This is a genomic window from Cellulomonas composti (genome assembly GCF_007990245.1).
Lineage (GTDB): Bacteria > Actinomycetota > Actinomycetes > Actinomycetales > Cellulomonadaceae > Cellulomonas > Cellulomonas composti.
Genome location: NZ_BJWG01000003.1, coordinates 1 through 230,686, shown reverse-complemented (window position 1 = coordinate 230,686; position 230,686 = coordinate 1). Strand labels below are relative to the sequence as shown.

Annotated in this window: 199 protein-coding genes (1 of these 199 cut by a window edge); 154 read left to right on the top strand and 45 right to left on the bottom strand. The window is 73.3% G+C overall.

Translation table 11 applies throughout. The features are described 5' to 3' along the window. Together CCO02nite_RS05235 and ileS are read left to right on the top strand one after the other, a co-directional pair. A protein-coding gene (locus CCO02nite_RS05235; protein ID WP_186812580.1) for a glycoside hydrolase family 9 protein crosses the window boundary here: on the top strand, window positions 1-1,726 show its 3' portion. Its footprint begins 29 nt before the window's first position; 1,726 of the gene's 1,755 nt are visible here — the last part of the coding sequence; the start codon falls outside the window, past its left edge; it ends in the stop codon at window positions 1,724-1,726. Between the two features lie 258 nt (window positions 1,727-1,984). Next, complete coding sequence (gene ileS / locus CCO02nite_RS05225; RefSeq protein ID WP_146841993.1) at window positions 1,985-5,284, top strand: isoleucine--tRNA ligase; 3,300 nt, start codon at window positions 1,985-1,987, stop codon at window positions 5,282-5,284. An 18-nt stretch (window positions 5,285-5,302) separates the two neighbouring features. Here ileS and CCO02nite_RS05220 read toward each other — a convergent pair whose 3' ends face one another. Continuing rightward, window positions 5,303-6,358: a hypothetical protein gene (locus tag CCO02nite_RS05220; RefSeq protein WP_146841992.1), complete on the bottom strand. Its 1,056-nt coding sequence runs from the start codon at window positions 6,356-6,358 to the stop codon at window positions 5,303-5,305. A 75-nt stretch (window positions 6,359-6,433) separates the two neighbouring features. Between CCO02nite_RS05220 and CCO02nite_RS05215 the strand changes: the two genes are divergently transcribed. Next, the gene (locus tag CCO02nite_RS05215; RefSeq protein WP_146841990.1) at window positions 6,434-7,801 is read left to right on the top strand and encodes a bifunctional folylpolyglutamate synthase/dihydrofolate synthase; all 1,368 of its coding nucleotides are present in this window, start codon (window positions 6,434-6,436) and stop codon (window positions 7,799-7,801) included. Window positions 7,802-7,966: 165 nt separating this feature from the next. On the opposite strand, the gene CCO02nite_RS05210 is transcribed toward CCO02nite_RS05215, so the two are convergent. Then, window positions 7,967-10,225, bottom strand: coding sequence for an HNH endonuclease signature motif containing protein (locus tag CCO02nite_RS05210; protein WP_146841988.1), 2,259 nt, complete (start codon window positions 10,223-10,225; stop codon window positions 7,967-7,969). A 197-nt stretch (window positions 10,226-10,422) separates the two neighbouring features. Here CCO02nite_RS05210 and dhaK point away from each other — a divergent pair, with 197 nt between their 5' ends. The 28 genes from dhaK (at window position 10,423) to whiG (ending at window position 38,565) form a co-directional block, all read left to right on the top strand. Further along, complete coding sequence (gene dhaK, locus CCO02nite_RS05205; RefSeq protein ID WP_146842131.1) at window positions 10,423-11,418, top strand: dihydroxyacetone kinase subunit DhaK; 996 nt, start codon at window positions 10,423-10,425, stop codon at window positions 11,416-11,418. Between the two features lie 56 nt (window positions 11,419-11,474). Continuing rightward, on the top strand, window positions 11,475-12,185 hold the full coding sequence (gene dhaL / locus CCO02nite_RS05200; protein ID WP_146841986.1) for a dihydroxyacetone kinase subunit DhaL: 711 nt from the start codon (window positions 11,475-11,477) through the stop codon (window positions 12,183-12,185). Next, complete coding sequence (gene dhaM / locus CCO02nite_RS05195; protein WP_246117355.1) at window positions 12,182-12,922, top strand: dihydroxyacetone kinase phosphoryl donor subunit DhaM; 741 nt, start codon at window positions 12,182-12,184, stop codon at window positions 12,920-12,922. The genes dhaL and dhaM overlap by 4 nt, the downstream gene beginning before the upstream one ends. 177 nt (window positions 12,923-13,099) lie before the next feature. Beyond that, window positions 13,100-13,732, top strand: coding sequence for a TetR/AcrR family transcriptional regulator (locus CCO02nite_RS05190; protein WP_146841985.1), 633 nt, complete (start codon window positions 13,100-13,102; stop codon window positions 13,730-13,732). A gap of 76 nt (window positions 13,733-13,808) precedes the next feature. Further along, window positions 13,809-15,521: an MDR family MFS transporter gene (locus tag CCO02nite_RS05185; RefSeq protein ID WP_146841983.1), complete on the top strand. Its 1,713-nt coding sequence runs from the start codon at window positions 13,809-13,811 to the stop codon at window positions 15,519-15,521. Continuing rightward, the gene (locus tag CCO02nite_RS05180) at window positions 15,518-15,925 is read left to right on the top strand and encodes a DUF4233 domain-containing protein (protein ID WP_146841982.1); all 408 of its coding nucleotides are present in this window, start codon (window positions 15,518-15,520) and stop codon (window positions 15,923-15,925) included. Before CCO02nite_RS05185 ends, CCO02nite_RS05180 begins: the two co-directional genes overlap by 4 nt. Before the next feature lie 42 nt (window positions 15,926-15,967). Beyond that, window positions 15,968-16,402, top strand: coding sequence for a nucleoside-diphosphate kinase (ndk, locus tag CCO02nite_RS05175; protein ID WP_146841980.1), 435 nt, complete (start codon window positions 15,968-15,970; stop codon window positions 16,400-16,402). A 40-nt stretch (window positions 16,403-16,442) separates the two neighbouring features. Further along, window positions 16,443-20,012, top strand: coding sequence for a chromosome segregation protein SMC (smc, locus tag CCO02nite_RS05170; RefSeq protein WP_146841979.1), 3,570 nt, complete (start codon window positions 16,443-16,445; stop codon window positions 20,010-20,012). Window positions 20,013-20,131: 119 nt separating this feature from the next. Then, window positions 20,132-20,485, top strand: a complete 354-nt coding sequence (locus CCO02nite_RS05165; RefSeq protein WP_146841978.1) for a hypothetical protein — start codon at window positions 20,132-20,134, stop codon at window positions 20,483-20,485. A 21-nt stretch (window positions 20,486-20,506) separates the two neighbouring features. Beyond that, window positions 20,507-21,784: a signal recognition particle-docking protein FtsY gene (gene ftsY / locus CCO02nite_RS05160; protein WP_146841977.1), complete on the top strand. Its 1,278-nt coding sequence runs from the start codon at window positions 20,507-20,509 to the stop codon at window positions 21,782-21,784. A 198-nt stretch (window positions 21,785-21,982) separates the two neighbouring features. Beyond that, entirely contained in the window at window positions 21,983-23,290 is a 1,308-nt protein-coding gene (locus tag CCO02nite_RS05155; protein ID WP_146841976.1) for an ammonium transporter, read from the top strand. Beyond that, a complete protein-coding gene (locus CCO02nite_RS05150) occupies window positions 23,290-23,631 on the top strand; it encodes a P-II family nitrogen regulator (protein ID WP_146841975.1) in 342 nt (113 codons plus the stop codon). The genes CCO02nite_RS05155 and CCO02nite_RS05150 overlap by 1 nt, the downstream gene beginning before the upstream one ends. A 25-nt stretch (window positions 23,632-23,656) precedes the next feature. Continuing rightward, window positions 23,657-25,456, top strand: a complete 1,800-nt coding sequence (locus CCO02nite_RS05145) for a [protein-PII] uridylyltransferase (RefSeq protein ID WP_246117354.1) — start codon at window positions 23,657-23,659, stop codon at window positions 25,454-25,456. A gap of 25 nt (window positions 25,457-25,481) precedes the next feature. Further along, window positions 25,482-27,080, top strand: a complete 1,599-nt coding sequence (gene ffh, locus CCO02nite_RS05140) for a signal recognition particle protein (protein WP_146841973.1) — start codon at window positions 25,482-25,484, stop codon at window positions 27,078-27,080. Window positions 27,081-27,109: 29 nt separating this feature from the next. Then, window positions 27,110-28,204, top strand: a complete 1,095-nt coding sequence (locus CCO02nite_RS05135; RefSeq protein WP_146841972.1) for an amidohydrolase family protein — start codon at window positions 27,110-27,112, stop codon at window positions 28,202-28,204. Between the two features lie 193 nt (window positions 28,205-28,397). Then, window positions 28,398-28,844, top strand: a complete 447-nt coding sequence (rpsP, locus tag CCO02nite_RS05130) for a 30S ribosomal protein S16 (RefSeq protein WP_146841971.1) — start codon at window positions 28,398-28,400, stop codon at window positions 28,842-28,844. Next, complete coding sequence (locus CCO02nite_RS05125; RefSeq protein ID WP_146841970.1) at window positions 28,844-29,083, top strand: RNA-binding protein; 240 nt, start codon at window positions 28,844-28,846, stop codon at window positions 29,081-29,083. Before rpsP ends, CCO02nite_RS05125 begins: the two co-directional genes overlap by 1 nt. 111 nt (window positions 29,084-29,194) lie before the next feature. Continuing rightward, on the top strand, window positions 29,195-29,734 hold the full coding sequence (gene rimM / locus CCO02nite_RS05120) for a ribosome maturation factor RimM (protein ID WP_146841969.1): 540 nt from the start codon (window positions 29,195-29,197) through the stop codon (window positions 29,732-29,734). A gap of 2 nt (window positions 29,735-29,736) precedes the next feature. Next, window positions 29,737-30,489 (top strand): tRNA (guanosine(37)-N1)-methyltransferase TrmD, encoded by a 753-nt coding sequence (gene trmD, locus CCO02nite_RS05115; protein ID WP_146841968.1) that lies wholly within the window; start codon window positions 29,737-29,739, stop codon window positions 30,487-30,489. Between the two features lie 243 nt (window positions 30,490-30,732). Further along, window positions 30,733-31,074, top strand: a complete 342-nt coding sequence (gene rplS, locus CCO02nite_RS05110) for a 50S ribosomal protein L19 (protein WP_146841967.1) — start codon at window positions 30,733-30,735, stop codon at window positions 31,072-31,074. Between the two features lie 266 nt (window positions 31,075-31,340). Then, the gene (gene lepB, locus CCO02nite_RS05105; protein WP_146841966.1) at window positions 31,341-32,153 is read left to right on the top strand and encodes a signal peptidase I; all 813 of its coding nucleotides are present in this window, start codon (window positions 31,341-31,343) and stop codon (window positions 32,151-32,153) included. Beyond that, window positions 32,150-32,875 carry a ribonuclease HII gene (rnhB, locus tag CCO02nite_RS05100; RefSeq protein ID WP_146841965.1) on the top strand — a complete coding sequence of 242 codons (726 nt, stop codon included), beginning with the start codon at window positions 32,150-32,152 and terminating at the stop codon, window positions 32,873-32,875. Before lepB ends, rnhB begins: the two co-directional genes overlap by 4 nt. Window positions 32,876-32,882: 7 nt before the next feature. Next, window positions 32,883-33,206, top strand: coding sequence for a DUF2469 domain-containing protein (locus CCO02nite_RS05095; protein WP_146841964.1), 324 nt, complete (start codon window positions 32,883-32,885; stop codon window positions 33,204-33,206). A gap of 125 nt (window positions 33,207-33,331) precedes the next feature. Next, a complete protein-coding gene (locus CCO02nite_RS05090; protein ID WP_146841963.1) occupies window positions 33,332-33,685 on the top strand; it encodes a YraN family protein in 354 nt (117 codons plus the stop codon). Then, entirely contained in the window at window positions 33,685-35,211 is a 1,527-nt protein-coding gene (locus tag CCO02nite_RS05085; protein WP_146841962.1) for a YifB family Mg chelatase-like AAA ATPase, read from the top strand. Before CCO02nite_RS05090 ends, CCO02nite_RS05085 begins: the two co-directional genes overlap by 1 nt. 109 nt (window positions 35,212-35,320) lie before the next feature. Then, window positions 35,321-36,490, top strand: a complete 1,170-nt coding sequence (dprA, locus tag CCO02nite_RS05080) for a DNA-processing protein DprA (RefSeq protein WP_246117353.1) — start codon at window positions 35,321-35,323, stop codon at window positions 36,488-36,490. Window positions 36,491-36,634: 144 nt separating this feature from the next. Beyond that, window positions 36,635-37,570 carry a tyrosine recombinase XerC gene (locus CCO02nite_RS05075; protein ID WP_146841960.1) on the top strand — a complete coding sequence of 312 codons (936 nt, stop codon included), beginning with the start codon at window positions 36,635-36,637 and terminating at the stop codon, window positions 37,568-37,570. 17 nt (window positions 37,571-37,587) lie between these two features. Further along, entirely contained in the window at window positions 37,588-38,565 is a 978-nt protein-coding gene (whiG, locus tag CCO02nite_RS05070; RefSeq protein WP_246117352.1) for an RNA polymerase sigma factor WhiG, read from the top strand. Window positions 38,566-38,660: 95 nt separating this feature from the next. Here the strand turns inward: whiG and CCO02nite_RS05065 are convergent, their stop codons facing one another. Beyond that, window positions 38,661-39,182, bottom strand: a complete 522-nt coding sequence (locus tag CCO02nite_RS05065; RefSeq protein WP_146841959.1) for a murein hydrolase activator EnvC family protein — start codon at window positions 39,180-39,182, stop codon at window positions 38,661-38,663. Between the two features lie 482 nt (window positions 39,183-39,664). On the opposite strand from CCO02nite_RS05065, the gene rpsB reads away from it, so the two are divergent. From rpsB to dxr, 8 genes are all read left to right on the top strand, one after another. Further along, the gene (rpsB, locus tag CCO02nite_RS05060; protein WP_146841958.1) at window positions 39,665-40,678 is read left to right on the top strand and encodes a 30S ribosomal protein S2; all 1,014 of its coding nucleotides are present in this window, start codon (window positions 39,665-39,667) and stop codon (window positions 40,676-40,678) included. A gap of 62 nt (window positions 40,679-40,740) precedes the next feature. Further along, window positions 40,741-41,586 (top strand): translation elongation factor Ts, encoded by an 846-nt coding sequence (tsf, locus tag CCO02nite_RS05055; protein ID WP_146841957.1) that lies wholly within the window; start codon window positions 40,741-40,743, stop codon window positions 41,584-41,586. A 112-nt stretch (window positions 41,587-41,698) separates the two neighbouring features. Beyond that, window positions 41,699-42,445, top strand: coding sequence for a UMP kinase (gene pyrH, locus CCO02nite_RS05050; RefSeq protein WP_222593138.1), 747 nt, complete (start codon window positions 41,699-41,701; stop codon window positions 42,443-42,445). 88 nt (window positions 42,446-42,533) lie between these two features. Beyond that, entirely contained in the window at window positions 42,534-43,091 is a 558-nt protein-coding gene (gene frr / locus CCO02nite_RS05045) for a ribosome recycling factor (protein ID WP_146841956.1), read from the top strand. Beyond that, window positions 43,091-43,927, top strand: coding sequence for a phosphatidate cytidylyltransferase (locus CCO02nite_RS05040; RefSeq protein WP_146841955.1), 837 nt, complete (start codon window positions 43,091-43,093; stop codon window positions 43,925-43,927). Before frr ends, CCO02nite_RS05040 begins: the two co-directional genes overlap by 1 nt. Before the next feature lie 31 nt (window positions 43,928-43,958). After that, entirely contained in the window at window positions 43,959-45,086 is a 1,128-nt protein-coding gene (rlmN, locus tag CCO02nite_RS05035; protein ID WP_146841954.1) for a dual-specificity RNA methyltransferase RlmN, read from the top strand. Further along, window positions 45,083-45,637: a DivIVA domain-containing protein gene (locus tag CCO02nite_RS05030; protein WP_146841953.1), complete on the top strand. Its 555-nt coding sequence runs from the start codon at window positions 45,083-45,085 to the stop codon at window positions 45,635-45,637. The genes rlmN and CCO02nite_RS05030 overlap by 4 nt, the downstream gene beginning before the upstream one ends. Further along, window positions 45,634-46,812, top strand: coding sequence for a 1-deoxy-D-xylulose-5-phosphate reductoisomerase (gene dxr / locus CCO02nite_RS05025; RefSeq protein ID WP_146841952.1), 1,179 nt, complete (start codon window positions 45,634-45,636; stop codon window positions 46,810-46,812). Before CCO02nite_RS05030 ends, dxr begins: the two co-directional genes overlap by 4 nt. 6 nt (window positions 46,813-46,818) lie before the next feature. Here dxr and CCO02nite_RS05020 read toward each other — a convergent pair whose 3' ends face one another. Then, window positions 46,819-48,027: an NAD(P)/FAD-dependent oxidoreductase gene (locus CCO02nite_RS05020; protein WP_186812579.1), complete on the bottom strand. Its 1,209-nt coding sequence runs from the start codon at window positions 48,025-48,027 to the stop codon at window positions 46,819-46,821. Window positions 48,028-48,187: 160 nt separating this feature from the next. On the opposite strand from CCO02nite_RS05020, the gene CCO02nite_RS05015 reads away from it, so the two are divergent. After that, window positions 48,188-49,504: a M50 family metallopeptidase gene (locus tag CCO02nite_RS05015; RefSeq protein WP_146841950.1), complete on the top strand. Its 1,317-nt coding sequence runs from the start codon at window positions 48,188-48,190 to the stop codon at window positions 49,502-49,504. Between the two features lie 12 nt (window positions 49,505-49,516). Here CCO02nite_RS05015 and CCO02nite_RS05010 read toward each other — a convergent pair whose 3' ends face one another. Together CCO02nite_RS05010 and CCO02nite_RS05005 are read right to left on the bottom strand one after the other, a co-directional pair. Continuing rightward, complete coding sequence (locus CCO02nite_RS05010; RefSeq protein ID WP_146841949.1) at window positions 49,517-50,905, bottom strand: aspartate aminotransferase family protein; 1,389 nt, start codon at window positions 50,903-50,905, stop codon at window positions 49,517-49,519. Beyond that, window positions 50,902-51,378 carry an Lrp/AsnC family transcriptional regulator gene (locus tag CCO02nite_RS05005; RefSeq protein ID WP_222593137.1) on the bottom strand — a complete coding sequence of 159 codons (477 nt, stop codon included), beginning with the start codon at window positions 51,376-51,378 and terminating at the stop codon, window positions 50,902-50,904. Before CCO02nite_RS05005 ends, CCO02nite_RS05010 begins: the two co-directional genes overlap by 4 nt. Window positions 51,379-51,553: 175 nt before the next feature. Here CCO02nite_RS05005 and CCO02nite_RS05000 point away from each other — a divergent pair, with 175 nt between their 5' ends. From CCO02nite_RS05000 to CCO02nite_RS04975, 6 genes are all read left to right on the top strand, one after another. Then, window positions 51,554-53,002 carry a gamma-aminobutyraldehyde dehydrogenase gene (locus CCO02nite_RS05000; RefSeq protein WP_146841948.1) on the top strand — a complete coding sequence of 483 codons (1,449 nt, stop codon included), beginning with the start codon at window positions 51,554-51,556 and terminating at the stop codon, window positions 53,000-53,002. A 154-nt stretch (window positions 53,003-53,156) separates the two neighbouring features. Next, window positions 53,157-54,380: an ABC transporter substrate-binding protein gene (locus tag CCO02nite_RS04995; protein ID WP_146841947.1), complete on the top strand. Its 1,224-nt coding sequence runs from the start codon at window positions 53,157-53,159 to the stop codon at window positions 54,378-54,380. Beyond that, window positions 54,377-55,552 carry an ABC transporter ATP-binding protein gene (locus CCO02nite_RS04990; protein WP_146841946.1) on the top strand — a complete coding sequence of 392 codons (1,176 nt, stop codon included), beginning with the start codon at window positions 54,377-54,379 and terminating at the stop codon, window positions 55,550-55,552. The genes CCO02nite_RS04995 and CCO02nite_RS04990 overlap by 4 nt, the downstream gene beginning before the upstream one ends. Beyond that, window positions 55,549-56,475, top strand: coding sequence for an ABC transporter permease (locus CCO02nite_RS04985; protein ID WP_371862480.1), 927 nt, complete (start codon window positions 55,549-55,551; stop codon window positions 56,473-56,475). Before CCO02nite_RS04990 ends, CCO02nite_RS04985 begins: the two co-directional genes overlap by 4 nt. Window positions 56,476-56,555: 80 nt before the next feature. Beyond that, window positions 56,556-57,332 carry an ABC transporter permease gene (locus CCO02nite_RS04980; RefSeq protein WP_146842124.1) on the top strand — a complete coding sequence of 259 codons (777 nt, stop codon included), beginning with the start codon at window positions 56,556-56,558 and terminating at the stop codon, window positions 57,330-57,332. A 17-nt stretch (window positions 57,333-57,349) separates the two neighbouring features. After that, complete coding sequence (locus CCO02nite_RS04975) at window positions 57,350-58,633, top strand: saccharopine dehydrogenase family protein (protein ID WP_146841945.1); 1,284 nt, start codon at window positions 57,350-57,352, stop codon at window positions 58,631-58,633. Here CCO02nite_RS04975 and gabT read toward each other — a convergent pair. Beyond that, a complete protein-coding gene (gene gabT, locus CCO02nite_RS04970) occupies window positions 58,630-59,976 on the bottom strand; it encodes a 4-aminobutyrate--2-oxoglutarate transaminase (protein ID WP_146841944.1) in 1,347 nt (448 codons plus the stop codon). The genes CCO02nite_RS04975 and gabT overlap by 4 nt on opposite strands. Before the next feature lie 124 nt (window positions 59,977-60,100). Here gabT and CCO02nite_RS04965 point away from each other — a divergent pair, with 124 nt between their 5' ends. From CCO02nite_RS04965 to CCO02nite_RS04955, 3 genes are all read left to right on the top strand, one after another. After that, entirely contained in the window at window positions 60,101-60,445 is a 345-nt protein-coding gene (locus CCO02nite_RS04965; RefSeq protein ID WP_146841943.1) for an iron chaperone, read from the top strand. Window positions 60,446-60,522: 77 nt separating this feature from the next. Continuing rightward, the gene (gene ispG, locus CCO02nite_RS04960) at window positions 60,523-61,683 is read left to right on the top strand and encodes a flavodoxin-dependent (E)-4-hydroxy-3-methylbut-2-enyl-diphosphate synthase (RefSeq protein ID WP_146841942.1); all 1,161 of its coding nucleotides are present in this window, start codon (window positions 60,523-60,525) and stop codon (window positions 61,681-61,683) included. Between the two features lie 63 nt (window positions 61,684-61,746). After that, window positions 61,747-62,646 (top strand): GNAT family N-acetyltransferase, encoded by a 900-nt coding sequence (locus CCO02nite_RS04955; protein ID WP_146841941.1) that lies wholly within the window; start codon window positions 61,747-61,749, stop codon window positions 62,644-62,646. Between the two features lie 100 nt (window positions 62,647-62,746). Here CCO02nite_RS04955 and CCO02nite_RS04950 read toward each other — a convergent pair whose 3' ends face one another. Continuing rightward, complete coding sequence (locus tag CCO02nite_RS04950) at window positions 62,747-63,637, bottom strand: Fpg/Nei family DNA glycosylase (RefSeq protein WP_146841940.1); 891 nt, start codon at window positions 63,635-63,637, stop codon at window positions 62,747-62,749. A 76-nt stretch (window positions 63,638-63,713) separates the two neighbouring features. Between CCO02nite_RS04950 and CCO02nite_RS04945 the strand changes: the two genes are divergently transcribed. After that, on the top strand, window positions 63,714-65,507 hold the full coding sequence (locus CCO02nite_RS04945; RefSeq protein WP_146841939.1) for a proline--tRNA ligase: 1,794 nt from the start codon (window positions 63,714-63,716) through the stop codon (window positions 65,505-65,507). Between the two features lie 76 nt (window positions 65,508-65,583). Here the strand turns inward: CCO02nite_RS04945 and CCO02nite_RS04940 are convergent, their stop codons facing one another. Beyond that, the gene (locus CCO02nite_RS04940; RefSeq protein ID WP_146841938.1) at window positions 65,584-66,780 is read right to left on the bottom strand and encodes a DUF4439 domain-containing protein; all 1,197 of its coding nucleotides are present in this window, start codon (window positions 66,778-66,780) and stop codon (window positions 65,584-65,586) included. Window positions 66,781-66,935: 155 nt separating this feature from the next. On the opposite strand from CCO02nite_RS04940, the gene rimP reads away from it, so the two are divergent. The 5 genes from rimP to rbfA all read left to right on the top strand — a co-directional run bounded on the left by rimP (window position 66,936) and on the right by rbfA (window position 72,581). Then, window positions 66,936-67,523 (top strand): ribosome maturation factor RimP, encoded by a 588-nt coding sequence (gene rimP / locus CCO02nite_RS04935; protein WP_146841937.1) that lies wholly within the window; start codon window positions 66,936-66,938, stop codon window positions 67,521-67,523. After that, a complete protein-coding gene (nusA, locus tag CCO02nite_RS04930; protein ID WP_146841936.1) occupies window positions 67,523-68,596 on the top strand; it encodes a transcription termination factor NusA in 1,074 nt (357 codons plus the stop codon). The genes rimP and nusA overlap by 1 nt, the downstream gene beginning before the upstream one ends. Further along, entirely contained in the window at window positions 68,593-69,039 is a 447-nt protein-coding gene (locus CCO02nite_RS04925; RefSeq protein ID WP_146841935.1) for a YlxR family protein, read from the top strand. The genes nusA and CCO02nite_RS04925 overlap by 4 nt, the downstream gene beginning before the upstream one ends. A gap of 71 nt (window positions 69,040-69,110) precedes the next feature. Beyond that, the gene (infB, locus tag CCO02nite_RS04920; protein WP_146841934.1) at window positions 69,111-71,942 is read left to right on the top strand and encodes a translation initiation factor IF-2; all 2,832 of its coding nucleotides are present in this window, start codon (window positions 69,111-69,113) and stop codon (window positions 71,940-71,942) included. 171 nt (window positions 71,943-72,113) lie between these two features. Continuing rightward, window positions 72,114-72,581, top strand: a complete 468-nt coding sequence (gene rbfA / locus CCO02nite_RS04915) for a 30S ribosome-binding factor RbfA (RefSeq protein ID WP_146841933.1) — start codon at window positions 72,114-72,116, stop codon at window positions 72,579-72,581. A 101-nt stretch (window positions 72,582-72,682) separates the two neighbouring features. Here rbfA and CCO02nite_RS04910 read toward each other — a convergent pair whose 3' ends face one another. Continuing rightward, window positions 72,683-74,134: a DHA2 family efflux MFS transporter permease subunit gene (locus CCO02nite_RS04910; RefSeq protein ID WP_146841932.1), complete on the bottom strand. Its 1,452-nt coding sequence runs from the start codon at window positions 74,132-74,134 to the stop codon at window positions 72,683-72,685. Between the two features lie 80 nt (window positions 74,135-74,214). On the opposite strand from CCO02nite_RS04910, the gene CCO02nite_RS04905 reads away from it, so the two are divergent. The 7 genes from CCO02nite_RS04905 to CCO02nite_RS04875 all read left to right on the top strand — a co-directional run bounded on the left by CCO02nite_RS04905 (window position 74,215) and on the right by CCO02nite_RS04875 (window position 82,309). Continuing rightward, window positions 74,215-74,835, top strand: a complete 621-nt coding sequence (locus CCO02nite_RS04905; RefSeq protein WP_246117351.1) for a TetR/AcrR family transcriptional regulator — start codon at window positions 74,215-74,217, stop codon at window positions 74,833-74,835. Continuing rightward, window positions 74,832-75,866, top strand: a complete 1,035-nt coding sequence (truB, locus tag CCO02nite_RS04900; protein ID WP_146841931.1) for a tRNA pseudouridine(55) synthase TruB — start codon at window positions 74,832-74,834, stop codon at window positions 75,864-75,866. Before CCO02nite_RS04905 ends, truB begins: the two co-directional genes overlap by 4 nt. Window positions 75,867-75,937: 71 nt before the next feature. Continuing rightward, complete coding sequence (locus tag CCO02nite_RS04895; protein WP_146842121.1) at window positions 75,938-76,987, top strand: bifunctional riboflavin kinase/FAD synthetase; 1,050 nt, start codon at window positions 75,938-75,940, stop codon at window positions 76,985-76,987. A 39-nt stretch (window positions 76,988-77,026) separates the two neighbouring features. Beyond that, window positions 77,027-78,028: a CAP domain-containing protein gene (locus CCO02nite_RS04890; protein WP_146841930.1), complete on the top strand. Its 1,002-nt coding sequence runs from the start codon at window positions 77,027-77,029 to the stop codon at window positions 78,026-78,028. 193 nt (window positions 78,029-78,221) lie between these two features. Beyond that, window positions 78,222-78,491 (top strand): 30S ribosomal protein S15, encoded by a 270-nt coding sequence (gene rpsO, locus CCO02nite_RS04885; protein WP_146841929.1) that lies wholly within the window; start codon window positions 78,222-78,224, stop codon window positions 78,489-78,491. Between the two features lie 234 nt (window positions 78,492-78,725). Next, window positions 78,726-80,960: a polyribonucleotide nucleotidyltransferase gene (locus CCO02nite_RS04880; protein ID WP_146841928.1), complete on the top strand. Its 2,235-nt coding sequence runs from the start codon at window positions 78,726-78,728 to the stop codon at window positions 80,958-80,960. Then, the gene (locus CCO02nite_RS04875; RefSeq protein WP_146841927.1) at window positions 80,960-82,309 is read left to right on the top strand and encodes a M16 family metallopeptidase; all 1,350 of its coding nucleotides are present in this window, start codon (window positions 80,960-80,962) and stop codon (window positions 82,307-82,309) included. The genes CCO02nite_RS04880 and CCO02nite_RS04875 overlap by 1 nt, the downstream gene beginning before the upstream one ends. Before the next feature lie 55 nt (window positions 82,310-82,364). Here the strand turns inward: CCO02nite_RS04875 and CCO02nite_RS04870 are convergent, their stop codons facing one another. Beyond that, a complete protein-coding gene (locus tag CCO02nite_RS04870) occupies window positions 82,365-85,241 on the bottom strand; it encodes a S8 family serine peptidase (RefSeq protein ID WP_146841926.1) in 2,877 nt (958 codons plus the stop codon). 157 nt (window positions 85,242-85,398) lie between these two features. Between CCO02nite_RS04870 and CCO02nite_RS04865 the strand changes: the two genes are divergently transcribed. From CCO02nite_RS04865 to CCO02nite_RS04855, 3 genes are read left to right on the top strand one after another with little or no spacing between them, the layout of a single operon-like run. Next, window positions 85,399-86,235, top strand: a complete 837-nt coding sequence (locus tag CCO02nite_RS04865; RefSeq protein ID WP_146841925.1) for a helix-turn-helix domain-containing protein — start codon at window positions 85,399-85,401, stop codon at window positions 86,233-86,235. A 34-nt stretch (window positions 86,236-86,269) separates the two neighbouring features. After that, window positions 86,270-87,022: a 4-hydroxy-tetrahydrodipicolinate reductase gene (dapB, locus tag CCO02nite_RS04860; protein WP_146841924.1), complete on the top strand. Its 753-nt coding sequence runs from the start codon at window positions 86,270-86,272 to the stop codon at window positions 87,020-87,022. 2 nt (window positions 87,023-87,024) lie between these two features. Next, window positions 87,025-87,501 carry a hypothetical protein gene (locus CCO02nite_RS04855; protein ID WP_146841923.1) on the top strand — a complete coding sequence of 159 codons (477 nt, stop codon included), beginning with the start codon at window positions 87,025-87,027 and terminating at the stop codon, window positions 87,499-87,501. A 10-nt stretch (window positions 87,502-87,511) separates the two neighbouring features. Here CCO02nite_RS04855 and CCO02nite_RS04850 read toward each other — a convergent pair whose 3' ends face one another. The 4 genes from CCO02nite_RS04850 to CCO02nite_RS04835 form a co-directional block, all read right to left on the bottom strand. Continuing rightward, window positions 87,512-88,066 (bottom strand): GNAT family N-acetyltransferase, encoded by a 555-nt coding sequence (locus CCO02nite_RS04850; protein WP_146841922.1) that lies wholly within the window; start codon window positions 88,064-88,066, stop codon window positions 87,512-87,514. Continuing rightward, window positions 88,063-88,695, bottom strand: coding sequence for a TIGR00645 family protein (locus CCO02nite_RS04845; RefSeq protein ID WP_146841921.1), 633 nt, complete (start codon window positions 88,693-88,695; stop codon window positions 88,063-88,065). The genes CCO02nite_RS04850 and CCO02nite_RS04845 overlap by 4 nt, the downstream gene beginning before the upstream one ends. Before the next feature lie 99 nt (window positions 88,696-88,794). Then, window positions 88,795-89,115, bottom strand: a complete 321-nt coding sequence (locus CCO02nite_RS04840; RefSeq protein WP_146841920.1) for an AzlD domain-containing protein — start codon at window positions 89,113-89,115, stop codon at window positions 88,795-88,797. Beyond that, the gene (locus CCO02nite_RS04835; protein WP_246117350.1) at window positions 89,112-89,882 is read right to left on the bottom strand and encodes an AzlC family ABC transporter permease; all 771 of its coding nucleotides are present in this window, start codon (window positions 89,880-89,882) and stop codon (window positions 89,112-89,114) included. The genes CCO02nite_RS04840 and CCO02nite_RS04835 overlap by 4 nt, the downstream gene beginning before the upstream one ends. A 70-nt stretch (window positions 89,883-89,952) precedes the next feature. Here CCO02nite_RS04835 and CCO02nite_RS04830 point away from each other — a divergent pair, with 70 nt between their 5' ends. From CCO02nite_RS04830 to CCO02nite_RS04815, 4 genes are read left to right on the top strand one after another with little or no spacing between them, the layout of a single operon-like run. Beyond that, the gene (locus tag CCO02nite_RS04830) at window positions 89,953-90,795 is read left to right on the top strand and encodes a thymidylate synthase (protein ID WP_186812578.1); all 843 of its coding nucleotides are present in this window, start codon (window positions 89,953-89,955) and stop codon (window positions 90,793-90,795) included. Window positions 90,796-90,818: 23 nt separating this feature from the next. Beyond that, a complete protein-coding gene (locus CCO02nite_RS04825; protein WP_146841918.1) occupies window positions 90,819-91,334 on the top strand; it encodes a dihydrofolate reductase in 516 nt (171 codons plus the stop codon). Between the two features lie 56 nt (window positions 91,335-91,390). Next, window positions 91,391-92,359: a 4-hydroxy-tetrahydrodipicolinate synthase gene (dapA, locus tag CCO02nite_RS04820; RefSeq protein ID WP_146841917.1), complete on the top strand. Its 969-nt coding sequence runs from the start codon at window positions 91,391-91,393 to the stop codon at window positions 92,357-92,359. 45 nt (window positions 92,360-92,404) lie between these two features. Continuing rightward, window positions 92,405-94,090, top strand: a complete 1,686-nt coding sequence (locus CCO02nite_RS04815; protein WP_146841916.1) for a ribonuclease J — start codon at window positions 92,405-92,407, stop codon at window positions 94,088-94,090. Here CCO02nite_RS04815 and CCO02nite_RS04810 read toward each other — a convergent pair. The 4 genes from CCO02nite_RS04810 to CCO02nite_RS04795 form a co-directional block, all read right to left on the bottom strand. Continuing rightward, window positions 94,065-95,096: a DMT family transporter gene (locus tag CCO02nite_RS04810; RefSeq protein WP_222593136.1), complete on the bottom strand. Its 1,032-nt coding sequence runs from the start codon at window positions 95,094-95,096 to the stop codon at window positions 94,065-94,067. The genes CCO02nite_RS04815 and CCO02nite_RS04810 overlap by 26 nt on opposite strands. 69 nt (window positions 95,097-95,165) lie before the next feature. Next, window positions 95,166-95,876 carry a 4'-phosphopantetheinyl transferase family protein gene (locus CCO02nite_RS04805; RefSeq protein WP_146841915.1) on the bottom strand — a complete coding sequence of 237 codons (711 nt, stop codon included), beginning with the start codon at window positions 95,874-95,876 and terminating at the stop codon, window positions 95,166-95,168. Further along, window positions 95,851-96,276: a hypothetical protein gene (locus tag CCO02nite_RS04800; RefSeq protein WP_146841914.1), complete on the bottom strand. Its 426-nt coding sequence runs from the start codon at window positions 96,274-96,276 to the stop codon at window positions 95,851-95,853. Before CCO02nite_RS04800 ends, CCO02nite_RS04805 begins: the two co-directional genes overlap by 26 nt. Next, on the bottom strand, window positions 96,218-96,988 hold the full coding sequence (locus CCO02nite_RS04795; RefSeq protein ID WP_146841913.1) for an SDR family NAD(P)-dependent oxidoreductase: 771 nt from the start codon (window positions 96,986-96,988) through the stop codon (window positions 96,218-96,220). The genes CCO02nite_RS04800 and CCO02nite_RS04795 overlap by 59 nt, the downstream gene beginning before the upstream one ends. A 155-nt stretch (window positions 96,989-97,143) precedes the next feature. On the opposite strand from CCO02nite_RS04795, the gene CCO02nite_RS04790 reads away from it, so the two are divergent. Then, window positions 97,144-99,822, top strand: coding sequence for an FtsK/SpoIIIE family DNA translocase (locus tag CCO02nite_RS04790; protein ID WP_146841912.1), 2,679 nt, complete (start codon window positions 97,144-97,146; stop codon window positions 99,820-99,822). Beyond that, a complete protein-coding gene (locus tag CCO02nite_RS04785; protein ID WP_146841911.1) occupies window positions 99,819-102,068 on the top strand; it encodes an EAL domain-containing protein in 2,250 nt (749 codons plus the stop codon). Before CCO02nite_RS04790 ends, CCO02nite_RS04785 begins: the two co-directional genes overlap by 4 nt. Window positions 102,069-102,110: 42 nt before the next feature. On the opposite strand, the gene CCO02nite_RS04780 is transcribed toward CCO02nite_RS04785, so the two are convergent. Beyond that, window positions 102,111-103,427 carry a CapA family protein gene (locus tag CCO02nite_RS04780; RefSeq protein WP_146841910.1) on the bottom strand — a complete coding sequence of 439 codons (1,317 nt, stop codon included), beginning with the start codon at window positions 103,425-103,427 and terminating at the stop codon, window positions 102,111-102,113. 56 nt (window positions 103,428-103,483) lie between these two features. Here CCO02nite_RS04780 and pgsA point away from each other — a divergent pair, with 56 nt between their 5' ends. From pgsA to CCO02nite_RS04765, 3 genes are all read left to right on the top strand, one after another. Beyond that, complete coding sequence (pgsA, locus tag CCO02nite_RS04775; protein ID WP_146841909.1) at window positions 103,484-104,071, top strand: CDP-diacylglycerol--glycerol-3-phosphate 3-phosphatidyltransferase; 588 nt, start codon at window positions 103,484-103,486, stop codon at window positions 104,069-104,071. Between the two features lie 3 nt (window positions 104,072-104,074). Further along, window positions 104,075-104,554: a CinA family protein gene (locus CCO02nite_RS04770; protein WP_146841908.1), complete on the top strand. Its 480-nt coding sequence runs from the start codon at window positions 104,075-104,077 to the stop codon at window positions 104,552-104,554. Window positions 104,555-104,769: 215 nt separating this feature from the next. Further along, window positions 104,770-105,108, top strand: coding sequence for a helix-turn-helix domain-containing protein (locus tag CCO02nite_RS04765; protein WP_186812577.1), 339 nt, complete (start codon window positions 104,770-104,772; stop codon window positions 105,106-105,108). A gap of 85 nt (window positions 105,109-105,193) precedes the next feature. Here CCO02nite_RS04765 and CCO02nite_RS04760 read toward each other — a convergent pair whose 3' ends face one another. Beyond that, complete coding sequence (locus CCO02nite_RS04760) at window positions 105,194-105,952, bottom strand: Fpg/Nei family DNA glycosylase (protein WP_146841906.1); 759 nt, start codon at window positions 105,950-105,952, stop codon at window positions 105,194-105,196. Between the two features lie 123 nt (window positions 105,953-106,075). After that, a complete protein-coding gene (locus tag CCO02nite_RS04755; RefSeq protein WP_146841905.1) occupies window positions 106,076-111,124 on the bottom strand; it encodes an Lhr family ATP-dependent helicase in 5,049 nt (1,682 codons plus the stop codon). 57 nt (window positions 111,125-111,181) lie between these two features. Between CCO02nite_RS04755 and CCO02nite_RS04750 the strand changes: the two genes are divergently transcribed. The 6 genes from CCO02nite_RS04750 to rny all read left to right on the top strand — a co-directional run bounded on the left by CCO02nite_RS04750 (window position 111,182) and on the right by rny (window position 117,962). Next, a complete protein-coding gene (locus tag CCO02nite_RS04750; protein ID WP_146841904.1) occupies window positions 111,182-111,424 on the top strand; it encodes a DUF3046 domain-containing protein in 243 nt (80 codons plus the stop codon). After that, window positions 111,421-113,532: an alkaline phosphatase family protein gene (locus CCO02nite_RS04745; RefSeq protein WP_146841903.1), complete on the top strand. Its 2,112-nt coding sequence runs from the start codon at window positions 111,421-111,423 to the stop codon at window positions 113,530-113,532. The genes CCO02nite_RS04750 and CCO02nite_RS04745 overlap by 4 nt, the downstream gene beginning before the upstream one ends. Beyond that, window positions 113,529-114,332, top strand: a complete 804-nt coding sequence (locus CCO02nite_RS04740; RefSeq protein ID WP_146841902.1) for an MBL fold metallo-hydrolase — start codon at window positions 113,529-113,531, stop codon at window positions 114,330-114,332. The genes CCO02nite_RS04745 and CCO02nite_RS04740 overlap by 4 nt, the downstream gene beginning before the upstream one ends. 248 nt (window positions 114,333-114,580) lie before the next feature. Beyond that, a complete protein-coding gene (recA, locus tag CCO02nite_RS04735) occupies window positions 114,581-115,621 on the top strand; it encodes a recombinase RecA (protein ID WP_146841901.1) in 1,041 nt (346 codons plus the stop codon). 3 nt (window positions 115,622-115,624) lie between these two features. After that, the gene (locus CCO02nite_RS04730) at window positions 115,625-116,191 is read left to right on the top strand and encodes a regulatory protein RecX (protein WP_146841900.1); all 567 of its coding nucleotides are present in this window, start codon (window positions 115,625-115,627) and stop codon (window positions 116,189-116,191) included. 205 nt (window positions 116,192-116,396) lie between these two features. Then, entirely contained in the window at window positions 116,397-117,962 is a 1,566-nt protein-coding gene (gene rny / locus CCO02nite_RS04725; RefSeq protein WP_146841899.1) for a ribonuclease Y, read from the top strand. Between the two features lie 55 nt (window positions 117,963-118,017). Here rny and CCO02nite_RS04720 read toward each other — a convergent pair whose 3' ends face one another. The 4 genes from CCO02nite_RS04720 to CCO02nite_RS04705 all read right to left on the bottom strand — a co-directional run bounded on the left by CCO02nite_RS04720 (window position 118,018) and on the right by CCO02nite_RS04705 (window position 121,395). Next, window positions 118,018-118,899 carry an amino acid ABC transporter permease gene (locus CCO02nite_RS04720; protein WP_146841898.1) on the bottom strand — a complete coding sequence of 294 codons (882 nt, stop codon included), beginning with the start codon at window positions 118,897-118,899 and terminating at the stop codon, window positions 118,018-118,020. Beyond that, window positions 118,896-119,585, bottom strand: a complete 690-nt coding sequence (locus tag CCO02nite_RS04715; RefSeq protein ID WP_146841897.1) for an amino acid ABC transporter permease — start codon at window positions 119,583-119,585, stop codon at window positions 118,896-118,898. Before CCO02nite_RS04715 ends, CCO02nite_RS04720 begins: the two co-directional genes overlap by 4 nt. Before the next feature lie 99 nt (window positions 119,586-119,684). Beyond that, window positions 119,685-120,530, bottom strand: coding sequence for a glutamate ABC transporter substrate-binding protein (locus CCO02nite_RS04710; protein WP_146841896.1), 846 nt, complete (start codon window positions 120,528-120,530; stop codon window positions 119,685-119,687). 82 nt (window positions 120,531-120,612) lie between these two features. Further along, window positions 120,613-121,395, bottom strand: a complete 783-nt coding sequence (locus CCO02nite_RS04705) for an amino acid ABC transporter ATP-binding protein (protein WP_146841895.1) — start codon at window positions 121,393-121,395, stop codon at window positions 120,613-120,615. Between the two features lie 163 nt (window positions 121,396-121,558). Between CCO02nite_RS04705 and miaB the strand changes: the two genes are divergently transcribed. Next, window positions 121,559-123,133: a tRNA (N6-isopentenyl adenosine(37)-C2)-methylthiotransferase MiaB gene (miaB, locus tag CCO02nite_RS04700; RefSeq protein WP_146841894.1), complete on the top strand. Its 1,575-nt coding sequence runs from the start codon at window positions 121,559-121,561 to the stop codon at window positions 123,131-123,133. 123 nt (window positions 123,134-123,256) lie between these two features. Beyond that, window positions 123,257-125,959 (top strand): alpha/beta hydrolase, encoded by a 2,703-nt coding sequence (locus CCO02nite_RS04695; protein WP_146841893.1) that lies wholly within the window; start codon window positions 123,257-123,259, stop codon window positions 125,957-125,959. A gap of 37 nt (window positions 125,960-125,996) precedes the next feature. Here CCO02nite_RS04695 and CCO02nite_RS04690 read toward each other — a convergent pair whose 3' ends face one another. Both CCO02nite_RS04690 and CCO02nite_RS04685 read right to left on the bottom strand, forming a co-directional pair. Next, window positions 125,997-126,515: a type III secretion system chaperone family protein gene (locus CCO02nite_RS04690; protein WP_146841892.1), complete on the bottom strand. Its 519-nt coding sequence runs from the start codon at window positions 126,513-126,515 to the stop codon at window positions 125,997-125,999. Next, entirely contained in the window at window positions 126,512-127,102 is a 591-nt protein-coding gene (locus tag CCO02nite_RS04685; RefSeq protein WP_146841891.1) for a type III secretion system chaperone family protein, read from the bottom strand. Before CCO02nite_RS04685 ends, CCO02nite_RS04690 begins: the two co-directional genes overlap by 4 nt. 54 nt (window positions 127,103-127,156) lie before the next feature. Here CCO02nite_RS04685 and CCO02nite_RS04680 point away from each other — a divergent pair, with 54 nt between their 5' ends. Genes CCO02nite_RS04680 through CCO02nite_RS04660 form a run of 5 tightly spaced genes read left to right on the top strand, consistent with a single transcriptional unit; the run spans window position 127,157 to window position 130,829 of the window. Further along, window positions 127,157-127,669: a type III secretion system chaperone family protein gene (locus CCO02nite_RS04680; protein ID WP_146841890.1), complete on the top strand. Its 513-nt coding sequence runs from the start codon at window positions 127,157-127,159 to the stop codon at window positions 127,667-127,669. A 1-nt stretch (window position 127,670) separates the two neighbouring features. Next, complete coding sequence (locus CCO02nite_RS04675) at window positions 127,671-128,576, top strand: class III extradiol ring-cleavage dioxygenase family protein (protein WP_146841889.1); 906 nt, start codon at window positions 127,671-127,673, stop codon at window positions 128,574-128,576. Then, window positions 128,573-129,532 carry a tRNA (adenosine(37)-N6)-dimethylallyltransferase MiaA gene (gene miaA / locus CCO02nite_RS04670; protein ID WP_146841888.1) on the top strand — a complete coding sequence of 320 codons (960 nt, stop codon included), beginning with the start codon at window positions 128,573-128,575 and terminating at the stop codon, window positions 129,530-129,532. Before CCO02nite_RS04675 ends, miaA begins: the two co-directional genes overlap by 4 nt. Beyond that, window positions 129,529-130,488, top strand: a complete 960-nt coding sequence (gene dapF / locus CCO02nite_RS04665) for a diaminopimelate epimerase (protein WP_146841887.1) — start codon at window positions 129,529-129,531, stop codon at window positions 130,486-130,488. The genes miaA and dapF overlap by 4 nt, the downstream gene beginning before the upstream one ends. Further along, window positions 130,485-130,829, top strand: a complete 345-nt coding sequence (locus CCO02nite_RS04660; RefSeq protein WP_146841886.1) for a TlpA family protein disulfide reductase — start codon at window positions 130,485-130,487, stop codon at window positions 130,827-130,829. The genes dapF and CCO02nite_RS04660 overlap by 4 nt, the downstream gene beginning before the upstream one ends. A 30-nt stretch (window positions 130,830-130,859) precedes the next feature. Here CCO02nite_RS04660 and CCO02nite_RS04655 read toward each other — a convergent pair whose 3' ends face one another. Together CCO02nite_RS04655 and CCO02nite_RS04650 are read right to left on the bottom strand one after the other, a co-directional pair. Next, a complete protein-coding gene (locus CCO02nite_RS04655; protein ID WP_146841885.1) occupies window positions 130,860-132,296 on the bottom strand; it encodes an MFS transporter in 1,437 nt (478 codons plus the stop codon). Beyond that, window positions 132,293-132,931 (bottom strand): class I SAM-dependent methyltransferase, encoded by a 639-nt coding sequence (locus CCO02nite_RS04650; RefSeq protein ID WP_146841884.1) that lies wholly within the window; start codon window positions 132,929-132,931, stop codon window positions 132,293-132,295. Before CCO02nite_RS04650 ends, CCO02nite_RS04655 begins: the two co-directional genes overlap by 4 nt. 191 nt (window positions 132,932-133,122) lie before the next feature. Between CCO02nite_RS04650 and hflX the strand changes: the two genes are divergently transcribed. The 3 genes from hflX (at window position 133,123) to CCO02nite_RS04635 (ending at window position 137,905) form a co-directional block, all read left to right on the top strand. Beyond that, window positions 133,123-134,619 (top strand): GTPase HflX, encoded by a 1,497-nt coding sequence (gene hflX, locus CCO02nite_RS04645; RefSeq protein ID WP_246117371.1) that lies wholly within the window; start codon window positions 133,123-133,125, stop codon window positions 134,617-134,619. A gap of 5 nt (window positions 134,620-134,624) precedes the next feature. Next, window positions 134,625-136,796 carry an ATP-dependent DNA helicase gene (locus CCO02nite_RS04640; RefSeq protein WP_371862477.1) on the top strand — a complete coding sequence of 724 codons (2,172 nt, stop codon included), beginning with the start codon at window positions 134,625-134,627 and terminating at the stop codon, window positions 136,794-136,796. A 95-nt stretch (window positions 136,797-136,891) separates the two neighbouring features. Continuing rightward, window positions 136,892-137,905, top strand: coding sequence for an L-lactate dehydrogenase (locus tag CCO02nite_RS04635; protein WP_146841881.1), 1,014 nt, complete (start codon window positions 136,892-136,894; stop codon window positions 137,903-137,905). A gap of 144 nt (window positions 137,906-138,049) precedes the next feature. Here CCO02nite_RS04635 and lexA read toward each other — a convergent pair whose 3' ends face one another. After that, window positions 138,050-138,787: a transcriptional repressor LexA gene (lexA, locus tag CCO02nite_RS04630; protein ID WP_146841880.1), complete on the bottom strand. Its 738-nt coding sequence runs from the start codon at window positions 138,785-138,787 to the stop codon at window positions 138,050-138,052. 356 nt (window positions 138,788-139,143) lie between these two features. Between lexA and CCO02nite_RS04625 the strand changes: the two genes are divergently transcribed. The 4 genes from CCO02nite_RS04625 to CCO02nite_RS04610 all read left to right on the top strand — a co-directional run bounded on the left by CCO02nite_RS04625 (window position 139,144) and on the right by CCO02nite_RS04610 (window position 142,864). Beyond that, window positions 139,144-139,554: a LysM peptidoglycan-binding domain-containing protein gene (locus CCO02nite_RS04625; RefSeq protein ID WP_146841879.1), complete on the top strand. Its 411-nt coding sequence runs from the start codon at window positions 139,144-139,146 to the stop codon at window positions 139,552-139,554. Between the two features lie 385 nt (window positions 139,555-139,939). After that, window positions 139,940-140,476 (top strand): transcriptional regulator NrdR, encoded by a 537-nt coding sequence (nrdR, locus tag CCO02nite_RS04620; RefSeq protein ID WP_246117349.1) that lies wholly within the window; start codon window positions 139,940-139,942, stop codon window positions 140,474-140,476. 27 nt (window positions 140,477-140,503) lie between these two features. Next, entirely contained in the window at window positions 140,504-142,603 is a 2,100-nt protein-coding gene (locus CCO02nite_RS04615; protein WP_146841878.1) for a S9 family peptidase, read from the top strand. 72 nt (window positions 142,604-142,675) lie between these two features. Then, window positions 142,676-142,864 carry a DUF5302 domain-containing protein gene (locus CCO02nite_RS04610; RefSeq protein ID WP_146841877.1) on the top strand — a complete coding sequence of 63 codons (189 nt, stop codon included), beginning with the start codon at window positions 142,676-142,678 and terminating at the stop codon, window positions 142,862-142,864. A 189-nt stretch (window positions 142,865-143,053) separates the two neighbouring features. On the opposite strand, the gene serA is transcribed toward CCO02nite_RS04610, so the two are convergent. Together serA and CCO02nite_RS04600 are read right to left on the bottom strand one after the other, a co-directional pair. After that, the gene (gene serA / locus CCO02nite_RS04605) at window positions 143,054-144,253 is read right to left on the bottom strand and encodes a phosphoglycerate dehydrogenase (RefSeq protein WP_146841876.1); all 1,200 of its coding nucleotides are present in this window, start codon (window positions 144,251-144,253) and stop codon (window positions 143,054-143,056) included. An 84-nt stretch (window positions 144,254-144,337) separates the two neighbouring features. Further along, the gene (locus CCO02nite_RS04600; protein ID WP_146841875.1) at window positions 144,338-146,560 is read right to left on the bottom strand and encodes a HelD family protein; all 2,223 of its coding nucleotides are present in this window, start codon (window positions 146,558-146,560) and stop codon (window positions 144,338-144,340) included. Between the two features lie 168 nt (window positions 146,561-146,728). On the opposite strand from CCO02nite_RS04600, the gene CCO02nite_RS04595 reads away from it, so the two are divergent. The 5 genes from CCO02nite_RS04595 to CCO02nite_RS04575 all read left to right on the top strand — a co-directional run bounded on the left by CCO02nite_RS04595 (window position 146,729) and on the right by CCO02nite_RS04575 (window position 151,458). Beyond that, complete coding sequence (locus CCO02nite_RS04595; protein WP_146841874.1) at window positions 146,729-147,937, top strand: PP2C family protein-serine/threonine phosphatase; 1,209 nt, start codon at window positions 146,729-146,731, stop codon at window positions 147,935-147,937. 7 nt (window positions 147,938-147,944) lie between these two features. Continuing rightward, window positions 147,945-149,513, top strand: a complete 1,569-nt coding sequence (locus CCO02nite_RS04590; protein ID WP_146841873.1) for a sensor histidine kinase — start codon at window positions 147,945-147,947, stop codon at window positions 149,511-149,513. 37 nt (window positions 149,514-149,550) lie between these two features. Then, window positions 149,551-149,991 carry a response regulator gene (locus CCO02nite_RS04585; RefSeq protein ID WP_146841872.1) on the top strand — a complete coding sequence of 147 codons (441 nt, stop codon included), beginning with the start codon at window positions 149,551-149,553 and terminating at the stop codon, window positions 149,989-149,991. Between the two features lie 152 nt (window positions 149,992-150,143). Further along, window positions 150,144-151,076 (top strand): proteasome assembly chaperone family protein, encoded by a 933-nt coding sequence (locus tag CCO02nite_RS04580; protein ID WP_146841871.1) that lies wholly within the window; start codon window positions 150,144-150,146, stop codon window positions 151,074-151,076. Window positions 151,077-151,254: 178 nt separating this feature from the next. Further along, window positions 151,255-151,458 carry a cold-shock protein gene (locus CCO02nite_RS04575; protein WP_146841870.1) on the top strand — a complete coding sequence of 68 codons (204 nt, stop codon included), beginning with the start codon at window positions 151,255-151,257 and terminating at the stop codon, window positions 151,456-151,458. Between the two features lie 58 nt (window positions 151,459-151,516). Here the strand turns inward: CCO02nite_RS04575 and CCO02nite_RS04570 are convergent, their stop codons facing one another. Continuing rightward, window positions 151,517-152,332 carry a spermidine synthase gene (locus CCO02nite_RS04570; protein WP_146841869.1) on the bottom strand — a complete coding sequence of 272 codons (816 nt, stop codon included), beginning with the start codon at window positions 152,330-152,332 and terminating at the stop codon, window positions 151,517-151,519. A gap of 211 nt (window positions 152,333-152,543) precedes the next feature. On the opposite strand from CCO02nite_RS04570, the gene CCO02nite_RS04565 reads away from it, so the two are divergent. The 3 genes from CCO02nite_RS04565 (at window position 152,544) to CCO02nite_RS04555 (ending at window position 154,796) form a co-directional block, all read left to right on the top strand. Continuing rightward, on the top strand, window positions 152,544-153,005 hold the full coding sequence (locus tag CCO02nite_RS04565; protein WP_246117348.1) for an SAV_6107 family HEPN domain-containing protein: 462 nt from the start codon (window positions 152,544-152,546) through the stop codon (window positions 153,003-153,005). Further along, a complete protein-coding gene (gene dinB, locus CCO02nite_RS04560; protein ID WP_281284565.1) occupies window positions 153,002-154,255 on the top strand; it encodes a DNA polymerase IV in 1,254 nt (417 codons plus the stop codon). Before CCO02nite_RS04565 ends, dinB begins: the two co-directional genes overlap by 4 nt. A 106-nt stretch (window positions 154,256-154,361) precedes the next feature. Next, entirely contained in the window at window positions 154,362-154,796 is a 435-nt protein-coding gene (locus CCO02nite_RS04555; protein ID WP_146841868.1) for an SCO2097 family morphological protein, read from the top strand. Window positions 154,797-154,951: 155 nt separating this feature from the next. Here the strand turns inward: CCO02nite_RS04555 and CCO02nite_RS04550 are convergent, their stop codons facing one another. The 3 genes from CCO02nite_RS04550 to CCO02nite_RS04540 are packed head-to-tail and all read right to left on the bottom strand — an operon-like array spanning window position 154,952 to window position 159,533. Further along, a complete protein-coding gene (locus tag CCO02nite_RS04550; RefSeq protein WP_146841867.1) occupies window positions 154,952-157,288 on the bottom strand; it encodes a transglutaminase TgpA family protein in 2,337 nt (778 codons plus the stop codon). Beyond that, window positions 157,285-158,535 (bottom strand): DUF58 domain-containing protein, encoded by a 1,251-nt coding sequence (locus tag CCO02nite_RS04545; RefSeq protein WP_146841866.1) that lies wholly within the window; start codon window positions 158,533-158,535, stop codon window positions 157,285-157,287. The genes CCO02nite_RS04550 and CCO02nite_RS04545 overlap by 4 nt, the downstream gene beginning before the upstream one ends. Next, a complete protein-coding gene (locus CCO02nite_RS04540) occupies window positions 158,535-159,533 on the bottom strand; it encodes an AAA family ATPase (RefSeq protein ID WP_146841865.1) in 999 nt (332 codons plus the stop codon). Before CCO02nite_RS04540 ends, CCO02nite_RS04545 begins: the two co-directional genes overlap by 1 nt. Window positions 159,534-159,931: 398 nt before the next feature. Here CCO02nite_RS04540 and mraZ point away from each other — a divergent pair, with 398 nt between their 5' ends. The 21 genes from mraZ (at window position 159,932) to dnaE (ending at window position 185,320) form a co-directional block, all read left to right on the top strand. Beyond that, complete coding sequence (gene mraZ / locus CCO02nite_RS04535; RefSeq protein WP_246117368.1) at window positions 159,932-160,363, top strand: division/cell wall cluster transcriptional repressor MraZ; 432 nt, start codon at window positions 159,932-159,934, stop codon at window positions 160,361-160,363. Between the two features lie 194 nt (window positions 160,364-160,557). After that, window positions 160,558-161,574, top strand: coding sequence for a 16S rRNA (cytosine(1402)-N(4))-methyltransferase RsmH (gene rsmH, locus CCO02nite_RS04530; protein WP_146841863.1), 1,017 nt, complete (start codon window positions 160,558-160,560; stop codon window positions 161,572-161,574). Continuing rightward, window positions 161,571-161,996, top strand: a complete 426-nt coding sequence (gene ftsL / locus CCO02nite_RS04525) for a cell division protein FtsL (RefSeq protein ID WP_146841862.1) — start codon at window positions 161,571-161,573, stop codon at window positions 161,994-161,996. Before rsmH ends, ftsL begins: the two co-directional genes overlap by 4 nt. 218 nt (window positions 161,997-162,214) lie before the next feature. Continuing rightward, window positions 162,215-163,945, top strand: a complete 1,731-nt coding sequence (locus tag CCO02nite_RS04520) for a peptidoglycan D,D-transpeptidase FtsI family protein (RefSeq protein WP_246117347.1) — start codon at window positions 162,215-162,217, stop codon at window positions 163,943-163,945. Between the two features lie 62 nt (window positions 163,946-164,007). Further along, entirely contained in the window at window positions 164,008-165,603 is a 1,596-nt protein-coding gene (locus CCO02nite_RS04515) for a UDP-N-acetylmuramoyl-L-alanyl-D-glutamate--2,6-diaminopimelate ligase (protein WP_146841861.1), read from the top strand. Beyond that, entirely contained in the window at window positions 165,600-167,066 is a 1,467-nt protein-coding gene (locus CCO02nite_RS04510; protein WP_146841860.1) for a UDP-N-acetylmuramoyl-tripeptide--D-alanyl-D-alanine ligase, read from the top strand. The genes CCO02nite_RS04515 and CCO02nite_RS04510 overlap by 4 nt, the downstream gene beginning before the upstream one ends. Beyond that, window positions 167,063-168,145, top strand: coding sequence for a phospho-N-acetylmuramoyl-pentapeptide-transferase (gene mraY, locus CCO02nite_RS04505; protein WP_146841859.1), 1,083 nt, complete (start codon window positions 167,063-167,065; stop codon window positions 168,143-168,145). The genes CCO02nite_RS04510 and mraY overlap by 4 nt, the downstream gene beginning before the upstream one ends. Next, complete coding sequence (gene murD, locus CCO02nite_RS04500; RefSeq protein ID WP_146841858.1) at window positions 168,146-169,657, top strand: UDP-N-acetylmuramoyl-L-alanine--D-glutamate ligase; 1,512 nt, start codon at window positions 168,146-168,148, stop codon at window positions 169,655-169,657. Next, the gene (locus CCO02nite_RS04495) at window positions 169,654-170,892 is read left to right on the top strand and encodes a peptidoglycan glycosyltransferase FtsW (RefSeq protein WP_146841857.1); all 1,239 of its coding nucleotides are present in this window, start codon (window positions 169,654-169,656) and stop codon (window positions 170,890-170,892) included. The genes murD and CCO02nite_RS04495 overlap by 4 nt, the downstream gene beginning before the upstream one ends. Before the next feature lie 4 nt (window positions 170,893-170,896). Next, window positions 170,897-173,575: a UDP-N-acetylmuramate--L-alanine ligase gene (gene murC, locus CCO02nite_RS16285; protein WP_307724033.1), complete on the top strand. Its 2,679-nt coding sequence runs from the start codon at window positions 170,897-170,899 to the stop codon at window positions 173,573-173,575. Then, complete coding sequence (locus tag CCO02nite_RS16025) at window positions 173,572-174,663, top strand: cell division protein FtsQ/DivIB (RefSeq protein WP_246117346.1); 1,092 nt, start codon at window positions 173,572-173,574, stop codon at window positions 174,661-174,663. Before murC ends, CCO02nite_RS16025 begins: the two co-directional genes overlap by 4 nt. A 232-nt stretch (window positions 174,664-174,895) precedes the next feature. Beyond that, a complete protein-coding gene (gene ftsZ, locus CCO02nite_RS04480) occupies window positions 174,896-176,125 on the top strand; it encodes a cell division protein FtsZ (RefSeq protein ID WP_146841856.1) in 1,230 nt (409 codons plus the stop codon). A gap of 33 nt (window positions 176,126-176,158) precedes the next feature. Further along, window positions 176,159-176,938, top strand: a complete 780-nt coding sequence (gene pgeF / locus CCO02nite_RS04475; protein ID WP_146841855.1) for a peptidoglycan editing factor PgeF — start codon at window positions 176,159-176,161, stop codon at window positions 176,936-176,938. A 95-nt stretch (window positions 176,939-177,033) separates the two neighbouring features. After that, a complete protein-coding gene (locus CCO02nite_RS04470) occupies window positions 177,034-177,504 on the top strand; it encodes a cell division protein SepF (protein WP_146841854.1) in 471 nt (156 codons plus the stop codon). Between the two features lie 3 nt (window positions 177,505-177,507). Beyond that, window positions 177,508-177,804 (top strand): YggT family protein, encoded by a 297-nt coding sequence (locus tag CCO02nite_RS04465; RefSeq protein ID WP_146841853.1) that lies wholly within the window; start codon window positions 177,508-177,510, stop codon window positions 177,802-177,804. Window positions 177,805-177,987: 183 nt separating this feature from the next. Then, window positions 177,988-178,674 carry a DivIVA domain-containing protein gene (locus tag CCO02nite_RS04460; RefSeq protein ID WP_146841852.1) on the top strand — a complete coding sequence of 229 codons (687 nt, stop codon included), beginning with the start codon at window positions 177,988-177,990 and terminating at the stop codon, window positions 178,672-178,674. Window positions 178,675-178,816: 142 nt separating this feature from the next. Then, the gene (locus CCO02nite_RS04455; protein ID WP_146841851.1) at window positions 178,817-179,275 is read left to right on the top strand and encodes a TraR/DksA family transcriptional regulator; all 459 of its coding nucleotides are present in this window, start codon (window positions 178,817-178,819) and stop codon (window positions 179,273-179,275) included. Between the two features lie 21 nt (window positions 179,276-179,296). Next, complete coding sequence (gene lspA / locus CCO02nite_RS04450) at window positions 179,297-179,959, top strand: signal peptidase II (protein ID WP_146841850.1); 663 nt, start codon at window positions 179,297-179,299, stop codon at window positions 179,957-179,959. Continuing rightward, entirely contained in the window at window positions 179,952-180,887 is a 936-nt protein-coding gene (locus CCO02nite_RS04445; protein ID WP_146841849.1) for an RluA family pseudouridine synthase, read from the top strand. Before lspA ends, CCO02nite_RS04445 begins: the two co-directional genes overlap by 8 nt. A gap of 459 nt (window positions 180,888-181,346) precedes the next feature. After that, complete coding sequence (locus tag CCO02nite_RS04440; RefSeq protein ID WP_186812576.1) at window positions 181,347-181,718, top strand: hypothetical protein; 372 nt, start codon at window positions 181,347-181,349, stop codon at window positions 181,716-181,718. Between the two features lie 53 nt (window positions 181,719-181,771). Continuing rightward, entirely contained in the window at window positions 181,772-185,320 is a 3,549-nt protein-coding gene (dnaE, locus tag CCO02nite_RS04435; RefSeq protein WP_146841847.1) for a DNA polymerase III subunit alpha, read from the top strand. 78 nt (window positions 185,321-185,398) lie between these two features. Here the strand turns inward: dnaE and CCO02nite_RS04430 are convergent, their stop codons facing one another. Further along, window positions 185,399-185,632, bottom strand: a complete 234-nt coding sequence (locus CCO02nite_RS04430) for an RNA-binding S4 domain-containing protein (protein ID WP_146841846.1) — start codon at window positions 185,630-185,632, stop codon at window positions 185,399-185,401. A gap of 57 nt (window positions 185,633-185,689) precedes the next feature. On the opposite strand from CCO02nite_RS04430, the gene CCO02nite_RS04425 reads away from it, so the two are divergent. Next, entirely contained in the window at window positions 185,690-186,352 is a 663-nt protein-coding gene (locus tag CCO02nite_RS04425) for a pyridoxine/pyridoxamine 5'-phosphate oxidase (protein WP_146841845.1), read from the top strand. A 6-nt stretch (window positions 186,353-186,358) separates the two neighbouring features. Here CCO02nite_RS04425 and CCO02nite_RS04420 read toward each other — a convergent pair whose 3' ends face one another. Beyond that, window positions 186,359-187,024, bottom strand: coding sequence for a maleylpyruvate isomerase N-terminal domain-containing protein (locus CCO02nite_RS04420; RefSeq protein WP_146841844.1), 666 nt, complete (start codon window positions 187,022-187,024; stop codon window positions 186,359-186,361). 90 nt (window positions 187,025-187,114) lie between these two features. Here CCO02nite_RS04420 and hisD point away from each other — a divergent pair, with 90 nt between their 5' ends. Then, a complete protein-coding gene (hisD, locus tag CCO02nite_RS04415; protein WP_146841843.1) occupies window positions 187,115-188,437 on the top strand; it encodes a histidinol dehydrogenase in 1,323 nt (440 codons plus the stop codon). Between the two features lie 44 nt (window positions 188,438-188,481). On the opposite strand, the gene adhP is transcribed toward hisD, so the two are convergent. Continuing rightward, window positions 188,482-189,501 (bottom strand): alcohol dehydrogenase AdhP, encoded by a 1,020-nt coding sequence (gene adhP, locus CCO02nite_RS04410; protein ID WP_222593142.1) that lies wholly within the window; start codon window positions 189,499-189,501, stop codon window positions 188,482-188,484. 147 nt (window positions 189,502-189,648) lie between these two features. Between adhP and CCO02nite_RS04405 the strand changes: the two genes are divergently transcribed. The 8 genes from CCO02nite_RS04405 to CCO02nite_RS04365 all read left to right on the top strand — a co-directional run bounded on the left by CCO02nite_RS04405 (window position 189,649) and on the right by CCO02nite_RS04365 (window position 195,702). Then, complete coding sequence (locus CCO02nite_RS04405) at window positions 189,649-190,779, top strand: histidinol-phosphate transaminase (RefSeq protein WP_246117345.1); 1,131 nt, start codon at window positions 189,649-189,651, stop codon at window positions 190,777-190,779. Window positions 190,780-190,811: 32 nt separating this feature from the next. After that, complete coding sequence (gene hisB, locus CCO02nite_RS04400; RefSeq protein WP_371862483.1) at window positions 190,812-191,393, top strand: imidazoleglycerol-phosphate dehydratase HisB; 582 nt, start codon at window positions 190,812-190,814, stop codon at window positions 191,391-191,393. Next, window positions 191,390-191,971, top strand: coding sequence for a hypothetical protein (locus CCO02nite_RS04390; RefSeq protein WP_246117344.1), 582 nt, complete (start codon window positions 191,390-191,392; stop codon window positions 191,969-191,971). The genes hisB and CCO02nite_RS04390 overlap by 4 nt, the downstream gene beginning before the upstream one ends. A 75-nt stretch (window positions 191,972-192,046) precedes the next feature. Beyond that, entirely contained in the window at window positions 192,047-192,883 is an 837-nt protein-coding gene (locus CCO02nite_RS04385) for a hypothetical protein (protein WP_146841839.1), read from the top strand. After that, window positions 192,880-193,398, top strand: coding sequence for an RNA polymerase sigma factor (locus CCO02nite_RS04380; protein WP_222593135.1), 519 nt, complete (start codon window positions 192,880-192,882; stop codon window positions 193,396-193,398). The genes CCO02nite_RS04385 and CCO02nite_RS04380 overlap by 4 nt, the downstream gene beginning before the upstream one ends. A 97-nt stretch (window positions 193,399-193,495) precedes the next feature. Next, complete coding sequence (gene hisH / locus CCO02nite_RS04375) at window positions 193,496-194,146, top strand: imidazole glycerol phosphate synthase subunit HisH (RefSeq protein WP_146841838.1); 651 nt, start codon at window positions 193,496-193,498, stop codon at window positions 194,144-194,146. A gap of 55 nt (window positions 194,147-194,201) precedes the next feature. Further along, window positions 194,202-194,939 (top strand): bifunctional 1-(5-phosphoribosyl)-5-((5-phosphoribosylamino)methylideneamino)imidazole-4-carboxamide isomerase/phosphoribosylanthranilate isomerase PriA, encoded by a 738-nt coding sequence (gene priA, locus CCO02nite_RS04370; protein WP_146841837.1) that lies wholly within the window; start codon window positions 194,202-194,204, stop codon window positions 194,937-194,939. Window positions 194,940-194,970: 31 nt separating this feature from the next. Then, a complete protein-coding gene (locus tag CCO02nite_RS04365; protein ID WP_146841836.1) occupies window positions 194,971-195,702 on the top strand; it encodes an SseB family protein in 732 nt (243 codons plus the stop codon). A 15-nt stretch (window positions 195,703-195,717) separates the two neighbouring features. Here the strand turns inward: CCO02nite_RS04365 and CCO02nite_RS04360 are convergent, their stop codons facing one another. Further along, entirely contained in the window at window positions 195,718-196,284 is a 567-nt protein-coding gene (locus CCO02nite_RS04360) for a hypothetical protein (protein WP_146841835.1), read from the bottom strand. 193 nt (window positions 196,285-196,477) lie between these two features. Between CCO02nite_RS04360 and CCO02nite_RS04355 the strand changes: the two genes are divergently transcribed. After that, a complete protein-coding gene (locus CCO02nite_RS04355; protein WP_246117343.1) occupies window positions 196,478-197,698 on the top strand; it encodes an MFS transporter in 1,221 nt (406 codons plus the stop codon). A gap of 28 nt (window positions 197,699-197,726) precedes the next feature. Here the strand turns inward: CCO02nite_RS04355 and CCO02nite_RS04350 are convergent, their stop codons facing one another. Continuing rightward, the gene (locus CCO02nite_RS04350; RefSeq protein WP_146841834.1) at window positions 197,727-198,122 is read right to left on the bottom strand and encodes a DUF1844 domain-containing protein; all 396 of its coding nucleotides are present in this window, start codon (window positions 198,120-198,122) and stop codon (window positions 197,727-197,729) included. Between the two features lie 274 nt (window positions 198,123-198,396). Between CCO02nite_RS04350 and infC the strand changes: the two genes are divergently transcribed. From infC to CCO02nite_RS04310, 8 genes are all read left to right on the top strand, one after another. Further along, window positions 198,397-199,545 (top strand): translation initiation factor IF-3, encoded by a 1,149-nt coding sequence (gene infC, locus CCO02nite_RS16325; protein ID WP_146841833.1) that lies wholly within the window; start codon window positions 198,397-198,399, stop codon window positions 199,543-199,545. 87 nt (window positions 199,546-199,632) lie between these two features. Beyond that, on the top strand, window positions 199,633-199,827 hold the full coding sequence (gene rpmI, locus CCO02nite_RS04340) for a 50S ribosomal protein L35 (protein ID WP_013883985.1): 195 nt from the start codon (window positions 199,633-199,635) through the stop codon (window positions 199,825-199,827). A 60-nt stretch (window positions 199,828-199,887) separates the two neighbouring features. Next, window positions 199,888-200,271, top strand: a complete 384-nt coding sequence (gene rplT, locus CCO02nite_RS04335) for a 50S ribosomal protein L20 (RefSeq protein WP_146841832.1) — start codon at window positions 199,888-199,890, stop codon at window positions 200,269-200,271. A 107-nt stretch (window positions 200,272-200,378) separates the two neighbouring features. Continuing rightward, window positions 200,379-201,212 carry a TrmH family RNA methyltransferase gene (locus tag CCO02nite_RS04330; RefSeq protein WP_371862475.1) on the top strand — a complete coding sequence of 278 codons (834 nt, stop codon included), beginning with the start codon at window positions 200,379-200,381 and terminating at the stop codon, window positions 201,210-201,212. Window positions 201,213-201,306: 94 nt separating this feature from the next. After that, window positions 201,307-201,915 (top strand): RNA 2',3'-cyclic phosphodiesterase, encoded by a 609-nt coding sequence (thpR, locus tag CCO02nite_RS04325; protein WP_146841831.1) that lies wholly within the window; start codon window positions 201,307-201,309, stop codon window positions 201,913-201,915. 310 nt (window positions 201,916-202,225) lie between these two features. Then, a complete protein-coding gene (gene pheS, locus CCO02nite_RS04320) occupies window positions 202,226-203,314 on the top strand; it encodes a phenylalanine--tRNA ligase subunit alpha (protein ID WP_146841830.1) in 1,089 nt (362 codons plus the stop codon). After that, the gene (gene pheT, locus CCO02nite_RS04315) at window positions 203,314-205,881 is read left to right on the top strand and encodes a phenylalanine--tRNA ligase subunit beta (RefSeq protein WP_146841829.1); all 2,568 of its coding nucleotides are present in this window, start codon (window positions 203,314-203,316) and stop codon (window positions 205,879-205,881) included. Before pheS ends, pheT begins: the two co-directional genes overlap by 1 nt. A gap of 339 nt (window positions 205,882-206,220) precedes the next feature. Continuing rightward, window positions 206,221-213,300 carry an ExeM/NucH family extracellular endonuclease gene (locus tag CCO02nite_RS04310; protein ID WP_246117342.1) on the top strand — a complete coding sequence of 2,360 codons (7,080 nt, stop codon included), beginning with the start codon at window positions 206,221-206,223 and terminating at the stop codon, window positions 213,298-213,300. A gap of 176 nt (window positions 213,301-213,476) precedes the next feature. On the opposite strand, the gene CCO02nite_RS04305 is transcribed toward CCO02nite_RS04310, so the two are convergent. Beyond that, window positions 213,477-214,781, bottom strand: a complete 1,305-nt coding sequence (locus CCO02nite_RS04305; protein ID WP_146841827.1) for a TrpB-like pyridoxal phosphate-dependent enzyme — start codon at window positions 214,779-214,781, stop codon at window positions 213,477-213,479. A gap of 212 nt (window positions 214,782-214,993) precedes the next feature. Between CCO02nite_RS04305 and CCO02nite_RS04300 the strand changes: the two genes are divergently transcribed. Next, window positions 214,994-216,820 carry a lipase family protein gene (locus CCO02nite_RS04300; RefSeq protein ID WP_246117341.1) on the top strand — a complete coding sequence of 609 codons (1,827 nt, stop codon included), beginning with the start codon at window positions 214,994-214,996 and terminating at the stop codon, window positions 216,818-216,820. 44 nt (window positions 216,821-216,864) lie between these two features. Here the strand turns inward: CCO02nite_RS04300 and CCO02nite_RS04295 are convergent, their stop codons facing one another. Then, window positions 216,865-217,638: a DsbA family oxidoreductase gene (locus CCO02nite_RS04295; protein WP_246117340.1), complete on the bottom strand. Its 774-nt coding sequence runs from the start codon at window positions 217,636-217,638 to the stop codon at window positions 216,865-216,867. Beyond that, entirely contained in the window at window positions 217,635-218,618 is a 984-nt protein-coding gene (locus CCO02nite_RS04290) for a quinone oxidoreductase family protein (RefSeq protein ID WP_146841826.1), read from the bottom strand. The genes CCO02nite_RS04295 and CCO02nite_RS04290 overlap by 4 nt, the downstream gene beginning before the upstream one ends. 92 nt (window positions 218,619-218,710) lie before the next feature. Between CCO02nite_RS04290 and argC the strand changes: the two genes are divergently transcribed. The 11 genes from argC (at window position 218,711) to tyrS (ending at window position 230,287) form a co-directional block, all read left to right on the top strand. Then, the gene (gene argC, locus CCO02nite_RS04285) at window positions 218,711-219,775 is read left to right on the top strand and encodes an N-acetyl-gamma-glutamyl-phosphate reductase (RefSeq protein WP_222593134.1); all 1,065 of its coding nucleotides are present in this window, start codon (window positions 218,711-218,713) and stop codon (window positions 219,773-219,775) included. Then, window positions 219,772-220,983, top strand: coding sequence for a bifunctional glutamate N-acetyltransferase/amino-acid acetyltransferase ArgJ (argJ, locus tag CCO02nite_RS04280; RefSeq protein WP_146841824.1), 1,212 nt, complete (start codon window positions 219,772-219,774; stop codon window positions 220,981-220,983). Before argC ends, argJ begins: the two co-directional genes overlap by 4 nt. Then, entirely contained in the window at window positions 220,980-221,957 is a 978-nt protein-coding gene (gene argB, locus CCO02nite_RS04275) for an acetylglutamate kinase (RefSeq protein ID WP_146841823.1), read from the top strand. The genes argJ and argB overlap by 4 nt, the downstream gene beginning before the upstream one ends. Before the next feature lie 62 nt (window positions 221,958-222,019). After that, a complete protein-coding gene (locus tag CCO02nite_RS04270; protein WP_146842101.1) occupies window positions 222,020-223,282 on the top strand; it encodes an acetylornithine transaminase in 1,263 nt (420 codons plus the stop codon). Beyond that, window positions 223,279-224,214: an ornithine carbamoyltransferase gene (gene argF / locus CCO02nite_RS04265; protein ID WP_146841822.1), complete on the top strand. Its 936-nt coding sequence runs from the start codon at window positions 223,279-223,281 to the stop codon at window positions 224,212-224,214. Before CCO02nite_RS04270 ends, argF begins: the two co-directional genes overlap by 4 nt. Further along, complete coding sequence (locus tag CCO02nite_RS04260; protein WP_146841821.1) at window positions 224,211-224,765, top strand: arginine repressor; 555 nt, start codon at window positions 224,211-224,213, stop codon at window positions 224,763-224,765. The genes argF and CCO02nite_RS04260 overlap by 4 nt, the downstream gene beginning before the upstream one ends. 52 nt (window positions 224,766-224,817) lie before the next feature. Then, complete coding sequence (locus CCO02nite_RS04255; RefSeq protein WP_146841820.1) at window positions 224,818-226,056, top strand: argininosuccinate synthase; 1,239 nt, start codon at window positions 224,818-224,820, stop codon at window positions 226,054-226,056. Next, window positions 226,049-227,479 carry an argininosuccinate lyase gene (argH, locus tag CCO02nite_RS04250; protein WP_146841819.1) on the top strand — a complete coding sequence of 477 codons (1,431 nt, stop codon included), beginning with the start codon at window positions 226,049-226,051 and terminating at the stop codon, window positions 227,477-227,479. The genes CCO02nite_RS04255 and argH overlap by 8 nt, the downstream gene beginning before the upstream one ends. Further along, window positions 227,464-228,153 (top strand): nucleoside/nucleotide kinase family protein, encoded by a 690-nt coding sequence (locus tag CCO02nite_RS04245; protein WP_246117339.1) that lies wholly within the window; start codon window positions 227,464-227,466, stop codon window positions 228,151-228,153. Before argH ends, CCO02nite_RS04245 begins: the two co-directional genes overlap by 16 nt. A gap of 119 nt (window positions 228,154-228,272) precedes the next feature. Continuing rightward, the gene (locus CCO02nite_RS04240; RefSeq protein WP_246117364.1) at window positions 228,273-228,929 is read left to right on the top strand and encodes a DNA-3-methyladenine glycosylase; all 657 of its coding nucleotides are present in this window, start codon (window positions 228,273-228,275) and stop codon (window positions 228,927-228,929) included. A 95-nt stretch (window positions 228,930-229,024) separates the two neighbouring features. Further along, window positions 229,025-230,287: a tyrosine--tRNA ligase gene (gene tyrS, locus CCO02nite_RS04235; RefSeq protein WP_146841818.1), complete on the top strand. Its 1,263-nt coding sequence runs from the start codon at window positions 229,025-229,027 to the stop codon at window positions 230,285-230,287. The last annotated feature ends 399 nt before the right edge of the window (window positions 230,288-230,686 follow it).

The following is a 230,686-nucleotide window of genomic DNA, read 5'->3' as shown; positions in this document are numbered from 1 at the left end:
CAACCAGCACGGTTACCGGCTCGGCGGGCCTGTGCGTGCGACGCTCGTCAGCGAGCAGACCGCGCCCGTGCCGTGGTGGCTTCGTCGCGACGGTGCCACGCTCGCGGCGGGTCTGTCCCGCCCGCACGGGTTCGACGCGTCCAGCGGCCTGCACGTCCACGTCGTCGACGTCGCCCTCGACAGCACCGAGCGCCCCGTGGGCGGCCCGGCACAGGACGTCCGCCTCGAGACGGCCGACGGCGCTCGCAGCGACCCCGTGCGGATCGCCGCGGGGCTCTACGACGAGTTGGCCGCCGACTCGCTCGCGGTGTTCTACGGACAGCGCAGCGGCATCGAGATCGACGCCGCCCGGCTCGGGCCGGGGTACGGCCGCGCGGCCGGCCACGTCGCGGGCAGCGCGCACGGCGGCGACACGCGCGTGCCGTGCCTGCCCGCGGGCCATGCGGTGACCGCCGAGGGCGTCGACCTGTACGACGGCTGGACCGACACGCACGTGCTCGACGTGACCGGAGGTTGGTACGACGCGGGCGATCACGGCAAGTACGTGGTCAACGGCGCCGTCGCGGTCGCCCAGCTCCTCTCGTCGTACGAGCGTGCCCACCTGCGCGGCGTCGACGACCCGGACGAGGTCCCCGCCGTGCTCGACGAGGCGCGCTGGGAGCTGGAGTGGCTGCTGCGGATGCAGGTGCCCGCAGGGCGGCGTCACTCGGGCATGGCGCACCACAAGGTCGCCGACGAACGTTGGACCGGCATCCCCACGCTCCCCGCGGACGACCCGCAGCGGCGTTTCCTGCACCGGCCCTCGACGGCCGCGACACTCGACCTCGCGGCCGCCGCCGCGCAGGGCGCCCGCGTCTGGCGCGCGTTCGACCCGGCGTTCGCGGACCGGCTCCTGGCCGCCGCGCTCGTCGCCTACGAGGCGGCGGAGCGCACGCCTGACCTTTTCGCGCCCGACACGAACGTGCTCGCGAACCCGGGCAGCGGCCCGTACGACGACACCGACCTCGACGACGAGCGCGCGTGGGCCGCCGCCGAGCTCGCGTGCACCACGGGCGACGAACGGTTCGTCGCCGACCTGGCGGCGAACCCGTTCCTGACGGGTGCCCGCGAACCGTTCGTGCCGGGTGAGCTGGACTGGCGACGCACCGCGGGCTTCGCGCTGCTCACGCTCGCCGCGTCCCCGGGTGGCCGGCACCTGCCGACCCGGCACGCGGCCCGCGCACGTGTCGTCGCCGCCGCCGATGCTCTCGTCGCGCGCCAGGCGGCGAACCCGTTCGGGCACCCGTACGTGCCCGACGACGGCCGCTACGACTGGGGCTCCAACGGCCTGCTGCTCAACGACCTGGTCGTCGTCGCGACCGCGCACGACGTGACGGGTGAGCGCCGCTACCTCGACGCGGTGGCCGAGGGCATGGACTACCTGCTCGGCCGCAACGCGCTCGGTCTGAGCTACGTGACCGGCTACGGCGCCCGGTCGGTACAGAACCAGCACAGCCGCTGGTACGCGCACCAGGTGGACCCGACGACGCCCCACCCGCCGCGTGGCACGGTCTCGGGCGGGCCCAACAGCGGCACCCCGGACCCCGTCTCCGCGCACCTGGCGGGCAGCCCTGCGCAGCTCTGCTTCGTCGACGACATCGCGGCGTGGGGCGTCAACGAGATGGCGGTCAACTGGAGCTCGGCGCTGGCGTGGGTCGCCGCGTTCCTGGCGGACCTCGAAGGCTGACGTCGGCTACCCTGGGCGCACAGGCACCGATCCGGCCATCACCGGGGAGCCTCCGGAAGAACAGGGCGGAACCTCGTCCCCAGTAGAACCGGACGGGTAGGCCCGTCACAGCCGTTCGAGTGGTCGACGTGCCCGCACCCGTGGGTCGCCGGCAAGCGAGGTGGTACCGCGGTGGCCCGGTCCGGTCCGGGTGATCGTCCTCGTAGCCCGCGACGCCCGCGCTCACCCGCGTCGGGCCGACCACAGGAGACGCCGCCGGTGACCGACCGTCGCTACCCGCTGCACCGTCCCGGCACGCCCGTGCCCGCCTCACCCGACCTGCCGAACCTCGAGCACGAGGTGCTCGCGCACTGGGCCGCCGACGGCACGTTCCAGGCGTCGATCGACCAGCGGCCGGCCGGCGAGAACGGCTCGAACGAGTTCGTCTTCTACGACGGCCCGCCGTTCGCCAACGGCCTGCCGCACTACGGCCACCTGCTGACGGGGTACGTCAAGGACGTCGTGCCGCGCTACCAGACGATGAAGGGCCGCCGCGTCGAGCGCCGGTTCGGCTGGGACACCCACGGGCTGCCGGCCGAGCTCGAGGCGCAGCGTCTGCTGGGCATCACCGAGAAGTCGCAGATCGACGAGCTGGGGATCGACAAGTTCAACGAGGCGTGCCGCGAGTCGGTGCTGAAGTACACCGAGGAGTGGCGCGACTACGTCACGCGGCAGGCGCGCTGGGTGGACTTCGACCACGACTACAAGACGCTCGACGTCACGTTCATGGAGTCCGTGATCTGGGGCTTCAAGCAGCTCTACGACAAGGGCCTCGCGTACGAGGGCTACCGCGTCCTGCCGTACTGCTGGGTCGACGAGACCCCGTTGTCCAACCACGAGCTGCGGATGGACGACGACGTGTACGCGTCGCGGCAGGACCCCGCGCTCACGGTCGGCCTGCGCCTGGAGACAGGTGAGCTCGCGCTGATCTGGACGACGACGCCGTGGACGCTGCCCTCCAACCTGGCGATCGCGGTGGGACCGCAGATCGAGTACGTCGTCGTCGAGCCCGCACCGGACTCGCCGTTCGCCCAGGCGCACCCCGACGAGCGTGTGGTGCTGGCCGCCGCACGCGTCGGCGCCTACCAGCGAGAGCTGGGGGAGGCCGCCGTCGTCGAGGAGCTGCTCGGCGCGGACCTCGTCGGGCGCGGCTACACGCCGCCGTTCGACTACTTCCTCGGTCAGGAGAACGCGCACCAGGTGCTCGCGGCCGACTTCGTCACGACGACCGACGGTTCGGGCATCGTGCACCTCGCGCCCGCGTTCGGCGAGGACGACATGGCGGCCTGCGACGCGGCGGGGATCGCGCCGGTCGTGCCGGTCGACGAGCGGGGGCGGTTCACCGCGCTCGTGAGCGACTACGCGGACGTGCAGGTGTTCGACGCGAACAAGCAGGTGATCGCCGACCTCAAGGCGGGCACCGGTCCGCTCGCGCGGACGCCCGAGCCGCTGCGCTCGCTCGTCGTGCGGCACGAGACCTACGAGCACTCCTACCCGCACTGCTGGCGGTGCCGGAACCCGCTGATCTACAAGGCGGTCTCGTCGTGGTTCGTGCGGGTCACCGAGTTCCGGGACCGCATGGTCGAGCACAACCAGGAGATCACCTGGGTGCCCGAGCACATCAAGGACGGTCAGTTCGGCAAGTGGCTCGCGGGTGCGCGCGACTGGTCGATCAGCCGCAACCGGTACTGGGGCACGCCGATCCCGGTGTGGGTGTCCGACGACCCGACCTACCCGCGCGTCGACGCGTACGGCTCGCTCGCCGAGCTCGAGCGCGACTTCGGGCGTGTCCCGACGAACGACGCGGGCGAGCCGGACCTGCACCGGCCCTTCATCGACGAGCTGACCCGGCCGAACCCCGACGACCCGACGGGCCGCTCGACGATGCGCCGGATCTCCGACGTGCTCGACGTGTGGTTCGACTCCGGGTCGATGCCGTTCGCGCAGGTGCACTACCCGTTCGAGAACGCGGACTGGTTCGAGCACCACTACCCGGGCGACTTCATCGTCGAGTACATCGGCCAGACCCGCGGCTGGTTCTACACGCTGCACGTGCTGGCCACCGCGATCTTCGACCGGCCGGCGTTCCGCAACGTCATGTGCCACGGCATCGTGCTGGGCGACGACGGCCGCAAGGCGTCCAAGTCGCTGCGCAACTTCCCCGACCCCGTCGAGATGTGGGACGTGTACGGCTCGGACGCCGTGCGCTGGTCGCTCATGTCGAGCTCGATCCTGCGCGGCGGCAACCTCGTCGTGACCGAGGAGGGCATCCGCGACGGCGTGCGCCAGGTGCTGCTGCCGCTGTGGAGCACCTACTACTTCTTCACGCTGTACGCCGGCGCGGCCAACGGCGGGGCAGGTCTCGTCGCGCGTGCGGTAGACGCCGCCGGGGCTGCGGCCGTCAGCACCGCCGACCGTGACCTGCTGGCGCGCACGCGTGAGCTCGTCGCGCGCGTGACCGGGCTCATGGACGACTTCGACGTCGCCGGCGCGTGCGAGGCGGTCCGGCAGCACCTCGACGTGCTGACCAACTGGTACGTGCGCACGCAGCGGCAGCGGTTCTGGGACGAGGACCAGGCCGCGTTCGACACCCTGTTCACCGCGCTCGAGACGCTGACCCGCGTGATGGCGCCGCTCGCCCCCCTCGTGACCGAGGAGATCTGGCGGGGCCTGACCGGGGGCCGGTCCGTGCACCTCGTCGACTGGCCGACCGTCGAGGAGGTCGTGACCGCGCCCGGTTCGGGAGCGGCCGGCGTCGACGAGTCGGTCGAGCTCACCGGGGTCGAGTTCACCGACGCCGAGCTCGTCGTCGCGATGGACCGCGTGCGCGAGATCGTGTCCGCGACGCACGCGCTGCGCAAGGCCAACGGCCTGCGGGTTCGGCAGCCGCTGCGCGAGCTGCGGGTGGCGATCCCGTTCCCGCGGCTCGCGGCGCCGTTCGTCGGCCTCGTCGCGAGCGAGGTCAACGTGCGCAGCGTGGTGCTGCACTCGATCGACGACGCGGCGGCGACCGAGTTCGGCGTGTGGACGCGGCTCGACGTGAACGCGCGTGCGGCCGGTCCGCGCCTTGGTCGCGCGGTGCAGTCCGTCATCCGCGCCGCCAAGGCCGGGGAGTGGGACGAGACCGACGAGGGTGTCGTGGTGCACGTCGCGGACGGCGACGTGCTGCTGCTCGAGCACGAGTACGCGTTGGTCGCGGCCGTGCGCGACGAGGAGGGCGACGAGGTCGCTGCCGCCGTGCTGCCGAACCGCGGTTTCGTCGTGCTCGACATCGGGCTCGACGACGAGCTGCGGGCGGAGGGCTACGCGCGTGACGTCGTGCGGGCCGTGCAGGACGCGCGCAAGGCCGCGGGTCTCGACGTCACCGACCGGATCGCGCTCGCGCTGACCGTGCCGGCCGACGAGCTCGACGCCGTCGAGACGCACCGCGCGTTCGTCGCGACCGAGACGCTCGCGCTGGAGGTGGAGGTCACCGTCGGTGCGGCGCTCGCGGTCGAGGTGCGTCGCATCGAGGGGTGACGTGCCGCCCGGTGGGCGTCACTCGATCGTCGAGCCGGTCCTGACGAACGAGCGGGCGATCCAGAAGAGGTTCGTGGTGCTGCCGGTCCAGAACGCGGCGCCTGTGTTGTGCACCACCGTGGAGTTGGTGATGCGCAGGTCGCCCGAGCGGTCGTTGCTCACGTAGAACACGCCCGGGCCACCCTCGTGCGCGCTGTTGTCCTTGATCCGCGTCCGTTCGACGTACACGTCCTGGTCGCTGCCGTCGAAGTACACCGCCCCGCCGTTGCCGCCCGCACCCGACGACGCCCCGTGACCCGTGGCCCGGTTCTTCTCGAGCACCGAGTCGCGGATCTGCAGCGGCGCCCCCAGCGAGGAGACCGCGCCGCCGTTCGCGCACCGGTTGTTGATCAGCGTCGAGTCGAAGATGCGTGTGGTCTCGACCTGGCCGACGACGCGGATCGCGCCGCCGCCCGCGTCGGAGTGCTCCCACATGCACCGGTTGTTGATCAGCTTCGAGTCGCGGACCGTCAGGCGGCCCCCGCGCATCGCGATCGCGCCGCCCCCGCCGCCTCCGCCGACCTCGTCGAAGCCGGGCGGGGTCTTCGTGGCGTTGCCGTTGGCCAACGTGATGTTCTTGAACGTGATGTGCGGGGTGCGCTGGGTGTCGCAGTGCGCGTCGATCCAGCCGAACGACTCCTCGCACGTGTTCGCGTAGAAGATCCCGCGCGCGTCGCCGCCCGAGATCGTCACCTTGCCCCCGCCGTCGAGCGTCATCGCCGTGACCGGGGTGCCGCCCTGCCAGACGTGCTTGCAGTTCGACGTGTTGCACGTGTAGAGCGTCGTCCGGAGCGTGATGACGATCGGCTTCGAGCCGCACCGGAACGTGATGTTCCCGCCGGTGCGCACGGCGCGCGCCAGTGCCGCCGGCGTGCACGAGGCCGGCGTGCCGTTGCCCACGACCTTCGTGGCCACCGCGGCCGGGGTCGTTCCTCCCGACGAGGCCGCGGTGTCGTCCGCCACCGAGGGGATCGCGACGAGGGCGAGCATCGCGGCGAGCGCGACGACGAGGAGCGGTGAGGTGCGACGGTGCATCCCGGGACGGTACCCGCAACCATGCGGTTCCGGACAGCGGCCGATGGGGCGACCCCCGCCCGGCACAATGGCTCCATGACATCTCGCAGCGACCACGAGCGTGCCGCGCAGGCCGCGGCCGAGGCCGACCACGTCTACCGCGAGATCCTGCGCCGCAACCCTGAGCACGAGCCGAATCCGTCGGTCGACCGGGTGCGGGACGTGTGCGAGCTGCTGGGCGACCCGCAGCGGGCGTACCGGGTCGTGCACGTGACCGGCACCAACGGCAAGACGTCGACGAGCCGGATGATCGAGCGGCTCGTGCGCGAGCACGGGCTGCGCACGGGGCGGTTCACGAGCCCGCACCTGACGCGGGTCAACGAACGCATTGCGATCGACGGCGAACCGATCTCCGACGAGCGCTTCGTCGAGGTCTGGCGCGACGTCGAGCCGTACGTCCGGATGGTGGACGAGGCGCACGCCGCGCAGGGTCGCCCGGGCCTGTCGTTCTTCGAGGTGTTCGTCGTGATGGCGTTCGCGGCGTTCGCCGACGCCCCGGTCGACGTCGCGATCGTCGAGGTCGGCATGGGCGGTGCGTGGGATGCGACCAACGTCGCCGACGGCGAGGTCGCGGTGATCACTCCTGTCGGGATGGACCACCAGATGTGGCTCGGCGAGACCCTGCTCGAGATCGCCGAGGTGAAGGCCGGCATCGTCAAGGAGGGCGCGACTCTCGTGCTCGCGCACCAGGACGAGGATGTCGAGGGCGTCGTGCTCGCCATCTCCGCCGAGCGCGGCGCGCGCGTGGTGCGTGAGTACGTCGAGATCGCCGTCGTGGAGCGGCAGGTCGCCGTGGGTGGGCAGATGCTCACGCTGCGGGGGATCGGCGGCGTGTATGCCGACATCTTCCTGCCCCTGCACGGTGAGTTCCAGGCGCACAACGCGCTGCTCGCGCTGGCGGCGACCGAGGCGCTCATGACCGGCGGCGGCGCGCTCGAGGGTGACATCGTCGGCGCCGCGTTCGCCGACGTCGACTCGCCCGGCCGGCTCGAGGTCGTGCGCTCCAGCCCGACAGTCATCGTCGACGGCGCCCACAACACCGCCGGCGCCGAGGCGCTGGTCGCGTCGCTCGACGAGACCTTCGGGTTCGCCCGGCTCGTCGGCGTCGTCGGCGTGATGGCCGACAAGGACACCGAGGGCATCCTGTCCGTGCTCGAGCCGCACCTCGACGAGATCGTCGTGACCCAGTGCGGCAACGCCCGCGCCCTGCCCGCCGACGAGCTCGCCGAGGTCGCGATCGACGTCTTCGGCGAGGACCGCGTCCACATCGCCGAGCGACTCGACGACGCCCTCGCCCTCGCCGTGGAGCGCGGCGAGTCCGAGGTCGAACGCGGCGCCGGCGTCCTGGTCACCGGCTCGATCCTCCTGGTCGCCGAGGCCCGCACGCTCCTCGGCAGACCCTGACCGAACGCCTGCGGATCGAACACCGCGGCCCGAACACCGCGGCCCGAACACCGCGGGCCGAACGCCGCGGGCCGAACGCCGCGGACCGAACGCCTGCGGAACACACCCGCAGTTCCAGCCATCGCTTGCCGAGGGGCTGGAACGGTGGGTCAGAACGGGCGGGGATCAGAACGGCGGGGGACCGTCGTCGGGTGGCGCGTAGGCCGCGTACTCGACATCCCGGCGCGCGTACGCGCGGTCGATGCGTTCGACCCGGCCGCCGAGTCCCGGCTGCGTCCGAAGGATCTGCCCGGTCGGCGTGCGCAGCTCGAACACTCCCGGCGACGGCTGGCTCAGCACGTAGCGACCACTCGACTTCAGTCGATGGTGGTGACGGCACAGCGGTCCTAGGTTCGAGGCCGACGTCCGACCGCCGTGCTGTGCCTCGACCGTGTGGTCCAGGTCCGCCCGCTCGGCAGGCGTGACGCACCCCGGCCACACGCAGACCCGGTCACGCACGCGCACGTGCTCGCCGATGTGGGCCGGGGGTCGGTAGCGCGTGGTGCCGACGTCGAGCACCGTGTCGGTCAGCGGATCCGTCACGATCCGCCGCCAAGGTCCCTCGAGTGCGAGTGCCCGGACCTGAGCGGCGCTCATGGGCTGGCCGTCGACGTCACCGCACCGCTCGTCCAGACCGAGCAGCGTCGTCAGCGACACGGTCACGTTCACCTGGATGCGAGGACGCCTCACGCGCACCCTCCCGCGAGCGTCGGCGACGCGGTGGTCGTCGGTGCGGGGCTCGTCGGTGCGGGGCTCGGCGGGGTGAGCGTCGGCAGCGCGGTGGTCGTCGGTGTGGGGCTCGTCGGGGCGGGGGTCGGTGGCGCGGTGGTCGTCGGTGCGGTGAGCGGCCGGGCGGGGCTCGGCGGCGTGGTGGCTCGCGGTGCGGTCGGTGTCCGGCTCGACTGCGTGCGCGCCGGGCCAGCCGCCGTGCGGCGCGGCGGGCGCACCGTCGGGTCCGTGCTCGAGCGACGCCGCGATGTCGGTGGGGGCGAGGTCGCTCGTGCCGGCGATGATGCCCACGAGCACGTCGGCGCGGAGCTGGGCGAGCGTGCGCGGGTCACCGTCGGCGCGGGCCGCGCGGGCGGTGGCGTCGAGGGTGCCGTCGACCAGGCGCGCCGCGTGTGCGGGCAGCACGGCCCACATGCCCGACATCCCGTTCTGAAGTCGACGGGGCGCATCCACGCGCCGTCGCGTCACGGCTCGGTCGTGCCGGGCGGCGGCGGACTCGGGGTCGACCTCGAGGATTGCGCGTTCGAGGTCACGCCCGAGCTCGGTCGGCGTCCGCGTCGCGGCGCCGGGGAGCACGCGGTCGAGGACTGCGTCGACAAGGTCCTCGGGCTGGTCGTCGAGATGCTCGACGAACACGCGCACCTTGCTCCGATCGAGGTCACCGGCGCGCACGGCATCTGCGACCGGGCTGAGCGCACGGTCCAGCGCGCGACCCTCGCGCACGAGGTTCGCACCCGCGCGGCGCGACCAGCCGAGCCGGAGGGCCACCTCGTCACCGGCGGTGCTGCTGAAGCGCGCGTTGCGTGGGCGCTCGTCGGGCGGGTTCATCGACGAGCGCGACGCGAGGTGCGCCGCCGCTGCGGCCGAACCCAGGTACGCCCAGGCGGCCAGCCGCTCCCAGGCGGCGGTCACCTCGAGCACGCCACGATCGGTCATCGACGCCAGGTCCACGCACTCGAGCAGGCCCGCGAGCACCGATCCGGACGGTGTGGAACCCACCAGGTCGGCGCCAGGCCAGAGCTCGGCGCCTTCGGCGAGGAGCCCCGGCGGCAGCAGGTCGGGCCCATGGTGCCGGATCTCGGCGGACCCGAACGGCGACAGCCGCGGCCCCCGCCGCGCGCCGACCGCGTCCGAGCCGACCGCGTCCGAGCCGGTCGCCTCTGGTCCGGTCGCCTCTGGTCCGGTCGCCGCTGGTCCGGTTGCCGCTGGTCCGGTTGCCGCTGGTCCGGTCGCCTCCGGCCCGGTCGCCTCCGGCCCGGTCGCCTCCGGCCGGGTCACCTCTGTCCCGGCCGCGGTGTCGTTGGTCGCACCCGTGCCGGTCGTGCCGGCCCCGCCCGCACGACCGTTGTTCGTAGCGTCGATGCCGGCTGCCGCTCGTGTGCTCCCGATGCCGGTGACGGTTGCACCGATGCTCGTCGCGTCTGCCGCCGAGAGCTCGGCATCGTCGTACGCCCAGAGCGCGACGCGCGCGTCCCACTCGTCGTCGTCGCACGTGAAGGGGAGGACCGCGCGCCCGACGGAACCGATGACAGGGTCGAGCACGTCCGACTCGTCGACCCAGATGTCGCTGCCCGACGACGGCCGCCCGTAGGCGGCATCGAGCGCGCGGACCGGCCGGTCCGCTGCCGCGGCTCTGGAAACGCTAGTATCGAACACGTGTTCGAATCTACGCCTTTCCGACCAATCGGTCAACTCACCAGACGCCCGGCACCCCCGTCGTGTGCACAAACGTGCAGCACTGGTGCACGTCCTCCACTTGCCCGCTGCTGGTGCCCGACGCGAGGGTGAGGAGGTCGGTCGTGAAGCAGACGTACACCGGGCCCCACGCGGCGCCCGGGGATGGGACGGCGAGAGTGAAGAAGCTCATCAACGACCCGAGCACCGTGACGACGGAGTCCCTCGAGGGCTTCGCCGCGGCGCACGCGGACCTGGTCGAAGTGCATTTCGACCCGACGTACGTGAACCGCGCGGGAGGCGCGGTGAGCGGCAAGGTCGGCATCGTCAGCGGTGGCGGCAGCGGTCACGAGCCGCTGCACGGCGGGTTCGTCGGAGTCGGCATGCTCGACGGCGCGGTGCCGGGCGCGATGTTCACGAGCCCGACCCCGGACCAGATCGCACCCGCCCTTCAGGCCGCCGACGGCGGCGCGGGCGTCCTCGCGATCGTCAAGAACTACACGGGCGACGTCCTCAACTTCGAGACCGCGGCCGAGCTCGCCGACGCCGAGGGCGTCACGGTCCGCACCGTGATCGTCAACGACGACGTGGCCGTCCAGGACTCGCTGTACACGGCCGGCAGGCGCGGCGTCGCGGGAACGGTCGCGGTCGAGAAGATCGCGGGCGCGGCGGCCGAACGCGGCGACGACCTGGACGCCGTCACGGCACTCGCCGAGAAGGTCATCGCGAACGTGCGCTCGATGGGCGTCGCGCTCACCGCGTGCACGGTTCCGCACGCGGGCAAGCCGAGCTTCGACCTGCCCGACGACGAGATCGAGATCGGCATCGGCATCCACGGCGAACCCGGCCGCCGTCGCATCCCGCTCGCGTCCGCCGACGAGATCACCGAGATGCTGCTCACGCCGGTCGCGGACGACCTCGGTCTCGCGGGCGGTGAGCGGGTGCTCCTGTTCGTCAACGGCATGGGCGGCACGCCCGCCTCCGAGCTGTACGTCGTCTATCGTCAGGCCCGCGCGCTGCTGGAGGCGCGGGGTGTGCAGGTCACGCGCTCGCTCGTCGGGAACTACGTCACGTCGCTGGAGATGCAGGGTGCCTCCGTGACCGTGCTCCGGCTCGACGACGAACTGACCGCGCTCTGGGACGCCCCGGTGCACACCACGGCGCTGCGGTGGTGACACCGCAGCGGTGCCCGGCGACGGACTGACGACGTACGACGAGAGCGAGGGGTCGCATGACGCTGGACGTGACATGGGCGGTCGACTGGGTCCGACGATGTGCGGCGGTGGTCGCGGCGCACCGGGAGGAGCTGATCGAGCTCGACCGGCAGATCGGCGACGGTGACCACGGCGAGAACATGAACCGCGGCTTCACGGCCGTGATCGCCAAGCTCGACGCGCTCGTGACGCCGCCGGGAACCGTCGGTGACGTGCTCAAGCTCGTCGCGACGACGCTCATGTCCACGGTCGGCGGCGCGGCCGGACCTCTGTACGGCACGGCGTTCCTGCGGGCCGCGAAGGTGACCGACGCGCCGGCGATCGACAGCGCCGGCGTCGTCGCGCTCATCGAGGCCGCTCTCGAGGGCATCGTCGCGCGCGGCAAGGCGACGACGGGGGAGAAGACGATGGTCGACGCGTGGACCCCGGCGGCCGAGGCCGCTGCCCATGCGGCGGCACAAGGGGTCGATCCGGTAGGTGTGCTCGAGGTGGCCGCGCAGGCGGCTGCCGAGGGCGCCGAGTCGACGATCCCGCTCGTCGCGACGAAGGGCCGCGCGAGCTACCTCGGCGAGCGGTCGGCGGGGCACCTCGACCCGGGCTCGCGGTCGACCGCGCTGCTCCTGGCCGCCGCGAGTGAGGCCGCGCGCGACACGGCGCGCGACACGAAGCATGAGACGGTGGACGAGACGGTGGACGGTTCGGGGGCGGTTCGCGGGGCTGCGGGGTGACGCCCGACGAGGCCGACGGGGCCGGCGAGGCCGGCGGGGCCAGCCGACCCGACGATCCGGCCGGCGTCGCCCTCGTGCTCGTCTCGCACTCGAGCGACCTGGCGCGCGGCACGGCCGAGCTCGCGGGACAGATGGCGCCCGGTGTGCTCATCGTCGCCGCCGGCGGGACCGACCACGGTCTCGGCACGGACTTCGAGCGTGTGCAGGCGGCGCTGGAGTCGGCCGTGGCCGACGACCGGCAGGCGGTGGTCCTCACGGACCTCGGCTCGGCGGTGCTCACGACCGAGGCCGTGCTCGAGCTGGTCGACCCGGAGGTCGCCGAGCGTGTCCGGCTGGCCGACGCGCCGTTCGTGGAGGGAGCGGTCGCGGCCGCGGTGACGGCGCACGGCGGCGCCGACGCGGCGGCCGTGGCGGCGGCCGCGGTGCACGCCGGTGCGCTGTTCGCGTCCGACGCGGCGTCGTCGCAGGAGGCCGACGACGGAGCGCTGCGCGTGACCAGGACGCTGCTCAACCCGATGGGGCTGCACGCGCGGCCCGCGGCGGTCGTCGCACGCATGCTCGCGGACTACGACGCGAAGGTCACGGTGAACGGCGTGAACGCGGCGAGCGTGCTCGAGCTGATGAAGCTGGGTGCGACCCAAGGTGCGACGTTGACGATCGCCGCCGACGGGCCACAGGCGCAGGCCGCGCTCGACGCGCTCACCGAGGCGATCGACGCGGGGTTCGGCGAGATCTGACCGGCCGCTGTGCATGACCCGCGCTGTCGCAGACCGCGCTGTCGCGGTCCGCACCGGGGCGGTTCGCACCGGAGCAGTCCGGAATCTCACGGTTCGCGTGGTCACGATCCGTGCGGTGTGACGGATGTCGCACTCCTTGCGTCCGATGCAATATTGCAGTGGGTGTAACTTTGCTCGGTGCCCACCGCCCCGACCCTCACCGTCGCGACCGACGACGGCCTGCGCGAGCGCAAGAAGCGTGCGCGTCGCGCCGCGCTGATCGACGCGACGCACACGCTCGTCGCTCGAGACGGACTCGACGCAGTGACGGTCGAGGCGATCTGCGAGGCGGCCGGGGTCTCGACGCGCACGTTCTTCAACTACTTCGAGTCGAAGGACGACGCGGTGCTCGGCCACGGCCCGTGGCCGCTGTCGCCTCAGGTCGTGGGCACGTTCGTCGCCGGCGGTCCCACGGGTGACCTCGTCGACGACCTCGAGACGGTGCTGGGCGAGGTGGTCGCGCACCCGCCGATGGGCCACGACCGCTTCCGCGCCGCACTCGAGCTCGCCGCGCGCGAGCCGAGGCTGCTCGCCAAGCAGATCGCGTGGGTCGAGGCGCACCGCGGCGCGGTCGTCCGACTCGTCGCCGACCGGCTCGAGAGCACCCCGCAGCCCGACGGTGGCCCGGTGGTCGAACCGGACGCGGTCGCCGCGCTCGCGCTCGTGCTCGTCCACACGGCCGCGATGCGGTGGGAGGCGGCGGGCGACGACACCGACCCGCGCGACCACCTGCACGCGGTCGTCACCCAGCTCCGGGCGATCTTCGTCTGACCCCGCACACCCCCGCACGCTCCCGAACCACCCGGCGCGCCAACGCGCGTCGGGCCGCACGCAGAACGAGGTTCCGATGGCCACGGCCACCACCACGACCGACACGACGACCGCGACGACCGACAAGCCGCTCGTCGTCCTGACCCCCCGCACCGTCTGGCTGATCTTCGCGGCCCTGATGGCGAGCATGTTCCTGTCCTCGCTCGACCAGTCGATCGTCGGTACCGCGATGCCGACGATCGTCGGCGAGCTCGACGGCGTGGCCCACCAGGGCTGGGTCGTCACCGCGTACATCCTCGCGATCGCGATCGTGATGCCGCTGTACGGCAAGTTCGGCGACCTGTGGGGGCGGCGCTGGCCGTTCCTCGTCGCGATCGGGCTGTTCACGCTCGCCTCGGCGGGCGCCGGCTTCGCGTCGAGCTTCGGCTGGCTCGTGGCGTGGCGCTTCGTCCAGGGCCTCGGCGGCGGCGGTCTGATGATCCTGTCGCAGGCGATCATCGCGGACATCGTCCCGGCGAAGGACCGCGGGAAGTACATGGGTCCGATGGGTGCGCTGTTCGGTATCGCTGCCGTGATCGGCCCGCTGCTCGGCGGTCTGTTCACGGACCACGCGAGCTGGCGGTGGTGCTTCTGGATCAACATCCCGGTCGGCATCGCCGCGTTCACCGCCGCCTGGTTCACGCTCAAGCTGCCGTCGCACCGCTCGGACCGCCCGCTCGACATCGCGGGCATCGTCCTCATGGTGCTCGGCACGTCGGGCCTCGTGCTCGCGGCGAGCTGGACGTCCTGGTCGGGCAACAGCGGCTACGACTGGTCGGACCCCGCCCTGCTCGCGCTGGTCCTCGCCACCCTGGGGGCGATCGGGGCCTTCGTCCTCGTGGAGCTGCGCGCGAACGACCCGCTCCTGCCCCTGCGGCTGTTCCGCAACCCGACCTTCACGATCGCCACCGCGATCGGCTTCATCCTCGGTGCCGGCATGTTCGCGGCGCTCGCGTTCCTGCCCACCTTCCTGCAGATGTCCACCGGTGTGGGCGTGACCGAGTCCGGCTTCCTCATGCTGCCGATGATGCTCGGCGTCATGATCACCGCGATCGGGTCCGGTATCGCGATCACGAAGACCGGCCGCTACAAGATCTACCCGGTCGTCGGCCTCGCGATCACCGCGGCGGGCCTCGCGTGGCTCACGCGCATCACCGGCGACATGTCGATGTGGGTGTTCGGCGCCATGATCTTCGTGCTCGGCGCGGGCATGGGCCTCGTCATGCAGACGATCGTGCTCGCCGTGCAGAACTCGGTGGACCCGCACGAGCTCGGCACCGCGACGAGCTCCAACAACTTCTTCCGTGAGATCGGTGCCGCGGTGGGCACGGCGGTGTTCTCGACGATCTTCACGGCGAACCTGTTCGCGAAGCTGACCGAGGTGTTCGCGGACGCTCCGGGCGGCGGTGGCGATGCGGCGGGCATCACGCCGGAGGCCGTGCAGCAGCTCCCCGAGCCCTACCGGTCGGGCGTGATCGACGCGTTCGCCAGCACGCTCGCACCGTCGTTCTGGTACTTCGTGCCGCTCGTGCTCGTCGGGCTGGTGCTCGCGCTGTTCCTCAAGGAGGTCAAGCTCTCCGACGTGGCCGGCATGGTCGCGCGCGGCGAGGCCGTGGCGGCCGACGGCTCGGGCTCGCACGAGGCGAGTGACGACGCGGTCGTCGTCGTGGACGCGCTCACGGACCACGTCGAACCCGACGAGGTGGCCGTGACGGGTGGCCGAAGCCACGCCGGTAGCCTGGAGCCGTGACGTCCGACGCGCCGGCCGTGCGCCGCAAGCGCCCCGCGAAGCCCCAGTTCGCCCAGACGATCCTCGTGCTCGAGGCGCTGTGCGTGCTGTTCGCGACGCTCGTGGCGTACGGCCTGCGCGCCGCAGCCCCCGGGCTGGTGTGGGCGGTCGGTGGCGGCCTGGCGCTGCTGCTCGTGGTCGTCGCGGGCATGGTCGGGCGTCCCGGCGGGTACGCGCTCGGCTGGGTCGCGCAGGTGTGGCTGGTGATAGCGGCGCTGCTGCTGCCCGCGGTCGCGCGGGACATCGCGGTGCTCGTCGCCCTCGTGTTCGTCGCACTGTGGGTCATGGCGATCCGCATCGGCGGGCGCATCGACCGCGAGCGCGCCGAGTACGACGCGGCGCACCCGGGTGCCGTCGGGCCCTGACCGCGTGCCGCACGCGGTCGGCGCGCCGCTAGGGTTTCGACCATGACCGACGCACCCGCGCGCCAGCGCACCCTCGTCCTCGTCAAGCCCGACGGCGTCGCCCGCGGACTCGTCGGCGAGGTGCTCCGTCGCATCGAGGCCAAGGGCTACACGCTCGTCGCGCTCGAGCTGCGCACGGCGGATGCGGACCTGCTCGCGGAGCACTACGCCGAGCACGCGGGCAAGCCGTTCCTCGGGCCCCTGATCGAGTTCATGAGCTCCGGTCCCGTCGCGGCGGTCGTCGTCGAGGGCCACCGTGCGATCGAGGGCTTCCGCTCTCTCGCGGGGGCCACGGACCCGACGACGGCGGCGCCCGGAACGATCCGCGGCGACCTCGCACGTGACTGGGGTCGCAAGGTGATCGAGAACATCGTGCACGGCTCGGACTCGCCCGAGTCGGCCGCGCGCGAGATCGCGCTCTGGTTCCCGTCGCTCTGAACGACGTCGCCGGGCACACCGTCGCCCTAGACTCACCGCCGTGCACCTCAAGACGCTGACCCTGCGCGGGTTCAAGTCGTTCGCCTCGGCGACGACGCTGAGCTTCGAGCCGGGGATCACGTGCGTCGTCGGCCCCAACGGCTCGGGCAAGTCGAACGTCGTCGACGCGCTCGCGTGGGTCATGGGGGAGCAGGGCGCCAAGTCGCTGCGCGGCGGCAAGATGGAGGACGTCATCTTCGCCGGCACGTCCGGCCGCCCGCCGCTGGGCCGCGCCGAGGTCGCGCTGACGATCGACAACACGGACGGCGCGCTGCCGATCGAGTACACCGAGGTGACGATCAGCCGCACGCTGTTCCGCAACGGCGGTTCGGAGTACGCGATCAACGGGCAGTCGTGCCGGCTGCTCGACATCCAGGACCTGCTCTCGGACTCGGGTCTGGGCCGCGAGATGCACGTGATCGTCGGGCAGGGGCAGCTCGACGCGGTGCTGCGCGCGACGCCCGAGGAGCGCCGCGGGTTCATCGAGGAGGCCGCAGGCGTCCTCAAGCACCGCAAGCGCAAGGAGAAGGCGCTCCGCAAGCTCGAGGCGATGCAGGCGAACCTCACGCGCCTGGGCGACCTGACCGCAGAGATCCGCCGCCAGCTCGGCCCGCTCGGCCGTCAGGCCGAGGTCGCGCGCAAGGCCGCGGTCGTGCAGGCGGACCTGCGCGACGCGCGTGCGCGCCTCCTGGCCGACGACCTCGCGCAGCTCTCGTCCACGCTCGAGCAGGAGATCGCCGACGAGACCGCGTTGCTGGCCGAGCGCGCCCGCGTCGAGGACGGGCTCGCGCAGACGCGGGGCCGGCTCGTCGCGCTCGAGCGTGAGGCGGCTCAGGCCGCACCCGCGCTGTCCGAGGTCAGCGAGGTCTGGTACCGGCTCTCCTCGCTGCGCGAACGCCTGCGGGGCACGGCGTCGCTCGCGGCCGACCGCGTGCGCCTGCTGGGTTCCGCGGCGCCCGAGCGCGGTGACGGACGCGACCCCGACGACCTGGCGGCGCAGGCCGAACGCGTGCGCCAGGCCGAGACGGAGCTCGCCGCGGAGGTCGACGTCGCGCGGGCCGCACTCGAGGGTGCCGTGACGGCGCGACAGGCCGCCGAGCAGGAGGCGGGCGACGCCGAGAAGGAGCTCGCGACCGCGCTGCGCGGTGCCGCCGACCGGCGCGAGGGCGTCGCGCGGCTCGCGGGCCAGGTCGCGGCCCGGCGCAGCCGTGTCGAGGCGACGCAGGCCGAGCTCGGGCGGCTGAGTGAGGCGCTCGCCGCCGCCGAGCGGCGCGGGCTGGCCGCCAACGCGCAGTTCGCGGCGCTCGAGTCGCAGGTCGCCGGCGCCGAGGAGGGCGAGGAGGGCCTGGACGCCGAGCACGAGGCCGCGGTCGAGGCGCTCGAGTCCGCCACGGCCCGCGTCGCGGAGCTCAGCGAAGGCCTCGCCGCCGCCGAGCACGAACGTGCCGCGCAGACCTCGCGTGCCGAGACGCTCGAGCTGAGCCTGACCCGCAAGGACGGCGCCGGTGCCCTGCTCGCGGCCGACGGGCTGACCGGCACGATCGGCTCGGTCGCCGCGCTGCTGTCGGTCGACCCGCGCGACGAGGACGCGATCGTCGCGGCCCTCGGCGCGCTCGCCGACGCGGTGGCCGTCGAGTCCGTGGACGCCGCCGTCGACGCGATCCGGTACCTGCGCCTGCAGGACGCGGGCCGCACGACGCTGCTCGTCGGCGGTCCGGACGGTCCCGGCCGTGCGACGGCCCCGGACCTGCCGCCGGGCGTCGACCGGGCGGTCGACCTGGTGCGGGCGCCCGAGCACGTGCGGCCCGCGGTGCTGGCACTGCTCGGCGACGTCGTCGTCGTCGACGACCTGGCGATCGCGCGCGCGACGCTCGCGGCGCACCCCGACGTCGTCGTCGCGACCCGCACGGGCGACGTGCTGTCCCGGCACCGCGCGTCGGGCGGGTCCGCGACCGCGCCCAGCGCGCTGCACCTGCAGGCCGCGCTCGACCAGGCGCGCCAGCGCGCGGCCGAGGCGACCGCGGACGGCGAGCGGCTGCGCTTCGAGCTCGCGACCGCGACGCAGGCCCGTGCCGACGCCCGGTCCGCGCACGACGCGACGCTCGAACGCCTCAACGAGTCCGACGCCGCGATGGCCGCCGTCGCCGAACAGCTCGGTCACCTCGGATCGACCGCGCGCGCCGCGCGCGCCGAGGCGGAGCGGCTGCAGGCCTCGCTCGACGCCGCGTCGCGCACGCTCGAGGACGACTCCGTGCAGCTCGCCGAGCTCACCGAACGGCTCGCGGCCGCGGAGGTCGAACCCGCGCAGAGCGAGGCGACGATCGCCGACGGCGCACGACGACGCGACCGGCTCGCCGAGGGCGCCACGGCCGCGCGCACGCGCGAGACCGAGGCCCGCCTGACGCTGCGCACGCTCGAGGAGCGGGCCCGCGCGCTGTCCGGCCGTGCCGAGTCGCTCGAACGCGCCGCACAGTCCGAGCGGGCGGCCCGTGAGCGGGCTGCGGCGCGCGAGCGCGAACGGGTGCGTCAGTGCGCGGTCGCCGCCGCGGTGCGCGAGGGTGCGACGCGCGCGCTCGTCGTGCTCGAGGCCTCGTTGCTGCAGGCGGCCGACGAGCGTGCGGCGGCCGAGGCCGCCCGGACCGAGCGCGAGCAGCAGCTCGTCACGGCTCGGGCGCAGGCCGAGACGGCGGCGGCCGAGCTCGCGCGGCTCACCGATGCCGCGCACCGTGACGAGGTGGCCCGTACGCAGCAGAAGCTGCGCATCGAGCAGCTCGAGTCGCGCGCGATCGAGGAGCTCGGCCTGGACCCCGCGGTCCTGCTCGACGAGTTCGGACCCGACCGGGACGTGCCCGTCGTCGTGCCACCGGGCACCGAGCCGGACCCGGAGGCGCCGACGCACGTGCCCTACGTGCGCGAGCAGCAGGAGAAGCGGCTGCGCGCGGCCGAGCGGGCGCTGTCCCTGCTGGGCCGGGTCAACCCGCTCGCGCTCGAGGAGTTCGCGGCGCTCGAGGAGCGGCACAAGTTCCTCGTCGACCAGCTCGCCGACCTCAAGAAGTCGCGCGCCGACCTCCTCGAGATCGTCAAGGAGATCGACGAGCGCGTCGAGCAGGTGTTCGCGGAGGCGTACCGCGACACGGCCGCGGCGTTCGACGTCGTCTTCCCGCGACTGTTCCCCGGCGGCGAGGGCCGGCTGGTGCTCACCGACCCCGACAACATGCTCACGACCGGCATCGAGGTCGAGGCGCGCCCGGCCGGCAAGAAGGTCAAGCGGCTCTCGCTGCTCTCGGGCGGCGAGCGCTCGCTGACGGCGGTCGCGCTGCTCGTCGCGATCTTCAAGGCGCGCCCGTCGCCGTTCTACGTGATGGACGAGGTCGAGGCCGCGCTCGACGACGCCAACCTCGGCCGCCTCCTGGAGATCTTCCGCGAGCTGCAGGACGATTCGCAGCTCATCGTCGTGACGCACCAGAAGCGCACGATGGAGATCGCCGACGCGCTGTACGGCGTGACGATGCGCGGCGACGGGGTCACGACGGTCGTCAGCCAGCGGATGCGCGAGGACGCGACGGCCTGACCGCACCCGGCCCGCCGTCGTGCCCGGCTCGAGCGCCGGTGCGTGAAGATTGTGTGGCGAAAGCCGCCCGAGTCTGCACGCCACGCGACATCGGGCGGACCGGAGGCGAGGATGAAGGCGTGCCAGTCGTCATCGGGATCTTCGTCGCCCTGCTCGTCGCAGCCGCAGTGCTGGTGCTCGCGAGCGTGTTCTCGGCGCGGTCCGGGGGCACCACGGCGGGAGACGTCGCGGGCGAGGACTCGCTGTGGACCACGTTCCGACGTGGCCTGACCGGACGTCGGAACCCCGCTCCCGACCAGGTGGCCGCCGCCGCAGCCGCCGAGGCGGAGCCGGTCGACCTCTCGCTCGCCGACTTCCTGCGCGCGACCGCCGACGACGGCGAGCCGTACCTGCAGGCCGACGACCTCTCGGAGGGGCTGCGCAGCGCGGGTCGCAAGGCGGCGCGGGCGCTGCCCGGCCACAAGTCCGCCTGAGTCGACTGACAGACTGGTCCCGTGAACCCGGACCTTCTTCCCGTCCTGCTCGCTGCGGGGATCCCGATCGCGGTCGCGGTCGCCCTCGTCTCGCTCGTCGTCCGTCGCCGTCGTGACGACGAGAGCGCACCCCCGACGAGCCCGCCGACGAGCACCGTCGACGAGGTGCCGCAGCAGGCCGGACCCGCCGCCGACGAGGGTGACGGGACCGCCGCGCCGGGCGTCGCGCCGGGCGCCGGACTGCCCACTCAGCCGGGCGCCCCGCCCGACGCCGCGGCGCCCGAGGCGGTCGCGGTGCCCGAGCAGGCCGGCGCGCCCGAGGTCGAGACCGCGCCCGAGGCGGCGGAGCTCGAGGTCCCCGCCCCCGCGACGGGCCGGCTCGCGCGTCTGCGCGACAGGCTGGCCCGGTCGGGTTCGCCGCTCGGCGCCCGGCTGCTCGCGGTGCTCTCGCGCGACCACCTGTCCGAGGACGACTGGGACGAGCTCGAGGAGACGCTCCTGCTGGCCGACGTCGGCCCCGGACCGACCGGTGAGCTCATCGACGCCCTGCGCGTACGCGTTCGTGTCGAGGGTCTCCAGGACCCTGCTCAGGTGCGCACGCTCCTGCGTGAGCAGCTCCTCGCGCTCGTCGACCCGGCGCTCGACCGCGAGCTCGCGACCGCGCCGACCACGGGGGAGGACGGCACCGTCACGCCCGCGGTCCTTCTGGTCGTGGGTGTCAACGGCACCGGAAAGACGACGACGATCGGCAAGCTCGCACGCCTGCTCGTCGCCGAGGGCCGTTCGGTCGTCCTGGGCGCCGCGGACACGTTCCGTGCCGCCGCGGCCGACCAGCTCGAGACCTGGGGCTCACGCGTCGGCGTGCCCACCGTGCGCGCCGACCGCGACGGCGCCGACCCGGCGTCGGTCGCGTTCGACGCGGTGCGCACCGGCAAGGCGGCCGGCGTCGACGTCGTCGTCGTGGACACCGCCGGACGGCTGCAGAACAAGGCCGGCCTGATGGACGAGCTGGGCAAGATCACGCGCGTGATCGGCAAGGAGGCCCCGCTGACCGAGGTGCTCCTCGTGCTGGATGCGACCACGGGCCAGAACGGACTGAACCAGGCACGGGTGTTCGGTGAGGTCGCCGGCGTCACCGGCATCGTCCTGACCAAGCTCGACGGCACGGCCAAGGGCGGCATCGTCGTGGCCGTGCAGCGCGAGCTGGGCGTGCCCGTCAAGCTCGTCGGGCTCGGCGAGGGGCCCGACGACCTGGCGCCGTTCGACCCCGAGGCGTTCGTCGACGGCCTGCTCCATTAGCCCGGCCGGCACCGCGTCGCGGTGCTGCGGTGGCGCGCCGTCCCACGAGTCGGACGAATGCCCACCTGGAAACCGAACGTTTACACGCGCGGGCACCTTGTCACACGGCAGAAACCCACGCTGCGACCCGGCGAAATGCCCTTCCCCGAACGTTGTCCGCGACCGGCCGCCCGGCTGGCGAGGGGAGAGGCGATCTCTATGGACTTCACGCTGGACAGCGGAAACACAGCGTGGCTGCTCGCGTCCGCATCCTTGGTGCTGCTGATGACGCCGGGTCTGGCGTTCTTCTACGGCGGCATGGTGCGCGGCAAGAGCGTGCTCAACATGATGATGATGAGCTTCGGCGCGATCGGCGTCGTCGGCATCGTGTACGTCCTCTGGGGCTACTCGATGTCGTTCGGCACCGACGTCGGCGGGATCATCGGCAAGCCGTTCGAGTTCTTCGGCCTCGATGGCCTCACGGACGAGGCGAGCATCCTCGGCTGGGCGGGTGTTCCGGCGCTCGTCGGTGTGGCGTTCCAGGCGACCTTCGCGATCATCACGGTCGCGCTGATCTCGGGCGCGATCGCCGACCGCACCAAGTTCTCGACCTGGATGGTCTTCGCGGGGATCTGGGTGACGCTCTCGTACTTCCCGCTCGCGCACATGGTCTGGGGCGGTGGCTTCCTGTCGGCGTCGCCCGACGGCCTGTCCGCCAAGATCTTCGGCACGACGGACGGCGTGGCCACGGTCGCACCGATCGACTTCGCGGGCGGCACGGTCGTCCACATCAACGCCGGTATCGCGGCGCTGGTGCTCGCGATCCTCATCGGCAAGCGCAAGGGCTTCGCCAAGGAGCCGATGCGTCCGCACAACCTGCCGTTCGTCATGCTCGGTGCCGCCCTGCTCTGGTTCGGCTGGTTCGGCTTCAACGCCGGCTCCGCCGGTGCGGCCGACGGCGTCGCGGGCCTCGCGTGGGTGAACACGACGGTTGCCACCTGTGCCGCGATGCTCGGCTGGCTCGTCGCTGAGAAGTTCCGCGACGGTCACGCCACGTCGCTCGGTGCCGCCTCGGGTGTCGTCGCGGGTCTCGTCGCGATCACCCCGGCGGCCGGTGCGCTGAACCCGGTCGGCTCGATCATCCTCGGCGTCATCGCCGGTGTGCTCTGCGCCCTCGCGGTGGGTCTGAAGTACAAGTTCGGCTACGACGACTCGCTCGACGTCGTCGGCGTCCACCTCGTGGGTGGCGTGGTCGGCACGGTGCTGATCGGCTTCCTCGCGACCGACGACCGTGGCCTGTTCTACGGCGGCGACGCCAAGCAGCTGGTGATCCAGGTCCTCATCGCGCTCTCCGCGATCGTGTTCTCGGGAGTCATCACGCTCGTCCTCGGCCTGGTGCTGAAGGCGACCATGGGCTGGCGGGTCTCGGAAGAGGCCGAGGTCGGCGGCATCGACCTCGCGGTGCACGGTGAGACCGCGTACGAGACGCTGGGTATCGGTTCCCGTGTCGTGACGGAGGTGAAGTGATGACGAAGCTTGTGACGGCGGTCATCCAGCCGCACCGGTTGGACGATGTGAAGTCGGCCCTCGAGGCCGCGGGAGTCCGCGGGCTCACGGTGAGCGAGGCGAGCGGCTACGGCCGGCAGCGCGGGCACACCGAGGTCTACCGGGGGGCCGAGTACACGGTCGACCTGGTGCCGAAGGTCAAGATCGACGTCCTGGTCGCCGACGAGGACGTGGCCGGCGTGGTGGAGGTCGTGATCCGCGCCGCGCAGACCGGCAAGATCGGCGACGGCAAGGTCTGGGTGGTCCCGGTCGAGGACGTGGCTCGCGTCCGCACCGGCGAGCACGGCGACGACGCGCTGTAGCACCGTGTCCGACCATCGGCCGCCCATGGGGGACGCGGCCGGGGACGAGCACTCGACGCAGGTCCCGCGCCCCCTCGGGGTGCGGGACCTGCGTGTCGAGAGGCTCAGCCTCGCGACCGCGATGACGGGCCCCGGCACCGACGGCGTCGCCCGCCGTGTCGCCGTGGTCGAGCTCGTGCTGCGCCGGCTCGGCGAGCTGTGGGAGCAGGCGACCGACGGCGCCGACATGACGGGCGTCGCGCTCGGAGCCGTGGGGTCCGTGGGTCGCGGCGACGCGAGCCCGGTCTCCGACCTCGACCTGCTGCTCGTGCACGAGGGCCGCAGTCGCTCCGCCGAGGAGCTGCAGGCGCTCGCGCAGAAGCTCTGGTACCCGATCTGGGACGCCGGGGTCGACCTGGACCACTCGGTGCGTTCGCTCGCGCAGTGCCGCCAGGTCGCGTCCAAGGACCTGCCCGCCGCCGTGGGGCTGCTCGAGCTGCAGCACGTCGCGGGCGACCCGGTGGTGGTCGCGCGCGCCACGTCCGCCCTGCTGGAGGACTGGCGTGCGGCTGCCCGGCGCCGCCTGCCCGAGCTGCTCGCCTCGACCCGGCAGCGCGCCGAGCGGCACGGTGAGCTCGCCTACCTCATCGAGCCCGAGCTCAAGGAGGCGCGCGGCGGCATCCGTGACGCCGTGGTGCTCTCGGCGCTCGCGGCCACGTGGCTCACCGACCGCCCGCACGGCGCGGTCGACTCCGCCTACACGCACCTGCTCGACGTGCGCGACGCCGTCCAGGTGGCGACGCGTCGGCACACCAACCGCCTGCTCCTCGCCGACCAGGACGAGGTCGCCGAGCTCGTCGGGTTCGACGACCGCGACGACCTGCTCGCGAGCATCGCGGAGTCGGCGCGCGTCATCTCGTACGCGCTCGACACCACCGCGCGCAACGCCCGCCAGGCGCTCGAGCGGCCCGCGCGCAGCCCGCGCATCGTGCGCGGACGTCGCCAGCCGCCGCGCCTGCGGCCCATCGCCGAGGGTCTCGTGCAGCACGACGACGAGATCGTGCTCGCCGCGGACGCCCAGCCCGAGCACGACCCGTTGCTCTCGCTGCGCGCGGCCGCGACCGCGGCCCGCACGGGTCTGCAGCTCTCGCCGATCTCCGTCGCGCACCTCACGGCGACGCCGCCGCTGCCCGTGCCGTGGCCGAAGGCGGCCCGCACGCACCTGCTCCAGCTGCTCGCCTCCGGCCACGCGCAGACGCCGATCTGGGAGGCGCTCGACCTCGCGGGCGTCGTCACGACGTGGATCCCCGAGTGGGCCGCGGTCCGCAACAGGCCGCAGCGCTCGCCCGTGCACCGGCACACCGTGGACCGCCACCTCGTCGAGACCGTCGCGAACGTGGCCGCCGACCGGCGTGCGGCGGCGCTCGGGGAGACGGTCCTGCTCGCGGCGATCCTGCACGACATCGGCAAGCGCGCCGGTGCGGGCGACCACTCGGTCGAGGGCGCGCGGCTCGTCGGGCCGATCGTCACGCGGATGGGGTTCGACGAGAACGTCGCGGCCGACGTCACGCGCCTGGTCCGCGAGCACCTCACGCTCGTCGAGCTCGTCACGAGCGCCGATCCCGACGACCCCGCGACCGTCGACCGGGTGCTGGACGCGGTGGACCACCGGGTCGACCTGCTCGACGCGCTGCGCGTGCTGAGCGAGGCGGACGCGGTCGCGGCCGGACCGGCCGCCTGGAGCCGGTGGCGCGCGACGATCGTCGACTCGCTCGTCGAACGGGCGCGTGAGCGGCTCGCCGGGGGCGTACCCGACGAGCGCCCGGGTACCCTGGGACGTCCCTGACCCCGAGCAGAGCAGGACCTGCCACGTGTTCGCCACCCTGTCCGACCGGCTGACGTCGACCTTCAAGAACCTGCGCACCAAGGGTCGGCTCTCCGAGGCGGACATCGACGCCACGGTGCGCGAGATCCGCCGGGCGCTGCTCGACGCCGACGTCGCCGTCCCGGTGGTGCGCGAGTTCACCGGCAAGGTCCGCGAGCGGGCGCTGTCCGCCGAGGTCTCGGGCGCGCTGAACCCGGCGCAGCAGGTCGTCAAGATCGTCAACGAGGAGCTCGTCGGGATCCTCGGCGGCGAGACGCGCACGCTGCGCCTCGCGAAGAACCCGCCGACCGTCGTGCTGCTCGCGGGTCTGCAGGGTGCGGGCAAGACGACGCTCGCGGGCAAGCTCGCGCTGCACCTCAAGAGCCAGGGCCACACGCCGCTGCTCGTCGCCGCGGACCTGCAGCGCCCGAACGCCGTGACGCAGCTGCAGGTCGTCGGCGAGCGTGCCGGCGTGCCGGTGTTCGCGCCGCACCCGGGCAACCAGGGTTCCGACGACGTCATGCCGGCCGGGGCCGATCCCGTCGCGGTCGCCCGCGCCGGCCTCGAGACCGCCCGTGCGCGCCAGCACGACGTCCTGATCGTCGACACCGCGGGCCGCCTCGGCGTGGACTCGGAGCTCATGGCGCAGGCCGCGGACATCCGCGACGCCGTCGAACCGGACGAGATCCTGTTCGTGATCGACGCGATGATCGGCCAGGACGCGGTCACCACCGCGCAGGCCTTCGCGGACGGCGTCGGGTTCACCGGCGTCGTGCTGTCCAAGCTCGACGGCGACGCGCGCGGCGGTGCGGCCCTGTCGGTCGCGTCGGTCACCGGGCGGCCGATCCTGTACGCGAGCACCGGTGAGAAGCTCACCGACTTCGAGGTGTTCCACCCGGACCGCATGGCCTCGCGCATCCTCGACATGGGCGACGTGCTCTCGCTCATCGAGCAGGCGGAGAAGGCGTTCGACGCCGAGCAGGCCGAGCAGATGGCCGGCAAGCTCGCGAGCGGCGAGGGCTTCACGCTCGCGGACTTCCTCTCGCAGATGCAGCAGCTGCGCAAGATGGGCTCGATCAAGAAGATGTTCGGGATGCTCCCGGGCATGGCGCAGATGCGTGAGGCGCTCGACAACTTCGACGAGCGCGAGGTCGACCGCATCGAGGCGATCATCCACTCGATGACTCCCGCCGAGCGCGACGACCCCAAGATGATCAACGGCTCCCGGCGCTCGCGCATCGCGAAGGGCTCGGGCACGACGACGACCGACGTCAACCAGCTGCTGGAGCGGTTCGACGCCGCGCAGAAGATGATGAAGCAGATGGCGAAGTCGGGCGGCATGCCCGGCGCCATGCCCGGCATGGGCAACATGCCCGGGATGGGTCGCAAGTCGCGTGGCCGCACGGCGGCACCCGCGCGCAAGGTCCGCGGCAAGTCCGGCAACCCGGCCAAGCGCGCCGAGCAGGAGCGCGCGGTCGTCGAGGGCCGGCCGGCCCCCAAGGCGCCGACGGGATCAGCATTCGGTCTCGGTCAGCAGCCGCCGGCCGAGATCGACCCGGCCGCGCTCGAGCTGCCCGCGGGCTTCGACAAGTTCCTGGGTCGCTGAGCTCCCGGATCGCTGAGCGGGAGCCCCGCATGACCGACGTGCTGCACCTGCGCGGGACGATCGTCGTCGACGACGATCGCGAGGCGGGCGAGGCGTGGGTGCTGGGCGGGCGCCTCACGTTCGAGCGTCCGGCGCGCGCGACGACGACGACGATCGAGGGCTGGGTGCTGCCCGGTCTGGTGGACGTGCACTGCCACGTCGGGCTCGCTGCCGACGGCCCGGTCGATCGCGCGACCGCGGAGCGGCAGGCGGTCGCGGACCGGGACGCCGGCGTGCTGCTGATCCGCGACGCGGGTTCGCCGGCGGACACGTCATGGGTGCACGCCCGCGACGACCTGCCTCGCCTGATCCGCGCCGGCCACCACCTCGCGCGCCCGAAGCGCTACCTGCGCCACTACGGACTCGAGCTGCCCGACGTGCGCGACCTGCCCGGCGCGGTGCACGCCGAGGCGGTGCGCGGCGACGGCTGGGTCAAGCTCGTCGCGGACTGGATCGACCGCGACCTCGGCCCCGCCGGCGACCTGACGCCGCTGTGGCCCGACGACGTGCTGACGCGGGCCGTGGCGGCCGCGCACGACGCCGGTGCGCGGGTCACGGCGCACACGTTCGCGACCGAGTCGCTCGACCCGCTGCTGGATGCCGGGATCGACTGCCTCGAGCACGCCACGGGCGCCACACCCGCCCAGATCGAGCGCATCGCCGACCTGGGCGTACCCGTCACCGCGACGCTGCTGCAGATCGCGCAGTTCGAGGCGATCGCGGCGCAGGGCCAGGCCCGCTACCCGCGGTTCGCCGCGCGGATGAGCGCGATGGGCGCCCGCCGGTACGGGCACGTGCGCGACCTGCACGACGCGGGCGTGCCGATCCTCGTCGGGACGGACGCCGGCGGGACGATCGGCCACGGCCGCATCGCCGACGAGGCGCTCGAGCTGGCCGCTGCCGGCATCCCGGCGCGTGAGGTCGTCGCGGCCGCGTCCTGGCGGACGCGCGAGTGGCTCGGGGTCGACGGTCTGACGGAGGGCGCGAGCGCGGACCTCGTCGTGTACGACAGCGACCCGCGGCTGGACGTCGGGGCGCTGCAGCACCCCCGAGCGGTCGTGCTGCGCGGCGTGCGGCACGCCTGAGCGCACGCGCGCCGGTCGCGACGAACCCGAGGCGGGTTGGGCGGGGCGCCGGCGTCTGGCATGATGGTCGGCTGTACTCGGCGTCGTCGGCCCCTCTACCCGACGTCGTCGCGTCCTTCGTCGGACCGGCGCGCCCTAACCCCACGGGATGCGCGGGACGACTCCCCAGCTGAATCCAGGAGAAGACCACCACGTGGCCACCAAGATCCGTCTGAAGCGTCTCGGCAAGATCCGCGCTCCGTACTACCGCATCGTCGTCGCCGACTCGCGCACCAAGCGCGACGGCCGCGTGATCGAGGAGATCGGCAAGTACCACCCGACCGAGGAGCCGTCGCTCATCGAGGTCAAGTCCGAGCGTGCGCAGTACTGGCTCGGCGTCGGCGCGCAGCCGACCGAGCAGGTCCTCGCGCTCCTCAAGGTCACCGGCGACTGGCAGAAGTTCAAGGGCCTGCCGGGCGCCGAGGGCACCCTGCGCGTCAAGGCCGGCAAGGCCGACGCGACCGCGGCCGTCGAGGCCGTCGCCGCCGACGCCGAGAAGGTCAAGGCGAAGGCGTCCGAGAAGAAGGCCGCCGCCGAGGCGCCGGTCGAGCCCGAGGTCGTCGCCGACGAGGCTGCGGCCGTCGAGGACGAGCAGGCCTGATGCTCGCCGACGCTCTCGAGCACCTGGTGCGCGGCATCGTCGACCACCCGGACGACGTGCACGTGAGCTCCTCCTCGCTGCGACGCGGCGAGCTGCTCGAGGTCCGGGTTCACCCCGAGGACCTCGGACGGGTCATCGGCCGCGGCGGGCGCACCGCCAAGGCGCTGCGCACGGTTGTCGGAGCCCTCTCGGCCGACGGCTCGGTCCGTGTCGACGTCGTCGACGTCGACCGTCGCTGAGCAGTCGCAGGACGCTTCCCGGAGGCCCGACCCCCTAACCTGGGGGTCGGGCCTCCGCCGTCTGTGCGGCAGTGCCACCCACCACTCCGGTCCCTCCCGCAAGGAGCGAGCATGCAGCTGACCGTCGCCCGCATCGGGCGTGCCCACGGCCTGCGCGGCGAGGTCGCGCTCGACCTGCGCACCGACGCGCCCGACGAACGGCTCGCCGACGGTGCCGTGCTGCGCACGGACTCGGCGCAGCTCCCGGTGCTCACCGTGCGCTCCACGCGCATCCAGCAGGGCCGGTGGTACGTCTCGTTCGTCGAGCTCACGGACCGCACGTCCGCCGAGCAGGCCGCCGGGACCACGCTCCTGGTCGAGGAGGACGCGTCCGACGAGGACGACGCCTGGTACCCGCACGAGCTCGCCGGCCTGCGCGCCGAGCTCGCGGACGGCACGGTCGTCGGCGAGCTCGTCGGGCTCGAGCACCTGCCCGCGCACGACGTCCTGGTACTCCGCGAGCCCGACGGGGCGCGCACGCTCGTCCCGTTCGTGAGCGCGATCGTGCCGGTCGTCGACGTGCCGGGCGGGCGGGTCGTGCTCGACCCGCCGGGCGGGCTGCTCGCGTCCGACGTCGCGCGCCTGGTCGTGTCCGACGAGACGAGGGGCTGACCGTGCGCATCGACGTCCTGACGATCTTCCCCGACTACCTCGCGCCGCTCGAGCTGTCGCTGGTCGGCAAGGCCCGCGAGTCGGGCCTGCTCGACCTGCGCGTGCACGACCTGCGCGACTGGACCACCGACCGCCACCGCACGGTCGACGACACGCCCTTCGGCGGCGGCGCGGGCATGGTCATGCGACCCGACGTGTGGGGCACGGCGCTCGACGAGGTGCTGACGCCCGACGCGCACCTCGTCCTCCCGACGCCCTCCGGCGCGTTGTTCACGCAGCGCACGGCCGAGCGGCTGGCCCCCGAGGAGCACCTCGTGCTCGCGTGCGGCCGCTACGAGGGGATCGACGCGCGCGTCGCCGAGCACTACCGGGCGCGCGGCGTGCGGGTCAGCGAGCTGTCGCTCGGGGACTACGTCCTCAACGGCGGCGAGGTCGCCGCGCTCGTGGTCGTCGAGGCGGTCGCGCGGCTGCTGCCGGGCGTCATCGGGAACCCCGAGTCGCTCGTCGAGGAGTCCCACGGTGCGGCCGGGCTGCTCGAGTACCCCGTCTACACCAAGCCCGCGAGCTGGGCCGGGCTCGACGTGCCGCCGGTGCTGCTGTCGGGTCACCACGGCCAGATCGCACGGTGGCGGCGCGACGAGGCGCTGCGGCGGACCGCGACGCAGCGCCCGGACATGGTGGAGGCGCTCGATCCGGCGTCGCTCGACTCGCGGGACCGCGCCGTGCTCGCCGAGGTGGCGCTCCCGCCGCTGTGAGCGGGTCGTCCAGGTCCTCAGCCGGACCCAGGACGACCGATTACCTGCGGGCGCGCCCGTTGTGGCAGACTTGCCCGTTGGTGCGCGCGCGGTCGCGTCTCTGCCACGGGGGAGACGAACCACGACCCACCCGGTCGACCAGTCGGTCGCGCCGGACGCACCGGACCAGACCATCGGGACGTCGGCCGCTCACGGCGGCGTCCCCGGACGCGTCCCTGACCTGTGGCAGGGCCGGGAGACAACATGCACACGCTGGACCAGGTCGACGCCGCCTCGCTGCGGTCCGACATCCCCGAGTTCCGGGCGGGCGACACCGTCAAGGTCAACGTCAAGGTCGTCGAGGGCAACCGCTCGCGCGTCCAGGCGTTCCAGGGCGTCGTGATCGCGCGTCAGGGCGACGGCGTCCGCGAGACGTTCACCGTCCGCAAGATCAGCTTCCAGGTCGGCGTCGAGCGGACGTTCCCGCTGCACGCCCCGTCGCTGGAGTCCATCGAGGTCATCACGCGCGGTGACGTGCGTCGCGCGAAGCTGTACTACCTGCGTGGCCTGCGCGGCAAGAAGGCCAAGATCAAGGAGAAGCGGTGAGCACAGGCCCACGGGCCTGAGCTCCTGCGCTCCGTCCGAAGGGCGGTCACCTGCGAGGGTGGCCGCCCTTCGGCGTGCCGGGGGCTGGATCGGCGTGCCGGGATCGGCGCGCCGCAGCCTGGACCGGTGCGGCGACGGCAAGGTCGGCGTGCGAGAGTGTGCGGGTGGGTCGCAGCGTCGAGGACGGGCCGGAGCACCGGCACGCACAAGGCTGGTCGGCTCGCGCTGCGGGCAGCGGCGCAGAAGAGACCAGCGAGGACGGAACGATGACGCACGATTCGACCGGCGAGCAGCCGGCGGGCACCGCCGCGACGGCAGGGCCCGAGCCCTCGCCCCCGGACTCACCTCCGGCCGACGAGATCTTCCCCGCCGGCTCGTCGTCGCACCGCTCGCGCGGCACGAAGGAACCCGCCCGCGGCTCGCTGCTGCGCGAGGTCGCGATCATCCTCGTCTCGGCACTGGTGCTGTCCTGGCTCGTCAAGACGTTCCTGGTGCAGGCGTTCTTCATCCCCAGCTCGTCGATGCACGACACCCTGATCGAGGACGACCGGATCATGGTCAGCAAGCTGACCCCGGGTCCGTTCGACCTCGAGCGTGGCGACATCGTCGTGTTCAAGGACCCGGGCGACTGGCTCGAGGGCCAGGTCGCCGAGGAGCCCTCCGCGGTGCGGCGGACGCTCAACGACGTGCTGACCTTCATCGGGCTCTATCCGCAGGACGCGGGTGAGCACCTCGTCAAGCGCGTGATCGGGCTGCCGGGGGACCACGTCTCGTGCGACGGGCCGGGCACCCAGCTCACCGTCAACGGCGTCGCGCTCGACGAGCCGTACCTCGCCGAGGGCGTCGAGCCGTGCGAGAGCCCGTTCGAGACCACCGTCCCGGCGGACAGCCTGTGGGTGATGGGGGACAACCGCCCGCACTCGGCGGACTCGCGTCGGCACATGGGCGAGCCCGGCGGCGGCTCGATCCCCGAGGACAACGTCGTCGGCAAGGCGTTCGTCGTGGTGTGGCCGCTCGACCGAGCGAAGATCCTGCACAACCCCGGCGAGACGTTCGAGGACGTTCCCGACCCGTCATGAGCGTGCACCTGCGTCACGAGCGAGCGCTGCTGCGCGACGGCGCGCGTCTCCTCGCGGGTATGGACGAGGTGGGCCGCGGGTCGCTCGCGGGGCCGGTGTCCGTCGGCGTGGTCGTCGTCGGGGTCTCGACGAGGTCGGCGCCGCGTGGCGTCGCGGACTCCAAGCTCCTGACCCCCGGTGCGCGCGAGGCGCTGCTGCCCGCGCTGCAGCGCTGGGGCCTGGCGCGAGCGGTGGGGCACGCGAGCGCCGCGGAGATCGACGAGGTCGGCATCATCGCTGCGCTGCGGCTCGCCGGGACGCGCGCGCTCGCGCGGGTGGCCGACGAGGTGGGGCCCGTCGACGCCGTGCTGCTCGACGGCTCGCACGACTGGCTCACGCCCCCGGCCCAGGGCGGACTGTTCGACGACGACGAGGTCGCGACGGTCCCGCCGCGGGTGCACCTGCGGGTCAAGGCGGACCGGACGTGCGCGAGCGTGGCGGCCGCGAGCGTGCTGGCCAAGTGCGAGCGTGACGCGCTGATGGTGGCCCTCGCCGACGCGCACCCGGCCTACCGCTGGGACGAGAACAAGGGCTACGCGGCACCTGTGCACCTCGAGGCGCTGCGTGAGCTCGGGCCGAGCGTGCTGCACCGGCGCTCGTGGCGGCTCCCGGGCGTGCTCGCCGAGTCGTCGTCGGCGCCGATGCCTGTCGCGGACGTCGTCGTGCCCGGCGGTGGGGGATGATGGGCGCGTGAGCGCGGAGGACCTGGAGAACTACGAGACCGACATGGAGCTCGCGCTGTACCGCGAGTACCGCGACGTGGTCGGCCTCTTCTCGTACGTCGTCGAGACCGAACGACGGTTCTACCTGGCGAACCAGGTGGACCTGCAGGTGAGGTCGGCGGCGGGTGAGGTGTACTTCGAGCTGACGCTCGCCGACGCCTGGGTGTGGGACGTGTACCGCTCGGCCCGGTTCGTGAAGTCCGTGCGCGTCGTGACGTTCAAGGACGTCAACGTCGAGGAGCTCGCCAAGGCCGAGCTCGACCTCGGCGGCGGTCCCGGCTTCCCCCGCTAGCAGCACGGCCGGCTCGCGCCACCCGCCCCCAGCCCCGGATCGTCGGCGGCACCCCTCCGATCGGGTCGTGCGCGCGCACCGACCCGGTCCCGGACTGCCAGCGTGCTGCCCGGAGGTGGTGGCAGATGCGCGCGAAGGATGCTGTCGGGCGGTACGGGGAGGACGTCGCAGCCGCGCACGTGGTGCGGCTCGGGTGGCGGGTGATCGAGCGCAACTGGCGCTGTTCGGAGGGTGAGCTCGACCTCGTCGCACTCGAAGGCCGCGAGGTCGTCGTGATCGAGGTCAAGACACGCCGTTCGCTGCGCTTCGGTCACCCCGCCGAGGCCGTGACCCACGCCAAGCTGGCCCGCGTGCGCGGGCTCGCCGGGCGCTGGATGCGCGAGCACCCGCATCCCGGGTGCACGCTGCGTGTGGACGTGATCGCGGTGGTGCTGCCCGCGGCCGGCGCGCCCCAGGTCGAGCACCTGATGGGGCTCTGATGGCGCTCGGGCGCACGCTGGCGGTCGGGCTCGTCGGGCTGTCCGGGCACGTCGTCGAGGTCGAGGCGCACCTCGCGGCTTCGCTGCCGGCGTTCACGCTCGTCGGTCTGCCCGATGCTGCGCTCGCCGAGTCGCGTGACCGGGTCCGGGCTGCGGTGAGCTCGTCGGGACTCGCCTGGCCGAACCGGCGCGTGACCGTCAACCTGTCGCCCGCGTCGTTGCCGAAGTCAGGCACCGGCTTCGACCTGGGTGTCGCCGTCGCGATCCTCGCCGGCGCGGAGATCATCGACCCCGTCCGGACGGCGGGCGTCGTCCACCTGGGGGAGCTGGGTCTGGACGGTCGACTGCGCCCGGTGCGCGGGATCCTGCCGGCGGTGGCCGCTGCCGTCGCGGCGGGTCTGCCGCGCGTCGTCGTGCCCGCGGGGAACGCGGAGGAGGCCGCGCTCGTCCCGGGCGCCGAGGTGCGGGGTGCGGCCTGCCTCGCCGAGGTGGCGGGCTGGTACGGCGCGGACGTGGCGATCCCGGACGAGGTGCCCGTGGTGCTCGTCGAACCGGTCGCGGAACGACCGCAGGAGCAGTCGCTCGACCTGGCCGACGTGGTCGGTCAGGTCGAGGCGCGCGGCTGCCTCGAGGTGGCCGCGGCAGGTGGGCACCACCTGCTCATGGTCGGCCCGCCCGGGACCGGCAAGACGATGCTCGCGGCGCGTCTGCCCGGCCTGCTTCCCGACCTCTCGGAGCAGGAGGCCGTCGAGGTGACGGCCGTGCACTCGGTCGCGGGCGCGTTCGACCCGGGCGGCGGGCTGCTGCGGCGGCCGCCGTTCGAGGATCCGCACCACACCGCGACGCCCGCGAGCGTCGTCGGTGGGGGATCGGGGATGCCGCGCCCCGGTTCGGCCTCCCGTGCGCACCGCGGGGTGCTCTTCCTCGACGAGGCTCCCGAGTTCAGCACCGCGGTCCTGCAGACGTTGCGCCAGCCGCTCGAGCACGGCGAGCTCGTCCTGCACCGCGCCAACGGCACCGCGCGCTACCCGGCGCGGTTCCAGCTCGTGCTCGCCGCCAACCCGTGCCCGTGCGGCCGGGCCGTGGGCAAGGGGCTGGACTGCTCGTGCCGGGTCGAGCAGCGGCGCCGGTACTTCGGGAAGCTCTCCGGCCCGCTGCTCGACCGCGTCGACCTGCAGGTCGAGCTCGGTCCGGCCCGCGCGGACGCCGTCGCGGGGGAGTCGAGCGCGACCGTCGCTGCGCGCGTGCGGGCCGCCCGCGATGCGCAGGCGGCCCGGCTCGCCGGAACGCCGTGGCGCACCAACGCCGAGGTGCCGGGCGGCTGGCTGCGCGAGCGACTCGGGGCGGACCGCTCGCTGATGTCGGGTCTCGACCGTGCCGTCGATCGCGGGACGTTGAGCCTGCGCGGTGTCGACCGCGTGCTCCGGGTCGCCTGGACCCTGGCGGACCTTGCCGGGCGGGACGCGCCGAACCCGTCGGACGTCGGGCATGCGCTCGCGCTCCGGACGCGGGGGCAGGGCGCGTGAACGCGCGGACGCCGGCCGGTGCAGTGGACGAGGACGTGCAGGGGGAATCGAGAACCGAGGCAGTGGGAAACGGGTGGGACGAGAACGTGACGAACGGGGTGGGGGCGACGTGGAGCAGGTGGTAGCCGACGAGCGGACGGCGCGTGCGGCGTGGAGCGGGCTGGTCGAACCGGGTGACGACGTGGCCGGGACGCTGATCGCGACGCTCGGCGCGTCCGACGCGTGGAACCGGCTCACCGCGGCCGTGCGCGGGGGTCTCGACGACGACGGCGTGGTCGCGGGGGTCCGCGCGTTGCTGCCCGACGCGTCGGCGGGGGCGGCCGCCAGGCTCGAGCGGGCGGTGCGGCGCTGGGCGCCCCGGCTGGGGCGGCCGGCACCGACGGGAGCCACGGGCGTGCGCGTGGTCGTCCCGGGCGACGACGACTGGCCGGCGGGTCTCGACGACCTCGGTCCGTGCGCTCCGCCCTGTCTGTGGGTGCGCGGTGAGGTTCGGGCCGTGCGGGGGACGGTCGCGATCGTCGGCTCCCGGGCCGCCACGACCTACGGCGAGCGGGTCGCGTACGACCTCGCCGCGGGTGCGGCCGACGCGGGACTGCTCGTCGTGTCCGGCGGTGCGTACGGGATCGACGCCGCGGTGCACCGGGGTGCGCACGCACGGCCCGGCGGCACGCTCGTGGTGCTTGCCGGCGGTGTCGACCGGTCGTACCCGTCCGGCAACGCGTCGCTGTTCGAGGCGGTGCTGTCCGCGGGCGGCGCCCTGGTCAGCGAGGTGCCGCCGGGCGCGTTGCCGACGCGCAGCAGGTTCCTGCAGCGCAACAGGCTGATCGCCGCGATCGGCGCGGCGTGCGTGGTCGTGGAGGCGGCGTGGCGGTCGGGCGCCCTGAGCACGGCGCACCATGCCGAGCGCCTGCTGCGACCCGTCGGGGCGGTGCCGGGGCCCGTGACCTCGATGGCCTCGGCAGGCTGCCACCGGCTCCTGCGCGAAGGGGTCGCCGTGTGCGTCACCGACGGAGCCGAGGTGGTCGAGCTCGCGGGAGCGATCGGGCCGGACGCCGTGCCGGCCGTCGAGGACGTCCGGCGCCCCACCGACGGTCTCGACGAGGTCGGCCGCCGGGTGCTCGACGCGCTTGGGACGCGCGTCGCGCGCAGCTCGCAGGACGTCGCGCAGGCGGCCGGTCTGGGGGTCGCCGAGACGCTCGGAGCGTTCGGTTTGCTCGAGCTCGAGGGCCTCGCGGAAAGGGAGGGCAAAGGATGGCGAAGGTCCTCGAAAATGACTTGATCGGCCGACCGGGTGAAGTTCGTGAGCGATCTGTCCGATTTCCGTCCGGCAAATCGGACAAGGCTCCGTCAATCGCCCACCGGTTGCTCCAACTAGGTGAATCTCAGGCTTGTCTCGGCGCGTCGGACCCGCCACCTTTGGAGCATGGACGTGGCCGAGATCACCCAGGGAGCGCAACCCCGTGCGCGCCTGCTGGCTGACTTCTCGGCTCATCTGACGGCCCAGCGCGGACTGTCGGCGCACACCGTGCGCGCCTACCTCGGCGACGTCGACGGTTTGCTCGGGCACGCGTCGCGGCACGGCGCACGCACCCTGGCCGACGTGGACCTGCCGGCGCTGCGGGCGTGGCTCGGGTCCATGGCCGGTGCGCACGCGAGCCGGGCGACTCTCGCGCGTCGCTCCGCGAGCTGCCGGACCTTCTTCGCGTGGGCCGCGCACACCGGTCGTATCGGTACCGACCCGGCCCTTCGGCTTGCCGCTCCCCGCGTCCCGGCAACCCTTCCCGTCGTCCTCGACCAGGACGACGCGCGCGAGGTGCTGGAGGCGGCCCGCGAGCTCGCCGAGTCGGTGGCGACGCCGGATCCGATGGCCGTGCGGGACTGGTGCATCCTCGAGCTGCTCTACGCCACGGGCGTGCGCGTGGGCGAGCTGTGCGCGGCCGACGTGGCCGACGTCGACCTCGTCGAGCGCACGCTCCGGGTGGTCGGCAAGGGCACCAAGGATCGGGTGGTACCTTTCGGCGGCCCTGCGGCCCGGGCGCTCGGCGCCTGGCTCGCGGTGCGGTCCGTGGTCGTGGCGGACGGCGCGACGCGAGCGCTGTTCGTCGGCGTCCGCGGTGGCCGCGCGGGGCAGCGGCAGGTGCGCGACGTCGTGCACCGGGCGACCGCGGCCACGGGCAAGGAGATCGCCCCGCACGGGCTGCGGCACACCGCGGCCACACATCTTGTGGAGGGCGGTTCCGACCTCCGCACGGTCCAGGAGCTGCTCGGTCACGCGAGCCTCACGACCACGCAGCGTTACACGCACGTCTCTGCCGAGCGACTTCGCTCGGCGTATGCACTGGCCCACCCCCGAGCCTGACCGGACGGAGTTCGACGATGAGCATGGACCTGGACGCCCCCGTGGCGCTGCGTGCTGCGCGTGACAGCGCCGCGCGCGCGCTGACGGCCCCGGTCGGTGTGGTGCCGCAGCCGCGCGACATCGTTGCGCACGACCAGGAGGTCGAGCTCGCAGCCGATGTCGACGAGGTGCTCGGTGCCCCCGCGGCGACAGCCGTCGAGCTCCCGACCCAGCGCTCCGGCCTGGCCGACGTCGACGTCGCGATCATCGCGATGTGGGACCGGTTCAAGACGACGGCGTGCCCGCAGGCCCGCGAGGCGCTGATCCTGCACTACGCGCCGCTGGTCTCGGCGGTCGCCGGCCGCGTCGGGATGCGCCTGCCGTCCACCGTCGAGCAGGCCGACCTGGTCTCGTACGGCATGTTCGGGCTCATCGATGCGGTCGAGAAGTACCAGACGGACCGTGCCGTGAAGTTCGAGTCCTACGCGTCCTCGCGCATCCGCGGCGCGATCATCGACGAGCTCCGCGCGATGGACTGGGTCCCGCGCTCGGTGCGCACCAAGGCCCGCGCCGTGGACCGCGCGCACGCCGAGCTCGAGGCGTCGCTGCACCGCACGCCGAGCGAGGAGGAGATCGCGCGCCACCTGCACATGCCGCTCTCCGAGCTCCGGGCGATCTACACGCAGCTCTCGTCCGTGAACGTCGCCGCGCTCGACGAGCTGCTCGGCGGCGCGGAGCGCACCGGCAACGTCTCGCTGGGTGACACCCTCGGCGACGACGGCTCGGACGACCCGGCCAGCAGCATCGAGGCCGACGAGACCACCTACCTCCTGGCCCGTGCGATCGAGCAGCTCGGTGAGCGCGAGCGCATCGTCGTCGTCCTGTACTACTACGAGGGCATGACGCTCGCGGAGATCGGGCGGGTGCTCGGGGTGACCGAGTCGCGCATCTCGCAGATGCACACCGCCGCGATGACCCGGCTGCGCACGCGACTCGTCGACGCCGAGCGGTTCTGAACCCGACCGGACCGTCTGTCGACCTGACGGTCTGCCGACCTGACGGTCTGTCGACCGGGCCGATCGTCGTCCGCGCGTCTCGTCGGCAGCGTGTTTCAGCCCAGCAGCACGATCGGGCCGAGGCCCAGCAGGGTGAGCGGGTCGATGTAGGTCTGCGGTGACGTGCGCACGCCCCAGTGCAGGCATGTCGCGGGCGCGCAGTGGCCTGACGTCGCGCCGACGACGCCGACGGACTGCCCCGCCACGACCCTCTCGCCCGCCGCGACGCCCGCCACCACCGGCTCGAGCGACGTGATGACACCGTCGCCCAGCGCGATCGAGAGCACCCCTCGCCCCGCCACCGTGCCCGCGAACGTGACCGTGCCCGTGCCGGGTGCTCGCACCGCCTGGCCGACGTCCGCCCGCAGGTCCACGCCCCGGTGCCCGGGAGCCCACGGTCGAGGTGGCGGCACGAACGGATGCACGAGCTCCCACGGGTCGACCGGGGCGATGTAGCCGGACGAGCTTGCTGGCGCCGTCGTCACGGGCGCGGGCTTGCTCGGCGAGGCGAGCACCGTTGCCGGAGCAGCGAGCGCGAGCGTGGCGGCCAGCAGCACCACGACCGCGCTCGCGCGCATGCGAGAGCGGGTGCACGTCCCGGTCCGTGGCGGTGCGCAGCTCCTCATCCGGTCAGCGTGCCGTGGCAGCGTGCGGTGCCGGCGGGGCGACGGGCACGGCGGGGGATCGCAGCGGCGTGGCGCGGGGCTGGGGTCGGGTCAGGCATGATCCGGCGGGCATGGTCCGGCGGGCGTGGTCCGGCGGGCGCTGTCCGGCGGGCGTGGTCGAGGTGGATGTCGTCGTCGGGTAGACTCGCCCCGGCGACCGGTTCGTGCCGGTCGACTTCGCGCGCCACCACTCGGCTCGCCCGCCTCGGCGGACGGCAACCGGGGGCGCTCCTCGCAACGGTCCGGACCTCGGTTCTCCCAGGTCCGGCGCGGGGAGGCTGTGGCGCCAGGGGCACCGGCACCAGCCGGGGCCACAACCGCATCGCGGGCCTGCGTGTGAGCGCGAGGGCCCGCCTGACGCGTGCGCCGCACGGCGCGCGCCGGAAGGACGTGCCATGGCCGTCGTGACCATGCGCCAGCTGCTCGAGAGCGGTGTCCACTTCGGGCACCAGACCCGCCGCTGGAACCCCAAGATGAAGCGCTTCATCTTCACCGAGCGCAACGGCATCTACATCGTCGACCTGCAGCAGTCGCTGTCGTACATCGACCGCGCCTACGACTTCGTCTCCCAGACGGTCGCGCACGGCGGGTCGATCCTGTTCGTCGGGACCAAGAAGCAGGCGCAGGAGCCGGTCGCCGAGCAGGCCGCCCGCGTCGGCATGCCCTACGTCAACCAGCGCTGGCTGGGTGGCATGCTCACCAACTTCACCACGGTCCACAAGCGCCTGCAGCGCCTCAAGGAGCTCGAGCAGATCGACTACGAGGACGTCGCCGCCTCCGGTCTGACCAAGAAGGAGCTGCTCGTCCTGCGCCGCGAGAAGGACAAGCTCACCAAGACGCTCGGTGGCATCCGGGACATGGCGAAGGTGCCGTCGGCGGTCTGGATCGTCGACACCAACAAGGAGCACCTGGCCGTCGACGAGGCGCGCAAGCTGGGCATCCCGGTCGTCGCGATCCTCGACACCAACTGCGACCCCGACGTCGTCGACTACCCGATCCCGGGCAACGACGACGCGATCCGCGCCGTCCAGCTGCTCACCCGCGTGATCGCGGACGCCGTCGCCGACGGTCTGCTCAAGCGTCACTCGGGCCGCACCGCGGCCGCCGAGGGCGCCGAGGTCGACGCCGAGCCGCTCGCCGAGTGGGAGCGTGAGCTCCTCGCCGGCGCCGAGGCCGAGGTCGTCGTCGAGGCTGTCGCCGAGGAGATCGTCGCCGAGGCCGTCGTCGAGGAGATCGCCGCCGAGGCTGTCGCCGAGGAGATCGTCGTGGAGGCCGCCGTCGAGGCTGTCGCCGAGGAGCTCGTCGCGGAGGGTGTGGAGCCCGAGGTCGCCGTCGAGGTGGCAGAGGAGGCCGTCGCCGAGGCGATCGCCGAGGACACCGCCGCCGAGGGCGACACCGAGTCCAAGTGACGACCGCCGGCGCAGCCGGCGGCATCACGCACACACGTCACCAAGCAGAACGGACACCACAGATGGCGAACTACTCGCTCCAGGACATCAAGGACCTGCGCGAGAAGACCGGCGCCGGCATGCTCGACGTCAAGAAGGCTCTCGAGGAGGCGGAGGGCGACGCCGACAAGGCGCTCGAGATCATCCGCGTCAAGGGCCTCAAGGGCGTCGGCAAGCGTGAGGGTCGTGCGGCCTCGGACGGTCTCGTCGCGGCGCACGTGAGCCCGACGGCCGACGGCGAGGGCCAGAGCGGCGTGCTCGTCGAGGTCAACTCGGAGACGGACTTCGTCGCCAAGTCGCAGACGTTCATCTCGCTCGCGGAGCGCGTGCTCGCGGCCGCGGTCGAGACGGGTGCCCGCGACGCGGACGCGCTCGTCTCCGCCGAGTACGAGGGCGTGACCGTGCAGACGATCGTCGACGAGACGGCCGCCACGCTCGGCGAGCGCGTCGTCGTGCGCCGCCTGGCCCGCGTGGCCGGCGAGCACGTCGAGGTCTACCTGCACAAGGTCAGCAAGGACCTGCCCCCGCAGGTCGGCGTCCTCGTGGCGACCGACGTGGCCGGTGCGGCCGTGGCGCGCGACATCGCGACCCACATCGCCGCGTACTCGCCGCTGTACGTCAGCCGCGACGAGGTCCCCGCGGAGACGGTCGAGAACGAGCGCAAGATCGCCGAGGAGACCGCCCGTAACGAGGGCAAGCCCGAGGCCGCGCTCGCGAAGATCGTCGAGGGCCGCCTGACCGGTTTCTTCAAGGAGAACGTCCTGCTCGACCAGGCGTTCGCCAAGGACGCGAAGAAGACGGTGAGCCAGGTGCTCGCCGAGGTCGGCGGCACGTTGACCGGCTTCGTGCGCTTCCGCGTGGGAGCCTGATCCCACCACCTCGGTGGCCCCGGTCCGACGAGGGCCGGGGCCACCGGCGTAGCACGACGGCGTCGGTCCCGACCGGCGGCGGACCCCGCAAGCAGACCCCGCTGGAGGCGACGTGAGCCCGGACCCGACCACCGACCCGGTTCACGTGGTCCCCGCCCGTCGGGTGCTGCTCAAGCTCTCGGGCGAGTCGTTCGGGGGTGGCGCCGTCGGTGTGGCGGTCGACGTCGTGCGTCGCGTGGCCGAGGAGATCGCGGTCGCGGTGCGCTCCGGCGTCCAGGTCGCCATCGTCGTCGGAGGCGGGAACTTCTTCCGCGGCGCCGAACTGTCGGCGGGCGGCATGGACCGGTCGCGGGCCGACTACATGGGCATGCTCGGGACGGTGATGAACTGCCTCGCGCTGCAGGACTTCCTCGAGCAGGCGGGCGTGAGCACGCGCGTGCAGACGGCGATCACGATGGGTCAGGTCGCCGAGCCGTACATCCCGCTGCGGGCGATCCGCCACCTCGAGAAGGGCCGCGTCGTCATCTTCGGCGCGGGTGCGGGCCTGCCCTACTTCTCGACGGACACCGTGAGCGTGCAGCGTGCCCTCGAGACGCACTGCCAGGAGGTCCTCATGGGCAAGAACGGCGTGGACGGCGTCTACAGCGCCGACCCTCGTCTGGACCCCTCCGCGGTGAAGCTGGACCACCTGACGTACACCGAGGCGCTCGTCGAGGACCTCGGCGTGATGGACGCGACGGCCCTGTCGCTGTGCCGCGACAACGACGTCGTGATGCGCGTGTTCGGGCTCGAGGAGCTCGGCAACGTCACGCGCGCGCTGCAGGGTGAGAAGATCGGCACGTTGGTCACGGCGGCGTGAGGCGGGCGACCCGCCGCACGCGCCCCCGACGACGCAGCCACGAACCAGCCACGACGAGCCAGCCCGACGAAACTGCAAGGAGCCAGCGGTGATCGACGACACCCTCCTCGAGGCCGAGGAGAAGATGGACAAGGCGGTCGAGGTCGCCAAGGACGACTTCGCGACGATCCGGACGGGTCGGGCCAACGCGGCGATGTTCTCGAAGGTCTTCGTCGACTACTACGGCAGCCCGACGCCGCTGCAGCAGCTCGCGTCGTTCAACGTCGCCGAGGCGCGCACGATCCTCGTGAGCCCGTTCGACAAGTCGTCGACCACGGCCATCGAGAAGGCGCTGCGCGACTCCGACCTGGGCGTGAACCCGACGAACGACGGCAACGTGATCCGCGTGGTCCTGCCCGCCCTCACCGAGGAGCGACGGCGCGACTTCGTCAAGCTTGCCAAGCACAAGGCCGAGGAGGCCCGCGTGTCGGTGCGCAACGTGCGCCGGCGCGCCAAGGAGGAGCTCGACCGGATCGCGAAGGACGGCGAGGCGGGCGAGGACGAGGTCGCGCGAGCGGAGAAGGAGCTCGAGGTGCTCACCAGGAAGCACGTCGACCTCATCGACCACCTGCTCGCCGGCAAGGAGAGCGAGCTGCTCGAGGTCTGATGACGCAGCTCGCCGCCCCCCGTACCGCGCGACCCGGCCGCGACCTGCCGGTCGCGACCGCGGTCGGCGTCGGCCTGCTCGTCGTCGTCGTCGCGTCGCTGTTCATCCGCAAGGAAGCCTTCGTCGTCCTGGCGTGCCTGGCGGTCTGCGTGGGTCTGTGGGAGCTCGCGCAGGCCTTCACCCGCCGTGGGATCCACATCCCTCTGCTGCCGCTCCTGGTCGGTGCCGTCGGCACGGTCGTCTCGGCCTACACGGCCGGTCCCGAGGCGTTGTTCGTCGCGTTCATGCTGACCGTGGGCGGCGTCGTCGTCTGGCGCGTGCTGGACGGCGGCAGCGAGCACGCGCTGCGTGACGCGACCGGCGGAGCGTTCGCCGCGGCGTACCTGCCGTTCATGGCGGGCTTCGTGATGCTCATGCTCGCGGAGCCCGACGGCCCCTCGCGCGTCCTGCTGTTCATCCTGCTGTGCGTCGCGAGCGACACGGGCGGCTACGCCGTCGGCGTGCTGCTCGGCCGGCACCCGCTCGCGCCGTCGGTGAGCCCCAAGAAGTCGTGGGAGGGTCTGGCCGGCTCGGTCGTGCTCGCCTGCGTCGTCGGTGTCGTCGGGATGCAGGTCGCGTTCGACGGGGAGCCGCTCACGGGCGTGTTCCTCGGTCTGGCGACGGTCACGACCGCGACGCTCGGCGACCTGTCGGAGTCGATGATCAAGCGTGACCTCGAGCTCAAGGACATGGGCCGCATCATCCCGGGTCACGGTGGTCTGCTCGACCGGCTCGACTCCATGGTCCTGACGGCACCTGCCGTCTACATCGTCCTCACGGTGCTGCAGCCGTCCTGAGGCCCCCACCTCGCACCGGAAGGCCCCCCGCATGACCGGAACCCCCGTCCGTCTGGACCTGTCGTCGCCCTCGCGCGGCCCGCGTGGCAAGCCGCCGCGTCACTTCGTCGACCTCACGCCCGACGAGCGGGTCGCGGCCGTCACGGCGCTCGGCGAGAAGCCGTTCCGGGCCAAGCAGCTCGCGACGCACTACTTCACGCACCTGACGGCCGACGCCGCAGCGATGACCGACCTGCCGGCGGCGAGCCGGGACCGGCTCGTCGAGGACCTGTTCCCGCAGCTGCTGACCAACGTGCGTACACAGACCGCCGACGGCGGGACGACCGTCAAGACGCTGTGGCACCTGTTCGACCACGCCAAGGTCGAGTCGGTGCTCATGCGGTACGCCAACCGCACGACGCTGTGCATCTCGAGCCAGGCCGGCTGCGGGCTCGCGTGCGCGTTCTGTGCGACCGGGCAGATGGGCCTGACCCGCAACCTGTCGACGGCGGAGATCGTCGAGCAGGTGCGCGAGGCGGCGCGCGCGCTGCAGGCGGGCGAGGTCCCGGGCGGCCCGACGCGACTGTCGAACGTCGTCTTCATGGGGATGGGCGAGCCGCTCGCGAACTACAAGGCGATCATGGCCACGGTCCGCACGCTCGTCGCGCCCGCGCCGGACGGCCTGGGGATGTCGGCGCGCAACGTCACGGTCTCGACGGTCGGCATGGTGCCCGCGATGCGCAAGCTCGCGGACGAGGGCATCCCGGTCACCCTGGCACTGTCGCTGCACGCACCCGACGACGAGCTGCGCTCGGAGCTGGTGCCCGTCAACACCCGCTGGAACGTGGACGAGGCGATCGACGCCGCCCACCACTACTTCGAGGTCACGGGCCGACGCGTGTCGATCGAGTACGCGCTGATCCGCGACGTGAACGACCACGCGTGGCGCGCGGACCTGCTGGGCGAGAAGCTCAACGCGCGGGGCAAGGGCTGGGTGCACTGCAACCCCATCCCGCTCAATCCGGTGCCGAACTCGCGCTGGACGGCGAGCGATCCGCGGGTCGAGGCCGAGTTCGTGGCACGCTTGCGGGCGCACGGGATCCCGACGACCGTTCGGGACACCCGCGGCAGTGACATCGACGGTGCGTGCGGCCAGCTCGCCGCGGAGGAGGACGAGTGAGCGACGGGATGTTCCGGACGGTGTCCGGGTTCCGCTCGGGCTACGACCCCGACGAGGTGGACGAGTTCTTCGAGCACGCCCGCACGATGTACGAGCAGGGGCCGGCCGGTGCGCTGTCCGCCAAGGACGTGCGGGGCGCCGGGTTCGAGATGGTGCGGGGCGGGTACGTGACCAGCGCGGTCGACGCGGCGCTGGACCGGCTCGAGGGCGCGTTCGTGGCACGTGCGCGGGCCGACCACGTCGCGCAGCACGGCCAGCAGTCGTGGATGGCCCAGCTCGGTGAGCAGGCGCGCACGCTGTACGGCCGGCTCGGGCGCCCCGACGGCGACCGGTTCGCCCCGCCGCAGGGCCGCCACGCGGGCTACGAGCCCGCCGACGTGGATGCGCTGTGCCACCGTCTGATCGCGTACTTCGACCGCGGTGAGCCACTGACGTCGGGCGAGGTTCGAGCCGTGACGTTCCGGCGTCGCAAGGGTCACGACGCCTACGCGGAGGGGCCGGTCGACGCGTTCCTCGCGCGTGCGGTCGAGGTGCTGCTGGGCGTCGAGTGAGCGCGCGCAGCGTCGTCCTGCTGGGCTCGACGGGCTCGATCGGCACGCAGGCGATCGACGTCGTCGAACGCCATGCCGACCGGCTCGACGTCGTCGGGATCGCGGCGGGCGGCGGTGACCCGGGGCTGCTGGCCGCGCAGGCCGTCCGGCTGGGTGTCGCGACGGTCGCGGTGCACGACGAGGCCGCTGCGCAACCGGTGCGCGACGCGCTGGCCGTGGCCGGTGCGCGCGGGGTCGACGTGCTCGCGGGGCCCGACGCCGCGACGCGGCTCGCGGGCTGCGGCGCCGACGTCGTGCTCAACGGCATCACGGGATCGGTGGGTCTGCGCCCGACGCTCGCGGCGCTGCGCGCCGGCAGCACGCTCGCGCTGGCCAACAAGGAGTCGCTCGTCGTCGGCGGCGCGCTCGTGCAGGACGCACGCGTGCGACCGGACCAGATCGTGCCGGTCGACTCGGAGCACTCGGCGATCGCGCAGGCGCTGCGTTCGGGCACGCCGCGCGAGGTCCGTCGGCTGGTGCTGACCGCGTCCGGCGGCCCGTTCCGCGGCTGGACGTCCGACGAGGTCAAGGGCGTGACCCCGCAGCAGGCGCTCGCGCACCCGACGTGGGCGATGGGCCCGGTCGTGACGGTGAACTCGGCGACGCTGATGAACAAGGGGCTCGAGCTCATCGAGGCGCACCTGCTGTTCGACGTGCCCGTCGAGCGGATCGCGGTCGTCGTGCACCCGCAGTCCGTGGTGCACTCGATGGTCGAGTTCGTCGACGGCTCGACGATCGCGCAGGCCTCGCCCCCGGACATGCGGCTGCCGATCGCGCTGGGCCTGTCCTGGCCGGACCGGCTCGCCGACGTCGCATCGGCGTGCGACTGGACGGCCGCCACGGCGTGGACGTTCGAACCGCTCGACGAGCAGGTGTTCGGGGCGGTGCGGCTCGCGCGCGCGGCGGTCGCCGCCTCGCCGACGCACCCCGCCGTCTACAACGCGGCGAACGAGGAGTGCGTCGCGGCGTTCCTGGCCGGGACGATCGGCTTCTCGGACATCGTCGCCACGGTCGAGCGCGTGCTCGACGAGCACGACGACCGACCGGGCGCACGCGGTGAGCTCACGCTCGAGGCGGTGCTCGCCGCCGAGGCGTGGGCCCGCACGCGCGCCCACGAGGTGCTCGCACAGCGCTAGGTGGCGCTAGGTGCGGGTCACCCAGGGTAGGCGCGTGAGTGCGCTGCTCGCCCCGGTGACGAGCTCGGCGACGGTCCGACCCGCCACGTTCGCGGCGGCCGGCCCGTTGCCGCCCGGACGTGCCCACGCCCGGCCTCGGTCGACCCCGACGCGGGGGAGCGAGCCCGGTTCCGCGAGCGGCCGCCACCAGCGATGCGTGACGGGTGCGCCGGCCAGCGCGGGCAGCGCACCCACGCGTGCGACGTCCAGCACGGCGTCCTGCGCGGGGCCCGGTCCGCGCAGCAGCGCCCCGCGCGAGGCCCGGGACCGTAGGCCGCCCGGTGGTCCGGCCCACGCCGCGACGAGCCGGTCGTCCGGCGTGCGCACCAGGTGCAGGTCGTCGACGAGCACGGCCTGCCCGCGGGCCATCCCGGCGCGCTCCCACACCGCGGGTCCGGCCGGCGCGGTGGCCAGCGCGCGCACCCTCGTCGGGCTCGGGTCGTCGCGTGCGTCCACGACCGTCGGCGCGCGCACGGTGCCACGTTCGGTGACGACGGCACCGGCGGAGACGCGCAGCGCACGGGTGTGGCCGTGCACGCGGCCGCCCCGCGAGACGACGACGTCGACGAGCCCGGCCGCGAGCCGTCCGGGGTCGAGCCGCGCGCAGTCGGGCCACCACGCGCCCCCGATCGCACCGGGGACGCGTACGTGCTCGGCGAGACCGTCGGCGTCGAGGACGTGCGCCTCCTCGCCCCACTGCTCACCGGCCGCCGCACGGTCGACGATCGTCGCGAGCACCGCCGGGACGCGCGCGACCGCGACGCGGCCGCCGAACGCGAAGCCGCACGCGATCTGCTCGACCGCGACGACCCCGCCGACCTCGACGACGGCGTCGCGCATCGCCGCGCGGACGTCCCAGGCGGCGGTCTCGCCGAACCGCGTGGCGAGCGTCTCGGGCGCCACCGCGAGCGCGGCGGAGCAGGCGCCGACGCCTCGACCCCCGGTGGGCAGCGCGGCGGCGTCGACCACGACGACGTCGAGCGCGGGATCGGCGTCGAGGAGGTAGTACGCGGTCCACAGGCCGGTCGGTCCCGCGCCGACGACGACGACGTCCGCCGACGTGTCGCCGTCGAGCGGGGCGTGCGCGTCACCGCTCGCCCAGACCGGGTCGTCGGTGCTCGTCGCGGCCGCCCAGCGCTGCCAGACGCCCGGCCCGCCCCACGGTGGAGGTGTCACGTGCCGATGGTCGCTTCCCGAGCGGGCACCGGCAAGGCGCCACGCGCGCGGGTCGGTCCGGTCGGGGAGAACCTGCACAGGTTCGTCACGCGTCGCGGCGCGAGCACACAGTGCCGTCGGTCATGATGGGAGCCGGTTTCGGGACCTTGCGGAGGAGTTCGTGGCGTATCTGGTGGGCGTGCTCATCGCCCTGGTCGTGCTGCTCGCGTCGATCGCGTTGCACGAGGTCGGGCACATGGTGCCCGCGAAGCGGTTCGGCGTCCGCGTCAGCCACTACTTCGTCGGGTTCGGCCCCACGTTGTGGTCGCGCACCACGGGCGAGACCGAGTACGGCGCCAAGGCGATCCCGCTCGGCGGCTACGTCCGGCTCGTCGGCATGTACCCGCCTGCGGAGGCCGTCGGGAACCCGCCCGCGCGCACGTGGCTGGGCCGGCTCGCGCAGGACGCGCGGGAGGCGAGCGGTGCCGAGATCCACGAGGGTGAGGACGGCCGCGCGTTCTACCGCCTGTCCACGCCGAAGAAGCTCGTCGTGATGTTCGGCGGACCGGTGATGAACCTCGTCATCGCGCTCGTGCTGACCGCGATCGTGCTGCTCGGCTTCGGCATCCCGACCACCACCACCACGCTCGACTCGGTCTCGCAGTGCGTGCTGCCGGTCGACGCCGACCCCGACGCGACGTGCGGGGCCGACGACCCGGCGGCGCCGGGTGCGGCCGCGGGTCTGCTGCCGGGCGACACGATCGTCAGCTACGGCGGCACGCAGGTGGAGACCTGGGACGAGCTGACCGACCTGATCCGTGCGTCGGGCGGTGAGGCCACGCCGGTCGTCGTCGAGCGCGACGGGGTCCAGGTCGAGGCGACGGTCACCCCGGTGGTCGCGCAGCGACCGGTCTACGACGACGACGGCCTGCCTGTGACCGACGAGAACGGCGACATCGTCACCGAGCCCGTCGGGTTCCTCGGCGTGACCTCGCAGACGCAACGCGAGCACGCGTCGCTCGTCGAGGTTCCCGAGCAGGTCGCCGACCGGACGTGGCAGACGATGACGGTCGTCGCGACCCTGCCCGCCAGGGTCGTCGACCTCGCGCAGACGACGTTCGGCGACGGGGAGCGCGGGCAGGACAGCATCGTCGGCGTCGTCGGGATCGGGCGGTTCGCGGGCGAGATCGCCTCGATGGACGGCGAGGGCGTCGACTGGGGCCTCAAGCTCGCCGGCCTGCTCGACATGCTCGCGACGCTGAACATCGCGCTCTTCGTGTTCAACCTCATCCCGTTGCCGCCTCTGGACGGCGGGCACATCGCGGCGGCGCTGTGGGAGGGCGGACGGCGGCAGGTCGCACGCCTGCGCGGACGGCCGCGGCCGGGCCCGTTCGACACCGCGAAGCTCGTGCCGCTCGCCTACGGCGTGTTCGTGCTGCTCGGCGCGGTCGGCCTGCTGCTCATCTACGCCGACATCGTCAACCCGGTGACCATCTGAGCGACGTGATCGTCACAGGTGCGACCAGGCCTCGGCCAGGACGCCGCGCAGGATCCCCGTGATCTCGTCGAACTCGGCCTGCCCGCAGGTCAGCGGCGGGGCGAGCTGGATCACCGGGTCGCCGCGGTCGTCCGCCCGGCAGTACAGGCCGGCGTCGAACAGCGCACCCGACAGGAACCCGCGCAGCAGGCGCTCGCTCTCGTCGTGGTCGAACGTCTCACGCGTGACCTTGTCCTTGACGAGCTCGATCCCGTAGAAGAACCCCTCGCCGCGGACGTCGCCGACGATCGGTAGGTCGAGCAGGCCCTCGAGGGTGCGGCGGAACGCCGGTGCGCTCTCGAGCACGTGCTGGTTGAGGCCCTCGCGCTCGAACAGGTCGAGGTTCGCGTTGGCGACGGCGGCCGACACGGGGTGGCCACCGAACGTGTAGCCGTGCGCGAAGGACGCGTTGCCCTGGGAGAAGGGCTCGTAGAGCCTGTCGGAGGCGATGAGCGCGCCGATGGGGGAGTACCCCGAGGTCAGGCCCTTGGCGCAGGTGATCATGTCCGGCACGTAGCCGAAGTCGTCGCACGCGAACATCGACCCGATCCGGCCGAACGCGCAGATGACCTCGTCGGAGACCAGCAGCACGTCGTACTGGTCGCAGATCTCCCGGACCCGCTCGAAGTACCCCGGAGGCGGGGGGAAGCAGCCGCCGGCGTTCTGCACCGGCTCGAGGAACACGGCCGCGACCGAGTCCGGACCCTCCATCTCGATCGCCTCGCCGATCCGGTCGGCGGCCCACCGGCCGAAGGCCTTGGGGTCGTCGCGCAGGTGCTCGGGCGCGCGGTACTGGTTGGTGTTCGGCACCTTGTGCGTACCGGGGACGAGCGGCTCGAACTGCTCCTTCAACGCCGGCAGGCCCGTGATCGAGAGTGCTCCGTGCGGGGTGCCGTGGTAGGCGATCGACCGGGAGATCACCTTGTACTTGTTCGGCCGGCCCGTGAGCTTGAAGTAGTTCTTGGCCAGCTTCCAGGCGGTCTCGACGGCCTCGCCGCCGCCGGTCGTGAAGAACACGTGGTTGAGGTCGCCGGGCGCGTAGGCCGCGAGGCGCTCGGCGAGGTCGATGGCCTGCGGGTGCGCGTACGACCACAGCGGGAAGAACGCGAGCTGCTCGGCCTGCACCCGCGCGGCCTCGGCAAGCTCCGCGCGGCCGTGGCCCGCCTGCACGACGAACAGGCCCGAGAGCCCGTCGATGTACTTGCGGCCCTTGTCGTCCCAGATGTGGTGGCCCTCGCCGCGCACGATCGTCGGGACGCCGCGGTCCCACGCGCTCTGCCGCGTGAAGTGGCCCCAGAGGTGGGCCTTGGCCGCCTCGGCGCGGTCGGTGCCCCTCGGGGTCAGGGAAGTGGTGGCGCTCATCTGGTCCCCCAGTTGTAGAGCTGCTTGCGCAGCCGTAGGTAGACGAAGGTCTCGGTTGTCCGGACCCCTGGCAGTGCGCGGATCTTCTGGTCGAGGACCTCGAGCAGGTGCTCGTCGTCCTCGCAGACGACTTCGCAGAGCAGGTCGAAGCCGCCGGCGGTGATGACGACGTAGTCGACCTCGGGCAGCGCGGCGAGCGCGTCGGCGACGACCGACAGGTCACCCTCGCACTTCAGGCCGATCATCGCCTGGCGGGTGAAGCCGACCTGCAACGGGTCCGTCACCGCGACGATCTGCATGACCCCGGAGTCGATGAGCCGCTGGACCCGCTGCCGCACGGCGGCCTCGGACAGGCCGATCGCCTTGCCGATCGCGGCGTACGGGCGCCGACCGTCCTCCTGGAGCTGCTCGACGATGGCCTTGGAGATGTCGTCGAGCACGGGCTGCCCCGGTGCTGGTCTGCGTGTGCTCACCCGCCCGATGGTGGTCGGCAACGGGCCGCAATGCAAGGAATCCGTTGCGACAGGCCGTGTGGACTTCTGATTTCGGCGTTGGGAACCCTCCGATCGGCCGATTGCCGCCTCTGGGCACTCCCGGAACCGGCGCGACCGGCGTAGCGTGCGGCCCACCGAACGTGAGGAGATCGCCGTGAGCCAGGCCCCCGACCAGACCCTCGAGCTGCTGAACGTGATCGGGGGCGCGCAGCGCGCCGCCGCGGACGGTCGTACGACGGCGGTGATCGACCCGTCGACCGGGGTGGAGTACGCCCGTGCGCCGCTGAGCGGGGCGCAGGACGTCGACGCCGCCTACGGCGCCGCCTCGGAGGCGTTCACGACCTGGGGCCGTACGACGCCCGCGGAGCGCCAGCTCGCGCTGCTCCGGCTGGCCGATGCGGTCGAGGCGCGGGCCGACGAGTTCGTCGCGGTCGAGTCGCGGAACACCGGCAAGCCCCTGCACCTGACCGCCTCGGACGAGGTGCCGCCCTGCGTCGACCAGCTGAGGTTCTTCGCCGGGGCCGCGCGCGTGCTCGAGGGACTGTCCGCGGGGGAGTACCTGGCCGGCCACACCTCGTGGCTGCGCCGCGAGCCGGTAGGCGTCGTCGGGCAGGTCACGCCGTGGAACTACCCGCTGATGATGGCCGTCTGGAAGATCGCCCCCGCGCTCGCGGCCGGGAACACGATCGTGCTCAAGCCGTCGGACACGACGCCCGCCTCGACCCTGCTGCTCGGTCGGGTGGCGGCCGAGGTGCTGCCTCCCGGGGTGCTCAACGTCATCTGCGGCGACCGGGACACGGGGCGTGCGCTCGTCTCGCACCAGCGTCCGGACATGGTCGCCATCACCGGGTCGGTCCGGGCGGGTTCGCAGGTCGCCGAGGCCGCCGCCGCGAACGTGAAGCGCGTCCACCTCGAGCTGGGCGGCAAGGCCCCGGTCGTCGTGTTCGCCGACGCGGACCTCGCCGCGGCGGCCGAGGGTATCGCCGGCGCGGGCTACTACAACGCCGGCCAGGACTGCACCGCCGCCACCCGCGTGCTGGTGCACGCGTCGGTCCGCGACGACTTCGTCGCCGCGCTGGCCGAGGCGGCGAGGGGTCAGCGCACCGGCCTGCCGGACGACCCGGACGTGGCGTTCGGCCCGGTCAACAACGCGCTCCAGCTCGAACGCGTGACCGGGTTCCTCGACCGGCTGCCCGACCATGCGTCGATCGTGACGGGCGGCCACCGGGTCGGGGACACGGGCTACTTCGTCGAGGCCACGATCGTCGACGGCCTGCGGCAGGACGACGAGGCGGTGCAGGACGAGATCTTCGGACCGGTCATCACGGTGCAGACGTTCACCGACGAGGACGAGGCGATCGCGCTGGCCAACGGCGTGCGGTACGGCCTGTCCAGCTCGGTGTGGACCCAGAACCACGGCCGGGCGCTGCGGATGTCGCGCGCGCTCGACTTCGGGGTCGTGTGGATCAACACCCACATCCCGTTCGTCGCCGAGATGCCGCACGGGGGGTTCAAGCACTCCGGGTACGGCAAGGACCTCTCGATGTACGGGTTCGAGGACTACACCCGGATCAAGCACGTGATGTCCGCGTTCGACGCTTGAGTCGACGGATCCATACGTCCCATGTTCCGTCCATGCAACGTTTCCGTTGCGAGCACAGTCTTCCGCGACGAAATCCTTGCTGGACGGCCGTCTGTTTGCGAAGATCCAGCGACACGCCGTGCCCGGCTGGACCCTCCGGAGCCCTAGGAGCCTCATGAGCCCTCATCGCCGCCCCGCCCCCGAGGACCCGCTCGTGCGAGCGCTCGTCGCCCAGGCGCAGCGGGCCAACCTGTCGCGGCGCACGTTCCTGCTCGGTGCGGTCGGCACGGTGGGAACCGCCGCCGTGCTGGCTGCGTGCGGCACGGGCTCGCCGTCGTCGACCGCGCAGACCGCCAAGGACGTGTCCGCGACCGACAAGATCGTGCGCTGGGCCAACTGGACGCAGTACCTCGACCAGGACGACGACGGGACCAGCTACCCCACGCTCGTGGAGTTCGAGAAGCAGTCCGGCCTCAAGGTCACCTACGCCGAGGACATCGACGACAACGACGCGTTCTACGGCAAGGTCTCGGGCCAGCTGGCGAACGGCCAGGACATCGGGTACGACATCGTCACGCTCACCGACTGGATGACGGCGCGGATGATCCGCCTGGGCTACACCCAGGAGCTGGACAGATCCCGGATCCCGAATGCCGACAACATCCTGACCAGCCTTGCCGACGTGGACTTCGACCCGGGTCGCAAGCACTCACTGACGTGGCAGTCGGGCTTCGCGGGCTTCGCGTGGGACAAGTCGAAGGTGCCCGGCGGGGTGCACACGCTGAGCGACCTGTGGGCGCCCGAGCTGGCAGGCCGGGTCGAGGTCCTCTCGGAGATGCGCGACACCGTGGGCATCATCATGCTCGACCAGGGCGTCGACCCGTCGAGCGACTGGACCGACGACGACTTCGAGGCGGCGCTCGAGGTCCTCAAGCAGAAGATCGACTCGGGGCACATCCGGCAGGTCCGCGGCAACGCCTACACGCAGGACCTGGCCTCGGGCGACGCGATCGCGGTCATCGGCTGGTCGGGCGACGTCACCTCGCTCAACTACGAGGCCGACGGCAGGTTCGAGTTCGCCATCCCGGAGTCCGGCGGCACGCTCTGGAGCGACAACCTGATGGTGCCGGTCGGCTCGGGCCACCTGAGCAACGCCGAGGACCTCATGAACTACTACTACGACCCGGTGGTCGCGGCTCAGGTCGCGGCGTGGGTCAACTACATCACCCCGGTCCAGGGCGCCCGCGAGGAGATGGAGAAGGTCGACCCGGAGCTCGCGGAGAACCCGTACATCTTCCCGACCGAGGAGGTCCTCTCCAAGGTCAGCGTGTTCCGCACGCTCACCCCCGACGAGGAGGAGCGCTACAACAACGAGTTCCTCACCGTGATCGGCGCATGACGAGCACGGGCGCCGCCCCCGAGGCGCAGGCCACGGGTGCGGGTGGGGCGGCGCTCGTGATCGAGCGGGTCACCAAGGCGTTCGGCTCGTTCGTCGCGGTGGACGACCTCACGCTCACCATCCAGCCGGGCTCGTTCTTCGCCCTGCTCGGCCCGTCGGGCTGCGGCAAGACGACGACGCTGCGGATGATCGCCGGGCTCGAGCAGCCGACGTCGGGCACCTTGTCGATCGGCGGCAAGGACGTCACCGGCACGCGTGCCCACCAGCGGCCGGTCAACACCGTGTTCCAGAGCTATGCGCTGTTCCCGCACCTGACGGTCGGCGAGAACGTGGCCTTCGGCCTCAGGCGAACGCGCGCCAACGACATCGCCAAGCGGGTCGCCGACGGCCTCGACCTGGTCGAGCTGCGTCACCTGGCGGACCGCAGGCCCGGCCAGCTCTCCGGTGGCCAGCAGCAGCGGGTCGCCCTCGCTCGAGCGCTCGTGAACCGACCGGCCCTCCTGCTCCTCGACGAGCCGCTGGGCGCGCTCGACCTCAAGCTCCGGCGCCAGATGCAGCTGGAGCTCAAGCGCATCCAGACCGAGGTCGGGCTCACCTTCGTGCACGTCACGCACGACCAGGAGGAGGCCATGACCATGGCCGACACGGTCGCCGTGATGAACCGTGGGCGGATCGAGCAGATGGGTTCGCCGGCACAGCTCTACGAGCTGCCGCGCACCACGTTCGTCGCCAACTTCCTCGGTCAGTCCAACCTGGTCGCGGGGACCGTCGTCGAGCGCGACGAGAAGCCGGGCCTGCTGGGCGTCGACGTGGGCGGCACGCGGATCCTCGTCCCGCAGCAGCGGGCGGTCCGGACCGACGGCGCCGTGCTGGTGGGCGCCCGACCGGAGAAGATGCGTCTCCTGGTCGGTGACCAGGCTCCCGGCGAGGCGGAGAACGTCCTGGGCCCGGGTGTGGTCACCGACGTCTCGTTCATGGGTGTGAGCACGCAGTACCAGGTCGAGATCGCCGGCCTCGGCACGTTCGGCGTCTTCGCGCAGAACCTGCTGGGCGGGGCGACCGTGACGGTCGGCTCGCCGGTCCGGCTCGCCTGGGCCGTGGACTTCACGTTCGGTCTCGACGGGGCCGAGGCCGCGGACGAGGGCACGTTCGACCTGGACGACGAGCTGTGAGCATCACCGCCGCGCTGGGCGACACCGTCGCCGGCGACCCGAGCGCAGCACCGCCGCCGCGACGCACCGCTCAGCGCGCGCACCTGGTGCTGCTCGGCCCGGGGATCATCTACCTGCTCCTGTTCTTCGTCGTGCCCGTCGGTGCCCTGCTGGCGACGTCGCTGTACGTGCCGGTGCCGGGCGGCGACGTGGGTCAGTACCAGCCCGCGTTCCACTGGCAGAACTACGTCGACGCGATCTCGCAGTTCTGGCCGACGATCGTGCGCTCCTTCTGGTTCGCGCTGCTCGCGACCGGGGCGGCGCTGGTGATCGGGTACCCGATGGCGTACGTGATCGCGGTGCGGGCGCGCGGGCACAAGCTGTTGCAGGGTCTGCTGCTCGTGCTCGTCGTGGCGCCGTTCTTCACCAGCTTCATCCTGCGGACCATCGCGTGGAAGCAGATCCTCGCCGACGACTCCTTCACCGTCTCGGCCCTGCACTGGCTGCACCTGCTGCCGGCCGACGCGCGTCTGACCGCGACGCCGTTCGCGGTGGTCTGCGGCCTGACCTACAACTTCCTGCCGTTCATGGTGCTGCCCATCTTCGCGGCGCTCGGGCGTCTGGACTCCCGCCTCCTCGAGGCGGGCTCGGACCTGTACGCGTCGCCCACGACGACGTTCCGCACGGTCACGTGGCCGCTGTCGATGCCGGGAGTCGTCGCGGGCACGCTGCTCGTGTTCATCCCGGCCGCCGGCGACTACGTCAACGCGTCGCTGCTGGGCAACAACACCAACACGACGATGGTCGGTCAGGTCATCGACTCCCGGTTCTTCAAGGTCCTGGACTACCCGACCGCGGCATGCCTGTCCGTCGTGCTCATGGCGGCGATCATGCTGCTGGTCGGCGCGTACATCCGCAGGGCCGGGACGGAGGAGCTGGTATGACGGCCGTCCTCGACCGGGTCGCGTCACCGACGCCCCAGGGCACGGCTGCCCCCCGCAGGCCTCGTCGGCGGATCGGCGACATGCTCGTCCCGACCTTCGCCGCGCTGGCGTTCGCCTACCTGCTCGTGCCGGTGGCGTACACCGTCGCGTTCTCGTTCAACGACGCCGGCAAGACCAACCTCGTGTGGCGTGGCTTCACGCTCGACAACTGGCGCAACCCGTGCGCCGCTCCGCAGGTGTGCGAGGCCTTCGCCAACTCGCTGCAGGTCGGGTTCGTGTCGACGATCGTCGCGACCGTCCTCGGCACGCTCATCGCCATCGCGCTGGTCCGGTTCCGGTTCCGCGGACGGTCGGCGACCAACCTGCTGATCTTCCTGCCGATGTCGACACCCGAGGTCGTGCTCGGCGCCGCGCTGCTCGCGCAGTTCCTGGCGTTGCGCGTCCCGCTGGGCTTCGGCACGGTCGTCGCCGCGCACGTGATGTTCTGTATCAGCTTCGTCGTCGTGACGGTCAAGGCTCGGGTCTCGAGCCTCGACCCGGCGCTCGAGGAGGCGGCAGCCGACCTGTACGCGTCGCCGTTGCAGGCGTTCTGGCGGGTGACCTTCCCGCTGCTGCTCCCCGGCATCGCCGCCGCCGCGCTGCTCGCGTTCAGCCTGAGCTTCGACGACTTCATCGTCACGAACTTCACCTCGGGCGCCTACACGACGTTCCCGAAGTTCGTCTACGTCAGCGCGACCCGCGGCATCCCGCCGCAGGCCAACGTCATCAGCTCTTTCATGTTCGTCCTGGCCCTCGCGATCGTCGTGCTGGTCCAGGTGCTCGGCTACGCCCGGAGCAAGCGGCTGCGGGCTCGGTGAACGCGGAGGCGGGTCTCGTGCGGGTCCTGGTGGTCGGTTCTGGTGGCGTGGGCGACGCGGTCGCCCGGATCGCGGCGCGGCGGCGGTTCTTCGAGCGGCTCGTGGTGGCCGACGTCGACCTCGGGCGCGCGCAGCGCACGGTCGAGGCGGCGAGCGCGCACGACGTCGTCGGCGGCAGGTTCCTGGCGGCGGTGGTCGACGCCTCGAGCGCCGAGGCGGTCGAGGCCCTGGTGCGCGAGCACGGCGCCACCCACGTGCTCAACGCGGTCGACCCGCGGTTCGTGCTGCCGATCTTCGAGGGTGTCCGGGCGGCGGGCGCGCACTACCTCGACATGGCGATGTCCCTGTCGCACGCGCACCCGGAGCGTCCGTACGAGCTGCCCGGCGTCAAGCTGGGCGACGAGCAGTTCGCGCAGGCCGCGCAGTGGGAGGCCGACGGCCGGCTCGCGCTGGTCGGCATCGGTGTCGAGCCGGGCCTGTCCGACGTCTTCGCCCGGTATGCCGCGGACCACCTGTTCGGAGCGATCGACGAGCTCGGCGTGCGCGACGGCGCCAACCTCGAGGTGCTCGGGGAGGCCGGTGAGCCCATCTTCGCGCCGTCGTTCTCCATCTGGACCACGATCGAGGAGTGCCTGAACCCGCCGGTCATCTGGTCGGCGGACCGGGCCGAGGCCGGCGCCGGGCTCCAGGACGGCTGGTTCACCGTGGCGCCGTTCCACGAGCCCGAGGTGTTCCGGTTCCCGGATCCGATCGGCGACGTCGAGTGCGTGCACGTCGAGCACGAGGAGGTGCTCCTCATGCCGCGCTGGGTGGACGCCCGCAAGGTGACGTTCAAGTACGGGCTCGGCGAGGAGTTCATCGGCGTGCTGCAGACCCTGCACCGACTCGGCCTCGACAGGACCGAGCCGGTGACCGTCCGCGGCGTGCCGGTGAGCCCCCGCGACGTCGTCGCCGCGGCGCTGCCCGACCCCGCCACGATCGGCCCTCGGATGACGGGCTCGACCTGTGCCGGCCTGCTGGTCACCGGCACCGGCAAGGACGGTGCGCCGCGAGAGGTCTACCTGTACCACCTCGTCGACAACGCGTGGTCGATGGCCGAGTACGGCGCGCAGTGCGTCGTGTGGCAGACCGCGGTCAACCCCGTCGTCGCGCTCGAGCTCCTCGCGGCCGGTACCTGGTCGGGCACCGGGGTGCTCGGCCCGGAGGCGTTCGACGCGGTCCCGTTCCTCGAGCTGCTCGCGGCGCCGACGCCCCAGGGCTACGGCTCGCCGTGGGGCCTCGAGGAACGCGATCCGTCCTAGAGGGCCAGCAGGGCTTCCTCCAGCACGGTGAGCGCCTCGTCGAGCAGGTCGAGCCCGATGACCAGCGGGGGCAGGAGACGCAGGACGTTGCCCCACGTGCCGCACGTGAGCACGAGCACGCCCTGCGCGGCGCACGCCGCCGCGACCTTCTGCGCCGCGGCCTTGTCGGGTTCGAGCGAGCCCGGCACGACGAGCTCGACGGCGAGCATCGCGCCGCGGCCGCGGACGTCGGCCACCGCCGGCACGCGGGCCTGCAGAGCCCGAAGTCGCGGGACGACCGCCGCCTCGATCGCCCGGGCGGCGCCGGCCAGGTCGTCGCGCTCGTAGATCTGCAGCGAGGCCAGCGCGGCCGCGCACGCGATCGGGTTGCCGCCGAACGTTCCGCCCAGGCCGCCGGGGTGGACCGCGTCGAGCAGGTCGGCGCGCCCGGTGACGGCACCGAGCGGCAGGCCGCCGGCGATGCCCTTGGCCAGCGCGATCAGGTCGGGGACGACGCCCTCGTGGTCGCTGGCGAACATCGAGCCCGTACGCGCGAAGCCGGTCTGCACCTCGTCGGCGACGAACACGATGCCCTTGTCGGCCGCCCATGCCGCGAGCGTCCGCAGGAAGCCGGGTGCCGGCACGACGAAGCCACCCTCGCCCAGGATCGGCTCGACGACGAGCGCGGCCACCTGGTCGGCGCCGACCTGCCGCTCGGCGACGTCGATCGCGCGTCGGGCCGCCTGCTCGCCGGTCATCCCCGACGGGTCGCGCAGCGGGTAGGACGCCGGCACGCGGTAGACCTCGCCAACGAACGGACCGAAGCCGGTCTTGTACGGCATCGCCCGCGCGGTCATCGCCATCGTGAGGTTGGTGCGCCCGTGGTACGCGTGGTCGAGCACGAGCACGGCGGACCGGCCGGTCGCGCGCCGGGCGATCTTCACGGCGTTCTCGACGGCCTCGGCGCCCGAGTTCACCAGCAGCGAGCGCTTCTCGTGCGTGCCGGGCGTGAGGCGTGCGAGGCCCTCGCACACGGCGACGTACTCCTCGTAGGGGCTGATCATGAAGCAGGTGTGCGTGAAGTCCGCCGCCTGCGCCGCGACGGCGGCGGCCACCTCGGGGGAGCTCGCGCCGACGGACGTCACCGCGATGCCGGAACCCAGGTCCACCAGCACGTTGCCGTCGACGTCCTCGATGACCGCACCGGCCGCCCGCGACACGTAGACGGGCAGCGTCGAGGACACGCCCGCCGCGACGGCCGCGCGACGGCGCTCACCGAGCGCGACCGAGCGCGGACCCGGGATCGCCGTGCGCAGGACTCGACGCTGCTCGAGGGGGGTGGCGGGGACGGAAACAGTGGTCATGGAGGGACGGTAGTGCGGATCTCATCGCTCCGGAAGCGTCCGGGCGACGGAATCCGCCGAGACGGACGTCATCCCGGCGACGGGCTGAGCGGCGCGACGGGGGGAGCGGGTCTAGCCTGCCCGGGTGAGCGAGCTTTCCGACTACCTCGAGGGACTGCCGGACGGGACCCGCGAGGTCGTCGGGCACGTCTACGCGCGGGCGCGCTCGCTGGTGCCCGAGGCCGAGGACGGCGTGGGCTACGGCATGCCCGCGCTGCGCTATCGCGGCAAGCCGCTGCTGTCGGTCATGGTGGCCAAGGGGCACATCGGGCTCTACCCGTTCAGCCCGCCGGCGCTGGACACCGTCCGCGACGAGCTGGGCGACTTCTCGACCGCGAAGGGCACGGTCCGGTTCACGCCCGAGCACCCGCTGCCCGACGACGTGCTCGACCGGCTCGTGCTCGCCCGTCGCGCCGAGATCGACGGCTGACGCGCCTGCACGAGACCCTCACGGCGCGTGCGCAGGGCTCGGCAGGTCCGCCCGCGGCGCGGTGCGATGATGGGGCGGTGAGCGTTCCGATCTCCCTGGGCATGCCCGAGGCGCCCGCGCCCGTGCTGGCGCCGCGCCGTCCGACCCGCAAGATCCGCGTGGGCAAGGTCGAGGTCGGCGGTGACGCGCCGGTCTCGGTGCAGTCCATGGCGACCACGCCGACCACCGACATCAACCGCACGCTGCAGCAGATCGCCGAGCTCACGGCCGCCGGCTGCGACATCGTGCGCGTCGCGGTGCCCAGCCAGGACGACGCGGACGCGCTGCCCGCGATCGCGCGCAAGTCGCAGATCCCGGTGATCGCCGACATCCACTTCCAGCCCAAGTACGTGTTCGCCGCGATCGACGCAGGCTGCGCCGCGGTGCGGGTGAACCCGGGCAACATCCGCAAGTTCGACGACCAGGTCGGCGAGATCGCGAAGGCGGCGGCCGCCGCCGGTGTCAGCCTGCGGATCGGCGTCAACGCCGGCTCGCTCGACCCCCGCCTGCTCGCCAAGTACGGCAAGGCGACCCCCGAGGCGCTCGTCGAGTCCGCCGTCTGGGAGGCGTCGCTGTTCGAGGAGCACGACTTCCACGACTTCAAGATCTCGGTCAAGCACAACGACCCGGTCGTCATGGTCCGCGCCTACGAGCTGCTCTCCGAGCGGGGCGACTGGCCGCTGCACCTCGGCGTGACCGAGGCCGGCCCGGCGTTCCAGGGCACGATCAAGTCCGCGACCGCGTTCGGCGCGCTGCTGAGCAAGGGCATCGGGGACACGATCCGGGTCTCGCTGTCCGCGCCGCCCGTCGAAGAGGTCAAGGTCGGCATCCAGATCCTGCAGTCGCTCAACCTGCGGCCGCGCAAGCTCGAGATCGTCTCGTGCCCGTCGTGCGGACGCGCCCAGGTGGACGTCTACACGCTCGCGGAGCGCGTCACGGCCGGGCTCGAGGGCCTCGAGGTGCCGTTGCGCGTGGCCGTGATGGGTTGCGTCGTCAACGGCCCCGGGGAGGCGCGTGAGGCGGACCTCGGCGTCGCGTCCGGCAACGGCAAGGGCCAGATCTTCGTCAAGGGTGTGGTCGTCAAGACCGTCCCCGAGTCGCAGATCGTCGAGACCCTGATCGAGGAGGCCATGCGGATCGCCGAGTCGATGGACCCGGTCGAGTCGGGCTCGGGCGTGCCGGTGGTCAGCGTCCGCTGATCGTCGCGGACCCGTACGGGTTTCCGACCCGCGGCGCACAGGCGGGTGAGGCACAATCCCCTCATGGGGCCACGGCGCGCGACGACGCTCGACCGTCGTTCCGGTGGTCGGGTCCTGACGGACGTCGACCTCGGTGCGGCGCTGCGGGTGTGCGCGCTCGACCCGGTCGGCTCCGTGCTCGCCACCGCTCGGCTCGAGCACGCACGGCTCGTCGGGCTGGCGGCCGCCGGCGGGGTGCTGTGGGGCTACGTCCACGAGGGCGTGCTCGTCGCGATCTGCTGGGCCGGGCCGAACATGGTGCCCGTGGTACCCGTCGCCGACGAGCGGGTCGCGCAGGCCGCGATCGAGTCGTTCGCGGGCCTGGCCGCCCAGGGCGGCCGCCGCTGCTCCTCGATCGTCGGACCTGCGCCGGCCGTGCTCGCCGTCTGGCGGCTGCTGCGCCCCGCGTGGCCCGGCGTGCGCGAGGTGCGCGACGACCAGCCGTCGATGGTGATCGACCACTCGCCGACCGTCGCCCCGGACCGGTGGGTGCGCTGCTCCCGGTCCGACGAGCTCGGCGCCGTCCTGCCCGCATGCGTGCGGATGTTCACCGAGGAGGTCGGCTACTCACCCGCGTCCGGCCCCCACGGCCCGTACGAGACGCGGGTGCGCCACCTCGTCGAGCAGGGCCGCTCGCTGGTGCGCATGGAACCCGGGCTCGACGGCACCCCCCGCGTCGTCTTCAAGGGCGAGCTCGGCGCGGTCGCCGGCGGCGTCGCCCAGGTCCAGGGCGTGTGGGTCGCCCCCGACCGCCGTGGCGAGCGCCTGTCCGAGGGCGGCATGGCCGCGATCGTCGAGCACACCCGCAGGCACGTCGCCCCCGTCGTCTCGCTGTACGTCAACGCGTACAACGCACGCGCCATCGCCGCCTACCGCGCCGTCGGCTTCCGCCAGGTCGGCTCCTACGCCACGGTCCTGTTCTAGGCCGAGCACCCGCGCTGCGGGTGGTCCTCCCGCCGGCACGCGACGGGACGTCCACCCACCGCACGCCCGCGCGGCCCGAACGGCCGGGGCGCCGGGCGGGTCAGCGCAGGAGGCGGGAGAGGCGGCGGTCGGCCAGGGGTTTGCCGCCGGTCTGGCAGGTGGGGCAGTACTGGAGCGACGAGTCGGCGAAGGACACCTCGTGGACGGTGTCGCCGCACGGCGTGCCGTCCCAGCCGGGGCAGGGCTCGCCGGTGCGGGCGTGCACGCGCATGCCGCGGCGCTTGGCGTCCTTGAGCTCGGCGGCGGGCTTGCCGGAGGCGGCGTCCACCGCCGCGGTGAGCACGTCGCGGATCGCGGCGTAGATGGTGTCCGCCTGCTCGTCGGACAGCTTGCCGGTGAGCGCGAACGGCGAGGTGCGGGCGGCGTGCAGGATCTCGTCGGAGTACGCGTTGCCGATGCCCGCGATGGTGCCCTGGTCCCGCAGGAGGCCCTTGACCTGCTGGTTCCGGGAGGCGAGCAGCTCCCCGAAGCGCTCGCGCGTGAAGTCCGACGAGAGAGGCTCGACGCCGAGCGACGCGACCTGCGGGACGTCGAACGGGTCCTCGACCACGTAGACCGCGAGGCGCTTGCGTGTGCCCTGCTCGGTGAGGTCGAAGCCGGAGCCGTCGTCGAGCCCCACGCGCAGCGCGAGCGGTGACTTCCCGGGCCGGACCGGCGTCGCGGGCAGTGCGTCCGACCAGCGCACCCAGCCCGCACGGGACAGGTGCCAGACGAGGTGCAACGGCTCTCCGGTGCCCGTCGCGACCATGAGGTCGAGCCACTTGCCGTGCCGCGAGACGTCGACCACCTCGCACCCGACGAGCGCGCCCGGCGGCGGCCGGAACGTCTTGAGAGCGCTGATCTGGCCGATCGACACCGCGGCGACGGACCGGCCGGTGGCGCGCCCGCCCAGGAACTGCGCGAGCGCCTCGACCTCGGGGAGCTCGGGCACCCGCCCATCGTGGCGCATGACGCCCACGCCGTCAGCCCGTCCGGCACGGGCGCCGGGGACAACTAGGCTTCCGACCATGCTCCTGCGTATGTCCACGTTGTTCGTCCGCACGCTGCGCGAGGACCCCGCCGACGCCGAGGTGGCGAGCCACCGCCTGCTCGTGCGCGCGGGCTACATCCGCCGCGCCGCCCCCGGGATCTACACCTGGCTGCCGCTCGGCCTGCGCGTGCTCGCCAAGGTCGAGGCCGTCGTCCGCGAGGAGATGACCGCCGCGGGCGCGCAGGAGGTGCACTTCCCGGCGCTGCTGCCCAAGGAGCCGTACGAGGCGACGGGCCGCTGGACCGAGTACGGGCCCAACATCTTCCGGCTCAAGGACCGCAAGGGCGGCGACTACCTGCTCGCGCCGACGCACGAGGAGATGTTCACGCTGCTGGTCAAGGACCTGTACTCCTCGTACAAGGACCTGCCGCTGACGCTGTTCCAGATCCAGACGAAGTACCGCGACGAGGCCCGCCCGCGCGCAGGCCTGATCCGCGGGCGCGAGTTCGTCATGAAGGACGCGTACTCCTTCGACGTCGACGACGCCGGCCTGGACGCCTCGTACCAGGCGCAGCGCGACGCCTACGAGCGCATCTTCGACCGGCTCGGGCTCGAGTACGTCATCGTCGCCGCGACGTCCGGCGCGATGGGCGGGTCGCGCTCCGAGGAGTTCCTCACGCCGACGCCGATCGGAGAGGACACGTTCGTCCGCAGCGCCGGTGGGTACGCGGCGAACGTCGAGGCCGTCACGACGGTCGTGCCGGACGCGCTGCCGTACGACGACGCGCCCGCGGCGCACGTCGAGGACACCCCGGACACCCCGACGATCGAGTCGCTCGTGGCGGTCGCCAACGAACGGTTCGCGCGGCCGGACCGCGCCTGGACCGCCGCGGACACGCTGAAGAACGTCGTCCTCGTGCTCGTGCAGCCGACCGGCAGTCGTGAGCTGCTCGTGGTCGGCCTGCCGGGCGACCGTGAGGTCGACCTCAAGCGGCTCGAGGCCGCCGTGGCACCCGCCGAGGTCGAGGCCGCGGGCGAGGCCGACTTCGCCGCGCACCCCGAGCTCGTGAAGGGGTACATCGGCCCCGGGGCGCTCGGTCCGAACGTCGACGGGCTCGCCCTCGACGACGAGGGACGCACCGCGATCCGTTTCCTGCTCGACCCGCGTGTCGTGCCCGGCACGCGGTGGATCACCGGCGCGAACCTGCCCGGCAAGCACGTGTTCGACCTCGTCGCGGGCCGGGACTTCACCGCCGACGGCACGGTCGAGGCCGCCGAGGTGCGCGCGGGCGACCCCGCCCCCGACGGCTCGGGTCCGCTCGAGCTCGCGCGGGGCATCGAGATCGGCCACATCTTCGCGCTCGGCCGCAAGTACGCCCAGGCGCTCGGGTTGACGGTGCTCGACCAGAACGGCAAGGCACAGGTCGTGACGATGGGCTCGTACGGCGTGGGCGTGACCCGGGTCCTCGCGGCGCTCGCCGAGGCCAACCACGACGACAAGGGCCTCGCCTGGCCCGCGCACGTCGCACCCGCGCACGTGCACGTCGTGGCCACCGGCAGGGACGAGGCGGTGTTCCAGGCCGCCGACGAGCTCGCGCGGGGCCTGTCCGCGCGCGGCGTCGAGGTGCTCTACGACGATCGCCCGAAGGTCTCGCCCGGCGTCAAGTTCGCCGATGCCGAGCTGCTGGGCGTGCCGCTCGTCGTGGTCGTGGGCCGGGGTCTGGCGGACGGCGTGGTCGAGGTCCGTCCGCGTGCGGGCGGCGACGCCCAGCAGGTCCCGGTCGTGGACGCGGCCGAGGTCGTCGCCGCGAGGGTCGCCGCACTGCTGTAGAGCTGCTGCCGGTCGGTCAGTTCCAGGTCGGTCAGTTCCAGGTCGGTCAGATCCAGGTCGGTCAGATGCCGGTCGGTCAGCCGTCCGTGGCGGCGCTCGCCTGCTCCGGGAGCCCGGGGAACGCGACGGGTGCCGCGCCCCACGCGCCCGCCGCCGCGATCGCGTCCCGCAGTCCGTCGAGGTACGGCGTGCGCGTCCCCGCCGGGGCCGCGCCGACGGCGTTCGCGTACGCCGCGGCGATCGCCTGCTCCGACGAGCGTGCCAACGCCTGGCCGACGTCGGGGTCGTCGATCCCCGCCGGCAGCGCGTACGCCGCGAGCCGCGGGTCCTGCTCGGTGCCGTCGATCCCCGCGGCGACCGCCCACGACTGCGCCGCGGCCCGGTGTCGCTGCGCCTGCGCGAACGCGAGATCCTGTGCGGCGTCGGCGCGGTGCGCCGCGATGACCTCGAACGCGTAGCCCGCCTGGTCGTGCGTGAGCACGAGGTCGCCGATCGCGTCGACGGGCAGCTCGCTGTCGGAGGTCGGCTCCGCACCCGGGTCGGCTCCCGGGTCCGTCGCCGGGTCCGTCGTCGGGTCGGTCGTCGGGTCCGACGAGACCCCGGTCGGGGTCGCCGTGGGCGTCGCCGAGGGTGCGGCCGGATCGGCGGGCTGCTCGGGGACCGGGAGGTCCGCCGCGGCGGCGAGCCGCGTCATGAGCTGGGCACGCGCGGTGGCGACCGAGCCGAGCAGCCGCGCGAGCGGACCGTCGGTGACGGCGTCCGTGTCGGTCCGAGCCGTGGCCGAGGTGTCGGCCAGCAGGTCGAGCACGTCCTGCGCCGTCGCTGGCGCGGGTGTGGCGGGCTCGCCGGGGGAGGCCGCCGGCGTCGCGAGCCCCGACACGTACTCGCCGCCGAGCTGGTCGGCGTGCGCGGTCGAGAACGTCACGACGTCGGTCAGCACCGCGCTGACCGGGTCGACGGCGTCGGGCGTTGCCTCGCTCGTCGTCGGGCTCGTCGTCGGGCTCGGCGCGTCGGAGCCCATCGCGGACGTGCCGAGCGCGCGGTTCGCGACGTCGACGAGCGTGAGCGCGTCGTCGACACCGCGGGCCCTGACCTGCTCGAGCGCGTCGGGCGACGGCTCGGGCGGTGGCGGCGTCTCGAGGCGCAGCCCGCACCCCGTCAAGGTCGCGACGAGCGCGGCGAGCACGACGACGAGGACGCCGCGGGCCGGCGCGCGGTGCGCGCGCGTGCTCGTCGGACCGTTCGTCGTGCGTCCTGCCGTGCTCGTTGCCACGCGCTCACCTCCTGGTCGTCGCGGTGATCCTGCCACGACAGCCTCGGTGCGCCGGGCAGCGCCGGGCGGGCGGCGCGGGACTCGTTAGGCTGGGGGACCACAACATCACAGGGTCGAGCCGTGCGCGCGGACCCAGGAGCGGGAAGGAGGCGGTCATGGCCGACGCGCCCCCGCAGCGACTGCGCTCCGTGCTCGCACCGGTCGTCGAGTCCGTCGGTCTCGTGCTCGACGACGTCGTCGTGCGGCGCACCGGCGGGACCACGCTCGTCGAGATCGCGCTCGACGTGCCGCAGGACGAGGACCTGGACCTGGACCTCGACCGGATCGCGGACGCGACGCGCGCGATCTCCGCGGCGCTCGACGAGCACGACGACCTGGTGCCGGGCCACTACACGCTCGAGGTGGGCAGTCGGGGCGCGGAGAGTCCGCTCACGCAGCGCCGGCACTTCCTGCGCGCCGTCGGTCGCACGGTCCGCGTGCGCACGACGAGCGGCGACAACATCTCCGGGCGGCTGGTGGCCGTCGAGCAGACGGACGACGACGGCGCGGCACGCGACATCGTCGTCGTCGTGCCGGTGACGCCCGGCGTGAAGGGCAGACGTCCGCGCGAGGGCGCGCCGGTGAGCCTCGAGCTCACGGCGATCGCCGATGCGCGTGTGCAGGTGGACCTGTCGGGGCTCGGCTCCGACGACGAGAACGGCGGGGAGCGCTCCGGTGCGCCCGCCGCGGGACAGGAGATCTGATGGACATCGACATGCAGGCGCTGCGGAGCCTCGAGCACGAGCGCGAGATCGGGCTCGACGTGCTCGTCGAGGCGATCGAGCAGGCGCTGCTGTCCGCGTACCACCGCACGCCGGGCGCACAGCCGCGCGCGCGGGTCGAGGTCGATCGCAAGACCGGTCACGTGACCGTCTGGGCGCGTGAGCCCGTCGTGCTCGACGACGAGGGGGAGCCGCTGCCGGAGGCCCCCGAGTTCGACGACACGCCCGACGGGTTCGGGCGCATCGCGACCTCCACCGCGCGGCAGGTCATCGTGCAGCGCCTGCGCGACGCCGAGGACGACCAGGTGCTCGGCGCGTTCCGGGGCAAGGAGGGCGAGGTCATCGGCGGCGTCATCCAGCAGGGCTCCGACCCGCGCACGGTGCACGTGGAGGTCGGTGGCATCGAGGCGGTGCTGCCCGCGCACGAGCAGGTGCCCGGCGAGCAGTACGTCCACGGTGAGCGCATCCGTGGCTACGTGCTGGAGGTCGCGCGCGGTCCCCGCGGCCCGCAGGTCACGCTCTCGCGCACGCATCCCGGGCTGGTGCGCAAGCTGTTCGCGCTCGAGGTGCCGGAGGTCGCCGACGGGACCGTCGAGATCACGGCGCTGGCCCGCGAGGCCGGTCATCGCACCAAGATGGCGGTCTACGCGACCGTCCCCGGCGTGAACGCCAAGGGTGCGTGCATCGGCCCGATGGGCGGCCGGGTGCGGGCCGTCATGGCCGAGCTGCACGGGGAGAAGATCGACATCGTCGACCACTCCGACGACCCGGCCGAGATGATCGCGCACGCGCTGTCGCCCTCGCGCGTCGTCTCGGTCACGATCGTGGACCCGGTCGCGCGTGCGGCGCGGGTCGTCGTGCCGGACTACCAGCTCTCGCTGGCCATCGGCAAGGAGGGCCAGAACGCGCGCCTCGCGGCCAAGCTGACCGGCTGGCGGATCGACATCCGGTCCGACGCGGAGGTCCTGTCCGACGCGGCGCCCGGCAACCCGTCCGGCACCCCGTCCAGCACCGTGACGCCCCCGGCGACGGGCGGCGACGGTCACGAACGGTGAGCCGCGGGGGTAGACTCGACGACGCTGGGCTGGAAGCCCGGCGCCCCCTGCATGCACAGGTGCCCCCCGACCAGGTTGTGGTGGGCCCCGTTCGCACGTGCGTCGGGTGCCGAGCCACTGGTCCGAGGTCGACCCTGCTGAGGGTGGTCGCCGCTGCGACGGAGACGGGAGCTCCCGTGCTTGTCGTGGACGTGCGGCGCCGGATGCCGGGTCGGGGTGCGTGGCTGCACCCAGATCCTGGCTGCCTCGAGCTCGCGACCCGCCGTCGCGCGTTCGGACGGGCCCTGCGGTTGCAGGGCGCGCCCGACGTCACGGCGGTGGCCGAGCACCTCGAGCACCAGCACACGACGTCGGCCCGTCTCCGGACGGGCTCCCCGACGCCGACCGTCGAAGAGGGAAGCGGGTTGGAAGCCGATGGCTACCCGATGAGTACGCACCGATGAGTGCCCAGCGATGAGTACCTCGCACTAACGACGGTCCGACCCTGTCTCGGGCGGACCGAGACAGGAGAGAAGTGGCGAAGCTTCGCGTCTACGAGCTCGCGAAAGAGCTCGGCGTCGACAGCAAGAAGATCATGACGACGCTCACCGAGATGGGTGAGTTCGTCCGTTCGGCGTCCTCGACGATCGAGCCCCCCGTCGTGCGCAAGCTGCGCGACACGTTCCCGGCGTCCGGCGGCGGTGCTCCCGAGCCCGCGGCCAAGCCCGCGTCGGCTCGACCGGCAACCCCGGCTCCGGCGGCCCCGGCCCCCGCGCCCGCCGCGGCACCAGTCGCAGCGGCTCCGGCCGCAGCGGTGCCTGCACCGGCCGCACCCGCGCCGGCCGCACCCGCACCCGCCGCACCCGCGCCGAGCCGTCCCGCGGCTCCGGCTGCTCCCGCGCCCGTAGCGCCGGCCGCACGTGCGGCCGGGTCGAGCACGGGTGGCGGTGCCCCGCGTCCGGGTGCCCCGCGTCCGGCGGCGGCCCGTCCCGGCAACAACCCGTTCGCGCCGTCGCAGGGCATGCCCCGCCAGGGCGAGCGTTCCGGCGGTCCGCGCCCCGGTGGTCCGCGTCCGGGCAACAACCCGTTCGCGCCGTCGCAGGGCATGCCCCGTCCGGGCGAGCGTCGTACCGAGAGCGCCCCGGGCGCCCCGGCCGGCGAGCGTCCCGGCGGTCCGCGTCCCGGCGGCCCCCGCCCCGGCGGCCCGCGTCCCAACCCGGGCATGATGCCCGGCCGCACCCAGAGCGGCGTCGGCCGCCCCGGTGAGCGTCCGGCGCCCGGTGGTGCGCGTGGCGGTGCCGGTGGCGGCGCCCGTGGCGGTGCCGGCGGTCGTCCGGGTCCCGGCGGCGGCGGTGCACCTGCCGGTGGCGGCGGCTTCGCCGGTCGTCCTGGCGGCGGTGGCGGTCGTCCCGGCGGCGCCGGTCGTGGCTCCACGCAGGGCGCCTTCGGGCGTGCCGGCGGGCGTCCCGTCCGTGGCCGCAAGTCCAAGCGGGCGAAGCGCCAGGAGTTCGAGCAGATGCAGGCGCCGTCGCTGGGCGGCGTGTCCGTCCCGCGCGGCAACGGCTCGACGGTCGTCCGCCTGCGGCACGGCTCGTCGCTCAACGACTTCGCCGACAAGATCGACGCCAACCCGGCCTCGCTCGTCACGGTGCTGTTCCACCTCGGTGAGATGGCCACGGCGACGCAGTCGCTCGACGAGGACACGTTCGGCACGCTCGCGGCCGAGCTCGGCTACGTCATCGAGATGGTCTCGGCCGAGGAGGAGGACCGCGAGCTGCTCGGGGCCTTCGACATCGACCTGGACGCCGAGCTCGAGGCCGAGGGCGACGACGACCTGCAGGCGCGCCCGCCGGTCGTCACCGTCATGGGTCACGTCGACCACGGCAAGACCAAGCTCCTCGACGCCATCCGGTCCACGGACGTCGTCGCGGGCGAGGCCGGCGGCATCACGCAGCACATCGGTGCCTACCAGGTCACCAAGGAGCACGAGGGCATCGAGCGGCCCATCACGTTCATCGACACCCCGGGTCACGAGGCGTTCACCGCCATGCGTGCGCGTGGTGCGCAGGTGACGGACATCGCGATCCTCGTGGTCGCGGCGGACGACGGCGTGATGCCCCAGACGATCGAGGCGCTCAACCACGCCCAGGCGGCCGGCGTCCCGATCGTGGTCGCGGTCAACAAGGTGGACAAGGAGGGGGCCAACCCCGCCAAGATCCGCCAGCAGCTCACCGAGTACAACCTGGTGGCCGAGGAGTACGGCGGCGACACGATGTTCGTCGACGTCTCCGCGAAGCAGAACCAGGGCATCGACCAGCTGCTCGAGGCCGTGCTGCTCACGGCGGACGCCGCGCTCGACCTGCGGGCGAACCCCGACAAGGACGCACGCGGTGTCGCGATCGAGGCGAACCTCGACAAGGGCCGCGGCGCGGTGGCGACCGTGCTGGTGCAGTCCGGCACGCTGCGCGTCGGCGACGCGATCGTCGCGGGAACGGCCTACGGCCGCGTCCGGGCGATGTTCGACGAGCACGGCGAGACCGTCGCGGTCGCGGGTCCGTCCCGCCCCGTCCAGGTGCTCGGTCTGGCGTCGGTCCCGTCCGCGGGCGACACGCTGATCGTGGCTCCCGAGGAGCGCACGGCCCGTCAGATCGCCGAGAAGCGGGAGGCCGCCGAGCGCGCCGCCCTCCTGGCCAAGCGCCGCAAGCGCATCAGCCTCGAGGACTTCACGCAGGCGCTCGCGCAGGGCAAGGTCGAGACCCTCAACCTCGTCATCAAGGGTGACGTGTCCGGTGCCGTCGAGGCACTCGAGGACGCGCTGCTCAAGATCGACGTGGGCGAGGAGGTCGAGCTGCGTGTCATCCACCGCGGTGTCGGTGCGATCACGCAGAACGACGTCAACCTCGCGACCGTCGACTCGGCGATCATCATCGGCTTCAACGTGAAGTTCGCCGAGCGTGTCGAGGACCTGGCCGACCGTGAGGGCGTCGACGTGCGCTTCTACTCGGTCATCTACCAGGCGATCGACGACGTCGAGGCCGCGCTCAAGGGCATGCTCAAGCCGGAGTACGAGGAGGCCCAGCTCGGCAGCGCCGAGATCCGGGAGATCTTCCGCTCCTCGAAGTTCGGCAACATCGCCGGCGCCATCGTGCGTTCCGGCGAGATCCGCCGGAACACGAAGGCTCGCGTGCTGCGCGGCGGCAAGGTCATCGCCGAGAACCTCACGATCGAGTCGCTCAAGCGGTTCAAGGACGACGCGACCGAGGTCCGCGAGGGCTACGAGTGCGGTATCGGGCTCGGGTCCTACAACGACCTGCAGGTCGAGGACGTCATCGAGACGTTCGAGATGCGGGAGAAGCCGCGGGCCTGATCCGCCAGCTCTGGGCCGGGTGTGGTGTGCACGCACGGCCTACCAGGCGGCCGCCCCTGACGGGGCGGCCGCCCGCCAGGCCCACCACGGCCGTGCGTGCACACCACACCCGTCCTGGCCCCCTCCAGTCCCACTGCGAGGGTCGGGACGACGAGCGGAGGAGAGGGACTGATGGGTGATACGGGACGGGCTCGGAAGCTGGCCGAGCGGGTGCAGCAGGTGGTTGCGCAGATGCTCGACACGCGGGTCAAGGATCCGCGGCTCGGGTTCGTGACGGTGACCGATGTGCGGGTCACCGGCGACCTGCAGCACGCCGACATCTTCTACACCGTGCTCGGGGACGACGAGGAGCGCACGGCGAGTGCCGCGGCGCTCGAGTCGGCCAAGGGCATCATCCGCTCCGAGGTCGGAAAGCAGACCGGGATCCGGCTCACGCCGACCCTCGCCTTCCATCTCGACGCGGTGCCGGAGACGGCGGCGCACCTCGAGGCTGCGCTCGCCGACGCCGCTCGTCGGGACGCCGAGGTCGCCGCGCTGGCGGCCCGCGCGTCCTACGCGGGGGAGTCGGACCCCTACCGCCACCCGGACGAGTCGGACCCCGCCGAGGGCGAGACGGACGTGGTGGCCGGTCCGGCCTGAGCGCCGTACGGACGTGCCGCGACCCCGCGGCCGGATGCGTCTGACGACGCCGTCCGGCCGCGGGGTCGCGTGCTGTCCGGGCCCGGGGAGCCCGCCCGCGGTCAGTCGATCAGGCCGGTGCGGCGCGGCATGAGCAGCGCGAGCACGGCGCCCGCCCCGACGACGGCGGCGCCGACGAACGCGGCCGGCCGCAGCCCGGTGGCGAAGGCCTCCGGCGTGAGCGCGCCACCCGCGGCGGTGAAGACGGCCACGACGACCGCGACGCCGACCGCACCGCCGATCTCGCGGATCGTGGCGTTCACCGAGCTCGCGGTGCCGTGGTCGTCGGACCCCATGTCGGCCAGCACGGCCGTGGCCGAGGGGGCGAACGTCAGGCCCATGCCGACCCCCGCGAGGACCAGGCCGGGGACGAGGTCCGCGTAGACGGTCGCGTCGCCCACGACGAACGCCTGCCAGGCGAGGCCGACGGACTGCAGCGCGAGCCCGGTCGCCAGGAGCGGCCGCACGCCGACGCGCGGAGCGAGCATGCCCGCGATCGGCGCGACGAGCATGGGCGCCGCGGTCCACGGCAGCGTACGGATGCCCGCCTGCAGCGGCGAGTACCCCATCGCGACCTGGAAGTACTGCGAGAGCACGAAGACGGTGCCGAAGACGCCGACCGAGAACAGGAACGCAGTGGTGTTCGCGACCGAGAACGAGCGCACGCGGAACAGCGGCAGCGGCACGAGCGGGTACGCGGTGCGGGACTCGCGCAGCAGGAAGGCGCCGAGCAGCGCGATGCCCACGACGAACGAGCCGACGACGCGAGCCGACGTCCAGCCGTCGTCGTTGCCGTGGATGACGCCCCAGACCACCGCGAGGACGCCGAGGCCGGCGAGCAGGACGCCCGCGACGTCGATGCGCTGGAGGCGCCCGAACGACTCGGGCAGGACGCGCAGCACGAGCGGGACGGCGACGAGCGCGACGGGCACGTTGACCCAGAAGATCGCCTGCCACGAGATGCCCTCGACGACGGCGCCGCCGATCAGCGGGCCCAGGGCCACGCCGAGGCCGGACACCGCACCCCAGACGCCGATCGCCATGGCCCGACGGTTGGCGGGCACCGCCGCGGCGAGCAGGGTCAGCGACAGGGGCATGATCGCCGCGGCGCCGGCGCCCTGGACCGCCCGGGCGGCGATGAGGGCTCCGGCGGACGTCGCCAGGGCGGATGCGATCGAGGCGGCAGCGAACAGCGCGATACCCGCGACGAACACGCGCCGACGACCGAGGCGGTCGCCGAGGGTCGCGGCGGCGATCATGAGCGAGGCGAACGAGAGCGTGTAGGCGTTCACCATCCACTGCAGCTGTTCGAGCGAGGCGGACAGCTCGGTGCGCAGGACCGGCAGTGCGGTCGTCATGACGAGGTTGTCGAGCGTCGCCATGAACATCGGGAGCGACGCCGCGATCAGCGCGATCGCCGTGCCACCGCGACGCAGCGCGGGACCCGCGCCGCTCGTCGGCAGGGGAGAGGTGCGCTGTGGTTCGACGAGTCCCGGCGGGGTGGTGGTGGTCATGAGGGTTCCCCTGAGGCTTGTTGGCATTGAGTGATTACTAACAAGCGCCACGGTAGGCATCGGCTGATAACATGTCAACCATGCCCGGGACCTTGCCCTCTCCGCCGCCCACCGTCGGCGCCCGCATCGCCGCGGTCGCCGACCAGCCGTCCGCGCGGATGACCGGCGCCGAGCGCCGCGAGCAGATCCTCGCCGCGGCCCGCCGCGTGTTCGCCGAGAGCGGCTACGCCGCGAGCACCGACGAGGTCGCCCGCGCGGCCGGTGTCTCGCAGCCGTACGTCGTGCGCCTGTTCGGCTCCAAGCGTGAGCTGTTCCTCGCCGCGTACCAGCAGGCCGTCGACGAGGTGCTTGCCGCGCTCTCGTCGGCGCCGGCGGGGCCGGGCGCGCGCGAGGCGATGAGTGATGCGTACGTGCGGCTCCTGGCGGACCGCGACCTGTTGCGCCTGATCATGCACGGGTTCATCGCGGGCACCGACGAGGCCGTCGGGCGTGCGGCGCGGCACTGTCTCGGCGAGTCCTACCGGCTCTTCATCGAGCGCACGGGGGAGTCGTCGGACGAGGCCCGACAGTTCGTCGCGTTCGGCATGCTCATCAACGTGCTGATGGCGGTGGATGCGACCGCGCACGCGGGGGAGGACGCCGGTCTGGACGCGCTGGTGACGTGCGTCGGCGAAGCGGTGCAGGGTCGGGCGAGCGCGTGACCGACGCGCCGCGCCGGCCGACCGCACCCGACGGCGTCGTCGTCGTCGACAAGCCCGCGGGACTCACGAGCCACGACGTCGTGGCGCGGATGCGCCGGCTCGCGGGCACGCGCAAGGTGGGCCACGCCGGCACGCTGGACCCGATGGCCACGGGCGTGCTCGTCGTCGGCATCGGCCGCGCGACCCGACTGCTCACGTACGTCGTCGGTGCGGACAAGGACTACGACGCGACGATCCGCCTCGGGGTCGCGACGAGCACCGAGGATGCCGAGGGTGACGTCGTCGCCACGCACGACGCCGGGCATGTCGGGCGTGGCGAGGTCGAGCGGGCCGTCGCGGCGCTGACCGGCGACATCCTGCAGGTTCCGAGCGCGGTCTCGGCGATCAAGGTCGACGGTCGCCGCGCGTACGAGCGGGTGCGTGCGGGCGAGGACGTCGAGCTCGCGGCGCGACCCGCCAGGGTCAGCCGGTTCGACGTCGTCGCGCTGCGCGCGGAACGGATCGAGGTCGACGGCACGCCGCTCGCGGTGCTCGACGTGGACGTGCAGGTCACGGTCTCGTCGGGCACCTACGTGCGTGCGCTCGCACGCGACGTCGGCGTGGCCCTGGGCGTCGGCGCGCACCTGACGTCGCTGCGGCGCACGCGCGTGGGCGGGTACGGCCTCGACGTGGCGCGCACGCTCGACGAGCTCGGCGCCGTGCCGCCGGACCGCACGATCGACGTGCTCGCGCTCGCCGAGGCGGCCCGCAGCATCTTCCGGGTCCGCGCGCTGACGTGGGACGAGGCGCGTGCGCTGTCGTACGGGCAGCGGCTCGCCGCCGTTCGTGACGGCGCTGCCCTTGACGGTGCTGTCCCCGACGGTGCTGTCCCCGACGGTGCTGTCCCCGACGGCGCTGTCCCCGACGGCGTGGCCGATGACGACGAGGAGCGGCGGCCCGTCGCGGCGATCGCGCCCGACGGCACGCTCGTCGCGCTGCTCGAGCGGCGGGGGGCGCAGGACGTGCCGCTGCTGGTGTTCGCGCCGGCGTGAGCGCGCCCGACGCCGCCGCACCCGGCGGACCCATCTCGCAGGTGCGCGGCGAGCGGTGGCATGATCGGCGCGTGCTGCGCTGGTCGGACCTTGCCGAGATCCCTGCCGACTTCGGGCCCACCGTCGTCACGCTCGGCAACTTCGACGGCGTGCACCGTGGGCACGCGAGCGTGCTCCGGCGGATGTGCGCCGACGCGCGCGCGGCGGGCTGCGCGGCGGTCGCCGTGACGTTCACGCCGCACCCGTTGCAGGTGCACCGGCCGCAGGACGCGCCGCCGCTGCTGACGGGCGACGAGGACCGCCTCGAGCTGCTCGCGGCGACGGGTCTGGACGCCGTGCTGCTCGTGCCGTACACGCTCGAGTTCGCCCGACAGTCGCCGCGCGAGTTCGTCGAGCGCTACCTGGTCGACGGCCTGCGCGCCCGCACGGTCGTCGTCGGGCGCGACGTGCGGTTCGGGTGGCAGAACGCGGGCGACCTGTCGACGATGGTCGCGCTCGGTCGCGACCACGGGTTCGACGTCGAGGTGATCGACGACCTCCGGCCGTCGGTGACCGCCGACGAGGGTTCGGCGGAGGACCGTGCGGCCGACGAGCTGCGTCGGCGTTGGTCGTCGACCTGGGTGCGTGAGCTGCTCGAGGAGGGCGACGTCGTACGCGCCGCGCGGGTGCTCGGACGCCCGCACCGGCTGCGCGGCGTCGTCGTGCACGGGGACGCGCGCGGTCGCGAGCTCGGCTTCCCGACCGCCAACCTCGCGCCGGTCTCGAGCGGCCGGACGGCCGGCATGGTGCCCGCGGACGGTGTCTACGCGGGGTGGCTGCGGCGGACGCGGCGCCCGGACGGCTCGCCGGTTCCCCAGGAGGACGCCGAAGCGCTTCCCGCTGCGGTCTCGATCGGCACCAACCCGACGTTCGACGGTGTGGAACGGCGCGTGGAGGCGTACGTCCTCGACCGTACGGACCTCGACCTGTACGACGAGGAGGTCGTCCTCGAGCTCGTCGAGCGGCTCCGCCCGACGCTGCGCTTCGACTCGATCGACGCCCTCACGGAGCAGATGCACCGCGACGTGCAGGACGTCCGCGTGGTCCTCGATCGCGAGGCGTCCTCGCCGGATTGGCGGTGAGTGCTCATGCGGCGCACGTCGTCGTCCGATGAAGGGGGTGTGAAGCAGCGGGTGACCGGTTCCCGACGCGCTCTTGTGCGCGCCACGAGCGTCGTGTCGTCGGTCGTGCTCCTGTGCGTCGCGGGCGTGCTCGACCCCGCGGTGGCATCGGACGTGGGTGCGCAGTCCACCGCGCGCACGCGCGCCGACGTCGAGATGCGGTACCAGCGCTTCGCCAAGACGCTGACCGTGCCCGTCGGCTGGACCGGATCGGTGTCGGACTGCCGGACCGGTGCCGAGTCGCGCGAGTCGCGGACGGCGACCGTGCGCGCGATCAACATCGCGCGCTACCTCGTCGGCGTCGAGCCCGTCACGCTGCAGACGAGCACCGCTGCCAGCAAGGCGACGTCCGCTGCGCTGCTCATGCAGGCCAACGGGGCACTCGACCACTCGCCCACGCAGTCCGAGTTCCCCAAGTGCTGGTCGGCGGCCGGGGCGAGCGCAGCATCCCGGTCCAACCTCGCGCTGGGCGCGAGCGGGGCGCGCGCGATCGCCGCCTACCTCGCCGAGCCGGGCTCGGGCAACTCGGCCGCCGGGCACCGGCGCTGGATCCTCAACCCCGCCGCGACGCAGCTCGCCACGGGTTCGACGAGCGAGGCGAACGCGCTGACCGTCTTCGGGCTCGACGCGCCGGCCGCGACCGGGAGCAAGCCCGCCTGGATCCCGTGGCCCGCCGCGGGGTGGTTCCCGCAGCAGCTCGAGCCGAAGGGCCGCTGGTCGCTGTCCGCGACGGACTCCCGTATGCACTTCTGGTCGGCGGCCGTGCGGGTCGAGCGGCTGAATGCGGCCGGCGCCGTCGTCCAGGTCATGTCGGTGAAGACGCAGGAGGTGCGGGAGGGGTACGGGCCGAACACCGTCGTGTTCGACGTCGCCGGCGTCGCTCACCCGACGGGGAGCCACGTGGTGCGCTACCGCGTGAGCGTCTCCGGCATCACGAACGACGCCACCCCCGGGACGCGGCTGACCAAGACGTACGTCGTCTCGATGTTCGACGCCGACTGAATGGTGACGGTGCGCTGACTGAGCGCTGGTCGAGCGCTGATCGAGCGCCGACGGCGTGCGCGGGGCCGGCTGCGCGATTCGGGTCGACGGCGTCGGGCTGGTAGTCTGTGGGCGCCGTGTGATCGGCCGCGGAACCAGAGAGCCCGGGTGGACAAGCCCCGGAGCACCGCGCAACGAGTCAACCAGGAGAGCCGTGTCCCTCGACAACGCCACCAAGCAGGCCATCATGACCGAGTACGCCACGCACGAGGGCGACACCGGTTCCCCCGAGGTCCAGATCGCGGTCCTGACGCAGCGCATCAAGGACCTGACGGAGCACCTCAAGGAGCACAAGCACGACCACCACAGCCGCCGTGGCCTGCTGCTGCTCGTCGGTCGTCGTCGCCGTCTGCTCGGCTACCTGCAGAAGGTCGACATCAACCGCTACCGCTCGATCATCGAGCGCCTCGGCCTGCGCCGCTGAACCACCGGACCAGCCCGGACCCTCGTCGGGTCCGGGCTGGCCTGCTATGGCGCAGCCCGGCTGCGCCGCGAGCACGTCCAGCACCACCAGCACCACCAGCATCACCCACCCGCGTCGGCCCGCTCGTCCGGTCCTCGGTAGTGGCCCCCGGAGCTCGCCCTCGTGGCGGCTCCGAGGACCACGGTCGAAGACCGTCGCGGCCGGCCGGCGCCTTCGAGAACAAGGAGGGCACCCGTGGAGGGTCCCGAGATCCAGTTCGCCGAGGCCGTCATCGACAACGGCCGCTTCGGCACCCGCACCGTCCGCTTCGAGACGGGCCGCCTGGCCAAGCAGGCCGCCGGTGCCGCCGCCGCCTACCTGGACGGCGACACCATGCTGCTGTCGGCCACGACGGCCGGCAAGCACCCCAAGGACCAGTTCGACTTCTTCCCGCTGACGATCGACGTCGAGGAGCGGCAGTACGCCGCCGGCAAGATCCCCGGCTCGTTCTTCCGCCGCGAGGGCCGTCCCTCGACCGAGGCGATCCTGGCGTGCCGTCTGGTCGACCGCCCGCTGCGCCCGCTGTTCGTCAAGGGACTGCGCAACGAGGTCCAGGTCGTCATCACGGTCCTGGCGATCCACCCCGACGACGCGTACGACGTGCTCGCGATCAACGCGGCGTCGATCTCCACCCAGCTGTCCGGCCTGCCCTTCTCGGGTCCGGTCGGCGGCGTGCGCATCGCGCTCGTCGAGGGCCAGTGGGTCGCGTTCCCGCGCTACTCCGAGCGTGCGCGTGCGACGTTCGACATGGTCGTCGCCGGCCGCGTCGTCACGAACGCCGCGGGCGAGGCCGACGTCGCGATCGCGATGATCGAGGCCGAGGCGCCTGAGAAGTCGTGGAACCTCATCAAGGACGAGGGCCACCAGGCCCCGACCGAGGAGATCGTCGCGCAGGGCCTCGAGGCCGCCAAGCCGTTCATCAAGGCGCTGTGCGAGGCGCAGGCCGACCTCGCGTCGAAGGCCGCCAAGGAGACCCAGGTCTTCCCGACGTTCCCGGACTACCAGGACGACGCCTTCGCCGCGGTCGAGGCCGCCGCGTCGGCCCGTCTGGGCGAGGCGCTGAGCATCGCCGACAAGCAGACCCGCGAGAACCGCCTCGACGAGATCAAGGCGGAGATCCAGGGCGAGCTGGCCGAGGCGTTCGCGGGCCGCGAGAAGGAGATCTCGGCCGCGTACCGCTCGGTGCAGAAGAAGCTCATCCGCCAGCGCATCCTCACGGACGGCTTCCGGATCGACGGCCGCGGCCTGCGGGACATCCGCACGCTCGGCGCCGAGGTCGAGGTGCTGCCCCGCGTGCACGGCTCGGCGCTGTTCGAGCGCGGCGAGACCCAGATCCTGGGTGTCACCACGCTGAACATGCTCCGCATGGAGCAGCAGCTCGACACGCTGTCCCCTGAGACGCGCAAGCGCTACATGCACAACTACAACTTCCCGCCGTACTCGACCGGTGAGACGGGGCGCGTCGGCTCCCCGAAGCGCCGCGAGATCGGCCACGGCGCGCTCGCCGAGCGGGCGCTCATGCCCGTGCTGCCGACGCGCGAGGAGTTCCCCTACGCGATCCGTCAGGTCTCCGAGGCGCTGGGCTCGAACGGCTCGACGTCGATGGGTTCGGTCTGCGCGTCCACGCTCTCGCTGCTCAACGCCGGTGTGCCGCTGCGCGCGCCGGTCGCGGGCATCGCGATGGGCCTGGTCTCGGACACGGTGAACGGTGAGACCCGGTACGCCGCGCTCACGGACATCCTGGGCGCCGAGGACGCGTTCGGCGACATGGACTTCAAGGTCGCCGGCACGCGCGAGTTCGTCACCGCGATCCAGCTCGACACCAAGCTCGACGGCATCCCCGCCTCGGTCCTGGCCGGCGCGCTGACGCAGGCGAAGGAGGCTCGCCTCGCGATCCTCGACGTCATCGCCGAGGCGATCGACGTGCCCGACGAGATGAGCCCGTTCGCACCGCGCGTCATCACGGTGAAGGTCCCGGTCGACAAGATCGGCGAGGTCATCGGCCCGAAGGGCAAGATGATCAACCAGATCCAGGAGGAGACCGGCGCCGACATCTCGATCGAGGACGACGGCACGGTCTACATCGGCGCCACCGACGGTCCGTCGGCGGAGGCCGCGCGGGCGGCGGTCAACGCGATCGCGAACCCGCACATGCCGGAGATCGGCGAGCGCTTCGTCGGCACGGTCGTCAAGACCACGACGTTCGGTGCCTTCGTCTCGCTCTCGCCGGGCAAGGACGGTCTGCTGCACATCAGCCAGATCCGTCGGCTCGTCGGCGGCAAGCGCGTCGAGAACGTCGAGGACGTCCTGGCGATCGGCCAGAAGGTCCAGGTCGAGATCGGCGAGATCGACCCGCGCGGCAAGCTCTCGCTGCACGCGGTCGTCGAGGAGTCCGACGCGGCGGAGCAGCCCGCGCCTGCCGACGCCTGATGCCGCTGGACCTCCCGCTCGTGCGCTCGGGTCGACCGGGCGCCGAGCAGTCCGTCGGGCAGGACGGTGAGACGCACGTGCGTCGATCCGTCCTGCCTGGCGGGGTCCGGGTGCTGACCGAGCACATGCCCGGCCTTCGCTCGGCCACCATCGGCGCGTGGGTCGGCGTCGGGTCGCGCGACGAGGAGTCGGGGCACCACGGCTCGACGCACTTCCTCGAGCACCTGCTGTTCAAGGGCACCGCGCGCCGGACCGCGATGGACATCGCCGAGGCGTTCGACGCCGTCGGAGGAGAGGCCAACGCGGCCACCGGCAAGGAGCACACGTGCTACTACGCACGCGTGCTCGACACCGACGTCCCGATGGCGGTCGACGTCATCGCGGACATGGTGACCTCGGCCCGCCTCGACGCGGACGAGCTCGAGACCGAGCGTGGGGTCATCCTCGAAGAGCTCGCGATGAACGACGACGACCCGAGCGACGTCGTGCACGAGCAGTTCGCGGCCGCGGTGCTGGGCGCACACGCGCTCGGCCGGCCCATCGGCGGAACGCCGGAGACCATCCGGTCGGTCCCGCGTGAGGCCGTCTGGGAGCACTACCGCTGGCACTACCGGCCCGAGACGCTCGTCGTGTCCGCGGCCGGCGGCATCGACCACGACGCGGTGTGCGCGATGGTCGCCGACGCGCTCGAGCGTGGCGGCTGGGACCTCACGACGGACGCCGTGCCGGCGGGTCGTCGCGTGGCGACCGCGGGCGTGCGCCCGGGTGAGCAGGGCATCCCGGGCGAGGGTGTCACCACGTTCGTGCGGCGGCCCACCGAGCAGGCGAACGTCCTGGTCGGCGGCACGTCGCTGACGGCCACCGACGAGCGCCGCTTCGCGCTGTCCGTGCTCAACGCCGTGCTGGGTGGCGGCATGTCGTCGCGGCTGTTCCAGGAGATCCGCGAGAAGCGGGGGCTTGCGTACTCGACGTACTCCTTCGCGTCCTCGCACACCGACAGCGGGCTGTTCGGCCTGTACGCCGGGTGCGCCCCGGGCAAGGTCGACGAGGTCGTCGCGCTGATGGTCGCCGAGTGGGAGCGGATGGCGAGCGAGCCGATCACGCAGGCCGAGCTCGATCGCTCGATCGGTCAGATCTGCGGCGGCCTCGTGCTCGGTATGGAGGACAGCGGCTCGCGCATGACGCGCCTCGGCAAGGCCGAGCTGGTGCACGGCGAGCTGCTGAGCCTCGACGAGTCGCTCGACCGTGTGCGGGCCGTCACCGCCGAGCAGGTGCAGGCGCTCGCCGCCGACCTGGCCTCGCGTCCGCGGTCCGTGGTGCGCGTCGGGCCCGGCCCGCGCACGACCTAGCAACGCCCGACGGGGGGACGGGCGGCAGGCCCGTCCCCCCGTCAGGAGCGGTCCGTCAGGGGATGCCCAGGATCGTCTCGCACTGGAACCCGGTGTCGATGCCGGTCCCGCCCGCGCACCGGTCGACCGCGTCGCCGCCGTCGAGTCGGTCGTTGCCGGCATCGCCGAACAGCCGGTCCGGGCCCCCGTTGCCGTCGAGCCGGTCGTTGCCGTCGCCGCCGAACACGTCGTCGGCACCGGTGCCGCCCCGGACGGTGTCGTTCCCGACCCCGCCCTCGAGCCGGTCGTTGCCGCCGAGCCCGAACACGTTGTCGGCGCCGGCGCCCGCGACGATCCGGTTGATCCCGTCGTTGCCGCGCAGCACGTCGGCCAGCGGTGAACCGACGAGGTTCTCGACCTGGATGAAGGTGTCCGAACCCTGTCCGGTGGCCACACCGGTCACCAGGTTGACGTTGACCGCGGTCGCCGAGACGGCGTAGGTGACCGTGTCGATGCCGTCGGCACCCTGCAGGGTGTCGTCACCGGGTCCGCCGGAGAGCAGGTCGTCACCGGTCCAGCCGTCCAGGAAGTCGTTGCCCGGACCGCCCTCGATGGTGTCCCCGACGTCGTCGGTCGAGCCGCCGCCCGGGTTGCCGACCAGGGTGTCGTTGCCCCCCTCGCCGCGGATCTTGTCCGCACCAGAACCGCCCAGCACGGAGTCGTTGCCGAGACCCGCGAGCACGGTGTCGTCGCCGGCGTCACCGCAGATCCGGTCGTTGCCGGACAGACCGCGGATCAAGTCGTTGCCCGCGCCCGCGACGATCACGTCGACACCCGAGGTGCCGGTGATGACGTCATTACCCGAGGTGCCGACACGCGTGGCCGCCGCGCCGAAGCACATCGGTGCGGGTCCGTTCTCGATGTGCAGGTTGAGCAGGCCGTTCTGGCCCCCGAACCCCTCCACCTTGATGCGGTACGGCGTGCCGGCGTTGACCGGGAACTGCACGAGGCTGCGCAGGCCCGTCCCGGCGTCGTCGTCGAACGCGATGAGCGTGAGCCCGCTGATCGAGGAGCCGGTGAAGACGCTCAGCTGCGTGTCGAAGGTGGTGACGAAGCCGCCGCCGTCCTCGGTCGAGATCGTCGCGGTGCCGGTCGTCGCGGGCGTCCACTGCCACCAGACGCCGTTGTCGATGCCGAACGGCCCCGGTTCGCCGGTCTCCGAGTCCGAGCAGACCGTGAAGTCGAAGTCGTTGATCGGCCCGTTGCCGCTGAAGACCTCGGGGCTCGCGAAGTCGTTGTTGTTCACGGTGCGGGTCGCCGCGTCGAGCACGTTGATCCGCTTGCGTGTGACACCGGATCGTGTCACGTCCACACCCGTGGCGTCGAGGTTCGCGGCCGCGGCGTCCTTGGTGATGGGGTTGCCGTTGCCGTCGACGCACTCGCGCAGGAGCGCGAACGCGCCGGTCACGTGCGGGGCCGCCATCGAGGTGCCCTGCTTCGAGGCGTGGTTGTCACCGGTGGGCACGGGTGCGTCGATGTCGACGCCGGGAGCCCACCAGCGCATCCCTGAGCTCGAGTTGGTGAACGAGGCGGGGACGTCGGAGTCGCTGGTGGCGCCGATCGCGAAGGCGTTCGTCGCGCAGCCGGGGAAGCTCATGGCTCCCGCGACCCCGTTGTTGCCGGCCGCGACCACGACGGCCACGCCGGCGTTCTGGAGCGTCGCGAACAGCGCGTTCGTCGTCGGGTTGACCGCGTTGCACGCGGCGTCGCCGGGCGCGAACGTCGCGTTCGTCCCGATGCTGAGGTTCACCGACACGATCCGTGGCAACGACGAGCCGCGCAGCGCGATCACGCGCGACAGGGCCAGGTCGATCGCCGAGAACTGCGCGGTCCAGCGCGTGCTCGTCGGGTTGTCCTGCGCGACCTTGATCGCGACGATCCCCGCGCCGCGTGCGACGCCCTCGTGACCGCCCGTGAAGAAGCTGCCCGCCGCGATGCCGGCGACGTGCGTGCCGTGGTCGCAGTCGGTGGAGTGCGTGCACTCGTCCGCGCTGCCCACGGCGGTCGACGAGTTGGTGCCGCCGAGGCACGAGCTGTCGGTGACGTAGCACGCCTGCGACACGATGCGGCCGGTGAACGCGTTGTGCTGGTTGTCCACGCCCGAGTCGATGACCGCGACCTGGTACTGGCCGGCACCGCCCTCGAAGTTGTTGCCGAGCACGCCGGCCGCGTTGAGCAGGTCGGAGTCGATGACGCCCGTGCTGGACGCGAGCTCGGCCGACGCCGTGCCGTCGAGCACGACCGAGCCCGTACGGGAGTCGGCCAGGAGCGCGTCGAGACCGGCGGACGTCAGGGTCCACACGGCCGAGGGGAGCAGTGCGTTCTGCTGGACGAGTCGCGAGCCGGTTCCGGCGAGCGTGCTGGTCAGGTGCGTCTGCGCGTCCCGCGTCAGCTTCGCCTGCGCCGCGGTCGCGGCCGGCGAGGTCCCGAGGTCGGAGCGCAGCGCGCCGTCGAGCGTCACGATCACCCGGGCGCTCCCCGTGGCCGCGAGCTGCGCGGCCACGGCGTCGACGGACGCCGTGTCGGGTTCGCTCGGTAGCGTCACGGGGACGGTCCGGTCCGGAGCCGGGGCGGCCTGGCCGGCGACGTCCTGCTGCGTGCGGGTCGCCGTGCCGATCGGCCCGAGCGGTTCCGTCTTGTGGAGCTTGTCGCCCCCGAGGACACCTGGGGGTGCGAGCTCGTCGTCGCCCACGTACCCGGTGTAGCCGTCGAACTCCGGCTCCGCGGAGCCCTGCGCGTTCGGCTCGCCGGTCGTGGTCGCGGCCTGCGCCCCGACCACCCCTGTGAGCGCGAGCGCAAGTGCGGCCAGGGCGCCGAACGCGGTACGTGTCAGGCGGTGCCGCGTCCGATGGACGTGCGGCCCGCGCGGTGTGGTCGTTCCTGCAGCGTGCATGGTCGTCCCCCTCGAGTGTGATGTACGTCACGACGTTAGCCACGTCCGGGTGTCGATTCATCACCCATTGCCGGGTGATTTGTCCGAATATGCGAGTGCCGCAGGCATCTGTATTCCGCTGAGCCCGATGTCCCGCCGGGGGAGCGATGATGGGTCCATGACGGCGACGGCATCATCGACGAGCTCAGCGGCACCCGCGTACCGGCGGTTCGACACGGTCGAGCCGTTGCTCGTCGAGCACGCATGGGTGGCGCGGACCACGGCTCCCGCGCTCGAGGTGCTGCTGCCGGACGGGCGCGGGCTCCTGCAGCTCGAGGTCGCGACGCCGGCGATGCTCGTCGACATCGCGCCGGACGGCGTGCACCGACCCGACGAGGACGGGATCCGCGGCCCCGCGGCCCGCACGAACGTCCGAGAGGAGCGCGGCCCCAGCGTCCGGGCCGGCGTGCAGCTGCACCCGCTCGCGCTGGCCCGTCTTCAGGTGGGTGGCGTGGTCGACTCGACCCTGCCGCTGTCCAGCGTCGTCGGGCCCGAGGACGCGGCCCGCGCCCGTGCAGCGCTGCTCGCGGGCGACGACGAGAGCGCGGTCCACCTGCTCGTCGCGGCCCTCGTGGCGCGAGCGCACCCGATCGACGAGGACCTCGAGGCCTTCGGCGAGGTGATCGCGACGCTCGACGCCCAGCGCGGGCTGCTGCCGCCGCCGGAGATCGCGCGGGCCGCCGAGGTGACCGTCAGCACGCTGCACCGTTGGTCGGTGCGCCACCTGGGTGTGGATCTCGCGCAGTACCTGGCCGCCGTGAGGTTCTCGGCGTTCGTCCGCGAGGCCGTCGGACCCGGTCCGGTGCGCCCGTCGGATGTCGTCGCCGCCCTGCGCTGGTACGCCCAGGCCGGCTACCCGCCGCGCGAGGTCGAGCGGTTCACCGGCTGCACGCCGGTCGAGCTGCGCCGCCTCGAGGAGCGGCTCGCCGCCTTCGTCGGAGCCCCGCCCGCCTGACGGACGGCGCCGGAAGCGCGACTAGGCTGGCCGCGTGGACGAACGCATCAGGGTGGCCGTGCTGGGTGCGGGCGGACGCATGGGGGCGACCGTGGCCGCCGCGGTCGAGGCCGCACCGGATCTCGAGCTGGTCGCCCGGCTCGACGCGGGCGACGACCTGGCCCGCGTGGCGCAGGCCGGCGTGCAGGTCGCCGTGGACTTCACGGTGCCGGCCGTCACCGAGGTGAACGTGCACGCGATGGTCGACGCCGGCGTGCACGTGGTCGTCGGGACGACCGGCTGGGACGACGCCGCGCTCGCACGCGTGCGCGACCACCTGGCCGACCGGCCCGGCGTCGGCGTGCTCGTCGCCCCCAACTTCGCGATCGGCGCCGTGCTGACCATGGCGTTCGCGGCCCGGGCCGCGCGCTGGTTCGAGTCGGTCGAGATCGTCGAGCTGCACCACCCGGACAAGGTCGATGCACCCTCGGGGACGGCCGCCCACACCGCGCACGGCATCGCGCAGGCCCGGGCCGCCGCCGGGCTCGGTCCGAGCCCCGATGCGACGACCCAGTCGCTCGAGGGTGCGCGCGGCGCGCTCGTCGACGGCGTGCGCGTGCACGCGGTACGGCTGCGCGGCCTGACCGCGCACGAGGAGGTCCTGCTCGGCAACCCCGGCGAGCAGCTCACACTGCGGCACGACTCGTTCGACCGGACCAGCTTCATGCCCGGTGTGCTGCTCGCGGTCCGGCGCGTGGGCGCTCTGCCCGGCCTGACCGTCGGGCTCGAGCACCTGCTCGACCTGTGACCGTGGCCACCCGGACCCGTTCGCGCACCGTCGCGATCGCCGCGGCGGTCGCCCTGACCGGCCTGCTCGGGCTCTACCTGTGGCTCGCGGCGAGCCGCGCGCTCGCGATGATCGGCACGGGGGAGCCCGTCGGCATCGCGTTCGGGCTCGCTTTCCTCGTGCTGCCCCTGCTCGTGGTCTGGCTCGTCTGGCGCGAGTGGGCGCTCGCGATCACCGTCCAGCGCATGGCTGACGAGCTCGCGGAAGCGGGTGAACTGCCGGTCGACGACCTGCCTCGATCACCGGGCGGACGCATCGACCGCGTCGCCGCCCGCGCGGCGTTCGACCCGGCGCGCGAGGACGCACAGGCCGCACCCGACGACTGGCGCTCCTGGTACCACCTGGCGTTCGCCTACGACGCCGCGGGGGACCGCCGCCGTGCCCGCGAGTCCCTGCGCCACGCCAAGCGCCTCTACGACGAGCCCGCCAGGACCTCCTGAGCGCAGGGCCTCAGATCGACGCCCACCAGCGGTGCTCGCGGACCGTGCGGGTGGAGCCGTCGGGCAGCGTGCCCGTGGCGAGCTCGCGCACGGTGTCGTCCGGGCCCAGCCCCGCCCCGGCGAGGAACTGCGCGCGGGCGGCGTCGCCGTCGAGCACCCAGGTCAGCACCTGGTCCGCGCCGTCCTCGCGCAGCAGGTCCACCGCGGCGGCGAGCAGGCGTGAGCCGTGACCGCCACGCTGGTGGCCCGGATCGACCTCGAGCGCGAGGATCACGCCGCCCGGGGCGGCCGCGGGACCCGGCGCGGCCACGGGCGCGGTGGACGCGAAGCCGACGACGGTCGCCCCGGCGCACGCGACGAGCACGCGGTGACCGGCCGGCGGCGCCGTGATCGCGGTCGCCCACTGCGTGACGATCGCCTCCGCGTCGAGCAGGTCGAGCGAGTCACCGAGGACCTGCGCGTGCGCGATCCGCCACGCGGCGAGCTGGATCGCGCCGATCGTGCGCTCGTCGCCCGGCACGGCCGGGCGGACCGAGACGTCGGAGGTCTCGGTGAACAGCGTCACCGGGTCACCGTGACTTCGTCGTCGCTCGCCGGGTGGGCGGGTGCGTGGCTCGGCAGCGCGCGGGCCGGGTGCTTCACCGACATCCGGTCGATCCAGGCCAGCGCGACCGCGGAGACGATGAACGCGAGGTGGATGAGCGTCTGCCACAGCAGCGGCTCGGAGCCGTGCTCCTGGATGGTCGACTCCGCCTCGATGAAGCTCGCGAGCAGGTGGATCGACGAGATGCCGATGATCGACATCGCGAGCTTGGTCTTGAGCACGTTCGCGTTGACGTGCGAGAGCCACTCCGGCTGGTCGGGGTGGTCGTCGAGCCGGATCCGCGACACGAACGTCTCGTAACCGCCGATGATGACCATGATCAGCAGGTTCGCGATCATGACGACGTCGACGAGGCCCAGCACGGCGATGATCATCGTGCCCTCGTCGAACGTGACCTGCTCGCCGTGGCTCGTCGTGTGCCCCGTGAACAGACCGACGCCCAGGTGCCACAGGGACGTCATGAACTGCCACACGTAGAACGACTGCGCGACGATCAGCCCGAGGTACAGCGGCAGCTGCAACCATCGGGACGCGAAGATGAGCGTGCCGACCGGGGATCGGCGCAGGGTGGTCGGGGTGGCCTCGGCCATCGGTCCTCCGGGTGGCGGGGGCCGCTCGTCGCGGCCTCGTCGTCGGGCGAGGGTACAACGCGCGACCGTCGTGCGACGTGCCCGCCGTTCGGACGGGGCTCAGGGCATGCCGAGCGCGCGCAGCAGGGCCGCGGTCAGCGCGGCGAGCACGACCACGACGATGAACGGCGCGCGCAGCACGAGCGCGACGGCGGCGACCGCGAGCGCGGGCAGCCGGGCGTCGGCGACCAGCTCGCTGCCGCTCGTCGCGGCCTGCACCGCGACGAGCGCGGACAGCAGCGCCACCGTCACGAGCGCGGCCGTGCGGGCGACGCGCGGTTGCGCGAGCCAGTGCTCCGGCACGAGGTGCCCGACGAGCTTGAGCACGAACACCACCGCCGAGCCGGCGAGCACCGCGACCCACAGCGTCGTGTCGCTCATGCGTCCTCGCGTTCGTCGGACGTCGGAGCCGGCCGGGCGTTGGTCGGGGACGTGGTCGGGGCCGTGGTCGGTGCGACGGCCGGCGGGGCGAGCGCGCCCGCGACGATCGCGACGACCGCCGCGAGCAGGACGGGGACGCCCGCCGGCAGCAGCGGCGTGGTCGCGAGCGCGACGACGACGGCGGCGGCCGCGACCGTGCGCGCGAGCGAGTCGCCGAGGCGCGGCCAGACGAGCGCGAGGAACGCGGCGGCCGCGGCGGCGTCGAGCCCGTACCGGCGCGGGTCGCCGAGCGTGTTGCCGAGCAGTGCGCCGAGCAGCGTGAACGAGTTCCAGAGCACGAAGACGCCGACGCCGGTCCACCAGAAGCCCGCCCGGGCGGCGGGGCCGGGTGGGTGCACGGTGGCGACCGCGGTGGACTCGTCGATCGTGAGCTGGGCCGCCAGCAGGCGACGCACGCCGTGGACGCCGAGCAGCGGCGAGACCTGCGGCCCGTACAGCCCGTTGCGCGCGCCGAGCAGGCCCGCGGTCGCGATCGCGGCGCCTGCCGCGCCACCCGCGCCCAGCACGCCGATCGCCGCGAACTGCGAGCCGCCGGAGAACATCAGGAGCGAGAGCGCCATCGTCTGGGCGGTGTCGAGACCGGCGGCGACGCTCAGCGCGCCGAACGAGACGCCGTACAGCCCGGTCGCGAACGCGACCGAGACGGCCTGGCGGCGGGCGGCGCGCACGTCGGCGACGACGGCGTCGTCGAGCGGCTCCGGACCCACGCGGGCCACTGTCGCACACGGCGCGCGTCGGGTGCCCTGCGGTGTGGTCGTGCTACGTACGATGTCCGGCATGACCGTGCCCGCCGCCGTGCCAGTCGCCGCGCCCGCCGCCGTGCCCGTCGCCACGCCCTACGAGGACCTGCTGCGCCTCGTGCTGGAGACCGGCACGCGCAAGTCCGACCGCACGGGCACGGGCACACGGTCGCTGTTCGGCCACCAGCTCCGGTTCGACCTGTCGGCGGGGTTCCCGCTCGTCACGACGAAGCGCGTGCACCTGCGTTCGGTCGTCTACGAGCTGCTGTGGTTCCTGCGCGGCGACTCGAACGTGCGCTGGCTGCAGGAGCACGGCGTGCGGATCTGGAACGACTGGGCCGACGAGGACGGCGAGCTCGGCCCCGTCTACGGCGTGCAGTGGCGCTCGTGGCCCACGCCCGACGGCGGTCACGTCGACCAGATCGCGCAGCTCGTCGAGAACCTCCGGGCGAACCCCGACTCGCGGCGGCACATCGTCTCGGCGTGGAACGTCGCCGACCTGCCGGACATGGCGCTCATGCCGTGTCACGCGCTGTTCCAGTTCTACGTCGCCGACGGCCGCCTGTCGTGCCAGCTCTACCAGCGCTCGGCGGACCTGTTCCTCGGCGTGCCGTTCAACATCGCGTCGTACGCGCTGCTCACGCACATGGTCGCGCAGCAGGTGGGGCTCGAGGTCGGCGACTTCGTCTGGACCGGCGGCGACTGCCACGTCTACGACAACCACGTCGACCAGGTCCGTGAGCAGCTCTCGCGGGAGCCGTATCCCGCGCCGACGCTCCGGCTGCGCCGGGCGCCCTCGATCTTCGAGTACACGTTCGAGGACGTCGAGGTCGAGGGGTACCGCCACCATCCTGCGATCGCCGCGCCGATCGCGGTCTGAACACCGATGACGAGGGGGTGCGCGTGCACGTCGGACTGATCTGGGCGCAGTCGCCCACCGGGGTGATCGGGGTCGACGGCGCACTGCCGTGGCACGTGCCCGAGGACCTCGCGCACTTCCGTGCCGTGACGACGGGCCGGCCGGTCGTGATGGGGCGCGCGACGTGGGAGTCCCTGCCGGAGGCGTACCGCCCGCTGCCGGGGCGCCGCAACGTCGTGCTGTCCCGTTCGGGCTTCGAGGCACCGGGGGCGCTCGTCGTCGACGAGCTGCCGGCCGCGCTCGCGGCGGCCCGCGCGTCGGGGACGTCCCAGGGCTCCGACGAGGTCTGGGTGGTCGGCGGCGGCGCCGTGTACGCCGCGGCGCTGCCGCTCGCGGACCGCGTCGAGGTGACGGTGGTCGACGTCGGGACCGCCGGGGACACGCACGCGCCGCACCTGCGGCCCGACGAGTGGCGGCTCGTGGGCGCCGACCCGGCGGGCGGATGGCACACCTCCCGCACCGGGCTGCGCTACCGGTTCCAGTCCTACCGCCGCGCATGAGCGATCGGTGTGAGACCGCGGGCGGGCCGATCGGCCGGGGGCGGTAGCGTGTGCCCATGCCGCAGGTGACGTCGTCCGTCCGCCCGTTCGGGGCGGTGCTGTCCGCGATGGTGACGCCGTTCGACGAGGCCGGTGAGCTCGATGTCGCCGCGGCGGTCGCGCTGGCCCGCCACCTCGTCGACACCGGCCACGACGGTCTGGTGCTCAACGGCACGACCGGTGAGGCACCCACGACGCACGCCCCCGAGAAGGCCGAGCTCATCGCTGCGGTCGTCGAGGCGGTCGGGGACCGCGCGTACGTCGTCGCGGGCGCCGGTTCGAACGACACCCTGCACGCGGTGCGGATGGCCGAGCAGGCCGCCGAGGCCGGCGCGCACGGCCTGCTCGTCGTGAGCCCGTACTACTCGCGGCCCTCGCAGGCCGGGATCGTCGCGCACGTGCGCGCCGTGGCGGACTCGACCGACCTGCCGGTCATGCTCTACGACATCCCCGGCCGTGCCGGGGTGCGCCTGTCCGCGGCGACGGTCGACGAGCTCGGTGAGCACGAGCGCGTCGTCGCCATGAAGGACGCCACGGGCGACGTGGCGGCCGCCGCCCGCGGGATCGCGCGCACCGGTCTCGCCTGGTACTGCGGCGACGACGGCCTGCTGCTGCCGTTCCTGTCGGTCGGCGCCGTGGGCGTCGTCGGAGTCGCGACGCACGTCGTCGGCGCCGCGTTCGCACGGGCCGTGGCGGCGTGGGACGCGGGAGACACCGCGGGGGCTCTGCGCGCGACCACGTCGGTCCAGCCCGCGGTCGACGCCATCAACGGCGCGGGGTTCCAGGCGGTCTACGCCAAGGCCGCGCTGGAGGTCGTCGGGGTGCTGCCGCGACGCACCGTGCGCCTGCCGTACCTCCCGGCGACTGACGACGAGGTGCGCGACGTCGCCGCCGGTCTGAGCGCCGCCGGCCTGCTCGACGGACGTCCCGACGGGCGTCACGACGAACTTCTCGCAGGCGGGTCGCGGCACGACGCGCCCGCCTGACCACCAGGCGCCGTCGCGGCGCCGCACGATCGACCTGGAGAGCATGTGAGCCACCCCCACCCGGAGCTCGCCTCACCGCCCCCGCTGGCCGACGGCGCGCTGCGCATCGTCGCGCTCGGGGGGCTCGGTGAAGTGGGCCGCAACATGGCCGTCCTCGAGTACGCCGGCCGACTGCTCGTCGTCGACTGCGGCGTCCTGTTCCCCGAGGACCACCAGCCCGGCGTCGACCTGATCCTCCCGGACTTCGACTACATCCGGGACCGGCTCGGCGACATCGAGGCGATCGTCCTCACGCACGGGCACGAGGACCACATCGGCGCCGTGCCCTACCTGCTGCGGCTGCGCTCGGACATCCCGCTCGTCGGTTCCCGGCTGACGCTCGCGTTCGTCGAGGCCAAGCTCAAGGAGCACCGCATCCAGCCTGTCACGCGCGTCGTGCGCGAGGGGCAGGTCGAGCGGTTCGGCGCGTTCGAGTGCGAGTTCGTCGCGGTGAACCACTCGATCCCGGACGCGCTCGCGGTCGCGGTGACCACGCCGGCCGGCACGGTGCTGCACACGGGCGACTTCAAGATGGACCAGCTGCCGCTCGACGGTCGCATCACGGACCTGCGCGCGTTCGCGCGACTCGGTGAGCGCGGCGTCGACCTGTTCATGGTCGACTCGACCAACGCCGAGGTCCCCGGTTTCGTGCCGCACGAGCGCGACATCGGCCCGGTGCTCGACACCGTGTTCGCCGCGTCGCACCGGCGGATCGTCGTCGCGTCGTTCGCATCCCACGTGCACCGCGTGCAGCAGGTGCTCGACGCGGCCGCGTCGCACGAGCGGCACGTCGCGCTCGTCGGACGCTCGATGGTGCGCAACATGGCGATCGCGTCCGAGCTCGGCTACCTCAAGGTGCCTGACGGCGTGCTCGTCGACCTCAAGGCGGTCGACGACCTGCCCGACGACCGCGTCGTGCTGATGTGCACGGGCTCGCAGGGCGAGCCGATGGCGGCGTTGTCGCGGATCGCGAACAACGACCACAAGATCAGCGTCGGTCCCGGGGACACCGTGATCCTGGCGTCCTCGCTCATCCCCGGCAACGAGAACGCGGTGTTCCGGGTGATCAACGGGCTGACCCGGCTCGGTGCGCGCGTCGTCCACTCCGGCAACGCGAAGGTGCACGTCTCGGGGCACGCGTCGGCGGCCGAGCTCCTCTACTGCTACAACATCCTGCGGCCGCGCAACGTCATGCCCGTGCACGGCGAGGTTCGTCACCTCGTCGCGAACGGCGCGCTCGCGGTCTCGAGCGGTGTCCCCGCCGAGCGCGTGCTGCTCGCCGAGGACGGGGTCGTGGTCGACCTCGCGGACGGTGTCGCGCGGATCGTCGGGTCCGTGCCCTGCGGCTACGTGTACGTCGACGGCTCGTCGGTGGGGGAGATCACCGAGGCCGAGCTCAAGGATCGCCGCATCCTGGGCGACGAGGGCTTCATCTCGATCTTCGCGGTGATCTCGTCGGCTGACGGCAAGGTGCTCGCCGGACCGCAGATCCACGCGCGGGGGTTCGCGGAGCAGGACGGCGTGTTCGAGGGCATCCTGCCCGAGCTCACGCGCGCGTTGGAGGAGGCCGCCGCCCAGGGCGCGACCGACGTGCACCAACTCCAGCAGATCATGCGGCGCGTCGTCGGGCGCTGGGTCAGCAACCGCCTGCGCCGCCGTCCGATGATCATCCCGGTGGTCGTCGAGGCGTGACGTCGCTCCCCGCCGGACCGCTGTGCGGGAAGGCAGGGAGCTGGTCGGCCTCGACGGGCCCCGGCGGGCGAACGCCGTCCGGTGCCTCCGGGGGCTGGTGCGCAGGTGCTCCGCGAAGTGCGCGCGGGAGCAGCTCGGCCTCCGGCTCGTCGGCCGGCCGCGACCGGCGCGAGGCGGCGGCCGAGCCCAGCAGGATGAGCGCCATCCCCGCCAGGACGCCCCACGTGATCGGCTCGTCGAGCACGACGGCTCCCAGGCTCACCGCGACGACCGGGTTGAGGTAGGCGACGAGCGTCGCGCGGGCGCCGCCGACCTCGCCGATGAGACCGAAGAACAGGACGAACGCGAGCGCGGTGCACACCACGCCGAGGGTGACGAGCGAGAGCACCGCGGGCGTCCCAGGCACCGGGTGCGGGCCCGTGACCAGCACGATCGGAAGGTAGACGAGCGCGCTCATCGCGAGGCAGGCGGTGGTCAGCGGGATGGCAGGCACGGTGCCGAGCCGCCGCTCGGCGATGATCGGGGCGACCGCGTAGCCGACCGCCGCGAGGATCACCTGCACCACGGCCCATGCGTCGTCAGCCGCGGCGCCAGGCCCGAGCAGCACCGCGACGCCGCCGAGCCCGACGGTCAGACCGACCCAGCGCACGGCCGCGACGTGCTGCCGGTCGACCAGGCGCCCGACGACCACCGCGATGATCGGCACGGTGGCCACGAGCAGGCCCGTCGTCGAGCTCGACAGCGTGCGCTCGGCGTTGGACAGCAGGAACCACGGGCCCACGATCTCGAGCAGCGCGAACGCCACGGCCGCGGGCCAGTGCCCGCGCAGCGCGCGCAGGCCGCCCTGCCGCCACGCGAACGGCACCAGGAGGAGCGCACCGATCGCGGTGCGCGCCAGCACGACGCCTGCCGGCGTCACGTCCTCGACGGCCACCTTGATGAGCAGGTACGGGACGCCCCAGATGACGCCCATCGCACCGAGCAGGATCCAGCCACGTCTGGTCACGCCGAGAACCTACGCTCCACCACTGACACGGCGTCCCGCCGGTCCGTCGACGGGACGAGCCCCGGTGGCTCAGCAGATGGCGACGGAGTCGTCCGCTGTCCCGGTCATCGCCCATGCGCCGAGCACGTCACCGGCGCACCAGCCGTGCACCGCGCGGCCGGCCACCGCACGCGCCGGTCCGGCGCCGTCGCCGAGCACGCACAGGTCCGCGGCCGCGCCGAGGTCGCCGACCCCGGCCTTGATCAGCGCCTCCTTGCGGACCCAGAGGTCGGTCGCGGCGTGCTCGGGTGACGCCGACGCCTCGACCCAGTGGCGCTCGGCGGACGAGAACGCCGACGCGGGAACGGCCTGGGCACGCTCGACGTCCACACCGACCCGCGGCGTGCCGGCGTCCGGCCCGGGACCGACCACGACCGCGAGCGCTGCCACGTAGCCGCGGGTGTGCGACAGGCTCACCGCGAGACCGTCGTGCCCGGCGATCGTCGGGACGCCGTGGTCGTCGCCGCCGCAACCGGGGCAACGCTGCCGCAGCACGAGCCCGCGAGCGGTGACGCCGAGCGCGTCCGCCGCGCACCGGCGCACCAGCAGGTGCGCCGCGGTGTACGCCGCCCGGTCCGCGACGTCCGTGAGCCGGTCGCGGCGCGCACGCTCGGCCGGGGTCAGCGCCGCGTCGTCGAGCGCCCCTGTGGTGACGGGGCGAAAGCGCACGACGACGCGTGGCCGGTCCGTCACCGCGGTCCTGCTGCGCTGCCGGTCATCCGCCGTCACCTCGCTCGTCACGTCGGTCCTCTCGTGGCAGCCCGGCCCGCGCGACCTCGGCGGCGATCACCGCGCCCACCTCGTCGGCCACGGGGCGCCGGACGAGCGCGCCGTGCGTGGCCTCGACGTGGACCACTCGCAGGTCGCCACGGACCCACGGCGTCCAGCCCGCGGCGTCCACCCACGTCTCGGGCCGCGGTGCGGCCGCCACGACGAGTGTCGCATCGCCCGGCAGCGGGGTCTGGCGGGACGTCCGCACGAGCCGGGCGGCCTCGACGACCGACGCGACGCACCCGCGCAGAACGGTCTCCGGCAAGGAGCCCACCGCGCTGCCGGAGCGCCGCAGCAGCCCGAGCACCTCGTCACGCTCGAGCCGCCCGGCCGGCGCGTCGAGCCCGCCGAGGCGCAGGACGCCGACCATCACCTCCTGGTCGTCGGGCTCTGCGAGGTGTGCCCACTGCTCGGCGGGGTACCCGGCCCAGCGGGATCCCGACCCGGAAGGTGGCCGGATCGCCCTCGACGGCCCGCCGGGCGCCCTCGGCCGCGTCGGGCCACAGGTCGCGCTGCATCGGGGTGTCGGTGCTCCCGGGCTCGACGACGTTGCACCGGATCCCGCGCGCGGCGAGCTCGAGGCCCGCGCATCGGGTGAGTGCCGAGACGGCCGCCTTGGACGCGGCGTAGGCGAGCATGCCCGTGCGGGGCACGCGGGCGGCGTTCGAGCTCACGACGACGACCGCGCCACCGTCGCGCAGCCGCGGCGACGCCGCTTGCAGGCAGTGCAGGACGCCCGTGGCGTTCACCGCGAGGTGCCGGTCCCAGCTCGCGCGGGTGACGTCGAGACCCGCGGGCTCGAGCACCCCGGCGGCGCAGACCAGCCCCGTGAGCGGACCGAGGGTCTCGTGCGCCGTGGCGATCGCGTCGTGCACCGCGCTCTCGTCGGCCACGTCGACCGGGACGGCGAGCGCGCGCACGCCGTGCCGCTCGCCCGCACGGGCGGCGACGGTGGCGAGAGGGTCGGCGTCGCGGTCCAGCAGCGCGAGCGCGACACCCGCGTCGGCGAGGCGGTGCGCGACCGCCCGCCCGATGCCGGAGGCGGCACCGGTGACGACGACGACCGAGTCGGAGGGGAACATACGATGATGGTAAGGACAGGCTTACCTGACATGTCGAGACTTGTCCGCGTATCGGACGGTGTGACGTGCGCGACACCCACCCCGTCCGGGGTCACCGCCGCGACACGGCCCACGAGCGCCCGGGATCGGACCGACCCCCCGCTACCGTGAGGACCATGGCGACCCGTACCTCGACGTCCGCGCGATCCGGCGCGCCGTCGGGCGGCGCAGGCGCCCCCGGTCGTGCACCGCGGGGTGGCACGACGCGCACGCCCGCGGCCCGCGGCAGCGGTTCGAGCCGCCCGCCTGCGGCTCCGAAGCAGTCCGCTCTCCCGGTCCGCATCGTGCGCGGCACGTGGATGGGCGCCGCGCACCTGGTCGGCGGCGCCGCGCGCCGCGTCGGTCACGGCGCACGGGACCTCGACCCGGCGCACCGCCGCGACGGTCTCGCCTTCCTGCTGCTCGGACTCGCGGTCGTCGTCGCCGCGCGCGAGTGGTGGTCGCTGTCGGGCACTGCCGGGTCCGTCGTCCACAACATCGTGGCGGGCACGTTCGGCGTCGTCGGCGTCGCCGTCCCGTTCCTGCTGGTGGCGACCGCCGTGCGGCTCATGCGTCATCCCGAACGTACGCAGGCCAACGGCCGGATCGCGATCGGGCTGGGCGCGATCGCCGTGGCCGTGTGCGGGATCCTGGAGATCGCCGCGGGCAGCCCTGGCACCGGTGACATGGAGGCGCTGCGGGGGGCCGGCGGGATCGTCGGCTTCATCGTCGGTGCGCCGCTCGCGGCTCTGGTGACGGCGCCGGTCGCGATCATCCTGCTGGTGCTGCTCGGGTTCTTCGGCATCCTCGTCGTGACCGCGACCCCCGTGCACCAGGTGGTGCCGCGGCTGCGTGGTCTCTACCACCGGCTCACGCGCCAGGCGCCGACCGACGAGGATGCGCCGGACGACGACGCGCCGCTGGTCATCAACGCCGGGCACACCGCGGTCGAGGAGGAGCCGGCACGCCCGCGCCGCCGCTCGCTGCTGCGCCGCCGCCGCGCCGACGGCCCCGACACCCCCGACGACGAGCGGCTCGACCAGTACGAGGCCGACGAGGCGTTCGAGCGCGCCGCGATCGTCGTGCCCGGGCACGACGAGGACGAGACGCGCGTCCACGACCGGCACGCGGAGCCCGAACCCGTCACGGAGGCCATCGCGACCGAGGGAGCGGGCCGGTCCGCGACCGACGCGACCGCCGTCGTCGCGCCCCCGCTCGCGGTGCCCACGCCGCGCGGTGTGCCCAAGGGCGAGCAGCCGACGCTCGAGGGCGACGTGCTCTACACGCTGCCCGCCGAGGACGTGCTCGCCAAGGGCGCGCCGCACAAGGTGCGGTCCGCGGCGAACGACCGCGTCGTCGAGTCGCTGACCAGCGTGCTCGAGCAGTTCGAGATCGACGCCAAGGTCACGGGCTTCACGCGCGGCCCGACGGTCACGCGCTACGAGGTCGAGCTGGGCCAGGCGGTCAAGGTCGAGCGCGTCACGGCGCTGTCCAAGAACATCGCGTACGCGGTCGCGTCCGCGGACGTGCGCATCCTGTCGCCCATCCCCGGCAAGTCGGCGATCGGCATCGAGATCCCCAACACCGACCGCGAGACGGTCTCGCTGGGTGACGTGCTGCGCTCGTCGGCCGCGCGACGCTCCGAGCACCCGATGGTGATCGGCGTCGGCAAGGACGTCGAGGGCGGCTACGTCGTCGCCAACCTCGCGAAGATGCCCCACCTGCTCGTCGCGGGGGCTACCGGCGCGGGCAAGTCGAGCTTCGTGAACTCGATGATCGTCTCGATCCTCATGCGCTCCACGCCCGACGAGGTGCGCATGGTGCTCGTCGACCCCAAGCGCGTCGAGCTGACGATCTACGAGGGCATCCCGCACCTGATCACGCCGATCATCACCAACCCCAAGAAGGCCGCCGAGGCGCTCGACTGGGTCGTGCGGGAGATGGAGGCGCGCTACGACGACCTCGCGATGTTCGGGTTCAAGCACGTCGACGACTTCAACGCCGCGGTGCGGGCCGGCAAGGTCAAGCCGCTGCCGGGGTCCGAGCGCAAGATCGCGACGTACCCGTACCTGCTGGTCATCGTCGACGAGCTCGCCGACCTCATGATGGTCGCGCCGCGCGACGTCGAGGCCTCGATCCAGCGGATCACGCAGCTCGCGCGCGCGGCCGGGATCCACCTCGTGCTCGCGACGCAGCGCCCCTCGGTCGACGTGGTCACGGGCCTCATCAAGGCCAACGTGCCCTCGCGCCTCGCGTTCGCGACGTCGTCGCTGACCGACTCGCGCGTGGTTCTCGACCAGCCGGGCGCCGAGAAGCTGATCGGCCAGGGCGACGCCCTGTTCCTGCCGATGGGCGCGGCCAAGCCGATGCGCACGCAGGGGGCGTGGGTCGCCGAGTCGGAGATCCACGCGGTCGTCGAGCACGTCAAGAAGCAGCTCAAGCCCGTCTACCGCCAGGACGTCGCGGCGCCGACGACCAAGAAGCAGGTGGACGAGGACATCGGCGACGACCTCGACCTGCTGCTGCAGGCCGCCGAGCTCGTCGTGACCTCGCAGTTCGGCTCGACGTCGATGCTGCAGCGCAAGCTGCGGGTCGGTTTCGCCAAGGCCGGCCGGCTCATGGACCTGCTCGAGTCGCGCGAGATCGTCGGCCCGTCCGAGGGTTCCAAGGCGCGCGAGGTGCTCGTGACACCCGACGACCTGCCCGCGACGCTCGCGCTCCTGCGCGGTGTCCCGCACGACGACGGTGACGGCCCGCCCGAGGCGACCGACTACTTCGACGACGACCCCGAGGACTGGTCCGGCGGGGCGAGGTGAGCTCGGCCGCGACGAGCGCGTTCGGCTACCTCGGCGTCGACGAGCGGCTCGGGGCAGTCTCCGTCGTCATCTCGTTCATCGCGATCTCGTCGCTCGTCTGGGTGCTCGTGCTGATGGGCCGGCAGCGCCGCGAGGTGGACCGGGCCAACGAGCTGCTCGCGCTCTCGCGCGAGCTGCGGCACCGGTACGACGCGCTGCAGTCGGTGACCAAGGAGGGCGTGCTCGTCGTCTCGCTCGACGGCACGCTGCTCGACATCTCGGAGCGTGCGGCGACGATCCTCGGCGTCGACGGCGATGCGAGCATCGGCCGCCGACTCACCGACCTGCCCGTGGTGCTCGTCAACGAGCAGGGCCTGGCGATGAACCCCTCCGCGGTGCTCGGTTACCGCACGGGTGCGGGCCGCGCGGGGTACACGGTCGACTCCGAGCTGGTCGGCGTCGCGCTGCCGGGTGGCACGTCGCCGCAGGCGCGGATGGTGCAGGTCGCGAGCCAGCTCGTCCCGGCGGGTGACGGCGAAGCGCCCGCGGTGCTCACGACGCTCGTCGACGTGACCGGCAGCCGTCAGGTCGAGGCGGCGCTGTCGCGATCCGAGACCCAGTTCCGCGTCGCGATGGAGAACGCGCCGATCGGCATGGCACTCGTCGACCTCGACTGGAACATCGTCGAGGCGAACACGGCGCTCGCGGAGCTGCTCGGGACCTCGGCGGAAGCGTTGCGCGGCTACCCGATGGAGGCGCTCGGCCCCCCTGAGTCGCGCGCGGGCGAACGACTCGAGGTCGACCGACTGCTCGGCGGCGGGCAGCACCGGTTCTCGCTCGAGAAGCGCTACCAACGGGCCGACGACCACCTCGTGTGGGTCGTGCTCGATGCGGCGCTCGTGCGCACGCCGTCGGGTGAGCCGGACCACTTCGTCGTGCAGGTGCGCGACTCGACCGAGTCCCGCCTGCAGGCCGAGATGCTCACGCACCGCGCGATGCACGACCCGCTGACCGGCCTCGCGAACCGGACGCTGCTGCAGGAGGTGCTGCAGTCCGTGCTCGAGCAGCCGGGCGTCGTCGACCGGGTCGCGGTGCTCGCGTGCGACCTCGACGGGTTCAAGGAGATCAACGACCGCTACGGACACCCGGCAGGTGACGAGGTGCTGGTGCACGTCGCGGGCGTGCTGCGCGCCGCGACCGCCCGGCGGGGCACGGTCGCGCGGCTCGGTGGCGACGAGTTCGTCGTCGTGGTGCAGGACGTCGACGGGCCCAAGGCGGTGTTCGAGGTGGCGGCCGCGATCCACGCGGGGCTGGCCGAACCGGTGCGCGTCGCGCGTCGTCGGCTCCCCGTGGCCGCGAGCATCGGTATCGCGCTCGCCGACCCGGACACCGTGGCGGGTGGTGCGCCGGTGCTGCTCGCGGCGGCCGACGCCGCCCTGTACAAGGCCAAGGGAGCCGGCCGCGGGCGGACCGAGGTCTACGACCAGACGATGAGCCGCTCGTCGGGTCACGACCTGCTGCGCGAGCTCTCGGCCGCGCTCGAGGCGGGCGAGCTCGTCGTGCACTACCAGCCGATCGTCGACCTCGCCGACGGCCGAGTCGTCGGCTACGAGGCGCTCGTGCGCTGGCAGCACCCGTACCGTGGGCTGCTGCTGCCTGCGGCGTTCCTGCCGCTCGCGCAGGAGGCGGGTATGGCCGTGCCGCTGGGTCAGTACGTCGCGTCGCGCGTCGCGGAGTTCGTCGCGACCTCGCCCGACCGCTCGACCTGGGTCTCGGTGAACGTGTCGGCCGACCAGCTCGGGGACGGCGAGTTCGCGACGACGCTGCTCGCGGAGATCTCCCGGCACCGGCTGATGGCCGGCCGGATCGTCGTGGAGCTCACCGAGTCCTCGCTCGTCGCATCGGGCACCCGCATCCGGCACGAGCTCACGCAGCTGTCCGCCGCGGGCGTGCCGATCCTGCTCGACGACTTCGGCACCGGCGTCTCGCCGTTGTCCTACCTGCGCGAGCTGCCCGTCGCGGGCGTCAAGCTCGACATGTCGTTCACGTCCGGTATCCCCGACGACCCCACCGCGGGGAAGGTGGTGCGCGCACTCGGAGCGCTGGCGCGCGAGCTCGCGATGGTGACGATCGCCGAAGGCATCGAGCACAGCGAACAGGCCGACTACCTGTACCGCAACGGCTGGCGGTACGGGCAGGGCTGGCTGTACGGCGGCGCGCAGCCGGCGGAGTCGATCGTGCCCACCGAGACCGGCGCGGCTCAGTAGCCGGCCCGAGGCGGTCGCGCGGACCGCGCCGGGCGTTCGAGGTCAGTCCGTGCGGCGGACCACCGTCGGCGGCGGACCCGTCGAGACGACCGGTTCGGTGCGCTCGGGGGCCGCGGTGCCTGCCGCCTCGGCGACGCGAGCGGTACGGGCCGCGACCTCCTGCGCCGAGAGCGTGGCGGTGCCGCCCGGGATGTCCGGCAGCGCATGCACCTGGTGACCGCTGAGCCGGTCCACCGTGATCGGGGTCCACTCGACGCCGACGACGGCCGCCGGCCCGGCGGCTCTGCCCTCGGCGTCGAAGCCGCCCGGACTTCGTACGTGCGCGGTGAGCAGGATCCCGGAGTCGGTCTTGTTCGTGCAGCAGTTGCCGTCCTGGTTGGACAGGAAGTTGCCGAGCCCGTAGGCGACCCACATGCCGTTGCCGCCGGGTCCGCCCGACAGCTGGACGACCGGCTGCGGTACGTGCGCGTGGTGACCGATGTAGAGGTCGAACTGACCCGAGTCGGCGATCTCCTGGGCGATCTGCTCCTGCTCGGCGGTCGGCGCGGTCTGGTACTCGACGCAGCAGTGCACGCTCGCGATGACGAGGTTCGCCCCCGCGGCCCGCGCAGCGCGGGCCTCCTCGACCATCGCGGGTACGTCGATGCGCGTCACCGACCACGGCTTGTCGGAGTCGACCGGCATGCCGTTGGTGCCGTACGTCGCGGCGATGTGGGCGACCGTGAGCGTCTGACCCGCCCGTTCGAGCGTGTAGAGCTGCGGTTGGGCGGCCTCCTGCGCGGTCCGCGCCGTCCCCACGTGCCCGAGGCCCACGGCGTCCAGCGCGTCGAGCGTCGCCGTGACGCCCGCGAAGCCTCGGTCGACGGAGTGGTTCGACGCGGTCGAGCAGCCGTCCCAGCCCTGGTCCTTGAGCCCCTGCGCGATCTGAGCCGGAGCGCCGAACACGGGGTAGCCCGAGGGCTTGGTCCCGGGTGGGGCGACCGGCACCTCGAGGTGGCAGATCGCGAGGTCCGCGGTCGAGACCCACGGGTCGAGCGGCGCCAGGAGCGGTCCGAAGTCATACGAGCCGTCGTCCGTGCGCGCCGACTCGAGCACGGGCAGGTGAGGGAGGACGTCACCCGCCGCGGTGATCGTGAACTCGGCGTCCGGGTCGGGGGTCGGCGAGGGCGTCGGTGACGGCGTGGGGGAGGCGGTCGGCTCCTGCGACGCCGCCGGTGGGGCGCTGCCCTGCTCGACGGACGAGTCGGCCCACGGGCGCAGCGCGAGCACCACGGCTCCGACGCTCAGCACGGTCACCAGGACCGTCGCGAGGGTGACCAGCAGCGGCGAACGGCGATGGGCGCGAGCGTGCTGGGTCACAGGCGTGACCCTAACTGCTGGCCGGAGCCACCTGCACCGCCGTCTAGGCTGAGCGGGTGAGCACCGCGCCGGCCCCCGTCTGGAACCTGGCCAACGCCCTCACCTTCGCGCGGATCGCGCTCGTCCCGTTCTTCGCCTGGGCCCTGCTCGCCGAGGGCGGCCACGACCCGCAGTGGCGTCTCGTGGCGACGGCGCTGTTCGTCGTCGCGGCTGTCACCGACCGGCTCGACGGCTGGTACGCCCGGACCAGGGGTCAGGTCACCGACCTGGGCAAGCTGCTCGACCCGATCGCGGACAAGCTCCTGATCGGCACGGCGCTCGTCCTGCTGTCCGCGCTCGGCGACCTGCCCTGGTGGGTGACGGTGGTCATCCTCGTGCGCGAGCTCGGCATCACGGTGATGCGGTTCTTCCTGCTGCGGTACGTCGTGCTGCCCGCCTCGCGCGGTGGCAAGCTCAAGACCGTCCTGCAGTCGGTCGCGATCGGGCTCTACCTGCTGCCGCTGGACTCGCTTCCCGGCCTCGTCGAGGTCGCCGCGGCAGTGGTCATGGGTGCGGCGGTCGTCGTGACCGTGGTGACGGGCGTCGACTACGTGCGCGTCGCCGCGCGCATCCGTCGGACCGCGGTCGTCCCGCCCGGGGTCTGACCGGTGCCCGACGACGAGCCTGCGGCCCGCCGCGTGCTCGGCGCGCTCGCCGAGCGGCGCTGGACGGCGGCGACCGCGGAGTCGCTGACCGGCGGTCTGCTGTGTGCGCGGCTCGTCGACGTCCCCGGGGCTTCCGCCGTGGTGCTCGGCGGGATCGTCGCGTACGCGACGCCCCTCAAGCACGTGCTGCTGGACGTGCCCGAGTCGCTGCTCGCGGAGCGCGGTCCGGTCGACCCGGACGTCGCGCTCGCGATGGCGCACGGCGCCCGCGGCCGGCTCGGCGCCGACGTCGGGATCGCGACGACCGGCGTCGCCGGACCCGACCCGCAGGACGGGCACCCGCCCGGCACGGTGCACGTCGCCGTCGTCACGCCGATGGGCGGGCGCGTGCTCTCGGTGCACCTCGCAGGCGACCGTGTGCGCGTCCGCGCCGGCGCGGTCGACGCCGCGCTCGCGCTCGTGCTCGCTGCGCTGCGCGGGTGACCCGCGGCTGCGGCGGGAACACCGCGGGGGGTGTCGTCGTTGCACCGGGCGTGATGACCAGTCCCACCACCGGAGCAGCCAGGACACGTCCGCCCGTGCGCCGGACTCCGTCGCGTGTCGGCGGCGCAAGGTACGGTGAACGTGTGCGGACCAACGACGCACTCCGCCCGGGTGAGCACCCCGGTCGGAACGACGAGGCGAGAGGGGGAGCCCGGATGATCGTCCTGCGACGTGAGATCGGCGACGTGCTGCGTGACGCGCGTCAGCGCCAGGGCCGCACCCTGCGTGAGGTCTCGTCGGCTGCACGGGTCTCGCTGGGGTACCTCAGCGAGGTCGAGCGCGGCCAGAAGGAGGCGTCCTCGGAGCTGCTGAGCAGCATCTGCGACGCCCTGGACGTACCCATGTCCGTCGTCCTGCGTGAGGTGAGCGACCGCGTCGCCGTCGCCGAGGGCCTGCTGGTCCCCGACACGGTGCCCGCCGAGCTCGCCGCCTCCGTCAGCTACCCGCCCAGCGGGTGGTCGCGCACGCAGGCCGACCTCGCGCCGGTGGGCTGAGGCCAGCCCCGCAGCCGTCGGCGACGACCAAGGTCGCGTGAACGCCCGATACGTCGGGGCGTCACGCGGCCTTTCTCGTGCGCGCTCAGGCAGGGCGCTGGCAGGTCGGGCAGTAGAACACCGGTCGCTCCATCGGCGGCCGACGAGCCGGAGCGACGGCCACCGGCGTCCCGCAGCGCGGGCAGGGCCGGCGCAGCCGGCCGTGCACCCGACCCGGCGGCAGCCCGGACTCGACCGCCCGCTGCATGAGCGCCCGCGCGGCGCGGTACAGCCCCGCCGGGTCGCTCACCTCGTCCGCCGGCGTCCACGGCCACAGGCGTAGCGCGAAGCACGACTCGGCCGTGTAGATGGTCCCGATGCCGGCGGCGACCCGCTGGTCGAGCAGGACCTCTGCCGCGGGTGTCGACCCGGCGGCCTCCCACCGGCGCCCGATCTCCGTCAGGTCGAGCTCGTCGGCCAGGACGTCCGGGCCCAGGTGGGCGATGAGCCCGTGCTCCTCACGCGTCGCCACCACGTCGAGCATCCCGAGCAGGTCGCCCACGGCGGTCCAGCGCTCGTCCGCGAGCACGGCGCGCACCTGCGGCGACCGGGCCGCCGCGGCGGGCGACCCGGTCCGCGCGAGCCGCCACTGTCCGTCCATCCGCAGGTGCGTGTGCAGCGTGCGACCGTCGTCGAACCGGGTCAGCAGGTGCTTGCCGTACGCGCGCGTGCCGAGCACCGTGCGACCCACGAGCGCGACGCCGCCGGCCGAGGGCCAGCGCAGCTCGGCGCGCACCAGCCGCCGACCCGCGAGCGCCTGGTCGAGACGGCTCGCCGTCCGCCGCAGGACGTCGCCCTCAGGCACCGTGACCCACTCTCGGATCGACCGTCGACTCCACCGTCGACTCCACCGGGGGGTGCGCCGTCGACTCCACCGTGGGACCCGCCGTGCGACGTGCCGTGCGACGTTCGGTGGGACGTGCCGTGGTCATGAGCCGGGCAACCGCAGGCCGCGCGGCGTGGTCGCGAAGCCCGCCTCGACCAGCGCGCGCCCGGCCGGGCCGTGCGCGGCGCCGTCGGCCAGCACGTGCGCGCCGTCGATGCGGGTGATCGTGAGTCGTCCGCCGCCGCGGGTGCGGCTGGCCTGGGCGAGCCCGCCCGCGGCCGCGGCGAGCGCATCGGGTGCGGCGACGAACGTGAGGACCGTCCGGCCGCCGCGTTCGAGGTAGAGCGCGAGCGCCCCGTCGACGAGCACGACGAGTGCGCCGGCCTTGCGCCCGGGGCGGTGCCCGGTCGGGTCGCCGGCGCCGGCCCCTGCGCCGGCCCCTGCGCCGGTCCCCGTGCCGGGCCACGGCACCGCCGCGCCGTACGGCTGGGCGGGGTCGGTGGCGGCGAGCACCGTCACGATCGGCTCGGCCGGTGCAGCTCGGCGAGCGCCCCCGCCGAGAAGGTCACGGTCGGCGTCACGGGTCGAGGCGGCCTGCACGATCTGGGCGTCCGCGCGCAGTCGGTCGACGGCTCCCGGCAGCGCGAACTGCGACCCGCCGAGGCCCTCCACGAAGTAGCCGCGCCGGACCTGACCGCCGTGCTCGAGCGCCGACAGGACGCGGTACACGTCGGCGAACCGTGCGCCGACGCCCTCCGCGGGGGCGACGGCGCGGGTGAGCACGCCGTGCCGGTCGAGGAGTTGCGCGGCGAGTGCATGGGCACGCAGTGTCGGATCGGGCTCGCGTGTCGGCAGCAGCGACCATCGGCCGGAGGTCGCGCCTCGGGACGTCGGCTGCTGCGCATCGGGCCGCATGGGCACGCCCACCCGCAGCCCGAGCCGCGGCCGGATCGGGCGTCCGCGCGGTGCCGGGGTGCGTGTGCGGTGCGCCGTCGTGCCGGTGCCCAACCAGGCACGCAGCGGGGCCAGCCCGTCGTTGGTGACCTGCCCCGCCCAGACGAGGTCCCACACCGCCTCGGCGACCGCCGCGGCCGAGACGGGCTCGGAATGCTCGTCGGCACACAGCTCACGTACGCGGTCCGTGAGCGGACCGACGAACCAGGCTCCGCCCTCGAGCGCGGCCAGGACGGCCAGGTGCACCGGGGTGCCCGCGGGATCGCCGGGGGCGGGTGGGGGCAGCAGCGGCAGCGTGAGGTCTGCGACGGTCGCCGGGTGCAGCGACACCATGCCGTCGTGGCCCGCGAGCGCGGCGTGCCCGGCCCAGACCACCTCACCGGCCGCCGTGAGCTCGTCGAGCATCGACGGGTGGTAGTCGACGACGCGGGCCGGGAGGACGTGCGTCTCGATCGCCGAGGCGGGCAGCGCCACGCCGGCAAGCTGCTCGACGACCCGGGCGACGCCGTCGACCCCGCGCAGCCCGCCGGCGCCGCGGACGGCGCCCCGCGTCGGGACGACCGACTGCCACGCCGGCAGGAACACCCCGAGCGCGGCCGGCTCGACGGGTTCGACCTGCGCCGCGAGGACCGCGAGCGACCGACGACGCAGCAGGCGCAGCACGTCGGCGTCGCACAGCTCGTCGCCCGTCCCGCCCAGCTCGGCGGGCCGCAACCGGCCGCTGACCAGCGTGCCCGCCGCCTGCAGACGAGCGAGCGCATGCGTCGCGACGGCGACCCCCCAGCCGTAACGCGCGGCCAGGGCCGCCGCCGTGAACGGCCCGTGCGTGCGGGCGTACCGCCGCACGAGGTCGCCCACCGGATCGGGCAGCACCTCGGTGAACACCTCGGGTACGCCGACGGGCAGCGCCACGCCGAGCGCGTCGCGCAGGCGGCCGGCATCCTCGATCGCGGCCCACTGCCACGCCTCGTCGGCCGGGACCCCGGCGACGCGGATGCGGATCGCGCGCCGCGAGCGCTCGAGCTCGTCGAGCCAGGCGGGCACGTCGTCGCGCACCTCGAGCCGCGTGCGCGCCGTCAGCTCGGGTGCGGGCAGCGGCCCGTGCCGGCGCAGCACGTCGGCGAGCTGTTCGAGGGTCGCCGCCTGACGCTCGGGCGCGAGGCCGGCAAGCTCCGCCTCGGTCGTCAGGACGGACTGCGGGTCGAGCAAGTCGGCGAGCTGGGACTCGCCGCCCGAGCCGAGCAGCTCGGCCAGCAGCGTCGGGTCGAGCGTGAGGGCAGCGGCACGCCGCTCGGCGAGCGGGGCGTCCCCTTCGTACAGGAACTGCGCGGTGTAGCCGAGCAGCAGCGACTGCGCGAACGGCGACGGCTGCGGTGTGGTCACCTCGACGATGCGCACGCGGCCCGACGCGATGTCGCGCATGAGAGTCTCGAGCGCGGCGGTGTCGAAGTCGTCCTGCAGGCACTCGCGGACCGCCTCGAGCAGGATCGGGAACTCCGGGAAGCCCGCGGCCACCTCGAGCAGCTGTGCCGCGCGCTGGCGCTGCTGCCACAGGGGCTGGCGGCGGTCGGGTCGGCGCCGCGGGAGCAGCAGCGCGCGGCTGGCGGCCTCGCGGAACCGCGCGGCGAACAGAGCCGACGAGCCGAGCTCGTCGCGCACGTGCGCGAGCACGGACTCGGGTTCGACGACGAGGTCGGCCAGGTCGAGGCGCGCGGCGTCGCCCGACCACCCGTCCGACGAGTCCGCCCACGGGTCCACGCTGCGGTCCGTCCCGGCGTCGGCCCACCCGACGGGTTCGCCGCTCGCGCCGTCGGGCAGCCGGAGCACGATCCCGTCGTCCGAGTGCATCGCGTGCGCGTCGACGCCGTACCGCTCGCGCAGCCGGGCCGACAGGATCACGGCCCACGGCGCGTGCACCCGCGCGCCGTACGGCGAGTGCACGACGACGCGCCAGTCGCCGAGCTCGTCGCGGAACCGCTCGACGAGGATCGTCGTGTCGGTCGCGAGCTCGCCCGTCGCGGCACGCTGATCGGCCAGGTACGCCAACAGGTTGTCCGTCGCGAACTCGTCGAGCCCCTCCGCGCGGACGCGGGCGCGCGCCTCGTCGTCGGGCAGCTCACCGAGCTCGCGCACCCACGCACCCATCGCGCGGCCCAGCTCGGCGGGCCGGCCCGGTGCGTCGCCCTTCCAGAACGGCAGGCGACCGGGGACCCCGGGTGCGGGCGAGACGAGCACGCGGTCCGGCGTGATCTCCTCGATCCGCCACGTGCTCGAGCCCAGCGTGAACGTGTCACCCGCACGCGACTCGTAGACCATCTCCTCGTCGAGCTCGCCGACGCGCTTGCCGCCGCGCACCCGGCCGCCTGAGACCTCCGGGTCGACGGGGACGCCGCCGGTGCCCGCGCCCGACGCGAGGAACACGCCGTACAGCCCGCGATCGGGGATCGTGCCGCCGCTGGTGACCGCGAGCCGCAGCGCGCCCGGGCGGGCGTGCAGCACGTCGGTGAGCCGGTCCCACACGAGCCGCGGGCGCAGCTCGGCGAAGTCCTCGCTCGGGTAGCGGCCCGCGAGCATGTCGAGCACCGCGCGCAGCGTTCCGTCGCCGAGACGCATGAACGGCGCCGCACGACGCACGACGACCGCGAGGTCCTCGAGCGCCCAGTCCTCGACCGCGACCATCGCGACGATCTGCTGGGCCAGCACGTCGAGCGGGTTCGCCGGGACGGCGAGCGACTCGAGCTCGCCCTCGCGCATCCGCCGAGCGGTGACCGCCGCGGGCACGAGCTGCCCGCGGAACGTCGGGAACACCACGCCGCGCGAGACCGCGCCGACCTGGTGGCCGGCCCGGCCGATCCGCTGCAGACCGCTCGCGACCGACGGCGGCGCGCCGACCTGCACGACGAGGTCGACCGCGCCCATGTCGATGCCGAGCTCGAGCGAGCTCGTCGCGACGACTGCCGGCAGCCGGCCGGCCTTGAGCTCCGACTCGGTGCGGGTGCGCTCGGCGCGGCTCATCGAGCCGTGGTGCGCGCGCGCCAGGACGGTCGCGGCGTCCCGGGTGTCGATCCCGGCGCCGGTGCCGGACTGCCCGGGCACGGCCGCGGGCTGCAGCGCGCCGACGTCGGGCACCGCGAGGCCCTGGCGGCCCGCCCAGACCTCGTTGATGCGCGACGTGAGGCGTTCGGCACCGCGCCGCGAGTTGGTGAACACCAGCGTCGAGCGGTGGGCGGCGACGAGGTCGACGACGCGCTCCTCGACGTGGGGCCACACCGACGCGCGCTCGAGCGGTGCGCTCGCCGGCCCGCTCAGGTCGACGTCGTCCGCGACCTCGTCGCGCGCGTGCTCGTGCGGTGCCCGCTCGTGCGGTGCCCGCTCGTCGGACGCAGGTACGTCGGGGCCGGAGACAGCAGGCGGAGGCGCGCTGCGCAGGTCGCTCAGGTCGGGCACCGGGACGACGACCTCGATCTCGATGCGCTTGTCCGCGGGCGGCTGCACGACGACGACCTCGCGGCCGCCGTCGGCGGGCGTGCGGGCGCCGCCGAGGTACGACGCGACGACGTCGACGGGTCGCACCGTCGCGGACAGGCCGACCCGCTGCGCGGGACCCGGGCCACCCGGGACGTCCAGCAGCGCGTCGAGCCGCTCCAGCGAGAGGGCCAGGTGCGCGCCGCGCTTGCTGCCGGCCACCGCGTGGATCTCGTCGAGGATCACGGTGTGCACACCCGCCAGGCCCGCCCGCGCGCCCGAGGTCAGGACGAGGTACAGCGACTCGGGCGTCGTGACGAGGATGTCGGGCGGCCGCGTCGCGAACGAGCGGCGCTCCGAGGGCGGTGTGTCCCCGGTGCGCAGCCCGACCGTCACGTCGTGCACCGGCTGCCCGAGCCGCGTGGCCGCCTGCCGGATCCCGACCAGCGGTGAGCGCAGGTTGCGCTCGACGTCGGTCGCGAGCGCCTTGAGCGGCGAGACGTACACGACTCGGCAGCGGCGGGCCGGTTCGTCGGGCGCAGGCTGCGTCAGGAGGCCGTCGAGCGCCCACAGGAACGCCGCGAGCGTCTTGCCCGAGCCGGTCGGCGCGACGACGAGCGCGTGCCGGCCGTCCGCGACCGCCTCCCATGCGCCCGACTGCGCCGCGGTGGGCCCGACGAACGCGCCCGCGAACCACGACTGCGTGGGGGCGGAGAAACGGGACAGGGGCACCCGCCCATTGTGGCGGTCGGCACCGACACGCCCGCGCGTCGTGTCAGGCTGTGCCCCGTGAGGTACAGCGAGCTCTGGGAGCTGGTCGACGAGGTGCTGGGTAGCGCCGCGGGACGCGAGATCGTCGCGACGCTCGTCGTGGGCGGGCTCGACAACCGGACCGCGCAGGCCGCGCTGGACGACGGTGTGGAGCCGCGTGCGGTCTGGCACGCGCTGTGCGACGAGCTCGAGGTGCCCGCCGAGCGGCGCTGGGGAGCCGACGAACGTCGGCCCGCCGAGCCGCGGGCGGCCCGCCGATGAGCGACCGGCTCACCTGGCTACCGGCCGGGGGAGACGTCGCGGACGCCGCGATCAGCCTGGTCACCACCGCGGTCGGCGTCGGCGTCGCGATCGCGATCCTGCCCGGCGTCAGCACCACGGACGTCGGCGGCGTGCTCGTCGTCGCGCTGCTCGTGTTCGTCGGCGACCTGCTGCTGCGTGCGCCGATGCGCGCGCTCGCACGCGTCGCGGGCGCGGTCGGGGCGCTCACCTTCGGCCTCGCCGTGCAGGTCGCGATCACGTGGGTCGCGCTCGAGGTGGTCCCGGGGATCACGGTCGCCTCGGGCTGGGCCGCGTTCGGGGTGCTCGTCATCGCGGGGATCGTGATGGCGGCCGGGCGCTGGGTGTGGGGCGCCAACGACTCCGACTACGTCGTCGCGGACCTGCTGCGCCGGGCCCGTCGCAAGGCCCGACGCCGGGCGCGTGCCGGTGGCGAGGCGGCGGGCGGCGCGGGCGACGGGTCGCCGGGCATGCTCGTCGTGCAGCTCGACGGGGTCGCCGAACCCGTCCTGCGCGAGGCGATCGAGGCGGGGCTCGCCCCGACCATGCAGCGCTGGCTCGAGGACGGCTCGCACCGCCTGGAGACGTGGTGGGCGCGCGTGCCGTCGACCACACCGGCGAGCCAGGCCGGCCTGCTGCACGGCGACTCCGGCCAGATCCCCGCGTTCCGCTGGTGGGACCGCGACCTGCGCCGGCTCGTCGTGACGAACCATCCCGCGGACGCGGCGCTGGTCGAGGACCGGCTCAGCAACGGCAAGGGCCTGCTCGCCGGCGGCGGCACCGCCGTCTCGACGATGTTCACGGGTGACGCGGCCGGCGCATTCCTGGTGATGAGCCGCACGCGCACGCGCGGCCCGGACGGGCAGGGCGGTGGGCTCGGCCCCGGGCCCGCGTTCGTCCGGTTCTTCGCGAGCCCGTTCGTGCTGACGCGCGCGGTGGCGCTCACGTTCGGCGAGATGCTCAAGGAGCTGTACCAGGCCCGGCGCCAGCGCGTGCGCAACGTGCTGCCGCGGGTCTCGCGCGGCGGCTGGTACGTCGTGCTGCGCGGCGTGACGAACGTGCTGCAGCGTGACCTGGCGACCTCGCTCGTCGCCGAGGCGCTGCTGCGCGGAGACCCGACGATCTACGTCGACCTCGTCGACTACGACGAGATCGCGCACCACGCCGGACCCACGCGGCCCGAGTCGCTGCGGGCGCTCGAGGGTCTCGACCGGGTGCTGCGCACGCTCACGGAGGTGGTCGCGGCGGCCCCGCGCGAGTACCGGATCGTCGTGCTGTCGGACCACGGGCAGGCGCTCGGGTCCACGTACGAGCAGCTCACGGGCGTCAGCCTGCTCGACACGGTCCGCGCGCTGATCGCGGACCAGGAGCCGCAGGCCAGTGGTGTCTCGAGCAGCGACGGTGAGGACTGGGGGCCGCTCAACACGCTCCTGACCAGCGTCGTCGGCTCTCAGCGCGGACCCGTGCTCGGTCCTGACGGGAACCGCGGGGGACGGCAGGGATCCGACGAGAGCGCGGCGGGCGAGCTGCCCGACGTCGTGACCGTGGGCTCGGGCAACCTCGGGCTGGTCTGGTTCCCGCGCTCGCCGCAGCGCCTCGTGCTCGAGGACCTGCAGGAGCGCTGGCCGCGCCTCGTGACCGGTCTGCTCGCGCAGCCGGGTGTCGGCGTGCTCGTCGTCGACACGCGCGAGCGAGGTCTGGTCGCCGTCGGGCGTTCGGGTGTCGTGCTGCTCGAGCCGCCGGAGGGTGTCTCGCCCGAGGACACGGTCGACGGCGAGGACCCGCTCGTGCCGTACGGCCCGCGCGGGCGCATGGACCTCGCACGCGCCGGCCGGCTGCCGCACACGGGTGACCTGCTGCTGATCTCGACGGTTTCCGAGCTCGGCCGTATCCACGCGTTCGAGGGCCAGGTCGGGTCGCACGGTGGCATCGGTGGCGCGCAGAACCTCGCGCTGCTGCTGCATCCGCAGGAGTGGGCGGTCGACGAGGACCTGCGCACGCCCGTCGGGGATCGTGACCTGCTCGTCGGCGCCGAGGCCGTGCACCACCAGCTCGTCAGGTGGGCGGCCGCGGCCGGGCTGCGGCCGTGACCGGGGTCACGCTCACGGTCCGTTGGCTCGGGCACGCGAGCGTGGTGCTCGACCTGCAGGAGGCCGGCGGTCGCCGGGTCCGGATCCTCACGGACCCGCTGCTGCGCCGTCATGCCGGCCTGCTGCGCAGGCGCGGCGGAGCGCCGGCCGGCACCGCGTGGGACGCCGCCGACGCCGTGCTGGTCTCGCACCTGCACCACGACCACGCCGAGGTGGGCTCGCTGGACCTCCTGCCGGGCGTGCCCATCCTCACGGCCCCGGCCAACGCGACCTGGTTGCGTCGCCACGACCTGCTGGGCATCGGGCTTGCCGCCGAGCACTGGTGGACCGTGCCGGGCACGCAGGTGCGGGTGCGCACGGTGGCGGCCGTGCACGGCGACCGGCCGATGCCGCACCGGCCGAACGCGGCCGTCGGGTTCCTCGTCGTCGCGCCGGGGTGGCGCGTGTGGTTCGCGGGGGACACCGAGCCCTATCCGGCGATGGCGGACCTGCCCGCGCTCGCCGACGGTCCGATCGACCTCGCACTGGTCCCCGTGGGCGGTTGGGGGCCGCGGCTGTCCGGCGGGCACATGGACCCGGTCCAGGCTGCGCGCGTGGTCGCGACGGTCGGCGCCGCGCACGCCGTACCGGTGCACTGGGGCACGCTGCACGCACCCGTGAGCCGGGGCCTGCCCCCGGGGTGGATGGACCGGGCGGGGCCGGCGTTCGCGGTCGCAGCGTCCCGGCACACCCCGCAGTGCCGGGTCCACGTGCTGGAGCCCGGGGACGCGGTGGCGCTCGACGGGCCCGCGGCGCACTGACCGCCGGCGTCTGTTGTATGCGGCGCGACGCGCCGACGGCGTGTTGCGCGTGATCGAACGTCTGTTCGGTATGGTGGTCCGCGGGTGGCACCAGCCGCCCCCAGCCCTTTCGGGGGGTGGCCCGATCCACATCGGGCCGCGGGGGAGGAGGGCGTGTCGGTGGTCGGGCATAGCGTCACCCGCGACGACAAAGGACCAGTTCCCGACGGCGCAGCGACACAGCTGCTCGAGCACGAAGGTGGCGCACCATGGCAGCACCCCAGGACCGTGAGAAGGCCCTCGAGGCCGCCCTGTCCCAGATCGACCGTCAGTTCGGCAAGGGCTCGATCATGCGCCTCGGCGACGAGGGGCGTGCCCCCGTCGAGGTCATCCCGACCGGCTCGATCGCGCTGGACGTCGCGCTCGGCATCGGCGGGCTCCCGCGCGGCCGTGTGGTCGAGATCTACGGCCCGGAGTCCTCGGGCAAGACGACGGTCGCGCTGCACGCCGTGGCCAACGCGCAGAAGGCCGGCGGTATCGCGGCGTTCATCGACGCCGAGCACGCGCTGGACCCGGAGTACGCCAAGAAGCTGGGCGTCGACACCGACGCCCTGCTGGTCTCGCAGCCGGACACGGGCGAGCAGGCGCTGGAGATCATGGACATGCTGATCCGCTCCGGCGCGATCGACATCGTCGTGATCGACTCGGTCGCGGCGCTCGTGCCGAAGGCCGAGATCGAGGGCGAGATGGGCGACAGCCACGTCGGGCTCCAGGCCCGTCTGATGTCGCAGGCGTTGCGCAAGATCACCGGCGCGCTCAACTCGTCGGGCACCACCGCGATCTTCATCAACCAGCTGCGCGAGAAGATCGGCGTGTTCTTCGGCAGCCCGGAGACCACCACGGGCGGCAAGGCGCTCAAGTTCTACGCGTCGGTGCGCCTGGACATCCGGCGCATCGAGACCCTCAAGGAGGGCACCGACGCGGTCGGCAACCGCACGCGCGTCAAGGTCGTCAAGAACAAGCTCGCGCCGCCCTTCAAGCAGGCCGAGTTCGACATCCTGTACGGCGTCGGCATCTCGCGCGAGGGATCGCTGATCGACATGGGCGTCGAGCACGGGTTCATCCGCAAGTCCGGGGCCTGGTTCACCTACGAGGGCGACCAGCTCGGGCAGGGCAAGGAGAACGCGCGCAAGTTCCTGCGTGACAACCCGGACCTGGCCGACGAGATCGACAAGAAGGTCAAGGAGAAGCTCGGCATCGGGGCGCGGCTCGACGCACCTGCCGACGCCCCGCCCGCGGTCGACTTCTGATCCGTGGCTCGTCGTGACGCCGCCGAGCCGCCCACGAGCGGCTCGGCGGCGCAGGATCCCGAACCGGACCACGAGTCCGTCGCGCGGACGATCGCGCTGCGGTTGCTCACGGGTGCGCCGCGCAGCAGAGCCCAGCTCGCCGAGGCGATGGCGAAGCGCGACGTGCCGAACGAGATCGCCCAGCGGGTGCTCGACCGGTACTGCGAGGTCGGGTTGGTCGACGACGCCGAGTACGCGCGCATGCTCGTGCGGACGCGGCACGCCGAACGTGGGCTCTCGCGCCGGGCGATCGCGGTCGAGCTGCGGCGCCGCGGCGTGGGTGACGAGGACGCCGAGGAGGCGCTCGGCCAGCTCGACGCCGACGACGAGGAGGCGGCAGCCCGGGAGCTCGTCCGGCGCCGGCTGGCGGCGACCGCAGGCCTCGATCCCATGGTGCGTCAGCGGCGTACGCTCGCGGCGCTGGGGCGCAAGGGGTACCCGCCCGGACTTGTCGGCCGGCTCGTGCGCGAGGCGCTCGCGACCGAGGGCGTCGACGATGACGACGGTCACCTGGAGTCGGGTCAGGAGTAGGCCGAGTCGACGGGCGAGTCGCCGGGCGAGGGACGTGACGATGCTGGTCGTGGCGCGTGTCCGGCCACCGGGTGTCGGACTCCCGTCCGGTTCGACCGGAACGCCGCGTGCACGATCGACCGGACGGTGGATCGCTTCCGTGTCGTGAGCGGAACACGCGGTCCCGTGGGCGAGAATGAGCCGACGACGAGGATCGGAGGGTCGCATGGGCGATGGTGGGTGGGGGACCGTCATCGGCCTGCTCGGTCTCTGCCTGGTCGCCCTGATCCTGGTGCTGCTGGCGCGTCGCGAGGCCGCGGCCCAGCGCTCGCAGGCCGCACAGGACGTGGCCTCGATCAAGGACGAGGCGCGCGCGCTGCTCAGCGACGCCGAGCGTCGCGAACGGCGGGCCGTCGAGCGGGCCGAGGCTCTCGAGGCGCAGTCGGTGCGCACGACCGAGCTCGAGCACCGGGCCCGCGAGCGTGAGCGCGCCGCGGCACAGGCCGAGCGCGATGCCGACAGGCGCCTCGCCGAGGCGGAGCGCTCCGCCGAGAAGCGGCTCGTCGAGACCGAGCGGCTCGCGAACGACCGGATGACCGAGGCGACGCGTGCCGCGCGCGAGGAGGTCGAGCGTGCGCAGGAGAAGGCTCTCGCCGAGCTCGAGTCCGTCACCGGGCTGACGGCGCAGGACGCACGTGCCGAGCTCACCCGTCGGATCACCGAGCAGGCAGAGAACGACGCCGCGGCACGGGTGCGTCGGACCGAGGCGCAGGCGCGCCGGACCGCGGATGCGCGGGCTCGCCGCATCGTCGCGACCGCCGTGCAGCGCACCGCGGTCGCGACGAGCTCGCAGGCGGCGATCACCGTGCTCCCGCTGCCCTCGGACGAGATGAAGGGCCGGATCATCGGCAAGGAGGGCCGCAACATCCGGTCCTTCGAGGCGCTGACCGGCGTCAACGTGCTGATCGACGAGCAGCCCGACGCGGTGGTCCTCTCGTGCTTCGACCCCGAGCGGCGCGAGGTCGCCCAGGTCACGCTCGACGCGCTCATGACCGACGGCCGGATCCACCCGCAGCGCATCGAGGAGACGTACGCCGAGGCGCTCGCGAGCGCCCCCGAGCGCACGCTGGCAGCCGGTCACGAAGCGGCCGAGCGTGCGGGGGTGGCGGACCTGCACCCCACGCTCGTGCGCACACTGGGGCAGCTCCGGCTGCGCACGTCCTACGGCCAGAACGTTCTCGAGCACCTCGTCGAGACGGCGCTGCTCGCGGCCGCGCTCGCCGCCGAGGTCGGTGCGGACGTCGCGGTCGCACGCCGCGGGGCGTTCCTGCACGACATCGGCAAGGCACTGACCGCCGAGCTCCCGGGCACGCACGCGAGCATCGGGGCCGACCTGGCCCGGCGGCACGGGGAGTCCGACGTCGTGGTCAACGCGATCGCCGCGCACCACGACGAGGTCCCGCTCGAGACGGTCGAGGCGGTGCTGGTGCAGGTCGCCGACGCGATCTCCGCCGCGCGCCCAGGGGCCCGGCGCCAGGAGCTCGACCAGTACATCGAGCGGATGGACAAGCTCGAGGCGCTCGTCGCGGCGCACGCCGGCGTGCGCCGGGCGCTGGCGATGTCCGCCGGCCGCGAGGTGCGCGTGCTCGTCGAACCCGAGCAGGTGGACGACCGTGCGCTGCCGCAGCTCGCGGTCGCCATCGCACGGCATATCGAGGCGGACCTCGCCTACCCGGGCGAGATCAAGGTGACGGTCGTCCGCGAGCTGCGCGCGAGCGCGACCGCCGGCTGACGCAGCGGCTTCGACGCAGCGGCCCCGACCCAGCGGAGCGGTCGTCGGATCGAGCTCAGCCCGGTCGTCCGGCGTCGACGGCCAGGCCGGGGGGCTCGGTGCGCGCCCGGCCGGCGGTGCGGCGGCCCACCCGCCCGGCGAGCACGTCGGCCACGCGCGTGAGCAGGTAGTTGATGACGATGAACACCACGGCGGCGACGACGAGCGACTGCAGGATGTTCCCGTGGCCGGCACCGAACCGGCGCGCCGCCTGCAGCAGCTCGGGGTAGGTGATGATCGCACCGAGCGCAGTGTCCTTGAGGATGACGACGAGCTGGCTCGCGATCGCCGGCAGCATCGCGATGATCGCCTGCGGCACCTCGACCAGCCGCAACGACTGACCGCGCCGCAGCCCGAGCGCGAGCGCTGCCTCGCGCTGCCCGCGCGGCAGGCCGTGCACGCCCGAGCGGACCAGCTCGGCGAAGATCGAGCCGTTGTAGAGCGTCAGGCCGAGCACGACGGCGACCAGCGGCAGCTGGGCGGGGTCCACCACGTGCGCGCGCCCCAGCCCGAGGTAGAAGAACACCATCATGAGCAGCACGGGCACGGCACGGAAGAACTCGACGACACCGCCGCACACGGTGCGGATGGTCCGGGAGGCGGAGAGCCGGCCGAGGCCGAGCGCGAGGCCCAGGACGCCGGCGGTGATGATCGAGATGCCTGCGGCAAGGATCGTCTGACGCAGGCCAGGGAGGAAGAAGTTGCGCCAGGCGTTCGCGGTGAACAGCGGCGCCCACAGGTCGGCGTCGAGCTGACCCTTGGCGTTCAGGCGAACCAGTGCCCATAGCCCGATCCCGACCACGACGACGGTGCTGGCGACGTTGATCCACACGAGCCGGCGCCGGGTGCGCGGTCCGGGAGCGTCGAAGAGCACCGACACGGCGCGCGCGCCGCTCATCGGGCCACCGTCCAGCGTCGGGACAGGCTCGTCGTCGCCAGGCCGATCGGCACGACGAGCAGCACGAACCCGAACGCGAAGGTGAAGAAGATCGCCAGGATGACGTCGGGCCGGAACTCGATCATCTCGGCCATCAGACCGGATGCCTCGGCGACCGACCCGGCGGCCGCGACGGTCGAGTTCTTGACGAGCGCGATGAGCACGTTGCCGAGGGGTGCGACGGCGCCGCGGAACGCCTGCGGGAGGATCACGAGCCGCGCCGAGGCCACGAACCCGAGCCCGATCGCGCGTGCCGCCTCCGCCTGACCCACCGGCACGGTGTTCACCCCGGAGCGCAGCGCCTCGCACACGAAGGCGGCGTGGTAGACCGCCAGACCGAGCACGGCGAGCCAGAAGAAGTTGCGGTTGAAGTCGTCGGAGAACGTGATGCCGAGCTGCCCCCAGAGCCCGAGCACGCAGAACACGATGATCACCGTGAGCGGGGTGTTGCGCACGAGGGTGACGTAGGTCGAGCCCGCCCACCGCAGGCTCGGGGCGGGGGAGATCCGCATCACCGCAAGCGCGGTGCCGAGCACTAGTGCGATCAGACCGGCGGCGAGCGTCAGCTGGATGTTGACCCAGAACGCCGCGACGACGTCGAACTGGTCGAACAACGAGCGGTATCGCTCGAGGTAGTCGCCGTCCACCTGACCTCCCGTCCGCAGTCGCGTGCAGCTGTTCGTCGTACCCGGGTGCGACGCTCCGTGGCGACCGGTGCGAGCCCGGTCGCCACGGAGCGCGTCACATCAGCCGCAGGCGGCGGGCGTCGGGGGGTTGAGCTCGGCGTTCGGCACGTAGCCCGAGGCGCTGACGTTGTCGTCGAGGGCCTTCTGCCAGCTGCCGTCCGCGATCATCTCGTTGATCGCGTCGGTGACCGCCTGGCACTGGTCCGAGCCCTTCGGCAGACCTACGCCGTAGTTCTCCTGCGAGAACACGTTGCCGACGACCTTCACCTTGCCCTTGTTGGCGGGCAGCGCCGCCAGCCCGGCCAGGATGATGTCGTCGGTGGTCACGGCGTCGACGGTCCCGGCCGTCGACGACGTCAGGGCCGTGACGCACTCGGAGTAGCCGGGCTGCTCGAGCAGGTTCGTGCCGGTCGAGTACTCCTCCTTGATCCGGCTCGCGGAGGTGGACCCGGTCACGGAGCACAGGTTCTTGCCGTCGAGCGTGTCGGGTCCTGTGATCGAGTCGTCGTCCGCCGCGACCAGCAGGTCCTGCCCGGCGACGAAGTACGGACCGGCGAAGGAGACGAGCTCCTTGCGCTCGTCGGTGATCGAGTAGGTGGCGAAGATCATGTCCACCTGGTCGTTCTGCAGCATCGTCTCGCGCTGCTTGGAGGGCGACTCGACGAACTCGATCTGGTCCGGGCTGTAGCCGAGCTTGCCCGCGACGTAGGTGGCGACGTCGACGTCGAACCCGGTGTAGGTGTCGCCGTCCTTGTAGCCCAGACCGGGCTGGTCGAACTTGATGCCGATGCGGACGGTGTCGCCGGAGTTGCCGGGATCGTCGTCGGACGAGCAGGCGGCCAGGGCGAGGAGCATCGCCACGGCGACACCCCCGGTGATGCTGCGGCTCAGGAGTCGGTTGCGCATGTGAGTCGTCCCTTTCGTGTGAGGTGTTCTCTCGTTCCGTGCGGGAATCGGATGCGGGGTGCGGGATCGGGTCTCGTCTCGGTCAGTGGGGGAGGATCTTGGACAGGAAGTCCTTCGCGCGGTCGCTGCGCGGTGCGGTGAAGAAGGTCTCGGGATCGGACTCCTCGACGATCTCGCCTGCGTCCATGAACACGACGCGGTCCGCGGCGCGGCGGGCGAAACCCATCTCGTGCGTCACGACGAGCATCGTCATGCCGTCGCGCGCGAGACCGACCATGACGTCGAGGACCTCGTTGATCATCTCGGGGTCCAGTGCCGAGGTCGGCTCGTCGAAGAGGATCAGCTCGGGGTCCATGGCCAGTGCGCGCGCGATCGCGACGCGCTGCTGCTGACCGCCGGAGAGCTGCGCGGGGAGCTTGTGCGCCTGGTTCGCGACCCCGACGCGGTCGAGCAGTTCCATGGCCCGCTCCTTCGCGGCGGCGCGCTTGACGCCCTTCGCCTTGATCGGGCCGAGCGTCACGTTCTCGAGCACCGTCTTGTGCGCGAACAGGTTGAACGACTGGAACACCATGCCGACCTGCGCTCGCAGCCGGGCGAGGTCGCGGCCCTCCTCGGGCAGCTCGCGCCCCGCGATCGTGATCGTTCCGGAGTCGATCGTCTCGAGCCGGTTGATCGTGCGGCACAACGTCGACTTGCCGCTGCCGGAGGGGCCGATGACGACCACGACCTCGCCGCGGGCGATCGTCAGGTCGACGTGCCGGAGCACGTGCAGGTCGCCGAAGTGCTTCTCGACGGCGCGCAACGACAGGAGTGCGCCACCCTCGTCGGAAGGTGCCGTGGAGGGTGCGACCGAGACGTCCGCCATCTGACGAACCTAGGGTGAAATGTCCGATCCTGCAGCCCCGCCGGCTGCCGCGACCGGCGCCTGCAGGCAGGGCGTCCTCACGTCGTCGCAGGTCACAGCGCTGCACCGCAACCGTGCGCGCATCTGCGGGAGCACGTTCGCCGGGGCTCTACCCTGGACGGTGATGTCCACGACCTCCCTCGAGAGCGCTCCGGCCGCCGACACGGCGACGCCGGCGGCTCGCACGTACCTCGTCAAGACGCTCGGTTGCCAGATGAACGTCCACGACTCCGAGCACATGGCAGGCATGCTCGAGCAGGCGGGCTACGTGGCGGCCGACGCGGCGCACGCCGCCGCCGAGGACGCCGACGTCATCGTCATCAACACGTGCGCGGTGCGCGAGAACGCGGCGGACAAGCTGTACGGCAACCTCGGCCGGCTCGCCGGCACGAAGCGGGCGCGCCCCGGCATGCAGATCGCCGTCGGGGGCTGCCTTGCGCAGAAGGACCGGGCGGGGATCGTCGAGCGGGCGCCGTGGGTCGACGTGGTGTTCGGCACGCACAACCTCGACGTGCTTCCCGCCCTCCTCGAACGCGCGCGGCACAACGCCGCGGCCCAGGTCGAGATCGAGGAGTCGCTGCAGGTCTTCCCGTCGACGCTGCCGACCCGGCGCGAGTCGGTCTACGCGGGGTGGGTGTCGATCAGCGTCGGCTGCAACAACACGTGCACGTTCTGCATCGTGCCGCACCTGCGGGGCAAGGAGCGCGACCGGCGTCCGGGCGAGATCCTCGCCGAGGTCGAGGCGCTCGTCGCGACCGGGGCGATCGAGGTCACGCTGCTCGGCCAGAACGTCAACTCGTACGGCGTCGGCTTCGGCGACCGCGGGGCGTTCGCGAAGCTGCTGCGCGCGGTGGGCGCGGTCGAGGGGCTCGAGCGCGTCCGGTTCACCTCGCCGCACCCCGCCGCGTTCACGGACGACGTGATCGAGGCGATGGCCGCGACCCCGACCGTGATGCCGCAGCTCCACATGCCCCTGCAGTCGGGTTCGGACCGCATCCTGCGCGCGATGCGCCGGTCCTACCGCGCCGACCGCTTCCTCGGGATCCTCGAGCGGGTCCGTGCGGCGATGCCGCAGGCCGCGATCACGACCGACATCATCGTCGGCTTCCCGGGCGAGACCGACGAGGACTTCGAGGAGACGCTGCGTGTCGTCGAGGCCGCGCGGTTCTCGTCGGCCTTCACGTTCCAGTACTCGCAGCGCCCGGGGACCCCGGCCGCCGACCTGCCCGACCAGCTGCCGAAGGCCGTCGTCCAGGAGCGGTACGAGCGGCTGGTCGCCCTGCAGGAGCGCATCTCGCTCGAGGAGAACCAGGCCCAGGTCGGCCGCACCGTGCAGGTGCTCGTCGCCGAGGGGGAGGGCCGCAAGGACGGCGAGACCCACCGGGTCACGGGTCGTGCCGCCGACAACCGGCTGGTCCACCTCGCGCTGCCCCCGGCCGCCGCGGCCGACGTCCTGCCGCGTCCGGGCGACCTCGTGACGGTCGTCGTCACCCACGGCGCACCGCACCACCTGGTCGCCGACTCGGCGACGCTCCCCGGCGGCGTCTTCCACGTGCGACGCACCACCGCGGGCGACGCCTGGGCGGCGCGCCAGGCTGGCTCCGACGAGCACGGTCACGGCGGCGGGGCCGGGGCCGACGGGTGCGGGACCGCCCCGGGACCGGTCAGCCTCGGCATCCCCGTGATCCCGGCCCGCTGATCACCCCGCGAAACACCCACCGGCGCCCCGTGGTCCCGCTACTGTCGACGGCGTGACGCCCGTCGCGGTGCGTCGCCCGCCCGTAGCGGCGGTTCGGGCAGGGCTCGGCACCAGGGGGAGAGCATGCGTCGGCAGCGGTGGGGTGCGGCGTTCGTCGTCGCACTGGTCCTGGGCGGTCTCGCGCCCGCAGCAGCGCGTGCGGCGGACGGTGAACCGTCCGTGGGTCTCGCCACGCTGTCTCCCGGTGACGTGCGGGTCTCGTCCGACGAGGGCGGCAGCACGGTGTCCTGGCAGCCCGACGAGCCCCTGCCGTACGGGGACGCGCGCGTCGAGTTCGCCCTCGACGGCACGCTGCTCGGGGTGCCGACCGCGTTCGGCGGCGCGTACATCCTGCGTGTGCCCGGTCGTACCGACGTGGTGGCGGCACGGGTGCAGGTGGTCCTGGGCGGCCGCGTGCTCGCCGGACCCGACGAGGGCGCGGCGACGCCCCGGGCGCAAGCGAAGGTACCCGCCGTCACCGAGGTGCTGACGAAGGACCCGGGCGTGCGGGGCTCGTACGGCATCACGTCGTTCGGCTACACGCTGCCCTCGGTGAAGCTGCCCGAGATGCCCGCCAAGGTCGAGATGGTCGGCCAGGTCGTCGCGCCGGTCGGCGCGCCGGGCAAGCGGCCCGTCGTGCTGTTCCTGCACGGGCGCCACACGACGTGCTACAAGGTCGGGTCCGACGACATGTCGATCGACTGGCCGTGCCGCGGATCCTGGAAGCCCGTGCCGAGCTACCTCGGCTACACCCAGGCGCAGCGTCTGCTCGCGAGCCAGGGCTACGTGACCGTCTCGATCTCGGCGAACGGGATCAACGGCCAGGACGGCGACCTGCTCGACGCCGGAGCCGACGCACGCGCGATCCTCGTGCGTGCGCACCTGAACCTGCTCGCGGACTGGAACGCCGGCAAGGGCACGGGTCCCTCGCAGCGCACGACCTTGCGCGGCCACCTGGCGATGGACAAGGTCATGACGGTCGGCCACTCGCGCGGCGGCGAGGGCGTGCAGCGGGCCGCGCTGCAGGCGGCCGCGGGCGACAGGTTCTCGATCGCGGGACAGGTCCTGGTTGCGCCGACCGACTTCGGCCAGCAGGTCGCGGTCGGCGTCCCGACGACCGTGCTGCTGCCGTACTGCGACGGCGACGTGTCCGACCTGCAGGGCCAGATGTACGTCGACCAGGGCGCCCGGGACGCCGACGGCGACCGCGCCCTGAAGTCCGCGGTGCTCGTGATCGGCGCGAACCACAACTACTTCAACTCGCAGTGGACGCCCGGCACGGCGTCCGCTCCCGCATGGGACGACTGGTGGGACCCGGCGGACGCGGTGTGCGGCGACTCCGCGCCGCAGCGGCTGACCGCGACCGAGCAGCGTGCCGTGGGTGCGACCTACATCGCGGCCGCCGCCCGGACGTACCTGACGAGCGACGCCTCGGCGGTGCCGCTGCTCGACGGGACCCCGGTGCGCGCGGCGTCGGCCGGCGACGCGGTCGTGCTGTCCCACGTCGTCGGTGGGAAGCGCAGCACGCTCGTCGTGCCCGGTACGCGCGGCACGGTGACGCCGTCCGCGGGCATGACGTCGACCCTGTGCACGGGGGCCGACACGGGCCTCGGTGGGACGATCTGCGGGCGCGACCACGGCTCGCCGCACTGGTCGCCCCAGGCATGGTCGTGGGCGGACCCCGCACCTTCCCTCCTGCGCCTGCGCTGGAGCGCGAAGGGCGCGCTCGCGACGATCCCGGTCGACCTCGACCTGCGCTACCGGCGGTATCTCGACCTGCGTCTGGTCGCGCCGCCGCAGTCGACGACGCCGAGCGTCGAGGTCGTGTTCCGTGACCGGTCCGGCAAGACCCGTGCGAGCGTGCCGCTGCGGCAGGCGACGCCCCTGCCCACGACGATGACCGGCCACGAGTGGGCACAGAACGTGCGCGTCGCGTTCCCGGCCGGGATCGACCGGGCGTCGATCACCTCGATCGCGCTGCGTTCGACCTCGAGCGCAGGGACGCTCTACGTGCTCGACGTGTCCGCGGCCGCGCGCGGGACGGCCTCGTCGATCGGGGTGCGTGATGTCGTCCGCCTGGACCTGCCCGCCGCGACGACGTTCGATGCCGGCTCCGACGGTGACCAGACCGGATACGTGCGCGTGCCGGTCGTCGGGTCGAGCAGCGTGGCCGCCCGGGTGGTGGCGTACGCGATCGGGTCGACCGACGGCTCGGTGAAGCGTCGGGTGATGACCGTCCGGCCCGGGCAGAAGTACCTGGACGTCCCGTTCCACTACTCCGGCGACGACGCGTACGTCGACGAGGGCAGCCCGTTCCCGAGCGCGTACCTGGCGTTGCGCGCGACCCGGAACGCGGTCGTCGACTCCTATGTCGGCACCGTGAGCACGCGGTCGAACACGCCGCGGCCGACCGTCGAGGTCGTCGATCCCGACGCGACCGCGGTCCCGGGTGAGAGCCTCGAGTGGCACATCCGGTTGACCGAGCCGATGACGCAGGAGCTCTACCTCACGGTCAGCTTCGCCGCACCCACCGGGTCGGAGCTGACGGTCGGTGACCTGCTGCCTGGGTGGGTCTCAGGCCGCACCGGTGCGTCGGCGTCGACACCGCTGAGCGAGGCCGGCCTCGAGGTCCTGGTCGTCGTGCCGGCCTACTCGACCGGCGGGCTGATCGAGGTGCCGGTGCGTCGCGGCGTCACGTTCACCGGCACGCGCTCGACGACGCTCGTCGTCGACACGTCGCAGTTCGGCCCGGCGAGCCTGACGCTGCACGGCGACGTCACGGCCTGACGGCCCGGATCGCGCCCGCCGTCGCCCCGGACCGGACTCAGTTGTCGGGGATGTCCGGGGCGGGCGGCGCGGTCGGGAGCGTCGACTCGAGCGCGGCGAACAGCTGGACACCGGTGCCCAGCCCGCACGCCAGGACCTGCGCGAGCTGGTCCTCGGTCGCGCCCGGCTCGAAGTCCGCGGACACCTCGGAGTAGAGCGCGAGCAGACCCTCCTCCTCGCGCACGTACGCCTTGGGCCAGATGCGCTCGCGGTTCCAGTCGTTGAGCGCGAGCCCCACCGCCGCGCGCTGGTCGAGCGGGAGCTGGCGGTGCCACCGGCCGCGCACCTGCAGGATCTCCTGGTTGTCGCCGAGCAGCAGGAACCAGAACCGGCTCCCGTCCCACGTCCCGGTCAGGTCGCCGTCGTCGTCGACGACGAAGCGGTAGTCCTTGGACAGCAGGTAGTCACCGATCCGGTCGCGCGTGAGCGTGGTCGGCGGCTCGTCGTCGGGTGCGGGGCGCTTGGTCGGCTTGGGGAGCCCGCCGAGCACGCGCAGCAGCCAGCCCGGCCCGCTCACGGCGCGGTCCCCGCCGGGTCGGGGTACTTCTCGTCGAGCGCGTCGAACAGCATCGAGCCGGTCGACAACCCGCAGAACAGGAACTGGCTGAGCTGGCTGTCCGTGGCGCCGTGCTCGAGATCCGTCGCGACCTCGGAGACCACGTGGACGCGGCCGTTGTCCCGCACCCGGATGTACGCCTTGGGCCAGATCCGGTCGGCGTTCCAGTCGTTGCACACGTCGAGGACCTCCTCCAGGCGTTCGATCGCGATCTCGCGGTGCCACTGACCGCGGATCTGCAGGATCTCCGAACGCTCGCCGAACAGGAAGAAGTAGAACAGCCGGCCGCGCCACAGACCGCCCAGGTCACCGTCGTTGTCGACGAAGTAGCTGAACTCGTTCTCGGCCATCCACGCCGCGATCCGGGCGGGGGAGACCGGGCTCGGGTGCTCGCGGGCCGGCTCGGCCACACCGAGCTCACGCGCCAGCAGCCGTGCGACGCTGTCGTGCAGCTCGTCGTCGGTCGGCTCGTGCACCGACGACGAACCAGCCGTGGGGGCGGACCGTCGCCGCCACCACCGGTGGTCGCGATCCCGGTGCGCTGCCATGGGCCGACACTACTAGGGTCATCCCGCACAGGCCCCGACGACGAACGGCAACCGATGGACGGCAGCGAGTTCTCCCCTTCGAGCATCCCCTTCATCCCGGATGCTCCTCCCGCGGCCCCGCCCGCGCTCACGCAGGAACGGCTCGCCGCGACCCTGCACCGGCGTGGCGCGCGCGTCGTCCTCGACGGTGACGGCGACTTCGGCGGGCGCTGGAACGACCACCTGATCTACATCCTGCGGCCCGGCAAGGACCGCGAGTTCCTGCAGGTCCGCGGGCGCTGGCAGCGGCCGGCCCCCGCGTCGCTGCTGCCGCGCATGCTCGTCACGCTCAACGAGTGGCACGTCGAGAAGCTCTTCCCCAAGGGGTATGCGCGCATCGAGGGTGACTCGCTCGGCGTGTACGCCGAGCACACGATGTCCTACGAGTTCGGCGTCACGGACGCGCAGATCGACCTGCACCTGAACTGGGCGATCTCGACGACGCTGCGGATGTTCGACCACCTGGACACGGTGTTCCCGGACGTGGCTGCGGAGGGTCGGGCGCTGCTCACGAAGGCCGACGAGTGACGTGCTGAGCGCCGCACTGGTCCCCGACACCGCGCTGCTGGTGCCGGGGGTCTCGGGCGCGGCGAGCGCCGCGGCGGACCTGCGGGCGGCCGCGCTCGCCGCGGTCCGCACCGCGATTCGCGGGTCCGACGAGCGTGCGTCCGACGAGCCGATCGCGGCGGAGGTGGATCGCACGGTCGTCGTGGTCGCGCCCGGCGACCCGCGGGCGAGCGCGTGCGTGCGGGAACGGAGCGGGGTGCTGCGGGCCTCGCTCGCGCCTGTCGGGGTCCCGGACGGCCTGCTCGGCCGGCCGGTGCCGGTCGTCGTGGCCGGTGGCGCACTCGACGACGACCAGGCCCGGACCGGCCCGACCGAGGCGGTGCCCGCCGTGGCGACGAGCGTCGCGCTGCACCTGCTCGACGAGGCCGGCTGGACGGGGGGGCTGCGCGTGATCGAGATCGACGGGCCGCCGACGGGCGACGGGTCCGACCTGCGCCGGCTCGGGGCCGCGCTGGTGCACGACGCGCGGCAGGGCGCGGCCCCGCACGGAGCGTTCTCGGGTGATGCGGCTGCCGGGCAGCCCGTGCTCGTCGTCGTCGGGTCCGCGAGCGGGCGGCACGGACCGGACGCGCCGCTGGCGGACGACCCGCGGGCGACGGGCGTCGACGCGGCCGTCCTCGCGGACCTCGCCTCGGGTGACGACGCCGCGCGAGCCCGGCTGGCCGGCTGGGATGCGGCGCAGGCGCACGCGCTCGCGTGCACCGGCTGGGGCCCGTGGCAGGTGCTGCTCGGCGCGGTCGACGCGATGCGGGACGGCGCACCGGGCCTCGTCGTGCACGCGGACGTGCGCGGTGAGGTGGTGCTCGGTGCCGCGCACGTCGTGGGGACGTGGTCGACCACCGCGCCGGTGACCGAGGACGGGACATGAGCCCGCTGGTCGTCGCGGTCGTCGGGCCCACCGCGACCGGCAAGTCGGATCTGGCGCTCGAGCTCGCGCTCGCGCTGGGTGGCGACGTCGTCAACGCGGACGCACTGCAGCTGTACCGGGGGATGGACGTCGGCACCGCCAAGCTCACGCCCGACGAGCGCCGCGGCGTCCCGCACCACGTCCTGGACGTGCTCGATCCGCGCGACGAGGCGTCGGTCGCGGACTACCAGTCGCTCGCGCGGTCAGCGGTGAGCGCGTGCCACGACGCGGGGCGACGCGCGGTCGCGGTCGGCGGCTCGGGTCTGTACGTGCGCGCGCTGCTGGACCACATGGACTTCCCGGGCACGGACCCGCAGGTGCGGGCCCGGCTCGAGGAGCGCGTGGAGGCCGAGGGGTCGCGCGCGCTGCACGACGAGCTGGCGGCGAGCGACCCGGCGGCGGCCGCGGCGATCGGTCCGCGCAACGCGCGCAGGATCGTGCGCGCGCTCGAGGTGATCGAGCTGACGGGCCGGCGGTACTCCGCGTCGCTGCCGCAGCACGTGTACGAGGTGCCCGCCGTCCAGCTCGGTCTCGACTGCGACCGCGCGGTGCTGGACGAGCGGATCGAGCGACGCGTCGACACGATGCTTGCGCGCGGCCTGGTCGCGGAGGTCGAAGGGCTGCTCAGGCACGGGCTCGGTCGCACCGCGGCACGCGCCGTCGGGTACGCCGAGACCGCGGCACAGCTGCGCGGCGAGCTCACGCCCGACGAGGCTCGCGAGGCGATCGCCGCGGGCACCCGCCGGCTCGCGCGCAAGCAGATGGGCTGGTTCGGCCGCGACCCGCGCGTGCACTGGCTGGACGCACGTGACCCGGATCTCGTCGCGCGCGCGCTCGGGCTGGTCGCCGCTGCCGACGCGGGACGGCTCGGGCTCGCGACCGACGACCCGACGCCGCGCCGTACCCTGGGCTCATGACCGCCCCCGCGCCCGCCGCGCACCCCGCGCGGACGTTGCGCGTGACCAAGGGCCACGGCACGCAGAACGACTTCGTCCTGCTCGACGACCGCGCCGGTCTCCTGGACCTCGACGCACCGCTCGTCCGGGCCCTCGCGGACCGTCGTGCGGGAGTGGGCGGCGACGGCGTGATCCGGCTGATCGCCTCCACCGAGCTCGCCGAGGGCACCGCCGTGCTGGCGACCGAGCCCCGGGCGCGCTGGTTCATGGACTACCGCAACGCCGACGGTTCGGTCGCGCAGATGTGCGGCAACGGCGTGCGCGTCTTCGCGCGCTACCTGGAGCACCTCGGGCTGTGGGCCGCGTCCGACGAGGAGCTGGTCGTTGGGACGCGCTCCGGGGCGATGACCGTTCGTCGTGCCGCCGGACCGGACGGCGACCTGTCGTGGCTCGCGTTCGACATCGGCCGCTGGCACCTGCCAGGGGGCGCGGCGGCGCTCGCGGCGGGTCACGACGCGGAGGTCGAGGTGCCCGGGCTCGCGGTCGCCCGTCCCGCGCTCTCGGTCGACGTCGGCAACCCGCACACCGTGCTGGCGCTGCCCGACGTGGCCGAGCTCGAGGCCGCGCGGCTGGCCGACGCCCCGTCGGTCAGTCCGGTCCCACCGCACGGCACCAACGTCGAGCTCGTCGTCCCGCTCGGCGAGGCGACGGTCGACGGCGTGCTCGTCGGGCGGGTGCGCATGCGGGTGCACGAGCGCGGCGTGGGCGAGACCCGCTCGTGCGGAACGGGCGCCGTCGCGGCGGCGATGGCCGTGCGGGCCTGGGCCGGCGCCGGCGCGCCCGACGTCTGGTACGTCGACGTGCCCGGGGGGACCGTGCGCGTCACGGCGCTCGGCGCGGACCATGCGGAGCTCGCGGGACCCGCGGTGCTCGTCGCGGAGGCCGACGTCGACCTGGCCGCGCTGGTCGGTCGGTGAGCGGGGCGGAGAACCCGACGGTCCTGACGCCCGCCGACCTCGGCAGCGCCCTGGGTGAGGTCGCGACCGTCGTGCAGTTCTCGAGCACCTTCTGCCAGCCGTGCCGGGCGACCCGGCTGGTCGTGGAGCGCGCGGTCGCGACGTGGCCCGGCGTGCGCCACGTCGAGCTGGACGTCGCGCGGGACACCGCTCTCGGACAGAGGCTGGAGATCGCGGTGACGCCGACCGTGCTGGTGCTGGACGCCGCGGGGCGCGTGCGCCGTCGGGCGACGGGCATCCCGACCCTGGCCCAGGTGCGTGCCGCCCTCGCCGAGGTCACCGCGGTGACGCCCCGAACCTGAGCCGGTGGCGTCCCGCGCTCGGCGCCGGGGTCAGCGCGCCGCGACCGCGACGCGGGGTGCGACGAGGGCCGCCGCGGCCGCGAGCACCGCGGTGAGCACGAACGCGGTCGTGTAGGCCGACTGCGTCGTCGCCCCGCCCGCCGCGGCGAACGCGATCCCGGTCGCCGAGAGCGCGAGCGAGGCCCCGACGGAGTCGGTGATCGACAGCGACGAGCTGTTGGCGCCCTCGGTGCCCGACGGCGAGTACTCGAGGACCAGCACGGTCTGGCGTGCGTACACCAGACCCATCCCGGCGCCCGCGCAGGCCCACGCGGCCACCGCCCAGCCGACGGCGGCGTGCGTCGCGGCCACCGCGGCGGTGGCGGCGATGGCGACCGCGACCGTCGTCGTGCCGATCCGGATCGCGGTGCGGCTCGGGAGCCTCCGCCCCAGGCGACCCTGCAGCCAGGACGCCCCGGCCCACGCGATCGCCGCAGCGGTCAGCGTGACGCCCGCGATCGTCGGGGCGAGGCCGTAGCGGCGCGCGAGCATGTACGGCAGGTAGACCTCGGCGCCGAAGAACGCGCCCGCGAGCAGCCCGCGGCTCGCCACGACGGCCGGCAGCCCTCGCCTGGCGACGAGCGTCCCCGGCGGGGTCAACGGCCGCAGCGCGACGAGCGCGACGACGACGGCCGCCGGCGCGAGCCAGACACGCATCGCGCCCGGCACCTCCGCGGCGAGCCCGAGCGCGAGGACCGCACCTGCCGCGAGCACCGCCCACGGCAGGCGGCGGGGCCCCGCGCCACGCACCGGTGTCCTCGCCGGGGGGCCGAGCCCGCGCACGCGCAGCACCACCGGGACGGCGACGGGCACGACGATGACCGCGACGGAGCCGAACACCCAGCGCCAGCCGACGCTCTCGGCGAGCGCACCGGCCACGGGCGGTCCGACGAGCGAGGGGATCACCCAGGCGGCCGAGAACCACGCGAACACGCGCGCGTGCAGGTCCGCCGGGTACAGCCTTGCCACGACGACGTAGCTGACGACGACGAACGCGCCGCCGCCCAGCCCCTGCACGAGCCGCCCGGCGCTGAGCAGCAGCATCGAGGGTGCCGCGGCCGCGACCGTGAGCCCCGCGGCGAAGACGGCCACGGCCACGACGAGCGGCTGGTGCGGACCGACGCGGTCCGCCCACGTTCCCGCGGCGACCATGCCGACGACGCCGGCCGCGAGCGGTGCGGCGAACGCCAGCCCGTACAGCGCTGCTCCGTCGAGCTCGCGCGAGACCACGGGCATCACCGTCGTCACCGCTAGCGACTCGAACGCCGCGAGCAGCACAAGGCCGCACAGCGCGATCGTCGTCGGCAGCAGCCCGCGCCAGGCCGAGCGCAGCGCCGCAGCGCCGAGCACCGACCCGACCGCGGCCTCGTCGGACACCCGGTCGTTCGTCCGGTCGTTCGTCGGGCTGCCCGTCGGGTCGGCCGTCATGTCGCGGGGCCGTCCGGCGGCGCCAGGACGCGCAGCACCCGGAAGCCCCGCGCGCTCGTGACGCGATCGACCGCCGCGCCTGGGAGGACCATCGGCACGAGCTCGTCGACGAGCCAGCGCTGCAGCGAGTCCGCGCCCAGGTTCCTGCCCACGACGAGGTAGGCGGCGCCGCCCGGAGCGAGCCGCGGCAGCCACCGCAGCAGCAGCTCGTGCAGCGCGGCCTTGCCGACCCGGATCGGCGGGTTGGACCAGATCGCGGCGAACCGCACGTGCGCGGGCACGTCGTCGGGCAGGACAGCCTGCACCTCGACCGCGGCGGCGGCCGCGTTGCGACGGGTGAGGTCGAGGGCACGCTCGTTGACGTCGACCGCCCACACGCTCGCGTCGGGGGAGAGCAGCGCCAGGCTCAGCGCGATCGGGCCCCAGCCGCAGCCCAGGTCGAGCAGGTCGCCGCTCGCCGGGGGTGCGGGCACCTCGTCGAGCAGGATCGCGGTCGCGTGGTCGACGTGGTCGGGTGAGAACACGCCGCCCGCGGTCTCGAGCCGCAGCTCGCGCCCGGCGAGGTGCACGGCGATCGTGCGCCGCTCGTCGGAGGTCGCCGGCTGCGCAGTGAAGTAGTGCTCGACGTCGCCCACGCGCGGCACCCTACCCGTGGGCACCGACGCGGGCCGCAGGGGGCGCACGGGCCGTGTGGATCGGTGGGTGCGAGGTCGCGCGGTGCTTCGCCCTGAGGGGAAGGGCCGCAAAGCGGTCGCCGCGTGTCGGTGCCGCGTGCGACCCTGGAGGCATCGCCGACCACACTCCCGAGAGGTACCGCGTGAACGACCTGTCGCCCACCCCTGAAGGCACCCGCGCGGCCCGAGACGTCGCCGACGACGTGGTGGCCCGGGTGCTCGCGAGGGCCGGTACCGCGGTGCACGCCGGCGGCACCATCCACTCGTCGTACGACGGTGCTCAGCTCGACCTCGAGGAGCGCACGTCGCTGCGCCGCGTCGCGGGTCTGTCGACCGAGCTCGAGGACGTCACCGAGGTCGAGTACCGCGCGCTGCGGCTCGAGAAGGTCGTGCTCGTCGGGCTGTGGGGTGCGGGCACGGTGCACGACGCCGAGGTGTCGATGCGCGAGCTTGCGGCCCTCGCCGAGACCGCGGGGTCCGAGGTGCTCGACGGCATGCTCCAGCGGCGTCGTTCGCCCGACCCGGGGACGTACCTGGGCTCCGGCAAGGCGGCCGAGCTGGCTTCGGTGGTCGCCGCGGTCGGGGCGGACACCGTGGTCGTGGACGGCGAGCTCTCGCCGTCGCAGCGGCGCGCGCTCGAGGACATCGTGCGGGTCAAGGTCGTCGACCGTACGGCCCTGATCCTCGACATCTTCGCGCAGCACGCGAAGTCGAGGGAGGGCAAGGCGCAGGTCGAGCTCGCGCAGCTCGAGTACCTGCTGCCCCGCCTGCGCGGCTGGGGCGAGTCGATGTCGCGGCAGGCCGGTGGCCAGGTCGGCGGCGCGGGGGCCGGCATGGGTTCGCGTGGTCCGGGCGAGACCAAGATCGAGCTCGACCGTCGCCGGATCCGCAACCGGATGGCCAAGCTGCGCCGTGAGATCGCGGCGATGGAGCCCGCGCGCATCGCGAAGCGCTCGTCGCGGCGCAAGAACGCCGTGCCCTCGGTCGCGATCGCGGGCTACACCAACGCCGGCAAGTCGTCGCTGCTGAACCGGCTCACGGGCGCGGGCGTGCTCGTCGAGAACGCGCTGTTCGCGACGCTGGACCCGACCGTACGCCGTGCGCACACCCCGGACGGCAGGCTCTACACGCTCGCCGACACCGTCGGCTTCGTGCGCGCGCTGCCGCACCAGCTCGTCGAGGCGTTCCGTTCGACGCTCGAGGAGGTCGCCGACGCCGACCTGATCCTGCACATCGTGGACGCCTCGCACCCCGATCCGGAGGGACAGATCGCCGCGGTGCGGCATGTGTTCGCCGACATCCCCGGGGCGATGGACGTGCCCGAGGTGATCGTGCTGAACAAGGCCGATCTCGCGACCGAGGAGGCGATCGCGCGCCTGCGTTCGCGCGAGGTGCACTCGATCGTGGTCTCCGCGCACTCGGGCGAGGGCATCGAGGAGCTGCAGGCGCTGGTCGCCGACCTGCTGCCGCGCCCGGGCGTCCTGGTCGACCTCGTCGTGCCGTACCACCGGGGTGACCTGGTGAGCCGTGCGCACGAGGCCGGCGACATCGAGCGCGAGGAGCACACGGCCGACGGGACGGCGCTGCGCGCGCGCGTCGACAGCGCGCTCGCGGCCGAGCTCGACGCGGTCGCCGTGCGTCACGCCTGACGCGCGTGGCGGAAGCACCCGCGCCCGCGGCTACCGGGGCGACCACCCCGACGCGGGGGGACGACCCGACGGTCGACGAACTGCTCGACCTGGCCGTCGGCGCGCTCGGCGGCGCCCGCCGCGACGGGCAGCACGAGATGGCGCGCGCCGTCGCGCACAGCATCGAGGCCGGCGAGCACCTGCTGGTGCAGGCGGGGACCGGTACGGGCAAGTCGCTCGGCTACCTCGTGCCCGCCGTGCGGCACGCGGTGCTGACCGACGAGCGGGTCGTCGTGTCCACGGCGACGCTCGCGCTGCAGCGCCAGGTCCTGACACGCGACCTGCCGATCGTCGCCGACGCGCTCGCCCCGCGGTTGCCGCGTCGCCCCGAGGTGGCGCTCCTCAAGGGCTGGCACAACTACCTCTGCAAGCACAAGGTCGAGGGTGGTTACCCCGCGGACGAGCAGGGCACGTTGTTCGAGGTCGGCGAGCCGGCGGGCGCGGCGGAGCACCCGCCGACGGCCGGTGCGGCGGGCGACCGCCGCGAGTCGCTCGGCGAGCAGGTGCTGCGGGTGCGCGCGTGGGCGATCGAGACCGAGACGGGCGACCGCGACGACCTGGTGCCCGGCGTGACCGACCGCGCGTGGCGGCAGGTCTCGGTGATGTCGATGGAGTGCCTCGGTCAGAAGTGCCCGCTCGTCACCGAGTGCTTCCCGGAGCATGCGCGGGCGCGCTCGCGCAGCGCCGACGTCGTCGTGACGAACCACGCGATGCTCGGGATCGCCGCATCGGGGTCGCCCGGCGTGCTCCCGGAGCACGAGGTCCTCGTCGTCGACGAGGCGCACGAGCTCGCCGACAGAGTGACCGCGCAGGCGACCGCGGAGCTGTCGTTCGGCACCGTCCAGCACGCCGCGCGGCTCGCCCGGCGCCACGGTGGCGTGCCGTCGAGCGACCTCGAGGCCGCGGGCGACGCGCTGGCGGTGGCCCTCGTGGCACTGCCCGAGGGCCGGTTCGCGGCGGGACTGCCGCCCGCTGTGCACGACGCGGCCGCGGCGGTGCGCGACGCCGCACGAACCCTCATGTCGCTCCTGCGTCCGACGGCGGGCGGTGCGGACAAGCCGGCGCCGGACGGCGGCCGTCAGATGGCGGTCTCGGCCGTGCTCACGCTGTTCGAGACGGCCGAGCGGATGACCGCCGACCCTGAGGACCTTGCGCGGTCGGTGCTGTGGTGCGAGCGGGGCGAGGACCGTTCCGGCGCGATCCAGACGCGCCTGCACGCCGCGCCGCTGGCAGTCAACGGGCTGATCCGCACTCACCTGCTCGCCGGTCGTTCGGGCGTCCTGACCTCGGCCACGCTCGCCCTCGGCGGGTCGTTCGAGCCGCTGGCGCGCACGCTCGGTCTGACACGCCGGCCCGACGCGGAGCCCGAGGGTCCGACGAGCCTGCCCGGACCCGACCACGCGGCGCCGCCCGAGGCGGCCGGGACGGCACTTCCGCCGCCGCAGCCCGATCGGCCCGAACCGGCGACCGCGCCGTGGCACGGACTGGACGTGGGGAGCCCGTTCGACTACCCCCGGCAGGGGATCTGCTACGTCGCGCGCCGGCTGCCGCCACCGGGCCGCGAACCCGCGACCGACGCCCAGCTCGACGAGATCGAGGCGCTCGTGCGCGCATCGGGCGGTGCCACGCTCGGGCTGTTCTCCTCGCGGCGTGCCGCGACGGCCGCGGCCGAGGCGATGCGGGAACGGCTCGATGTGCCGGTGCTGCTGCAGGGCGACGACCAGCTCCCGACGCTCGTCGGGCAGTTCGCCGCAGACGAGCCGACGTGCCTGTTCGGGACGCTGTCGCTGTGGCAGGGCGTCGACGTCCCGGGCCGGGCGTGCCGGCTGGTGCTGATCGACCGCATCCCGTTCCCTCGGCCGGACGACCCGGTGCGCTCGGCCCGGTCCGAGGCGGTCGCCGCCGCCGGCGGGAACGGTTTCATGGCGGTCTCCGCCGCACACGCCGCGCTGCTGCTCGCGCAGGGCGCGGGTCGCCTCGTGCGTGGTCTGGACGACCGCGGCGTCGTCGCGGTGCTCGACCCGCGCCTCGCCACCGCGCGCTACGGCGACTTCCTCGCGCGCTCCATGCCGCCCTTCTGGCGGACGGACGACCGCGACGTCGTCCTGGCCGCCCTCGCGCGGCTGCGGGACTCCTGAGCGGCTAGCCTGACCACCGCACGAGCACGGCACGCACGAGCACGGCACGCACGAGCACGGCACGCACGAGCACGGCCGACGACGGGGAGACACAGATGAGTGACAGCGGCGACCAGGCCGACGGCGACCGGCAGGAGCAGACGACCAACGAACGGCCGGTGCGGCGTCCGTCGAAGCTCGCGATCGTCGGCGCGGGTGCCGTCGGCTCGACGATGGCCTACGCGGCGCTCATGCGCGGCGCGGCGCGCTCGGTCGCGCTGTACGACGTCAACAAGGCGAAGGTCGAGGCAGAGGCGCTCGACCTCGGCCACGGCATCCAGTTCATGCAGATGGCGGAGGTCGTCGGGTCCGACGAGATCGAGGTGTGCGCCGACGCGGACATCATCATGTTCACGGCGGGTGCCAAGCAGAAGCCCGGCCAGTCCCGGCTGGACCTCGCGGAGGGGACGATCGGGCTCGTCCGCAAGGTGCTGCCGCAGCTCGTCGAGGTCGCGCCGCACGCCGTCTACGTGATGGTGACCAACCCGGTCGACGTCGTCACCTACGCCGCGCTGAAGATCTCCGGGCTGCCCTCCAACCAGCTCTTCGGCTCGGGCACCGTGCTCGACTCGTCGCGGCTGCGCTACCTCATCGGGCAGTACACCGGCGTCGCGGTCCAGAGCGTGCACGGGTACATCGCGGGCGAGCACGGCGACTCCGAGCTGCCGCTGTGGAGCTCGGCGTCGATCGGCGCCGTGCCGTTGCTCGAGTGGGAGGGCCAGGCAGGCACCGGTCCGCTCACGCAGGAGGTCCGCGACCGCATCGCGCACGAGGTCGTCGAGTCGGCCTACAAGATCATCGAGGGCAAGGGCGCGACGAACTACGCGATCGCGCTCGCCGGTTCGCGCATCATCGAGGCGGTGCTCAAGGACGAGCAGAACATCCTGCCCGTCTCGACGCTGCTCGAGAACTACTACGGCATCGACGACGTGTGCCTCTCGGTCCCGACGATCGTCGGAGCGCACGGTGCGGGCGCGCGGATGCGGACGCCGATGTCGGTCGACGAGCTCGCGGGTCTGCGCGCCTCGGCCGTGCGGTTGAAGGCCGTGGCGCGCCAGTTCGGCTTCTAGCCGGCTCGTACCCCGCGCTGCCCGACGAACGACGCGCGGCCCTCACCCTGACGGGTGCGGGCGGCGCGTCGTCGTGTCGATCAGCAGTGGTGTCGATCAGCTGTCGTGCGATCAGCATTCGTGCGATCAGCAGTCGCGTGCCGGTCAGAGGCTGCGCAGCACGCTGACCACGCGTCCGAGGATCGTGGCGTCGTCGCCGGGGATGGGCGCGTACGCGGCGTTGTGCGGCAGGAGCCACACGTGCCCGTCCTTGCGCCGCAGCGTCTTGACGGTGGCCTCGCCGTCGATCATCGCGGCGACGATCTCGCCGTTCTCGGCCACGGGCTGGCGCCGGACCACGACCCAGTCGCCGTCACAGATCGCGGCGTCGATCATCGAGTCGCCCGCGACCTTGAGCAGGAACAGCTCGCCGTCCCCGACGAGCTGGCGCGGCAGCGGGAACACGTCCTCGACGACCTGCTCCGCGAGGATCGGACCACCCGCGGCGATCCGTCCGACCACCGGGACGTAGGACGGCGCCGGCATCGAGTCGCGGTCGATGTCGTCGGCGTGGTCGTCCGTCGCGGACCACGGGGCGACGCTGCGCGAGTCGTCCGGGTGAACGACCTCGATCGCGCGCGGCCGCTTCGGGTCGCGCCGCAGGTAGCCCTTGCGCTCGAGCGCCATCAGCTGGTGCTTGACGCTCGACGGGCTGGTCAGGCCGACCGCCTCACCGATCTCCCGCATGCTCGGCGGGTAGCCGCGGCTCTCGACCGACGTGCGGATGGTCTGGAGCACGAGCCGCTGCCGGGGCGTGAGGCCGTCGGATCCGGCGGGGGAGTCCGGGAGCTCGTGGACGGTCGCGCCGCCCTGATCGTGCCCGCCGCCGCCTGTCTGCGCCATCACGCCACCTCCCGCTCCGGGCGGCTGAGCCGCCTCTGCCTGCCGCTCCACGACCTCCGCGGGCCGCCGGCGGCGGCCGTGTCAGTGGTCGGTGGTGCGCTTGTGCCTCGACGGTGAGCCTACGCAGCCGTCGGCACGAACTCAAACATCTGTTCGAGGTGTGTCTGGACGCGTGTCGGACCCGTCTGGTAGACATCGTACAGACGTATGACGAACAGGTGTATGACATACGCGCGTTCGACTGGTGGTCTGCGACGAACAGCGAAGTGGCGAGCGGCAGTACGACGTACAGCAGTGCGACGAACGGCGGACGGTTGGTTCCGAGCTCGGCTCGGGACCGGAGACAGGAGACGACGATGAGCGCGATGACGATGGCTCCCACGGGGCAGGTCCTGCGTGGTGCGCGGGTGGAGGCGCGGCGCGCGTCGACGCGGCCGCGGGTCGACGTCGTGCCCGGTGAGCCGCGCGTGGGCTCCGGCGGCCCGATGCACCTGACGTGGCGCGGGCGCGTCGTCGTGGCGCTGCTCGCGCTCGCGCTGCTGGCCGGCGCGTTCGTGCTCGGGACCCGCGCCGCCGCGGACGAGGCCGTCGGCTCCGGGTACGTCGAGCACGTCGTCGCGCCCGGCGAGACTCTGTGGCAGATCGCCGCGGGCGTGCGCGCCGACGGGGAGAGCACGCAGGACGCCGTGGACGCGCTCGTGCGGCTCAACGGGCTCTCGGGCCCGCAGGTCATGGCGGGCGAGACGCTGAAGGTCCCGGGCGCCTGAGCCGAGGAAGGCGCCTGAGCTGAGGAAGGCGCCTGAGCCGAGGAAGCACGCCAGACGGTGGTGGGGGCGGCCGCTCGATGCGACCGCCCCCACCCGGGACGCCCCGTCCCTGCGCGTGCCCGACTCGCCTCGGTCACGCGGGTGCTGCGGGTGTGCGGGATCATGACAACCCCGGCGACGTGACTGACACGTCAGCCCCCCGCGCCTCACTGCTGAGCCCCCCAGCCCGCTCTGTGAGGTAAGGCTAACCTAGTGAACGGCCCGCGGTTGTGCAACCCCCTCGTGAGGGGTCCTTGCGAAGCGGTCGTCCGGGCCCCTACGGTCGCGGGGAGCCGCGCGGAGTTCCCGGGCGGTCGAGGTGCCCCTGTGGCCGACCGGAGGACCCGTGCACTGCCCGTTCTGTCGTCACCCCGACTCGAGGGTGGTCGACTCTCGCACCTCGGACGACGGTGCCTCGATCCGCCGGCGTCGTCAGTGCCCGTCCTGCCACCGGCGGTTCACCACGGTCGAGACGACGAGCCTGTCGGTGGTGAAGCGCTCCGGTGCGACCGAACCGTTCAGCCGGGAGAAGATCGCCGGCGGCGTGCGCAAGGCCTGCCAGGGGCGGCCGGTCAGCGAGGACGATCTGGCACTGCTCGCCCAGAAGGTCGAGGAGACGCTGCGCGCATCGGGTTCGGCCGAGATCGACGCGTACGAGATCGGCCTGGCGATCCTCGGCCCGTTGCGCGAGCTCGACGAGGTCGCGTACCTGCGGTTCGCGAGCGTCTATCAGGCCTTCGAGTCGCTCGAGGACTTCGAGGCGGCGATCACGGTGCTGCGCGCGGAGCGCGAAGGGCGCGACTCCGGCGACGTCGTGCCCGAGGGTTCGGCCGCGGGCGGACCTGACGAGAGCGAGGGCTCGACGCCGGTCTCGGTTGCCTGACGCCACCGACTCGGGTGAGATCGTCGGGTGCACCCCGACGACGTCTTCCTGCTCCAGACCCCCGGCCGTCCCGCGGTCCTGCCCGACGGCTCCGCCGCGATCGTGTCGGTGCTGCGACCCGACCGCGACTGCGACGAGTACGTCGGCCGACTCTGGCGGGTACCGCTCGACGACGGCCCGGTCCGTCCGCTGACGCGCGGGCACCGGGACACCGCACCGGCCGTCTCGCCCGACGGGCGATGGGTCGTGTTCTGTCGCGCCGAGCGGGGCGGGCGGGCGCAGGTGCACGCGGTCGAGCCGTGCGGCGGCGAGCCCCTGGTCCTGAGCGACGCGCCGCTGGGAGCTTCGGCGCCGGCGGTCTCGCCCGACGGTCGCCGGGTCGCGTTCCTCGCGCGGGAGGCCGAGGCGGGCCGCTACCTGCCCGGCGGCGACCCCGCCGCGGAACCGCCGCGGCTGATCACCGAGCTGCAGTACCGCGGCGACGGGGTCGGCTTCACGCGCGACCGGCCCCGGCGCGTCCATGTCGTCGACCTGCCCGATGCCGACGCGCAGGACCCGGCCCCGATCCTCGCCACCGTCCCGGACACGGCGCCGACGCGAACGGCGGTCGCGGTGAGTCCGGCCGGCCTGGACGTGTCCGCGTTCGCCTGGCTCCCGACCGGCGACGCACTCGTCGCGATCGCGGCGCGACACACCGATCGCGAGCGGGACCTGCGCAACGACGTCGTGGTCGTCCCGGTCGGCGAAGGAGCGAGCGCGCAAGGAGGAGTCACAGGCGTCGACGGGGGCTCGGCCCAGGCGGGCGGGGTCGAAGCAGGCGGGCTGCTGCCTGTCACGGACGCCGACGCGGGGTCCACGCTCAGCATCGAGGCGGTCCGCGTCGCCGAGGACGGTACGCGCGTCTGGTTGCTGGCAAGCGACGTGGGGCCCTCGGGGCGGGACTTCGTGGCGGCGACGACAGGCCTGTGGGAGGTGCGCGTCGACGCGGCGGGTCGGCCGCTCGGCCCGGCGACCCGGCTCACGGACGCGGAGTCGGTGGACCTGGACCCGGGCGTGCTGCTCGAGGTCGACGGGGCCCCGGTCGTGGCGCCGCAGCGCTCCGGAGCCGTGCACCTGTCCAGGCTCGGGCCGGACGGTCTCGTCGACCTCGTCGACGGCGACAGCGTGGTCCTCGGTGCGGACGCGGGGGGAGGCCGGGTGGTCGCGGCGGTCGCCCGGGCGGACTCGTCGGGCGACCTCGTGGTGCTCGACCCCACCTCCGGGAGCGTCGGGGCGAGGGCGCCACGGCGTGTGACCGACCTGTCCGCCCCGCTGCGGGCGACCGGCCGTCTCCGGCTGCCTGCGCCGCTTGTCGCGCACGCACCCGACGGGTACCGGGTCGAGGGCTGGCTGACGCTGCCGGACGCGGGTGTGCACGGCGACGGCCCGTACCCGACGATCCTCATGATCCACGGCGGGCCGTTCGGGCAGTACACGCACGCGCTGTTCGACGAGGTGCAGGTGCTCGCCGCGGCGGGCTACGCGGTGGTGCACGGCAACCCGCGCGGCAGCTCGGGCCGCGGGCATGCGCACGGCGCGGCGATCCGTGGGGCGTTCGGGACGGTCGACGCCGACGACGTGCTCGCGCTGCTCGACGAGGCGCTCGGCGACCCTTCGCTCGACCCCGCCCGCGTCGGGGTGATGGGCGGGTCGTACGGCGGCTACCTCACGGCCTGGTTGACCACCCGGACGGACCGGTTCGCGGCCGCGGTGGTCGAACGGGGCTTCCTCGACCCGGTCAGCTTCGTCGGGTCCAGCGATATCGGGTGGTTCTTCGGGCTGGAGTACCTCGGGGACGGTGCCGACGAGGCGGGCGCGGCGCGGGTCGCCGCGCAGTCGCCGATGGCGCACGTGGGCAGCGTGCGCACGCCGACGCTCGTCATCCACTCCGAGCAGGACTGGCGCTGCCCGGTCGAGCAGGGGCAGCGGTGGTTCGTCGAGCTGCGTCGTCGCGGGGTGCCCGCCGAGCTGCTGCTCTTCCCGGGCGAGGGGCACGAGCTCACGCGTTCGGGCCGTCCCCTGCACCGGCTGCAGCGCTTCGAGCACGTGCTGCGGTGGTGGGGCACCCACCTGCCGACGGGAACCTGACCGGTATCGGGTTGGCGCCGGGCGCGCTCGTCGGACAGGGTGGGGGTACGCAACGACGAGGAGGACCTGGCGATGGCGCAGGACGAGAGCAAGCCCACGGTCGACGAGGACGCGAAGGCGAAGTTCCGCGAGGCGCTCGAGCGCAAGAAGTCCGCGGGGCATCGCACGGCCGACTCGAAGTCCAACACCGGCCAGGTGCACGGTTCGGAGACCGCCGGACCGTCGCAGCGCCGGTTCCAGCGCAAGTCCGGCTCCTCCTGACCCGACCGTCTCTGACCTCCTGACCGCGCCGGAGCGGACGGGTCACGTTCGCGAGCCCCGCGCCCTGCAGGAACGTGATGGTCACGGTGTGCGGGACGGGCGTGGGCGCGGGTTCCGCCGGGATCGTCAGGTCGAGCGTGACCGGGTATCGGTCGAACGGTAGCCGCCTACCAGATCGGGCCGGGTCGGTCAGGACAGCAGGCGCAGCCGGATCGCCTCGGGCTGGGCGCGCAGAGCGGTGACCAGCTCGTCGTTGACGGGGGAGCCGGCGTCCGTGACCACGTAGCCGATCTCGCCACGCGTCGCGAGGAGCTGACCCTCGATGTTGACGCCGTGCTCGGCGAGCATCGCGTTCACGGCCGCGAGGACCCCGGGGACGTTGTGGTGCAGGTAGGCGAGCCGGTGCACGCCGGGCGGCTGGTCGAGGGCGACGTTCGGCAGGTTCACCGACAGCGTCGTCGAGCCGGTCGCGAGGTAGTCGCGGAGCTTGTTGGCGACGAACTGCCCGATGGCCTCCTGCGCCTCCTCGGTCGACCCGCCGGTGTGCGGCGTGAGGATGACGTTGGGCAGGCCCTGCAGCTCGGAGACGAACGGGTCGCCCTTGCGCTTGGGCTCGGTCGGGAAGACGTCGATCGCGGCACCGGACAGGTGGCCGGAGACGATCGCGTCCCGCACCGCCGCGGGGTCGACGACGAACCCGCGGGACAGGTTGAGCAGCAGGGCGCCGGGCCGCATGCGGGCGATCTGCGCCGCGCCGAAGAAGCCGGCGTTGCCGGGGCGGCCGTCGACGTGCAGCGTGACGATGTCGGAGCCGGCCAGCAGCTCGTCGAGCGAGGCGGCGCGCCGCGCGTTTCCGAGCGCGAGCTTCTCCGCGGCGTCGTAGAAGATCACGGACATGCCGAGGTTCTCGGCGAGCACCGAGAGCTGGGTGCCGATGTTGCCGTAGCCGATGATGCCGAGCGTGCGACCGCGCACCTCGTGCGCGCCGGTCGCGGACTTGTTCCACGTGCCCTGGTGCATCTCCTTGTCGAAGACGGTGAGGCGACGCGTGAGCGCGATGATGTCGGCGATCGCGATCTCGACCACCGAGCGGGTGTTCGAGAACGGCGCGTTGAACGTCGCGATGCCGTGCGAGGCCGCGGCGCGCAGGTCGATCTGGTTGGTGCCGATGCAGAACGCGCCGACGGTCACCAGGTCGGGCGCGGCGGCGAGCACCTGGGCCGTGACGTGGGTCTTGGACCGGATACCGAGCAGGTGGACGCCCTCGAGCGCCTCGACGAGCTCGGGCTCGTCGAGTGCACCGGTACGGGTCGTCACGTCGAACCCGGCGGTCTCGAGGATCGCGCGGGCCTGGGGATGGAGGTTCTCGAGCAGCAGGGCCTTGGGCACGGGCACATGGTGCGCCTGTCCGAGTCCCGGGACCACGGACGTCCGTCCTGCGGACAGCTCCCGCGGCCGGGTACCGAGGACGGATCAGGCCTCGAACCCCGGGGGCAGGTCGCGGGCATGCACGACGTGCAGGGCGCGCGTGGGCCGCGTCGCCGCGACGTACAGGTCGCCCGCCGCCCTGGCCAGCACCTGCGCGGGTTCGACGAGCACGACGACGTCGAACTCGAGCCCCTTCGTGGCCCGCGCGCCGAGCAGGACGAGCGGGTCGTCGAGCCCGCGCCCGAACGTGACGTCCGCGTCGGCAGCCGCCTGGCGCAGGGCTTCGAGCGCGTCGTCGTCGGCCACGACCGCGACGCGGCCCGCGCCCTCCTCGTCGCGCACCCGGACGACCGCCTCGCGCGCGACCTCGATCGCGCGCGCCGCGACACGCTGCGCCTCGACCCGTTCGACGACGAGCGCGTCGGGCACCTCACGCGCCGAGACGAGCGGCGAGGTCGGCAGCCCGGCCGCGGCCGCGACCCGGCCCGCGACGTCCGCGACCGCGCGCGGCGTGCGGTAGTTCACCGTGAGCTCGGCGAGCCGCCACGACCCTCGCAGCACCGGGTCGAGCATCCCGGCCCACGAGCGCGCCCCGGCCCGCGTCGAGGTCTGCGCGACGTCACCGACGATCGTGAGCGACCTCGTCGGGACGCGGCGCAGCAGCGCACGCCAGGCCATCGCGGACAGCTCCTGGGCCTCGTCGACGACGACGTGCCCGTAGGTCCAGGTCCGGTCGGCGGCGGCCCGTTCGGCCGCGGTGAGCGAGGATCCACCCGCGGCGAACCGGTCTGCGAGCAGCTCGGCCGAGACCAGCGCGTCGCCGCCGGTCGACGCGAGCACCTGGCGTGCGTAGGCGACCTCGCGCTCGCGCGCCTTGGCGGCGACGCGCTCCTGCGCGCGGGCGGCCTGGTCGTCCTCGCCGAGCAGCTCGGCGGCCTCGTCGAGCAGCGGCACGTCTGCGGGCGTGAACGGCGCGTCCGGCGCGCGCACCAGCAGCGCGCGGTCCCGCTCGGAGAGCTGCGGTGCGGCCGACGCGAGGCGGTACGGCTTGGCGTACAGGTCGCGCAGCAGGCCCTGCGGCGTGAGCGGCATCCACGCGAGGTTGAGCGCGATCCGGACCTCGCGCGTGGTGCGCAGCTCCTCGACGATCTCGCTGCGCTCGTCGGACGGCACGTCGAACCCGAGCTGCGCGACGTACTGCCCGGCGAGCCTCGAGAGCATGTCGCGCACGAACGTCACGCGCGCCTGGTTGTGCGGACGGTGCAGGCGGCGGGCGCGCGCGATCGCCTGGGCGACGTCGTCGGGCCGGATCACGATCCGACGACCGTCGACGCGCAGCTCGACCGGCTCGGCCGGGATGCGCTGCCTGTCGCGCACGGCGCGTCCGATGACGGCGGCCATCACCCCGCGCCCCTTGATCTCGGCGACGGCGTCGGGCTCGGTCCCGTCGGCCACCACACCCGGCACGAGGTCGGCGACCGTCGTCGTCACGACCCCCGTCTCGCCGAGCGACGGCAGGACCTGGTCGATGTAGCGCAGGAACGTGGAGCTGGGTCCGACGAGCAGGACGCCCGAACGCTCCAGGAGGCGGCGGTGCGCGTACAGCAGGTAGGCCGCGCGGTGCAGCGCGACCGCGGTCTTGCCCGTGCCGGGACCACCCTGCACGACGAGCGCGCCCTCGAGCCCGGAGCGGATGATCGCATCCTGCTCCGCCTGGATCGTCGCGACGATGTCACCCATCCGCCCGGTGCGGCCCGCGCGCAGACCGGCGAGCAGCGCGCCCTCGCCGGACAGGCCGCTCAGCTCGTCGGGGTCGCCCTCGAGGAGGTCCAGGTCGAGCACCTCGTCCTCGAGTCCGGTCACGGCACGGCCGCGCAGCACGATGTGCCGGCGCCGGCGCACGCCGTCCGGGTGGGCCGCCGTCGCGCGGTAGAACGCCTGCGCGGCGGGCGCCCGCCAGTCGGTCAGCAGGGGAGTCTGGCCGTCGTCCGTGAGCCCGATCCGGCCGATGTAGCGCCGACCGTCGTCGTCGAGGTCGAGGCGGCCGAACACGAGACGCTCCTCGACCTGCTCGAGCCGGGCCGCACGGTCCTCGTACAGCGTCGCGAACGCGTCGCGCTCGCTGCGGTTCTGCGGCGTGCCGCCGGAGCGTGAGCGACGGACCTCCGCGAGGCGGGCGCGCGTGCTCGCGCGCAGCTCGTCGAGGCGGCCGTAGGCGACGTCGACGGCCGCCTGCTCGGCCGCGAGCTCGGAGTCGATGCCTGCCACGCCGCGCCTCTCCCGTCCGTCGGTGAACCTGCCGGGACGGCCCGGCACGGCGGCCGTCCACTCTACCCGTCGGCTGCGGTCGTCGTCGCCGCCGTCCGGCGCGTGCGCAGGCCGCTGACGTCGTAGTCTGCGCGTAGTCCGGCAGGGGCGGAGCAGACAGGAGTCCCGGTGACCGACCCGTTGACCGTGGAGGCCGCCGGAACGCAGCAGCGGCGGACGACGGCGCGCGACGCGAGCGGTGCCGACATCGACGGTCCGATCCGCCTGCTCGTCGTCGAGGACGACCCGGGCGACGCCCTGCTGGTCTCCGAGCACCTCGACGACGCCGACATCGACGTCACGCTCACGTTCGCGCGCACGCTCGACGAGGCGGTCGAACAGCTCGACGTCGACTGCGTGCTGCTCGACCTCGGCCTGCCCGATGCGCAGGGCCTGCCGGCCCTCGAGCTGCTGCTCGCGGCGGGCGCGCCCGCGGTCGTCGTGCTGACGGGGCTCGCGAGCGGGGACGGGCTCGCGGCGGTCGCGGCCGGCGCACAGGACTACCTCGTCAAGGACGACGTCGACGGCGCGCGGCTCGCGCGTGCGGTGCGCTACGCCGTGCAGCGTCGTCGGCTCGAGGAGACCGACCGCGCGCTGTTCCGCTCGGTCGTGCAGGCGCAGGAGGCCAACAGGTTCGAGCGCGCCCTGCTGCCGCGGCCCGCGGTGCGCGACGACGCGCTCGAGGTCCAGGTGGGGTACCGCGCGGGTCGGGCCGGCGTGCTCGGCGGCGACTTCTACGACGTGGTGGAACGTCCCGACGGCACCGTCCTCGCGCTGGTGGGCGACGTGTGCGGACACGGTCCCGACGAGGCGGCGCTGGGGGCGACGCTGCGCACGGCGTGGCGCACGCTCCTGCTGGCCGGCGTCGCGACCGCGGACCTGTTCGAGCTCGTCGAGCGGGTCCTGGTCAGCGAACGGCCACGGTCGGAGATCTTCACCACCGCCGCGATGCTCGAGATCGCACCGGACCGGCGCAGCGTCGACCTGTATCTCGCGGGGCATCCCGTGCCGTTCGTCGTCGGACCGCCCGCGGTGACCGCGCCGACCCACCTGCGCGGCCGTGCGCTCGGTATCCCCGTCACGGGAGGGTGGCACCCCCTGCGCCTCGAGCTGGCCGAGCGGTGGCACCTGCTGATGTACACGGACGGCCTGCTCGAGGCGACGGTCGAGGCGGGCGGCCGCCTCGAGAAGGCGGGGCTGCGCGCGGTGGTCGACGCCGCGTGGGACGCGGGCGGCGCCGACGGGCTCGTCGAGCGGGTGATCGAGGACGTGCGGCGCCTGCACGGCGGCGACCTCGTCGACGACGCGGCGCTCGTGCTCGTCGGGAGCCGTCGGTGAGGCGGACGTGAGCGGGCGGCTCGGCTGGGGCCCGGCCGGATCGCTGCGGCGACGTCTGTTCCTGCTGCTGGGCGCGGTGGGCGTGACGCTCGGCGTCGTCCTGCTCGTCGCCGGCATCGTGTTCTCGCGGCTCGTCGAGCGTCAGGAGCTCGTCACGCAGGACCTGTTCGACGCCACACGGGCGGCCAACGTCGGCTACCTCTCGCTCGTCGACGCCGAGACCGCGGTCCGCGGCTACGCCCTCACCGGCGACCCGCAGACCCTCGCCCCGTACGAGGCGGCGCTCGCGGCGGGTGTGCCGTTCGACGACATCGCGGCCGACCTGGCGGACGTCGTCGACGAGCCCGACCTGACGACGACCGCGGCGACCGCGACGGCCTCCGCGCAGGCGTGGTTCGACGACTACGCGACGCCGCTCGTCGCGCAGGTCCAGGAGCAGGGCACGGGGTCGTTGACACCGGATCAGATCGCGCAGGGCCAGGCGCTCTTCGACGGCGTGCGGGCAGACGTGGAGGCCTTCATCGCGGAGCTGGGGCAGGTGCGTGACGCGACGGCGGACGAGCTCGCCGTGCTCACCCGGGAGGCGACCGCGCTGGTCGCACTGCTCGGTCTCGTCGTGATCGTCTTGGCCGGGTCGGTGGCTGTCGCGCTGCGGCGCTGGGTCGTCGACCCGATCGGTCGGCTAGGCGCCGACTCGCGCGCGGTCGCGTCCGGGGACCTCACCCACCCGGTCGAGGCCGTCGGACCGAGCGAGATCGCCGACCTGGGGCGCGACATCGAGCTGATGCGCACGACGCTCGTCGAGCAGGTGCAGGCGGTCGAGGCCGCGCGCGCCGAGGTCGAGGGCGCGCACTCGGCGCTGCTCGAGCAGGCCGAGGAGCTGCGTCGCTCGAACCGCGATCTCGAGCAGTTCGCGTACGTCGCGTCGCACGACCTGCAGGAGCCGCTGCGCAAGGTGGCGAGCTTCACGCAGCTCCTGCGCAAGCGGTACGGCGGTCAGCTCGACGAGCGCGCGGACCAGTACATCGACTTCGCGGTCGACGGCGCCAGACGGATGCAGCAGCTCATCGCGGACTTGCTGGGATTCTCCCGGGTCGGCCGCGTCGGCGGCGAGGTCACGACGGTCGACCTCGACCGTGCGTTCGCCGCCGCGGTCGACCAGCTCTCGGAGCGCGTCGCGGAGTCGGGTGCCGTGGTGTCCGCCGACGTGCTGCCCCGCGTGCGCGCCGAGGAGCCCCTCGTCGTGCAGCTGCTCGCCAACCTGATCGGGAACGCGCTGAAGTTCCGCTCCGACGATCGCGCCCCGGTCGTGCACGTCTCCGCGAGGCGGACCGGCGACGAGTGGACCTTCACGTGCCGGGACAACGGGATCGGGATCGACGCGCGCTACGCCGAGCGCGTGTTCGTCATCTTCCAGCGGCTGCACGCGAAGGACGTCTACGAGGGCACCGGCATCGGGCTCGCACTGTGCAAGAAGATCGTCGAGTTCCACGGGGGCCGCATCTGGATCGAGCAGCCCGACGACGGCATCGGCACGTGCCTCTGCTGGACGCTGCCCGCCGACCTACCATCCTGACGAACGGTGGCGTGAGCCTCGGGAAGGAGCACCGACGGTGCCGAACGACCGCAAGACCATCGACGTCCTGCTCGTGGAGGACGACCCCGGCGACGTCCTCATGACGCAGGAGGCGTTCGAGTACAACAAGGTGCACAACCGCCTCACGGTCGTCTCCGACGGCGTCAGCGCACTGGCCTACCTGCGCAAGGAGGGCGAGCACGCGGACGCGACGACGCCCGACCTGATCCTGCTCGACCTCAACCTGCCGCGCATGGACGGTCGCGAGGTGCTGCAGGAGCTCAAGGCCGACGAGCTGCTGCGCACCATCCCCGTCGTCGTGCTGACGACCTCCGAGGCGGAGGAGGACGTCGTGCGCAGCTATTCGCTGCACGCCAACGCCTACGTCACCAAGCCGGTCGACTTCGACGCGTTCATCCGGGTGGTGCGCCAGATCGACGAGTTCTTCGTCGAGGTCGTCCGGCTGCCGTCCCACTAGGGCTGCCCGGTCGGCGACGGGGACCGGGACCGAGGCGGGGGCGGGGACTGAGGCGGGGGACCGCGGCGGGGACCGGGGCGGGGAAGAGCGTCGGGCCGCTCGGTGTTGCACGGTGCGAGACGGCTGCCGAACGACGAAGGAGCTCATCGCGCATGCTCGACCCCCAGGACCTCTACGACGTCGACCCGACGGTCGCGGCGCAGGTGACCGCGCGGACCGAGGAGGCCGGGGCCGGCCCGGTCCTGCTGCACGCCGTCCGCGGATTCATGGACGCGGGCTCGGCGGGTCAGCTCGCGGTCGATCACCTCATCGAGTCGATGCCGGTGCGTCGCCTGGTCACGTTCGACGCGGACCAGCTCGTCGACTACCGCTCGCGTCGTCCGACCATGACGTTCGACGCGTCCACCTGGGTCGACTACGCCGAACCGCACCTCGCGGTGGACCTCGTGCACGACGACGGCGGCGAGCCGTTCCTGCTGCTGCACGGCAGTGAGCCCGACGTGCAGTGGGAGCGATACGTCGCGGCGGTCCGCGGTCTCGTGGAGCGGTTCGACGTGCGGCTGACCGTCGGTCTGCACGGCATCCCGATGGGCCTGCCGCACACGCGGCCCGTGTCGGTCACCGCGCACGGCACACGCCCCGAGCTGGTCGCCGACCAGCCCGCCTGGTTCGGCCGCGTGCAGGTCCCGGCGAGTGCGAGCGCGCTGCTCGAGCTTCGTCTGGGGGAGCAGGGGCGTGATGCGATGGGCTTCGCGGTGCACGTGCCGCACTACCTCGCGCAGTCGCAGTACCCGCAGGCGACGATCGCGGGGCTGCGAGCCGTCGAGCGTGCGACGGGCCTCGACCTGCGCGTCGGCGCGCTGGACGCGGCCGCGACCGACGCGACGCTCGAGATCGAGCGGCAGGTCGCGGAGTCCGACGACGTGCGCACGCTCGTCGGGGCGCTCGAGGAGCAGTACGACGCGTTCGCGCGCGCCACGGGGCGCACGACGTTGCTCGCGCAGTCCGCCGACCTGCCGACCGCCGACGAGCTCGGCGCGCAGTTCGAGCGGTTCCTTGCGCAGCACGCCGACGACGACGAGTGAGGACGTCGCCCTCGTCGGGCGCGTTACCCAATCGTTGTGAAGGCGTGGCCGGAGCCTGATCGAAAACGTGCCGTACGCCACACTCCCGGTGCGACGATTCCGGGACCGCGGTGGAGCAGGTCCGCCGCCGGTCACCGGACGGTGGGCGCTGCCCGCCGGAGAACGAGGGATGTCAGGCATGGCACAGGGTGCTGTCAAGTGGTTCAACTCGGAGAAGGGCTACGGGTTCATCGCCCAGGACGGCGGCGGCGCCGACGTCTTCGTCCACTACTCCGCGATCGATTCCCAGGGCTACCGCACGCTCGACGAGGGTCAGCGCGTGGAGTTCGAGATCACGCAGGGCGACAAGGGCCCGCAGGCCGAGCAGGTGCGTCCGCTCTGAGCCGCGGGCCGGGTTCGCCCGGCCGTAGGTCGACCGATCACCGACAGGGCCGTCCCGTTCACGGGGTGGCCCTGTCGGCGTGCTCGGGGTGCTCGCGTTCCGGGTCGCGCAGGACGGGCGCGGTCCCGACGAGGGTGCGCAGCTCGTCCGCGTGCAGCAGCCGCGCCGGTGCCGGCAGGCTGCGCATGTCGCGCGCGAGCGCATCGCCGGCGAGCAGGTCCGGGTCGTCGCTCGCGGCGAGCACGACGTTGCCGTGCCCCCGGCCGCGCAGCAGCGCGGGTTCGGCGACGATCGCGACGTCGTCGAACACCGCCGACAGCGTCGCGGCCTCGCTGCGCGCGAGCGTCAGCGGGGGCCGGTCGGCGCAGTTCACCAGGTAGAGCCCGCCAGGTCGCAGCACGCGGGCGACCTCCTCGGCCATCTCGCGCGTCGTGACGTGCGCGGGTGTGCGGTCGCCCGCGAACACGTCACGCACGACGACGTCGGCGCTGCCCGCCTGGAGCGCGGCGAGCTGTTCGCGCGCGTCGCCCGCCCGGATCCGCAGCGCGGGTGAACGCGGTAGCCCGAACCAGTCGCGTACGAGCGTCGCGAGCGTCGGGTCGAGCTCGATCGCGAGCTGGCGCGACCCGGGCCGGTGCGCGTCGAGCGCGCGTGCGAACGCGCAGCCCGCGGCCCCGAGGTGCACGACGTCGAGCGGGCTCCCGGGGCGCAGCCGCTCGACGAACGCCGCCATCTGCTGCATGTACTCGAACGCGAGGACGCGCGCGTCGGCCAGGTCCAGGTAGGAGCTCGGCACGCCGTTGACCAGCACGGTCACGCCGTCGGGATCGTCCGGGTCGGGGACCAGCTCGACGGTTCCGGTGGGGATCTGCACGGCGCCCTCGGGCCAGGCCGACCGGTCGCGAGGACCGGCCGCCGCACGCCCGCCGCCGCGCGTGCGCGACCCGGGCGTCGGCCGTGTGGGTGGTCGCTGAGAGCCTGTGCGTCGGGAGGGCACGCGCACACGGTAGGCCACGGTGCGCGCGGCTCGCCCGGCGGACGGGTTGACGAGATCGAACGCCTGTTCGATACTGAGGGTGGAGGTGGTGACGGTGCGAGCAGTGACGACGACGAGCGCGAGGCGACCGGCCGCAGCGCCCGGACGTCCGCGTCGCGGAGGCGGTTCCCCCCGTGCGGAGCAGCTGCTGACGCGTGCCGACGCCGAGCTGGTCGCGGCGCAGTTCTCCGCCGAACCGTGGGAGCAGTTCGGGCACGCGCACCTCGCGGGTCTGCGCGCGGCCGCCGCCGTGGTCGCCGCGCGCGGGACACCGGCCGGTCGCGGGGCGCCGAGGACGGCCTGGGGGATGCTCGAGGTCGTCGCGCCCGAGCTCGCGGACGCCGCGCGCTACTTCGCCGACGGGGCCGCGCTGCGCTCGGCGGTCGACGCCGGCCGGTTCGACCAGGTCGACGCCGTCCGTGCCGAACGCACGCTCGAGGCCGCCGAGGACCTCGTGGACGCCGCGCGTGCCGTCGTGGCCGGCGCGGAGGCCATGGAGCGTGCCTCGTGAGCCGCGGTCCCATCGGCGCCGCCGGCCGAGCAGCCGCGGCGCGGGACTGGGGCGGTGACGACGCCGACTGCTCGGTGCTCCACGTCGACATGGACGCGTTCTTCGCGTCGGTCGAGCTCGCGCGGCGACCGCAGCTGCGTGGGCGTCCGGTGATCGTCGGCTTCGACGGCGGTCGCGGCGTCGTCCTCGCGGCGACGTACGAGGCGCGGGCGTTCGGCGTGCACTCCGCGATGCCGATGGCGAGCGCGCTGCGCTCGTGTCCGCAGGCGATCGTCGTGCCGCCGGACCACCGTGCGTACCACGAGGTCTCGGTCGGCGTGATGGAGGTCCTCGGGGACGTCACGGCTCTGGTCGAGCAGGTGAGCGTCGACGAGGCCTTCCTCGACGTGGCGGGCGCGCGGCGGCGGATCGGGCCGCCGACGTTCATCGCCGAGCAGATCCGCCGGAGGGTGCACGACCGCTTCGGCATCACGTGCTCGGTCGGGATCGCGTCGACGAAGTTCGTCGCCAAGCTCGCCTCCGGTCTCGCCAAGCCGGACGGTGTGCTGCTGGTTCCGCGGGCCGCGACGCTCGAGCTGCTGCACTCGCTGCCGGTCGGCGCGTTGTGGGGGGTCGGGGAGCGCACGCAGGCGGCGCTCGGGCGCTGGGGCATCACGACGGTCGCGGAGCTGGCGGCCTCCGACGTGGGAACGGTCCAGCGGGCCGTCGGCAAGGTTGCCGGCGCGCACCTGTTCGACCTCGCCTGGGGTCGGGACCCTCGTCCGGTGCAGCCCGGCCGGGAGGAGCGCTCGATCGGTGCCGAGGAGACCTTCGCGGTGGACCAGGCCGATCTCTCGGTGGTCCAGGCGAAGGCCCTGGAGCTCGCGGACCGGTGCGCCACCCGGCTGCGGGCGCGTGGCCTGGTCGGCCGCACCGTGAGCGTGAAGGTCCGGACGTCCGACTTCCGGACGCTCACGCGCTCGCGCACGCTGACGACGTCGACGGATGTCGGGCGCGAGATCTACCTGACCGCCCGGGACCTGCTGGCGGGAGCGGACCTCGGTGGACTCCCGGTGCGGCTCGTCGGCGTCCGCGTCGAAGGGCTCAGCCCGATCGCGCGCGCGATCCGGCAGCCGACACTCGAGGAGGCGGCGCTGGGTGACGCCGAGCGGTCCGGTGGTGCCGTGTCCCGGCGGGATGCCGAGCTGGCGATGGATCTGGTGCGCGAACGGTTCGGGAGCCTCGCCATCCGGACGGGAGCGGTGGGCTGACCCACCCCCGAAGAGTGACGGGAGGGTGGCTCGACTTCCACCATTCAGGTGGCGGATCTATCCTTGGGGGCAGACAGGTGCACCACACATGACCATGGGGGTCGGGATGCCACTCTCCGAGTACGAGCAGCGCGTCCTCGAGCAGATGGAGCGACAGCTCTCCTCTGACGACCCTCGGCTCGCGAACACGCTCAAGCACCGCGGACGGCGGTCTGTCGGTCGCTACGTCGCCGCCGGTCTCGGTGCGGTGGTCGGCCTGCTGATGCTCGTGTTCGGGACCGCCGAGAGCATGCCCGTCCTCGGTGTGATCGGCTTCGTCGTGATGTTCGCGGCAGTCGCTTTCGCGTTCGCCAACCCGCACAGCCACGAGGGACCCCAGGGTGTCGTCGAAGAGGACGGCACGGTGCGTCCCGCCGGCCCGGGAGCGAGCGCGAAGGGTGCCCGGGCGCCGCGCTCCGGCAAGCAGCCCAAGGCGCACAAGCCGGGCTTCATGGACCGGCTCGAGGAGCGGTGGGACCACCGCCGCGAAGACGGCCGCTGAGCGAACCGCTCCTCTTCGGCGGTAGTGACCCGGCCGGTCTGCAGCAACGCTCGGCCGGTCGATAGGCGCGCTCAGTCGGTCGAACGGCGCGCTCGGCCGGTCTGCAGCAACGCTCGGCCGGTCGAACGGCGCGCTCGGCCGGCCGACCGGCGCGGTCAGCGGCGGCGGAACCTCGACCGGCGCATCGCCGACTCGACACCCTCGGCGACGACGTCGACGGCCCGGTCGAGCGCTCCCGGCACCGGCTCGGGCGGCGTAGGCGCGTAACGCTCGCGCTCGACGTCGCGCGCCAGACCGGCGAGGGCGTCGACCGCCGCCGGCGCGAGCGCCGCCCGCCCGTCGCGCTGGACCTTCTCCTGCACGGCGCCGACGACCGCGCGAGGCGTCGTCGCATCGGACCAGCCGACCCCCGAACGCGCGAGCCGCCGACGGAGTCGGACCCATGCCTGCTCCGGCGTGCGCTCGGCGACCGCACGGGTGCGGCGGCGGGCCAGGAGCCAGACCGCCAGCGCGCCGATCCCGAGCACCAGGAGCACGGTGAGCGCGATGGGTAGCCAGGCCGCCCCCGAGGTGGTGGCCGTGCTGCCGCCCGGAGACTGCGGCGCACTCGTCGAACCGGACCCGGCGTTCGCGGTGGGCAGCGCGGGCTCCGTGGGCCCGGAGTTGCCGGCACCCGCGAGCGGGTTGCTCCACTCGGGCGGCAGGCCGGACTGCACGGCGGGAGTCGGCTCGAACCGCACCCAGCCGTAGCCCTCGAAGTTCAGCTCGGGCCACGCGTGCGACTGGCGACCCGTGACGACGTAGGTGCCGTCCTCGTTCTTGCCGGGCAGGAAGCCGACCCCGACCCGCGCGGGGATACCGAGCGTGCGCGCCATCATCGTCATCGCGGTCGCGAACTGCACGCAGTAGCCGGTGCGGGACTCGAGGAAGTCCCACACCGCGTCGTCCGTGCGGGCCGGCTCGAGTCGGGTGTCGTACGTGAAGTTCGCCGTCGAGCGCAGGTAGGTCTGCAGCGCCATGGCCTGCTCGTACGGCGACGAGGCGCCCGCGGTGACCTCGAGAGCACGGGCGCGGATGTCGTCGGCGTGCGAGGTCGCCGGCACCTCGAGCGCGGCGGGGTCGTCGGGCGTGCCGGTCGATGCGGCGCGCAGCTCGTCGGCGGTGAGCTCGGGGATCTCGGCGACGTACGTGACGCGCATCCCGTGCGAGGTCGGGGCGGAGCCCTGCACCTGATCGCGGAGCGCGTCGAACCACCAGTTGCCGTCGACGTCGACCGACCGCGCGAAGATCGGGATCGGCAGGTGGTCGTCCTGCAGCACGCCGATCTCGACGTCGACCTGCGCGAGCGAGCCGTACGCCGCACTGGGCACGCCGCCGAAGCGTGTGGGGTCGGGCGAGAGGAGCTCCTGCGGCGTGAACCCGTGCGGCTCGCCGCTCGCACCCTCGTCGGCGTTCCACTCGCGGCCGTCGAAGCTCGTGAGCGTGAAGGCACGCAGGGGCCCGAGCGTGCCTGCGGTCACGCGCGCGGTCGCGGCGGTGGGGGAGGCCGACGGCGTGGGCTCGACGACGACGGCGCCGGTCGCGCCGTCGCTCGGACCCGGCGTCTCGAGGCCGACCTCGATGCGGCCTGTGGTGGCGTCCGCGGGCACCCCGACGGCGCTGAGCGTCGTGACGACGTACGTCAGGACCACCTGACCCGAGCGGGACCCCAGGTTGTCGCGCAGGTCGAGGTCGGTGCTGAGCGTGACCGGCCCGGCGGCACCGGAACCGAACCGCGGCAGCCCCCACGACGACCAGCCGGGTAGCGACGCGAGGACCGGTCCGAGGACGAGCGCGGCGGTGACGACGCCGACCGCTGCGCCGGCCGCGATCCGGGCCCGGTAGCTGTTCTCGTCCCGCGTGCCGCGTGGTGCGACGCTCAGCGCGAGGAGCAGCAGGTAGCACAACGCGGTCCCGAACAGCGCTGACCAGCGGGCGGGGTAGCCGAGCGTGATCGTCGGGAGCCACATGGCCGCCAACGGCAGGCCGGCCCACGCGGTCATCCCGAGCGCGACGGCCAGCGCGTCCGCCGCCAGGAACACCAGCAGTGCGCCCACGGCGAGCACGAGCTCGAGCGGCCGCGAGACGTCGACCGGGACACGTTCGGTGTCGATCAGGTGCAGGCCGTCGCCCCACAGCGCCACCAGGCGGCGCCACGCGTCGAGGTCGGGCACGAGCTGTGCGCGACCGGGCGGTGCGCCGTAACGCAGGATCACGACGAAGTACGCGACGACGACGCCGACGACGGACGGCACCCAGGCGGACGCGGTGAGTGCGCGTGCACCGGCGACGACCGCGGCGACGAACAGGACCTGCAGCACGATCGGCGCACGCCACGGCTCAGGTGAGAACAGGTTGGTGACGGCGTGCAGGCTCGTGATCGTGGCCAGCGCGCACAGTGCGGTCGCGAGCGTCGCGCGCAGGCCCCTGGGCGGTGTCGAGGTCGGCGTCATCGTGCCGTCCCCAGCAGACGCAGCCAGCAGTCGACGAGCGGTTCGCCCGGGGTCACGGTGCACGCGCGCCACCCGGCCCGGCGCAGTGCGCGCACGGTGTGCTCGGCGTCGCGCTCCTCGCTCGGGTGGGCCGGGTCGCTGCGCACCATGGCCCAACCCTGGGCCGCCTCGGCGACGTGCGTCAACGCGGCGCGCGCGCCGGGACCGAGCGGGCCGAGGACGCCGATGACGATCTCGCCGCCGGCCTCGGCGTGCTCGAGAAGGTGGGTCGCGGCGACGACCCGCGCGAGCGCCTCGGTGCTGCCGCGCGGCGACTCGAGGTCGACGGTCGCGTCGAGCAGTGCCGCGCGAGCACCGTCGTGGCGCGTGTGCAGGTACGGGACGCCGACGGGCCGCAGGTGGGCGCCGACACCGTCGAGCAGCCGGACGGGGTGACCCGCGTCCAGCATGGCGAGCGCGACCGACGCGACGAGCGAGATCGACCACTCGAGGTGCGTGGGCCGCGGCGGCAGGTCGACGAGCACGGAGACGGGACGCATGCCGGCCCGCTCGTCGGAGCGCACGAGCAGCTCGCCGCGGCGCGCGCTGCTGCGCCAGTGCACGCGCCGCAGGTCGTCGCCCTCGCGGTAGTCGCGCAACGAGGAGTCGTCGGTCGACGGCGAGCGTGCGCCGAGGGCGACGCGGTCGGGCTCGCCGACGAGCACGTCGTTCGGCGCGGGGAGCGCCACGACCGTGGGCCACACGGTGACCTCGGCCTGCTCGCCCAAGGTCGTCGTCGCCGCCACCGTGGCGAACACGTCGGACCGGGTCACGACGAGCGGGCCGAGCGGCCAGCGCCCGCGGCGTGCCGCATCGACGCCGTAGGTCACGGTCACGACGCCGGGCGCACGCTGCACGCGCGCCCGCAGGGGGCGCCCGGCGGACAGCTCGGTCGCGGCCTGCTCGGCGAACCGCAGCCCGGCGAGGCGCGCGCGCGACGACGGGTCCGTCGACCGGATCTCGACCTCGACCTGGAGCCGTTCACCGGCGTGCACGGGGTTGGGCGTGAGCACCCTGCGCACCGCCAGGGCTCGCCGACCGGTGCCGGGGTCGCGCCACGCGACGAACGCGGCGGCGGCGGCGACGAGGATCACCGGGACCGCGCCGATCCGCGCGAGCTCGACCGAGCCCATGGCGATGCCCGCGAGCATGATGAACGCGCCGATGGCGGCGAGAGTCCAGCCGCGGGGTGTGGGCCGCAGACGCATCAGCCGAACGCGCGCCGCTCGCGCGCGACGCCGGACTGCGCAGGGACGGCGACGCGCGCCACGATGTCGGCGACGATCGCGTCGGTCGACCTCCCGGACAGTCGGGACTCGGTGCTCGGCAGCAGGCGGTGCGCCAGCACGCTGACCGCGAGGCTCTGCACGTCGTCGGGCAGGACGTGGTCCCGCCCGGTCATCGCGGCGAGGCCCTTGGCGGCCCGCAGGAGCTGGATCGCGGCGCGGGGCGAGGCGCCGAGCCGCAGGCCCTGGTCCTCGCGCGTCGCGGTGACCAGGTCGACCACGTACCGCTTCACGGCGGCCGAGGCGTACAGGCGACGCGTCATGTCGATCAGCCGGGCCACGCCGGCGGCGTCGGTGACGGGGTGCAGCACCGCGAGCGGGTCGGCCGACTCCTGCAGGTCGAGCATGTCGAGCTCGGACTCGATGCTGGGGTAGCCGACCGTCAGCCGCGCCATGAAGCGGTCGCGCTGCGCCTCGGGGAGCGGGTAGGTGCCCTCCATCTCGACCGGGTTCTGGGTGGCGACGACGAGGAACGGCCGCGGGAGCGCATAGGTGCGGCCGTCGACGGTGGCCTGAGCCTCCTGCATGCACTCGAGCAGCGCGGACTGCGTCTTCGGCGACGCGCGGTTGATCTCGTCGCCGATGACGATGTGCGCGAACACCGGTCCGGGACGGAACTCGAACTCGTGGGTCTGCGGACGGAAGATGTTGACGCCCGTGAGGTCGGACGGCAGCAGGTCCGGCGTGAACTGGATCCGGCCCACCGAACAGTCGATCGTGCGGGCGAGCGACTTGGCGAGCGTCGTCTTGCCGACGCCGGGCACGTCCTCGAGCAGCAGGTGGCCCTCGGCGAGCAGCACGGCCAGCGTGGTGCGCACGAGCGAGGTCCGACCGGTCACGACGCGTTCGATCGCCGCCTGCATGCGATCGGTCGTGGCGACGAGGTCGTCGAGCTCGGGCGGCGTGGGTACGGCCTGCATTGCGCCTCCTTTGGCGGTCTGGGACGAGCGTACGTGCCCTGGGCGCTCGCGGGTGCCCTTCGGTCCTCCACTTCACTCCACCGGACGGTCGTCGCCTGCTTCGAACGACGGTGCAACCGTCGTTGACCTGCGGATTTGCTGATCTGCGCCGTCGGCGCGGTGGTGCGACCGGACACGCCACGGCGCGATGGCCGAGATACCCCTCCACTTCACTCCACCGTGTTTGACCTGCGGATATGTGTGTCAGATGGGTGATTTCTTGGCGTCTGACCGGCGAGGGTGGAGGAAAGTGGAGTAGCGTGGGGACACGTGGTGCGGCGGGGAGTCGCCGCGCCGTGGACGGGGACGGGGAGGTGGGTCTGGTGTCGCTCGAGACCAGCGCCGTCTTCGGCTCCGGCCTGCCCTTCCTGGGCACCTACACGCCCCGGCTCGACGAGAAGGGGCGGCTGATCCTCCCGGCCAAGTTCCGCCCCCAGCTGGCCTCGGGTCTCGTCATGACCCGCGGCCAGGAGCGCTGCCTGTTCCTGCTGCCGATGGACGAGTTCCGCCGGATGCACGAGCACCTGCGGCTCTCGCCCGTGACGAGCAAGCAGACGCGCGACTACCTGCGTGTCTTCCTGTCCGGCGCGAGTGACGAGCTGCCGGACAAGCAGGGCCGCGTCTCGATCCCGCCGGTGCTGCGTCAGTACGCGGGACTCGACCGGGACGTCGCGGTGATCGGCACGGGCAGCCGCGTCGAGATCTGGGACCTGCCGACGTGGGAGACGTACCTCGCCGAGCAGGAGGCGGGTTACGCCGACGTCACCGAGGGGGTGTTCCCCACCGGCTGAGCGAGGTCCGGGTCCGCCCGGCGAGACCTCCTTCCGACCTTCGCGCCGCACTTCCCCGGCGGCGCAGGGACGGCGGGGGATCTGGTCGGACGGCGGAGGGGCTGTTCGACCAGCAACCACAGCAGGACGGCAAGGACCGCAGGACGCACGAGCACGAGGCCGACGAGACGGCACGACCGACGGAAGGAGGACCGATGGACGACGCGACCGCCGACCGGACGGTCCCCGTCGGCGACGCGGCGTCCCGGCACGTGCCGGTGCTCCTCGAGCGGTGCCTCGAGCTGTTGGCGCCCGCGCTCGAGCCGGCCGACGCCGTGATGGTCGACTCGACGCTCGGCATGGGCGGCCACACCGAGGGCGTGCTGCGCCGGTTCCCGCACGTGCGGGTCATCGGCCTCGACCGCGACACCCAGGCGCTGGACCTCGCGGGTGAGCGGCTCGCACCGTTCGGCGATCGCTTCACGGGCGTGCACGCCGTGTACGACGAGATCCGCGACGTGCTGCGCCGGCTCGGCATCCCCGCCGTGCACGCGGTGCTCATGGACCTGGGCGTCTCGTCGCTCCAGCTCGACGAGACCGAGCGCGGCTTCTCGTACGCGCAGGACGCGCCGCTCGACATGCGGATGGACGCGACCTCGGGCCAGACCGCGGCCGACGTGCTCAACACGTACGACGAGCGAGACCTCGCACGCGTGCTGCGCGTGTACGGCGAGGAGCGGTTCGCGCCGCGGATCGCGCGCGCCATCGTGCGGGCGCGCACCGTGGCGCCGCTGACGCGGACCTCCGAGCTGGTCGACCTCGTGCGGGCGAGCATCCCTGCGGCGGCCCGCGCGACCGGGGGACACCCGGCCAAGCGGACGTTCCAGGCGCTGCGGATCGAGGTCAACGGCGAGCTGGAGACGCTCGAGCGCGCGCTGCCCGAGTCGATCGAGGCGCTCGTCGTCGGCGGCCGCATCGTCGTCGAGGCCTACCAGTCGCTCGAGGACCGGCTGGTCAAGCACGCGCTGGCCGCCGGCGCGACGTCGAGCGCACCGCCGGACCTGCCGGTGCTGCCGCCGACGCACGAGCCGTACCTGCGGCTGGTCACGCGCGGCGCGGAGGAGGCCGACGAGGCCGAGCTCGCCCGCAACCCCCGTTCCCAGTCCGTCCGCCTGCGCGCCGCCGAGCGCGTCCGTCCGACTCCCGACCACCTGCGCAGGAGGGCCGCATGAGCACCGCTACCGCCCGGGCCTACCCGGCCCCCGCGCGTCCGGTCCGGTCGTCGGGTGCCCCTGCCCGCACCACGGGCGAGCGCGCCCCCGCACCCCGGCTGCGCCTCGTGCGTGCCCCGGCGAACGCGCGCCTGCGGGTGCCGTTCGTCCTGGTCTGCATGGGGGTGCTGGCCCTCGCGCTGCTCACCGCACTGCTCTTGAACACGCAGATGGCCTCGAACGCGTACGCCAAGTACGACCTGTCCAACGAGCTGGGCCGGCTCGACCAGGACGCCAAGGACCTCTCGGCGCAGCTGGACCAGAAGTCGTCTCCGAGCGCGCTCGCCGCGGCCGCGGCCAAGCTCGGGATGGTGCCGGCCGCCGGCACCGGCTGGGTGCGGCTCGCGGACGGCACCGTGCAGGGTGCGCCCGAGGCGCCCTGATGACGCAGGTCGCCGACCCGCCGCGTGCGCGCCCCGCCGCCGGGCAGGGTGTCGGGCACAGTGGCTCTGTGACGACCACGACCGTGCGGCCCGTTCGCGCCGCAGCCCTGAGAGGGGCAGCGCGCCCGGGCGGCGCCGGCGGTGGTCAAGGTGGCGGTCACGGCGGTGGTCACGGCGGTGGTCGTCGGGACCGGTCGGGCCCCTCGACGCGTGTCCCGGTGGCCGGCAGCCACGGGCGGATGGTGTTCCTCACGGTCGTGCTGCTGCTCGTCGTGACGCTGTTCGCGGGACGTCTCGTCTACGTGCAGGCGCTGCGCGGCCCCAGCCTGGCGGAGGCGGCGCGCGAGAGCCGACTGTCGACGGTCGCGCTGATCGGCACGCGGGGGCAGATCACGGACCGCGACGGCGTCGTGCTCGCGACCTCGGTCGAGCGCTACGACATCTCGGTGAACCAGACCCAGGTCGACGAGTACCGCGGCGACGGGACCGACGCGGACCCGTCGGGTGCGCTCGGCGTGGCCCGCCGGCTCGCGCCGCTGCTGGGGATGGACGTCGCGGTGCTGGGCGGTCAGATCGTCGGCGACTCGGGGTTCAAGTACCTGCGCAAGGGCGTGCTCCCGGAGGTCGCGCGTGAGATCCGCGCGCTCGGGCTGCCGTGCATCAACGTGGACAAGGTCGCCGAGCGCGCCTACCCCAACGGCGTGAACGCGGGCAACGTCATCGGCTTCGTCAACTCGAACGGCCAGGGGCTCGAAGGTCTCGAGATGTCGCTCGACGACGAGCTCAAGGGCCTGCCGGGCAAGGACGTCTACGAGCGCGGCGCCAAGGGACAGCCGGTGCCGGGCGGGTACTCCGACGACGAGCCCGCGACCACCGGCCGGTCCGTGCGCCTGACCCTCGACAACGACATCCAGTGGAAGGCGCAGAGCCTGCTCGACGCACAGGTCGACGCGTCGGGCGCCTCGTCCGGCTCTGCGGTCGTGATCAACGTCAAGACCGGCGAGATCCTCGCGCTCGCCGACTCCGACTCGCGCGACCCGAACAACCCGGGCGACTCCGCGGGCGGCTCGCTCGCGAGCTCGATCTCCGACGTGTTCGAGCCGGGTTCGACCGGCAAGGTGATCACGATGTCGGCCGTGATCGAGGCCGGCCTGGTCACGCCCACCGACCAGTGGACCGTGCCGTACGCCTACACGACCGACAACGGACAGGTCATCCACGACTCGCACGAGCACGGCACCGAGAAGCTGACGACCGCGGGCGTGCTCGCGGAGTCGTCGAACACCGGCACCGTCCAGATCGGCTCCAAGCTCACGGTGGACCAGCGGCACGCCGCGCTCACGGCGTTCGGCTTCGGTTCCAAGACCGGGGTCGAGCTGCCCGGCGAGTCGTCGGGCCTGCTGGCCGACGCGGACGACTGGGACGGACGCACCAAGTGGAACGTGCTGTTCGGCCAGGGTGTCGCGGTGACGGCGCTGCAGGCGACGCAGGTCTTCGCGACGATCGCGAACGGCGGCGTGCGGGTGCAGCCGCACATCATCGAAGGCTGGACCGACCCGGACGGCACGTACACGCCCGCCGAGGAGGCCGCTCGCACGCGTGTCGTCTCGGAGGCGACCGCCGACACGGTGCTGTCGATGATGGAGAGCGTGGTCGACGACGGCACGGGCTCCAACGCGGCGATCCCGGGCTACCGCGTCGCGGGCAAGACGGGTACCGCGCAGAACTGGATGCACGGCGTGCAGGGCATCACGGCGTCGTTCATCGGCGTCGTCCCGGCCGACGACCCGCAGATCGCGGTGAGCGTGATCCTGCACGAGCCGAAGTCGTCGATCTACGGCGGCACGGTCGCGGCTCCGGTGTTCCGCGACATCGCCGCGTACACGCTCAGCGAGCTCGGTATCGCACCCTCGGGCACGAAGGCCACGCTCTACCCGACGACGTGGTGAGCCGGGTCACCACGCCCATGGACGCGCCGGCCGTCGTCCCCGTGCGCGGTAGATTCCTCCCCATGACCCCGGCACGGATGCGTCCGACGCATCCCGTCGACCGTCGGCTCCCCGACCTCGTCACGGCGTTCTCGCTGGTCAGCGACGCATCCGGCGAGACGCTCGAGGGCGTCACGGTCCGCGGGGTGACGGTCGCGAGCGACGACGTCGAACCGGGCGACCTGTTCGTCGGGATCCCTGGACTGCGCCGTCACGGCGCGACCTTCGCGCCCGGCGCCGTCGAGGCGGGTGCGGTGGCGGTCCTCACGGATGCTGCGGGCGCCGCGCTGCTCGACCTGCCGCCCGACGTGCCCGTGCTGGTCGCCGAGGATCCGCGCGCGCTCGCGGGGCCTGTGGCGGCGTGGGTGCACGGCCACCCGGCCGAGCGCCTGACGACGGTCGCCGTCACCGGGACCAACGGCAAGACGACGACGACCTACTTCGTCGACGCGGCCCTGCGCGCGGCGCACCCGCTGACCGCGGTGCTCGGCACGGTCGAGCTGCGCATCGGGGACGAGGCGATCGAGAGCCCGCGCACCACGGTCGAGGCCCCCGTGCTGCAGGCGCTGCTCGCGCTCGCGCTCGAGCGGGGCGCGACCGCGATGACCACCGAGGCGTCGTCGCACGCGCTCGCGCTGCACCGCACGGCGGGCACGCTGTTCGACGTCGCGGCCTTCACCAACCTGCAGCGCGACCACCTCGACTTCCACGGCGACATGGAGGGCTACTTCGCGGACAAGGCGCGCCTGTTCGACCCGGCGCAGTCGCGTCGCGGGGTCGTCGTGGTGGACGACGAGTGGGGCCGGCGGCTCGCCGCGCAGGCCCGGATCCCGGTCGAGACGGTCGCGACGCACGTCGGCGACCCGGCCGCGGCCGACGCCGACTGGGCCGTGGTGGGGGCCGACATCGGGCTCGACGGTGTGGGGTCCACGTTCGTGCTGCGCGGTCCGGACGGCACGGATCATGAGGCCGTCAGCCCGCTGCCCGGGCTCGTGAACGTGTCCAACGCTGCGCTCGCGATCGTCGTCGCGCACGCCGCGGGGGTCGACCTGGACGCCGCGATCGACGCCGTCTCCCACGCGCACGCGATCCCGGGTCGCATGGAGCGCGTGATCGAGCGCGCGCCGGGACGTCCGCTCGGCCTGGTCGACTACGCGCACACGCCGGACGCGCTCGTGCTGGCGCTCGAGGCCGTGCGGCCCATCACCCCCGGCAGGCTCGTCATCGTCTTCGGCTCCGACGGCGACCGGGACCGCGGCAAGCGCCCGATCATGGGGCAGATCGCGGCCCGGCTGGCAGACGTGCTCGTCGTGACCGACGAGAACCCGCGTTCCGAGGAGCCCGCGAGCATCCGGTCCGCCATCCTGACGGGGGTACGCAAGCAGCGCCCGGACCTGCACGACGTGCGCGAGGTCGAACCGCGCGCACAGGCGATCCGCGAGGCGCTGGCGCTCGCACGGGAAGGGGACACCGTCATCGTCACAGGCAAGGGCCACGAGCCCACGCAGGAGATCGCCGGGGTGTTCCACCGGTACAACGACCGGGACGTGCTGCGTGCGGCGCTCGCCGAGGGCGTCGTCGGCTCGGCGTGGACCGACCGGACGGGGGAGCCGGCGTGATCGCGCTGACGGCGGCCGAGATCGCGACCGCGACCGCGGGCACGCTGAACGGCGTCGACGGCGGGTTCCTCGTGGCGGGCGCCGTCGTCACGGACTCGCGCGACGTCGAGCCCGGCGGGATGTTCGTCGCGCTGCCCGGCGAGCACGTGGACGGCCACGACTTCGCGGCGCGCGCGGTGGCAGCGGGCGCCGCGCTCGTGCTCGCCGCCCGGCCGCTGTCCGCGGACGACGGCTCGGCGCTGCCCGTCGTCGTCGTGCCGGACGTCGAGGTCGCCCTCGGCGAGCTGGCCCGCGAGGTGCTCGTGCGGCTGCGCGACGCGTCGCGCGAGCCGGGCGGCAGCGGCCTGCGGGTCGTGGGCGTCACCGGTTCGGTCGGGAAGACGACCACCAAGGACCTGCTGGCGCAGCTGTGCGGCAGCGTCGGCCCGACGATCGCGCCCGTGCGCTCGTTCAACAACGAGATCGGCCTGCCGCTGACGGTGCTGCGCGCCGACGACTCGACCCGCTTCCTCGTCCTCGAGATGGGCGCGAGCGGCCCGGGCCACCTCGACTACCTCACGCGCATCGCGCCGCCCGACGTGGCCGTGGTGCTCGTCGTCGGGCAGGCGCACCTCGGCGGGTTCGGCGGGATCGACGCGGTCGCCCGCGCGAAGGCCGAGATCGTGCAGGGCCTGGTCCCGGACGGTGTCGCAGTCCTGAACGCGGACGACCCGCGCGTGGCGGCGATGGCCGCGCTCGCGCCCGGCGAGGTCGTGACCTTCGGCGCCGCGCCCGGCGTGCAGGTGCGTGCGCGCGGCGTCGTCGTGGACCGCACCGGCCGGGCCCGCTTCACGCTCGCCGTCGGCGAGGGCCGTCCCGACGAGCGTGCGGTCGACGTCGCGCTGCGGCTCGTCGGCGAGCACCACGTGCACAACGCGCTCGCCGCCGCGGCCGCCGCGCTCGCCGTGGGGCTCACGCTCGACGAGGTCGCGGACGGGCTGACGGCGGCCGACGCGCTGAGCCCGCACCGCATGCACGTCGTCGACCGCGCCGACGGCGTGACGCTCGTCGACGACTCCTACAACGCGAACCCCGACTCGATGCGTGCCGCGCTCAAGGCCCTCGCGGTGCTCGCCGGACGCGAGCGCCGCTCGGTCGCCGTGCTCGGCGAGATGCTCGAGCTCGGCCCCGGTGCACGCGAGGCGCACGACGCGATCGGGCGGCTCGTCGTACGTCTCAACGTCCAGCTCACGGTCGTCGTGGGCGACGGTGCCCGGGCGATCGCGGACGGTGCGGCGCACGAGGGCAGCTGGGGCGACGAGGTCGTGCTCGTCGACGACGTCGCGGCCGCCCAGGCGTACCTCGCGGGTGAGCTGCGCGCGGGCGACGTCGTGCTCGTGAAGTCGTCGTACGGCGCGGGGCTCTGGGAGCTCGGCGACGCGCTCGCCGCCGCTTCGACCGATGAGGCGGAGGTGGCCTCGTGAAGGCGGTACTCATCTCGGGCGGGCTCGCGATGCTCGTCGCGCTGCTCGGCACGCCGCTGTTCATCCGCTTCCTGGTGCGTCACCAGTACGGCCAGTTCATCCGGCAGGACGGCCCGACCGCGCACTTCACCAAGCGCGGCACGCCGACCATGGGCGGTGTCGTCATCATCGCCGCGACGCTCGTCGGGTGGATCGGCGCGCTGATCGTCACGGGTACCACGCCGTCGGTGTCCGCGGTGCTCGTGCTGTTCCTCATGACCGGGCTGGGCCTGGTCGGGTTCCTCGACGACTACATCAAGATCAGCCGGCAACGCAGTCTCGGCCTCAAGGCCCGCTGGAAGATCGTCGGGCAGGGCCTGGTGGGCGTGATCTTCGCGGTCGCTGCGCTGCAGTTCCCCAACGCGCGCTACCGGACGCCGGCCTCGACGCAGATCTCGTTCATCCGGGACACCAACATCGACCTCGCGTTCGCGGGTGCGACGATCGGGCTGCTGCTGTTCATCGTCTGGTCGAACTTCCTCATCACGGCGTGGTCGAACGCCGTCAACCTCACCGACGGCCTCGACGGCCTCGCGACGGGCGCCTCGCTCATCGTGTTCGGTGCGTACGTCGTCGTGGCGGTGTGGCAGTTCAACCAGTCCTGCCAGATCTTCGCGTCGGCGGGACCGCGCTGCTACGAGACGCGCGACCCGATGGCGCTCGCGGTCGTGGCCGCGGCGATCACGGGTGCGTGCTTCGGCTTCCTGTGGTGGAACGCGAGCCCGGCGAAGATCTTCATGGGGGACACCGGCTCGCTCGCGCTCGGTGGTGCGCTGGCCGGCCTGTCGATCCTCACCCGGACCGAGATCCTCGCCGCGATCATCGGCGGCCTGTTCGTCCTCGAGGTGCTCTCGGACGTCATCCAGATCGGGTTCTTCCGGCTGACCGGCAGACGCGTGTTCAAGATGGCGCCGCTGCACCACCACTTCGAGCTGCAGGGCTGGGGTGAGGTCACGATCGTCATCAGGTTCTGGATCATCGCGGGCCTGTTCGTCGCGCTCGGCGTGGGGATCTTCTACGGCCAGTGGGTGACCGGCTAGGTGTCCGACGAGAGGCCCAGCGAGGGGCCCGACGAGAGGCCCGACGGGACCGCGGGTGCCTTCGCGGATGCCTCCGCGGCGGGGTTCACCGGCGCTCGCGTCGTCGTCGCCGGCCTCGGCGTCTCGGGGCGCGCTGCGGCGCAGGTGCTCGCGGAGCGCGGCGCGCTCGTCGTGCCCGTGGACGACGCGTCGGACGAGGCGATCGGCTCGCAGGAGTACCTCGCGGGTGGCGCGCTCGCACGTGCGGACCTCGTGGTCGCGTCGCCCGGCCTCCCGCCGCACCACCCGCTGCTGGCCGCGGCGCTCGCGTCGGGCGTACCGGTCTGGAGCGAGGTCGAGCTCGCCTGGCGCGTACGCGTGAACGGACCAGCCGGCGTGCCCGCGCCGTGGCTCGCGCTGACCGGCACGAACGGCAAGACGACGACCGTGGGCATGCTCGAGTCGATCCTGCAGGCCGCCGGGCGAGCGGTGGTCGCGGCCGGCAACGTGGGCACCCCGCTCGTTCAGGCGGTCACCGACCCGACGCTCGACGTCGTCGCGGTCGAGCTGTCGTCGTTCCAGCTCCACTTCACGCACAGCATGTCGGCGCAGGCGGCGGCGGTGCTCAACGTCGCACCCGACCACCTCGACTGGCACGGTTCGCTCGACGCGTACGCCGCCGACAAGGCGCGGGTGTACGAGCGGGCCCAGGTCGCGTGCGTCTACAACGTCGCCGATCCGCGCACCGAGGCGATGGTCCGGGACGCGGACGTCGTCGACGGGGCCGTCGCGGTCGGGTTCACGACGGGCACGCCGGGCGTCGGGCAGGTCGGGGTCGTCGAGGACGTCCTGGTCGACCGCGGTTTCGCGCGGTTGCGCCACACCCATGCCGCGGAGCTCGGCACGTTCGACGACCTGCGCCACCTCGCAGGCCCGGACGGGAATGTGCCGCGCCACGTCGTCGCGAACGCGCTCGCCGCGGCGTCGCTCGCGCTCGCGCACGGCGTCGAGCCGGTCCAGGTGCGCGACGGGCTGCGTGCCTATGCGCCGGGTGCGCACCGGATCGAGACGGTCGCGCAGGCCGACGGGATCGCGTGGGTCGACGACTCCAAGGCGACCAACGCGCACGCGGCCGCCGCCGCGCTCGGCGCGTTCGCGCCCGGCAGCGTCGTGTGGATCGCGGGCGGTCTGGCGAAGGGCGCGCGTTTCGACGAGCTCGTCGCGACGCGCCGCGACCGGCTGCGCGCGGTCGTCGTGATCGGCGTCGACGACGAGCCGATGGGCGACGCTCTCGCCCGACACGCCCCGGATGTCCCCGTCGTTCGGATCGACCCCGGTGAGACTGGCACCGTGATGATCCGGGCGGTCGATGCGGCGCGCCGTCTCGCGGAGCAGGCCGTCGTCGACGGCGTGCACGCGACGGTGCTCCTCGCGCCCGCGTGCGCCTCCATGGACCAGTTCGCGTCGTACGCCGCCCGCGGCGACGCGTTCTCCACCGCGGCGCGCGCCCTGACGGGCGAGCGGCGCGCATGACGGCGGTCCCCACCCAGGAGTCCCGCACCGCCGAGCAGCGCCAGGGCTCCCTGCTGGGTCAGTGGAACAGCGTCGTCACGAGCTACTACGTGCTCATCGGCGCGACCACGCTGCTGCTGGTCATCGGCCTGGTCATGGTGCTGTCCAGCTCGAGCGTCGAGTCGCTCGACGAGAACGGCAACGCCTACGCCGTCTTCCTCGACCAGGCGAAGTTCGCGCTCATCGGACTACCGGTGGCGATCGTCCTGTCCCGGCTGCCCGTGCAGTTCTTCCGGGCGATCGCGTGGCCTGCGCTCGGCGCCGCCGTGCTGTTCCAGTCGCTGATCTTCGTCGGCTTCGGTTGTGAGGCCGACGGCGGCAACACGAACTGGGTGTGCCTGCCCGGCGGCGTGCGTGCACAGCCTTCGGAGACCATCAAGCTCGCGCTCGCGCTGTGGCTCGCGGCGGTCCTGGCACGCAAGCAGGGTCTGCTGCAGCAGTGGAAGCACGCGCTCGTCCCGGCGGTGCCGGTGGCCGGCTTCGCGATCCTCGTCGTGCTGCTCGGGCACGACCTGGGCACCGCGATGGTGCTCATCCTGCTCGTCGCCGGTGCGCTGTTCATCGCGGGGGTGCCGTTGCGGATGTTCGGCGTCGCGGCCGTGCTCGGCATCGGCGCGACCGCTCTGCTCACGATCGGCAACACCAACCGCGTCGGACGCATCACGAGCTGGCTCGACGCCGAGTGCAGCACGAAGGGCGCGTGCTACCAGACGCTGCACGGCGGCTGGGGTCTGGCCTCGGGAGGCATCGGCGGCCTCGGTCTCGGCCAGAGCCGGGAGAAGTGGTCCTACCTGCCCGCCGCCCACAACGACTTCATCTTCGCGATCCTCGGTGAGGAGCTCGGACTGGTCGGCACGCTCATCGTCCTCGGCCTGTTCGGCATGCTCGCGTTCGCGATGATCCGCGTGATCCGCCGGCACCCCGACCCGTTCGTGAAGATCGCGACCGGGGCGATCCTCGCGTGGGTGATCGGGCAGGCGATGATCAACATCGCCGTCGTCATCGGCCTGGCACCGGTGATCGGCGTCCCGCTCCCGCTGGTGTCCGCGGGCGGTTCGGCGCTCATCATGACGCTCGCCGCGCTGGGGGTCGTGATCGCGTTCGCGCGCGACGAGCCGGGCGCCGCCGAGGCGCTCTCGGCCCGCCCGTCCGTGGTGCGGCGCTCGCTCGCGGTGATCGGCAGGGTCCGTGGCTGACGCCGTGCCTGCGCCTGTCGTCGATCTGCCCGTGTCCGTGCTCCTCGCGGGCGGCGGCACCGCCGGGCACGTCAACCCGCTCCTGGCCGTGGCCGACGAGATCGCCCGACGCCACCCGGGCGCCGTGGTCACCGCGCTCGGCACCGCCGAGGGTCTCGAGGCGGATCTCGTCCCCGCGCACGGGTTGCCGCTCGCGTTCGTGCCCCGCGTCCCGCTCCCGCGACGCCCGTCGGGTGACCTCGTGCGCCTGCCGGGCCGGCTGCGTGACGCGGTCGCGGCCGCCGGTCGCGCGATCGACGAGTCGGGCGCGCGCGTCGTCGTCGGGTTCGGCGGGTACGTCGCGACGCCCGCCTACCTGGCCGCACGTCGGCGCGGCATCCCGGTCGTGGTGCACGAGCAGAACGCCCGCCCCGGCCTGGCCAACCGGCTGGGTGCACGGTGGGCCGCCGCCGTCGCGGTGACGTTCCCCGGCACGCCGCTGCCGCGCGCCGTCGTGACCGGTCTGCCGCTGCGCCCCACGATCGCGGCCCTCGCGCAGGCGCGTGCGAGCGACCCGGGCGCCGCCCGGCGCGCCGCGGCCCGCGAGCTCGGCCTCGTCGGGATCGCGCTCGACCCCGACCTGCCGACGCTCCTCGTCACGGGCGGTTCGCTGGGCGCCGCGAGCATCAACGCCGCCGTCGCGCAGGCCGCCCCCGCGCTGCTGGCCGCCGGGGTCCAGGTGCTGCACCTGACAGGACGCGGCAAGGACGAAGCCGTGCTCGCCGCGCTCGCCGACGTGCCCGGCGCGGACCGCTACCACGTGCTCGACTACCTCGGGAGCATGGAGCTCGCGCTCGCGTCCGCCGACGTCGTGCTGGCGCGCGCGGGTGCGGGCACGGTGTGCGAGGTCGCCGCGCTCGGCCTGCCGGCCGTGTACGTGCCGCTCCCGATCGGCAACGGCGAGCAGGAGCGCAACGCGCGGCCCGTGGTGGCCGCGGGCGGTGCGCGCGTCGTCGCCGACGGCGACCTGGACGCGGCCTGGATCCGCGAGCACCTGCTCGGCGAGCTGTTCACGGGCGACGACGCGGCCGGGCTGCGCGACCGGATGTCGCACGCCGCACGGACGTTCGGCGATGCCGGTGCCGCGGCGCGCGTGGTCGACCTGGTCGACGCCCAGCTCGCGGCCGGTCGGACCCCGACCGCGGCGACGCCCGCCGACCCCACCACTACCGACCCGACCACTACCGACCCGACCACTACCGACGTGGCCGGTGCCGAGGTGCCGGGCTCGGCGGTCTCCGGCCTCGGCCGCGTGCACCTGGTCGGCGTGGGCGGTGCGGGCATGTCGGCGGTCGCGACTCTGCTCGCCGCGCGCGGGCTGACCGTCTCGGGTTCGGACGCCGCCGACGGACCCGCGCTGCCGGGCCTGCGGGCCGCCGGGGTCCGGGTCGACGTCGGTCACGACGCGGCGCACGTCGCGCACCTGGTCCCCGGTCGCGACTCGCTCGTCGTCTCGTCGGCCGTACGCGAGTCGAACCCCGAGCTCGCCGCGGCGCGTGCCGCGGGGGTGCGCGTGCTGCACCGTTCAGAGGCGCTCGCGGCGCTCATGGCGGACCGCGACGCGGTGGCGGTGGCCGGTGCGCACGGCAAGACGACGACGTCCGCGATGATCGCGACCGCGCTCGTCGCCGCCGGACGTGAGCCGTCGTTCGCGATCGGCGGCACGGTGCTGTCGGCCGACGGGCCGCTGGGCGGCGCGCGCGACGGCGCCGGTCCGGCGTTCGTCGCGGAGGCCGACGAGTCGGACGGCTCCTTCCTCGCGTACGAACCGCTCGTCGCCGTCGTGATGAACGTCGAGCCCGACCACCTGGACCACTACGGGACGCGCGAGGCGTTCGAGGACGCGTTCGCGCAGTTCGCCGCGCGCGTGCGACCGGGCGGACTGCTCGTGACGTGCGCGGACGACGAGGGTGCCGCGCGGCTCGCGGCCCGGGCCGCCGACGACCTCGCGGCCCGCGGCGTGCGGTCGACGACGTACGGCCGCAACCCGGGCGCCGACGTGCACGTGGGCCCGACGCGCGCCGAGGGCGACCGGTGGCTCGTCGACCTCACGGCGAACGGCACGTCGGTGACGGTCGGGCTCGCCGTACCGGGCGACCACAACGGCCTGAACGCCGCGGCGGCGTGGATCGCGTGCACGGAGCTCGGGCTGCGGCCGGACGAGGCTGCGCGCGCTCTGGGTGCGTTCCGGGGGACTGGTCGCCGGTTCGAGGACCGCGGCACCGTCGCGGGGGTCCGCCTCGTCGACGACTACGCGCACCACCCGACCGAGGTCGCCGCGCTGCTGCGCCAGGCGCGCTCGGTCGCCGGCGGGGGGCGCGTGCTCGTCCTGTTCCAGCCCCACCTGTACTCGCGGACCCGGACCTTCGCCCGTGAGTTCGGGCTCGCACTCGACCTGGCCGACGCGGTCGTCGTGACCGACGTCTACGCGGCGCGCGAGGACCCCGAACCCGGTGTCAGCGGTGCGCTGCTCGTCGAGCAGGTGCCGACACCGGGTCGGGCGACGTTCGTCGCCGATCGTGAGGACGCCGCGGTGGCGATCGCCGCACAGGCGAGACCGGGTGACCTGGTGCTCACGGTCGGCGCGGGGGACGTGACGACGCTCGGCCCCGTGATCCTCGCGGCGCTCGGGGAACGCGCGTGAGCCCGGCCCGCCCGCCGCGCCCGGCGGCCACCCGCACGCCGCCCGCCGCCCCCAACGCGCGCGCGGCCCGCCCGACGCCGCCACCGACGCCGCCACCCCCGCCGGCACCCTCGTCGACACCGTCCACCGCGCATGCGACGCCGACGAGCACGAGAACGGCGAGCACGAAGGCGACGAGCACGAAGGCGACGAGCACGAAGACCGCAGCCGCACCGACGCCGAGCACGCGGACGGCGCGCACGACGTCCGGTGCACCGCGGACGATCGCGCCGAGCGGCCCCGTGCCGACGCCGTCGTCGACGCCGACGCGCGCGACGCCCCGGGGGCCGGCGGCGACCTCGACGCCGGTGGTGTCACCGACGTCGGCGGCCCGGTTCGAGGAGCGCGCGCGCCGCCGGCGCAGGCTCGCGCAGCGTCAGGTCGCGATGATCGTCGCCGGTACCGTGGCGGTCCTGGCCCTCGCGTGGGTGCTGCTGCTGTCCCCGGTGCTCGAGCTACGGGTCTCGGACGTCAAGGTCGAGGGCACCGGTACCGTCGTCGCCGTCGACGACGTCGTCGCGCTCGTCCAGGCTCGGGAGGGCACGCCGCTGCCGCGGCTCGACACGGGTGGCCTGCAGGACGCGATCCTCGACGTGCCGGGGGTGCGCGAGGTCGCGGTCGCTCGCGACTGGCCGCACGGGCTCACGGTGACGGTCGTCGCACGCGAGCCCGTCGCGGCGGTGCCTGCGAGCGGTCGCTCCGGCTACGACCTGCTCGACGAGGAGGGTGTGCAGGTCGGCCACCTCGACGCCGCGCCGCCGGTGCTGCCCGTCGTGCAGGTGCCGGTCGGCGACAAGCGCACGCTGCGCGCCGTCCTCACGGTGCTCGAACAGCTACCCGAGGAGCTGCTCCTGCGGGTCGAGGGCGTCTCGGCGCGCACGCAGGACACGGTCTCGATGCAGCTGCGCGACGGGCCGAAGGTCGACTGGGGGAGCGGCGCGCAGACGCCGCTGAAGGTCGCCGTGCTCACGACGATGCTCGCGTCGGACGCCACCGCGGGTGCCGCGGTCATCGACGTCTCCGCACCGCGCATGCCGATCGTGAAGTGAGTGCGCCCGGTCGCGAGGCGACCTACGTCAAGCCATGCGCGACACGCGCACGGATGTCGTTGATCGGGCAGGCGCCGCCACCTACCGTCACGCGGTGACAGCACACCTGACATAACTATAACCCTCAAGTAGAGGGTGAAGGTTGATCCCCGTCGGCGGTGTGTCGCGGACGGGAACCCGACGAGCGACAGCCGCACCCGACGGACCGGCACGACAACGAGAGGCACCCACCGTGGCAGCTCCGCAGAACTACCTGGCGGTCATCAAGGTCGTCGGCATCGGCGGCGGCGGCGTCAACGCCGTGAACCGCATGATCGAGGTCGGCCTGAAGGGTGTCGAGTTCATCGCGGTCAACACCGACGCGCAGGCCCTGCTGATGTCGGACGCCGACGTCAAGCTCGACGTGGGCCGCGAGCTCACGCGCGGCCTCGGTGCCGGCGCGGACCCCGAGGTCGGCAAGAAGGCCGCCGAGGACCACCAGGACGAGATCGAGGACGTGCTGCGCGGCGCGGACATGGTCTTCGTCACCGCGGGTGAGGGCGGCGGCACGGGCACGGGCGGTGCGCCGGTCGTCGCGCGCATCGCGCGCTCGCTCGGTGCGCTGACCATCGGCGTGGTCACGCGGCCGTTCACGTTCGAGGGTCGCCGGCGCTCGGTGCAGGCGGACGCGGGCATCGACGCGCTGCGCGCCGAGGTCGACACGCTCATCGTCATCCCCAACGACCGCCTGCTGCAGATCTCCGACCGCAGCGTCTCGGTGCTCGACGCGTTCCACTCCGCGGACCAGGTCCTGCTCTCCGGCGTGCAGGGCATCACGGACCTCATCACGACCCCGGGCCTGATCAACCTCGACTTCGCCGACGTGAAGTCGGTCATGCAGGGTGCGGGCTCGGCGCTCATGGGCATCGGCTACGCGCGCGGCGACGACCGCGCGGTGCAGGCCGCGGAGATGGCGATCAGCTCGCCGCTGCTCGAGGCGAGCATCGACGGCGCGCACGGAGTGCTGCTCTCGATCCAGGGCGGCTCCGACCTCGGTCTGTTCGAGATCAACGAGGCCGCGCGTCTGGTCCAGGAGGCCGCGCACCCCGAGGCGAACATCATCTTCGGCGCGGTGATCGACGACGCGCTCGGCGACGAGGTGCGCGTGACGGTCATCGCCGCGGGCTTCGACAGCGGAAGCCCGACGATCCGGCGCGACTCGCGGGCGCTCGGCCAGGTGAGCACGGCGCCGGCCCGCCAGGTCCCCCACGTGCCGTCGCAGTCGCGTCCCGAGCCCGAGCAGGTCCCCGCGTTCGCGACCGCGGGTGCCTCGTCCGCGAACGCCAACCCCGAGGTGCCGGCGTTCCTCTCGACGGAGGCCGAGCCCACGCCCATCACGGGTGCGCTCGAGGTGCCGCGCATCTTCACCGAGGACGAGCCGCGCCGCGAGGTCGAGCTCGACGTCCCCGACTTCCTCAAGTAGGTCGGCGCTCACGCAGGTCGGCGGCTCGCCCGTATGACCGGCAGCACCGGGCCCGAGGTCCCCGTCGAACGGGTCGACCTCGGGCCCGGTGTGCTCGCGGGGTTCACGACGAGGGTGGGCGGCATCGGCCGACCGCCGTACGACACGCTCAACCTGGGTGCGCACGTGGGCGACGACCCGGCGGCCGTCGCCGCGAACCGGGCGCGCCTGCAGCGGTGGGCGGGCGCCCCGATCGCCTTCGCCGACCAGGTCCACGGCGCGCGCGTGCTCTGGATCGGGCCGTCCGACCTGCCGACGGACCCGCTCGAGCCGGTGGGGACGGCAGATGCGATGGTCACGACGAGCCCGGACGTCGCGCTCGCGGTGCTCGTGGCCGACTGCGTGCCCGTCCTGCTCGCCGACGCGCGGGCAGGCGTCGTCGCCGTCGCGCACGTCGGCCGGCGCGGGCTGGGGCTCGGCGTGCTCCCGGCGGTGCTGGCCGAGCTCGTCGCGGCGGGCGCTGTGCCGGCGCGGGTGCGCGCCGCGATCGGTCCGGCGATCGCCGGCTCGTCGTACGAGGTGCCGGCCGCGCTGCGCGACGAGATCGCGGCGGTGGTCCCCGAGGCGGCCGCGACGACGGCCTGGGGCACGCCGGCGCTCGACCTGCCGCGCGGTGCGGCGGCCGTGCTGGCCCGCGCCGGTGTCGGCGCCGTGCAGCGCTCGCCCCGGGACACGTGGGCCGACGACCTGCTGTTCTCCTACCGCCGCGAGGGCACGACGGGCCGGTTCGTCGGGATCGTGCGGGCTCGGGACTGCGGCGTGTCGCGGCCGTGAGCGAGTGTGCCGGGTTGCTAGCGTGACGAGCGGACAGGACTGACGGCCGTTGCCGTCGTGGAAGACCGGAGAGATCCGGGGGAGGAGCGGGGGCCATGGCCGGAGCACTGCGCAAGACGATGCTGTACCTCGGGCTGGCCGACGAGAACGCCGCCCAGGAGGAGTACCTCGACGAGTACGAGGGGACGGTCGCACCCATGGAGCAGCAGCCCGACGAGCGCGACGCCCAGGTGACGCCGCTGCGTCGCGTGAGCGCGGTCCAGCAGCAGCCGCAGGCGTCCGAGCGGCGCCGCATCACCACGATCAACCCCCGCTCGTACAACGACGCGCGCAAGATCGGCGAGGCGTTCCGCGACGGCACGCCCGTGATCATGAACCTCACCGACATGGACGACGCGGACGCGAAGCGCCTCGTCGACTTCTCCGCCGGCCTGATCTTCGGTCTGCACGGCGCGATCGAGCGGGTCACGAACAAGGTCTTCCTGCTCTCACCCGCGTACATCGACGTCGCCAGCGAGGCCGGTGCCGAGCGTTCGGGGCCCGCAGGCTTCTACAACCAGAGCTGAGCAGTGGGCGTCGTCCTGCAGCTTGCCGCTCTCGCGGTCACGATCTTCTTCGTGATCCTGCTCGTCCGCATGGTGCTCGACTGGGTGCAGGTCTTCGCGCGCGACTGGCGACCTCGCGGGGTCGCGCTCGTCGTCGCCGAGGTCACCTACACCGTGACCGACCCTCCGCTGAAGGCGCTGCGGCGCCTCATCCCACCCGTGACGATCGGGCAGATCCGGCTCGACCTCGCGTTCATGGTGCTGTTCCTCGCGTGCCTGTTCCTGATGTCGATGTTGCCGGCGCTCGCCGCCACCCTGTAGACGCGGACCGGGAGACAGTCCAGCGAGCAATCCAGGAACAATCCGCAGAATGGCGTCCGTGCAGCGTGTGCGCCTCCCGTCCCGCGGTACCACCCGATTCTCCGCTACGGTGATCCGAGGTGGTCGAGGGACTGCCCCGCCCGACCAGCTCGACCGACCGGCTCGACCGAAGAGGTGACGACGATGGCACTGCTGACCGCAGACGACGTCCTGAACAAGAAGTTCCAGGCGACGAAGTTCCGCGAGGGCTATGACCAGGACGAGGTCGACGACTTCCTCGACGAGGTGGTCAACACCCTGCGCGACCTGCAGGGCGAGAACGAGGACCTCAAGACCAAGCTCGCCGCGGCCGAGCGTCGCATCGCCGAGCTGAGCCGCGCGGGAGCGCAGCAGGCGGCGCCGGTCGCCAAGCCCGAGCCGGAGCCGGCACCTGAGCCCGAGCCGGAGCCCGTGCCCGCACCGGCGCCCGTGATCGCGGCGCCCGCACCGGCGCCCGTCGTCGCGGCGGCCCCCGTGGGTCGTGCCAGCGAGCCCGAGTCCGCCACCGGCATGCTGGCGCTCGCGCAGAAGCTGCACGACGACTACGTGCGCAGCGGCCAGGAGGAGTCGGAGCGTCTCGTCACCGAGGCCAAGGGCCAGGCCGGTCGCATCGTGCGCGAGGCCGAGGAGACGTCGCAGCGCACGCTCGGTCAGCTCGAGCAGGAGCGTTCGCTCCTCGAGCGGAAGATCGACGAGCTGCGGGTCTTCGAGCGCGACTACCGCACGCGCCTCAAGAGCTACCTCGAGACCCTCCTGGGAGACCTGGACAACCGCGGCAGCGCGGTCCCGCCGCGACAGGGCCAGACCGTCGGGGACGGCTCGAACCTCTAGTCGACGGGGTCGGGCCACCGACCTGCAGTTCGGACGTCACCACACGCCACGCCGGGATTTCACCCTGGCGTGGCGTGTTGTGTCCCTATCCATACGCGTCTACAGTCACGTGACCTCACAGACAGGGGGCCATCCTGTGGCCATGAACGACTCGATCAGCTCGCCCGTCGCGGTGACGGCGGACAGCAAGGAGCTGAGCCGACTCGCCAAGCAGTTCCCGGTGCGGGACGGCGAGAAGCCGTGGACGGCACGTGAAGTGCGCGCCGTCGCGGACGAGCTCGTGGCGGACATCGACCGCCTGACGAGCGAGCTCGCCAACGCGGACGCCGAGCTCTCCGACCTGCTGCGCAACTCCGGTGACGGCGCCGGCGACGACCAGGCGGACTCGGGTTCCTCGGCGCTCGAGCGCGAGCAGGAGTTCACGCTCGTCAACAACACGCGCGACATGCTCGCGCAGACGCAGCGCGCGCTCGACCGGATCAGCACGGGAACGTTCGCGACGTGCGAGTCGTGCGGCCAGGCGATCGGCAAGGCCCGACTGCAGGCCTTCCCGCGCGCGACGCTGTGCGTCGAGTGCAAGCAGCGCGAGGAACGGCGCTGAGCCCGGCCGTAGACTCCTGCGGTGCCTGACACCCCTGACGAGTCCGTCGTGCCCGCGCGCCGGCGAACCCCGCTCGCGCTGCTCGTCGTCGTGACGTTCGCCGTCGTCGTCGCCGACCAGCTCTCGAAGGTGTGGGCGCTGAACGCGCTCGACGAGAACGGCCCGCGGCGTGACCTGATCGGCGGCCTGCTCGGCCTTCAGCTCGTCAAGAACCCCGGCGCCGCGCTGTCGATCGCGACCGGGATGACGTGGGTGCTCACCCTGGTCGCGCTCGTGGTCGTCGTCGTCGTCGTCCGCGCGGCGCGCAATCTCGGCTCGACGCTGTGGGCGCTCGCGCTCGGGCTCCTGCTGGGCGGGGCGATCGGCAACCTCGTCGACCGGCTGCTGCGCGCCCCGGGCTTCGCGCGCGGCCACGTCGTGGACTTCATCGCCTACCTCGACTGGTTCGTCGGCAACGTCGCCGACATCGCGATCGTCGTCGCGGCCGGCCTCGTCGTGATCGCCGTGCTGCGCGGCGAGCGGCTCGACGGCACCCGCGACCACGGTCCGGACGCCGCCCGGCGCGACGCGGCGGACACCGAGACCGACGACGCGGGCCACGACCCTGCCGACGGGACGGCGGACGACCCGCTCGCCGACGCGGCCGGCGCTCCCGTGGTGCCGGGCAGCGACGTCGATGGCTGACACCCGCGCGCTGCCCGTGCCCGACGGGCTGGCCGGCGAGCGAGTCGACGCGGGCCTGGCCCGGCTGCTCGGCCTGTCGCGCACGCGCGCCGCGGAGCTCGCGGAGGCCGGTGGCGTGCGCGTCGACGGGCGCGAGGTCGGCAAGTCCGACCGGCTCGTCGCGGGCGCCTGGCTCGAGGTGGAGCTGCCGTCGGCCGGTCCGCCGCCGCCCGAGGTCGTGCCCGAGCCGGTACCGGGCATGGGCATCGTCTACGACGACGACGACGTGGTCGTCGTCGACAAGCCGGTCGGCGTCGCCGCGCACCCGTCGCCGGGCTGGACGGGGCCGACGGTCGTGGGGGCTCTCGCGGCCGCGGGGTACCGCGTCGCGACGTCGGGCGCCGCGGAGCGTCAGGGCATCGTGCACCGGCTCGACGTCGGCACGAGCGGCCTCATGGTCGTTGCCAAGAGCGAGCACGCGTACACGGTGCTCAAGCGCGCGTTCAAGGAGCGCACGGTCGAGAAGGTCTACCACGCGCTCGTGCAGGGCCACCCGGAGCCGACCACGGGGACGATCGACGCCCCGATCGGCCGGCACCCCTCGTCGGACTGGAAGTTCGCGGTCGTGGCAGACGGCAAGCCGTCCGTCACGCACTACGAGCTGCTCGAGGCGTTCCCGGCGGCGTCGCTCGTCGAGGTCCACCTCGAGACGGGCCGCACGCACCAGATCCGGGTGCACTTCTCGGCGCTGCGTCACCCGTGCGTCGGCGACCTGACCTACGGCGCGGACCCGAGCCTCGCGGCCCGCGTCGGCCTCGAACGGCAGTGGCTGCACGCGGTGCGGCTCGGCTTCGAGCACCCGGCGACCGGCGGCTGGCTCGAGGTCGAGAGCACCTACCCGGCCGACCTCCAGGGCGCGCTCGACGTCGTCTCCGCCGGCCACCGCTGATCGCTCGAAGCTGCCCCGCGCGGTCTCCTCGACGTCAGCGGATCCCGCCGGACTCAGCCGAATCACCTCGCGCGGTTCGCTGTCGAGGCGTACAGCGCGTGGCGCGGACCATTGTGTCGATCGTGGACGAACGCCACAGTAGGAGCACACACACTGTCGCGCGGTCGCATCGGCGACCGACGGTGACGACCAGAACTGTTGCAGGGGGCCACGGATGAGGGTCGGCATTCTCGCAAGCGCTCTTGCGCTTCCGGTCGTACTTGACAACAAGGGAGCACGGGGCGACTCGGGCGGCCCGTGGTTCTATGGCACGAAGGCGTTGGGCCTGTACTCCGGGTTCGCGCCAGGCGACTCTGACTGGTTCAGCGGTATTGGCTCGCTGAATCTCCTGGGCGTCGTCGTGATCACGACTTGAGTCGCTTCGTGCGCCGCGCAGCTGTTGTCGTGCTTCTCGTTGCCGTGGCCGTCGGTGCAGTGATGCTCGCCGTCCGGCCGCACGGTGAGCAGGAGGCCTTGACGCTGACGACGAGCAACGGCGTGACGCACCTGCGGTGGCACACGGGCATGAACGATGCGGTCATGCACTCCGGGACGATCGTGGTCGGGGACGACGACTGCCTCTACGTCACGTTGAGCGACACCGGCGAGTCGTACCTCGCGGCCGTCGGGCCGGACGACCGGGTCGCCCGCGACGGCGTGACGCACGGCGGCGTGCTGGTCGCGGTGGGCGAGGTGAGCACCTTCGGCCGCGTGACGCCCCCCGGCGAGGCGCCGGCGGTGGCGCTCGAGCGCTGCACGGGCGCGACCGAGTGGTACGGCATCGGATGGTGAGGCGGCCCGCACGTCGTGGGGGTCGTGTCGGCGGGGCCACCTAGACTCGACGGGTGGCATCCGGCTCCGACTTCGTCCACCTGCACGTGCATACCGAGTACTCGATGCTCGACGGTGCGGCGCGGGTGCCGGACCTCGTCGCGGAGGTCGCGCGGCTCGAGCAGCCGGCGATCGCGATCACGGACCACGGCTACCTGTTCGGGGCGTTCGACTTCTGGTCGAAGGCGACAGCGGCCGGCATCAAGCCGATCATCGGGCTCGAGGCGTACGTCACGCCGGGCACCAGCCGGTTCGACCGGACGAAGGTGCGCTGGGGCACGCCGGAGCAGAAGGACGACGACGTCTCGGCGGGCGGTTCGTACACGCACCTGACGCTGCTGGCCAAGAACAACACGGGCCTGCACAACCTGTTCCGGGCGACGTCGCTCGCGTCGCTCGACGGCCAGATGGGCAAGTGGCCGCGCATGGACCGCGAGCTGCTGGAGACGTATGCGAGCGGGCTCGTCGCCACCACGGGCTGCCCGTCGGGCGAGGTGCAGACGAGGCTGCGGCTGGGCCAGTGGGACGAGGCGCTGCGGGCGGCGGGCGAGCTGCAGGACGTGTTCGGCCGGGAGAACTTCTACGTCGAGCTGATGGACCACGGGCTCGACATCGAGCAGCGCACGATCAAGGACCTGCTGCGGCTCGCCGAGGCGATCGGTGCGCCGCTGCTCGCGACGAACGACCTGCACTACGTCAAGGAGGAGGACGCGGGCGCGCAGGAGGCGTTGCTCGCGGTGAACTCGGGCTCGGCGCTGACCGAGCCGACGTACGAGCAGGGCGGCACGCGCTTCGCGTTCCAGGGGTCCGGGTACTACGTGAAGTCGGCGCAGGAGATGCGCCGCACCTGGGCCGAGCTGCCCGAGGCGTGCGACAACACGCTGCTCATCGCCGAGCAGTGCGAGGTCTCGTTCAACACGAGCGCCAACTACATGCCGAACTACCCGTGCCCGCCCGGTGAGGACGAGACGAGCTGGTTCGTCAAGGAGGTCGAGAACGGCCTGCGTGAGCGCTACCCGGCGGGGATCCCCGACGACGTGCGCCGCCAGGCGGACTACGAGACCGACGTCATCACCCAGATGGGCTTCCCGGGGTACTTCCTCGTCGTCGCGGACTTCATCAACTGGGCCAAGGACAACGGGATCCGGGTGGGTCCGGGCCGTGGGTCGGGCGCCGGGTCGATGGCCGCGTACGCGATGCGGATCACCGACCTCGACCCGCTGCGGCACGGTCTGATCTTCGAGCGGTTCCTCAACCCGGACCGGGTCTCGATGCCCGACTTCGACGTCGACTTCGACGAGCGTCGGCGGGGCGAGGTCATCCGGTACGTCACCGAGAAGTACGGCGAGGACCGGGTCGCGCAGATCGTCACCTACGGCACGATCAAGGCCAAGCAGGCGCTCAAGGACTCGTCGCGGCTGCTGGGCTTCCCGTTCGCGATGGGGGAGAAGCTCACCAAGGCGATGCCGCCCGCGATCATGGGCAAGGACATCAGCCTCACGGGCATCTTCGACCCGGCGGACCCGCGCCACCACGAGGCCGAGGAGTTCCGCCAGCTGCACGCGGCCGACCCGGACGCGCAGCGGGTCGTCGAGCTGGCCAAGGGCATCGAGGGCCTGAAGCGGCAGTGGGGCGTGCACGCGGCCGGCGTGATCATGTCGAGCGACCCGCTGATCGACATCATCCCGATCATGCGCCGCCCGCAGGACGGCGCGGTGATCACGCAGTTCGACTACCCGACGTCCGAGGCCCTCGGCCTGATCAAGATGGACTTCCTCGGGCTGCGCAACCTCACGATCCTCGACGACGCGCTCGAGAACATCGTGATGAACGGCAAGGCCCCGCTCGTCCTGGAGGATCTCGAGCTCGACGACGTCGAGAGCTACCAGCTCCTGGCCCGCGGCGACACGCTGGGCGTGTTCCAGCTCGACGGCGGGCCGATGCGCTCGCTGCTGCGCCTGATGAAGCCCGACAACTTCGAGGACATCTCGGCGGTCCTGGCCCTGTACCGCCCAGGTCCGATGGGCGTGAACTCGCACACCAACTACGCGCTGCGCAAGAACGGCCAGCAGGAGAGCACGCCGATCCACCCCGAGCTGGCGGAGCCGCTCGCGGAGATCCTGGACACGACCTACGGCCTGATCGTCTACCAGGAGCAGGTCATGGCCACGGCGCAGAAGGTCGCCGGGTTCTCGCTCGGCCAGGCCGACGTGCTGCGACGCGCGATGGGCAAGAAGAAGAAGTCGGAGCTGGACAAGCAGCAGGCCGACTTCTTCGGCGGGATGACCGAGCGCGGGTTCTCGTCGGGTGCGCAGCAGGCGCTGTGGAACGTGCTCGAGTCGTTCGCCGACTACGCGTTCAACAAGGCGCACACCGCCGCGTACGGGCTGATCTCGTACTGGACGGCGTACCTCAAGGCGCACTACCAGGGCGAGTACATGGCCGCGCTGCTCACCAGCGTGCGCGACGACAAGGACAAGTCGGCGCTCTACCTGGGCGAGTGCCGTCACATGGGCATCACGGTCCTGCCGCCCGACGTGAACGCGTCGTCCGCGAACTTCACGGCGGTCGGTACCGACATCCGGTTCGGCCTGACCGCGGTGCGCAACGTCGGTGCGAACGTCGTGGACGCGATCGTCGCGACGCGCGAGGCCAAGGGTGCGTTCGCCTCGTTCACCGACTTCCTCGACAAGGTGCCGGCGGTCGTGTGCAACAAGCGCACCATCGAGTCGCTCATCAAGGCGGGCGCGTTCGACTCGCTCGGCCACGCCCGTCGCGCGTTGCTCCTGGTGCACGAGCAGGCCGTCGACGCCGTGATCGGGGTCAAGCGCAAGGAGGCCGAGGGCCAGTTCGACCTGTTCGCGGACGTGCTGGGAGCCGACGCCGGTCCGGGCTTCTCGGTGACCATCCCCGACCTGCCGGACTGGGACAAGAAGCAACGGCTCGCGTTCGAGCGCGAGATGCTCGGCCTGTACGTCTCGGACCACCCGCTGTCCGGGCTCGAGCACGTGCTCGCTGCCGCCGCCGACGTGTCGCTCGCGACGCTGAATGCCGACCTGGAGCGCCCGGACGGCTCGACGGTCGTGATCGCCGGGCTCGTGACGAGCCTGCAGCGCAAGATGTCGAAGCAGGGCAACGCCTGGGCGCAGGTCACGATCGAGGACATGGAGGGTGCGGTCGACGTGCTCTTCTTCGGCGAGACGTACGTCGCCTACTCGACCGTGCTGGCCGAGGACACGGTCGTCGTGGTCAAGGGCCGCGTGCGGCGGCGTGACGAGAGCATGCAGCTGCAGGCGATCGAGGTCACGCTCCCGGACGTGTCGGTCACCGCCGACTCGCCGATCCTCGTGACCCTCCCGGTCGCGCGCTGCACCACGCCGCTCGTCGAGCGCCTGCGCGAGGTGCTCTCGACGCACCCGGGGGTCACCGAGGTCCACCTGCGACTGACGTCGCCGGGCCGTGCGACGGTGATGCGGCTGGGCGACGGACTGCGCGTCGAGCGTTCACCGTCGCTGTTCGGCGACCTCAAGGCCCTGCTCGGGCCGAGCTGCCTGACGTCCTGAGCGGCTGTTGCCCTGAGCGCCTGTTGCCCTGAGCGGCTGAGGTCCTGACCTGCCGGTCGCGCCGAGCGGGCGCGGCGGCTACGCGACGACGGCGCGTTCGACGCCGCCGGGCAGCGAGACCTCGATCTCGTCACCGCGGACGAGCTGCCGGCCACGGCGCTGCTCGGGCTCGCCGTTGACGCGCACACCGCCGTCCTCGAGCAGCGCCCGGGCGTCGGCGCCGGACTCCGCGAGGCCGGCCAGCTTCAGGAACTGGCCGAGGCGGATCATGTCGTCGCGGATCGGCACCTCGGGTGCGGCTGGACCGGGCATCCGCCCAGTCTGCCGGGTCCGCGGGGCCTCGCGCGACGCGGTCGGTAGGGTCGCACGATGAGCATGCGCGAGCGCCTGCGGGCGTTGCCCACCTTCCCGGCCGGGTTCGCGGACGGCCGCGTCCAGCTCGACCCGGCGACCGCACCCGCGACACCGGTCGACCTGTTCTCGCGGTGGCTCGACGAGGCGGTCGAGGTCGGCGCCCCGGGCGCGCAGGCGGCGGTGCTGTCGACCGCCGACGGCGACGGCGTCGTCACGGCGCGCACGCTGACCGTCAAGGACGTCGTCGGCGACGACTGGTGGTTCGCCTCGTCGTCGGCGGGTCCCAAGGGTCGTGCGCTCGAGCAGAACCCGCACGCCGCTCTCACGTTCTTCTGGCCGGCGCTCGGCCGCCAGGTCAGGGTCACGGGATGCGTCCGTCGGGCGCCGGCGCAGGCCGGTGCGCGTGACTTCGCCGCGCGGCCGCCGCAGTCGCGTGCGGGCTCGCTCGCGGGTCCCCAGAGCGAACCGCTGGACTCGACGGAGACGCTCCAGCGGGCGTACGACGACGCGCTCGCCCGTGCCGAGGCCGACCCGAGCGTGCTCGACGAGTCCTGGTCGGCCTACGCGCTCACGGCCGACGAGGTCGAGTTCTGGGAGTCCGTCCCGGGGCGGGGCGCGACCCGGTGGGTCTACCGCCGACGCGCCGACGGCTGGGTCACCGGACTGCTCTGGCCGTGAGACCGGTCAGAACGCGCTGATCGACTCCGGCGCGCGCTGCGGCCGGGACAGAGTGCGCACCACGGCGGTCTGGCCGTGCCGGCGCAGTGCCAGGTCGGTGAGCAGCGTGACGACGGGTCCGATCACCGCCGCGGGGAACGTCGGCGTCTGCAGGCCCACGCTCGCCGCGAGGTCGTCGCTGTGCACGACCATCTCCATGAGCCGCGTGACCAGGAAGTCGTCGGTGCTCAGGGTGAGGCTCTGCCACGGTGCGGTCACGCTCGCCGGCGCGGCGGCGAGCACGGGTCCGAGCCGCGCGCTCGCCTCGCGCACGGCCGCGACGGCCGCGGCTGGTCCGGCCAGCGCCTGGGTCTCGCCGCGCTCGCGGACGCCGACGTTCGCGGGACCGTCGAGGTCCTGCTGGATCCAGGCCGCATGCGCGTAGTGCTGGTCGACCGACACGACGGGTCCGGTGCCGGGGTGCCCCTCGATGACTTCGACCGCCCGCTGCGGCTGGTTGACCAGGTGCCACGTGAGGGCCCCGACGCTCATGCCCTCGCATGCCGACGGCTCGTCCCAGGCGGCCGCGACCTCGGGGCGCGCGACGAGATCGACCACGACCCGGGTGGCGGCGTCGATCGCGGCCCGGTCGAGCGTGCCGGTGAAGGTCAGGGCAGGGAGGTTCTCGGTCATGGTCCCAACCTGCCGGACCGTGCGACGCCGGGCAATCGTCGAGGCTGGACGGGCACCTTCGCCTCGGCGCTGCCTCGCTAGGGTGGTCGGATGATCTCCCGGATCGACCTGCGTGGTCGCGTGCTGTCCCGACGTGAGCTCCTCGAGGTGCTGCCTCGTGCGGAGGTCGACGTCGAGCACGCCGCCGAGACGGTCGCCCCGATCCTCGCGCTCGTGCGCGCCCAGGGCGCCGCGGCGCTGCGTGACCTGGCCGAGCGGTTCGACGGTGTGCGGCCGCAGCACGTGCGCGTCCCCGTCGCGGTGCTGCAGCAGGCGGTCGAGTCGCTCGACCCCGACGTGCGGGTCGCGCTCGACGAGACGATCCGACGGGTCCGGCAGGTGCACGCCGCACAGCGGCCCGCGGACTTCGCGGTGCAGGTCGCGCCCGGTGCCACCGTCCGCCAGCGCTGGATCCCCGTGCGGCGCGTCGGTCTCTACGTTCCGGGCGGGCTGGCGGTGTACCCGTCGTCGGTCGTGATGAACGTCGTCGCGGCGCAGGCGGCGGGCGTCGGTTCGCTCGCGGTCGCGAGCCCGCCGCAGAAGGACCACGACGGGCTGCCGGACGAGGTCGTCATGGCGACGTGTGCGCTGCTGGGCGTCGACGAGGTCTACGCGGTCGGCGGCGCGCAGGCCGTGGCGATGTTCGCGTACGGGGCCGCGGGCAGCGACGAGGTGGACGACGAGACGCTGTGCGAGCCGGTCGACGTCATCACAGGCCCCGGCAACGTCTACGTCGCGGCCGCCAAGCGCCTGGTGCGCGGGCTCGTCGGCATCGACGCGGAAGCCGGGCCCACCGAGATCGCGGTGCTCGCCGACGGCACGGCAGACGCGGTGCACGTCGCCGCCGACCTGGTCAGCCAGGCCGAGCACGACCCGCTGGCCGCAGCGGTGCTCGTGACGCCGAGCGTCGAGCTCGCCGGGGCGGTCGAGGCCAAGCTCGTCGACCTCGTCGAGGCGACGTTCCACCGGGGCCGCGTCGCGACCGCGCTCGACGGCTCGCAGTCCGCGATCGTGCTCGTCGACGACCTCGAGGCGGGCCTGGACGTCGTCAACGCGTACGGCGCCGAGCACCTCGAGATCCAGACCGTCGACGCCGCGGCGTGGGCCGACCGCGTGACGAGCGCGGGCGCGATCTTCGTCGGGCCGTTCTCACCCGTGTCGCTGGGCGACTACATGGCGGGCTCGAACCACGTCCTGCCGACCGGTGGCTGCTCGCACTACGCGAGCGGGCTCGGTGTGCACTCGTTCGTCCGGGCCGTGCAGGTGATCGAGTACGACGCCGACGCGCTGGCGCAGGTCGCCGACCGGATCGTCACGCTCGCGGACGCCGAGGGCCTGCCCGCGCACGGCGACGCCGTCCGCGCACGCTTCTGACGGCGCGGACGGCCTCGTCGGACCCGTTCGTCGGGACCAGTTCGTCAGGACATGTCCATCACGACGCGGCCGTCGATCCGACCTGCCTGCATCTCCGCGAAGATCGCGTTGATGTCGTCCAGCGGACGCACGGTGTAGGTCGGGTCGATCTTGCCGCGCACGAAGAAGTCGATCGCCTCGGCCATGTCCTTGCGCGTCCCGACGATCGACCCGCGCACGGTGAGGCCGAACAGCACGGTCGTGAAGATGTCCAGCGGGAACGACTCCGGCGGCAGCCCCACGAGCGAGACGGTCCCGCCGCGACGCAGCGCACCGACGGCCTGCGGGAACGCGTGCCCGTTGACGGCGGTGACGAGCGCGCCGTGCACGCCGCCACCCGTCAGCCCCTGCAGCTCGGCCGCGGGGTCGTCGGACATCGAGGCGTTCACGGTGACCTCGGCGCCGTGCTTGCGCGCGAGCGCGAGCTTGGACTCGTCGACGTCGACCGCCGCGACCCGACGGCCCATCGCGATCGCGTACTGCACCGCGATGTGCCCCAGGCCGCCGACGCCGGACACCAGCACCCAGTCGCCGGGCTTCGTGTCGGTCCGCTTGAGCCCCTTGTACACGGTGACTCCCGCGCACAGGATCGGCGCGACCGCCGCCATCGAGACGCCGTCGGGGATGATCGGGCAGTACCGGGAGTCGACGAGCATGTACTGGCCGAACGACCCGTCGACGGCGTACCCGCCGTTGCGCTGGTTCGGGCAGAGCGTCTCCCAGCCCGTCTCGCAGTACTCGCACTCTCCGCAGGCCGACCACAGCCACGCGTTGCCGACGCGGTCGCCCTCCGCGACGCGCGTCACACGGTCACCGATCGCGACGACCGTGCCCGCGCCTTCGTGACCCGGCACGAACGGCGGCGTCGGCTTGACCGGCCAGTCGCCGTGCGCCGCGTGCAGGTCGGTGTGGCACACGCCCGAGTACTCCACCCGGACGAGGGCCTCGTAGGGCCCGGGCGTGGGGACCTCGATCTCCGTCACGTCCAGGTCGTCGGTGAACGAGCGCACGACAGCAGCCTTCATGGTGCTCATGAGCGTCCTCCTCGACGTTCGGCACGGCCGTCGGCGAGCGTAGGACCCGTCGTAGCGGTCCGTACCTCGACGCTAGGCCGCAATCCCATCGGACGCGCGGGGACGATCGTCCCTGTCTGTGTTCCCTAGACTCACCGCGTGACCGCCGACCTGGACCGTCCCGCCCCGGACCGCCCCGCTCTTCCGCTGCGCCCCGAGATCGTCGGGCTGGAACCGTACGGCGCACCGCAGCTCGACGTGCCGTACCGGCTCAACGTGAACGAGAACCCGTATCCGCCGTCGGAGGCGGTCGTGGCGGACGTCGCCGCCGCGGTGACCGAGGCGACGCGCGGGCTCAACCGGTATCCCGACCGGGACTTCCTCGCGCTGCGCGAGGACCTCGCGGCCTACCTGCTCGTCGAGTCCGGCGTGAGACTCGCGCCCGAGCAGCTGTGGGCCGCCAACGGGTCCAACGAGGTCATGCTGCACCTGCTGCAGGCGTTCGGCGGCCCCGGTCGCACCGCGCTGTCGTTCGCGCCGACGTACTCGATGTACCCCGAGTACGCGCGCGACACGAGCACGGGCTGGGTGCTCGGGCGGCGCGAGGAGGACTTCAGCCTCGACCCCGACGAGGCGCGTGCGACGATCCGGCGGCACGCGCCCTCGGTCGTGCTGCTGGCCAGCCCGAACAACCCCACGGGCACCGCGCTGCCCGCGTCGACCGTGCTCGCGGTGCTCGACGAGGCCGCGCGCATCCCCGGCGGCTGCGTCGTCGTCGTCGACGAGGCGTACGGCGAGTTCCGCCGGCGCGGGACGCCGAGCGCGCTCGAGCTGCTCGCGGACCACCCGCACCTCGCGGTCAGCCGCACGATGTCCAAGGCGTTCGGGCTCGCGGGTGCGCGCGTCGGCTACCTCGCGGCCGCGCCGGCGCTGGTCGACGCGCTGCGCGTCGTGCGGTTGCCGTACCACCTGTCGGGGGTCACGCAGGCGGTCGCACGCGCCGCGCTCGCGCACTCGGGCGAGCTGATGGCTCAGGTCGGCGCGCTGCGCGAGGAGCGGGACGCGCTCGTCGGCTGGCTGCGGGAACGAGGTCTGCAGGTCGCGGACTCGGATGCGAACTTCGTGCTGTTCGGGACGTTCGACGACAGGTCGGCGCTCTGGCAGGGTCTGCTGGAGCGAGGCGTGCTCATCCGCGAGGTCGGGCCGCCGGGATGGCTGCGGGTGTCGGTCGGCACACCGCACGAGACGCAGGCGTTCAAGGACGCCCTGGTGGAGGTGGCGGGACTGTGAGTCCTTCGACGAAGGCAGCGCGCACGGCGCGCATCGAGCGCACGACGAGCGAGTCGAGCGTCGTCGTCGAGGTCGACCTCGACGGGACCGGTCGCACCGAGATCTCGACCAGCGTGCCGTTCTACGACCACATGCTCACGGCCCTCGGCAAGCACTCGCTCATCGACCTCACCGTGCGCGCGACCGGGGACACGCACATCGACGCGCACCACACGGTCGAGGACGTCGCGATCTGCCTCGGCGAGGCGCTGCGCGAGGCGCTCGGCGACAAGCGCGGCATCTCGCGCTTCGGCGACGCCACGGTGCCGCTCGACGAGGCGCTCGCGCAGGCCGTCGTCGACGTGTCCGGTCGGCCGTACCTGGTGCACACCGGCGAGCCGCCCGGGCAGGAGTACCACCTCATCGGCGGGCACTTCACGGGGTCGCTGACGCGGCACGTGCTCGAGTCGATCGCGCACCACGCGGCGTTCTCGATCCACGTGCGGGTGCTCGCGGGTCGCGACCCGCACCACATCGTCGAGGCGCAGTTCAAGGCGCTCGCACGCGCGCTGCGCTTCGCGGTCGCGCTCGACCCGCGCGTCGACGGCGTGCCGTCCACCAAGGGCGCGCTGTGAGCGAGCCGGTCCCGCCGGCTCCTGACGACGTCCCCGACGAGCCCGCCGCGCCCGACGAGGCCGCCGAGGTCGACGGGTCCGCCGCGTCCGACGAGTCCGACGTGCCGGACGAGGTCGGCGAGATCGTCGTGCCCGACGACCTGTCGGGGCTCATGGCGCAGGAGACCCCGTCGGTCGCTCTCGTCGTGACGCAGGTCGCGGTCGCGGACCCGCTGGCCGCGGCGTGCGCGCTCGCGGGCGTGGACGTGGACGCGGTGCCGTCGCAGGTCGGCGCGATCGCGGTGCTGCGCGACCCGGCGGCCGCGCTGGCGGGCGCCGCCGCGATCTCGAAGCTGCTCCGCACGCTGCCCGTGGTCCTGCTCGAGCGACGTGAGGGCCAGATCTCCGCGAGCCGCTGGATCGGCGGGACGCGCGACGACGACCTGCCGCCCGGCCTGGTCCTGGCGGACAGCCCGGCCCTGCTCGAGGACCTGCTCCTCGGCGAGACCGCGGCGGCCTCGGCGCCCGGCAGCGTGACCAGCGTGGGGATGTCGCGTTGGAAGGCGATGCGCACCCTCGCGCAGGGCCGCAGGCGCTGACCCGCGCCGGGGCTGTCACATCGGGGCCCGGTCCGGACATCTTCCAGTCGAGCACGCCACCGACAGGAGGACATCATGACGACCGACCGGGACGTTGACGACGAACTGCGCGCACTGCTGATGCGGGCCGACCCGTGGCCGGACCCCGACCTGGACGACGTGCTCGCACCGCTCGTCGCGCGGGAGGCATCGCCGGGCGCTCCACAGCGCGCACCACAGCGCGTCGTCCCGCTCGCCGGGCGCGCGCGCGAGCGCTGGGTCGGTGCGGGTGCGGTCGTGGCGGCGCTGGCACTGAGCGCCGGCGCGCTGGCGTCCGGGGGGTGGACGGGCGAGTACGCCACGGGCACCGTCGACGGTCTCGTCAGGGACGCCGACGGGAACGTCCTGCGCACCGACGAGGGTCTGCCGTACGTGAACGCGTGGGGCACGGACACGTCGCCCCTGGTCGACCTGGGCGATCCGGGTGCCGCTGCGATCATCGCGGGCCTCGCACCGCGCGACCGGACCCTGCCCGACTGGGTCACGTGGGACGAGATCGTCGCGGCCGTGACACCGGACCCCGGAACCGATCCGGGCGTCACCTCGGCCGACGGGTTGCGGATGTGGCTCCTGTTCACTGCCGCCGACGCGTGGCAGGTGTCCTGGCTCGAGGCGTGGACCGCGGGCGACGAGGCCGCGGTGGCCGTCGCGTTCGACGGCTGGAGCGGCGCGCTCGAGGCGACGGCTCGGAGTTGGGACCCCGAGTCGTGGCAGGGCAGGGAGCGGCTGATCGAGCAGGTCCGCGGCGGGGACGGCGCCGCGATGCGGTACGACGCGGAGGCCAACAACCACTGGCTCCGGCGCACCGGCGGCGTCGGCGACCCGCGGACCGTCGACGAGTCCGGTGCGGCTGCCGGCGCCGAGCGCTCATGAGCGTCCAGGCGCGTGAGGCGGACCGCGTCACCGTGCTGGTGCGCAGGTTCGGGCCGCGCGTCCTCGGTTACCTCGCTCGGCGCACGGGCCATCGGGAGGAGGCTGCGGACCTGTTCTCGCAGACCCTGGCCACGGTGTGGCGTCGCCGCGCGGACCTGCCGGACGACGACGACGAGGCGCTCGCCTGGATGATCGGCGTCGCCCGGATGACGCTCGCCAACGGTGTGCGGGCGTCGCGTCGCAGGGACGCGCTGGTGCGTCGGCTGCGCGACGAGATCGTCGTGCGGACCGCGCACCACGGGACGAGCGACGTGAGCGAGCGCGTCCGGGCGGCGCTGGCGCGGTTGCCGGAGCACGACCAGGAGGTGCTCCGGCTCGATGCGTGGGACGGGCTGACGGGGGACCAGGTCGCCCAGGTGCTCGGCATCTCCGCACCGGCGGCCCGCCAGCGGCTCGCGCGCGCCCGGGCGCGGCTGCGCAAGGAGCTCGAGGTCCGGGATGCGCCGCGCCGCTAGCTCTCACCGCGGTCGGGCGAACGGCCGAGACCGCTCGTGGTCTCGCGTGCTGGGCCACCGGCCCGGACTGCGCCGCGTGCGCGGGTAACCTGTGCGCGTGCCCCGTCCTCGCGTCGTCGTGCTCGACTACGGGTTCGGCAACGTCCGGTCCGCCGTCCGCGCGCTCGAGCGCGTGGGTGCGCAGGTCGAGCTCACGGCGGACAGGTCGGCTGCGGCCGAGGCCGACGGCCTCGTGGTTCCCGGCGTCGGGGCGTTCGCGGCCGTGATGGCGGGCTTGCGCGCGGTGGGGGGCGACCGGATCGTCGACCGTCGGCTCACGGGCGGACGTCCCGTGCTCGGCATCTGCGTCGGGATGCAGGTGATGTTCGCCGAGGGGGTCGAGCACGGGCAGCGCACCGAGGGGCTCGGGCAGTGGCCGGGCGTCGTCGACCGCCTCGAGGCACCGGTCGTCCCGCACATGGGGTGGGCCACCGTCGCGCCGCCGGCGGGGAGCGTCCTGTTCGAGGGGCTCGCCGACGAGCGGTTCTACTTCGTCCACTCCTACGCCGCACGCAGCTTCCCGCTGCTCGACGAGCCGGTCGCGGGGGAGCACCCCGTCGCGCCGCCGCTCGTGACGTGGGCGGACCACGGCGGGCGGTTCGCCGCCGCGGTCGAGAACGGGCCGCTGGCAGCCACGCAGTTCCACCCCGAGAAGTCCGGCGACGCCGGCGCGCAGCTGCTGTCCCAGTGGCTCGGCACGCTGCGCTGACCGCCGCCCCGTCGATCACCCCGAGCACCGTCGTCCCCCACGAGGAGTCATTCGCATGAGCCGCCTGGAGCTGCTGCCCGCCGTCGACGTCGCGGACGGGCAGGCCGTCCGACTGGTCCAGGGCGAGGCCGGGACGGAGACCGGCTACGGCGACCCGCTGGCCGCCGCGCTGGACTGGCAGGCCGGGGGAGCGGAGTGGATCCACCTCGTGGACCTGGACGCGGCGTTCGGGCGGGGCAGCAACGCGCCCCTGCTCGCCGAGGTCACCACCGAGCTGGCCGGCCGAGGCGTCAAGGTCGAGCTGTCGGGCGGCATCCGCGACGACGCGTCGCTCGAGCGTGCCCTCGCGACGGGCGCGACGCGTGTCAACCTCGGCACCGCGGCGCTCGAGGACCCGCAGTGGACCGCGCGCGTGATCGCGGCGCACCGCGCGCAGGTCGCGGTCGGCCTCGACGTGCGCGGCACGACCCTCGCCGCACGCGGCTGGACCCAGGAGGGCGGCGACCTGTGGGAGGTGCTCGCGCGGTTGGAGGACGCGGGCTGCTCGCGCTACGTCGTGACCGACGTGACGAAGGACGGCACGCTGCGCGGTCCGAACATCGAGCTGCTGCGCGAGGTGTGCACGCGGACCGACGCACCGGTCGTCGCGTCGGGCGGCATCTCGTCGCTCGACGACCTGCGGGTCCTGCGCAGCCTCGTCGACGTCGGCGTCGAGGGCGCGATCGTCGGCAAGGCGCTGTACGCGGGTGCGTTCACGCTGCCGGAGGCGCTCGACGTCGCCGGCCGGCCCTGACCGTGCACACCCTGTGCGTGGAGTCGGCTCGATGACCGGTCGCGAGCTACCCCCGTCCTCGCCGTTCGCGGGGGACGACGGGACGGCCGACGAGACGGTCGCGGCCGCGCTCGCCGGCTACGGCGCGGGCTCGGCGACGCTGCGCACGGTGGTCGCAGCGCTCGAGGGCACGCGCGTGCTCGTGCCCGTCCTGGCCGAGCTCGAGGTCGGCGAGCTCGTCGTGCACGACGGCCACGCGCATCAGGTCGACAAGGAGGCGTCGGCCGGGATCGTCGCGCTGCGTGCCCCGGACGGGCGGACCGCGCTGCCCGTGTTCTCTTCGGTCGGCGCCATGACGGCGTGGCGCCGCGACGCCCGTCCGGTGCCGACCGACGTGGCCCGCGCCGCGCTCTCGGCCGTGCAGGAGGGCTGGGAGGTGCTCGTGCTGGACCCCGGCGGCCCGGTCACCGCGCTGCTGCCGCGTCCGGCGGTCTGGGCGCTCGCGAAGCGCGAGCCGTGGCTGCCGGCGGTGGTCGACGGCGCGGTGGCGGCCGACGTCCGCGCGGCGGTCGGCAGCGCGATGAGCACGGTCCGCGAGGTCGTCGTGGCGGACGCGCAGCCCGGCACGAACGCCGAGGTCGCGGTCGTCGTGACGCTGGTGCCGGGGCTCGACCGCGAACGTCTCGACCACGTCGTGGCCAGGATCAACAGCGCGCTCGCGGCGGACGAGCTCGTCACCGAGCGGGTCGACAGCCTCGAGCTGCGTCTACGTCGCGGCGCGTGAACCCCGGCCGGCGCGTCAGCCGCGCGCGGCCCGGGACGCGATCGCCTGCGCGAGCGACGAGGCGACGGACTTCACCGCGAACGCCGCGGCGAACGCGCTGAGCACCGACGCGAGCACGATCTGGCCGCCCAGGATCACGCGGTTCACGTCGACCGCAGGTCGCCAGTGCACGCCGTGCTCGTCGACGACATAGACCCCGACGGCCTTGACGTGCGCCGCGTAGCCGCCGCCACCGCCGTGGCCCGCGCCGCCCGGCCCGCTCGGGCCGGCCGCGTCTTCTTCGTCGTCGCCGCCCTCGTCGGGCAGCGGGGTCACGACACCCTCGTCGTCCTCGACGACCGCGGCGACCCCGTGGTGCCAGCCGCGGTGGCCGAAGCGTCCCGCCATGCCGTGCGCCATCCCCGACGGCAGCCCGCCCTCGCCGTCGCCGAGCCCGAGGCCCGTCGCGGCCGAGACGCGCGCGACCGGGATCACCAGCTTCCCGTCGTGCTCGTACGCCTCGCCGAACACGCGCCGGACGGTGACCGTCTCGTTGGCCGCGGACGTCAGCTTCTCAGGGTCGAATCGCGGCACGGGCACCATGGCGGCTCTCCTTCGGCGGGCGGTGGGCCGGGCGGTCCCGCGCGGCTCCGCGTCCAGCATGGACCGCGCGAGCGCCCTGCACCACGTCTCCGTGGACCCGGGTCCCGACGCGCGCGAGCGCGGGTGTCCGACGTGACCCGCGTCGCGCGAAATTCGGTCGAGGCACCAGATGACCCGGGCGACAATGGAGCACATGCCCACCTCGCCCTACGGGGCCGTCCTTCGCCTGCCCGGCGTCGCGCGGCTGTTCGCGGTCGCGTTCGTCGCGCGCATCCCGACCGCGGCCGCGGGCGTCGTGCTGACGCTCCACGTGGTGCAGTCGCTGGGCAAGGGCTACGGGCAGGCGGGCGTCGTCGCGGGTGCGATGACGATCGGCATGGCGATCGGCGCCCCGTGGCGTGGGCGTCTCGTCGACCGGCTCGGGCTACGTCGCGCGATCGCGCCGTCGGTGCTCGTCGAGTCCGCGGTGTGGCTCATGGCTCCGCACCTGGGCTACCACGCCCTCGTCGGCGCGGCCTTCGTCGGCGGGCTGTTCCTCGTGCCGGTCTTCTCGGTCACGCGTCAGTCGCTCTCGGTGCTCGTGCCCCCGGCGCTGCAGCGATCGGGCTTCGCACTCGACTCGGTGCTCGTCGAGATCACCTTCATGCTCGCGCCCGTCGCGGGCGTGCTGCTGGCGACGCAGGGTTCGACGGGCCTCGCCCTGACGGTCGTGGGGTGCACCACGGTCGCGGCCGGCCTCCTGCTGATGTGGGCGAACCCGCCGACGCGCTCGCGGACGCCCGCGATCGAGCTGCCCGCGGACCTGCGGGAGCCCGAGCACGCGGCGCCGCGTCGCGTCGTGACACCCGAGCTCGCGGTGGTGCTGCTGGCGGGGCTCGCCGCCTCCTTCATCCTCGTCGGGACGGACGTGTCCCTCGTCGCCGCCCTGAACGACGCCGGCCGCGCCGCGGACGTCGGCTGGATGATCGCGCTGTGGGCGGGCGGCTCGGTCGTCGGCGGCCTGCTGCACGGCATGGGCACGCGCAACCGTTCGCCGCTGCTGCTCGTGGCGGTGCTCGCGCTCGCGACCGTACCCGCCGCGTTCGCGCCCGTGCCCGTGTGGCTCGCCTTCGCGATGGTGCTCGCCGGCCTGCCGTGCGCGCCCGCGCTCGCGTCGATCAACGCGCGCCTGGTCCAGCTCGTGCCGGAGGCCCGCCGCGGCGAGGTGATGGGCTGGGGCGGCACCATGTCGACCGTCGGCAACGCGCTCGGTGCACCGCTGTGCGGCTGGGTGATCGACCAGACGGGGCCGAGCGGCGGCTTCCTGACCGCAGCCGCGGTCGGCGGCACGATCGCCGTCGGCGGTCTCGTCGTCTCCCGCCTCGTGCGGTCGCGCGCCGACGCGGTGCCGGGTCGCGAGCTGGTGTCGGTCTAGGCGAGGACGACTGGCGCTGCGGGCGCGCTCAGTGTGCGGCGCGGGGCAGGACGGGGCCGGTGAGCTTCTCGCCGGGGCCGTCGCCCGGCGCGTCCGGGAAGGTCGAGGCCTCCCGGAACGCGAGCTGCAGCGTGCGCAGGCCGTCGCGCAGGGCGCGCGCGTGCTGGCTGCCGATCTCCGGAGCGGCCGAGGTCACGAGACCCGCGAGCGCGGTGATGAGCTTGCGCGCCTCGTCGAGGTCCAGGTAGTCGGCCCCGGCGCCGTCGGGGCCGTCCTCGGCGAGGCCGCACTTCACGGCCGCGGCGCTCATGAGGTGCACTGCAGCGGTGGTGATGATCTCGACAGCGGCGACGTCGGCGATGTCACGCGTCGCGGTGGTGGAGTCGCGGTCGTCGGTGGTGGGCTCGGGCTGCTCGTCGGACATGGCGGGGATTCTCGCACCCTCGTACGTCTGGAGTGGGCCGGAAGGACCGGCCGGCTTCGTCTGGTAGCCTTGCCGGGCGACTGACCCGTGCTCGTCGCGGCCGTTCACTTCCGAGCGGCTCGGCGGACCGGGTGCACAAGTGGAGTCCTCCTCCCACCCGAGTCTCGACCGTCCGGTTCGCCGGCGACAGGGGCCGGGTCACACAGTCCGCGCGTCGGCTCCGGCCGTCGTCGTGCCCCGTGGGGTGGCGTCAGCCGCGCCCCGGGTCCGCGGAATGCGTCGAGGCCTCCTCCTGTGCCCAGGACGGAGGCCTTCTCCGTTCCCGGCGGTCCGTCACGACGAACCTGAGGAGCACCACATCAGCGAGCCCCGCATCAACGATCGGATCCGCGTCGCCGAGGTCCGCCTGGTCGGCCCGAACGGCGAGCAGGTCGGCATCGTCCGCGTGGAAGACGCACTGCGCCTGGCGCAGGACGCTGACCTCGACCTGGTCGAGGTGGCGCCCGACGCCCGTCCGCCGGTCTGCAAGATCATGGACTACGGCAAGTACAAGTACGAAGCCGACATGAAGGCCCGCGAGGCACGTCGCAACCAGACCAACACGGTCCTCAAGGAGATTCGTTTCCGGCTGAAGATCGACCCGCACGACTACGGCACCAAGAAGGGCCACGTCGAGCGGTTCCTCAAGGCCGGCGACAAGGTCAAGGTCATGATCATGTTCCGTGGCCGCGAGCAGTCGCGCCCGGAGATGGGCATCCGCCTGCTGCAGCGCCTCGCCGACGACGTCGCCGAGCTCGGCTTCGTCGAGAGCTCGCCCAAGCAGGACGGGCGCAACATGATCATGGTGCTGGGGCCGATGAAGAAGAAGGCCGACCAGCGCCAGGAGCAGCGTCGCGCGCAGCAGGCCGCCGCGAAGGACGCCGACCCCGGTGCCGTGCGCACGGCGCCGCCGACGATCCCGTTCTCGGCGACGCTCCCGAGCGAGCGCGAGGTGGCCGAGGAGTCGGTCGTCGAGCCCGTCGTCGAGACGGTCGCTGCGGGCGCGGACACGGTCGAGACGGACACGGTCGAGACGGCTGCGGTCGAGACGGCTGCTGCCGCGCCCGCCGCTGCCCCGGTCGTTGCGGAGAAGCCGGCCGCCGCGGCCCCGACGCGAGCGGCGGCGCCCCGGCCCGCTGCCAAGCCGACGACCGCTGCCAAGCCGACGACCGCTGCCAAGCCGACGACCGCTGCCAAGCCGACGACCGCTGCCAAGCCGACGACCGCGCCTTCGGCCACGCCGAGGCCGACGACGGCGAAGCCCGCCGCCGCACGGCCCGCGGCGACGCCGAGCCCCAGCGCGGCCAAGCCCACGCCGAAGCCGGCGGTCCCGCGTCCCGCGGCGCCCCGGCCCGGACCGGCCAAGCGACCGACCACCGACTGAACCCATGACCGCGGTCGCCCGTGAGGGGGATCGCACCAGACGAGTCGCACGAGAGCGTGCGATGAGAACGAAGGAGACACGGCAGCCATGCCGAAGAACAAGACGCACTCCGGTGCCAAGAAGCGGTTCCGCGTGACGGGGACGGGCAAGGTCATGCGCGAGCAGGCCAACGGTCGCCACCTGCTGGAGCACAAGTCGAGCCGCCGCACGCGCCGCATCGCGGGCGACGTGGTCGTCTCCGCCGCCGACACCCCCAAGATCAAGAAGCTGCTCGGTAAGTGATCCGGCGGGCGCACCAGCGCCTCCGGGGCACCTGAGCCCTAGACCAGCAAGGAGCATCACGTGGCACGCGTGAAGCGGGCGGTCAACGCCCAGAAGAAGCGCCGGGCAACTCTCGAGCGCGCCAGCGGCTACCGGGGTCAGCGTTCGCGCCTGTACCGCAAGGCCAAGGAGCAGGTCACCCACTCCCTCGTCTACTCCTACCGCGACCGCAAGGCGCGCAAGGGTGACTTCCGCAAGCTGTGGATCCAGCGCATCAACGCTGCGGTCCGCGCCGAAGGCATGACGTACAACCGCTTCATCCAGGGCCTCAAGGCCTCGGGTGTCGAGGTGGACCGTCGCGTCCTGGCGGACCTCGCGGTCAACGACCCGAAGGCCTTCTCGGCCCTCGTCGTGATCGCCAAGGAGAACCTGCCGGCCGACGTCAACGCGCCCAAGGCCGCGTGACGAGCGCCCACTGCTGAGCAGTACGAAGCCCCCGCCCTGTGGCGGGGGCTTCGTCGTCGTCGGGTGCAGTGCGCAGGGACGGGCGTCGGGTCCGCGATGATGGGGGCGTGGACGAGCGCGACCTGCTGAGCAACCCCCGCAGCGAGCGGGTCAAGGCCGTGCGGGCGCTCGCGAACCGCCCGATGCGGGAGCGGCACGGCCAGTTCCTCGTGGAGGGCCCGCAGTCGGTGCGCGAGGCCGTCTCCGGCGGACGGGCTCACGTACGCGAGCTGTTCCTCACGCCCGCGGCGGCGTCGAGGTACGACGAGATCGCGACGGCGGCCGCGGCGCGCGGCGTGCGGGTCACGGCCGCGACCGACGAGGTGCTCGCGGCGATGAGCCCGGACGGCCAGGGCGTCGTCGCGGTCGTCGACCTGCTCGACGGGCGGCTGGATCAGGTCACGGACCTGCGGCCGCGGCTCGTCGCGATGCTGGCGCGCGTGCGCGACCCGGGGAACGCGGGCGCCGTCGTGCGTGCAGCGGACGCGGCGGGCGCCGACGGCGTCGTGCTGACTACCGAGAGCGTGGACGTGCACAACCCCAAGGTCGTCCGGTCGACCGCGGGTTCGCTGTTCCACCTGCCGGTGGCGTTCGGCGTCGACCCGGCGGACGGTGTGGCCGAGCTGCGGGCGGCCGGGATGCTCGTGCTCGCGGCCGACGGGTCGGGGGAGCACGACATCGACCACCTGCTCGACGTCGCGGGCCGCGCGCCCGCGGGGGTGCCGGACCTGGCCCGGCCGACGGCGTGGGTGTTCGGCAACGAGGCGTGGGGCCTGCCCGACGACGACCTCGCGCTGGCCGACGCGGTCGTGCGCGTCCCGTTGCACGGCCGGGCGGAGTCGCTCAACCTCGCGACCGCGGCGACGGTCTGCCTCTACGCGAGCGCCCGCGCGCACCGCTGAGTCGTCCACCGCTCAGTCGTCCACCGCTGCGTCGTCCACCGCCGAGTGGCCCGCTGCGCGCACGCATGTCGGTCCGCTCTGGGAGGCTGGTCGAATGCGCGTGTTCGCGGCCGTGTGGCCCCCCGACGACGTCCTGGACCACCTCGACCTTGCACTCGCCTCGGTGCGCGGAGGTCCCGCGGGCACGTCGTCGGCCGTGCGCTGGTCCGCACGCGAGACGTGGCACCTGACGACGGCGTTCTACGGCGAGGTCCCGGACGGCGCGGTCCCGACGATCGCGACGACGCTGGCCGAGGCGATCGTCGACCTCGAGCCGTACCGGCTCACGCTGCGAGGCTCCGGGGTGTTCGCCCACCGGACGCTGTGGGTCGGCGCGGGCGGTGACCTCGAGCCGCACCGCCGTGTCGTCGAGGCGTGCGCCGAGGCCGGGGCTGCGGTCGGCGCGCCCGACGACCGTCGCGAGCGTGAGCGCGCGCACCTGACCGTCGGACGCTCACGGCCGGGCTCGGCGCCGCCGCGGCGTCGGTCGTCACGGCCCGGGCCCGACGAGGATCCGGTGGCCGGTCTCGTACGGGCGCTCGCGGTGTACGAGGGGCCGTCGTGGCTCGTCGAGGAGGTGGTGCTCGTCGAGTCCCGTCCGGGCGCGGGCCGCGGGGGCGGCCCCCTGTACCTGCCGATCGAACGCGTGGTGCTGGGTCGCTGAGCGGCCGCGTCGGAACTCGGTCGACGCGCCGCGCGGACGCATGCCATCCTGGGCGCGTGATCCTTCGACGCGCGGCGGCTGGTCGCCGATTTCGTCGGCCCGTCCTGGGCCGGCGCTGACGCGCACACGTGAGCACAGACCGCGGGTCTGAGCCGACCGCCAGGTCGGCACGACCCGCAGGTGGACCTCCCGGACGGTCCCGGAGCGGGCGCCCTAGACTTGCCCGCTGGTCGGCGCGCGCCCGCGCCGCCGGCCACGGTCCCGCGGCGCATGCGCGTCGCGGGCCGACGACCAGTCCCGGAAGGTTCGGATGTCGCAGACCCCAGCCCCCGACGGCGCGACGCCGTCGCACCCGTCCCCGCTCGACGAGCCCGGCATCACCGCTGTGGTCGAGGCGGCCCTCGTCCAGATCGCCGGCGCCGGTGACCTGGACGAGCTGAAGTCCGCGCGGATCGCGCACACCGGCGAGCGCAGCGCGCTCGCGCTGGCCAACCGTGCGATCGGCGGCCTCGCCCCGGCGGACAAGGGTGCCGCCGGCCGCCTCGTCGGACAGGCACGCGCCGCCATCACCGGGGCGATCGCCGAGCGGCAGGTCGTGCTCGAGGCCGAACGGGACGCGCGCGTGCTCGTCGAGGAGACGCTCGACGTGACGCTCCCGGTCGACCGGCACCCGCGCGGCGCCCGCCACCCGTTGCAGACGCTGCAGGAGCGCGTCGCGGACGTGTTCGTCGCGATGGGCTGGGAGATCGCGGAGGGCCCCGAGCTCGAGGCGGAGTGGTTCAACTTCGACGCGCTCAACTTCGGTGTGGACCACCCGGCGCGGCAGATGCAGGACACGTTCTACGTCGCGTCGCCGGACGGTTCCGACGAGCCGTCCAACCTGGTGCTGCGCACGCACACCAGCCCCGTGCAGGCCCGCTCGCTCCTCGAGCGCGGGGTCCCGGTCTACATCGCGTGCCCCGGCAAGGTGTTCCGCACCGACGAGCTCGACGCGACGCACACGCCGGTCTTCCACCAGGTCGAGGGTCTCGCGATCGACCGCGGTCTGACGATGGCGCACCTCAAGGGCACGCTCGACCACTTCGCGAAGGCGATGTTCGGGCCTGACGCCCGGACCCGGCTGCGGCCGTCGTACTTCCCGTTCACCGAGCCGTCCGCCGAGATGGACCTGTGGTTCCCGCAGAAGAAGGGCGGCCCCGGCTGGATCGAGTGGGGCGGCTGCGGGATGGTCAACCCGAACGTGCTGCGCGCGTGCGGCGTGGACCCCGAGGAGTACTCCGGCTTCGCGTTCGGCATGGGCATCGAACGCACGCTGATGCTGCGGCACGGCATCGGTCTCATGCACGACATGGTCGAGGGCGACGTGCGCTTCTCCACCCAGTTCCAGGCGGTGATCTGATGCCTCGCGTCCCCTTGTCCTGGCTCGGCGAGCACGTCGAGCTGCCCGCGGGCCTCACGGCCGAGCAGCTCGCCGCGGACCTCGTGCGCGTCGGCCTCGAGGAGGAGGCGATCCACGGCGCGGCCGTGACGGGCCCCCTCGTCGTCGGCCGCGTCGTCGAGCGCACCCCCGAGCCGCAGAAGAACGGCAAGACGATCAACTGGTGCCGTGTCGACGTGGGCGAGGAGCACAACGAGACCCGCGAGGACGGCTCGCGCGGGCCGCGCGGGATCGTGTGCGGCGCGCACAACTTCGACGTGGGCGACCACGTCGTCGTCGCGCTGCCCGGTGCCGTGCTGCCCGGGCCGTTCCCGATCGCGTCCCGCAAGACGTACGGGCACGTCTCGGACGGCATGATCTGCTCGCAGCGCGAGCTCGGGCTCGGCGACGACCACGCGGGCATCATCGTGCTCGCGGACCTGGGCCTGGACGCGCCGGTGGGCACCGACGCGCTCGAGCTGCTCGGGCTCGGCGACGAGGTGCTCGAGATCAACGTCACGCCCGACCGCGGCTACTGCTTCTCGATGCGCGGCGTCGCACGCGAGTTCGCGCACTCCACGGGTGCCGCGTTCACCGACCCCGCACTGCCGGAGCCGACCGACGAACGCCCCGCGGGCTTCGGCGTGGAGCTCGACGACGAGGCGCCGATCCACGGCGTGCCCGGCGTCGACCGGTTCGTCGCGCAGGTCGTGCGCGGGGTGCGGGCGGACGTGCCGTCGCCGGCGTGGCTGCAGCGGCGTCTGCAGCAGGCGGGCATGCGCGCGATCTCGCTCGCGGTGGACGCGACGAACTACGTGATGCTCGACCTCGGGCAGCCGCTGCACGCGTACGACCTCGACAGGGTCGCCGAGCCGATCGTCGTGCGCCGCGCGGTGCCCGGCGAGAGCATCCGCACGCTCGACGACCAGGTCCGCACGCTCGACCCGCAGGACCTCCTGGTCACCGACAGCCCGGCCGGCGCGCGCGCGTCGCGCATCATCGGGCTCGCGGGCGTGATGGGTGGCGGCGACTCGGAGGTCGGCCCGCAGACCACGGACGTGCTGGTCGAGGCGGCGCACTGGGACCCCGTGACCGTGGCGCGCACGGCCCGCCGGCACAAGCTGCCGAGCGAGGCCGCCAAGCGCTACGAGCGCGGTGTCGACCCGCGGCTGCCGCGCGTCGCCGTGCAGGCGGTGGTCGACCTGCTCGTCGAGTACGGCGGGGGAGTGCCCGACGATGCGCTCACCGACGTCGACCGCACGGTCGCGCCCGCGTCCTTCGTGCTGGACCTCGACCTGCCCGCGCGGCTCGTCGGCGTGCCGTACGCGCACGACGAGGTCCGCGAGGTCCTCACGGCGATCGGCTGCACGCTCGAGGACGGCGCGGCGGGCACTGTCGTCGTGACGCCGCCGTCGTGGCGGCCGGACCTCGCGGTGCCGGTCGACCTGGTGGAGGAGATCGCGCGGCTGCGCGGCTACGACGCGATCCCGTCGATCGTGCCGCCCGCCCCGGCGGGGCTGGGCCTCACGTGGGAGCAGCGCGCGCGGCGGGCGGCCGCCGAGGCGCTCGTCGGCGCGGGGCTCGTCGAGGTGCTCAGCTATCCGTTCGTGGGAGCCGACCAGCTCGACGCGCTCGGGCTGCCCGACGATGACGAGCGGCGCCGGGCGGTGCGCCTGGCGAACCCGTTGTCGGACGCCCAGCCGCTCATGCGCACCGACCTGCTCGTGACGCTGCTCGACACGGCGCGACGCAACGTCGGCCGCGGCGCGTCGGACGTGTGCGTGTTCGAGGTCGGGCTCGTGACGTTGCCGAACGTGGACGCGCCGCCGGCGCCCTCGCTGCCGGGGGCGGTGCGGCCGTCGCCGGACGAGCTTGCGGCGATCGAGGCCGCGGTCCCGCCGCAGCCGCGGCACGTCGCCGGGCTCCTGGCGGGTCGGCTCGAGCCGGCCGGCGTGTGGGGTCCCGGTCGACGGGCCGACCACCGCGACGCGATCGCGGCGGCGCTGCTCGTCGCGCGGGTCGTCGGCGTCGACGCAGAGGTGTCCGCGGAGCGTGAGCGCGCGCCGTTCCACCCGGGTCGGACCGCGCGGCTGACGGTCGCCGGGCACGTCGTCGGGTACGCCGGTGAGCTGCACCCGAACGTCGTCGCGGCGCACGACCTGCCGCCGCGTTCGGCCGCGTTCGACCTCGACCTGGACGCGCTGCTCGCCGCGGCGCCGCGCGACGCCCACCAGGCGCGGGCGATCTCGACGTTCCCCGTGGCGAAGGAGGACGTCGCGCTCGTCGTGCCGTCCGACGTGCCGGCGGCGGACGTGCTGGCGGCGGTCCGCGTGGGCGCCGCGGCGAGCACGGCGGGTGACGTGGTCGAGGACGTGCGGCTGTTCGACGTGTACGAGGGGGAGCAGGTCGGCCCGGGCCACCGTTCGCTCGCGTTCGCGCTGCGGCTGCGGGCTGCGGACCGGACGCTGACGGCCGACGAGACCGCGGCGGTCCGCGAGGCCGTCGTGGCCGAGGCCGCGCGCCGGTTCGGGGCGACGCTGCGCGCCTGACACTTTGGGACGAAGGCCCGGTACTCATCCAAACGGGTGAATACCGGGCCTTCGCTGTCTGGTTCGGAGCCCGATGACCTGCGGCGTTCACCACGACATAGGACGAGTTCACCGCATCGTTACTGCCCAGTAGTTGCGACGAAACGGACAGTTCGCCAAGGTGAGCGGTGGCTGCCGATCGCGGCCGTGTGGTGCCCCCGCGGACGCTCACGCGTGTCCGTGCGTTCCCCGACGAAGGAGAGCCTCGTGCCTGCTGGTGCCCGATCGATCACCGGGGGCATCGCAGCCCTCGCCGTCGTCTTCGCAGGAACGGTGGTGACAGCGGCACCGTCGGTAGCCGTGGTCTCGACCACCGCGCCGGTGATCATCAATGAGGTCTATGGCGCGGGGGGCAACGCGGGTGCGTCGCACAACCGCGACTTCGTCGAGCTCTACAACCCGGGGGGTTCCCCCGTCTCGCTCGCGGGTTGGAGCGTTCAGTACGCATCCGCGGCGGGGAGCTCCTGGACCAACAAGACCGACCTGAGCGGTCAGATCGCCGCGGGCGGGTCGGTCGTGGTCGGCGGCGCGGGGTCGACGAACGGCGTCTCGTTCGTCGTCGACTTCGACGGCTCGGTCAACATGAGCGGTTCGGCGGGCAAGGTCGCGCTGGTGAGCTCGACGACAGCGCTGACCTGCGGTACCGACTGCGCCACGCAGCCGAGCGTCATCGACCTGGTCGGCTTCGGCTCGACCGCCTCGTCGTACGCCGGCTCCGGGCCCGCGACCGGGATGGCCGTGACCAAGTCCGTCTCGCGCACGAACCACGCGAACACCGCGGACAACGCTGTGGACTTCACGCCTCAGGAGCCGACGCCGGTGGCCGGCGGGCTCGTCGCCCCGGAGCCGCCCGGCGACCCGGTTCCCGCGACGATCGCGGAGATCCAGGGCACGGGGACCAACTCGCCACTCGTCGATGAGACGGTCGTGACGACGGGTGTCGTCACGGCGACGTACCCCGCGGGCACGGGGCAGCGTGCCGGGTACGTGATCCAGACCGCCGGCACGGGCGGGACGCTCGGCGAACGCACCTCGTCGGACGCGGTGTTCGTCTACTCGCCGAGCACGACGGCGTCGGTCGAGATCGGTGACAACGTCACGGTGACCGGAGAGGTGAGCGAGTTCAACGGGCTCACGGAGCTCACGGTCACGGGTGCCGGCGACCTCGAGGTGCTGGACACGACGGAGACGGTGACGCCGCTCACCGGGGCCTGGCCCGCGACGGCGAGTGCCCGCGAGGCGATCGAGTCGATGCTCCTGCTGCCCACGGGCGACATGACGGTGTCGAACACCTACTCGACCAACCAGTACGGCGAGGTCGGCCTCGCAGTCGGTGACGAGCCGCTGCTGCAGTGGACCGAGGTCGCCGACCCGCAGGACACCGAAGCGGTCCAGCTGGTCAAGGACGACAACTTCGCCCGCGGCGTCGTGCTCGACGACGCCCTGAGCATCAACTTCCTCAGCGCCGCGAACCAGTCGCTCGTGCCGTCGTACGTCTCGCTGACGAACCCGGTCCGCGTCGGCGCGGCGGTCACGTTCGACCACCCGGTGATCGTGACCTTCCTGAACAACGTGTGGAAGCTCGACCCGACCGGCCCGGTCACCGGCACCACCGGGAGCCCCGTGACCTTCGAGAACGACCGGACCCCCGCGCCGCGGGCGGTCGGCGGCTACGTCACGGTCGCGTCGTTCAACGTCCTGAACTACTTCACGACCCTCGGCACGGACGACCCGAGCTGCACGTCCTACAAGGACCGCGCGGGCGACGGCGTCACCGTCAACACGGGCTGCGACCAGCGCGGTGCGTGGGACTCGGCCGACCTGACGCGGCAGCAGGACAAGATCGTCGCGGCAATCAACTCGCTCGACGCTGACGTGGTCGGCCTGCTCGAGATCGAGAACTCGCTCGTCGTGGACGACGACGCGGACGAGGCGCTGGGCACGCTCGTCGGCGCCCTCAACGCGGCCGCGGGTACGACGAAGTGGGCGTTCGTCCCGTCGTCGAGCGAGCTCCCGCCGGCGAGCGAGATGGACGTCATCACCAACGGGATCATCTACCAGCCGGCCGCAGTGGTGCGGCAGGGCGAGTCGCACGCGCTGGGCACCCTCTCGAGCGGCAACGAGGCGTTCTCCAACGCGCGTGAGCCGATCGCGCAGGCGTTCGCGCCAGTGGGCGACGGCGACCCGCTGCTCGTCGTCGTGAACCACTTCAAGTCGAAGGGCTCGGCGGGTCCGCTGCCGGGTGACGCGGACACGGGCGACGGGCAGGGTGCGTCGAACGCGTCGCGCGTCGCGCAGGCGACCGCGCTGCGCGACTGGGTGCCGACGATCCAGGGCGACGTCGAGTCCGTCGCGCTCGTGGGCGACTTCAACTCGTACACGAAGGAGGACCCGCTCGAGGTCCTGTACGACGCGGGTTACGCCGACGCGACCGAGAGCCTCGCGCCGGGCGAGTACTCGTACTCGTTCGACGGGCTCGCGGGTTCGCTCGACCACGTGCTGCTCAACGAGGCCGCCCTCGGCCGCGCGACGGGCGCGGACGTGTGGGAGATCAACGCCGAGGAGTCCATCGCGCTCGAGTACAGCCGGTACAACTACCACGGCGCGCTCTACTACGCCGCCGACCCGTACCGTTCGTCCGACCACGACCCGGTGATCGTGGGGCTCAGCGCGACCGCGGCTGCGGAGCCGGTCGACCTGACGTTCCTGAACATCAACGACTTCCATGGTCGGATCGACGGGAACACGGTGAAGTTCGCGGGGACGGTGGAGCAGCAGCGTGCGGCGGCTCCTGGTCCGGTGGCGTTCTTGTCGGCTGGTGACAACATCGGTGCGTCGTTGTTCGCGTCGGCGACGCAGCAGGACCAGCCGACGATCGACGTGCTGAACGCGTTGGACCTGCAGGCCGCGGCCGTGGGCAACCACGAGTTCGACAAGGGCTATGCCGACCTGGTGGACCGCGTCGTCGGCGACGAGAGCGACCCGAACGCCGACTGGGCCTACCTCGGCGCGAACGTGACCTTCACCGACACGGGCGAGCCGGCCCTCCCCGCGTACACGACGTTCGACATGGACGGAGTGACCGTCGCGGTGATCGGTGCCGTGACCGAGGAGACCCCCTCGCTGGTCACCCCGGCCGGGATCGCGGACCTCACGTTCGGTGACCCGGTCGAGGCCGTGAACGCGGTCGCCGCGGACCTGACGGACGGGGTCGAGGCGAACGGTGAGGCTGATGTGATCGTGGCGGAGTACCACGAGGGTGCCGGTGCCGGCACGCCTGATGGTGCGACGTTGGAGGACGAGCTGGCGGCGGGGGGTGCGTTCGCGGAGATCGTCGAGGACACCTCGGCGGCGGTGGACGTGATCTTCACGGGGCACACGCACAAGCAGTACGCGTGGGCGGCGGCGGTGCCGGGTGTGGACGGCAAGACGCGTCCGGTGCTGCAGACCGGCTCGTACGGTGAGTTCATCGGCAAGGTCGTGCTGACCTACGACCCGTCGTCCGACGAGGTGCTCGCGCACACGGAGTCGAACGTGGCGCGCACGAGCGTCGCGGACTCGACCCTGGTCTCGACCTACCCGCGGGTGGCGACGGTCAAGGGCATCGTGGATGACGCGATCGCGTACGCGGACCTGGTCGGCAACGAGCCGGTCGGGTCGATCACGGGGGACATCACCACGGCGTTCACCGGTGGCTCCTACGTCGGCGGGAAGTACCAGGGCTCGGGCCCGCTCCCGACGACCGGGCGCGACGACCGGGCGAACGAGTCGACGCTGGGTGACCTCGTGGCGAACTCGCTGCGGGACACGTTGGCGCCGTCGAACCTGGGTGGTGCGCAGATCGGTGTGGTGAACCCGGGTGGTCTGCGGGCCGAGCTGCTGTTCGCGAAGTCGGGTGCCGAGACCGAGGACGGGATCGTCACCTATGCGGAGGCGAACGGTGTGCTGCCGTTCGTGAACAACCTGTGGACGACGACGCTGACGGGTGCTCAGCTCACGACGATGCTCGAGCAGCAGTGGCAGCTCGACGCGAACGGGAACGTTCCTTCGCGGCCCTACCTGCAGCTCGGTCTCTCGGACAACGTGACCTACACCTACGACACGGCCGCTGCGCAGGGTCACCACATCACCTCGGTGACGGTCGACGGTGAGCCGTTGGATCCGGCTGCGGACTACCGGATCGGGACGTTCTCGTTCCTGGCGACCGGTGGCGACAACTTCCGGGTGTTCACCGAGGGCACCGACACGCGCGACTCTGGTCTGATCGACCGTGACGCGTGGATCGCCTACCTGCAGGCCCACGAGGACATCGCCCCCGACTTCGCCCGCCAGGGTGTCGTCGTCACGGGCGCTGCGACGTCGGTCTCGCCCGGTGACGCGCTCGCGCTCACGGTCGGCAAGCTCGACCTGACGAGCCTCGGCTCGCCGCTGAACACGGCGCTCGACGTGCGCCTCGACGGCGAGTCGATCGGTTCGGCGGCGGTCACGGCCGGCGCCGCGACCGTCACCTCGACGATCCCGTCGGACACGGAGGTCGGCGACCACGTGCTGACCCTCGTCGCGAGCCCGAGCGGCACCACGGTGACGCTCCCGCTCGCGGTGGACGACGGGACCGTCGACCTGACGTTCCTGAACATCAACGACTTCCATGGTCGGATCGATGGGAACACGGTGAAGTTCGCGGGGACGGTGGAGCAGCAGCGTGCGGCGGCTCCTGGTCCGGTGGCGTTCTTGTCGGCTGGTGACAACATCGGTGCGTCGTTGTTCGCGTCGGCGACGCAGCAGGACCAGCCGACGATCGACGTGCTGAACGCGTTGGACCTGTCCGCGTCGGCGGTGGGTAACCACGAGTTCGACAAGGGGTTCAGTGATCTGACGGACCGGGTGATCGGTGCGGCGGGCGACGAGAACGCCGCGTGGGACTACCTCGGCGCCAACGTGTACGAGAAGGGCACCACCACGCCCGTGCTGCCGGAGTTCGTGACGTTCGACATGGACGGCGTGACGGTCGCGGTGATCGGCGCGGTCACCGAGGAGACGCCGTCGCTCGTCACGCCCGCGGGTATCGCGGACCTCGACTTCGGTGACCCCGTCGAGGCGGTGAACCGGGTCGCGGCCCAGCTCACGGACGGCGAGGAGGCCAACGGTGAGGCCGACGTGATCGTGGCGGAGTACCACGAGGGCGCCGGTGCGGGGACGCCGGACGGTTCGACCCTGGAGGACGAGCTGGCCGCGGGTGGGGCGTTCGCGGAGATCGTCGAGGACACCTCGGCGGAGGTGGACGTGATCTTCACGGGCCACACGCACAAGCAGTACGCGTGGTCGGCGCCGGTTCCGGGGGTGGACGGCAAGACGCGTCCGGTCCTGCAGACCGGTTCGTACGGTGAGTTCATCGGTCGTGTGGTCCTGGACTACGACCCCGCCACCGACGAGGTGCTCGCCCACACCGAGACGAACGTCGCGCGCACCGCCGTTCCCGACGACCTGCTCACCGTGGCCTACCCGCGGGTGGCCGAGGTCAAGGAGATCGTCGATGACGCGATCGAGTACGCGACCGTCGTCGGGAACGAGCCCGTCGGTTCGATCACGGCGGACATCACGACGGCGTTCGCCGGCGGGTCGTACGTCAACGGTGTCTACGTCGGTTCGGGTCCGCTGCCGACGACGGGGCGCGACGACCGTGCCAACGAGTCGACGCTCGGTGATCTCGTGGCGAACTCGCTGCGGGACTCGCTGGCCCCGGAGAACCTGGGCGGCGCCGAGATCGGCGTGGTCAACCCGGGCGGTCTGCGCGCCGAGCTGCTGTTCGCGAAGTCGGGTCTGGAGAGTGAGGACGGCGTGGTCACCTACGCGGAGGCCAACAGCGTGCTGCCGTTCGTGAACAACCTCTGGACGACGACGCTCACGGGCGAGCAGTTCACGACGATGCTCGAGCAGCAGTGGCAGCGCGACGCCAACGGCAACGTGCCGTCGCGCCCCTACCTGCAGCTGGGGCTTTCGGACAACGTCACCTACACCTACGACCCCACGCTCCCCGAGGGAAGCCGGATCACGTCGGTCACGGTGAACGGTGAGCCGCTCGACCCGGCGGCCGACTACCGCGTCGGGACGTTCTCGTTCCTGGCGACCGGTGGCGACAACTTCCGGGTGTTCACCGAGGGCACCGACACGCGCGACTCGGGTCTGATCGACCGTGACGCGTGGATCGCCTACCTGACGGCGCACGACGACCTCGCACCCGACTTCGCCCGGCAGTCGGCGCAGGTCACCAACGTGTCGTCGGAGCTGTTCGCCGGCCGCACGTTCGCGGCGGACGTCGCGCGGCTCGACCTGACGAGCCTCGGCTCGCCGCTGAACACGTCGCTGGACGTGCTGCTCGACGGCGAGTCGGTCGATACGGCCGTCGTCACCGGCGGTGCGGCGCACGTCGAGTTCACGCTGCCCGAGTCGACGACGCCGGGCGACCATGTGGTGACGTTCGTCGCGGCGCCGTCAGGCACCGTGGTCACGCTGCCGATCGTGGTCGCCAGCCCGGTCGCCACCACGACGACACTCGGCGTGACCGGCGACCGGGTCTCGGGCGAGACGCAACGGCTCAGCGCGATCGTCGGGCCGCTCGGTGTCGTCGGGACCGTCACGTTCACCGACGGGGACCGGTGGCTCGGCACCAAGCGGGTCGTGCTCGGTGTGGCGAGCCTCGACGTGGCGCTTGCTGCGGGTTCGCACGAGATCACGGCGACGTTCGTCGCAGCCGAGGCCGGTTGGGCGGACTCGCACGACTCGACGACGGTACGCATCGGCAAGTCGACGACGATCACGGCGCTCAAGCTCACGCCGACGAGCGCCGTCTACGGGAGCGCCGTCAAGGCGGCCGTGACCGTGACGGGCCTGACGGCGCCCGCGACGGGTTCGGTGCAGATCCTGGACGGCACGAAGGTCATCGGGACCGGCACGCTGACGACCGTCGGGAACGTCGGGAAGGTGACGATCTCGCTGCCCCGGACCCTGACGGTCGGGACGCACAGCCTGCGGGCCAAGTACCTGGGCTCGGCCGAGGCCGCACCCTCGTCGGTCACGGGCACGCTCCAGGTGACCAAGGCGACGTCGAAGGTGGTGCTGACGACCTCGAGCTGGACGGTCCCGTCCGGGTCGAGGCCGAAGGTGACCGTGACGGTCAAGGGGACGCCTGGCGGTCCCGCGCCGACGGGTTCGGTCACGCTCAAGGTGGGTGGCACGTCGCTCACGGGCACGCTGAAGAACGGAGCGGTGACCTTCACGCTGCCTCGACTGACGGCCTCGGTCACGGTCGTGGCGACGTACGGCGGCAGTGCCGGCTACCAGGCATCGACGCAGTCGCACCGGATCACCGTGCGCCGGTAGCGGCAGCGCGCTGACAGGCGCAGGTACGACGAGGGCGGCGCCCCGGGGTGAGATTCCCGGGGCGCCGCCCTCGTCGTGCGCCCGCCCTGTGCTCGTCGGACCTGCGCAGGTGCTGCAGGAAGCCGGTGCTGCAGGAAGCCGGTGCTGCAGGAAGCCGGTGCTGCGGGAGGTCGGTGCTAGAGGTAGTCGTGGTAAGCGGGCAGGTCCAGCACTCCGTTGCCCGACAGACCGATGACGATCGTCTCGTCGGTCGTCGCCGCGCGGGCGTGCGCGATCGCGCCCGCGACCGCGTGCGTCGACTCGGGTGCCGGGATGATGCCCTCGGCCCGGGCGAACTCGAGCCCGGCGGCGAACGCCGTGTCCTGCTCGACGGCGATCGCCGAGAGCAGCCCGAGCTCGAGCGCGTGCGAGACCATCGGCGCCATGCCGTGGTAGCGCAGCCCGCCCGCGTGGATGGGCGGCGGGACGAAGTCCTTGCCGAGCGTGTGCATCTTGAGCAGCGGGGTCAGCCCTGCGACGTCGCCGAAGTCGTACCGGTACTCACCCTGGGTCAGCGAGGGACACGCTGCGGGCTCGCACGCGACGACCTTCGTCGTCGTGCCCTCGCGCAGGTTGCGGCCGATGAACGGGAAGCTCAGGCCGCCGAGGTTCGAGCCTCCGCCCGCGCAGCCGAACACGATGTCGGCCTGCTCGCCGATCTCGTCGAGCTGGGCGAGGGCCTCCTGACCGATGACCGTCTGGTGCAGCAGCACGTGGTTGAGGACCGACCCGAGCGCGTAGTGCGCGTCCGGGTTCGTGGCCGCCGCCTCGACGGCCTCCGAGATCGCCATGCCGAGCGAGCCGGTGGTGTCCGGGTCCGCGGCGAGCATCGCGCGGCCCGACTCCGTCAGGTCCGACGGCGAGGGGTGGCAGATGCCGCCGTACGTCTCCATCTGCATGCGCCGGTAGGGCTTGGAGTCGTAGGACGCGCGGACCTGCCAGACCTCGCACTCGAGCCCGAGCAGCGCGCACGCGAAGGACAACGACGCGCCCCACTGCCCGGCGCCCGTCTCGGTGGTCAGCTTCGTGGTGCCCTCGACGGCGTTGTAGTACGCCTGGGCGACCGCGGTGTTCGGCTTGTGCGAGCCGGCGGGGGAGACGCCCTCGTACTTGTAGTAGATCTTCGCCGGGGTGCCGAGTGCGCGCTCGAGGCGCAAGGCGCGGATCAGCGGCGAGGGGCGCCACAGTGCGTAGATCTCGCGCACGGTCTGCGGGATCTCCACCCAGCGCTCGGTGCTGACCTCCTGCATGATCAGCGCCATCGGGAACAGCGGCGCGAGGTCCTCGGGTCCCAGCGGCTGCCGGGTGCCCGGGTGCAGTGCCGGGGGCGTCGGCTCGGGCAGGTCGGCCGCGAGGTTGTACCAGTGGGTCGGGACGGTGGACGGGACCACCGTGCCGACCGGATCGGTCAACGGCTGGCGGACGTCGGGAGAAGTCGTCATCACGGGCCTCTCGTGCGGCGCGCATCGTTGCGCGCGGGGAACGTCCCCGCAGCCTATCGACGGCTGGAGCGGCGTCCGGGTCGACGGGGCAGGGTCCGGGCGCGTCGGGTCCCCTGCGCGTCCGTCGCCTCGGCCTATCCTCCGAGAAGGATGCTGCGCCGCTTGCGTACCCGACAGACGTACCGGCAGGGCCGTGGAGCGGAGGGATCGGCGTGAGCGAGGTACCGGAGTCGGTGGGTCGGCGTCCACGAGGACGGATCGGGAACTGGTACCGACGACTCCCGCGCGGGCCCCGGGGCCTGATCGGGGGCGTTGCTGTCGCCGTCGGCATCGTCATCGCCAGCAGGCCGACCACATCGCTCGGCCTGTTGGCGCTGCTCGTCGGCGCCGGCCTGGTGCTGTCCGGGATCCTGGAGCTCACGGCGCACTCGGACCGCATGCCCGGCGGGTCAGCCCGCCCGTCCGTCTGGCGCGTCGTCGGCGCAGCCTTGTGGATGGTCGCCGGTCTGCTCGTCCTGCTCCTTCCCGGCCTGACGGTCAGGCTTCTCGCCGCGGTGGTCGGCATCACGCTGATCGTGAACGGGTTGCTCGCCGGTGTCGCTGCACTCCGGCGCGGCGGGACGCTCGACGGTCGTCTCGCTGCGGTCGCCATCGCCGTGGCGCAGGTCGTCTTCGGCGCGCTCGCGCTGCTCTGGCCCGACATCACGCTCATCGTCGTCGCGGTCGTCTTCGGTGCTCGTCTCGTCATCGTCGGCTCCCTCGAGCTCTGGTACGCGACCCGAGGTGTCGATCGTCGTCCCCGCGCCGCGACCGGCAGGCCCACGGTGCTCCGGCGCTGGACGCACACCGTCGTCGCAGTCGTCGTGCTCGTCCTCGCCACCGGTGGCGCGCTCGTCAGCGCCGCGATCCACGGGGGGTCACCCGTGGTGGACGACTTCTACGCCGCACCGCGCGAGGTTCCGTCCGCGCCCGGTCGGCTCATCCGCTCGGAGCCTTTCACGCGCGACGTGCCGGCTGACGCGATGGGCTGGCGGATCCTCTACACGACCACGGGCGGCGACGGCAGCCCTGCTGTCGCCAGCGGACTCGTCGTCGTCCCGCGCAGCGGGGACGGCGCCTGGCCCGTCATCGACTGGACCCACGGCACCACGGGGTACGCCCGGAACTGTGCGCCGTCGCTCGCGACGCAGCCCTTCGAGTCAGGGGCGTTGTTCGTGCTGGACCAGATCATCGACGAGGGTTGGGCGCTCGTCGCCACCGACTACATCGGGCTCGGCACCGAGGGGCCGCATCCGTACCTCATCGGCCCGGACTCGGCGCACGCCGCGCTCGACGCCGCGCGCGCCGCCAGGCAGCTTCCCGAGGCGCGGCTCGGACTGCAGGACGTCGTCTGGGGACACTCCCAGGGCGGCGGTGCGGCGCTGTGGACCGGGGCGCTCGCGAGGCGGTACGCGCCTGACCTGGACATCGTGGGTGTCGCCTCGCTGGCGCCCGCGAGCAACCTTCCGGCACTGGTCAGCGACCTGCCGAACATCACCGGCGGCAGCGTCTTCGCGGCGTACACGTTCGCCGCCTACGAGGCCTACTACGACGAGGTCAGCTATGCCGACTACATCCGGCCGGGTGCCGAGGTCACGGTGCGCGAGATGGCCGAGCGTTGCCTCGCGGAACCAGGCGTCTTCGTCTCGATCCTTGCGGCGCTGGCGCTGACGAACGACCCCGTGATCTTCTCGAACGATCCGACCACCGGGGTGCTCGGCGAACGCCTGGAGCAGAACGTCCCACCCGCGACCATCGACGCGCCGCTGCTCCTCGCGCAGGGCGCCGCAGACCAGCTGGTCATCCCGTCGGCCCAGGACGACTACGTCACGACACTATGCACCGCAGGGCAGCAGGTGGACTATCGGCTCTACGCCGATCTCGGTCATGTCGCGCTCGTCGAGCCGGGCTCGCCGCTCGTCCCGGACCTGATCGAGTGGACCCACGACCGCCTCGACAGCAAGCCTGTGCCCGGCGGCTGCACGCGGCAGCAGACCTGACCGGCGGACGGTTCGCGCTACCGACGAACGGGCGACCCCCGCGCTCACAGTGCGCAGGAGTCGTCCGCGCACGCGGCGGCGGACGGGTCGCCGGCGAGTGTCACGATCGGGTTGGCCTCGCGCCACGCGACCTCGAGGAGCTGCGTGAACACCTCGGCGGGCTGCGCCCCGGACACCGCGACCCGACGGTCGACGACGAAGAACGGCACCCCGGTGACGCCGATCGAGCGCGCCTCGGCGATGTCGGCGTCGACCGCGGCGGACTCGTCGTCGCCGACGAGGAACTCCGCGACCGCGTCGTCGTCGTACCCGTGCGCGCCGAACCCGACCTCGCGGGCCAGCACCACCAGCGACGCGTCCACGCCCAGGTCGACACCCTGCTCGAAGTGTGCGGAGAACAGCGCCTCGTGCGTGCGGTCCGCGAGCTCGCGGCCACCGATCCGCGACGCGAGGTGCGCGAGCCGGTGCGCGTCGTAGGAGTTGAACGCGAGGGTCCGGTCGAAGTCGTACGCCAGCCCGACGGTCGCCGCGACGGCCGTGACGTGCGCGAACATCTGCTGCACCTGGTCGACGGGCAGGCCCTTCATCTGCGCGAGCGCCTCGACCTCGGGACGCCCGGGACCGCTCGGCGTCTCGGGGGAGAGCTGGTAGGAGCGCCAGGTCACCTCGACGTGCTCGCGATGGGGGAACGTCTCGAGCGCGCGGGCGAACCGGCGCTTGCCGATGAAGCACCAGGGGCAGGCGACGTCGGACCAGACCTCGACGGACAGGGTGCGGACGCTGTTCACGGCGGAGGCGTTCAGGGTGGGGATGCTCACGGCAGCAGGAGGACCTTTCCGGTGGTCGCGCGCGACTCGAGCGCGCGGTGGGCGTCAGCCGCGTCGGCCAACGGGAAGCGGGCGCCGACGCGCACGGACAGCGCGCCGGAGGAGACGGCGGTGAAGATCTCACGGGCGCGCCAGGCGAGCTCGTCGGGGTCGCGGACGTGATCGTCGAGCTTGGGTCGGGTGAGGAAGACGGACCCGGCGGCGTTCAGACGCTGCGGGTCGAACGGCGGCACGGGTCCGGACGAGCCGCCGAACAGCACGAGCGTGCCCCGCGCCCGCAGCGACGCGAGCGACGCGTCGAACGTGTCCCGGCCCACCGAGTCGTACACGGCATCCACCCCGCGGCCGTCGGTGAGGTCACGTACGAGCGCGGGCAGCTCGGTGGTGAGGTCGGACAGCTCGCGGTAGCGGATCACCTCGGCGGCGCCGGCCTCGCGTGCGAGCGTCTCCTTCTCCGCCGTGCCGACGGTCGCGATCACTCGCGCGCCGCGTGCGGTCGCGAGCTGGGTCAGCAGCAGCCCGACCCCGCCCGCGGCCGCGTGGACCAGCACGACGGAGCCGGGACCGACCTCGTAGGACGAGGTCACCAGGTAGTGCGCGGTCATGCCCTGCAACGGGATCGCCGCCGCGGTCTCGTCGGAGATCTCGGGCGGCACGACGAGCGCGGCGTGCTCGGGCACCGCGACGAGCTCGGCGTACGACCCGGGCGCGGCCGACCATGCGACCCGGTCACCGACCGCCACGCGCGTGACCTCGGCCCCGACGGCGACGACGGTGCCGGCGCCCTCGGACCCGACGACGTGCGGGAACGGCATCGGGTACAGCCCGGCGCGGCGGTACGTGTCGATGAAGTTCACACCGGCGGCGGCCAGGCGGACCACGGCATCGGACGGGCCCGGGACGGGTTCGGGACGGTCGACCACGGACAGGACCTCGGGTCCACCGGGCTCGGTGGCGACGACGGCGCGCATGCCCGGGCAACGCGCGGGCTCGTCCTCGGCATTCCCTAGGGCCCCACGACAACGCTGTGCATGACTTCGCGTCAGCGTGTATGTTCATGCGCATGTCGTTCACCGTGGCCGTCGCCGGCGCCAGCGGCTATGCCGGCGGGGAGATGCTCCGCGTCCTGCTCGGGCACCCCGAGGCCCGGATCGAGACACTCACCGCGCACTCGAGCGCGGGCAACGCCCTCGGCGAGCACCAGCCGCATCTGCGCTCGCTCGCCGACCGCATCCTGGCACCGACGAGCCCCGACACGCTCGCGGGGCACGACGTCGTCGTGCTCGCCCTGCCGCACGGCGCGAGCGGTGCGGTCGCGGCGGAGCTCGCGCAGCGCGACCCCACGACGATCGTCGTGGACCTCGGTGCGGACCACCGCCTGTCGAACGCCGCCGACTGGGAGGCCTACTACGGCAACGCGCACGCGGGCACGTGGCCGTACGGGCTCCCGGAGCTGCTGCACGCGGGCGAGTCGGTCCCGACGAAGCAGCGGGCGGTGCTCGCCGAGGCGACCCGCATCGCCGTGCCGGGATGCAACGTCACCGCGGTGACGCTCGGCCTGCAGCCCGGGATCGCGGCGGGGCTGATCGAGCCGCTCGACGTCGTCGCGGTCCTCGCCAACGGCTACTCGGGCGCGGGCAAGAGCCTCAAGCCGCACCTGCTCGCCGCCGAGGGCCTCGGCATGGCGCAGCCGTACGCCGTCGGCGGTACGCACCGGCACATCCCGGAGATCGCGCAGAACCTGCGCGTCGCGGGAGCGCCGGACGTGACCATCTCGTTCACGCCGACGCTCGTGCCGATGTCGCGCGGCATCCTCGCGACCGCGACCGCGCGCCTCGTGCCGGGCACGGACCCGGCGCTCGTGCGCGCGGCGTGGGAGACGGCCTACGCCGACGAGCCGTTCGTCCACCTGCTGCCCGCCGGGCAGTGGCCGACGACGGCGGCGACCCTCGGCGCCAACACCGCGCTCGTGCAGGTCGCGGTCGACGAGCGTGCGGGCCGGGTCGTGACCGTCACCGCGATCGACAACCTCGTGAAGGGCACGGCCGGCGGCGCCGTGCAGTCCCTCAACGTCGCTCTCGGGCTGCCCGAGACGCTCGGCCTGCCTCTGGACGGAGTCGCACCATGACCATCACCGCGCAGGACACCGCGCAGCTCTCGCCGGGCGTCACGGCACCGCTGGGCTTTCGCGCGAGCGGCGTCACGGCCGGGCTCAAGGCGTCGGGGCGCCCCGACCTGGCGCTCGTCGTCAACGACGGTCCGCTGTCCGTGGGTGCCGCGGTGTTCACGACGAACCGCGTGGTGGGCCACCCCGTCACATGGTCCCGCCAGGTCGTCGCGGACGGCGTGGTGAACGCCGTGGTCCTGAACTCGGGCGGCGCGAACGTGTGCACCGGCCCCGAGGGCTTCCTCGACACCCACCGCACCGCCGAGAAGGTCGGCGAGGCGCTCGGCGTCTCGCCCGGCGACGTCGTCGTGGGCTCGACCGGCCTCATCGGCGAGCGGCTGCCGATCGAGACCCTGCTCTCGGGCGTCGACCTCGCCACGAACGCGTTGAGCACCACCGGCGGCCCGGCCGCCGCGGTCGCGATCATGACCACCGACACGGTCCCGAAGACGGCCGACGTCACGGTCGACGGCGACTTCGGCACCTGGCGCGTCGGCGGCATGGCCAAGGGCGCGGGCATGCTCGCGCCGGGCCTGGCGACGATGCTCTGCGTGATCACCACCGACGCCGTCGTGGACGCCGCGACCGCGGACGCGGCGCTGCGGGCCGCGACGCGCCAGACCTTCGACCGGATCGACTCCGACGGCTGCATGTCCACCTCGGACACGGTGGTGCTGCTGGCGTCGGGCGCCTCCGGAGCGACGCCCGACCCGGAGGGCTTCGCCGCGATGGTGACCGCGGTCGCCGCCCAGCTCGCCCGCCAGCTCGTCGCGGACGCCGAGGGCGCGATGCACGACATCGCGATCACGGTGACCGGTGCGCAGACCCAGGACGGCGCGCTCGCCGTCGCGCGTGCGATCTCCCGCTCGAACCTGTTCAAGGCCGCGATCTACGGCAACGACCCGAACTGGGGCCGCATCCTGGCGTCGGTCGGCACGGTCCCCGAGCACGTCGCGGCATTCGAGCCCGAGCTCCTCGACGTGAGCGTCAACGGCGTGATGGTGTGCCGCGCCGGCGGCGCGCACGAGCCGCGCTCGCTCGTCGACCTGGCGTCGCAGCGCGAGGTGCACGTGCTCCTCGACCTGCACGCGGGCACGGAGGTCGTCACGCTTTGGACCAACGACCTCACGCACGCGTACGTCACCGAGAACAGCGAGTACTCCACGTGAGCAGGGGCGACGAGTTCGTCTTCGACACCCGCACCGACCTGCGCCCCGACCAGAAGGCCGAGGTGCTGATCGAGGCGCTGCCCTGGCTCCAGAAGTTCGCGGGCGCGCTCGTCGTGGTCAAGTACGGCGGCAACGCCATGATCGACGAGGACCTCAAGCGCGCGTTCGCGCAGGACATGGTGTTCCTGCGGCAGGTCGGGCTTCGGCCCGTCGTCGTGCACGGCGGCGGCCCGCAGATCAACGCGATGCTCGACCGGCTCGGGATCGACTCGGAGTTCCGCGGCGGCCTGCGCGTGACCACGCCCGAGGCGATGGACGTCGTGCGCATGGTGCTGACGGGGCAGGTCTCGCGCGAGCTCGTCGGGCTGCTGAACGCGCACGCGCCGCACGCCGTGGGCCTCTCGGGGGAGGACGCCGGGTTGTTCCAGGCCCGCCGGCGCACCGCGTTCGTCGACGGCGAGCAGGTCGACATCGGCCTCGTCGGCGACGTCGTCAAGGTGAACCCGGGCGCCGTCCAGGACCTGCTCGACGCCGGCCGCATCCCGGTCGTGAGCACCGTCGCACCCGACATCGACGACCCGACCCAGGTGCTCAACGTGAACGCCGACACGGCCGCCGCCGCGCTCGCGGTCGCGCTCGGTGCGCGCAAGCTCATCGTCCTGACCGACGTCGAGGGCCTGTACCTGAACTGGCCCGACCGCTCGTCGCTCGTGCGGCGGCTGCAGGCGTCCCAGCTCGCCGAGCTGCTCCCGTCGCTCGACTCCGGCATGCGGCCCAAGATGGAGGCCTGCTGGCGGGCCGTCGAGGGTGGCGTGGGCCGTGCGCACGTCATCGACGGCCGCGCGCCGCACTCGATCCTCGTGGAGGTCTTCACCTCCGACGGGATCGGCACGATGGTCCTGCCCGACGAAGAGCCCGCCGACGCGCCCTTCACCGCCCCGATCCCCGTGGTCCACCCGGAGGTGGCGCAGTGAACGACACGACCGAGACGACGACGAACGACCGGCCACCGGTCGAGGCGCCGACGCGCCGCGCGCTGCGCCGGGTCGCGGCCACGGTCGACGGGCTGCCGACCGCAGGTGCGGACGGCTCGGTCGCGCAGTGGACGGACCGCTACCAGCACGCGCTGATGGACACGTTCGGCGCTCCCCGCAAGATCCTGGTGCGCGGCGAGGGTGCCTACGTCTGGGACGCGGACGGCGTGCGCTACCTCGACCTGCTCGGGGGCATCGCGGTCAACAGCCTCGGCCACGGCCACCCGACCCTGACGGCCGCGATCAGCGCCCAGCTCGGCACGCTCGGGCACGTCTCGAACTTCTTCGGCAGCCCGACGCAGATCGCGTTCGCCGAGCGGCTGCTGGAGCTCGCGCAGGCGCCGGCGGGCTCGCGCGTGTTCCTGACGAACTCCGGCACCGAGGCGAACGAGGCGGCGTTCAAGCTCGCCCGGCGCACGGGGCGCACGCGCGTGCTCGCGCTCACCGAGTCGTTCCACGGCCGCACGATGGGCGCGCTCGCGCTCACCCACAAAGCGGCCTACCGCGAGCCGTTCGAACCGCTGCCGGCGGGCGTCGAGTTCGTGCCCTTCGGCGACCTCGACGCGCTCGCCGCGGCGCTCGCGCCCGGCGACGTCTCGGCGCTGTTCGTCGAGCCGATCCAGGGCGAGGCCGGGGTGCGGCCGCTGCCGGCCGGCTACCTCGCGGAGGCCCGTCGGCTCACGTCCCAGCACGGCACGCTGCTGGTCCTCGACGAGGTCCAGACGGGGATGGGCCGCACGGGCGCGTGGTTCGCGCACCAGCACCCGCACCTCGGCGGCGGAGTCGTCCCGGACGCGGTCACCGTGGCCAAGGGCCTCGGCGGCGGCTTCCCCGTGGGCGCGCTGATCGCGTTCGGCGAGCAGACCGCCACGCTGCTCGGCCGCGGGCAGCACGGCACGACGTTCGGCGGCAACCCGGTCGCCGCAGCGGCGGGTCTCGCGACGATCGGCGTGATCGAGCGCGACGACCTGCTCTCGCACGTCCGCGACCTGGGCGCCCGGCTGCGTGCGCGGATCGCCGCGTCGGGCGGGTCGCTCGTCGCCGAGGTCCGGGGCGAGGGCCTGCTCGTCGGGATCGGGCTGAGCGCACCCGTCGCGCCGGCCCTCGCGGAGCGCGCGCTCGACGCGGGCTTCATCGTCAACCCGGCCACGCCGACGACCGTGCGCATCGCGCCGCCGTTCATCCTGACCGACGACCAGGCCGGCACGTTCGTCGACTTCCTGGCCTCGGTCGACCCCTCCTCGCTCGGCGACGGTGCGTCGTGACGCGCCACTTCCTGCGGGACGACGACCTGAGCCCGGCCGAGCAGCGCACGGTGCTCGAGCTCGCGCTCGCGTTCCGCGACGACCGGTACATCCGCACGCCGCTCACGGGCCCACGCGCGGTCGCGGTCATCTTCGACAAGCCGACGCTGCGCACCCAGGTGTCGTTCTGCACGGGGATCGCCGAGCTCGGCGGCTTCCCGCTCGTCGTCGACGGCAACCTCGCGCAGATCGGGACGCGCGAGTCGATCCCGGACACCGCGCGCGTGCTGGGCCGGCAGGTCGCGGCGGTCGTCTGGCGCACGCACGAGCAGTCGCGCATCGAGGAGATGGCGCGGCACGCGGGCGTCCCGGTGGTCAACGCGCTCACCGACGACTTCCACCCGTGCCAGGTGCTCGCGGACCTCGCGACCGTCGCGCTGCACCGCGGCGGGGTCGCCGGCCTCGCCGGGCGCACGTTCGCGTACCTGGGCGACGGCGCCAACAACATGGGCCACTCGTACGCGCTCGGAGGGGCGACCGCCGGGCTGCACGTCCGGATCGGCTGCCCCGCCGACTACGCCCCGGACCCGACGATCCTCGCCGACGCGCGCCGCGTCGCCGCGACGACCGGAGGCTCGGTCACGGTCGTGCACGACCGCGACGAGGCGGTCGCGGGTGCCGACGTCGTGGCCACCGACACGTGGGTGTCGATGGGCCAGGAGGACGAGGCCGGGCTGCGGGAGACGCCGTTCGTCCCGTTCCGGCTCGACGAGGACGCGCTCGCGCTCGCCGCTCCTGACGCGCTCGTGCTGCACTGCCTGCCCGCCTACCGCGGCAAGGAGATCACCGCCGCCGTGATCGACGGAGCGCAGTCGGTGGTCTGGGACGAGGCGGAGTTCCGGCTGCACGCGCAGAAGGCGCTCCTGTCGTTCCTGCTCGAGGGCCGGCGATGAGCCTCGCGAGCGTGCCCGCACCGAACCTGCCGACGAGCATCCCGACGACGAAGGCGGCCCGGCAGGCCCTCGTCGTCGGCCTGCTCGCGCGCGAGACGGTCTACTCGCAGCACCGTCTCGCGGAGCTGCTGGCCGACGAGGGCGTCTCCGTCACGCAGGCCACGCTCTCGCGCGACCTCGTCGAGCTCGGTGCGGTCAAGGTGCGCACGTCGTCGGGCGCGCTCGCGTACGCGGTCCCGGCCGAGGGTGTCCCGCGCACCGCGGCCCCCTCCCAGCCCGACGAGGAGCACCTCGCGGCCCGGCTCGCGCGGCTGTGCGAGGAGCTCCTGCTGACCGCGGAGTCGTCGGGCAACCTCGTCGTGTTGCGTACCCCGCCGGGCGCCGCGCAGTTCCTCGCATCCGCGATCGACCACTCGGTGCTCCCGGCCGTGCTCGGCACGATCGCCGGCGACGACACCGTGCTCGTGATCTCCCGCGACAGCGACGGCGCCGCACTCGCGGCGCGGTTCCTGGCGCTCGCCAGCCCCGTGCGCAGCACGCACACCCCGTAGCCCGAGAACCACCCACCCCAGCACGAGACCCACACAAGGAAGCGGAACTCCCATGACTGAGCGCGTCGTCCTCGCATATTCCGGTGGCCTGGACACCTCCGTCGGCATCGGCTGGATCGCCGAGGCCACCGGCGCCGAGGTGATCGCGGTCGCCGTCGACGTCGGCCAGGGCGGCGAGGACCTCGAGGTCATCCGCCGCCGCGCGCTCGACTGCGGTGCGGTCGAGGCCTACGTCGCCGACGCGCGCGACGAGTTCGCGGCCGAGTACTGCATGCCGGCGCTGCAGGCGAACGGCCTGTACCTCGACCGCTACCCGCTCGTCTCGGCGCTCTCGCGCCCGGTGATCGTCAAGCACCTCGTGCGTGCGGCCCGTCAGTTCGGCGCGACGACGGTCGCGCACGGCTGCACGGGCAAGGGCAACGACCAGGTGCGGTTCGAGGTCGGCATCACGTCGCTGGCGCCCGACCTGACGTGCCTCGCGCCGGTCCGCGACCTGGCTCTCACGCGGGACAAGGCGATCGAGTTCGCCGAGCGCAACAAGCTGCCGATCGCGACGACCAAGCACAACCCGTTCTCGATCGACCAGAACGTGTGGGGCCGCGCGGTCGAGACGGGCTTCCTCGAGGACATCTGGAACGGTCCGACGAAGGACGTCTACACCTACACCGACGACCCGACCTTCCCGCCGGTCGCCGACGAGGTCGTCGTGACGTTCGAGCAGGGCGTGCCGGTCGCGTTCGACGGCGTGCCGGTCACGCCGCTGCAGGCGATCCAGGAGATGAACCGCCGCGCCGGCGCGCAGGGCGTCGGCCGGATCGACATCGTCGAGGACCGCCTGGTCGGCATCAAGAGCCGCGAGGTCTACGAGGCGCCGGGCGCGATCGCTCTCATCGCGGCCCACCAGGAGCTCGAGAACGTGACGGTCGAGCGCGAGCAGGCCCGCTTCAAGCGGACCGTCGAGCAGCGCTGGACCGAGCTGGTCTACGACGGCCAGTGGTTCAGCCCGCTCAAGCGCTCGCTGGACACGTTCATCGCGGACACGCAGCGCTACGTGTCGGGCGACGTGCGGCTCGTCCTGCACGGCGGCCGCGCGACGGTCACCGGCCGGCGCTCCGACTCGTCGCTGTACGACTTCAACCTGGCCACCTACGACACGGGCGACTCGTTCGACCAGTCCGCCGCGCGCGGCTTCATCGAGATCTACGGCCTGTCGAGCAAGCTCGCCGCGGCTCGGGACGTGCGCTTCGGCAACGGCGTCGACCTCGGCCACCAGGGCGGCATCGATGTCTGACGCGACGCCGGACGCGCCGCTCGCCCTGTGGGGCGGGCGGTTCGCGTCCGGCCCGGCGGCCGCGCTGACCGAGCTGTCCCGCTCGACGCAGTTCGACTGGCGACTGGCCGACGTCGACATCTCGGGTTCGATCGCGCACGCGCACGTCCTGCACACCGCGGGACTGCTGTCCGACGACGAGGTGCGCGGCATGGTCGATGCGCTCGAGCTCCTGCGCGCGGACGTCGCCTCGGGTGCGTTCGGTCCGACGCCCGACGACGAGGACGTGCACACCTCGCTCGAGCGCGGCCTGATCGAGCGGGCGGGCGCCGACCTGGGCGGCAAGCTGCGCGCGGGCCGCTCGCGCAACGACCAGATCGCGACCCTGGTGCGGATGTACCTGCGCCGCGAGGCGCGCGTGCTGGCGGGGCTGGTGCTGGACGTCGCCGACGCGCTCCTGGGGCAGGCACAGGCCGCCGGCGACGCACCCATGCCGGGCCGTACGCACCTGCAGCACGCGCAGCCAGTGCTGCTGGCCCATCACCTGCTCGCGCACGTGTGGCCGCTCATGCGGGACGTCGACCGCTGGATCAGCTGGGACTCGCGCGCGGCCCGCTCGCCCTACGGCTCGGGCGCGCTCGCGGGCTCGTCGCTCGGGCTCGACCCGGCCGCGGTCGCCGCCGAGCTCGGCTTCGACGGTCCGGTCGAGAACTCGATCGACGGGACCTCGTCGCGCGACGTGGTCGCGGAGTTCGCGTTCGTCGCGGCGATGCTCGCGGTCGACGTGTCGCGCCTCGCCGAGGAGGTCGTGCTGTGGTCGACGAAGGAGTTCGGCTTCGTCCGCCTGCACGACGCGTTCTCGACCGGGTCGAGCATCATGCCGCAGAAGAAGAACCCCGACGTCGCGGAGCTCGCGCGCGGCAAGGCGGGCCGGATCATCGGCGACCTGACGGGCCTGCTGGCCACGCTCAAGGGCCTCCCGCTCGCGTACAACCGCGACCTGCAGGAGGACAAGGAGCCGGTCTTCGACCAGATCGACCAGCTCCGCGTGCTCCTGCCGGCGTTCGGGGGCATGGTCGCGACGCTGACCTTCGACCTCGACCGGATGGCGCAGCTCGCGCCCCAGGGCTTCAGCCTCGCGACCGACATCGCCGAGTGGCTGGTGCGTCAGGGCGTGCCGTTCCGCGTCGCGCACGAGGTCGCGGGTGCGTGCGTGCGGGCGTGCGAGGAGCACGAGCCCTCGATCGAGCTGTGGGACCTGACCGACGACGAGCTCGCCGCGATCTCGCCGCACCTCACGCCGGGAGTGCGCGAGGTGCTCAGCGTCGAGGGCTCGCTGGCGTCGAGGTCCGCGACCGGCGGCACCGCGCCGTCCGCGGTCGCCGCGCAGCTGGTCGACGCCCGCAACGTCGCGACGAGCCTGCGGGCGTGGACGACCGCCTGACCCGGGCCGCCCCGGCCGCGGCCTCCGGGCCCGAGCCCGCCGAGCCCGGGGCCGCCGAGCCCGCCGAGCCCGCGGCCGCCGAGCCCGCCGAGCCTGCCGTCGACTCGGTGCCGGCGCACGTGCTGGCCGTGGCGCTCGCCCGCCGCCCGGCGCTGGGCCGCGTGCGGCTCGTGTGCATCGACGGCCCGGCCGGCTCGGGCAAGACCACCTTGGCCGCCGCCGTGGCCGCCGTGGCCGCGGCGCGCGGCGTCCCGTGCGTGGTGCTGCACCTCGACGACCTGTACGAGGGCTGGTCGGGTCTCGAGGGGAGCCTGTGGCCGCGGCTCGCGGCGCAGGTGCTCGAGCCGCTGCGCCGTGGCCGTCCCGGCCGCTACCAGCGCTACGACTGGGTGCGCGGTGCGTTCGACGACTGGGTCGACGTGCCGGTCCCGGAGCTGCTCGTGCTCGAGGGCTGCGGCTCGGCCCGTCGATCCGCCGCCGCCGTCGCGAGCCTGCTGGTGTGGGTCGAGGCGCCGTCCGCTCTGCGGCTCGAACGGGGCCTCGACCGTGACGGCGACGAGGCCCGACCTCAGTGGCTGCAGTGGATCCGCGACGAGGCCGAGCACTTCGTCCGCGAACGCACGAGGGAACGCGCCGACATCGCACTGGACGGGTTTGGCAGGATGACCCCGTGAGCCCCCTCGCCGACGATGGACCGGACGCCCCGGTCCCGTCCCCGCTGCCGGACCCCTCGACCGGGTCCGGACGGGCGGGCGCGTCGTCGGCCCCGCGGACGCCCGACGCGTCCGACCCGATCCGGTTCGTCACGGTCCCGGCACGCGTCTGGTACTCCCGCGACGTGCACGCCGTGGCCCGCGACCTGCTCGGCGCGTACCTCACGACGAGCTCGGCCGAGGGCGACGTGACGGTGCGGCTCACCGAGGTCGAGGCCTACGGCGGTGCGGACGATCCTGGTTCGCACGCGTTCCGCGGCCGCACCGCCCGCAACGCGGTGATGTTCTCCGAGCCCGGCCGGCTCTACGTGTACCGGCACCTGGGCCTGCACCACTGCCTCAACGTCGTCGTTCAGCCCACCGGGTCGCCCGCGGCGGTCCTGCTGCGCGCGGGGGAGGTGGTCGACGGCGCGGAGCTCGCCTGGGTCCGGCGCGAGCGTGTCGGCGTCGTCGACTCGCACCGCCAGCTCGCACGTGGTCCGGCCCGCCTGGCTGTGGCGCTCGGCCTCGACCTGGACGCGAACGGCACCGACCTCACCGAGGCGGGTGGACCCGTCGTGCTGCACCGCCACGAGGGGCACGCGATCTCGACGCACGCGAGCGGACCGCGGGTCGGTGTCTCGGGCGGCGGTGGTGACGGCGCGCGCTACCCGTGGCGCTACTGGCTCACGGACGAGCGCACGGTGTCCGCCTATCGGCCGGCGTATCGACCGCCGACGTCGGCAGCCGTCCCGTGACGGGACGACGACGTCGGCCCGACCCGCCGGCACCCGTCCGGCGCCCTCTGCCCGCCGTCGCGCCCGGAGCGCGACGCCCCTGACCGGAGACTGACGTGACCCACATCCTCGACGAGCTCGCCTGGCGCGGACTCATCGCCCAGACCACCGACGCCGACGCACTGCGCGCCGTGCTGTCCGCGGGCCCGCTGACGTTCTACGGCGGGTTCGACCCGACCGCACCGTCGCTGCACATCGGCAACCTCGTGCTCATCCTGACGATGCGGCGCTTCCAGCTCGCGGGACACCGCCCGCTCGCGCTCGTCGGCGGCGCGACCGGTCTCATCGGCGACCCCCGGCAGTCGGGGGAGCGCACGCTCAACTCGCCCGAGGTCGTCCAAGGCTGGGTCGAGCGCATCCGCGCCCAGATCGAGCCGTACCTCGACTTCGAGGGCACGCACGCCGCGCGGATGGTGAACAACCTCGACTGGACTGCGAGCCTGAGCGCCATCGACCTGCTGCGCGACGTCGGCAAGCACTACCGTCTCGGGACGATGCTCGCGAAGGACATCGTCGCGCGTCGCCTGCACAGCGACGAGGGCATCAGCTTCACGGAGTTCAGCTACCAGGTGCTGCAGGGCATGGACTTCTCGCACCTGGCGCGCGAGCTCGACTGCCGGCTGCAGCTCGGCGGCAACGACCAGTGGGGCAACCTGCTGGCCGGGGTCGAGCTGACCCGCAAGCGCGACGGCCTGGCCGTGCATGCGCTGACGACGCCGCTCATCACGAAGTCCGACGGGACGAAGTTCGGCAAGACCGAGGGCGGCTCCGTGTGGCTCGACCCCGAGATGACCACCCCGTACGCGATGTACCAGTTCTGGCTCAACGCTGGCGATGACGACGTCGTGCACTACCTGAAGGTGTTCACCTTCCGCTCGCGGGAGGAGATCGACGCGCTGGCGGCGGCCGTACAGGACCGACCCGCAGCGCGCGAGGCGCAGCGCGCACTGGCCTACGACGTCACCGCGCTCGTGCACGGTGCGGCCGCGGCCGACGCCGTGGTCGCGGCGTCGCATGCGCTGTTCGGGCGCGGGTCGCTCGGCGACCTCGACGAGCGCACGCTCGCGGCGGCGGTCGCGGAGCTGCCGACGGCAGCGGGCCGGCCCGGCGACCTCGTCGTCGACCTGCTCGCGGCCACGGGCGTGGTGCGCAGCAAGTCGGAGGCGAGGCGTGCGGTCGCGGAGGGCGGGGCGTCGGTGAACAACGTCCGCGTGCCCGACGAGGACGCGACGCTGGCCGCCGGCGACCTCCTGCACGGGCGCTGGGCCGTCCTGCGGCGCGGCAAGCGCACGCTCGCCGTCGTCGACGCAACGCTCTGACCTGCAAGTTCGCGGCCCCGCGGTCCCGACCGCGGGGCCGCGCCGCTGCGTCGCGGCTCGGGACCTCCGTCCTGGTGAGGCTCGTCACGCACCGCCGACTTGCCTCTCGTCGCAACCTCCCCGTAATGTTCTCCAGGCCGCCCGGCAGGGAGGAACGGACACCAGGCAGGTCCCGGTGGACGGTCCCGCAGGTGGCCACCCCCTCATCGCGTGAGCGGCACTTCGTGTGCCTCGCACGCGTCGAGGGTCGGACACCGAGTCCGGCCAGACCACGGGAAACCGATGGTCGCCGGAGCTCCGAAAGTCCGGTACAGTAGTGAAGCCCCGAGCGGGCCGGCCCAGCCGGCAGCCAGGGGATCGAACAACAAGCCTCCAGCTGGAGCCTCACGGCTTCGGGGG

Excerpts from the sequence above, each read along its gene's own strand:
- CCO02nite_RS04255 (WP_146841820.1), top strand. The coding sequence starts at position 224,818 with ATGACTGAGCGCGTCGTCCTCGCATATTCCGGTGGCCTGGACACCTCC.
- CCO02nite_RS05090 (WP_146841963.1), top strand. The coding sequence starts at position 33,332 with ATGCGCGCGAAGGATGCTGTCGGGCGGTACGGGGAGGACGTCGCAGCC.
- CCO02nite_RS04460 (WP_146841852.1), top strand. The coding sequence starts at position 177,988 with ATGGCACTGCTGACCGCAGACGACGTCCTGAACAAGAAGTTCCAGGCG.
- CCO02nite_RS04455 (WP_146841851.1), top strand. The coding sequence starts at position 178,817 with ATGAACGACTCGATCAGCTCGCCCGTCGCGGTGACGGCGGACAGCAAG.
- CCO02nite_RS04540 (WP_146841865.1), bottom strand. The coding sequence starts at position 159,533 with ATGCAGGCCGTACCCACGCCGCCCGAGCTCGACGACCTCGTCGCCACG.
- CCO02nite_RS04945 (WP_146841939.1), top strand. The coding sequence starts at position 63,714 with ATGCTCCTGCGTATGTCCACGTTGTTCGTCCGCACGCTGCGCGAGGAC.
- CCO02nite_RS05135 (WP_146841972.1), top strand. The coding sequence starts at position 27,110 with ATGACCGACGTGCTGCACCTGCGCGGGACGATCGTCGTCGACGACGAT.
- CCO02nite_RS04430 (WP_146841846.1), bottom strand. The coding sequence starts at position 185,632 with ATGCCCGGTCCAGCCGCACCCGAGGTGCCGATCCGCGACGACATGATC.
- CCO02nite_RS04865 (WP_146841925.1), top strand. The coding sequence starts at position 85,399 with ATGACGGCGACGGCATCATCGACGAGCTCAGCGGCACCCGCGTACCGG.
- CCO02nite_RS04680 (WP_146841890.1), top strand. The coding sequence starts at position 127,157 with ATGGACGGCAGCGAGTTCTCCCCTTCGAGCATCCCCTTCATCCCGGAT.
- CCO02nite_RS04365 (WP_146841836.1), top strand. The coding sequence starts at position 194,971 with ATGACCGGTCGCGAGCTACCCCCGTCCTCGCCGTTCGCGGGGGACGAC.
- infC (WP_146841833.1), top strand. The coding sequence starts at position 198,397 with ATGCGTCGAGGCCTCCTCCTGTGCCCAGGACGGAGGCCTTCTCCGTTC.
- CCO02nite_RS04555 (WP_146841868.1), top strand. The coding sequence starts at position 154,362 with ATGCCACTCTCCGAGTACGAGCAGCGCGTCCTCGAGCAGATGGAGCGA.
- CCO02nite_RS04790 (WP_146841912.1), top strand. The coding sequence starts at position 97,144 with ATGGCGACCCGTACCTCGACGTCCGCGCGATCCGGCGCGCCGTCGGGC.
- CCO02nite_RS04905 (WP_246117351.1), top strand. The coding sequence starts at position 74,215 with ATGCCCGGGACCTTGCCCTCTCCGCCGCCCACCGTCGGCGCCCGCATC.
- CCO02nite_RS05145 (WP_246117354.1), top strand. The coding sequence starts at position 23,657 with ATGGGGGACGCGGCCGGGGACGAGCACTCGACGCAGGTCCCGCGCCCC.
- CCO02nite_RS04470 (WP_146841854.1), top strand. The coding sequence starts at position 177,034 with ATGGCCGGAGCACTGCGCAAGACGATGCTGTACCTCGGGCTGGCCGAC.
- CCO02nite_RS04380 (WP_222593135.1), top strand. The coding sequence starts at position 192,880 with ATGAGCGTCCAGGCGCGTGAGGCGGACCGCGTCACCGTGCTGGTGCGC.
- CCO02nite_RS05085 (WP_146841962.1), top strand. The coding sequence starts at position 33,685 with ATGGCGCTCGGGCGCACGCTGGCGGTCGGGCTCGTCGGGCTGTCCGGG.
- CCO02nite_RS05215 (WP_146841990.1), top strand. The coding sequence starts at position 6,434 with ATGACATCTCGCAGCGACCACGAGCGTGCCGCGCAGGCCGCGGCCGAG.
- rimP (WP_146841937.1), top strand. The coding sequence starts at position 66,936 with ATGGCCGACGCGCCCCCGCAGCGACTGCGCTCCGTGCTCGCACCGGTC.
- CCO02nite_RS05125 (WP_146841970.1), top strand. The coding sequence starts at position 28,844 with ATGCTCGCCGACGCTCTCGAGCACCTGGTGCGCGGCATCGTCGACCAC.
- CCO02nite_RS04710 (WP_146841896.1), bottom strand. The coding sequence starts at position 120,530 with ATGCGCAACCGACTCCTGAGCCGCAGCATCACCGGGGGTGTCGCCGTG.
- CCO02nite_RS05010 (WP_146841949.1), bottom strand. The coding sequence starts at position 50,905 with ATGAGCGCCACCACTTCCCTGACCCCGAGGGGCACCGACCGCGCCGAG.
- CCO02nite_RS04550 (WP_146841867.1), bottom strand. The coding sequence starts at position 157,288 with ATGACGCCGACCTCGACACCGCCCAGGGGCCTGCGCGCGACGCTCGCG.
- CCO02nite_RS04360 (WP_146841835.1), bottom strand. The coding sequence starts at position 196,284 with ATGGTGCCCGTGCCGCGATTCGACCCTGAGAAGCTGACGTCCGCGGCC.
- CCO02nite_RS04355 (WP_246117343.1), top strand. The coding sequence starts at position 196,478 with ATGCCCACCTCGCCCTACGGGGCCGTCCTTCGCCTGCCCGGCGTCGCG.
- CCO02nite_RS04705 (WP_146841895.1), bottom strand. The coding sequence starts at position 121,395 with ATGGCGGACGTCTCGGTCGCACCCTCCACGGCACCTTCCGACGAGGGT.
- priA (WP_146841837.1), top strand. The coding sequence starts at position 194,202 with ATGAGCCGCCTGGAGCTGCTGCCCGCCGTCGACGTCGCGGACGGGCAG.
- CCO02nite_RS04625 (WP_146841879.1), top strand. The coding sequence starts at position 139,144 with ATGAGCGCGATGACGATGGCTCCCACGGGGCAGGTCCTGCGTGGTGCG.
- CCO02nite_RS04545 (WP_146841866.1), bottom strand. The coding sequence starts at position 158,535 with ATGCGTCTGCGGCCCACACCCCGCGGCTGGACTCTCGCCGCCATCGGC.
- miaB (WP_146841894.1), top strand. The coding sequence starts at position 121,559 with ATGTCCACGACCTCCCTCGAGAGCGCTCCGGCCGCCGACACGGCGACG.
- CCO02nite_RS04745 (WP_146841903.1), top strand. The coding sequence starts at position 111,421 with ATGAGCGACCGGCTCACCTGGCTACCGGCCGGGGGAGACGTCGCGGAC.
- CCO02nite_RS05075 (WP_146841960.1), top strand. The coding sequence starts at position 36,635 with ATGGACGTGGCCGAGATCACCCAGGGAGCGCAACCCCGTGCGCGCCTG.
- dapF (WP_146841887.1), top strand. The coding sequence starts at position 129,529 with ATGACCGCCCCCGCGCCCGCCGCGCACCCCGCGCGGACGTTGCGCGTG.
- ftsL (WP_146841862.1), top strand. The coding sequence starts at position 161,571 with ATGAGCACCGCTACCGCCCGGGCCTACCCGGCCCCCGCGCGTCCGGTC.
- rimM (WP_146841969.1), top strand. The coding sequence starts at position 29,195 with ATGCAGCTGACCGTCGCCCGCATCGGGCGTGCCCACGGCCTGCGCGGC.
- nusA (WP_146841936.1), top strand. The coding sequence starts at position 67,523 with ATGGACATCGACATGCAGGCGCTGCGGAGCCTCGAGCACGAGCGCGAG.
- pheS (WP_146841830.1), top strand. The coding sequence starts at position 202,226 with ATGTCGCAGACCCCAGCCCCCGACGGCGCGACGCCGTCGCACCCGTCC.
- CCO02nite_RS04875 (WP_146841927.1), top strand. The coding sequence starts at position 80,960 with ATGCCGCTGGACCTCCCGCTCGTGCGCTCGGGTCGACCGGGCGCCGAG.
- CCO02nite_RS04995 (WP_146841947.1), top strand. The coding sequence starts at position 53,157 with ATGAGCCCTCATCGCCGCCCCGCCCCCGAGGACCCGCTCGTGCGAGCG.
- CCO02nite_RS04635 (WP_146841881.1), top strand. The coding sequence starts at position 136,892 with ATGAGTGACAGCGGCGACCAGGCCGACGGCGACCGGCAGGAGCAGACG.
- CCO02nite_RS05150 (WP_146841975.1), top strand. The coding sequence starts at position 23,290 with ATGACGAAGCTTGTGACGGCGGTCATCCAGCCGCACCGGTTGGACGAT.
- rbfA (WP_146841933.1), top strand. The coding sequence starts at position 72,114 with ATGGGTGATACGGGACGGGCTCGGAAGCTGGCCGAGCGGGTGCAGCAG.
- CCO02nite_RS04955 (WP_146841941.1), top strand. The coding sequence starts at position 61,747 with ATGGGGCCACGGCGCGCGACGACGCTCGACCGTCGTTCCGGTGGTCGG.
- CCO02nite_RS04980 (WP_146842124.1), top strand. The coding sequence starts at position 56,556 with ATGCTCGTCCCGACCTTCGCCGCGCTGGCGTTCGCCTACCTGCTCGTG.
- CCO02nite_RS04910 (WP_146841932.1), bottom strand. The coding sequence starts at position 74,134 with ATGACCACCACCACCCCGCCGGGACTCGTCGAACCACAGCGCACCTCT.
- CCO02nite_RS04290 (WP_146841826.1), bottom strand. The coding sequence starts at position 218,618 with ATGCGCGCCGTCGTCGCCACCGAGCCCGGTGGACCCGAGGTCCTGTCC.
- rnhB (WP_146841965.1), top strand. The coding sequence starts at position 32,150 with ATGAGCGTGCACCTGCGTCACGAGCGAGCGCTGCTGCGCGACGGCGCG.
- rpmI (WP_013883985.1), top strand. The coding sequence starts at position 199,633 with ATGCCGAAGAACAAGACGCACTCCGGTGCCAAGAAGCGGTTCCGCGTG.
- CCO02nite_RS04580 (WP_146841871.1), top strand. The coding sequence starts at position 150,144 with ATGCTCGACCCCCAGGACCTCTACGACGTCGACCCGACGGTCGCGGCG.
- miaA (WP_146841888.1), top strand. The coding sequence starts at position 128,573 with ATGAGCCCGCTGGTCGTCGCGGTCGTCGGGCCCACCGCGACCGGCAAG.
- rny (WP_146841899.1), top strand. The coding sequence starts at position 116,397 with ATGGGCGATGGTGGGTGGGGGACCGTCATCGGCCTGCTCGGTCTCTGC.
- argJ (WP_146841824.1), top strand. The coding sequence starts at position 219,772 with ATGACCATCACCGCGCAGGACACCGCGCAGCTCTCGCCGGGCGTCACG.
- dhaL (WP_146841986.1), top strand. The coding sequence starts at position 11,475 with ATGACGCTGGACGTGACATGGGCGGTCGACTGGGTCCGACGATGTGCG.
- gabT (WP_146841944.1), bottom strand. The coding sequence starts at position 59,976 with ATGACCACTGTTTCCGTCCCCGCCACCCCCCTCGAGCAGCGTCGAGTC.
- CCO02nite_RS04260 (WP_146841821.1), top strand. The coding sequence starts at position 224,211 with ATGAGCCTCGCGAGCGTGCCCGCACCGAACCTGCCGACGAGCATCCCG.
- CCO02nite_RS04800 (WP_146841914.1), bottom strand. The coding sequence starts at position 96,276 with ATGGTCGGCGTCCTGCGCCTCGGCGGGCTCGACGCGCCGGCCGGGCGG.
- CCO02nite_RS04840 (WP_146841920.1), bottom strand. The coding sequence starts at position 89,115 with ATGAGCGACACGACGCTGTGGGTCGCGGTGCTCGCCGGCTCGGCGGTG.
- hisD (WP_146841843.1), top strand. The coding sequence starts at position 187,115 with ATGATCTCCCGGATCGACCTGCGTGGTCGCGTGCTGTCCCGACGTGAG.
- CCO02nite_RS04575 (WP_146841870.1), top strand. The coding sequence starts at position 151,255 with ATGGCACAGGGTGCTGTCAAGTGGTTCAACTCGGAGAAGGGCTACGGG.
- tsf (WP_146841957.1), top strand. The coding sequence starts at position 40,741 with ATGGCGAACTACTCGCTCCAGGACATCAAGGACCTGCGCGAGAAGACC.
- CCO02nite_RS04990 (WP_146841946.1), top strand. The coding sequence starts at position 54,377 with ATGACGAGCACGGGCGCCGCCCCCGAGGCGCAGGCCACGGGTGCGGGT.
- whiG (WP_246117352.1), top strand. The coding sequence starts at position 37,588 with ATGAGCATGGACCTGGACGCCCCCGTGGCGCTGCGTGCTGCGCGTGAC.
- CCO02nite_RS05185 (WP_146841983.1), top strand. The coding sequence starts at position 13,809 with ATGGCCACGGCCACCACCACGACCGACACGACGACCGCGACGACCGAC.
- CCO02nite_RS05065 (WP_146841959.1), bottom strand. The coding sequence starts at position 39,182 with ATGCGCGCGAGCGCGGTCGTGGTGCTGCTGGCCGCCACGCTCGCGCTC.
- CCO02nite_RS04695 (WP_146841893.1), top strand. The coding sequence starts at position 123,257 with ATGCGTCGGCAGCGGTGGGGTGCGGCGTTCGTCGTCGCACTGGTCCTG.
- CCO02nite_RS05040 (WP_146841955.1), top strand. The coding sequence starts at position 43,091 with ATGACGCAGCTCGCCGCCCCCCGTACCGCGCGACCCGGCCGCGACCTG.
- CCO02nite_RS04495 (WP_146841857.1), top strand. The coding sequence starts at position 169,654 with ATGACGGCGGTCCCCACCCAGGAGTCCCGCACCGCCGAGCAGCGCCAG.
- CCO02nite_RS04765 (WP_186812577.1), top strand. The coding sequence starts at position 104,770 with ATGATCGTCCTGCGACGTGAGATCGGCGACGTGCTGCGTGACGCGCGT.
- pheT (WP_146841829.1), top strand. The coding sequence starts at position 203,314 with ATGCCTCGCGTCCCCTTGTCCTGGCTCGGCGAGCACGTCGAGCTGCCC.
- CCO02nite_RS04425 (WP_146841845.1), top strand. The coding sequence starts at position 185,690 with ATGAGCATGCGCGAGCGCCTGCGGGCGTTGCCCACCTTCCCGGCCGGG.
- CCO02nite_RS05155 (WP_146841976.1), top strand. The coding sequence starts at position 21,983 with ATGGACTTCACGCTGGACAGCGGAAACACAGCGTGGCTGCTCGCGTCC.
- CCO02nite_RS04420 (WP_146841844.1), bottom strand. The coding sequence starts at position 187,024 with ATGACCGAGAACCTCCCTGCCCTGACCTTCACCGGCACGCTCGACCGG.
- CCO02nite_RS05220 (WP_146841992.1), bottom strand. The coding sequence starts at position 6,358 with ATGCACCGTCGCACCTCACCGCTCCTCGTCGTCGCGCTCGCCGCGATG.
- rlmN (WP_146841954.1), top strand. The coding sequence starts at position 43,959 with ATGACCGGAACCCCCGTCCGTCTGGACCTGTCGTCGCCCTCGCGCGGC.
- argC (WP_222593134.1), top strand. The coding sequence starts at position 218,711 with ATGTCGTTCACCGTGGCCGTCGCCGGCGCCAGCGGCTATGCCGGCGGG.
- CCO02nite_RS04655 (WP_146841885.1), bottom strand. The coding sequence starts at position 132,296 with ATGACGGCCGACCCGACGGGCAGCCCGACGAACGACCGGACGAACGAC.
- thpR (WP_146841831.1), top strand. The coding sequence starts at position 201,307 with ATGCGCGTGTTCGCGGCCGTGTGGCCCCCCGACGACGTCCTGGACCAC.
- recA (WP_146841901.1), top strand. The coding sequence starts at position 114,581 with ATGGCAGCACCCCAGGACCGTGAGAAGGCCCTCGAGGCCGCCCTGTCC.
- ndk (WP_146841980.1), top strand. The coding sequence starts at position 15,968 with ATGACCGACGCACCCGCGCGCCAGCGCACCCTCGTCCTCGTCAAGCCC.
- CCO02nite_RS04685 (WP_146841891.1), bottom strand. The coding sequence starts at position 127,102 with ATGGCAGCGCACCGGGATCGCGACCACCGGTGGTGGCGGCGACGGTCC.
- CCO02nite_RS04385 (WP_146841839.1), top strand. The coding sequence starts at position 192,047 with ATGACGACCGACCGGGACGTTGACGACGAACTGCGCGCACTGCTGATG.
- CCO02nite_RS04350 (WP_146841834.1), bottom strand. The coding sequence starts at position 198,122 with ATGTCCGACGAGCAGCCCGAGCCCACCACCGACGACCGCGACTCCACC.
- dapA (WP_146841917.1), top strand. The coding sequence starts at position 91,391 with ATGCCGCAGGTGACGTCGTCCGTCCGCCCGTTCGGGGCGGTGCTGTCC.
- CCO02nite_RS04830 (WP_186812578.1), top strand. The coding sequence starts at position 89,953 with ATGACCGTGCCCGCCGCCGTGCCAGTCGCCGCGCCCGCCGCCGTGCCC.
- adhP (WP_222593142.1), bottom strand. The coding sequence starts at position 189,501 with ATGAAGGCTGCTGTCGTGCGCTCGTTCACCGACGACCTGGACGTGACG.
- lexA (WP_146841880.1), bottom strand. The coding sequence starts at position 138,787 with ATGGCGCAGACAGGCGGCGGCGGGCACGATCAGGGCGGCGCGACCGTC.
- pgeF (WP_146841855.1), top strand. The coding sequence starts at position 176,159 with ATGACCGGCAGCACCGGGCCCGAGGTCCCCGTCGAACGGGTCGACCTC.
- CCO02nite_RS04870 (WP_146841926.1), bottom strand. The coding sequence starts at position 85,241 with ATGCACGCTGCAGGAACGACCACACCGCGCGGGCCGCACGTCCATCGG.
- lepB (WP_146841966.1), top strand. The coding sequence starts at position 31,341 with ATGACGCACGATTCGACCGGCGAGCAGCCGGCGGGCACCGCCGCGACG.
- CCO02nite_RS04795 (WP_146841913.1), bottom strand. The coding sequence starts at position 96,988 with ATGTTCCCCTCCGACTCGGTCGTCGTCGTCACCGGTGCCGCCTCCGGC.
- CCO02nite_RS04720 (WP_146841898.1), bottom strand. The coding sequence starts at position 118,899 with ATGAGCGGCGCGCGCGCCGTGTCGGTGCTCTTCGACGCTCCCGGACCG.
- rplS (WP_146841967.1), top strand. The coding sequence starts at position 30,733 with ATGCACACGCTGGACCAGGTCGACGCCGCCTCGCTGCGGTCCGACATC.
- CCO02nite_RS04610 (WP_146841877.1), top strand. The coding sequence starts at position 142,676 with ATGGCGCAGGACGAGAGCAAGCCCACGGTCGACGAGGACGCGAAGGCG.
- CCO02nite_RS04445 (WP_146841849.1), top strand. The coding sequence starts at position 179,952 with ATGGCTGACACCCGCGCGCTGCCCGTGCCCGACGGGCTGGCCGGCGAG.
- rsmH (WP_146841863.1), top strand. The coding sequence starts at position 160,558 with ATGGACGACGCGACCGCCGACCGGACGGTCCCCGTCGGCGACGCGGCG.
- CCO02nite_RS04845 (WP_146841921.1), bottom strand. The coding sequence starts at position 88,695 with ATGGCCGAGGCCACCCCGACCACCCTGCGCCGATCCCCGGTCGGCACG.
- CCO02nite_RS04305 (WP_146841827.1), bottom strand. The coding sequence starts at position 214,781 with ATGACGACTTCTCCCGACGTCCGCCAGCCGTTGACCGATCCGGTCGGC.
- CCO02nite_RS04515 (WP_146841861.1), top strand. The coding sequence starts at position 164,008 with ATGACCCCGGCACGGATGCGTCCGACGCATCCCGTCGACCGTCGGCTC.
- argH (WP_146841819.1), top strand. The coding sequence starts at position 226,049 with ATGTCTGACGCGACGCCGGACGCGCCGCTCGCCCTGTGGGGCGGGCGG.
- rpsB (WP_146841958.1), top strand. The coding sequence starts at position 39,665 with ATGGCCGTCGTGACCATGCGCCAGCTGCTCGAGAGCGGTGTCCACTTC.